Here is a 230,686-nt window from a genome sequence, read left to right as displayed (position 1 = left end):
TACTGAAACTTAACTGCTGCAGATTATCGTTCAGTTAAGAACACTTTTAATTTCAATTAAGAGCACTGTTTTTAAGTTAGAATACTGTTGATTTCAATCAAAAACACTATTAATGTAGCTAAGAACACTTTATAATAACATTACAATGACTTCATAATGACAGTAATAACGTACTTAAAAAGACAGGTTAATACCCTTTAACTGCCAATCCTTTAACTGCCGTTATTTTAAAATTAGCAGCAGGATAAAATGTATTGTGCCATTAATGTATTTAACTGTCAGTGTTTTGATTCCGGATTCATGGGGAAGAAAATGTAGTAATGCATACCTGGACTAATATATACATGGATCAATATATACGGAAGAAGTAAAAAGAAAAATATCGAATATATCGAAAATAAACAGAAGAAACCGCATATGCAGAAAATCCGAGGTAATACGTTTGAGAGAGGACCCGAGCACAGAAACGTTTGAAACCTGGATTATCCGGCTGAGGCGAGAATTTCACCGATACCCGGAACTCAGTTTCGAAGAATATGAAACCCAGAAACGAATCCTGAAAATCCTTGAAGAACTGGGGATAGAAGCCAGGAAGATTGCGGACACAGGCGTGCTTGCAAGCATCAGGGGCACGAGACCCGGGCCCTGCATTGCCCTGAGGACGGATACTGACGGCCTGCAGGTGCAAGAAGGGCTCACAGAGAGAAACGGGGACTATATTTCCAGAAACGACGGGGTAATGCATGCCTGCGGGCATGACGGGCATATGGCAATGCTTTTTGGGGCTGCAAGACTCTTTGTAGAAAATCGGGACTTTCCTGGAGAAGTCCGCCTGATCTTCCAGCCTGCAGAAGAGATCCCTCCGGGTGGTTCGGAGAGAGTTATTGCCGAAGGAGGGCTAAAAGGCGTGGATGCGGTTATGGGCATGCACATTTTTACTAACCACGAATCCGGAAGCGTGGGTTTCCGTCCTGGACCCTTTATGGCAAGCACGAACCGTTTTGAAATCGCCTTTAAGGGAAAAGGAGGCCATATTTCAAAACCCGAAAGCTGCATTGACCCTGTCCGGATGGAAACGGACTTCATAAGCAGCGTGTACCCGGCCCTTGAAAAAAAACTTGAACCTGATAAGTATGTCCTGGGAGTAGGCAGGATTCGGGGGGGAGCCCAGTTCAACAGGACCCCTGACAGGGTAGAGATCCTCGGAAGCTACCGGACATTTGACAGCAGGACAACGGAAATTATCGACCTGACAATAAAAGAGTGTCTTGAGAAGATAAAGGAAAGATACGTAAAACCCGGAGAAGAGTTTGAAGGGCTTCCGGATTACGAACTTGACATCCTGCACGGGTATCCGGTCCTGGTAAATGACCCGGTTTTCACAGATGCGGTTAACTTAAAACTACAGGAAAGTTTCCCTGAGCTCACAACCTATCCGGAGCTTGTAAAAACCTTTGCTGCCGAAGATTTCGCAAGCTATCTGCAAGTAGTGCCAGGCATCTTTATTTCCCTTGGTACCCGGAACCGGGAAAAAAGGATCCTGGAGATAAACCATTCAAGCACATTCGATATTGATGAAAAAATCCTGCGTACGGGCACTGAAATTTTCTATACCGTTTCCCTGGATTTCCTGAAGCACCCCGAAAAATACCTCAGCCCTCAATCGAAGGAGAAAACAAATGATAATCCGGAGCTATGAAGAATCCAGAAAGAAAGAAGTCCGTGACGTCGTTCTGGAAGTCCTGCTGGAACACGGTTTCGCGTATGACAGGCTTAAAGATTCAGACCTTAATGACATCAACGGCTACTATTTTGCAAAAGGAGGAACCTTTTTTGTAGGCCTGGCCGACGGCAGGGTGGTGGGTACGGCAGGAGTGCGCAAACTTGAGGGTAACCGCTGTGAAATCAGGCGCATCTACCTCAAAAAGGGCTTCAGGGGCAAAGGGAACGGAAAAAAGCTTTTTCTGGCAGCCCTGGATTTCGCCGAAAAAAACTGTTCAGGCGTCGTGCTCAAAACCGATTCGACCCTTAAAAAAGCAATAGGTATGTATCTCAAGCACGGCTTCACTTTTTTAAAAGAAGAAAAAGGGTACCTGTACTATGAGAAACAGTTTTAAAAAAACTTTTCTGATAACGCAGGTTTAAAAAAACTGTTTTATTTTCCCGGCAAGCCGCAAACCCCTCCTTCCCTTTTCTCAAGGGCTTGCAGATATTCAAGAACGGCAAGCACGAAAGCTGAATGGGACCAGGCAAGAGGGAGAACGGAAAGGGGCCTGCCTCTATCGTCCACCTGTTCTGACATGAGACCTGTCGGATGAGTATGAGCCGCGCACCATTCCAGAAGTTCAAGGGCTCTTTCCAGGTTTCCGATTGCAGAGTACCACTGGGACAGCCAGAGAGTACAGATTATCCAGCTGTTCATGTAGCCGTAGTAACTGTCATGGAGATATCTGGCGATTCCGCCCGAGGGGCGCAGTAATTCACGCTCAATTGCTTCCATTGTCCGAACAACCCTGGGATCATCTGGGGGAAGGACCCCAAAGTACCAGACTGCAAATAAGGAGGAATCAAGGGTTGCTTCTTCCAGGGAACGCCGGAAACGTTTGAGTTTATTGTCATAAAGCCTCTTAATAATTGACTCTTTTACCCGATCCGCAGCCCTTTTCCAGATGTCTGCATTGCCGTAATCTCCAAGGGATCGAGCGAGTTCACAGGCGCCCCTGAGCCCTGCATAGACCGTGCAGGCACTGTATGTATGCACACCTTTTCGCTCTTCCCAGAGATCAAAACTGGGGATAGGAAGGCCTGTATCCTTTTCAATTGCTTTTGTCAGGTAATTCGCTGCAGGAATTACAAGGCATCTATAATACCTGCCTGTAGTCCATACACTCCTTGCAATCTCCCAGTTGCTGTAGAGGGCATAGAGGGGAAGCCCTGTTTCATCAATCTGAATCATGGGTACAGGATGCCAGGTGCTCCCGAAGTCTCCTGCAGGCGTATATTTGTGAAGGAAGTTACCCCTGGGAGTTATGGTTTTTGAAAAGAATTCAAATGTCTCGGCACTTAGATGGTGATACCGTGCTCGGTCGAGAGCCAGGCAGACCCAGGCAGCATCTCTGGGCCAGCAGTATGTATAGAGGTCTGCTCCAAACTGCTTAATATCCGAATCGCAGGACGCGATCACCGAACCCTTGATATCCATATGTGCTACAGCCGTGAGGAGACTTCTATAGAAGCATTTTACAACCTTTTCCGGAAGCTGTGGCATCCAGGCGTATTCGGGAAGCACGGATACCCGTTCGATAAAAGAGTGCCAGAAGTTGAAATTGTAGTGGAAAAGGTCCCTTTTTCCTGATTCTTTTACCCTCTTATGGACTTTAAGTACACTGCAGTAATTCTTCCCGAAAACGATCCAGTAATGAACCTTTGTTGCTTCCCCCGGTTTTAGTTCGGGCAAGGTCCATCCCAGGGTGGAATCCACAGAGCCGTGCGCCACGGGGTTTCCACTCAGGTTAGCATCAATTTCCATGTCTTTCCAGGTACCTTCAAGCCCTTTCCACTCTGCGGTTCCTACAGCATGCTGGTCAAAAACAGGTTCGCTTGCGTGCAGGAAATAGCGATTGCGTTTGTAATGGATAAGGGCATGCTTGTCAATTACAGCAGTTTCTCCTATCTTATGTTCAAGGATCCTGTAGTTCTGGTTGGAAAAAAGGCGGAGGCGCCTTGAGGAATTGGAGATATTCCTGACTTCAAATGTCCTGCAGAAAATATTCACAGATGGATGGACAGTCTCCCATACAGTGACTCTGAGTCCCAGCTCCGAGTTCTCAAAAACAGTTTCCCCGATATTTGAGACTGATCTTTTGCAGGCTTCAGGTATTCCTTCAATGCTTTTATCCTTTGCATAACCTTCCCCGGCTTTGGCTTCGTCATGATCTCCTGAGCTTTCAAGAATCCTGCTGCAGAACTCCTCCCCAAACTCTGATTTATACCGCTGCCGGATTTTCCAGTTTTCAAGCCAGCTGCAGTAAAGGGTATCAAGGTCACATACACCTACCTTTATCGAGTTCCCGTGGTTCTCAAGACCTACATATGGGAAATAAAGATCCCTTATAGTCCCTTTCTCATCTTCACAAATCAGGATTTTTCCATTCCCGAAAATCAACGGCCTAATCCCGGACACCTCCGACTCTGTATTTATATCTTATTTTGTATTTTAGTTTGTAATTTCGAATGATATTCTGCACTTCAAATTATATTCACAATTTCAAGCTAGATTCCATGGGTTCAAGTTACATTATGAACTTTTCTTTGATTAAGTAATATCATAAGTAAGCAATGCAAACGTGATATGGTTATCAACGGAAGTTTGAAAAATACATTTTTTTGTCTAAGTTGACCATTAAGTTAGGATCGATTTTCAAACTTAAGTTCCTATAAGAATTGAATATATTGCTAAATCATTTAAGGGAAAGAAAGGTCAGGAAGAATAATTACTTTAGCTATAAAATTGTTTTCTCCAGGAGTAACAGTATGAAAAAGAAGGAATTGATAATCAGAGAGCAGAAGAAATATACAGTTAATGTTCACGATTGTGTTAAGCATTATTGGATCAACCTGTTGAAATGAATTTAATTTCTTACTAAGGATATATACAAACTTCATACGAAAGTTTATATTTGGTTGAGTTCTTGTTAGTATGGCTTATAAGACTAAGTCTTTAAAGGAAGTATCCTCATACAAAAATTTGCGTGTCTACTATGGTTTACGTAAAAAAAATATGCCCCGTTTGCGGGAAAGAATTCTTTGTCCTTAAGAGTGCTGAAGAAAAGGGAATATACTGCACTCTGGCATGCCTGGCAACAGCTCAGGAAAGATTTGAGCGCAGAGGCAGAGCCTTACCAAACTTTAGCTGAGCATCCTAATTTCAGGCAAAAAAACTCTAAAAACTGAGAAAGGGAAAACACCCCCGCAGAAGGGAACGTTTTTCCGTCCTTTTTTATTTCAAAGATTTTTATTTTCAGCAAGTTTTTTCGCAATCTGAGTTACGTGCCTTCCCTGGTAACGTGCCATTTCAAGTTCGTTTTCTGATGGTTGGCGACTTCCTCCCTGTCCGGCGATCGTTGATGCTCCATATGGGCTGCCACCTGTAATTTCGTCCATTCTTCTCTGCCGCTTTTCCGAGTACGGAAGACCCACGATAATCATTCCGAGGTGAAGCAGGGTGACATGAAACGTGAGGATTGTGGACTCCTGCCCCCCGTGCTGGGTATTGCTTGAGGTAAAAACACTTCCTACCTTTCCTACAAAGGCATCCTCGCTCCACAGCCCTCCAACACCGTCAAGGACCGCACGCATCTGGGCAGTCATATTTCCGTAACGTGTGGGAGTGCCAAAAATAAGCGCATCTGCCCCTGCGAGTATTTCCTCATGCATGCCCCTGGTCATCACGGGGATATGGGCAAAAAGCTTTTTCGTTTCTATTGCTCCCATCTTTTCGAGGACTTCTTCAGGAAGGGTTTCAGGTACCTGATATATCCCTACTTCAGCTCCTTCAACTTCCCTTGCCCCGGCAGCGACGGCTTCTGCCATCCTGTAGACGTGGCCGTACATACTGTGAAATATTATATTCACTTTAACCATGCGATCCCTCTGTCAAAAATCAGTTAAAAGTATAAACAGGCTGCTTGAATTCCAACGCCATACTGTTTGAGTCCCTAATATCAAACCTTTATTTCCCTAAATTTATTTAAATGACCTGTGAGTTACGGAAAACTCAAAAATCCTTCATAAAAAGAGTTTGCTGATATATTATATAGATTACTAACAGAAACTGAAGCTTGTTAATAGTCTGGATACTTTTCTTTACTTTGTGTTTCAACTCTTCCAATCCCCGGCTTCAAACAGAACTGGAGGGAATAGCCGGGAAGAATTAACTCCTGCTGCATGAGAAGTATCAAAATAGTTATTAGTATCTATGCTGTATAAGCAGGACATGCCTTCCCTTTCTGTCGTAATGCCTTCTATGAACGAGGAAGAAACTATCCGTATTTGCATACAGAAAGCTCAGACCATATTCAAAAAATATGGTATAGAAGGGGAAATAATCATTGCTGATAATTCATCGGACAGAACCGCTGAGATTGCAGCGTCCATGGGTGCAAAGGTAATAGGCCCGATAAAAGGTTACGGGAATGCTTACCTCAAAGGGCTTGCCGAAGCAAAAGGGGATTATATCGCTATTGCAGATGCGGACAATACATACGACCTCCTCGAGCTTGATAAATTTCTGGACCCTCTTATGGCAGGAGAAGCAGATTTCATAATGGGTACACGGCTTAAAGGAGAAATAAAAAAAGGAGCTATGCCCTGGCTGCACCAGTATATCGGAAACCCCATACTGACTTCAATGCTCAATTTTCTTTTCAAAACAAAAATATCGGATGCACACTGCGGGATGAGGGCTTTTACTAAAGAAGCCCTTGAAAAAATGAACCTTAAAACTCACGGCATGGAACTTGCATCCGAGATGATAATCGAAGCTGCAAGATGCGGGCTGAGGATAAAAGAAGTTCCCATAACCTATTACTCCCGCAAAGCTCCCTCCAAGCTGCGCTCGTTTCAGGACGGCTGGCGGCATGTAAGGTTTATGATGCTATACAGGCCGGGCCCTTTCCTTTATATTCCCGGCGCTTTTGTGTTTGTCCTGGGTTTTCTCATAACTGCCTCCCTTTTGCTTACGAAAAATGCTGCATATAACCGGCTGCATTCATTTATTTTGGGCAGTATGCTCTTAATCATTGGCGGGCAAATCCTGGCAACCGGCGGATATATGAAAACTTATGGCCTGATCCACGGCATGTATCGGGATGAAAAGGCAGGCAAGAAGCTACTTAGCTACCACTCCCTTGAAAAAGAACTGCTCGGAGGCTCCTTTATTCTGGCTTTAGGGCTCGTTATCGGGCTGAAAGTCGCCTATACATGGGTCATTTCCGGATACGGCTCCCTTGAAGAAGTGGAATCTGCAGTTATTTCAATGGTCCTGGCAGCAGTCGGGCTCCAGCTGATTTTCTCTGCAGTCTTTGTAAGCGTAATGCTTCTCGAGGTTGATACTGATTGGTAAAGTGATGCAATGAAAATTGCCTTCGTATATGATGCTGTCTATCCCTGGGTCAAAGGGGGCGCAGAAATACGCATCCATGAACTGGGGAAGCAACTCTCTTCAGAGGGGCACAATGTGCACCTTTTCGGAATTAAATGGTGGGAAGGCGAAGACGTTATTCGGCACGAAAACATGACCCTTCATGGCGTCTGTCAAGCCCGGGAACTGTATGTAGACGGCAGGCGCTCAATTCCCGAAGCGCTTGTGTTTGCTGCAAAGCTGTTTTCACCCCTTATGAAAGAGAAATTTGACCTTATTGACGTAAGCGTATTTCCCTATTTTTCCTGTTTTACCGTAAAAGCCGTTTCATTCCTGAAAAAGACTCCTGCAGTTTTCACCTGGCATGAGGTATGGGGAGATTACTGGTATGAATACCTTGGAAAAACGAAGGGTCTCCTTGGACTCTTAATCGAAAAAACGGTTGCAAGAATCTCTAAGAATGATATTGCGGTTTCGGAATGGACAAAGGACAGGCTTGAAGCCCTTAAGGGAACGAACAGCAAGATAGCAGTCTTGCCTAACGGAGTTGACCTGAAGTTAATATCGGAGATCAAGCCGGCAGGGAAGGGAGCGTCGGAGGCGCCGGGAGGTAAGATTTACGATGTTATCTTCGCAGGCCGGCTCATAAAAGAAAAAAATGTTGACGTTCTGATAAAAGCTGTTTCCCTGTTAAAAGAGGATTTTCCCGAAATCTGCTGCTGTGTTGTCGGAGACGGCCCCGAAAGGAAAGCTCTGGAGAAACTCACCCGTGAGCTTGGGGTGCGGGAAAATGTGATATTTGAAGGGTTTCAGGAGTACAGGGCATTGATCGGGAAAATCAAGGCTTCAAAGGTGCTTGTGCTGCCCTCTTCAAGGGAGGGTTTCGGGATGGTCTTAATCGAAGCTTTTGCCTGTGGGGTGCCTGTAGTGACGGTGAAACAAAAATATAATGCAGCGCAGGGGCTTGTTGAAGATGGGGTCGACGGGTTTGTTGTGAGGCTGGAAGGGAGGGAAATTGCGGGAGGGGTGGGAAAGATACTTGAAAATGAAAATTATTATGAGAAAATGGCTGCTTCTGCGTATAAAAAAGCTGAAAAGTATGAATGGGAGAAGGTATTTGAACAACTTCTTTTGCAGTACATGGAAATAGAGATATAAAACATTGAAGAAAAATGAGTTTTGATTTTTGTAAACAGCCGGGAAGTTATATGAAAATTTTACACCTTACAAAAAAATATTATCCTATGATAGGAGGAGACGCTTATACTGTTAATAGTCTGAAAAAACAGCAAATAAGAATCGGACATACAGTTTATATCTTAACTTCCAACTGTGATGAAATTGCCCGGGATGAAAAAGTTTTCAAATTCGGTCTGAAAGATAACTCTGCTAATCTGGACAAAATTACACTTCAAAGATTGATATCTCTAACTTTTTTATTTTTTTGGGGCTTCAGAAAACTTAGAAACCTGAAACCCGACATCATCCATTCCCATTCCGCAGACATGGGTTTTTTTATTTCCTTTGCAGCCAGATTTTACGGGATACCGCTCGTCAACACCTGCCACGGGATCAGTTTTGATGATAAGCAATACTTTTTCTTGAAAAGATTGGCTGAAAATTTTTTCCTTAGATATTCTGGTTTTAAGAAGATCATAGTCGTGGATAAAAACGGGCTTGAAATTCTGGAAAAAGCCGGAATTAAAAAAGGAATTTATGTGCCTAATGGGGTGGACATTCATAAATTTGAAAGGAAGCCAGGGGAAAAGTCTGACGGAAAGACAAGCTTCCTGTTTGCAGGCAGGCTTGAAAAGCAAAAAGGTCTGGAATACCTGATACAGGCAGCAAAATTTCTTAAAGGGAAAAATGATTTCGAAATTATCATAGTAGGGGATGGAGAAGAAGCAGAGAATCTCAAAAAAACTGCAACAGAATTTGGAGTTGACTACATAATCAAATTCACCGGAAAACTCAGCGAACATTCCCTAATTGAACAGTACACAGGATGTGATATTTTCGTATTGCCTTCGTTATGGGAAGGATTACCACTGACATTGTTGGAAGCTGCCGCTGCCGGACTACCGATAATAGCTACTGATGTAGGAGGCATATCTTCCGTTTTTACTCACGGAGAGAATGCACTGCTGGTAAAGGCCCGAAATAGCAGGGAATTGGCAGGGAAAATGCAGGAACTTATGAGTGATAAAGAGCTCCAGAAAACCCTGAGTACCAGTGCCAGAAAGCTTGCAGAAAAATATTCATGGGAAAATTCGGCAAAACAATTAGAAAATATATATAAAGATGTATGAACTGTGATTAATACCGTCCTGAAGCGGTAAATTTGCGTTTCAGGGAAAGAGGAAGCCGATCAAAATGCAAGCCTAACCAGAAACCTATCGCTTCTACGAAATGCCTTACAAAAGCTTCCGGCACCCACTTAACGATCTCGATTGGCTTGTAGGCATGACCCAGCATAAACCTCAGATCTAAAAAAATAACAGCCACCACAAAGAACGGGATTAAAGGCAAGTATACATTATTTCTGTTTTTGAATATTTTCATGTGTGCCGTACCGGCATCAAAGTATTTTTTAAATAAGACTTCCAGAGAATTGTTGTGTGAGTGGATGACAATCGAATCGGGATCGTAAACAATCTTGTACCCGGCTTCAAGAACTTCCTTTGACCAGGCCTGATCTTCAGTCTGGACCAGCGAATCATCAAAAGGAAATTTATCCCAGACGTCCTTTCGGAGGCAAGAGCTTGTATTGGAGAAAAATACAAGTTTTTTGTAGTTTTTATAGTCCCGAATACTCTTTACTTCCCTTGTTGGCCCCCAGCCTGTTGAGATATAGCGAGCTTCAAACGGATCGCAATCAGGGCGAGGAATATTTCGACTGTATACCCCTGCAACATCCTTATCTTTAAAATTTCGGATTAAGTTTTCAAGCCATTTGTCATTAAGAGGAATGGCATCCTGGGTTAAATAAATTAGATACTTTCCTTTTGCAAGTCTTGCCCCAAAATTTCTGGTTTTGCCGTGCCCGAAGGCTTTTACATTAATATTAAAAAGTTTTACAGGAAAAGCACTAACGATTTCCAGCGTCCGGTCTGTCGAAACCGAATCGATAACTATCACTTCAAAATTCGTGTAGTTTTGTGCATACACATGTTCCAGGCATTCCCTGAGAGTGCTTTCTCCGTTTCGAGTTAAAATGATTATTGAAGCTTCTGGATCGGACATTTTAAAAGTACCTATCTATATTTTTAAAAATACATATCTAACATTTTAAGAATACCTGTCTGAGATACTAAGAGTACCTGATACTAAGAGTACCTGATACTAAGAGTACCTGATACTAAGAGTACCTGATACTGTTCACAATATATAAGTTTAGATCTTGTAAGTGTAGATATATTGAACAATAGAGGTGCAGATCTCAGAAATGTAAATATATCGAACAATATAACCTATCAAAGATAATTTATAAAACTATTAGGATCTTGCTTTTACCATAGAAGATAAATAAATTAGAATGTATAGAGATTAAATCATTATATATATCCTGAAAAAGATGAAGCAGTATTGAAATATAACCTGAAAAAAGATCTGGCGGTATTGAAATTTTTGAAGCCTTCCCGGTTAATTGTTACAGGATCTCCATTATGGAACCTGATTTATGCTTCATCAAATAAGTGATAAAATGAAAACCATCGAAGGGGTAAAGCTGAAAAATCTAAGGGTTATCCCGGATGGAAGAGGGTGACTGATGGAAGTATTGCGTTGCGATGACGAAATATTCGACAAATTTGGGCAGGTTTACCCGACCACTGCTTTTCCGGGAGTGGTCAAAGGCTGGCATTACCATAAGATTCAGACCGACAATTTTACATGTATCCGTAGCATGATGAAAGTTGTGCTCTATGACTCCAGAGAAAATTCTACTGCATATGGAAACATCATGAAGCTTTTTGTAGGAGAAAAAAAATCCTTTAATTATGAGTGTACCTCCACTTGTGTACCACGGATTTAAAGGAATCGGAACCGGGACCGAATATTTCCTGAGTGTTCCAACCGAACCTTATAATTACTCCGAGCCTGATAAATACAGGCTTTCTCCTGATACTGACCAGATTCCTTATGATACTGACCAGATTCCTTATGATACTGACCAGATTCCTTATGATACTGACCAGATTCCTTATGATTGGGTACTTACCCCGGGCTTGAAACACGGATAATGAAAAAGGACGTGATATCTTGAAACTCCTGGTTACCGGTGGCTGTGGTTTTATCGGAAGCAATTTTATCCTTCATATAATGAAAAAATATCCGGATTACAAAATAGTCAACCTGGATAAACTCACTTATGCAGGAAATCCGGACAACCTCAAAGAAGTTGAGAACAAACAAAACTATTCTTTTGTTAGAGGAGACATTTGTGACTCCCATTTAGTACATGAAATTATGAAAGATGTTGACCATGTAGTTCATTTTGCAGCGGAAAGCCACGTAGACCGTTCAATTGAAGACGGATCGGTTTTTGTAAAAACCAATGTTCTGGGCACCCATACACTTCTTCAAAGTGCACTTGAATGCAAAGTCAAAAGGTTTATTCATATCTCAACCGACGAAGTATATGGAAGCATAAAATCGGGCTCATTCAAAGAGACAGATATCCTGACCCCTTCGAGCCCCTATTCTTCAAGCAAAGCAGGATCCGACCTGCTAGTCCAATCATATTACATAACCTACGGACTCCCTGTTATTATCACAAGATGCACCAACAACTTCGGGCCTTATCAGTACCCTGAAAAACTGATGCCTCTTTTTACCACAAACCTGATTGAGGGCAAAAAAGTCCCGGTTTACGGAACCGGAACGAATATCCGTGACTGGATTTATGTACTTGACCACTGCAAAGCCGTAGATTTCATCCTCCACTCCGGAACTGACGGCGAGATGTATAATGTAGGCGGAGGGAATGAAAAAACCAATATTGAAATTACACATAAAATCCTCGAATTACTTGGAAAAGATGAATCTATGATAGAATACGTAAAAGACCGTCCGGGCCATGATTTCAGGTATTCTCTGGACTGTTCCAAATTAAAGGAATTAGGCTGGGAGCCGGAATATTCATTCGAGGAAGCTCTTGAAGAAACCGTAAAATGGTATATTGAAAACAAATGGTGGTGGGAGAAATTAAAACACTGATCCTCGGGGCAGGGGGGATGCTGGGAAAAGAACTTAGCAAGGTCTTTCCCGACGCTATAAAATTTACACGTTCAGAGCTTGACATCACCGATGAAGCACAGGTTCTCAGAACGATCGAAAAAATTAAACCGGATGTTGTGATTAACGCTGCGGCGTATACCAACGTTGACGGGTGCGAAGACGAAAAAGAACTTGCATTTAAGGTCAACGGCAGCGCTCTTGAATACCTTGCGAGAGGCTGTTCGAATGCAGGAGCAATCCTTGTGCATTACAGCACCGATTATGTTTTCAATGGTTCGAGAAAAGAATACTTCGAATCCGACGAAACGGATCCCATTAATATCTATGGCCAGTCGAAGCTGCTGGGAGAAAAAAATATAATTGAGAACATGAAAGATTACCGGATCATAAGGACTTCCTGGCTCTTTGGCCTGCAAGGCAAGAACTTTGTTGAAACAATGCTCAGGTTGTCCGAAGATATGAGTACTGTAAGAGTAGTAAATGACCAGTTCGGAAAGCCAACCTATGCTGCAGACCTTGCCCTTAAAACCGGTGAAATCATCAAACTCTCCCCGGGAATTTACCACATCACGAACGAAGGTACATGTTCCTGGTATGAATTTGCAAAGGCAATCATAGGAAATGTTGCACCCTGTACAACAGATGAATTCCCGAGAAAAGCAAAACGCCCTAAATATTCGGTTCTTGTTAATACCAAAACGAAACCCATGAGGCACTGGAAAGAAGCCCTTAAAGCATATCTGGAGGAAAGATCAACATGAAAGGAGTTATTCTCGCAGGCGGGACAGGAAGCCGACTCTACCCCCTGACCAAAGTGACGAACAAGCATCTTTTACCCGTCTATGACAAGCCAATGATTTATTACCCACTGCAGACCCTCATCAGTGCAGGAATCAAAGAAATAATGATAGTTTCAGGCCGGGGGCATGCCGGGCATTTCCTTGAACTCCTGGGCTCCGGCTCGGAATTTGGGGTTCACTTTACTTACGAAATCCAGGAAGAAGCGGGAGGAATAGCTCAGGCTCTTTCCTTTGCAGAAGATTTTGCAGACGGGGATGACATAACCGTTATTCTGGGGGATAATATTTTCCAGGATAGTATCAAAGGAGAGGTCTCGGCTTTTAAGGGTGGCGCAAAGATCTTCCTCAAAAAAGTAACCGACGCCCACAGGTTCGGGGTTGCTGAACTGGAAGGGAACAGGGTAATTGGTATCGAAGAAAAACCTGCAAACCCAAAGAGCAATTTTGCAGTTACGGGCCTCTATATATACGACTATGAAGTTTTTGATGCCATAAAGACCCTCAGACCTTCGGGAAGAGGCGAACTTGAGATCACGGATGTAAACAACTATTATATAAATAAGGATACAATGGGATACAGAGTTCTTGAAGGGTTCTGGAGCGATGCAGGGACATTTGAGTCCTTATTCAGGGCAAGTGAGCTGGTAAGAAACCTGCATAAGGAATAACGGAAAAATAAGTATGTACCTATTCGAATATAGCGAATTAATCAAGAATCTTGTAATAAGCGACCTTAAGGTTAAGTACCAGAGCTCTGTTCTCGGTTTCGCATGGTCTATGCTAAATCCACTGCTCATGATGCTGGTTCTATACGTAGTGTTTAGCAACATCTTCAGGTTTGAACAGGAACACTTCGATCTGTATCTTTTGATCGGAATAATAGCCTGGCGTTTTCTGGCAAACGGAACCATGACCGCAATGACCTCGATAGTAGGAAAGCCCAGCCTTGTAACTAAAATATATATCCCGAGAGAAATCCTTACTTTCAGCCTGACAATGTCGGCATTCATAAGTTCGATTCTGGAATTCGCGGTATTGATTCCTTTATTATTAATCCTGGGAGCTTCACTCTCACTAACGATTCTGTTGTTCCCTGTAATTCATATTTTATATTTCTTAATAGTATACGGAATCAGCCTTGCGCTTGCATCTCTGTACGTGTATTTCCGGGATTTGAACCAGATATGGGACATCGTCCTTCAGGTCGGTTTTTACACTGCCCCTATTATATACCCTCTGTCTCTTGTGCCTGAAAAATATCTGGATTATTACATGCTAAGTCCGATTACTCGATTAATGATGATGTACAGAGATGTATTGTTATACGGCACTATTCCACACATATATGATTTCATGTTTGTTGCCGGATTTGGGCTGGCATTTTTAGCATTTGGATCTCTGATGTTCAGGAAATTGTCTCCCAGATTTGCAGAGGAGGTGTAAAACTGTTCAAAACTAACAATAATACATCTAAGCCTGAGAAGCCATATGCAATAGAAGTTTATGGTGTGTCCAAGTGCTTCAAGATACCACATGAAAAAAGAGTAACAGTATATGATAACATAATCGGGAAGATTACAGGCAAATCATACACTTATGAAGTTTTTGAAGCTCTGAAAGATGTCACATTCAATGTCAAGAAGGGAGAAACTTTAGGGATCATCGGAGAAAACGGATCCGGGAAAAGTACAATCCTCAAGATAATTTCGGGAGTCCTTGTGGCGGATACGGGTTCCGTAAAGGTAAAAGGAAAAATGGCACCTTTTCTGGAATTGGGAGTTGGGTTTCAACCAGAACTCACAGCTATTGAAAATGTGTACCTTTACGGTGCAATAATGGGCATGAACCACGCAGAAATGGACGAGAAACTTAATTCAATTTTTGAATTTGCAGAACTGGATAAGTTCAGGGATACGAAATTAAAAAATTACTCCTCGGGAATGTATGCGAGATTAGCTTTTGCAACAGCGATATCTATTGACCCGGATGTCCTTTTGATTGATGAGGTTCTGTCAGTTGGCGACCAATCTTTTCAAACGAAATGCCACGACAAAATAAATGAGTACAAACGGAATGGAAAAACAATTATCTTTGTATCTCATTCGATGGAAGAGGTCAAGAAAATATGTAATAATTGTTTAATGCTTAGCAATGGAAATATTGTATCAATAGGACCTACTGAAAATGTCATAAGCGACTACCTGAATGCTGTAAACAAAAAAGAAGTCGAGAGACTATTGAACAAGTATAATGATGTGCAGAGTGCTATTGAAAAAAATAATGCGGACCCCTCAATTAACTGGGGTTCAAAAGAGGCAAAAATAGTAGATATAAAGTTTTTAAATAATCATAGTGAGTCTTATATTTTCCAAACCGGAGAAAAATTTCTTGCAAAAATAAAATACAAAACCAATCAACGAATTGAAAAACCGGTTTTTGGAGTCGCGATCTATAGAGATGACGTTCATATTGCAGGACCAAATACTAAATTTTGCGAAATGGCCATAGATTATATAGACGATGAAGGTGAAATTGATTTTATAATTGACGAGCTACCTCTATTGGACGGATCTTATCAATTTTCTGCAGCAATATATGATAACTCATGCCAGCATCCTTATGACCATCTTCACTGTGCACATGGATTTAGTATAAAAAACCTATCAGTTAAAAACTATGGGATATTCGACATACGGGGGCGGTGGGTACTCAAATGAATTCGGACTTTGACTTGACGGATCTTCCATTTGATCTATACACAAGAAACTACATAATAAAAAAAATAATAGACTCAGTCCGAAATGATTGCAACAACTCTTTTAAGATATTGGATGCTGGTGGTAGAAATGGTAATTTATCTTCTTTTTTAAATGATGATGAAATACATATAATTGACATAAGACCGGGTGACGAAAACAACTACGTAATCGGAGATGTCACAAAAGCTCCTTATAAAGACAGATCTTTTGATATTGTGGTTTCTTCTGACGTATATGAACATGTTTCAGCAAGCGAAAGATTAAACTTCATCTCGGAATTGCTTAGAGTCAGCAAAGATTTTGTTATCCTGGGAGCTCCTTTTGATTCTAAAGATGTTAAAGACGCTGAAGTGAAAGCATGCAATTATTTTAAAGAAATAACTGGAGAACCACATCCGTGGCTACTAGAGCATATTGAAAATGGATTACCTTCCAAAGATGAATTGGAAAATTTCTTGAAAGACAATGATTTTGGATATTTAACTATCAAAACAAACAATATTTCAAACTGGTTTTTGATGCAACTTTTGATTTTTTATACTTCAAAATATAAAGATTTCATGGAAAATGTAAGCAAAGTGCATAGATATTATAATGAGAATTTTTTAGATCTTGGGGACCTATTGGAGCCTTCATATAGAACCATATATCTGATCAGTAAAAATTTAGGGATTCCGGAACTAAATTTAAAATTTGAATATTATAATGACCTTTCAAAACATCGTACACTAGAGAGGTTAATTTTTGAAATTGTTGAGAAACCGATATCTGACTCCACGAATTTAATTACAGAACTAAGTGAAGAGATCCAGAACAAGGATTCGTATATACAGGGACTGGATAATTTTATTAATGAATTCAAAGAAGAAATCCAGAACAAGGACTCGTATATACAGGGACTGAATAATTATATTAACGAATTCAAAGAAGAAATCCAGAACAAGGACTCGTATATACAGCAAATAAATACCTCTGTGGAAGAACTTAAAAAAGAAATTCGTAATAAAGATGATTTAATTAGTCAAAATAGAAAAGAAATGGATGATATATATGAAAGTACTTTTTGGAAAATTTATCTTATATATCGAAGAATAATAAATGTATTATTACCAGCTAATACAAAAAGAAGACAGGCATTTGATATTGGAGTCCTTGGAATTCAGACGTTTAAAATGCAAGGTTTTAAAGCATTATTCCATAAGATGAAGAATCAGAATCGAATCTACCAAAAACTTAGAAAGTCTTCGGTCCCTGTTATTGAGACAGATATTATTTCGTCTAATATTGCAAATTCACCTAAAGTTGCTTTACCTCTCCTAAAAACATTAAAAGGAAAATTCACGTTCCCTGCAAATAACTTAAATGAGTTAAAATTCTTTACAGCTACATATGGAAGAACAAATTCGGATCTTGAACTTCACATTATAAACGATTCCAGAAAAATTATAAGGAATTCAGTGGCAAAAGGATACGAAATTCTGGATAATGATTATACCCCTTTCAAATTTAAACCAGTAAAAGATTGCAAAGGGAAGGTTTTTTCATTTGAATTAATGTCAAAAGGTGATCCCTCCGCAGCAATATGGTTTAATGATTCTGGGGACTTGCAAGAATTAACGCTGTTTTACGATGATAAAGCATTAAATGGAAGTATTGGTTTTCAGGCATGTTCTAGTCTTGAGATAGAAGAGGAATATGATTTCTGGGTACTAAAAAACAGTTTAACCATATCAAAAAAAAAGAAATATAAAGCAAAAATAAAAGAATTTAGTTATAAACCTAAAATCAGCATAATAATGCCGGTTTATAATGTAGATAAAATTTGGCTTGAAAAAGCTATCGATTCGGTCAGAAACCAATTATATGAAAACTGGGAATTGTGTATAGCAGACGATGCTTCCACAAAGGAGCATATCAGCAAAACTTTAAAAGAATATTTAAATATAGACTGCCGAATTAAGGTAAAATATTTAAATAATAATCTGGGCATTTCGGGGGCCTCAAATGAAGCCCTGTCCTTAGCTACTGGTGAGTTTATAGGATTGCTTGATAACGATGATGAATTAAGCATTGATGCCCTTTACGAAGTTGTAAAAATTCTAAATAAAAAACCTGAAACAGACATGGTATATAGTGATGAAGACAAGATCACTATGGAAGGAAAACGTTGCAATCCTTTTTTTAAACCGGATTGGTCTCCAGATTTATTATTGGCGGTGAATTATATTTGCCACTTTACGGTAATAAGAAAAAAATTAGTAGAAGATATTGGCCAATTTAACGTTGGTTTTGAGGGGAGTCAGGATTACGATCTATTCTTAAGAGTTATAGAAAAGACTAATAATATAGAACATATCCCAAAAATATTGTATCACTGGCGAATGATACCTACTTCAACTGCTTCAAACATCGACGTAAAAGACAACGCACATACGAATGGTGTAAAGGCATTGCAAAATTATCTAACACGTCAAAGAATAGAGGGAAATGTAGTAAATAGCCTGAATAGGACTAATTATCTAATAGATTATGCAATTAAAGAGGACTCCTTAGTCTCGATAATAATTCCCTTTAAAGATAAAGTAGATTATTTAAAGAGATGCATTAACAGTATTATAAAAAATACAAAAGAAATTAGATATGAACTTCTATTAGTATCAAATAATAGTATAGAAAAAGAAACTTTTGAATATTTGGAATCTTTAAAAAAATACCCAAATATAAAAATAATAACATACGATTATCCTTTTAACTTCGCTGCAATTAACAACTTTGCTGCAAAAAAAACTAGTGGCACATATCTTTTGTTCTTAAATAACGACACTGAAGTCATAACCGAGAATTGGCTCCATTATATGTTAATGAATGCTCAAAGAGAAGAAATCGGTTGTGTCGGCGCTAAACTTCTATATCCCAATGGCACAATTCAGCATGCTGGTGTAGTATTAGGATTGACAGGAATGGCAGGTCATGTTTTTGCCGGATTTCCTGAAAACCAATGGACTAATTTTGGTTTGGATTCGTGGCCTAGAAATTATCTTGCAGTTACTGCAGCATGTTTAATGATCAGCAAAGAGAAATTTAATCAAGTTGGGGGTTTTGATGAAAATTTCAAAATTTGCGGAAATGATATTGACTTATGCTTAAGGGTTTATGGAGAAGGATATAGAAATCTTTACATCCCGAATGTAAGACTATATCATTTTGAATCGATCTCAAGAGGAAAAGAAATCCCAGCTGGAGATTTCCAAGAGTCTTGGAAGTCATATAAATATTACTTGGGAAAAGGGGACCCATTTTACAATCCGAACTTAACATTGGAAAACACATCATGCAGCCTTAATAAGTATTCTAAACCAAGTTTTGAAGTCAATTTTAATCAAATTCAAAATGTTTTATTAGAAATGGGTTGTAAAATAGAGAAAAAAAGAGATTAAATCATATATATTATATTCTCAGTCTTTAGAATTTGGGACATTTTAATTCGAAACTGAAATACTGCATTCAAAGTAATTCCAAGGAATAAATCTGGTGATATAAATAGAAAAGATATTGTGTTCTGATAATATGATGAGTAAGGCCAGAAAAGTATATGAGATTTACAAAAATTCAGGATCAATTGAAGTGCTGTACAACATCATTTTGAAAATAAAGGAAGAAGACAAAAAAAGATGTATGGAAGGCAATAAATGTGTTGATGGTAGTTACTATTCAATACCTGAAATAACTTCCCTTACTCCAAAGGAAACTAATTTCAAAGGTAAGAGGTTGAATCTTCTTGTACCTTCATTAGAGAAAGAACATATTTTTGGTGGGATCTCAACAGCTTTGAATTTATTTGAATATATGACCGAAAATTATGAATTCCAAAGAATAATCGTAACAGACAGCAAAGTTGATAACATTGACATCGAACGTTTCAAAGAATATGAAATTGACAACAAATCAAATAAGAATCGGACAAAATCAATCTGTCCGATGGCCAATCGTTTTGGTAGAACAATAGATGTGGGAGAAAACGATTATTTTGTCTCAACTGCATGGTGGACTGCATATATTTTACAACCTATTCTCGAATGGCAACAGAAGACATATGATATAGAACCGGTATTTTATTACATAATCCAAGACTTTGAACCAGGGTTTTATCAATGGTCAAGCAGATATTCCCTCGCTGAAAGTACTTATAAAAGTAAATTTAAAACAAAAGCTATTTTGAATACCAAGATATTATATGATTTTTTTGTAGAAAAGGGATACTCATTTTATCAACAAGCATATTTTAACCCTCCTTTAAACAGATCTTTGGCTAACAGGGCATCTTTAGCTTCAAAACAGGCAAGAAGAGAACCATTTAAGATCTTAGTCTACGGGCGTCCGGGTGTAGGAAGAAATTGTTTTGAGATATGTATCGAAAGTTTACAAAAATTTGCATCCCAATATGAAAATTTGCATAAGTGGGAACTTTATTCTGTGGGAGAAAAACATCAAGATATAATATTGAGCCCCGATTGTAAATTAAAATCTCTAGGAAAGCTTCCTTTGGATCAATACCAGAATATACTTGAAAGTTCTTCCGTAGGACTCTCCTTAATGGTCTCACCACATCCGAGTTATCCACCGATTGAAATGGCCTCTTATGGATTGGAAGTCATAACTAATAGATATGAAAACAAGAACTTATCTAATTTTTTTACTAATATACATTCTTTGGAGAAACTAACACCAAATGATGTTATGGAAACTTTGATTCAGGTTTGTCGCGAAGTAGAGAAAAGAAGTGGAAAGCCTTCGGATGGAAAAAATAGTTATCTAGCAGAAGAGTCATGGGAAAAAGTTTTTATTTCATTAGGAAACATTTTGAGAGAGAAATAGTATTCAAAATTGCAGAAATAGTATGATATATTATAGATTGAGCAAAAATAAAATTTTTAGCCTCCCAGGGAACCTTTCATCCCACTTTCCACAGTAAATTTTCGCATATTCACATTTTTCCTGCTATCGATTTTCAATAAAACGTAGATTTATTGGACTTTTATGCAGGAGGTAAAGTAGCTATATGGTGTATCATAGAGACCAAAAAACGATATCATTCAATTTTCATCAAGTTACATCCAGAGTCAAAATTAATTTAATCTATTTCAAAAACGCTATCATGAAATATATTGATTTTTGAAAAAACACTGCAGAATGTGGGTTTCATGGATCAACGCATGTATTTCTCGCTACATTCAATGATACTCACAAACAACAAACTCTCTTGATATCATTGAACTTTAATTACGTAGATTATTTCTTTGTGGGTCATAAGTTGGAAAAGTAAACGGACATTGATGCTTTAAGAGATTGAAGTTATTTTTTTGTTTTGTCCTAAAATTATTTCGCATATAAAAAACTTTTAACATTTTAATCTTTAATACAATAACAGACGGCTCAAAGATTAAAAAATAGGGGAATTTAGGTTATATTGTGGCTCAAGAAAATAAATTTCAGTTATGAAACCAATTTGAAATTGTAGTGTGGTTTAAGTCATCTGTAGCTGATTATAAATGGAATCTAAAATTTTCAAAAAGCGAAATATTTTCGGGATAAAATAGTGAAAATGGTTCTGAAAATCTTATTGACGTGAAAGTAAAATTGGTTCTGGGATGAGCTCATAAAATAAAGGTGAGATAATTTTGTTTTGCCAAACTGAATGACCATGAAAAATAATGATTAAGTTGGTGGTTATTTGAGAATTAATCTCATAAACTCATTGAATCATTTTGGAAATAAAATCGTACAAATCATTCCACAGGTTTACAGAGATGATTACAACACAATTAATACATTGTATAAGTGGACTTTGATTGGTATAATAATAAGGCTTATTTTTATGCCATTTGCCGCACATGGCGATCTGATATCTACATATCATAGATCATACCTGATATTAAATGGTCCTACCTCAGTTACTCTCTACACATTAACTCAAATAATACAGTCTCTTTTCTTATCGGTATATCAATATTTTATACCGCTAAACGAACTCCTAATGTATCAGGGGAGCACAAGTTGTAGTACATCACATTGGCTAGATACTTTTGTTCAAAATCGGACGGTATTTAGAACATTATTTTTGTTTAAAATTCCCTACCTCTTATTTGATTTTGCGTCTGGAATCACTCTTTTACACATATTAAATGAAAAAAGTAAAGGTATTCTAGCTTACAAATTTTGGATGGTAAATCCGATCATTATTTTTTCGGTGTACATATTCGGAAGGTATGAAACGATTCCAATTTTTTTCGTATTGTTGAGTTTGTATTTTGCTGAGAGGGAGAAACCTTATTTATCAGTATTTATGCTTAGCATAGCCATAACGGAAAGAGCATACCCCCTCTTCTTTTTGCCATTTTATGTTCTCGGTATGGGCAAAAATTTTTATGAAAAAATAAAACTAAGTTTCACAGGAATTTTTTTATTCTTACTTCAGAGCGTCATATTCAAAATTTATTCAATATTAACTAATATTCCTTCAGAAAATATAGTTGAATCACACTTCTCTGACTATCTTTTATCGATGAACTTTGAAATAGGTTATGGCCAAACTATCTACATATTCATAGCAATGTATGCGTTTCTGGGCATATATTTCCTGGGGATCCAACACAAAAATTTTGAAAAAATATGGGAGTTTTCTTTAGCTACATTGTTAGTGCTTTATGCCACTAGTTTCTTTCACCCACATTATTTTTCATGGTTCACACCATTTATTGCAATTGCCATTACAAAATATCAAAGATTTTTAGGAATACATTTTATTCAGGTATTTTGTTTTATATTTTATACATTTTATTGGAGAGAAGCAATGGCCGGATGGCTATTTGCTTCAATATCACCCCAATACATTGTGCATCTGATCAGTCCATTTGACCTTATCAATAAATTATACCCAGCTGTAAAAGTAGTCAACATCTTTAGAAGTATTTTAACCGGGTCTCTGATTTATATGTTTTTTGAAATACTGGCGCACAAAAGTGAGGGAGACAATGAATAATAAAAGATATTTACCTATTATTTTATTGATATTAATTTCAGCATTATTTTATGCAATTCCCCTCAATATTATCGATGTAAATCAGAACGTTAACGACAAACCTATTGGAGAGATAAAGAACGGCAGTAACGTTGGCCAAAGTTTCACGTCCAATGAAGATAAACTCTGTGAAATTGATGTTTCATTAGCTACTTATGCCAGGACAAACACTGAAGAAATAATATTTCACTTAAAGAATCAATCAGGTTCAGGCACAGACCTGGTTACCATCAAGATAAACGCCAAAAACGTTAAAGATAATTCATACTATCCATTTAAATTTAAACCTATTGAAAATTCCAAAGGAAAACACTACTATTTTTATTTGGAGTCTCCAGATTCTGTGCCCGGAAATGCCATCACGGCATGGTACTCTCAAAATGATAAGTATGAAGAAGGAACAGCTTATTTAAACCATGAAAAAATCGATGGCGACCTCAAATTCAGAACATTGTACGAAATTCATGGATCTGAAATACTAAAAAATTTCCATGAAAGAATCTTACAGGATATTCCCTTCTTTGTGTTTTATCTACCATCCATCTTTATATTATTATTTTTACTGTATAGGACACAAAGACATGAGAATTAGTCTGAAAAAATGAAGTGGCTATAGCAAACATACAAACGTTGGCAATTTGCTTAATTAAACGATTTTTCACTATTATTGGCCACACTTCTAAAACCGACTTTCCGCAGATGTCTTTTCAATTTTCATAAGTTTTCTTGCTATCGTTTTTCTGAAAAACTCCATACTTAACCAAACGTATGTTTTTGATATTTTTCCAAAATTTTTGTCTTTTTGCCTTCGTCGAAAGCCCCAAGAAGCCATTTCCCTGGGATTCAGTTGAGATAATAGCTGTAATTTTTCGAATAATTATCCAAAAACGATTGCAGAAAAAATGTTGTTTTTTTGAAGACATCTGCAGAAAGTCAGCTAAAACGTGAATAGTTACGTTTTTGATTACAAAAAGCCTTTGGAGATGCCTATGATCGTCTATGAATTAGGAAGTCCGTTAAATCTTTAGACCTACTGGGTAGTCCTCACGGTCGCCTTTAATGCAATTAAACCATATGATCCGATAAACAGATAATACATTATAAGTATAATATGATAGCTAAATCCAGAAATTATGGCAGCTTCCAATGACATTCCTAAAGGTACAAATACCAGCGTCCAGACAGTTTCACTTGTGCCAAAACCTCCAACACCCTGAATCGGCAATACTGTAGTTAGCAAACAAAAAGTCGCACCTAATATCACATTTTGTAATGGTATATGAATAGTCATGCCCTGTAACAGGAAAAAAACCATCGAATAATTCAGAAGCCATATCAATATCGAAGAGAGGATTAATAAATAAATACCATTTCCAATATTTGTTTTTTCAAGGCTATCGACTGTTTCTTCACCTATTTTCAATAAATAATTACCAGGCTTTCTTTGATCCAGATTATATTTTCCAAAAAATCTTTTGGTAATCCCAAAAAAAGACCTTCCAGAGTATAGTAAAACTATTAGATAAATAAGCATTATGACCATAAATAATGCAACAGTCCCGATAGTATTCATAAAGATTTCAGGTAAATCTTTAACTATCAACACGGAAATAAGGAAGAGTAGAGACAGGGCAATAATATCAAAAATTCTTGCGACCATCAATGACGCAACTCCTTCCCCGGTTGTCTTTTTATGCACCTTCTTAAGCAAGTAGATATAAGACAACTCTCCCGTCCTTGCTGGCAGGATGTTATTTACCATATTGTGCACACATATTATATTGAATAGATCTTTTAGCTCAATTTCTCGATGTAGTAAAATATAAAATCGAAATGCTCTAAGAAAATATGAGCAGATATATAATGCAAATCCTGCAAGTATATAAGCGGGATTAATGCTTGTAAGTGTGGTAACAATTTCATCAAATTGGACGCGTGAGAGCAATATATACAGGAGCCCGATAGAGAGTGCAACGGCAGATAATTTTGCTATGGTTTTGTTTTTCATAATGTTCCAGCTCTTTTTGTCATGATCTGAAATCACACCTATTCTGAAATCACACCTATTATTCCTGCTTTTGGCTTGTTTAGCCATATTATTGGTTTTATTTTCCTATTATAAGTTCTACATTCAGCAGGTGCTTTGTATTTTCGAACTAATTTGGATTCAAGATGAAAGCAGAGAGCTCCCTATATAGCATATTTAATTCACCTCACTTATCGTATACAAATACTTCCCACTTTTACTTGGTGCGATCACGTCCACAAAATCAAAACGAACTTCGCAGTCATCACCCATAACTTTTTTGATGGATGTATCTATTTTTGCAAGCATTTTTTCATCTTTCTTGTCTTTCAAAACAATTTTTACTAAAATAACTGTAAAACTTTTTTGAATTACCTGAAATTGCTTGATAAATCCGGTATTATAAACCACGCCGACTATATGGATGAAAAATTCAGGAGGAACATATTTACCATCCTTTGTTTTAAATATGCCAGTTTCCCTGCCCACAACATTTTTCAGCTTAACATAATTTGAGTTGCTATTACTGCTGTCAATAAAACCTTCAGAAATATCCCCAATCTTGTACCTGATGAAAGGAAAAGAATAGTTATTTAATGATGTTACTATAATGTCACCAAAATCTGAATTATCCCTATTAATAACTTCCAGATAATGACTATGCTGGAAAACGCTCAAACCTTGACCTTCGACATCCTCGTAAGCCATATCCCCCATTTCCCTTGAGCCATAAACATTCAAAACCTTACAATTAAAAGCTTGTTTTATCTCAGACCTGATATCTTCTGTCAATGTGCCAGCAGCAGAGATAACGGCTCTTGGACTTTTGATTACCAAATTATTTTCATTGATATACCTGGAAAGAATTAGCAAGGAATTAACATATCCCCAAATTAGATCTGGTTGCTCAGAGTTTATATTTTGAATAATTTTATTTGTTTGTTCTGTATCAAGGTTGAAACTATTTTCAAAAAGCCGATTATATAACCAAAAAGTTAGCCTGGACTTGATACTGGAAGTCCCTTCCACAAGATCTTTTTCAGAACCCCAAATTTTCATTTCTTTTTTACCAATATCTTTACCTGCTAATCCACAGAAAAAAATCTTATTGGCAAAATTTTGATCCTCATAGTATTTGTCCTGCAAAAAGATTAAAGGTTGACCTGTAGAACCACCAGTGTGATTTTCATAAAATGTTCTGGTCTTTAAATTTCGACTTTTCAAGTCCTCAAAATTGGACCCTATAATTTCTTTTGTCAAAATGGGAATTTTACCAAAGTTTTTGAGATGGACTTCACCATCGATGATCACACCCGCTTCAGGCAGAATCTTGTGGTAATAAGGAACATTCTGGTAAGAATGGAGTAATAATTTTTCTAATTTTTTATCCTGGTATTTTTTGATTTCATCCTGTGGAAGCTTGGAAACTCTTTTAATTTCCTCCAAATAGAAGGGTATTTTGCTACCTGTTAAATGAAGCCCCGCAAAAATCAAAGGTTTTCTCCAGTTCATCCGAGTTCCTCGTACAATTTCAAATATGCCTCTCCAACCCTCATCCAATCCATCTCTTCAGCAATCTCCCTGCTCCTCAATCCCATATGTCGAAACTTCCCGGGATTATCAACAAAACTACGAATAGCCTGTGCAATCGCATCCGAATTACCCATAGGTACAAGCGCACCATTTCCATCCAGAAGCTCAGAAGTCCCACCGGTATCCGTGACAATAACAGGCAATCCTGCAGCCAAAGCTTCCAGTAAAGCATTACTCATTCCTTCGTTTAAGGATGGCAAAACAAAAATATCGCTGTTTCGATATATTTCAGCAATCTGGCCATGGCCTACGTAACCTTTAAAATCTACCCTGTCCGAGATTTTAAGGTCATCAACCAATTTTCTCAGTTCTTCTTCCTGGTTTCCTTCACCAACAAGGGTTAATTGTATCTGTTTATCTTTTAATTTCCCAACCGCTTCTATTAGATAATTGATTCCTTTTCTCTTGATTAATCTTGAAACACAAACAATCTTTATTTCACTCCCATCTTCTCTACTAAAATCCGGCTCGAACTCTGAAATATCAACCCCATTGTAGATTACTCCAATCTCCTGAGACGGTGATGTTTTCAAAGCAAGTTCCTTTAACCCCTGACTGTTAGCAACCACAACTCCAGCATTATCCCATACTTTTTTGATGAGAGGTTTCAAGAATATATACTGAAAACCAAACCTGTTGTTAAAACCTGGAACATCAGATCCTCTTAAAGAAACAATATATGGTATTTTTTTTCTGAACAGATAAGCTATTGCACCACAAGGTACACCGAAAAAAGCATGGCATAAATCATATTTATTTTCATTCAGCAAATTATTAATAAAGTTCTTTGCTTTCCAGCTGTAGCTTAGAATTTCTCTTTGTGTCCAATAGTGGACGTCCTTTTTATTTACAGGTAGTTTGTAAATGCTTACAGTATCCCCAATCGTTTCAGTTTCAAATATATTAGATGGGGAGGATGTAACCAGATCTACCTCTATTGCTTTATTTGCCATCTCTCTTAAGAGGTATTTACAAGCATTACTTCCACCCCCTCCCAGCGGAGGATACTCATAATTCAGCATCAGTACCTTCATTATACCACATATATGCCTTTTACAATCCTAAAATATTCTACACTTTTCAGGAACATGCCCTTTTAAATCAGGTAGTTCTTCCTCCCATTCTGACCGTAATATATCTTAAGCAGAATATCTGCAAGGACACCGGTTGCAAGAAACTGCACCCCAACAATAATCAAAAGAATTCCCACAAGGAAAAGGGGCCTGTCACTTAATCCCCTACCATAAACAAGTCTCATAATTCCAAGGTACATAGATATAATAAAACCCAAAAATCCAAAAACCAAACCTGCACCACCAAATACATGCATGGGCCTGACTGAATACCTTTCCCAGAAGGCAACCACGAGAAGATCCAGAAAACCCCTGAACAACCGTTTCCAGTTGTACTTTGTTTTACCATACTGTCTTTCCCTGTGGTTGATCTTGATTTCCCCTATCCGGTATCCTTTCCAGCCGAGCATTGCAGGAATATAACGGTGAAGTTCCCCGTAAAGTTCCAAATTATTTACGCATTCTTTTTTATAGGCGCGGAGGGTACAGCCGGAGTCGTGAATCTGTTCATGGGTCAGTTTTTTTCGGAGGTAGTTGGCGAACTTTGAGTAGACTTTTTTTGAAAAAGTATCTTTTCGGGAATAACGCCAACCACAGACCACATCAAAGTCTTCTGATTCCAGCTTTTGTAGAAGGAGCGGAATGTCATGAGGGTCGTTCTGGAGGTCTGCATCCATGGTTATAATGTACCTGCCTTCGGCATGGTCGAAACCGGCTCTCAACGCGGCGCTCTGTCCAAAATTTTTTCTTAATTTTAGGACTCTTAATCGATTGTCGGTTTTGCTTAATTCATTAAGCTTTTCAAAAGTTGAATCCGTAGATCCGTCATCCAAAAAAATGATTTCATAGCTTTTGCCTAGAGGCTTAAGGGCTTCTATTACTTCCCAGTAACAGGGAACGACACTTTCCTCTTCATTATAAGCCGGGATCACAATTGAGAGTTCGACACTCACTCCGCATACCTCCTAAGGCCTTCTTCCACAGTAATTTCAGATTTCCATCCAATTTCTTTCCTAGCTATTTCCAGAACTTGCGAGAGAGTGCTTTGCATCACCTTTCACAGGATTCATGTAGATTATTTTCAATTCATTTTCATTTATTTCAATAATTTTTTGGGCAAGGTCATTGATGCTGAAAGAATTTCCGCGTCGATATTATAGACCCCACTTCCTTTTTCCATGCAGAAAAGGTTTGCCCTTACTATATCATCTACATAGGTAAAGTCCCTTGTATTCTCTCTATCCCCGAAATGATAATGTGTTCATTTTTCAAGTCAGCTTTCGTAAATATATTGATCGCAAAGTCCGGTCTCATCCTCGGGCCGTAGACCGTAAAATAGCATAAGGAAACATTTTTCAATCCGTAGTCTTCTTCAAAGACCCTGCAGTAGTGTTTTGCGAGAAGTCTGGAAACGCCGTAAGGGGAAAGCTGCTCAGGAAGAAACTCGTCAAAGGGGAGATATTCTACTCTACCATAAACAGAAGAAGAAGCATTTCTAAATTTTCTGATGTCCGAATCAAGCACAGATTCGAGAAGATTTAATGTGCCCGTAGCGTTAACTTCATGAGGTTTCATGGGGATTTCAACAGAGGTCCTGACCTCAGCCTGAGCAGCTTCATGAAAAATATATTCGACCCCTTCAAAAGTCCGGTTTAAAGGGACCTTATCACGGATATCGTCTTTAACAAGTTTAAAACGATCATATTTCCTGAAAGGCTCTGTATTTTTTCCCTTTAACCGTGGAGAGTAATAGGCATCAAAGTTGTCAAGGCAAACAACCTCCTGCCCAGGATTCAGTAAGTTCTCGATAATGTGAGAGCCTATAAATCCCGCTCCACCCGTTATCAAGCATTTTGTCATTTTCATATTTTACAACATTTCATAAAGTTCAATATTTATAACTATTTTGAAAAGAATGTGTAAATTATACTGCGCAGAAGTTATACTGCATACATTAAAGTATAGATGATCATATTCTATGAAACTTTCCGATACAGCTTCTAATAAATTCCGGAACTTATTAACATTGAGAATAATTTCCATAGACAAGCATCTATCAACAGGAACGAACCGAATTCAACAAACCCATCAAAGCCATATTTAAATCAAAGGAAAATACTTTATAGATAGGGAATAACAAGACCACAAACAAAAATCACTCTATTTAAAAAATGTTACCGAAAAAACCTGGCAAAAGTAATAAAATACAACCGAGTTGATCATTACGAATAAAATCACGATGCCTCCAAAGTCAAAACAGCTAACTTCCAACTACAAACTCGGAATAATCTCTATCCTTGCGATTATAGCAGTTGCATTTCTCATCCGTATGCTCACCTATGCTTCGCTCACTGCAGATGGGGGCATAACTTTCACGGGATATGATGACTATTATCATATGCGGCGCATTCTATACACGGTCTCCAGTTTTCCTCATTCCCTTAACTTTGATACCTATCTTAACTACCCATATGGTTTTGAGGTTGGATGGCCGCCATTCTTTGACCTCTTAGGCGCCCTGCTTGCAATAATTATAGGAGGAGGACAGCCTGATACGCATACTGTAGAATTTGCAGGGGCGCTTTTGCCAGTACTGCTCGGAGTCCTGACCGTAATTCCTGTTTATGTAGTGGCAGCTTCGGTCTTTGACAAAAAAACAGGGCTTCTTGGAGCTTTCGTCTTTGCTACTCTCCCGGCCCATGTATACATATCCCGCTTTGGGGCAGCCGACCATCACGTAGCTGAAGTACTCCTCTCAACGGCAGCCTATGCACTATTCATACTTGCCATAAAACTGGCAGGGGAAAAAAACCTCACATTAAGTTCACTCAAAAACATATCTTCCGATAAAAACCTCATAAATCCCCTGGGACTTGCAGCAGCCTCAGGAATCTTTTTTTCACTCATTATCTTTACCTGGGTGGGGGGCCCGGTCTTTATCAGTTTTATTGGCCTTTACGCGCTGGTTCAGAGAACAATAGACCTTAAAGCAGGAAAAGAATCGGATTACCTCTTCATCTGCTCGGTTATAACTCTGCTTGCCACGCTTTTGTTCACAATTCCTTTCGCAGCAGGAGAAATCCGGCCCGGGCTTGAAATGAGTGCGATGTATCTTTCCTGGTTCCAGGTCGTATATGTACTGATTATGCTCGCAGGTTTATTCCTTTTATGGGGCTTTTCAATATATGTCTCAAAGAAAGAAATGGACTGGAAGTACTACCCCGGCGTTTTAATACTAATCTTAGTCTCAGGGCTTTTTCTCGTCAGGATATTTTCCGTCGAATACTATGGTTTCATTGTTGAAGGCCTGAGGTTTTTTTCGGGGAAAGGAGAATACATAGGCACAATTTCCGAAGCAGTGCCCCTCTTTTTGACTTCGCAGGGAAAGCTTACCTTCTCATCGGTGCTGGGAAGTTTCGGGCTTACTTTTCTGGCGGCACTGGCAGGACTTTTCCTGTTCGTCCTTGAGTTAAAAGGAGAAAAGGCAAAACCTGAAGGGGTATTTTTCCTTTTATGGACACTTTTTTATGCATATCTTGCTCTTTCACAAAGACGTTTTACCTATCTTTTTGCAGTGAATATCTCAATCCTTACAGCATACATCCTCTGGGTACTGCTGGAATCCCTTGATTTCGAAACAGAAGCTAAAAAGCTGGTAAAACCCGAAAATAAAACGGAGAAGGTACCGGATTCCTCACTTAAAAGAGGAAAAAAAGCAGGATCAAAAACGAAATTTAAAAACAGACAAGCAACAGAATCAAAAAACACGTCAGCCGAACCTGATTACTTCAAACTGGTTTCAGGAGTGGCTTTGATAGGACTTGTCTTTGTACCCTCCATATGGTTTGGGGTCTCTTTTTCTAAGGATCCGGCTTCAATTGATCCTGAATGGAAAGACTCTCTCAACTGGCTTGAAGCCTCAACCCCTGCAACTTCCTATTATCTTGACCCCACAGAAACCCCCGAATACGGGGTCCTTAGCTGGTGGGACTACGGGAACTGGATTGTATATATAGGAAAACGGCCCGCAGTTTCCAATAACTTCCAGACAGGGGTAGAAGATTCTGCAAATTTCTTTATTTCCAATTCCGAAGAAGAAGCTAAAACAATAATGGACAAGCTTAATGTAAAATATGTAATAACCGACACACAAATGGCAAAAGGTAAGTTCGGATCTATTGTTGAACTCGCAGGAAAAGAGATAGGAGACTATTACAACGTCTCAACTGTTCAGGAAAAAACAGGCCTCAGGACCGTTGCAACTGCCAAACAGGCCTATATGGATACAGAGATATACAAACTCTACGAAATTGACGGGATAGGGCTTGGAAACCTCAGGCTGGTCCATGAAAGCTCGCCGAACACCACAGAGGATGAAAACAGTAGCGGAAACACCGTAAAGGTATTCGAATATGTTAAAGGGGCCATACTTTCAGGTACCACAGCTCCTAACGCGACCGTGATTGCAAAACTTGAGGTCAGCTCGAATACGGGGAGGGAATTCTTATACCAGAACGGGGCCATGGCAGACGAAAATGGTTCATTTGAAATAACCGTGCCCTATTCTACCGAAAATACCGGAGAAGGGGTTCATGCAACATCTGCTTATTCCCTGACCGCAGGGGAGAACTCAACCATTGAAGGGATTCAGGTAACTGAAAACGATATTCAGAACGGAACCAGAATAGAGGTAAACATTCCCCAAAATGAAGCCGAAAATGAAGAATAAGGTTTTAAAAGTAGAAAAACAAGGGAATGAAAAATATTGGGAATAAAAAAAATCCAGAGAATAAAAAACACACGAAGAATAGATGGAAAGAGAAAAATCTTTCCTTCTTTTCTCCTTTTGGAAGATAAATGATGGGTTTTCGGCTGAAAACACTACTTTTCCGATTACTAATTTTTCCGGCTTATTCTGCCGTACTTTCAACTCCAACTGCATTCAGGAATCTCTTGACGACTGCTTCGTTAACGAGCCTCAATAGGGTCTGCCGGTCTTTTGTGGCACTGAAAACTCCGAGGGGAATCTGGGCACCTGCTGCATTTGCATGCCCTCCTGCGTCTTCTCCGAAAGCCTGACGCATAATTTCTCCAAGGTTGACTCTGATATCCGTGCTGCGGCCCGAGATATAGATGCGGTCCTCAGTGACTCCGAAGACAATGGTTGTGGAGATCCCTTCAAGGCTAAGGAGATAATCTGCAGCTTGAGGGAGAGTATCCCTATCCCGGATGTTCCCGACATTTGAAAGGAGGTAGCTCCCGATTACCTGCCGGTTCCTTATGGCTTCCCCGAGCACTTCGAGGGTTTCGGTAGCCATTGAAGGCTGCTCGAGCTGGTCAAGAATCCCATGATTTGAAAGAGGATAGAGGTACGAAGCAGCTGAGAGGTCTGCAGGATCGGTTTTTCGTTTGAAGTCCTGAGTGTCCGTCCTGATCCCGTAAAGCAGAGCCGTTGCAAGAGTCTTTGAGATGTTGATATTCAGTTGCTGCAGGTACTTTGTCATTATAGTGGCTGTTGCCCCGAAGTTCGGCCGGATGTCTATGTAATCAGCCTTTATTTCGGTCTCTCCGGGAGGGTGGTGATCTATCACGATTCCCACATAGGAGTTGAGAGGTACCATATTATTAACACCGGGGATAGAACAGTCTATCAGGGCAATTTCATCGAAGTTCTTCAGATCATGCTCTTCCATCTTGCTGAGGTCAATCCCGAGAAGATTTACAAAAGCCTTGTTTTCCTGATGCCCGATCTTGCCGTGGTAAAGAATATTGGCTTCGACTCCCAGGCTTGTTGCAATTTCCTTTAACGCAAGCCCGCTAGAGATCGCATCAGGGTCAGGGTTGTCGTGGATTACGATAGCAAGTTTTTTGTCTCTTATCCCTTTCAGCCACCTGGCAAGCCTGTTACCTCTGTGGACTGACTCAGCCCTCTCAAGGGAACGTGAAAGGGAACTTGCAACAAGCTTCGAGGGCATGAAAACGTAATCTGCCCCCAGGTCTTCCATCTTTTCTTTGTTGATTATATCCGAAGAACGGGAAAAGATCTGGATATCAGGGTTTAATACTTTCTTGAAGTTTTCAATTCCTTTCCTGTTAGCCTCATTGTTAGAACTCAGGAAGAGTATTGCAACTACATTTTTAAGGTCAATATTATTAATCAGCTCGGGGTCAGAGATATCCCCGAGAATGGTTTCAAAACCTTCCTCTCTGAGGGTCTCAACCTTGGCTTCGTCCTTATCTACAATAATTACAAGTTTATTACTTTCCCTGAGCTCTTTTGCAAGCGCAAAACCAATACTTCCGCTCCCCAGAATAAGATACCTGGGTTTAACAGTGCTCTTAAGGCTGCTATCCGCATCTTTTGAAGAATTAGACAAAAGTTATCCTCCTGCTCTCCTGTAAGTCCAGACATGTGAAAAGGAAAGCAAACATTTAACAAATCCCTGCCTGGTTACAATATTTCACATTCTCTTAATTTGAATCACGATTAGAAGTAAAACATTAATTGTTAGACATAAGGCTATTTAAGATTATTTTTCAATACTAATTTGACTATATGAAATAACTTTGATATTTAACTCAATTTTCGTTTTTAGAATTTAAATACTAAATATTAATCCGTTTTTAGAGGGTGAATAAGATATTTCCTTAAATCTGCTAACTTTAGTTCTTAGTTCCTCTTACTATACATTTGTTACCATTAATGAAGTTACTTATTCCGGGTAAGGGTGAAATCAAGACTCAAGAGAAGAATCCTGCTTAAATCTCTGTATGATCCTGCTGAGGTCACTGTATAAACTTCTTTCCTGCAGAGTAGCCCGGTTTTTTGAAGTATTTAACAGGTCCCTACCCGGTATACATGTTATATTTGAATGTAGCGTATATACTTAATGACACTATACTTAATGACACCGGATGAATTTTGTTTACTTAAAAAGATTTCAGTATAAAAGCGATCATGAAATTCAGGTAATATAGAGAAGTTATAGAGAATTCGGATTTTGTGAAATAATAACATATTAAAAGACCTGCAGGCAACCAGCATGAAATATATAAGTTCTTTACGGATGAAGGCGATCGATACCAACTGTTCATATCTGGGACTGTCTCCGCTTCAATTAATGGAAAATGCGGGTGCAGCTATTGCACAGAGTGTAAAGGAAAAACTTGGCAGTGGAAAGGTACTGTTTGTGGCAGGCAGAGGAAATAACGGTGGCGACGCTTTTGTTGCTGCCAGGCACCTTGCAGGCACTCCCGGATATGTGGTAAGGGTGATACTGCTCGGAAAAGACCGGGATATAGGAACTGAAGAAGCGTTTCGCAATTATTCCCTGTTAAAGTTCAGCAGGGTACAGACCCTTGAAACCAGAGATTCGGGCCAGCTTGCAGTTTCCGGGTGGTTTTCGGAAGCCGACCTGCTTGTTGATGCCATCTTTGGCACCGGGGTTAAGGGAAGTATAAAAGAGCCCGAGTCAACTGCAATAGACCTTATGAATAGCGAAGGGAAAGCCGGAAAAACCGTAATTGCCATCGACGTCCCGTCGGGGCTTGACCCTGACAAAGGAAATTTTGGAAAAGCCGTATATGCAGACCTTACAGTAACTTTTCATCGCATGAAAGCCGGGCTCATGAATGAGCAGGCAAAAGAGTATACAGGCACGATAAAGGTTGCAGAGATCGGAGTCTGCGCGGATGCGGAACACTATGTAGGGCCTGGAGACTTGCAGATGCTTCAGAAGAGAAAGCTTGAAGCACACAAAGGAAATGCCGGAAAGGTCCTGATTATAGGGGGAGGCCCTTACTCCGGAGCGCCGGCGCTTGCAGCCCTTGCAGCCCTCAGGACAGGAGCGGATCTGGTAACAGTAGCAGTGCCCGGATCCGTATCCGGAATTGTAGCTTCTTACTCTCCGGACCTTATTGTCAGGAAACTCATTTCAAACGTACTCTGCCCCGAAGACCTGTCCGTCCTCCCGGACCTTATCAACTCCCATGATGTGGTTGTAATGGGAATGGGGCTTGGAAGAGCAACAGAGACCCTTGAAACCGTTCGAAAGCTTCTACCCTTCTGCCGGAAAGTAGTCCTGGATGCCGATGCCCTTGCAGCCCTTTCAGGCCCTCTCTTTGAAACCCTTGCAGGAAATTGTGAAATAATAGTGACCCCGCATGCAGGAGAATTTGAACGCCTGAGAGACATGGAAACTCCGGACTCCCTTGCAGCCCGCGAAAAAGCTATCAGGGAATTTGCGGAGGAAAAAGGTGTGGTGACTCTCCTGAAGGGAAAGATAGACATTATTTCTGACGGAAAAAAGACCCTCCTGAACAGGACAGGAAATCCGGGCATGACCGTAGGAGGAACCGGAGACGTACTGGCAGGCATTACAGGATCGCTATTTTCCAGAAACCCGGCGTTCCTTGCCGCAGCCTGTGCAGCTTACATCAATGGGGCAGCCGGAGACCTGGCCTTCAATAAAACGGGAAATTCACTGCTTGCAACTGACGTGATTGAGAGGATTCCTGAAATAGTCAAAGAAGCAGGAATCGGATAAAACTGAAGTAATGCAAAAGTAATAATTCTGTGTTGAAACATAAATTCTATACCATGAAGGGGGAACAGAGTATGACACACGATTTTGAGAGGAAAATAGATGTGGAAATCGAAAGGACAAGAATAAGGCTTACGATTTTCCACGGGGAAGATGAAGAAGTTGTAAAGCTTAACCTTGAAGAAGCCGAGGAACTGGTGGAGAAACTGGGGCAGGCAATTAAGGACTACTCACAGCGGAAACAAATCAGGATTGATTGAACAGAAAAAAGAGAAGAAATTACAAAAAGATTAAAAGTTCTATAGCCTTCCAGATAGCTGTGTAGAATTCCAGAGAGATAAAAAACGCGGTGATTTTGTGGAAAAGTCATTTACTCATATTGAAGCCGGTAGGGCGCGAATGGTCGATATAAGCGAAAAAGGCAATGTTTCCAGGATGGCAAGGGTTGCAGGAGAAATCGTACTTTCCGCTGAAACCATCGAAAAAATAAGGACAGGGGCCGTGGAGAAAGGAAATGTGTTTGCAACTGCAAGGGTTGCAGCCGTGCTTGCAGTTAAAAAAACTCCCGAGACCATTCCCATGTGCCATCAGATCCCGATAACCGGGATAGATGTGGACTTCGAGATAGGAGAAGACGCGGTTTCTGCAGTTGTGGAGGTAAGGACCGTCGGGAAAACAGGAGTTGAAATGGAAGCTCTGACAGGAGTTTCGGTTGCGCTGCTTACAGTCTGGGACATGGTGAAATCTGCCGAAAAGGATGAAACCGGGAACTACCCGCATACAATGATAAGAAATATCAGGGTACTTGAAAAGCTCAAAGGGTAAAGATTCGAGGGATGAAAACCGGAAAAATAAGGGTCCATTAAAAATAAGATTTTTAAAGGATGGAATATATCAAGACGGCAAACTGAGGTATGAATCTTGAAGATCATAGGTGGACCAGCATCACAGTTACTTGCCAGCCGCACGGCCAGGGCTCTCGGGACAGAGCCTGTACTCTGCGAGTTTAACCGTTTTCCTGACGGAGAACTTTACCTTCGAATCGCAGACGAAATAGAAAACGAAAAAGTGACCCTGATCCAGAGCACGCCCACGGATTCGGATCTTGTTGCCCTGCTCCAGCTTATCGATGCCTGTGAGGCGGCAGCCGAAATCAATGTTGTGATCCCCTATATGGGATATGCCAGGCAGGACAAGAAGTTCAAGCCCGGCGAGCCTATAAGTGCCCGCGCTATTGCCCACTGCATTAACACCGACCGGGTTTTTACGATAAACATTCACGAAAGAAGCGTACTGGAACACTTTCCCTGCCCTGCCGTAAATCTTGATGCGGCAAGACTTGTGGGTGAATACATTTCAGGTTCGGGCCTCGAAAACCCCATGCTGGTAGCCCCCGATGAAGGTGCCCGGGGACTTGTAAAGAATGTAGCTGCAGAGCATGGTTTTGACCATGACCACCTCCAGAAAACAAGGCTCAGCGGGGATACCGTTGTGATCAAGACAAAAAACCTTGATGTAACCGGCAGGCACGTTGTCCTGGTAGACGACATGATTGCAACTGGGGGGACAATGGCAGAGTCAATCCGGATGCTCAAAGCCCAGGGAGCAATTGATGTACACCTTGCCTGTGTGCACCCGGTCCTTACAAGAAATGCAGCTTTAAGGCTGTTCAACGCAGGAGTGAAAGATATAATCGCAACCGATACCCTCGAAAAGGCCGAAAGCCTGCTGAGTGTTTCCCCTCTTATTGCAGAAGCCCTGAGAGGGATGTGAACTCTGAGTTTAGAGCCCATATAGAATAGATTAAAAAACGTCAAATTACTAAACTTTCAGTTCTATTTTTACCCTCCTCACGAAGGGGAAGGATAGACATAGTACAGATGTCTGCGATCCGGACCTGGACATTGTGATAATTATTACTCCCACAAACCGGACACTTTGATTTTATATACATTTTCAATCCCCACTTAAAGAAAAGATAGTAAATGTACAATATATTAAAAAAACTCAAGCTTGGTGAAAGTAATAAAAACATCTATGAAACAAGCCAGCTTCAAGGGAAAAATCCTATAAGGGAGTACACATGGATTTTAAACTGGCAGTGTATTATTGAAGCTGGCAATTAATCAATAGCGTTCAATTATTAAATATCTTTCTAATTATAGTACGTAAGTATAAAACGAGAGACACTACTATCTAAAAATATTTAAACACTAGACAGATATAAAATGAAATAGAACAGAATGCTAAGAGCCTATCCGAAAAGTCCTGCTGCTCTGAAAGTTATCCATGCGCATGCGAAATGTAGCATTGCTAGATAATTCTCAATCTTCTTTTCCCATCTAATCAGCAGCCTTCTGAATCTATTCAGCCAAGAATGTGTCCTTTCCACGACCCACCTTCTTGCCCTGTAACCTGGTTATCTATTCTTATGTTTTGAAGATATGGATTATTTTGAAGATATTGTAGATTCTATCAAACAATTCCAAGATTTCTACTTTGAATTTGAAGATTATTTACAACATAAACGAGATTGACATCATCGTAAAAGAATGTCTACTGTTAAATTTTTATGGTGGCGTTTACTGTTTTATTTTTCTTGTTTTCTTCATAATATGCTTTTCCAAACTCATCCATTAAATAGGAATATAAGATATTTGGCCGATAATCTTTGAAAAATTTGAAAATAATCAACTCTTTTATTTAATTCGTATTTTAGAAACGGAGTGAATTTGAATTAAGGCAACTTTATGAAATCTGTATGGTGAATTTATTTCAGTAGCGTACAAGAAATTCGAGATACCTATATCACCCAACAAAAGTTCGAGAGATGTAATTCGAAACCATGAAATCTTGATGTGCTAAATTTCCAACCCTATATCTGAACGATATACTTACTCGAGTATGTACTCGCGCGGATAATCTTCATCAGATTTTGAATTTTTAGTATCAGAACCTTCTAATTTTGCCTTTGCAAAACACTCTTTTGCTTATTCATAGCGGCCAGCTTCAATATTTAAAAAAGATGTGGGGTATGGGGGGTTAAGAGTTCGTTTTGAAGCTAGCCAACTAAATGATAGTAGTTACTTAGTAATAAAATTATCTACTAAAATATGAATAAGTAAGAACAACTAAAGGAAATTTAAGGATTTAGTAAGACCTCATCGATGATCTCTATAAAAGAGAACCAAAACATCGTATGATAGATATAGTAGCGACGATAGGGAAAGCTGTGGGGGATCTGCTTGGCAATTGATCCCGAGGTCCTGGACAGGAACATCGACAAGCAGGTTAAAACTATCAACGCTGCCCAGGCTGCAGCTCTGACTATCAAGATATCGGGGGATTTGTCGCAGGCCTGCAGGCAGGGGAGAAGAAAACAAGTTTCCTCCGTGGAAGTAGTTCCTCAGATTTTCGGAGCTACTTCCAAAGCTCTTCCGAAGAACTCACGGAGGTCCAGAAGGAAACGATCGAGAAGCTGTCAGCTGAATACTTCGGGTACATTGCCGAGTTCAACGAGACGGCCGGTGCGCAGTTGAAAGACCGGGCCTGGGTATCATCAGACAAGAAGGTCCGGAGCAGGACCCTCAAGGACGAGATCCGGAAGTGTGCAGAGGATATCTGGGGCGGCTCTGAAACTGTCACCATTGGCCGCACAGGCCAAATAAGGACATTAATCGATGTAGGCAAGGATAGGAAACTCAAGAAGGTAGAAAAAGAGATCACTAGAGCCTATAAAACAAACGTGGAAGCCTATGCCGATATGCTTGCCAGGACCTCTACGCACGGAGCATATAAGAGGGCAGAGGAGCTGCATATCAAGAGGAAGGGCAGAACATGTGGAGGTTTGTCGGGCCCGTAGATGAGAGGTACCAAGCCTGACCATTCTGCAATCGTGGGAGAGTATTTCACTTATGGAACTCCTGAGTCTGATATGGCCCTGCAGCTGCTGCATAAACCTAACTTCCGACATCTAGCTGTTGTATTCTTTGATGATCCGGATCTTGATACACCACGAAGAGTATGAGAAGCAGAAGGAGAAAGCCGGGTTGTATTGGGATGAGGAAAAGAGGGAGTGGGCTTTCAAAGAATCTGGAAAGACCATAAAGAAGACTGAAACAAAGAAGAAAACTAACAAGACAGAGACTAAGACTGAAAAGAAGAAGGAAGAGAAACAGGAGAAGAAAACTGAAGTAAAAAGATCGATTTTGAAGAGATATTCCGGGAGCATGAGAAAGATATCAAGGATAATGACTTTGAAACTGCCACAGTCCTCGACAAAAAAGGAGATATTATCTTCTCCAAGAAAGGACAAAAAGTTCAGTATCATTCAATGCGGGAGAACTTGAAAAAACCAGGGGCAACAGTTTCGCTCACAACCATCCACATGGCACGTCTTTCTCCCTGCCCGACATAAAACTTGCATCAACTTATAGAGTGGGTGAAGCCTGAGCCTGTGGAAAAAAATACATTTACTCGATGAGACCTGGGAAATCCGGGTGGAATAAGAAGTACTTTGATGAAAAGATAAAACCTTTATATAAAAAATATGATGAGGAAGTATAATGTAGAGTTGGCTCCTCGAGTTATCTCTGGAGAACTATCAAATGAAGAGTGGAACATGCTTCATAACCATATGGTATGGGAGCGTGTCTCACGGGACCTCGGACTTGACTATAAACGAATGGAGTGGTAAACACGGCTGAAGAATAATTCGTTTTAGATGACTCCTCTGACGCAGAAATCATCTATAGTCCTGTCTGCTCATATTGCAAGCATTTTCATATCCAGAGTGAAATTAAATTTGATGGCCTGAAAGCTATTCATAAACATAAGTGTGATGCCTTCCCAGACAGGATCCCTGACGAGATCTGGAGAGGCGACAACGATAACAAAAAATCATATCCTGGTGATCATGAGACCCAGTTTGATCACGTGTGATTCGACATAAATAGGAATTATTTGTGAGTTTTTTATTTATTGAATGGCACATCCATCTTTCTTAAATTTTTATACACATTTTCTCCCAATAGAGATCCGAAAAAAAATCAAATATGAATTTAAACTTGCCGATTTTTTATAGTAGTTGCCAAAACAAAAGCTTGGAGTTGACAATATATAAGAAAATATATGGAACTGAGATTGTTAAAGACTATGGACAGAAAACTTATAAGGAATTAGATAAAAGATATTTATGGAGTTCAACATGATTAAAAAATTATATTACGCATGATTTATTGAAATTAATAGAATTTTGTCAACTTTAACAGTACTTATCCATTCTATATCAAGTTTTGTAATCCCTTGTTAAATAAAGAATTGTTAACCTTAACTCTGCCTATTTATAGGGACTATATCCTCTAATTTGCTTATTTTTTCTCATTTTTAATATCAGTAGAACGATTTCAAATCGAAACTTATATATGCCTATATTCCCTACATAATAGGGATTATGGAACCCTGGGCAAGATGCTGGCTTGAAGATCAGCGTAAAGCTGGAGAAAAATGTCTTGAAATCAAAGTTCGAGGCGCTTGTCATTATGTTTATCGCTCTACGAGTGAATATGACAAAAAAATTAAGAAGGGTCGTAAAGTTTCAGTTTACATTGGTAGACTCGACAAAGATTACGGCTTTATACCTAAAGGTGAGAAACCTAAAACTAATGTGATACCTGTGCCTCACTCTGTCACTGACTATGGAAATTCAATGATTTTACATAATATGATGGGAGAGCTCAAACCTTTTCTCATGAAAAATTTTCCGGAATATTGGGAAGAACTCTATGCAATGTCAATTGTTCGTGTAAATGGATATGTCCCCCTCAAACGAATTAAAGATACTTGGGAAGATCTCTATAATCTTGAAGGTATAAAACCAAATCTTAATCCATCCAATCTTTCAAAAGTGTTAAGGGAAGTAGGTTGTGATAGGTTTGGGCAGAATGAGCTATTCAATCATCTCAAAAATGCAGACACTCAACTCGTCTATGACTTAAGTTCCTGTTTCTCTCGATCTATGAATATTCTACAGGCTGAAAAAGGCTACAACAAAGACTGTATTCAAGTTCCCCAAATCAACTTTGCCCTTCTTTGTGGTCTTGATAGTGAAATGCCTACTATGATCAAATCAGTTCCAGGCAGTGTGAAGGACATAAAGACATTATACAAAACAATAGAAGAGTTGGATATCAGCGATAAGATACTTCTTCTTGATCGTGGTTTTTTCTCAGAGAACATCCTTAACTGCTTAGAAGAAAACCATATCAAATTTGTGTTACCAACAAAAAGGAACAGCCACTATTATGACACAAGAATACACCTTAATGAAGAATTCATCTATCATGATAGACTCATCAAATGTGGTAAAAGAAAGTTAGGAAATAGGTTCCTATATTTATATGAAGACCTGGATCTAAGACTTGAAGAACAGAAGACGATCTTCAGAAAGAGAGAGGAAGGGAAGATCAGCGATGAAGAGTACTCTTTAAAACAAAATAGAGCAGGGAAGTTCTTGATTATCTCCAATTACGACATAGGAAAAAAGGAGATGTATGAACTCTACAAAAAAAGAGACTCGATTGAAAAGTTGTTTGATGCATACAAAACAACATTAGACGCTGACAAATTGTATCTTCATGATGATGAGAGCGTTTATGGGCATGTGTTTGTGGCATTTCTTTCATTATATGCGTACTGTAAATTGTTGAAGGCAATTAAAAAAGCAGAGATAAATGACAAGGTCTCACCCATTGATATCCTATTGAAGTTTAGAAAAGTGAAAAGTATAAACTTTGGTGAAAAAAGTATCATTACTGAAGTTCCTAAGAAAGTAAGAGAATTAGATAAAACTCTCAAATTCAACATATTCCCTACAAAAAATGGGAGTTAAGGTGTTAAATAAAGAACATAGTGATACCATGGCTATAAGCTCTAATGCAATAATGATTTATGGAATACCTGCAATACATATCGTGATCTTCGCTGTTTTAATGATAGTGCTTATATACTTAATATATAGAACAAAGAAAAAATAATATGACTAAAAAAACGAAGATTATTCTATTATTACAGATTGAATAATTTGTATAAAATTACACGAGATATATAATCACACAAATTGCTTGTAAAAGCTTCCTTTGAGTAGTGATTGAAACGACTTTCCACAGATGTCCTTTCAATTTTCACAATTTTTCTTGCTATTGTTTTTTCTGAACACTCAATGTTTACTCAAACGAGTATTGTTTATATTTTCCAAAGTTTTTGGCCTTTTGCCTTCATTGCAAGTTTCCAGTAGCTATTTCCCTAAGCTTCAGTAGAGATAAGTAGAGATAATAACTGCAAATGTTTCGAATAATTCCCCAAAAACGATCATAGAACCCGAAGGGCGCAAAATTCGACTTTCCTTTAAACACTCCTTTCTCAAACCCTCCTCCGTGGGGCTCTGCAAAAAGAAAGTTCTCAAAAAGCAATATGAGGTTTTTGTTTTCCTCGTGATACTCCGCTTCTCGAATTCTGAGTTCAGCTCGTTTGAGGGAGTTATCTTTATAATTGTGTATCCCCATTTTATACTCACTTCAGTCAATCTATCATCTGACTTTATAATATCGGTTTTCTAAGCCTGGTGAAAGTAACGGTTCTAAACTCAGAACTCGCCACCCTGAAAGGGGCTCGAATCATTTTACTCCAAATTTATTACCGTTAACTATTTTTTATATTCTGCGTATTCATAGTATTATGACCCTCCCAGAAGTTTGCCCACTTGATGAAAACCAGACATGTAAAGGGCGGGAATGCCACCTCTTCTGCCTGGAATGGAGAACAAGAGAACCTACCTGCCTTATAGGCTACAATGCAACAAGTAAAGTAAGGTCCGGCAGAGATGACCGGAATAAAGATACCTACGCTGAAGACACCTTCCGTAAGTTAGGGAGACAGCCTCTGCCCCGAATGAACATCTCCGGGAAAGGAGATTGGACCCCTACAAGACCGGTAGAAAGACCTCCAGAAGGACATCTTGAAAGAAGGGAGGTAAAACTTTCTCAGGAAAAAGATGCCCGGAAATGTTTCTTTGGACGCCATGAAGCAATTGTGGACGAAAAAGCGGAGAAACACCCTGAAGAAGATCCCGAGAAAAAGCTGCAGGACAGGCAGGTTTCCAGTGAGGCTGAGAAAGCTTCCCTCAGGCTGGAATCCAGGTTGAAAAAAGACCCTGTCGAAGAAGACACGATTATATATGCAAAGCTTCAGCCAAAAACTCAGGAAAAACCAAAAGTTCAGGAGAAAATAATCTCCAGGGATAAGCATTCAACAATATTTTCCTCCTATGACGAAGAAGAAAAGAAAAATATTTATCCTTCCGGGGGGGAAGAAAGACCGGGAAAAGCAGCTGAAAAAAGGGACAAACGTAAAAAACTTGATGAATTTATGGATATAGACCTCCCTGATAATTACGAAGAGGAGTTCTGGAGTTAAAAAATTCCTCTCTGAGAAAATAGGTAAACTTGGAACAAGTCAAAATTAACTTATAAGAGCAGAATTAATTTAGGGTAACTTTGCAAACTCAAAATTAACGGAGTGAACAGAAGTTTTCTGAAATGATTAGAGGCAATATAGAATTAACCTCCAGAATTAACCTCCAGAATTAACCTGGAGTAAACTTATCGTTATCCGGAATTGTTCAAATTAATTTAAAAAGGAGTCGCAGGCCGGAGTTATGGAAAAAACGTATAGAGCCCAAAAATGAGAAAAATGCTTTCTTCGTTTCCTGAGTTTCCAGACAGGCCTGCAGAACCGGCCTGACGAATGTCTTTCGGCATTGTGGCTTGACTCCGATTTATTACCTTAGCTCGCTTTTCGTTCATGTTATTCGATTTCATTTTCTATGTTAAAACAAGAAAAGGACTATGATGATTGAGGATGGACCGCCAGACATACCAGAAGATATACGGCTCCCTGCACAACTTTGGAGACGTTTTTCGCCTTTCAGAAGAATATTCCAGACCTGCGGGCATGCTTGCTACCATTCTTAACCAGAAGATCGTGAAAATGACAAGGTTCAAGCACAGGAGGATCTATTTCAGGGAAAAGGAGCTCTTTATGAGGTGGAAGCAGGGCAGGTCCATTCTTGAACTTGCGGAGTATACATTTTTCCCTCCGACACTCATGGCTTCCCTGATTCTCAAGAACTGCGACTTCTCCCGAAAAAGCATTAATTGGCTCTTCAAGCACCTCGACTGCATAGAAAACCGCCGCCTGAGAAAAGAGGTCAGAAAAGCCCTTGATGCCGATTATTTCTTTTCCCCCCGTGCCCATGAGATGCAGTGCAAAAAAGGCGAAATGGGGGAGGAGATCATCCGTAAATGGCTTGACGACAGGGAGATTCCCTACTGCACCGAAGCTGAAATCCGGGCTAAGGGAGACGGAAAAACCCCGGATTTCGTCCTTTCAACCCCTATCTGCATAGAAGACCGTATGGTCAGCTGGATTGAAAGCAAAGCCCTCTTCGGGGACGATTTCGAACACAAACATTACTCAAAGAAACAGTTCCGGGAGTATGCCAACATTTTCGGAGAAGGCATGGTTGTCTACTGGTACGGCTTCCTTGAAGACCTCTCCTCCGAAGACGAAGGCTACCTGATAAAAGACTACAGCTTTTTTGAGGGATACCAGGAGCAGACTGACGAATTGTTCAACTACCTTGTGTACTGGTAATAAAAGCCAAATAATGAAAGCCTTTTTACAGCCTTGTAATTGAGGACATGTTGGTAAGAGGGTCTTTTTCTACCTGGAAGACGTGGTCTGCGGAATCGATGAGGGAGTCGTCGTGGGAGACCACTATGATCTGGCCGACTCCGATGCTGCGCATCATGTCTATGAGTTTCAAGAGCTGCCTGATGTGCCCGCGGTCAAGAAAAACGGTGGGTTCGTCAAGGATCATGGGAGGGAGCCCATCGGCTTTATCTCCGCCAAAGCCCAGGGCAAGGAGCCTGTAGATGGCACAGCGCAGGACAAGGTTGAAGATTGCACGCTCGCCTCCGCTGAGGAGTTTGGGTTCAAGAGGTGTGCCGTCTTTTCTGTAGACGGTCAGGTTGTATTCGGGGTCAAGCTCGATATGGGAGTAAGCGTTGTTTGTGTACATGAAAGCAAACATCTCATTTAAGAGGACGGAAAGGGCGCCTATGTTCCTTGCCCGCATATCTGCCCGGACGCGCAGATAGGTATCTTCAAGCTCTTCGGCATTGCTGTAGACGGCTTCAAGGTAGAGCTGCCTGTTTTCAAGAGACTTGAATTCCTCTTTGAGTTCCCTGAGGCGTTTCAAGCTATTTTCAAGCATGCCGATTTCTTTGAGCAGGGTGTCTTTTTCTTCGGTTTTTTCCCGGATGTTCTCGGTGATTTTTGCCTGCGCCTGTTCAAACTGGGCTCGCTTCTGCTGGAGTTCGGAAAGCCTGTTTCCTTCCAGTTTTTCTCCCAGCTGCCTTGCCCTCTCACTGCGTTCAAGGATTTCACGGTCAAAGAAACCCACTTTTTCTGCAAGGTTCCTTATAGCAGCCTCAAGTTCGGAGATTTTATGTTTGATGTTTTCTATGCGGAGCAGGTTAACCTGGAGCTTTTTGGCCTGTACCAGGAGTTTTTCACTTTCAGCGTGGGCTATTTTGGCCTCATTTTCCATTTTCCGCGCAGCTTCGAGGGCAAGTTCAAGAGCCTTGAGTTTTTCTTTTGAGAGGTTTTCCTTTTCTGCAAGTGCCTTTAACTTATCATTTAGCTCCCCAAGTCTCTCTCCATAATTTTCGATAAGGGCAAGGGAAGTCCGGATTTTTCCGTTCAGGGCTTCGATTTCGGCGGTGTTTTCGGCAAACTTCCTGTCAAGAGCTTTTGCCTCACGGAGGGCATTTTCGCCTTCATTATGAGCTTTTTGAGCTTCGGCTTCCTTGGCCTGCAGGGCTTTAATGTCCGAAAGGAGCTGAGTCCCTGAGCTTTCAAGTTCCTGTTTTCGCTTATCAAGGTTCTCAAGTTTGAGGGAGTCTTCCTCTATCCGGGCCCTGTGTGTCTCAATCAGTTTGCCGGAAGCTTTTGCCTTCTCCTGAAGTTTTTCAATTTCAATATCATAATCCGAAATTCGCTTTTCCAGCTTCTTTGCATCCTTGAGCCGGGTGAGTTTTTTCTCAAGCTCCGCGTGCTGGAGTTTTATGTCCGCAAGTTCGGAGCTAAGTTTTTCCATTTTATCTTCGCATTCCTCGGCTGTACAGGCAATTTCTGACCCTTTGAGTTCCTGCCCGCAGGTGGGGCACTTCCCCGCAGCAAGCAGCTCCCGGTTTTTACGGAGGCTGTTTTCAAGTTCCCTTAGAGTAGCCTCAAGCTCTTTTTCTTTTCCATGAAGCCTGTTTTTGTTTTCCAGCAGGAGCTCGTTGAAATCTTCAAGGTTTTCGAGCTGGTCTGCGGCAAAACCAAGTCCCTGAAGCTCTGCCAAAACCTCGGACTTCTGCTCCTGGATATCCAGTACAGCTTTTGAGTTCTCCCTGAGTTCTTTTTCAAGAGCCTCGATTTCCGTGCTTCCTTTCCGGACTGCAGCCCCGGAGTTTTGAAGCTCCTTTTCGAGCTCGGCAAGGTTCAGGTCACAGGTTTCTTTTTCCTTAAAAGTAAGCCCGAGTTTTGTTGATACCTCGTTTTTCCGGTCCCTGAGAAGGCTTTCCTTTTCTTCAAATTCCTTTATCAACAGGGCAATTTCATCCGCGGCGCCTGAGCCTGCTTTAAAACCTGCTTTTTCTCCGAGCCCTTTGCTCTCCTCTTCAAGCTTCCTTATGTTTTCCCTGTACCCTTCAATTTCCTTATTTGCAGCCCCGATGCTGGTCCTGCACTCAAGCAGGGTGCGCTCAGCTTCAGTTTTTTCTTTTTCAAGCTCGCATAAGGCCTGCGAACCTGTTTCTTCTTCTTTCAGGAGGAGAGCAAGATCCTTTGACAAGGCATTTACCTTTTCCCTGGCAGAAGACTCCTCTTTTTCCTGCCGCAACAAAAGGGCTTCAATTTCAAGGTCTCCAAAACCGCAATCTTCTCTTAAACCGGCGTTTTCTTCCCCAAGTTCAAGCAAAACGCGCCTCTGACCCTGGACTTCTCCGGAAAAAGCTTCTTTTTCCTTAAAACAGCCGGCTTTATCTTCCTGAGTCTTCCGGATAGCCTCTTTCAAAACCTCAATTTCCTGCAGGCGTTCCCTGTACTCGGCAATCCTGAGGTCAAGTTCTCCTTTACGGGCAGCAGCATAATCTTTTTTCTCGTTAAGTTCTTTTAATGAGCCATCAGTTTCTTTCACCTTTTGCTTGAGTCCGTTTAGGGCTTTAACTGGCTCCGTACTCTCAATCCCTTCGATTTCGGCTTTCACACCCGAAAAGCTATTTTTTGTGTCCCTTTCAAGCCTTCGGACAGCTGTCTTTGCATACCCTGCCCTTTCGCGATATTCCTCAAGCTTTCCGAGCTGGAGCAGGTCGTCGATCATGCGCTGCCTGTCCTTTGGCTTTGCATTGATAAGCACGTCAATTTCCCCCTGCCGGATGTAGGCGCAGTTCCGGTATGCCTCTTCATCCATGTTCAGGAGGGCACAGACCTCTTCATAGGTGCGGGTTGCCTGGTCAACAATATTTTCTCCGTCAGCATAGAGCACACATTTTGAACTGGAAGCGTTTTCACTTTTTGAAGAGTACCTGAAAGCCTGCTCAATAAGATACTCCTTCCCGAGATGTTCGAAGCCCAGGTTGATTTTTGCATCCTCAGCTCCTTTGAAGATCATATCTGCAAGCACAAAGTCCTTTGAGAGGATCTTGCTCCCGAAAAGCCCCATAAAGCAGGCTTCGAGCAGGCTTGATTTCCCGCTCCCGTTTACCCCGGAAATGACTGTCACTCCGTCTTCGAAAGCGAAGTCCAGCTTTTTGTAGCTCCGGATGTTTTCTATGGACAGGTTTTTCAGCTTCACAGGTAATCACCAAGGTTATACTGTCTGGGTACGGCAGACTTTCCTTTTCCTTTTCTCTGGCTCTGTTTTACCGGTTTTGCAGCTTTATCCGGATCATGAGCAGGTTTTTCAACTCTATCCATGCCCTCTTTTTCAGAATCTGCCTCTACCCCACTCTTTTCAGGGATTTCTGATGAAACAATCTTCTCACACGACCCAAAGGTTTCAGGGGAGCCGGTATTTTCAAATGCCGGAAGGGGCTCAGGAAGTTCAGGGTTCACATCAGGGGCTTCACGGACCTTATCAGGAGCTTCATAACTCTTCTTGAGTGCTTCGTTAAGAGATTCAGAGTTTTTAATTCTGACAGGAGCCCGCAAGGTTTCGGTTTTGCCGGCAATTCCCGCCGCAAATTCAGTTTCTCCGGCAGGGTCAAGAGTTTCAACCTTTTCAGCCTCAACTGCCGGAATAGATTTTTCATGATTTTCAATTATGACAGAGCTTACATGGTCAGTAGAGCTTTCAGGACTAACAGCGCTGACCGGGTCAGCAGAACTTACGGTGTTTATAGGACTGACAGGATCAATAGAGTCTGTAGGACTTACAGGGCTGGCAGGGATCTCTATCCTGAAATCCGGGTCTTTGAAATCTATCGCTTCAATCAATCTCGAAAGCCGGTTCTCGGTTTCTTCGTCCACCCTTGACCTTGAAACGTCCGGGCTCCGGATGATCTCATCGACTATCAGCCCTCCGTCGTTTAAGCTCATCCTGCGTATCTCTTCGGCAACTGCATGGTCCGGGTCGGAAAATGCGACTTTCACAACCTCTTCGGGAAGGTTCTCTTTTATCCTGGCATCTTTCACCTTTGACACAAGAGCTCCTTTGCTTAACAGGTATTCTTCGATCTCGCTGAAAGAAAGAACTGAGTCTGAATCTCCTGAGATGTCCAGAAACACGACAGATTCGGGAATCTCTTCAAGATGTTCATTTATTGCAGAAAAGATCTGTTCGTAAGGCTTTTCTCCCCCATCGATTTTTGCCGTGATAAAAAGGAAATTACGGGTAGGGATGGTCCTCCTGCTGATCTCCGGCCCTTCCCCGGAAAGAGTGATAATATTGTAAGAACGGGGCTCGTTTTCAGACGCACTGTTGCGTTCGGTGCTTCCCGAGTACGTAGCCCAGGTCTCCCCTTCCCCTACCTTTATTTTCTCATATTTGTGGTAGTCCCCAAGGAGAATTGCATCAACCTTAAAGGGCAGGTTTTCAAGCACCTCGGCGCAGTCCCAGTCAGCATACGGGAAGGGCTGTACGATCTGGTGCATCACAAGGAGCTTCCTGCAGTTTTCCGGCAGGGACTCCGGTACTTCAAATCCTGAATAATCGTAAAGAGGAATTTTTGACTTGGGGACGCTGTCAATCCCGTAGATTGCCGTATCCCCGACAAGCTTCGGTGTTTTCCCGAGCCTTCCCGCAAGCCCCATCTCTTCAAAGAGGTCCAGCCACTGGGTAGTTTGCTTGCTCTCGTGGTTCCCGACAATTCCGAAAAAAGGTATGTTTGCAGCCTTCAACCGGGAGAGAATGTTCATAGTCTCAAGGAGGTCTTCAAGGGTCGGATTCCTCGAATCAAAAAGGTCTCCCGCATGCACAACAGCATCAACCTGCATGTCAACCGCATCCTGAATGACCAACTCAAAAGCCTTAAAAAAGTCCTGCCTCCGTACCTCGCTGTGGTACTGCCGGTATCCCAGGTGCGTGTCTGCAGTGTGGAGTATCCTTATTTCCCGGTCCATAATATCAGTCTCCAGTTTTTACGGTATAGGGATTTGTATATTAGTATTTAACTGATTTCCACAGACTCGTGGTTAAGAGTTCATGTTGATCCAGCGAAGCCTGAACATTGTTCTTATCATTTCGACCAACGCGCTGGAGTGGTTAGAACCGGAGAGCTACAAATAGATAAAAAACATTCACTTACACAGGAAAAATTAGACAATCAAATATTAGCTATGTTATCAATTCACTTCTTGCCAGCAAATTGTTTCTTGTACCTCATCATATAAAGCGCATCTATGTGATTCAAATCTACTCGTTATATAAAACATCATGGATTTTCAAATAAAAAAACACATATTACATAAATAATGTAAAGCGTTATTATAATCTGTCATTTCTATTATTAAATAAAAAAATTAAAAACAAATTTATTGCTTTTGACTGCAAAAATCAGGGCGAATAGCAAAAAATCAGAAACAGTCATGGTGATTAAAAGGTGGAAGAAAGATGATTCCGAACTACAGGTATAAACCCAGAACCTATTATATTATGGTTTATATTATAACCTATGCTCTCTGGTTTCCAGCGGCATATTTAAGTTTTCATGATGATAGTGGACTGTATATGTTATTAGCGTTACTAGGACTGATGGTACCTTTTTTTGTTGCACTATTTATGATATTTACATCCAAAAATTCGTATTTAAAAAAGGATTTTATCAATCGGTTTATTAATCTCAGGTTAATAAACCCAAAAGTGTTACTGGCATTTATGTTACTAATGCCACTCACTGTTCTGGCATCTATTTTTCTTTCTCTTCCATTTGGTGGATCGACTTCTCAATTTCAATTTGCTGAAGGATACTCTTTTTCATCAGGGTTTGTCCCCGCGTTTCTTACTCTTATCCTGGCTTCGATTTTTGAAGAGCTCGGATGGAGAGGATACGGCTTTGAAAGTCTGCAAAGCCGGCACACTTTCTTTACGGCATCGGTTGTTTTCAGTATACTCTGGTCGCTCTGGCACTTCCCGCTGATCTTTGTCAATGACATGTATCAGTACGTGATTTTCCACGAAAACATCTGGTATGCGGTGAATTTTTTTGTCAGCATCGTCCCTATTGGAGTGATTGTCAGCTGGATCTACATCAAAAACGGAAAAAGTGTTCTGGCAGCGATTCTCGTTCACATTTCCATCAATTTCTTGCAGGAAGCTCTGCAAATGACCCAATTTGCAAAGTGCATTGAAACAGTGCTTATTACTGTCGTTGCTGCAATTATTATCATATTAGACAAAGAGATGGCTTTTTCGAAAGAACATCTTACTACTGGGGTTGACGAGTTACCGAAAATGACAGGACCACGGGAGTTAACTGAGTGACAAATAATTCTACAGATCACTATTCCAAATTCCTTTTTATCTGGTTTGGACAATTCATCTCAATAATAGGTAGTGGCCTTACTATTTTTTCCTTAGGAGTATATGTATACCAACAAACCGGTACGGCTTCAAGCTATGTCTTTATACTCATGTGTGCTTTTTTGCCACCTTTTTTGCTAAAGCCCTATGGAGGTATACTGGCAGACCGTTATGATAGACGTTTAATGATGGTCTTCGGGGATTCAGGATCAACGCTCGGGCTTCTCTTCATATTTGTTATGATGCTGAAAGGCAATATTGAACTCTGGCAAATTTATCTTGGGATTGCAATCAGTTCAATTTTTTCAGCTTTTCAGGAACCAGCCTATAAGGCCCTGATTACGGATCTCCTGCCTGAAAATCAATATGCCAAAGCAAGTGGATTGGTGCAGTTAGCAAGTTCGGCTCAATACTTAATTTCTCCTTTTTTAGCCGGGATTATACTCACAATAATGGATATCAAATTTGTTTTTTTAATTGATGTTACCACTTTCTTAATTGCCAGCTCCATTGTTATATGGATAAGAAATACCCTGGGCAGAACACAAATTACGAAATCGGAACAAAACAACTTGGCTGACCTTAGAGAAGGTATTCAGGAATTTTCGAAAAATAGAGGCGTGGTTAATCTGATTATTACTATTATGCTCGTGCTCTTTTTTGTCGGATTGCTTCAATCTCTTATTATTCCGATGCTGCTAAATTTAACAACAGTAAAAGCGGCAGGGATCACTCAATCGATCTGCGCATCAGGCATACTGATCGGAAGCCTGTTTATCGGGGTATTTGGCAGCAAAAACAAACATGTAAAAACTTTATCTATCTCACTATTCATGTCAGGCTTATTTTTTGCCAATCTCGGACTTTCAACAAATATAGCTTTTGTCACTTTAGCAGGATTTATGTTTTTTGCCACATTGCCTTTTATTAATACATCTCTTGAAGTTTTAATTCGAAAAAATATTGATAACAGTAAACAGGGGCGTGTGTGGTCGATTATTTCTATGATTACTTATCTTGGCTACATCATAGCTTATGCAGTAGCAGGTTTTTTAGCAGACAAAATATTCAATCCGCTTTTAGAACCTGAGGGTTTATTGTCTGAAACAGCTGGTTCTATTATTGGAGTAGGAGAAGGCAGAGGAATTGCCTTAATGTTTATAATTTCCGGCTTAATGATTTCGGTGGTTGCTCTGTTGATCTGGCAAAATAAAAGAATAAAACAATTAGAAGATTTTGAAGGTAAGGGTGGTGAGCTATCCCAAAATAGATATTATGTTGAAACGTAAATTTAGAATTATCAGAAATCGGATACTAAATCCGTCAGAGTAAACCTATAAATTGAATTCATAGTATTTTTTTAGCTAATACCGCCTTCAGAATAGAATTCCTCACCCAACGCCAACTGTATAAAATAATTTAGCAGATTAAAAAGACTTTTATTCTCTAAATTCAAATAAAGCGTGAACTCAGACTTACACAGTTAAACAGAAGAGATAGCATGAAATTTCAAAAGGTCTCATAAGAATTTCTGTGACAGACCTGCCCACACTTTATTTTACTTCTAAAATACGTAAGTCCTGAGGATATAAACCATCGAATTTTATAATAAAGGGGTTATTAAAATGAGAAAAATGACAGAACAGCATCTGATCAATGCATTTGGTGGGGAAAGCCAGGCCCATATGAGGTATTTGCATTTTGCAAACCAGGCCGAAAAAGAAAAATTCACAAACGTAGCCCGCTTATTCCGGGCAATCTCCCATGCCGAATACGTACATGCAGGCGACCATTATAAAGCGTTGAAACACCTCAACGGGGGTTTTGTCGCAAACAGCATGGCAGCCTTTGGACCGGGGGATACCCTGAAAAACCTTCAACTTGCAATCGACGGTGAGACATTCGAAATAGAAGAAATGTACCCCGTCTACATAGAAGTAGCAAAGTTCCAGGAAGAAAAACTCGCGCAGAGAAGTTTCGAATGGTCCTATGCCACTGAAAAACTGCACAAACAGCTCTTTGAAAAAGCATTCGATGCGGTTAATGCAGGAAATGACGTCGACCTCGGGCCTGTCCACATCTGCGAAGTATGTGGGTACACTCTCGAAGGGGAAGCTCCAGATAGGTGTCCTGTGTGCGGTGCCGTGAAAGAGAAGTTTACTGCATTTAGATAAGAGCTTCTTACATTAGCTATTGGTTCCAGCTGAACCAAAAATAGAAGAAAGGGATTTTTGCCAGCCCCGGGCTGACCCCTCATTACCTTTTTTCAGGCATAGTCGGGATCTGCGCTCAAGCGGACTAAATAATAGATCTATCTGAGCCTTACAACCATATTCGCTATATTGAGTCGTTCCTGTTCCGCTCGACGAAGGAGAGCGGTCTTTCCCGAAAAGACAAAAAAGAGACCGAAAAATAAAGAGAGAGTGCCACTAAGTAAAGGTTACTAAAGATGTTTGTGAGTAAAAAAGAAGCATAAAAGGCTAAAACTGTATAAATTTCACTATCATTTCCCTTTCAAATCCGTTTTTTCTGTTTTTTGTGAAGGGCCGCCAGACAAGCTGGCGGAGGTGCTTATATGTATCTATAAATTTGAATGAGGTTCTCCGGCAAGATATGAATCCGTTTGTTTCTTTTTTATGTTGCAGTCGAGACAAGTTCATCTGCAAGGATAGAATTAATAAAACAAAAGATCCCAGTTTCGGATATTCGGATAATATCAACCGATAAATAAGGGACCACCTAAAACTCAAAAATCTCTCTTTTGAAGCTGGATTTTAAGCAACCAAGAAACTCAAACCTGAAAACAACCCTGAAAATGTCTATGCTTAAGAAAAAAAATGGATCTGGAGATAAGCCCAAAAATAAGTCTCCAAGCAGGATTTTCACCTGCGGAAAAGGGCAAAAGCCAATACGAGAAAAGAAAGCGCACCGGCAAGTGTAAAGGCTGGAGCGGATGCGGATGTGGAGGCAGGCTCTGTTTCTGAGGCTGGTTGCTCTTCAGAGGTGGGAGGTTCGCCTTCATAGTATTCGTTGGAAATATATGGATAAGCAACGGTGAATCCGCTGTTAACTAAAATTTTCCCCGTTTCAAAATCATTAATTTGATAAACAAAGTTAACTGGTATAGAACCACCAGCCCAATTTTCAGTAGGAATTACCGTCCATTCAAATACTTTAGAGGAGTCTTTTTCCATGACTTTTGAGCCATATTTATTCATTTCTTTCGTGAATCCATTCAAAATTACAAAATCTCCATCACCAATTTCACTTAACATTACCGAAACTTCTGATTTTTGGTAAACAGTGAGATTTATACTCACATTAAATGGCTCCCCTATTTTTAAAGTAGGTTTTGCAACTTCAGAGCCAGGCAATAATCTGTCATTGTAATAAACCTGCATTTCTCCATATGGACTGCTTGCAGAAGATACGTTTGGAAATACCACCAAACATATAAGGAATCCTAAAAATAGAGTTTTTATTTTCATTTTATCCACCAATCTTGTTTATAGCTCAACAAATCCAACTGATTTTTCTGAATAGCCCCCTTCTTTATCACCGACACCTTTAGGGCCAGTTCCAACAATGGTAGACGCATATCCATTTATTTGGAATTGTATCCTTGAATTTTCACCTAACCAAATGCTACTTCCATCTGGATTCTTTTTATAAGGATGGCTTATGTGTTCATACTTTCTAACATATTTCTGCCCTTTATGCCCAAAGTAAGGCTTTGGGATCACTTCATTATCATTATCGACAAGAGTAAACGTCTCGTACTCTCCTTTTACCTCATATGTCCACACATTAACCGTAAAAACCCAATGCGGTGGCAATACCGGAAGCCCACAAGGAACAGCTGCCATTGTCCTGTCCAGCCTTTTTGTAACTCTGTCAGCTACCTCTCCCGAATACATGTCCACGGTTTCGTTTGTCAGGCTTTTCAGTTCACCATCAATATGTTCAAAAAGAATATCAATTGTTTCCCCTTTGCTGGCCGTAACCGCACAGATGCCGTTTGCAACACCGATTCTAACATCCGTATCGACTCTGTTCAGGGTGGCTTCAAGCTCGTCAGGTTCGATCGGAGGATTTGAGTTCCGAATATCGGTTTTTACGATGGAGGCAAGTTCGGTTGCTAACTGGTCCGTGGTAGATTTTTCAATAATCTCTTCATCGGAGAGGCTGTTAAGATAGCCAGCTGTGACTGCACGGACGCGGGTTTCTTCTATCCAGCCGGAAACAACAGGATTTGAACTCACCTCAGCGACTACCTCTTCAGTAATCTGATATCTCATTTCCCGAGCATAGACCAGTTTCAGGTTGTAGACCTCTGTGTTAAGGCGGGCTGTGTCCAGAGAAACTCCCTGTTCGCTGAGGTTCTGCTCCAGCAGGTTAACTTCCGTGTTCAGGGTGGAAATACTCCGGCTGATCTGCTGGGAAGTTTCGGTTTTTACGTATTCACCGCTTGAAGAGATGGCATCTGCAATTTCTTCGGAGACGTTGGCCGTAAAAATGCAGGTGTTCCGGACACCGAGGGGGTAGGTGATTTTCCCGTCCATGGAATCAGCCCATTCGTATTCTCCTCTCAGGTCGAAGTCAGGGTCATGGTAGAGGTAGTTCGGCTTCTGGTCAACGATGAGGGTCAGGTTTTCGGTCCAGTTGTATTTACTTTCGGGCTGGCCGGTGACTTTCATTGTAGAGATTATGCCCATGTCCTGCCCGAGAGCAGAAGCAGCCTTTTCCATTGCAGGGTTATCGAAAAGGGTCATGGGACCTGAGGTCACGCTGTCAAACGCACCCGTGCTGAGGCCTTTTTTCCCAAGGGCATCGAGAATATAGGAGTTGAGGTCAGAGTCCAGTTTTTTGTTTTTCTGCTCGATATCTTTAAGCAGCCTGTTGTAGGCTTCGTTTCTTGCAATATAACGGGCAGAGTCGCTGCAGACGTACATCTTTCCGGTGGGGGTGAGGTGCTGTGCTTTGTTTACGTAGGTTTCCCGGCTTGCTTCAAGGTCATGAAGGAGTTTTTCGGCAGTTTCCACCTGGAGGTCGGTCGGGTCTTCTCCGGGGGATTCGAGGAGCGAGTAGCTGAAGTTCAGTTTGTCTTTTTCGATGGCATCAAGCATTGCCAGCACTTCTTCAGCCATTACCCTGTGCAGCCAGGGTGGGATATCGCAGTTGACGGCACGCTCTGAGAGATACATTCTGTCGGGATAAGTCAGGAAAGTGCTTTCGAGCGTCCTGATATCCACATAGGCGGCCCTGTACTTGTCTGCAGCATCGGAACAGCAGGGGTCAAACTTTTCTTCACCGGCAGTATACAACAGGGTTGTTTTTCTGTATTCTCTTTCTACAGGGTCGGTATAGGTTGACAGCCCGGTATAGCCTCCGGTGGGAGGTCGCTGGTGATAAATTACTGTAAGGTTTTCGGATTCGGTTTCTGTATGGTAGAAAGACTCCGGATCGGTTTTGCTAACGGTTTCGGAGTCCGAGCCTCTCGATGTGCCGTAATTTGCTTCTATGGACGTACTGCCGTCCTCATTATGGCTGACAGTATGCCAGACATACGTGTATTTGTAGTCGTAATCGATTTCCCACTTAGTCCTGATGCTGTAATATATATCATAACGGATGCCCCAATCAAAGATGTGATCCTCACTACTGAGATATCCGTCATCAGTCCTGTGTTCGGCAACAAGCTGGTCATTAGCCCTGTACTCGTAGTGAGGCTCAACTCTCAGGTCGGACATCTCCACAGACTTCAGGTTTACAGAGGCGTCGGTAACCTGCCAGCTTTTCAGCTTTCCTTTTGGAGGGTCGATTGATGGGTTCACTGCCTCAGAATAGGAGTTTGTAACAGAGTCATTCCAGGAGTAAGAGGGAACACGCGACCCTTCATGCGTGCCTGATACAAAATAGTCGGATTCCCAGCTGACAGTGTGCCCGCTGTATGATACCGAATTTCGGTCAAAATCCTTTGTAATTGCTGAAGTCAGAGGGACAGGAGAATTGAAGCCGTCCCTCAGGATCTGGCCCTGGACAGGAGCTGTGTAAACGCTGTCGGCAACATCGTGGATAAGGTCAGGGGTTTCCTCGGCCCACACATGGTCATTGAAGACCCAGCCATCGAGAACTCCTTCCGTATAGTCTGAGGCTGAAACTGTTATTTCCGAATATTCGGAAAGCTCGTCATAGGAGATGTTCACCTCTTCAAGAGACTGTTCTATGCCTTTCTCCACATCCAGGGAAAAAGACCTGTTTGCTGCAAGGGAAGAGTATGCAGTCGTAAGGTTTACTCCTTCATCTGCCTCATAGAAGGACACAGAAGCGCTCGACTCAGCCGTATTTAAACCGGTCGTATTAAAACCGGTTGTATTCAAATTGGTAGAATCCAACAGGCTTGGACTGGTTTTTGAATTGCTGGAAGCACAGACGTCTTCATACAGGACCTTTCCGTTGTAGTAGGTTGTATATGTAAGGGCCAGGGGGTCAACCGAGTCAAAAACCCGTTTTTGAGTGTAGAGCGTGGCCCCGTTAACCGAACTTGCAAGGGCAGGATTGGTCAGGATGTTCAGAGGCCCGTTTGCATAGTGCTGCCAGGGGCCGTAGATAAAAGTCCTCAGGTTTGTCGCCCCGAGCACGATATTTGAAGTAGAGTCCAGGCTTGAGGAGGTTCCGAGGGCGGTTTCATATTCCCTTACAAGTTCTTCAAGCAGAGGTTCCCTTGAGGGGATAAGGGTAGAGAGGTTCATACTCAGATTGTACGTTTCTCCGGATTCGAGATCCACAAGGGTGTAATTCAAAACAGGGACTTCGAAGATGTAGTAGATCGTGTATTTTTTGTTCGTGTATTTTTTATCATCAGAGGAAATTTCCCTCTGCAGGGTCCCGTTAACTTTTCTGACCTTTATCTCTTCGGGGGTTATGTCAGGTTTGACATTAATGGCATATTCCAGGAAAGTGTGGCTGTTGCTCTGGTAATTTGCCAGAAGCAGTTGATTAAAGGCCTCTGCAGTAATGTCCTTTATGGGACTTGCTTCGATCCGGAACCAGTCCGAAGCTTTGAGTTCGTCCCCGTAATAAAGTTCGATGGATGCGTATCCGGCTTTTGCACTTTCCGGGACTTCCAGGTATTCTTCAAAGGAAACTTTCTGAAAAAAACCGGTAGCCTTCCCATAGTTCACACGTTTGATTTCCCGTCCTGCGGAGTCGTTTACGATCAGAACAACGTCCCTGTTTTTCCAGAGGGATTCGATTTCACCCCAGACATCCGAAGGCAGGTTTATGGAAATTTGAAGAGTATCCCCTTTCTCAAGGTTCTGGTTTTGCGGGGTTACCATAAAGTTGTCTTCAGAAAACCTCTCAACCGGAGAGCCCTCGGGCAGGATAACGGGGTGTTCGCCCTGCCATTCCAGAGCCTCCATTCCTGCATAGTTAAGGCAGCGAGCAAGGTCGGATGCCGCAAGGGATATCGCTGTCTGTCGGGGGTCGCTTTTCTCGGTAGTATAGATTGTTTCGGCAACCTCACTGTCCATTTTCAGAAGATACACAGAGGTGAAGGTTGCGGCAAGGACAATGAAAATCCCGATTATGGAATAAGGAATATAGGCGCGGGTATCCTGAAAAAAGTAGGAACATTTGAGAGATCTTTCTCCAGCTATATGCTTCACCCCGGAAAAATAAACGAACAAATAATTGAGATTTTTAAAGTAAAAAAATATTACATAGTTAGATGCATAAATACTTTACTTTAGATTGGAAAGAATTAAAATTAAAAGAAAAGATTTTGATGGTTAAAAACCAGCAGAGAACCAAAAACTAAGTAACATAAAAACATCTGAAACAAAACATTTAAACAGGGAAAAAGCAGAATAAAGAAAAGATTGACCATTTTTATTTGCTAATTTTTTTAGTTGAGATTTTCCATCTTTTATTGAAACCATCTTTTATTGAAACCATCTTTTATTGAAACCATCTTTTATTGAAACCATCTTTTATTGAAACCATCTTTTATTGAAACCATCTTTTATTGAAACCATCCTTTATTGAAACTATCTTTGCTTCTGCTGATATTTTCCTGCCTTCGCCGGCACCCTTATCCTTTACTTAGCTTTGCAACCTTAATCAGTTCAGCCTTAACCAATAAGCTTCCCCATAAAATAACCTGGCTTTGCACCCGTAATTTCTACATTAGCGTACTCCCCGGGCTTGAGGCCGGAGCCGCTGATCACAACAGGCCGGTAGGCGTCCGTGCGTGTGAGGACATCTCCCATTTCCGTGTATTTCGAGACAAAAACCCTGCCTTTCCAGCCGATCATCTCCTGCTTGGACCCGAGCTTTATCTGCTCGCAGACTTTGTGCAGAGCATGGGACCTCTGTACGGAAATCCGGGAATCGAGGTTCCGGAAAGAAAAGGCTTTAGTGTGAGGGCGGGGAGAGTATCTGGAGATATTGATCTTTTCCGGGCGGTATTTTTTTACCCACTCCACCGTTTCTTCAAAATCCTCATCGGTTTCATCACAGAAACCAACAATGATGTCAGTAAAAAGAGAAAGGTCTTCGAAGCGGGTGCGGAATTTCGTAATGATTTCATCCACAGCATCCATTTTATGCAGGCGGTTCATTCTTTTCAGGACGGAGTGGGAGGCAGACTGGATAGGGAGATGCAGGAGTTTGAAAACTTTATCGGAGTCGAAGGCGTCCACAAGCTCGTCCAGGATGGGAAGGACGGAAAAGGGGTTCATCATCCCTACCCTCACCTTAAAGTCTCCGGGGATTTCCGAGATCATGCACAGAAGCTCGGGGAGTTTGACACCCGTATCCATCCCGTACTGGCTGTCGTCCTGGGAAGTGAGCCAGATTTCCCGGCAGCCTTCTGCAACTGCGGAGCGTATATCTTTTACGATGTCTTCTGGAGGAAAAGAGCGGAGCTTTCCCCGGGCATTCTTTACGATACAGTAAGAGCAGGCGAAATTGCATCCCTGGGAGATCTGGCATATATGGATATTGGGGTTGGAGCGCTCGCGAGGCACATTAAGGAAGCCCAGGGGTTCGGAAGTCCGCAGTTCAAGGTAACCTCCTGCCGGCAGCCCTTCCGCCATCCTTCTTTCAATTAAGGAGAGGAGTTCACCCAGGCGGGAAATCGCATTTACTCCAAGGATATGGGCTTCAGGGTTTGCATGGAGGATGTCTTCAAGCTGGACTTCGGGCATGCACCCTGAGACTATCACCTGCACACCTTTTTCGCCCATACTGCGGACCTTATAGAGGATTTTTTGTTCTGTTGTGTACTTGACCGTGCAGGAGTTGCAGATATAAACCTCTGCCTCCGCGGCAGCAGCTGGACCCAATAATTCATGCCCGAGCCTCTCAACGCTTGCTTTCATGATTTCGGCTGACGCAAGGCTTGCAGAACAGCCAAAACTCTCAAGATATACCTTCATATTTTAACTCGAAATTTTTGAGGTTTGTGTTTCAAAAGAGAGGAAGGAAAATGGATGAAAAAAGTGAAAAAAAGATTTACAGGTAAAGTGGAGTCTCCCGCTTATCCTTAATATAGATACTGTCCGTGAACCTGATAGCTCCTGATGCTCCCATGGAGATCGTGTGTACTCTGGCATCCCCGCCTCCGAAAAGATTGACTTCGCGCAGGAAGTGGCCCGGAGTTACGGCTGTTGCGGAAAAAATGACATCCTTACCCGGAACAAGTTTTTCAGTATCAAGAATATCATTAATGTTCTCAAGGGTAATTCCCATCGCTTCGAGCCTGGGCATCTTTTCCTCTATTTCTTCATCGATCTTTTCCTTGGTTTTACCGTTTGCAACGGTTGGCAGGACAAGCCTTGCAAGGATTTTTCCACCCAGGATCTTGATTGCAGCAGCAGTCAGAACCGCTTCTCCCGAACCGCCTGCCCCCATGACCATGTGAATGCCTGAGCCGCGAACTGCAGTTGCAACACCCGGCATGAGATCTCCATCGGTAACCAGCCTTACACGGGCTCCCGCTTCCCGGATTTCGGTTATCTTCTGGGCATGCCTTGGGCGGTCAAGGATCACGACTACAAGTTCCTCAACCTTTCTTCCAAGGGCTTTTGCAACGATTTCGAGGTTATGACTGACAGGAGCATCAAGGTAGATCCTTTCGCCAGGATGCTCTTCTTCATACCTGACGACATCGGGTCCTACAACAATCTTGTCCATATAGATATCAGGGCCGTGGAAGATTCCTCCCCTTTCAGCCATTGCCATGACCGCAACCGAGCCCGGGCAACCGTCTGCCGTAAGGTTTGTGCCTTCCAGGGGGTCGACTGCAATATCAACCTCGAGATCTCCGTACCCTGTCCCGACCTCTTCTCCTATATAAAGCATGGGAGCCTCGTCCCTCTCTCCTTCCCCTATTTTAATTATGCCTTTCATATCAAGCTTGTTCAGCATTCTTCGCATGGAGGCGACTGCTACCTGGTCGGCAAAGTGCTTGTCCCCGCGTCCCATCTGATAGGCTGCGGCAATTGCAGCAGCTTCGGTTACATGAATGAGCCTGGGCAGTAACCTGTATTCAATCGGCCCGGCAGACTCAAACATCTCTTCTACGGTCTTTGGATGAGGCATGATGATCGACTCTTATTTTTTGCTTCCTGATAATATCAAGATAATAAAAACTTTTTCTAACTATTCCCTTTGTCTGTTAATGTGATCTGTTGACACAATACTATATTAATGAATCTATTAGAAAGACCTTAATAAATCTATTAGAAGGACCTGAAAGCAGATATTTATCTTATGAAATGTTTATCGAAGGAAACCCTATAAAAAACAATAATAAAATAGCATCTGGTTGAGTTGAACCTCTATCGAATATGAAAAACTAAACACTAAAACTTATTATTCCGTATGACTGAAGTAAAAACTTAGAGAACCGAATAGGTGAAAAATATATGAGAATCCATTGCCTGCAACACCTTAAAAATGATACCCTTGGAAGCATAGGGGTCTGTGTGTCCCTGAAAGGGCACAGGCTTACAAAAACCCTGCTCTACGAAGACCCTGTCTTTCCTGAACCCGAAGAGTTCGATATGCTCCTGATAATGGGTGGCACCATGAGTGTCTATCAGGAAGAAGAGTTCCTGTGGCTGAAGCCTGAAAAAGAGTTTGTGAAAAAAGTGATCGATGCAGGCAAACCCGTGCTTGGGAGCTGTTTTGGGGCACAGCTGATTGCCGAAGTCCTGGGTGGAAAGGTTACCAGGAACAGGTTCAAGGAAATAGGCTGGCACAGGGTAAAAGCTTCAGCAGGCGAAAACCTGAACAGCGAAGCAGGGTTAAACTCAGAACTTCCTTCATGCCTGTTTCCCGAATTTACCGCATTCATGTGGCATGGAGACACTTTTGAAATCCCGACAGACGCAGTAAGACTTTTCGAAAGCGAAGCCTGCCCGAACCAGGGTTTTATTTACAGGGGAAACATACTCGGGCTGCAGTTTCACCCTGAAGCTGACAGGCAATGGATAAGAAATCTTATTAAGGACTCGGGGCATGAGCTGGTTGAGGGAAAGTTCATTCAGCCCGAAAAAGAAATACTCAGGCACGAACACCTTCTTGAAGATTCTCAGAGTATTGCCTTTTCTTTAATGGACTGGTTTGAGGAAAAGTGTGGTAAATTGAAGTTAAATAAGCAACTGAAATAACCGGGCAAATCCGTATTACTTTAAAGCCTGCTCATTTTAAGAAATCTGCCAGCGCAACCCTCTCAATCACAAGTTCCGGGATATGTTCTTCTCCGGAAGCCTCTATTTCTGCATCTGTAATTCTGAAGAGAGAAAGGATTCCCTGCCTTTTGGAATCGGAATAAGCAAGCAGTTCGGAACAGGGTTTTTCTTCAAGGACCTTCCGAAGTTCGGAGAAAGCAAGAAGCAATTTGTCCATTGTTCCAAGCAGCACGAAAACCACATTATTTTCTCCTTCGTGCAGTCCTATAGAAAAACTCCTTTCAATTTGCCTCTCTCCGGCTGCATAACGCATAATCTCGATTCCCGGATCTTTTGCCACATTTGTGCCTGTCGCGACAGCTTTGAGAGCTTTTCCCACTGCAAAATGAAGATGCCTTTCGCCTGCGATCAGGTCGGTGTTCAGGCCCTGAACTATTACCTCGTTTTCGGAAGCGATTTTGTTTATTGTTTTTAGAAAACCGGGAAGGTCCGGTATTCTCACCGCTCCGCAAATAAGCTGGATTTCCCTTTGCATTTCCATACTCCTGCCATATCCCGGGCTTTACAATAAGGATTTCGGTCGGAAAAAATGCGTGAGGAAAGGAACAGGCACTTTGAACCCTTATATAAATTTTTTTATGCTTCAAAGTAACAAATATAATCAAGAATAAAATTTATTAAGTGTGTATATATATAGTATGGGAGTTAATAAAATGATTTACACTTAAGAGGGGATGGGAACTGAGTTCATCTTTTCCGGGAAGGTGTTAGAAATCCTGAAGAAAAAAGTAAAGTCGGAGTTCTGTTTCTGTTCGACTATTCCAGTCAATGGCCTTACTGCGATCTATAAGGAGACCGAAGAAAGGACGGAACTTATAACAGCCTATATAAAAGCAGGCCTGCAACAAAACGAGCATTGCATCTGGATTGTCCCGGACCCAGAGAGTGCGGAATTAGCAAAAGAGTTACTTTCAAACTCAGAGCTTGATATCGAAAACTATATGGAGAAATCCAGGCTTAAGATTATTCCCCTGCAGAAAACAGAAACCATTTCTGCCAAACAGCCCGAAGGCTCAGGGATCTATTTTGATTGGAACGCAGGGGTTCCTCAGAAAGAGATTCTTAAATTTATTCACACCGGAAACTGGCGACACCTGCGCATCAATCTTGAAGTAAAACCCTTCAGAAAATCAATTTCCGGCTCCCTTAAGGAACTGAGGAGCATCCTTGACGAAGACATACCTGAAAAGAAAATCAGGCCGCTTTTTACGATTAAAGAGGAAGAACTTTTACCCGGAGAGGTTTTTGACATCATAGAAGCCGGGGAGAAATTGCTGGTCAACAGGGACGGTAAATGGAAATATCTCAAAATAAAACATGAAAGTAGAGATAAAAAATTTAATACATTAATTGAGAGTTCAAATGACTCTATTCTCATATATGATATGAAAGGCAGGGTCATGGAAGCAAACCATGTAGCCTGCGAAATTTTGGGGTATACACGCAGCAAAATGCTCGGAAAACACATCAAGGATTTGCGGACCGGCATCCACCTCACTGAGTTTGGAAAGCATATCGAGAAACTAAAGCAAACCGGATATTTTATTTTTGAGATGGATTCCCTTAGGAAAGATGGAACGGTTACCCCTCAAGAAATCAATAACAGGCTAATCGAGTACGAAGGAAAAGCCGCGGTACTGTCCATAGGAAGGGATATCAGTGAACGGAAAAAGAACGAAGAAGCCCTGAGGGCTTCGGAAAGAAAATACAGAACTCTTTTTGAAGAGTTTCCCGGAGGAATAGCCCAGTTCGATGCAGGCGGAGTTATTGCCCTCTGCAACGAGAGTTTTGTAAACCTCACCGGAAACCGTGAAAATGAAAAAATCAGCTTTAGTTTGCTGAGCCTTTTAGATGGGGGGAAACCGGATGGAAAAAGTGGAACATGCCTCCCCGAAGTTTCTGTTCACCATGATCTGAAGCACATCTCCGGAAACGGGAAAGGGGAGATACCTGTTACGATAACATACAAGCCACTAATGTCTGAAAACTCCGGACTTGCCGGCGGAATTGTGCTTGTTGAGGATCTCACAGAAATAAAGAGACTGGAAACTGTACGGCTTCAACAGACAGAATGTCTTCGAAAACTGGTGGATTCTGTACCTGTCCCCGCATTTTGTAAGGACAGAAGTGGAATATATATTGCCTGCAACGCAGCTTTTGAAACTTTTATGAGGATGCAAAAAGAAGAAATCCTCGGGAAGTCCATGCATAATTTTACCCCCTCCGAAATTGCCGAAAAATGCCACGCAATGGATATAGAATTGTTAAAACATAAAAAAACCCGGGTCTATGAAACTTCTATTAAGTTTGCTGACGGTTCTATGCATCAGATAATGTTCAATAAGTTAGTGTTCAGCGGTGTGACCGAAGAAGACTCGATGCTTCTCGGCATTATGATTGACATAACCGAACGCAAGCAGGCCGAAGAGAAAATGCTTCAGGCAAAAATAGCTGCTGAAGCTGCAAACAGGGCGAAAACAACTTTCATTGTCAACATGAGCCATGAACTGAGGACTCCCCTGAACGCGGTCATAGGTTTCTCGGACCTTCTCTTAAGTGAAACTGTCGGACCCCTTAACGAGAAACAGAAGAGGTACACGGAAAATATTTCGAAAAGCGGGAGTCATCTGCTTGACGTGATCAATGATGTGCTGGACATCTCGAGGCTTGAACTCGGAAACATCGAACTTTACTATGAAACAGTGGACATATCAGGAGTAATTGAAGAGGTACAGAGAGTTCTCTCCTCCTTCGCCACGGAAAAAAATATCCTCATAGAATATAAGGTCGAGCAGGGCCTGAAAACCGTATATGCGGACAGAGTAAAGTTCAAACAGATCCTTTATAACCTCCTGAGCAATGCAATTAAATTCTCATCCGAAGGCGGAAAAGTAAACATTAATGCAAGATCTGAAGAAGACATGGTTGAAATCAGTGTAAAGGATGAAGGAATCGGCATCAATGAAGCTGACTATTCCAGAGTTTTCCTGCCGTTTGTGCAGATTGATGAGTCCATATCCAGGAAACAAGGGGGAATTGGGCTTGGCCTTGCGCTTGTAAAAAGATTTGTAGAACTCCACGGAGGACAGGCATGGGTTGAAGCCAGCCCCGGAAAAGGCAGTACCTTCGCCTTCAGAATTCCAAAAAGACCTGAAAAAGAAATCCGGGAAAAAGAAGTCACAAATCCTTTACAGACCCTGTACAGCCTTGAAATTGAAAAAGAAGAAGAAAAGCTTGGGGAAAAAAGATAAAATCAATATTAAGAGAGGAATTAAAAGTGTTTTATCCCGAAAATGAAAGTGAATTTGGAGCTCACAGAATCAATAAGGATGGTTCATGGATATGACTTTAAAGATGCATTGAAGAACTTGGAATCCAGCCAATACTTGCAAGGGTAAGACATCCTCAGAAAAACGGAAAATCGAAAAATGATTCGATACGGCACAATCGCTTCGGCAAGGCTCTGCTTTGGGTTGCCGTGGACTGCGGAGTGCATAAATTCACGAATTATTGCACCGTCTTTTGTAATGTAGGGTTCTACCATTTCATATCCTGTTTTTAGCTGCATTCAGAACTACTGAGGCTGGCAACTATATAACTATTTTTGAATTATAAAGAGGATGATACTTCGTCTTCCTGTAAAAGTTCTGAAAAAAACTCAGGGCAGTCCGGGATCAAGCTGGCATCTATCAGAATCAAAGTCAGGTAAAAAGGCCCTCCACCTTTAATTTCCACAGGAGAGGAATCCAGAAAATCCCGGATGTCAGTGGGGTGCTCAAGAAAAAACTTTTCAAGCTCAGGTTTGTTCAGATTTTCTTTGCCTGGGAGGCCTGCGGCATAGATTTTGGAAGCTAACGGGGTTCCGGCTCTTGCGTCCAGAACGAGGACAAAAAAGGAATACAGGCCGCGCGGAAGATCAAGCATGTATCTGGACTCTGCATCAAGCTTGGCTAATAAAAGGTTCCTGGTCTTTTTCCTGTAAACCCCCAAAAGCAGTACCTTATCTTCGGACAGAAGTTCCTGGATCGTGTCCGGCAGGAAAAAACTCCCGAAGACGAACGTTCCCACTTCATAAGTCGAAGTCACAAAATCGTTTCTGACAAACAGCATGCCGTCCTGGTCCGAGAACGAATACCCCATATTGCCCTGAAGATCGATTATCGGGTATTTGCCCGCAACAGCATCCTTCCAGAACCTTTCACGAGCTTTGTCCTCTATTCGGGACAAAAGGTGTATACATTCTTCAACAGTAATACCTTCCAATAGTAATCTCTCCCACTGATTCAGCGGTTGTTTCCAACCCGATTTCCCCATTCAAAAAAACCTTTGTAAAATAAGAGGTCACAGGAGATAAATCTCAATATAATATAGAAAACTTCATAATATAAATGCATAGACATGAAAACAGACCAAATAATTAAGAATCCGGGTAGAAATCCAGATCGATTCAGATAGAAATTCGATAGAAATCCGGATAGAGAAACATATAGAAATTCAGAAAAAATAAGGAAAAAATAAAGAAAAAAATAAGGAAAAAATAAGGAAAATTATCGAAAAAAAGAAAAAAACCTTGAATTTCACGGCATATAAGAAAACTGGATTTTACTCGATTTTTTCTATTCTCTCTTTCTTGACAAAGGGCTTACTGATTTTCGCTGGCATCCATTCAGGTCTGTTTTTTGGGGCTGCGACAGTTTGCTTCCATGCTTTGAAAACATGAATTTTCTTTGTCCCGCGCTCCCTGAGCCGGATTACATCCGGTTTTGATTTGGTCCCAGCGCTCCTGTTTGCAGCTTTAAGGGCGGCCTGCCGTGGCTGTTTACCAGTGAAAACTCCGTGTTCGTTGCCATCTACATCCCGTAGAACAAAATTTCTTGTGTCAGACATAAGGGTCATCTCCGAAAATATGTTATTAGAGACTAATAAAATCGAAAGTATATATAATTTTTCTTTAAATGTTGTCTTCAGTTCTTGGTTTACGAAAAATTCCCCTAAAATAAAGAATTGTGTATATATTAATTTGAGCTGCCCGGCGATGAAAAAACAAAATCAATAGCAGCATTATGAAAGTTTAATGAGGAATCCCGACGAGATGACTTTCGAAATGTTCCGGCTAATTTCTACAGGTCGATCAGGTAAAAAATTTTGAAACTCATCTTACCTTTTCCGCCTTTTTTTTAAGGGCGTTGTTCATATCCCCGAAACTGCGTACAGTACCTTTCTCTATAGACCATGAAACACTGATAAAAGGAATTGCAATTCCACTAAATTTTTCTTTCTGAATAAAACGTACCCTGTGGCCTGAAATTTCTTCCAGGAGAAAACTATGTTCCCCATCAAGAATCCCCGGGAGAAAAAAATTCCCTTTCCAGGTAAACTCTTTTTTTGGCTCCAGCCGGATGATCTTTGGGTGAAGAGTCACGCCTTTTTCCCATTCCGGCTTCATAAAGACTTTAATTTTGCTCCCAACTTTTGCTTCCCCGCTGATTTCCCTTATGTAAGGGTTCCACTGGGGATAGGCTACGAAATCCATAAGGATCTGCCAGACGCGGTCCGCAGAAGCGAAGATCTCAATTTCCGTGCTTATTTCTTTTTTGAACCCGATGGTTGCAACTCCTGTATCATTTTTCCTGATTTCTCATAGTCTATCAAAGGCAAACTTATTAACTCTGCTTATTTGAACCGGAAGCAAGGAAAATAAATTATGAAAAAGGGGACTCCGGTGATACTTTCAATTCGTGAATTCAGTTAATTTATTTAGTTATCCTGTGTGAAGTTGGCTGTTCAACCAACTCATTCAGAATCTATCTAAATCAGCCATTCTCAAGATAGGGATTTAGGATGTTTCTTTAAAGAGCAGAAGACCTGCTCAAAGACCATTTCACTAAAAAACATTCAGGACATGCCAAAGAGCTTTTTCTTCAACTTTCGCTTTGCACTCCCATACATCTGCTTCAGGATGATGGGCGTGGGGGTACTTTTCCCGGCAGGGGCAACTTTTCCTTCCCTGATCGCCCTGAGCACTACCTCGACTGTGTTTTCGGAAGCATCGATTTCAGTATATGCTTGCCCTACCATTTCCGGGACATGGGAGTCGCTCCCTGCAACGGCCGGGATTCCAAGCCTTTCTGCCTCGGCTAAGGCTTTCCTGTTGGCTCCGTTGAAAAGGCAGCGAGAATTGAAGACCTCAACCGCATCCGTATCAAGCCCTTCAAAACTTCCGATCCCGTGAGAGCTGCTCTTGAAAGGATGAGGGATGATGACCGTGCCTCCGAGTTTTCGAGCCCTGCGGATAGTTTCTTCCGGGCTCAGCCGGGGCTCGATATCCTCCTTAATTCCCAGAACCAGGATATGTCCTTTTGAGGAGCTGACCTCCACGCCGGGGATAACTGTGATTTCGAGGCCAAGCTCCAGGGCTTTTTTTGCACAGGCAAGCCCGCCTTCAACCGTATCATGGTCACAGATAGCAAAACCGTCAAGGCCTCTTTTGAGGGCATTCTGAAGGATATCCTCATGGCGTGACTCGCTATCTTTTGAATGCTCGGAATGTACGTGAAGATCGAATTTCATGATAATATAAAAATGCGAGTTGAAGTTATATAAATTTTGAAACTTTCGAATTACTTCTTAGAAAATATTTCTATGCGTTATACGAATCAACAAAAGTGATTATAGGAATGGAAATACAAAAACAGAATCCTGTAAACCGAATGTTGAAGAGATCACCGGAACAGATGGATCAGGGCAAGCAGACTGAAACAATGAAAAAAGGAGGAATCACGAACGGGCACTTGTATGTCAAAAATCTGGTGTAGGGGTAGTTTAGGATATAAGGAGGGTTTGGTGTCTTCAGTAGACGCCCGTTCGCAAATAAACAAACAACTTCAGGGTATAAATGTCTTTCGTAGGTATACGAACAGTATTCAGACTCTACAAAAGAATTTCCGAAATGAAAAAAATTAGTAAATGTGTCGTTAATATACAAAAGTTATTATATAATTAGAAAAGCTTTTAATTCATCAACATCGGGAAAAAATCAACAAAAACGACATACTGCATCATTCTTTCTGATTAAGCTCTAAAGCTTTGATCCTGTTGATTATCTCTGTCCGGGCTTCATAATCCACTGAAATTCGCTCTCCGTACTCAACTCTGTGCACAATACCTTCATCGTAGAGCCAGGAAAGGACTGACATCCCTTTTTCAGAGTTAGGGAGGGTAAAGGAGTAAGAAGACCAGGCAGGCAGGTGTTTAATGATCTCAGCTTTTAACTCCTTCATACCGATCTTCTCCTTTGAGGAAACGAACACCGGATTGGGAGCCATATAACCAATTTCCTCCATAACAGCTTCAAGTTCGGATGCTTCAAGCAGATCGGTCTTATTGAGCACGGTGATCACCGGAACTCCCTGGATACGGTCCCAGAGAGTGTCGTGAGAGGTGGAAAGTTTCTGCAGTATTGTCTCGGGTTTCTCGCTTACATCGACAACAAGCAGGATAAGGTCGGAAAGAAAGATCTCATCGAGGGTGGATTTGAAGGCATCGACCAGCCAGTGCGGGAGCTCCTCTATGAACCCCACAGTATCGGTCAGAAGAGCCTTTCTCCCACCCAGATCAAGAGCCCGGGTAGTCGGCACGAGGGTTGTAAAGAGCTTGTCCTGGGCTTCAACGCTTTCATTGACAATCGCATTGAAGAGCGTGCTTTTCCCGGCATTCGTATACCCTGCAAGGGAGACAAGAGAAAAGCCCTTCCTGTGCCGGAAAGCCCGCAGGGACTCATCGTCTTTTTCTGCAGACTCAAGTTCATTTTCAATCCTTGATATCCTTTTCTTCAGGTCCTGCTCGTAGGCGTCCTCATAGTCCCCGAGACCCATGAAACCGGCTCGTTCTTCCTTTTTCACAAGGGAAACAATGGCTCTTGCCCTCGGGACCTCATACCTGAGCCTTGCAAGCTCAACCTGCAGCTTGGCCCTGCGGGTAGTAGCTCTTTTTGCAAAGATCTCAAGGATAAGCTGGAACTTGTCCAGTATCTGGCACCCGCAGATTTCCGAGATATTGAAGAGCTGGATTGTAGAAAGCCTGTTATAAAAAATGACCTTGGAAGCCCTTTTTATCCTCGCAAGTTCGGCAAGCTCCTCTATTTTCCCTTTCCCGAGCTGGTACCTGGAATCCGGAAACCTTGTCTGCGTAAGCTCCCCGACAGGGATGTAACCTGCGGCCCTTGCAAGATCCCTGAGTTCTTCAAAGAGGTATTCTCCGCGCTCAGGGTCGGCCCGCGGATTGGTTCTTTTTATGAGTATTACCCTGTTTTCGGAATCTGTTTTTTCTGATGGAATTTTTACGCCTCGATATTAAGTTCTTTAATTAGTAAGTTTCGAGCGCTCAGAGAAATGTGGTGAGCAAGCTCTATAGCCCTTCTCTCAGCCAGGGACTCCTGGTACTTAAACGCCCCCGAAAACATACTTTCCGGTACCCAGAGGGGCTGGTTGTACATATCCCCCTTCTCGGACACAATCGTCCCCTCAAAGGAAAGCTGGTTAGCCGTGTCCTCAATAAGCTGCACGATATCAAGTAAACCGGGATCTCTTTTAAGCCAGAAAGGAAGGATTTTCACCTGCTTAACTTTTTCGATATGGTCCGCAGAAACAGTAAGAGCTACAGCTGCACAGACCATATAATAACCATCTTTGATCCTGTGCCTGCCCGAAATGTCCACTGCAATAATGTCCCACATTTATGTTTCACCTTCCTGTCCGGAAAATACCCTGTTTTTGCGAAACTTCAAGAAACAGCATCCGAATCTATAAAATGGCATACTCTATAATCACACCGTGCCCTATAATCGCATCATACCCTCTGACCCTATTATAAAACCGCATATGTAACCACGGTACAGAATCACATCTTGACCCTGCCGATGTCCAGGTACTCGACTTCTTCCCCTTTCTCAACTGCAAAGAGCATTCTTTTGCGCACGCTGTTTGCAAGCCTGACAGCCCCGGACAAAACCGGAAGCCTGAATTCGTAATCAGAGGGAATTACGTTTACGAGATACTCGGAGTGGGGAATTTTTTCTATGGACTCGACTTTCCTGTAGACCCTGAAATGGGTCCCGAACTTAAAGCCGGTCTTGACCACGTGCCCCGAGTCTCGCAGAGCTTTATATGCACAGTATTTCCGCAGGAAAGAACTTTCGATTTCCGAGGCTTTCTCAACAAATTCATCAAAGGAGAAGACCTTGCCTTTCCTGTCCCTGACGACTATAACCTTTCGCGAAAAGAGGAAGAGGGACTCAACAAGGGAGAGCTGCAACCTTTCAGGATCGAGCATTTTCCCGTAGAAACCCCTGGCATAAAGAGCCCCGGAAGTCTCAGCATCCCAGGCGATTACCCTGTCTTCGAGGAAAGTCGCATCGGTTTTGACTGAGGGGTAGGGTTCAGACATCTCTCCCTGAGGAGCAGCGGTTTTAATCTCGTAGAAGGTCAGGTCGCTTTCTTCATCCACGACGGCCAGGATAAACTGCTTGTGCACGTTTTCTGCCGAGATGACCGAATCCTGCAAGAGCTTTACGGGAAGGGGCTGCCTTTCCGACAGGACATGGACAAAGATTTTTGCCGCACTTTTCCCTGGATGGCTGCCTCTGGGGTAGACCCTGAAGTCCGCAGCCGAAGGCTGGACATAATATCCCCGCTCTTTGAGGTCTTTATATACGATATACTTCAGCTCGAAATTCGGCTGCCTCAGAGAAGCCTGCTCGAAAAAAGCCCTGAAATCAAGCTTTTTTCCTTCAAGCTCTATCTCGATTTTTCCTCTGGACTGGAGGTATGCGGCTTCCACAAGGGAGAGCTCAAGCCCGTCCTCCCTGGGCCGCCCGAAATAACCTGTTTTGTAAAGTTCGGCAACCGCTTCCTTTCCGGCAAGGATCCGGTCTCCTTCAAGTTGTGTTTTCAATAGGTTCACCTGAGAAGAAAATAGAATGAAAATAAGTTTTGCAGGAATCTATTTTGTAAGATTCCGGATTCTAACAGTCTGCTTTGTAACAATCTGGTTTATCTTTCTTACTTTGAATAATCCGACCTGTATAAGCCGGTCTTTAACCGCTGTGTAATAATCCGGCCTAATATAATATTGTTTTTTCGACCCGCCGGGGCAGAGCTGCAAATACGGGTGCAGGCTTTCAAGGCAGCCCCTGAGGTGCAAATTTGAAAGCGCAGGTATGAAAGCGCAGCCTTCAAGAGCAAGGCTTCAAGATAAGCCTGAGAGTTATATTTTTACCGGGATTTTTATCGGGGAGTCCTTGAAGCCCTGAACTTCCTGGCAGCTTCGACAAACGAACCTGCAAGTTCCCGGTATGCAACTCCGTGCAGGTGGGCATAAGAACCAAGGGTGTTTCCGACAATAAGCCCGTCCCTATCGCCTTTTATCCCGGTGCCCCGCAAAAGAGCTATTGCAAACTCCGCATCTTCGGGGATTTCCCGGATTTCGGAGTGGTGGAACTCATGTCCCTTGAAGCTGTTGCCTTTCTTTCCGATAAGGCAGTCCCGGTCAAGGGTCCCGATATTGTAGCTGACTACCCTTGTCTGCCCCATGATCGTATGCCCGGGAAGCGCCCCGACCATTGCATAGGTGGATTCGGGCATCGAAGCATCGTGGTATGTGCCTTTCCCGGGGACTCCGGTACTGATTTTTTCCGTAAGGTACATGAGCCCTCCGCACTCGGCATATATTGGCATCCCTGCAGCCGAAGCTTCTTTGATGCTTCTTCGCATGGACCCATTGGCTTCGATTTCGGCGGCAAAAAGTTCGGGGTAACCACCTCCGATATAAAGACCGTCCACATCAGGGATCTCAGGGTCATTTACCGGGCTGAAGTAAACTATCTCCGCACCTGCAAGTTCAAGCAGGTCGATATTGTCGCGGTAGTAAAAGTTGAAAGCTTCATCAAGGGCAATGCCGATTCTCGGCCTGAGAGAGCCTGCCCCGGCAGCAGGGAAAAAGATACTGTTTTCGGGGCTTGTCAGGGGTTTTGCACTCCCTGCAATTTCCAGGAAGCGGTCCACATCAATCCCTTTATTGATGATCTCTTCAATACCCCGGAGCCTGTCCTCAAACCCTCCGTCCCCAAGCCGCCTCCTGCCTTCAAGCGCAGGCATAAGTCCGAGGTGGCGCATGGAAATCTGCATGGAGGGGTCTCTGGGGATAATCCCTATAACCGGCACGCCAGTATAGTGTTCTATTGCCTCTTTTGCCTTCTGTGCGTGGCGGCGGCCTCCGATGTTATTCAGGATTACGCCTGCAATTTCCACATCAGGGTCGAAATTCTTATAGCCGCCTATAAGGGCTGCCGCGGAGCGGGTAATGCTGCGGGCATTGATTACGAAAACCACGGGGCATTTGAGGATTTTTGCAATCTGGGCAGTACTCCCGAGGTCGCTGAGGCCTTCAAAACCTTCGTAAAGCCCCCGAACGCCTTCGATAATTGCAATATCCGCCCCGCCACCGGTTTCACAGGCATGGGAGTAGACATCAAGAATTCCGTTCTCGTCCATCAGGTAGCCGTCAAGGTTCCGGCAGAACCGGCCCGTGATTTCTGTATGATAACTGGGATCGATATAGTCAAGCGCGACCTTGAAGGGCTGGACTTTGTACCCTCTTGAAACAAGGGCAGCCATAAGCCCCATGGAAATCGTGGTCTTGCCTGAAGAGGAACGGTCTGCGGAAATAAGGACTCTGGGAATTCTCCCCGCATCTTTTCCGCCGGGTTGTTTGCTGTGGGACATACTCTCAATACCCCTTATCTGTTTTCTCCGTTTACTGTAGCACAGGTAGTTATTCCGGTTTACTTTGTCATTTCCCTTAACCGCTCATCGCTCAGGTGGGATGCCATGACCTTCTTTTCGTTTGTAAGGATTGCTTTTCCGAGCTGGCGGTAGACCTCGGCAATGTCGGAGTCCGGAGCTTTTTCCATAACGGAATAACCATCCCTTTCGCAGTCCTGCACCACCTGCCGCTTCGGGATGAAAGCCATCAGCTGGCTTCCGATTTCCTCGGAAAACTTCCCGACAATCTCTTCTTCCCGGCTTGCATTCCTTGAGTTGCAGATAACCCCGCTAAGTGGCATCCCAATCTTGGAAAGCCCTTTGCAGATATTATTTGCCGCATAGAGGGGCATGTACTCTCCGGAGGTCAGGACGTAGGCCTCATTTACGTAACCCTTCCTGACAGGAGCAACAAAGCCACCGCAGACAATGTCTCCCGGCACATCGTAGATTATGAGGTCCTGTTCTTTAAGGAGGTCTCCGGAAATGCTCTTAAGTTTCTGGATTGCAACGATAATTCCGCGTCCTGCACAGCCTATCCCGGGTTCGGGACCTCCGGCTTCCACGCATTTAACCCCTGCATACCCTTCAAAGACCACATCTTTTTCCTGTATATCCACTCCCTCTCGGAGGAGGTCGAGGATTGTCGGGATTCTTCTGCCTCTGAGGAGGGTGATGGACGAATCGCTTTTGGGGTCACAGCCTATGATCATGACCTTCTTCCCCGTTTCCGCACAGGCAGCTGCAACGTTTGATGCCGTACTTGACTTGCCTATGCCGCCTTTTCCGTAAATTGCAACGATCTTTTGTTTTTTCAAAGGATCTTCCTCCCGTGATCTAAATTCTCCTGTATTGTTCCCTGATTTTATCCTGACGATTCTACTTTATCCGAATCCCGGCTTTTGCCCTGACACTTTTCCTTTCAGGTTTCCTTTGCAACTTCCCTTAATGTGGCTCCGAACTCGGATTCCACGATTTTGCTGACTCCGAGGGTTTTTGGGTGGAGGTCGATTTCAACCAGGACATGCTCGTGCCCCATCTCTTTTAAGGGCAGGACCTGTCTTGGCCCGTTAGTAACCGAGACCAGTTCCATGTGCTGCAGGTTCTCCATGGGGATTGCATGAGGAACGCCCGTGATAACCGCAAAATCGTAATCACTGTATTTTTCCTTGATAAGTTTGCTGACCTTTTCCCCGGCTATAGGATACTCATCCATGCCACCGATGATTTCATGGATCTCAACCCCGTGGGCTATGAAGTCCCGCATAATGAATTCGGCATGCTGCCTGACCCGCGGAAGCCCGAGTTCGGGGTCGATGTTTGCCATATTGACCAGGTTTTCCTTTTTCCCGAGCATGGATGCAACCTCATTTACCGCAAGGGTGATGTCTGCAAACATGTAGCCGGTTTCTTTCTTGGCGTTCATTATGACGAGCCCTTTCTTGCCTTCCCTAAGAAGCTCCACCAATCGCTTTGCAACCTTATATTTGAGATCGCCCCTGGAAGGGGCAAGGTACTCCTTGCTTGCAGCTCCATACCTCTTTTCGACCTCTGTGGCTTTCGAAAGTAGGTATTCCTGGCGTTCGAATTCTTTATAATCAATTATCCCGGCATCAAGGGCCGATTCGAGGGCAAAGAGCACGCCTCTTGTGTTGTTGTGGTAGCCTGCATGCACTTCGACTTCGATAACCGGGATGTCCGGATTTGCTTCAAGCACGGCGTCGTGCATTTCCTCTCCGATAATCATGCTGGCGCAGGTGCCGACAACCCCCAGGATTTTAGGGTTGAAGAGTTCGATTGACTTGTTGATAACTTCCACAAGCCGGTCATGCCCACCGAAAACAAAGCTGTTCTCGTCAAGCCCCGTGGTGACCACACGGATCCCGTCCTCTTCAAGCAGCCTTGCATGTTTAAAGGAGCAGCCGGGGGGACCGTGCAGGATTGCAACATCAACGTTTAAATCCCTTAGGGTATAAAGAGCCGCAACGATCGAACTCGGGCGGGGGTGAATGATTGAGATCTCTTTTTGAGCCATTACGAATCCTCTTTTTGATTATACGAATGTGATACGGGTTTTACCCGGGAGATTCCGGAATCTCGCAGGACTGTAAACCCCGCCTGAACTGGAAGAAGGTATCCGGAAGCGGGATAAGTTGAAAGTTAAACAAGCAATGGAAACGAATACAGATTGGAAGACCCTGTATAAAATTGTATCATAAATTTCCGGAGAAAAGTCCTCAGCCAGACCCGAAATTCTTGCCGGTATTTCAGAGCCGGAAAGAGGATTTTCGAAGGAACAAGATCATCGTTGGGGACATTACTTAACGGAAACATTTCACTGATGAGAGAATCATGTCTTCTGCGCCTGCAAGTTCCGAAGCCTTCTGGAGCCCTTCCTGAAGGCTGCCTGCATAAGAGACATTTTCAGCAGCTACTGCTTTCATTCTCTCACCCACCAGTATAATATGCCTGCACTTCGTACCGAACTTTTCTAAAAACCCCTGCACTGAGACAGGAGGCAGACCTTCACAAACCTGAGAGGCTTCTTCTCCCAGGACAAGGATTATACTTCCCTTTTTTTCGTCCTTTTTCTTCAGGAGAGCGTATTCAAGAGCTTTTTCTGCAGAAAGGATGTCCATTCCGGAATTGGAGTTATCAACCAGGGCAACCCCGTTAAGCTCCTTTTCCTGCATCCTGCCCGAAAGTCCCCTGAACTCTTCAAGCACCGAAACAACAGCTTCCCGGCAAACCCCTAGTTCGAGAGCGGCTGCAGATGCTGCAACAAAAGCTGTCCTGTATGCCGAACTGTTATATCCCGGACACAGGGAAACTGAAAAAAGCTCTTCCTCTCTGCGGAGAAAATGAAGGATCGAGTCTTTCTCAGTCCCGAATGCGGTTTCCAAAACAAAATCGGGAGCATCAGACAGCTTTACCTGAGTCTCTGCATAAAGAGGGTCCTTGAAGGTTAGAACTTTTGCCCGACTCCCTTTCGCAGCCTCAAGGGCTTTTTCTGCCCCGGCATTGAGAAGAAGGGTGCTCCCGGGCCTGGCGTTCAGGACAAGCTGAAGTTTTGCATCGCTTGCAAGGGAAGTGTTGTTTGCAATCCCGTAATCAGGGGAAAGGGTTGTCAGGATCCCAAGGTCAGCGGTACCCGTAGCTCCTATAGAAATTTCAAAGATGAAGAATTCAGGCCGGATTCCTGACTCAAAGCTTTTTTCAATGGCTGTCAGGATACTTCCCGGAGTAATGCTCAGGCCCCTGTGAATAAGAAAAGGAATGCCTTCTTTCCAGGCTTCAAGCCCGCGAGAGGTATGGAGCACGACCTTGAAGTTGCGGGAAAGCATGTCGGCGAGTAGAGACGCTGTGCTTGTTTTTGCTTTTACGCCTGTTATCTCAACTATTTTGATATCCGAAAGCCTGGGGTCGGCCTGCAGGATTTGTCCTACTGTTTCGTGGTGTGAGAGAACAGTTTTTCCTTCGGACCTGGCTTCCGTAAGCATGGGATAGGCAGGGTCCAGGTGTACGGGCGCTATCAGAAGATCGAACTCTGACACGGGGAGAGGAGTTTTTGAACAGCGTATGCCGTACTTTTCCTCAAGCTCCCCGAGCAGCGCCTGATCCACGGTTCCGTAAACGTCTACTCCGGAAACCTCATTTCCCAGAGCTGTGAGTTTTTTTGCGATAGGAATCCCGCCGTGGGTCAGGTCAAGCACGGCGAGCTTCTTCCGGAACAGGCCCATGATAATACCGGACCCTGAGCCTTAAATCACAGGGCTTCCTGAACCCTTTTGAAAACGAGGTCTGCAATCAGTTCGTCGGCGCCGAGGGGCTTTGCGTAACAGAGAGGAACGTCCTTTCCATCGATATTAAGAGTTCCACAGCCTTTTTCGTCCAGACTTAGGATTCCGGGGATATCCTTTGTGATGTGGACACCCGAGGCCAGGAAGACCGGTACTGCTGCAATCTTTGTTACACCTGTACCTGCAAAGCCTGAAATTGCTTCTTCCAGGGTCGGTTCACTGTTTTCCATAAACCCTGCTCTGACAACGACATCGCTGTGCTTCTGGGCGATGTAATCTGCGATCTGGCTGACTACTTCCTTGTTGTAAGGAAGCTTGCTCCCGTGGCCGATGGCCAGGATTCCGAGTTTCTCAGTCATTTTTAAAACCTCATTTTTAATCTAAACTTAAAGCGGTTATTCGGACTATGTTTATTCGGATTGTGTTTAACACAATTCTTCGAATTTGTAACATCTATGAGATTAACATAGTTAGGATTTATATGATATAACCTTTTTGAAAAAAAGAAACAACGGGAGAAAGTTTTGAGAGATCGGAACCAAATCCATAGTTGCTATAATTATTCCGATGTTAAGTATCCACAATCAAGCTAACTCTCAGTGTTCTGTTTTAATTTCCGCCTGAGCTTTCAGTTTTTCATTTCCGCCTGATACCCAGAGCTCACTGCAGGATATGTACAAACCAAAGTTGAGTTGACTTAACACAAATAAAGTTGATTTTTCATATTTAGTATTAAATCGCAATTGTTTTATGTTACCCATATTTATAGCTATTAAAATATCAGAATTTAATTTGTTTGGTAGATACAATGACGGAAAACGCTTACAAAAATTCAAAAGAAAAGAATATCCGGAGCCTTATTACCCGTTACCGGGATTTTTTACTTGATCCCGGAACGTTATTCACTATGGCAAGCGGGCTTATTCTGATAATAGCAATAGTTGCTTATCCGCAAAATATGCTTTCAGACAGCAATTCTACGGATGAGGGTAACTGGTTATATCTATTATCCGCATTGATCGGATCATCATTTATATGGTGGTCTGCTTACCAGGGGGTTAAAGAAAGAGACTTTACGGCTGATATCCCCGTTACCATCGCAACAATTGCTGCTATTGCCATCGGGCAGTATTCAGCTGCTGCTGTCGTAGCCGTGCTTTTGCTTCTGGGGGGTATGCTGGAAGAACTTGTTTCCGCGAGAGCAGGAAAGGCGCTTGAATCTCTGGCAAAACTATTGCCTGACAGAGTCACTGTCAGACGTGACGGACATGATATTGTAGTTTCGCTTGAAGATGTCCAGGTCGGAGATACGATTCTGGTAAAGTCCGGGGAACGGATTGCTGTTGACGGAACCATCCTTTCAGGTACTGCTTCGGTAAATCAGGCTGCTATTACCGGAGAAAGCCTGCCTGTTGAGAAACAATCCGGAGATACGGTTTTTGCAGGAACCCTTAACGAAACGGGAGCAATGGAAATACTGGCCACCAAAGTAGGAAAAGAAACGACTCTCGGACAAATCCACCGTTTGATTGAGGAAGCGCAGACTCAGAAGCCAAAAATAGAAAGGCTCCTGAATCGGCATGCTAAGGTCTACACCCCTACTGCAATTATCTTAGGCGGCCTGCTCTGGTGGTGGAGTGGGGACCTGACACGAGCAATAACCATGCTAATCGTCTTTTGCCCGTGCGTAATGGTACTTGCTACCCCTACGGCACTGGTAGCCTCGGTTGGTAACGCAGCGCTAAGGGGCAACCTCATTAAAAAAGGAGCTACCGTAGAATCCATGGCCGGGATAGATACCGTTATTTTTGATAAAACAGGGACACTGACCCACGGGGAACCAAAGCTTTCCGGAATCATACCCCTGAAAAACAACGATGAAAACGATCTGTTGTTATTGGCAGCTACCGCAGAAAAATTTAGCGAGCATCCGCTTGGAAAAGCTGTTGTAAGAGCCGCAGAAGAAAAGGGATTCCCGGTTCCGGACCCCGAATTTTTTGAATCCGTATCCGGCGTCGGTATAAACGTTAAAACCAGCGGAAAAAACATCTTCATAGGCAGCCCTAAACAAATATCCGGATTGGATTTCTCGATTTCCGACAAAGTCGAAGAAAACATTGCAAAGCAATCTCAATCGGGACACAATGCCGTTCTGATGGGAATCGACAATGAAATTGCCGGATTGTTAATATTTGAGGATAAAATCAGACCGGAATCAGAAAAGTCCGTTAAGGATCTTCACAAACTGGGAATCAAGACGATAATGGTCACCGGGGATAGCAAAGCGGTTGCGGAACGGATAGCTAAAATCCTTGGTATAGACGAGGTACATGCCGAAGTAATGCCTCAAGAAAAGGTAGAAATCGTAAAACGTCTACAGCTGGAAGGCCATAAAGTCATATTCGTAGGTGACGGAGTAAATGACGGCCCGGCACTTGTAACGGCTGATGTCGGGGTAGCCATGGGACTTACGGGGACAGATGTGGCAATAGAGACAGCAGAAGTCGGACTGCTATCCGATGACCTCTTAAAAATTTCATACCTCATAAACATCTCGAGGAAAGCTATAAAGACTATCTGGCAAAACGTTGCTTTTTCACTTAGTGTCCTCTCCGTGGCAGTCGTATTAACTATACCGGGGATACTTACCCCGATAACCGGAGCATTATTACACGAACTCTCCTCAATTCCGGTGATAATGAATTCAGCAAGGCTGATTACATACGAACCAAAAGATTGAGGGAGAATGGAAAAAAAGTTAGAAACTATTTTTAGCTTTGTAAGAATTCTCCCTAACAGACAGAGGTAGAGATTTATTGAATCACTGAAATCCAACTCCTTCTCCCCTCAGTCATAAATCATTTATATTTTTTGAATAAACAGAATTTCTACAAAGCTGTATTTTATGAATAAAATTAAGTCAGAAAAAAAGGCTTCAAAAAAAGCTTCAAAAAATGCCCTTATTTCAGATCCGGGCTTTTACCGGCTCGGAATAAGCTCTTGTGAGAACCGTTCCCGGGTATCCGCAGGCATATTACTCTTTCCTTCCCCCGCTTTTTTCTTCACCTTGTTTTCCTTTCCCCAGCATGTATATAACCGGCAATCTTAAAAGCCTTTACTGCCTCTGACCGCTTACTCTCCGCGGGGTTCACTTTCCTGAGAAGCAACCCTGTCAAAGTCCCCGCGCAGAGCTTTCAGGGCATATTTTTCCACGTCAATTTCCTGTTTTGTACGGATCCCGAACCTTCGGAGCAGGGGTACCGGAGGGCACCAGCCCTGTATGGCATATTGAAGCAGGAAAGTTCCGGCTATTAAAGGCAGGATAAACCATTTCTTGCTCTTTTTAAACCCGAGTACTACTCCAATTATGGAAACTACCCCCGCACGAAATTCTATGAAACGTCCTATATCCCATTCATTATCCAGCTCTTCGATCCTTTTTGAAATCTCGTAATATGTCTTGCTTGCATAGAACCGGACCGATGCTGCAATTTCGCAGTCGATTGCCTCATTAATTTCAGGAGACGTATGGGCTCTTACCCTGTCTCCCCTAACAAGTTCTCCAAAATCGGTCATCAATGAAAAATTCCCCCCTCTGATAACTGTTTTAACCTTTATGGGAACTGCCTGCTATTCAAGCCTGTTATTAAACGAGTGGAGGTATGGCCATATAAAATTAATCATAAAAATTTATTCGAGATTCATTTTCCCAGATGAAAAAGTGGGTAAGAACAAGAACCAAAAAGATTAATATCTCAATTGCGATGTCGGTTTCAGGTCATTTTTTATCCGGCTGCCGGCCCGTCCGTACTCTGCGCAGCGCAGGGGAGAGAAAAAATGAATGATTCTCTCCCGGATTCCGGGAGAGATAAAACGGTTAATCAGGTATCTCCGGATGGGGAAAAAGCAGAGAAAAAACTGCATCTTTCTCGCTTCAGAACTCGATCAGGCCGTTCGGGTAATATATAATATATGCCCCACGGAAGTATTCGCCTCCCGGATGTCTGTACCCGTTTGACCCGCTCCAATCGAAGTTGAGCCAGTACTGCGTTTGTCTGTCTTCAAGCTCTCTTTCCGAGTACCAGACATTTTCGGCATAAGGATACCGCTCTGCGATATAATCCAGTATGGCGTAAGCCGTCTCCATGTCGTCTCCTATGTAAAGTTCGGGATAAGCATGCCCGTAAGACTCGTTATATGCCGTAACTACCCTTGTATTGAAGCCCATATTTTCCAGCAGGGCAGACATGACAATGGAGTAGTCGTCGCAGTCTCCCGTATATCCGCTGTCGATTGTCTGGGATGCCCCGAAGAAAAACTCGGCGTTTTTGTCATACCTGTAGTCCCATTGTCTGTTTACGTAATTGTAAACGTCACAGGCATCTTCCATATTGTATCCCGAAGTTTTTCCTGTGATATTGAAAACTTCTTCTCTTATCCGTTCCTCTCCTGTACCTATAGCTCTCTTGAAGTTCAGGGAGAGGATCCTGTATTCTCTGGGATAAACGAAGCCTGAATTCTCTTCGGAATACGTGGGCACTTCTGGGATGGCTGAGGAAGTAACAATATCTGCGGTTTCAATGCTATCGGTAAGGTTTACATCTTCAGCATTCAACTCTTCTCCCGGAACCGTCTCCTCAGGCAGCAGTTTATTCACATCATCACTGACAAGCTCGCCATTAAGGCTGCCAGTATCCAAACAGCCTGCCACCAGAGAGGCTAGAAAAATAATGAGAAATATAAATTTGAAAGCCTTCGTACAGGCCACAAAACCAACTCCAGAAGTAATATATAAATTATAGGGGGAAATAAACCTCTCTAAACATAAAAATTAAGAAAGTAATTAAGTGAGAAGATAAAAAAGTGAAAAGATAAGAAAGCAAATTTATCAGTCCCGGCATTAAACTCTGATTTTAATAAAGTATTTATTTATCCCTTTTTCGTTTTAAAAATATCCCGCATTTGGGATAATCGAGCCCCTCACAGTATTTGCCTTTAGGCAGGAATTGGGAGCATGATGAAGAATATTTGCATTTCAGATGGAAAATAGATAAAATCCCCATATATGGTCCCCCCACATATTAAATATTAAATGTGCCCATATACATCAAGCGTTAGATTACCTCTCGTCAAGCTTGAAGAGGTCCAATTTCATTCCCTGATGCTCTTGCATTTTCTGAAGTGACCTCGGTTATTTTAAAGTACGGCAGCCCCTTAACTGCCAGCTGGGCCATAGAATATTCGAGATCCTGCGTGGGACCCTTGATTTTGGCAGGACTGGCTATGACATTGAGCAGTTCCGCAAGGCTGGGACTGTTCGACTTCCATGTCCCGTCACTCTGGGTTTCAGCTGTAAAAATTTTCCATTCTATTTTCACGGACATTAGTTTTCTCCCCATTGAAATATTCATTTTGTTGAGCCGCATGCTCAAAAAAAAATCATTTTGTACTCTGGATTAAATATTTTTATATGTTTGGACATATAACCTTATACTATTCGTATAATTTCATTATTTTCACTTCCGGGGCCTGGAATTATTGCCCGAAAAAGAAGCCGCAGAACAGTATCAAAGGAAACTGTGAATGCTGACAGGAAATGCTCTCGGAAGGTTTTTGGACGGCGTTTTAACTTCCTCGGAAATTGCAAAAGTTGAGAAAAAATCCAGGCTGCGCCCCAGCCTTTCCGCTGTTTCAACTGATTCCATCCATATCTCCCTCTTTCCAGAGCTCTCAAACTGATAAATCAAACTCCGGGTAACCCCTCATTTTAGAATTATTCATACGATGTTGATCATACGTCTGTATCAGGGCATCCAATAGGGATTTAAAAACCTGCATTATTCGAGGTCGCTTTCGAATCAGAATCGCCGAAAAACGTCATTTTCCTTCGCAGTATGGGTTATATCTGTTTTTTAGCGGACCTTAATATTAAGATTTTGAGGAAGAAGGCAATCTGTTGCTGAATAATAAGTTTTATTCTGTTTCAATCCTTTTTGTTTCCGAATAGTAAGTATACTATCCGTAAGGAGTATATTTAAGTTTCAATCTCATTTAATAGATATTTCTTTCGAATATGGAAAATGGAATGAAGATAGAAGGAACAGTGGTAAAACGGAATACCATTAAAAATTATATTTTAATAGTTCAATCGGGAGGATTATAGTATTCAGTTACACATTCCCCGAATAATTCCTTGGACATTTTGAACCCTTCATATATTCCTTCCAGACGATCCTGAGAATAATTTGGTTTTTTATGAACCTCAATCGTATCTATAATCAGGTTAAATCTGTCCTGCAGGCTCCGTATCTTTGCAGCCGGGTCTTCTTCCGGGGAGGAGGGAGTAAATTTCTCCGCATTTTCCTCAAAAGCATCTTTAGCTATTTCCAGACCCTCATTTATTCCTTCTTTATAATCCGAATAAGCCCGACCATCCTTATTCCTCTCGATCAGGTCACTGAATCTTCTGATTGTCTTGTTAATTTTCTGTTGATCCAAATTTTACCCCCTGCAAAAATATAAAAAAACTGTTTAAGAACAGCAAAAAGCCCAGATCCTTATTTTAGCAGACTTTATGTTTGAGTAATGGATTTATTTTTTATTATTTATATTTACTTTCGCTTCAATTCTTTTTAGAAGAGCAAGAAAGCGAATTTTTGATATACCTTCAGGAAACCAGCATTGAGCAAATTAGAAAAAGATCACTCTCATTACTCCAGTTCCCTTAATTCTGGTCGCATAACAAAATTAGAATTACTGTAAAATTAGAATTACTTGAATATTTTATTATATATTGTGAAAATAACGCTCGACAGATGTCCCTGCTTCATGTGCCCGGCCCCGGCGGATGCGTGAGAATTGACCAGCCGGTTGTAAAAAGCCCTTGATAATTCCATACCTGCCATGTCTACATATTTATAAAAGAGATAGCTCAACGGGACTATTAAAAATACAGACAGGAAGCACGATATTAAAAAAGCCGCCCCGTATGATAACACCGGGTACATGGCAAGGAACAGGGCACAGGTGAAGCTACTTATCACCAGGAAATGCACAAGATACAGGGAATAGGATATTTTTCCGAGGAACAAAGGCAAAGGGGAAGAAAAAACGGCTTGCAGCCCCCGGCTGTTTAATAAGACATACATTATCATGCCTGCACCTATTATATGATAGGCCGCCTCCGGGGTCTTGAAGAAGCCGGTGTTGAGAAACGCGTATAAGGAACCGGTTGTTACGGGGCTGAGAGGATAGGACCCGAGAAACAACCCCGAAACCAGGATGATAGAGAGTAGAATGTTATTATCGGTTTTGAATACCGGCATTTTGCTGCTGGACGTGTCAGCAAACGCCATTCCTATTATGAAAGCCAGGTAATAAGAGTTTAAGAAAAGTACGGTTGAGGCAAGGTAGAACGTCCAGCGGTTCCGCAGCGACCCGAACAGCAAGGCCATTGCAAAAACGAGCATTGACCCGAAAAATTCTATATTCATCGTCCATAAAACCGGGTTGTAGGGAGTCTTGCCGCCTACGAAAAACGAGTCCCATACCGCCTCTTTAACCGCATCGACTATGCCTGGAGTAAAGTCCCAGTAGCCGCGGTAGTTGCTGCCTGCGGAAACCGCCATAGTTTCGAGATAAGAACGGTATAGCCCGGCAGAGGCCAGCAAGTACGAGAACATGACTGCTGCGAATACCGGAACAAATAATCTCAGATATCGGCGCACTGCGCTGCTTATAATTACTCCGTTGTCCTTCGTTTTAAAATACTTTTGGGTTAATACGTAGCCGCTCAGGGTAAAGAAGATGCACACCGAAAAATTGCCGGCACCGATTAGTCCGAAGGGCGTGTTCGAAAAAAGCAGTTCAAGCTGTCCGAAATGTGAAGGCATTTCACTGCCGTAGACCATCGCCGGGGCTAATGCGACAAAGAAATGCATAATCATGACATTAACCGCAGCTACACCGCGCAGCCCATCAAGGTAGGTGATCTTCCCGGCCATATTGAGACTTCCACCTTAGCTTCTTCACAGCCATCTATATTTCAACTATCTTATGTTTCTTTCTTCTTATGATGGATTTGAATCAGGAATAACTTTTGTATTTGTTTCTATTCAACTGTAACCAGTTTTTAATCCGGGCTTATCAGGTACAGAGGTATAAAAACACTATCTTTTGACATCCTTATCTTAAAAGGTAATAATTGTTAGCTCAAAACTGCGTTTTATGTATGTTCTTCTATATTGCAAAAGAGGCTAAAATATTATATATATAACATTATAAATTTATTGAGATATTGCGGGTCCCCGTTTAGAATTACAAAAAGCAATGAGGAAGAGTGATATTGCAGTATGAAACCCAATAATCGAAGCCTGTCTCATTTACTGTTCATTTTGTTTACAGTTTGTATGATACTTACATCCTCAGGCTCTGCCGCTCCGGATCCATGCATCTCCGGTCTACCCCTTGATACGAACGAGACCTCTTCGGATGAGTTTTGCTGGGATTCAACCACTTTTGGAGGCCTTTATTATTCTGCAAACAAACACAAGGATCTTGTCGCCTCTGAGAACTGGTTTGGAGAACGTCTCCAGTACATCGAAACCGATGGACAGTACGAACTCGGGAAAAACAACCCCGGAAACCATGTTATTGGTGAAGATGAGCTTGTGTATTCTACAAGACAGTTCCCCAACAAGTACAAGGTTGTTTCCGAGCTCGGACTTGGTGCAAATACAACACCTTCAGAACTTGGAGGTATGGTTTACTACAAGCTTCCCTGGTTTGGCAAACCTTATGTTGCGGTGGAAAACGATGCTACACAGCTTGCTAACCTCGTAATCGACCAGCCCGGAAGTGGTAAAAAAGTTCTAAAAGCCGGGGATACCTGGGACCTCGGGAAAAACTATTCTCTGACCGTCAACCAGGTTGATGTCGATGGTAACAAGGTCTGGTTCTCCTTGTCTAAAGACGGAGAGGAACTGGAGTCCGGAATTGTTAATGCAGACGGGACTGTTGAAAATCAGTTCTTTACTGCAAAGGCAGACTTTGGGGACGGAAACGACCAGCTCTATTTCATCACCTATGTTGACTCTGTTTTTGTGAGTGCTACCGATTCTTTTGCTGTCTTCAAATATACCTGGCTTATTGACAAAGATAATATCCTTATTATTAAAGAAGGGGATGAATACCAGGGCTTTGAGGTCAAAGAGGCTTTGGAAGACGAGCTTGTTCTCAAAAATACCGATTCGATTACCCTGAATCTCGATAAGGATGTAAAGAATTACTTTACGGATTCCTGGTATTTCCAGACCTCAGATGAGGGAAAGGGCAGTACTTCTTCGAAGGGCTACGTTCTTTATCCTGCAACGGATGTGGTTATCGAAGCCGAAGATGCCTCTGAATCCGCAGAGAATTATACAGAAAGTCTCAACATAACCCCGGATTCAAAAGGGTCTGAAGTTTCCTCTGATTACAGCCCGGATGCTTCCGAAGTAGAGGACTCTGAAAATAAGAATAATCCATCTGAAGAAGAAACAGGGAAAGAGTCATCTGCAAAACTTCCCGGTTTCGAAATACTTGCCGGGGTTTATGGGATCGCTTTTTGTCGGGTTTTCATAAAAAGGAGAAACTAATCCGTTTTCTGAAACGAAAGAATTGCTCCTTTGTTAAAAACAACTATGAATTCTGCAAATCGGTACCCTGATAGGACGGGGGAAATCTCAGACCTGCAAAGAAATTCCCCTGATCCTATCAACACACAACCATTACAGAAAAAATATATTTTAATTTGTAAAAAACATGGAGGCGTTAATATAAGAAGATTAAAAATGCAAAAAAATTCCGGGAAGAGTGTCTTACTATTATTTATTCTGTTAATTGTTAGCACGCTGTCTGCAGGCTGCACGGACAATTCGTCAACTTCCCAGACCATTCAGACGTCGGAAGAAACATCAACCAGAACTCTTACCGATGCCCTCGGCCGAACTGTCGAGATTCCGGAATCTGTGGATTATGTAATTTGTTCCGGCGTAGGCTCCCTGAGATATCTTACATACCTTGAAGCACAGGACAAGATTATAGGAGTCGAAAGAAGCGAAACAACCAATTCGGCATCTAATGCCAAGCCGTATTCCCTTGCAAATCCTCAGTTTAGCACAGACTATCCGGTCTTTGGAGAAACAAGAGGGATGGATGATCCTGAAAAGATACTTTCTCTCGATCCGCTGCCCGAAGTCATAATAAAGACATACTCCGCAACAGGCTTTGACCCTGTTGAACTTCAAGAGAAAACAGGTATCCCGGTAGTTATTGTGAATACAGGGGATTTGGCAGATAACAAAGAAGACCTGTATGAAAGTCTCAGGATAATCGGAGAAGTCGTAGGCAAAGAAGAGCGCGCCGAAGAAGTAATTTCTTTCTTTGACGAAAACATAGCAGACCTTAAAGAGCGCATTGCCGACATACCGGAAGAAGACAAGCCCACATGTTACGTCGGAGGCATAGGACGTGCGGGAGGGCCACAGGGATTCCAGTCAACAGAACCGACATATCCCCCATTTCTTTTCACCAATGCAATAAATGTTGCTTATGGTGACATGGATATCAATGTTGCAGATGTTTCAAAGGAAAAAATCATTGAATGGGACCCCGAGATCATATTCCTTGACCTGAACACTATCGAATGCGGAGAAGACAGAAGCGGACTCAGACTCTTACAGAACGACGAATCATATAGACAGCTCCAGGCAGTCCAGTCAGGAAACGTATATGGGGTATTGCCTTTCAACCAGTACGCAACAAATTTCGGTTCAGTACTTGCAGATTCTTATTTTGCGGGAAAGACCCTTTATCCGGATAAATTTGAGGACGTAGACCTTGAAAACAAGACCATAGAGATATACACATTTCTTGTATGCAAAGGAGATGAAGAACTCGGCAGGGAAATCTACAACACTATGATTAATGTCTACGGAACCCCGGCATTCGCAAAACTGGACATCTGAAATTTTGAGAAAACGGTGAAAGGATGAAACGATTAGAAGGCGAAATTGCATGCCGTTACAAAGAGCATACAGGCAGGAAAAACACATACATCTTTTCAGGAGTTGTTCTTTTATGCATAATGCTTGTGATGTCCATCTCGATCGGAGCTGCCAACATACCTCCACTCGAGGTAGTGAAAACACTGACAGGACACAGTGTTTCGGATCGATGGGACAGCATAGTATGGAATATCCGCCTGCCCCAGGTACTTACAGCTATAGTTGCCGGTGCCGGGCTCTCCGTAGCAGGGGTCATAATGCAATCGATACTTCGAAACCCACTGGGGTCACCTTTTACCCTGGGCATATCCAATGCTGCAGCCTTTGGGGCGGCTTTTTCGGTGATGGTGCTCGGAACAGGAGCTACACACACCCTTGTTGGTGACGCTGTGACAATCAGTAACCCATATGTAACTACTGCCGTTGCATTTGGGTTCTCTCTTTTTGTTACGGCCGTTATCCTGGCATTTTCCAGGTTCAGAGGAGTCACACCTGAAGTAATGATCCTTGTAGGAGTGGCCATGAGCTCTCTCTTTACAGCCGGGACTATGTTTTTGCAGTACTTTGCCGATGATACGCAACTTGCTTCCATAGTATTCTGGACCTTTGGAGACGTTTCAAGGGCAAGCTGGAGTGAACTGGCACTGATTACTGTGGTAGTAGTGGTATCTATAATATATTTCACATTGAACAGATGGAAATACAATGCCATAGATGCCGGGGACGAAACTGCAAAAGGCCTTGGTGTGAATGTTGACCGGGTGAGGGGGAGGGGAATGATATGCTCATCCCTTGTTACAGCTACCATCGTTGCATTTTTAGGAGTTATCGGCTTCATAGGCCTTATATGCCCTCACATGACACGCCGAATCATAGGTGACGATCACCGATTTCTGATAACAGGGAGTATAGTAATGGGCTCCCTGCTACTTCTATGTGCGGATACCGCAGCCAGGGTAATAATACAGCCATATCAGCTCCCGGTAGCCGTACTTACATCTTTTTTGGGAGCCCCGACGTTTATATACTTAATACTTAAGGAAAGAAGAATATGATCCTGGAAGTAGATGGGGTGGAATTTCAGTACCGGAGTAAAGAAGTACTCAGAGACATAAAATTTCACCTGAAGATGAATGAAATACTGGCTATACTGGGCCCTAACGGGGTGGGAAAAACCACCCTGCTAAAATGCATGAATGCCATCCTGAAACCAAAGAGCGGCACAATACTGATAGAAAATGAAGATGTGCTTAAACTTGAGCAGATAGAAATTGCACGCCGCCTGGGATATGTTCCGCAGCACTGTGAATGCTCAAGGCTGACATCTTTTGATGCTATTTTGCTTGGCAGAATTCCACACATAAAGTGGGAAATTACTACTGAAGATCTGTTACTGGTAGAAGCCACCATCAAGAGACTGCATCTTGAAGAACTTGCATTGAGGTACATTGACGAACTTAGCGGAGGGGAATTGCAAAAAATAGGAATAGCAAGGGCCATTGCACAGAACCCGAAACTGCTATTACTGGACGAACCTACAAGCAGCCTTGATCTTAAGAACCAGCTGGAAATACTGGATACCATAAGAGAAGTGGTCAGGAAGGACGATATGTCTGCCATTATGACCATGCATGACCTTAATCTTGCATTCAGGTATGCTGACAAGTTTCTCTTCCTCAAGGACGGCACAATTTTTGCAGCGGGAGGTATAAGGGATATCACCCCGGAAATCATAAAGGAAGTATACGGAGTGCCGGTGGCGATTCAGAACTACATGGACATAGCTGTGGTGATCCCTGCCCCGTGAAAACCGGAAAAATATCTTAGAAAAGAGCATTTACGGAGCGGCAATACAGTTCTTCAGTAGAAGGTGCCAGGAAAATTAATGATATAAGATCGTTAATTTTTCTCACAAATAATTCTATATACAATTAAGCAGATATGAAAAAATATGAAAGGATTTTCAATTAATATCGAAGAAGCGACTCTGGAAAACAACAATTTCCGTAAGGTACTGTACACCTCAAAGCACAGCCAGCTGGTACTTATGAGCCTCAGGCCCATGGAAGATATCGGAATGGAAGTGCATGAGGAAAACGACCAGTTTTTCCGTTTCGAGGCAGGCCAGGGCAAGTGTATAATTGACGGCAACGAATATGCTGTAAGTGACGGGTTTGCAATTGTCGTGCCCGCAGGCTCCCAGCACAACGTCATCAACACTTCGGAAACCGAAGAACTGAAACTCTACACAATCTATTCCCCGGCACACCACAAGGACGGAATCGTACGCGCCACGAAAGAAGAAGCCGAAGCCAATGAAGCGGAATTCGACGGCGTGACCACGGAATAAGATTATTATACATAGAATTCGTTAAGCGCTGAAAGATGCAGATAAAAACGCTTATCTTTCAGGCGTTTTTACTTTTTTAATTGGGAGTAAAGCGTTGAAATTTGCCCTCAAGCGATGCAGGCTCACTTGAATTGAGATATAGAGAAGTATACATAATAAGAATCAAATATACATAATAAGAATCAAATATACATAATAAGAATCAAATATACATAATAAGAATCAAATATACATAATAAGAATCAAATATACATAATAAGAATCAAATATACATAATAAGAATCAAATTTTAATATATATTTCGTTCACGTCCTTAAGTGATAGATTCTTTTTTGTTTCTTCAATTCGAACCTGGACATTGTGATAATTATTACTTCCACAAACCGGACATTTTGATATTATACATTTCAATCTTAACTTAATGAAAAAATAGTAAGTTTGCAATATATTAAAAAAACTCAAACTTGGTGAAAGTAATAAAAACATCTATGAAACAAGCCAGCTTCAGGGATAAAATCCAATAGGGAGTATATATAGATTTTAACTGGCGGTTCATTATTGAAGCTGGCAATTGATTATAGCGTTCAATTATTAAATATCTTTCTAATTATAGTATATGTGTATGAGGGGAAAGGTACAACTAATAAAAATATTGACATTTAGGGGTTTCAAAACGTCAATCGGATAAAGATGGACCATCCATGCATCTGAGACTGTAAATATATGTAGCGAAAAATGTGAATAACCTGATAATGATAGTTATCAAACAGAGGCTGAACCCGGGTGTCGGAAAATAATGCAAGTCTTATATAAATGTCTCCTGCATAGACCCGGACTAACCAGGGTTATGAGGGACAATAAGGCTGCAATCAAAAGGTTTTTTCTCCTGTTCATTCTCTTTTCTTCTGTTTTATGGGTTGTCTTATAATGGTTTTAAGTTTTTCCGGTTTTGTCCTGCGCACATCGCTCAGATATATTTCGTGGTGTCTCTCCCCGGATATGCTTCCGCCAAATTCATACCCTTTCTCTTTTATGAAATTATGCAGCTTTTCAATAGTAGGCTCTTCCTCAGGATAAGAGCCGATATGCATTATCTGGGCTGATAAGCCTTCATGCAGGCTTTCAAATCTTAGCCTGGAAAGGACAGGAGGGTTTTTCTTCTTTTCCACTTCTTTGAGGGCTTTTTCTATAATGTCGTTAATGTCGTTCGTGATAAAGTAGGGCTTCCTTATCATTGCTGTCCATTTCCAGTTGATTTTACCCTGAATATCAAAGCCCTCCGTATTTTCAACCCACCAGGGCCCTTCAAGCGGCATTACGGCATAATCCTGCAAGCTCTCTTTTTTGGAAATGAATTTGGCTTTGAAGGACACAGAAAAACAATGCTTCTATTGCGTTCTGGTATTCCTTTGATGTATCTGTGTCTCCTTTCCCGTCTATCATTAAAAATTCAGTTCGGGAACATCTATGACTGAAACTTCTTTTGCGGATGGGTTGTAAAATTCTCTGCTTTCTTTTTTTAAGTCTAACTTTGATATTTCTTAGTTTCCCCCTACTTCTGCTCTTTCCTTTGCCCCTTAATTTGATGCTGAAAAAGCAAATTTCTTCATCTCTTCTCTATACTCTTTTGCCACCTCCACATACTCGTCAGCATTTTCCTTTATAGCCTCAACTTCTGCCTCGTTTGTCTTTCTTTTTTCCGTTCCCGGGACTCCGATAATAAGGCTGTAAGGTGGAAATTTCTTTCCCTGGGGCACAAGCGCATTTGCTCCGATGATGGAATTTTTCCCGATCTCCGATCCATTCAGCACGGTTGCGTTCATACCGACAAGCACATTATCTTCGATCCTGCACCCATGAAGCACGGCCCCGTGCCCGACTGAAACATTATTTCCAACCTGGACCCCGTTTTCAGGGTCTGCATGAATAACCACCCCGTCCTGGATGTTTGTCCGGCTTCCAATCTGTATTTTGTTCTGGTCTCCTCTTATCACGGCATTGAACCATATGCTTGAAAAGCTCCCTATCTCAACATCTCCGATTATGTCCGCCGAATTCGCAACAAAAGCTGTTTCTGAGATTTTCGGGGTTTTCCCGTTAAAATATATCCTCATTTTTATCCCTCTACTTTTCAGGCGTTATCTTTGTTTTATTTCTTTATCTTGTTCTTTATCGGAATTGTTTATTTCGTTTCTTAATTTTAGCTCCATCTACGTATGGACTTTTCTGTCGGACTAATTCAAGTTTTTAACAATTCTTTTCGCTCCAGAGGGCTAATTTGAGCAATCTAAGTTAATTTATTTCAAAAGGACTTTTCCCGGGATAAAAATTTCCCGGGTTTTCTGTTCTCTCCAGTTCTTCCTGAAGGTCAAGCTTTTCTCCTGTGTTCCAGAGGAGTTCAAATTCTTCTTTGAGGTTTTTTGCAAACCCGGTGTCCCGGATTTTTACGACTGAGAGGACACGATCCCGGTCTGTGGGATGGGGCTGGAAAAGGACAACTGTGGTGTCGTCAACGATTCCGAAACAGGAATGGAAATTCTGGGCCAGCCTTATGTCAAGGCTTTTTTTCAGTTTTTCAAGAACTTCTTCTTCCTGATTGGAGAGTATGGAGGTAAGAGCTTTGAAACGCGGGGAAGCCAGCAACCGAATATGGACTCCCCTGTCAATAGCCTTTGTTATTTCCGGAAGCGCGTGGAAAACAATGGAGATTCCGAAGACCGGAGGAATGATGCAGACCGATTTTTTTACTTCGCTATAAACGGATACGGTAAATTTTTTGATTTCGGATTCGGTGATAGCGGTCGTCCAGAAGATTTCATCCTTTCTTTTTTGATTGGGGATAGTTTTCAGGATCTGTTTCGCTTCTTCAACAGAACCTTTCAAAACCGCTATTTCCCTTTCGACTTCGGCTTTTCTCCGTTCAAAAATAGCGTCCAAAGAGATCTCAGGGTCTACTGCCCGATATTTTTTGGGCCTTGAAGCCTGAACCTCCACAACCCCTTTTCCGGTAAGGGATTCAAGGACGGAGTAGATTTTTCCATAGGGAACCTCCGAATCCCTGTAGATTGTGCTTGCTTCGGAAACGCCCAGTTTCAAAAGGGATAGATAAGCAGCTGCTTCATAGGCGTTTAGACCTATATCCTGCAGGAACCTTTCATTCGGCATGCCGAAATTTGGGCTTTAATATCTTAAAGCAGTTTCGAAAATCTGCAGGGTGAAACCTGAAAAATACAGGGACATAATGCAAAAAAAGTTTCTGGTATTGGAAAGTACCAGAAAAGAGGTTCGTAACCTGAATTTACCTTAATTTCAATTTATTTGAGTAATTTGAGGGCATCTCTGCAGGCTGCTACGGCAGGCGCGCCCGAGGTTATGAATATGACATCCATAACTTCCATTATTTCCTCTTTGGTAGCGCCGTTCTTGAGGGCACTCTGCATCTGTACAACAGTACACCTTTCACACTGCTTGGATGCAACGACAGCAAGCGCTATCAGAATCTTGACTTTTGCAGGCAGGGCTCCGTCTGAAAGCAGTTTGTGGTCACATCTCTTGTATTTGTGCAGGAACTCAGGGTCCAATTCCCCCAGGGTTTCCAGAATCTGCGGGGTAAAACCCAGCTTCTCACTCATTTTTTCAATTAATTCTTCATGTTCTCCCATATAGCTAACCCCAGTTTTTGTATAATTATTGTTTATTAAATTGCATATTATTAATATTAAGGTTTACTAAACCTAAAGTCTATTCTCCTTGACTGGTTTACAGGATTGTATTTTTCCAATAACTTTCTCAAAAAGAACCTACTTCATAAACTTGATTATATATTGAAGCAAATTTTTGCTTATACAGAGCGGTATTTTCTATACTGTAAAGAGGTTAAGAACTCAACGAAAATTGCTTGCCGGGAATTTGGATCTGAATTGCTAATCCATTTCGCCATCTGCTGACTAAAATCCTGGTCTTCCTTACCGGACCAGACCATAACTTCACCGGTATAATTTGATTGATTCAGGTTAAAATGTGGAGTTGAGATTATATCGTCAGCGTTGGCTTTTAAGAAGTCAGCAAGCACAACCCCTGTCCACTCATACATTAAGTTTACTTCCTGAGGAGAAGCAGGATATACTCCTGCAGATCTGCACCTATTAACTCGTATATCCTTACCTTTACCTCCAGTTAGGAAGGGATACCAATAATGAAATTAATTAGAGGAAAGTTATAGGAAGGATTCACCCACTTTTTAAAATCAAGATATGTATCCTTTAACTTTGCTCCTTTAACCTGAATTTCAACGATCCTGGTTTGTGAGTCTTTATCCCCCCTTCTATCCCTAGTTTAAACATAGTATAGGCTAGAGATGATTTTGTTTCACTCCGGGATAAAGCAAAATATACTTCTACTGCTTCTGGATTCTTCATTTTGTATGGATAATTTGAAATCCAACGTCCAAATATTTAGATGATTATATTTTCTTAATCAGAGATTCTTTCCTGAATATGTAATACAAAAATGGCATAAAAAATATGCTTCTCATAGAATTATATAGTTTTTTGGTTATACAGGATATACTAGGAATTAAAAGGGGATTTGCTGGAGCATTATCCGAAATAGTTACATTTGTATTAGTCTGGTAGTGGTCTTAAGGTAAGACTTGTACAATTCGTAGTAAAAATATTAGAAAAGTTTTATTAGTAATATTTACAATATAATTACTATAAATTACAACTGTGGTTTGAGATTATATGCTTGTAGTGCCTCTTCTGGAAAAATATAAAAAATATCTGATATGGTCATATCGTACCCTCGGTTTTTTTCAAACAGCCGGAAAATTTTCTTTTTTGTTTTTATTGATGATCCTGTTCAACCTGTACGAGTTGGCTTATTATGTTCCCGAAGTGGAGAAACTGAGTAAGTTCCAGACATACCTGGACACTTACTGGTTTAACCTGGGGTTAATGGCGGCAGGGGCACTTGTGCTGACTCTTCTTTTCGGTTTAATTCACAGGTTACTTGATAGAAGTAATAAGTTTAACCTGATAACTCTCCTTGAAACCGGCTTTCCGGAACTGAAGACAAGGCTGGCAACGGCATATGATAACAGCCAGAATATCAACATCGTTACAAAGAAACTGCTTGAGGAAGTAAACATCCAGCTTAGCGGGATTAAAATAAGAAAAATAGTCCCGAAAAAACAGATTTTCAGGTCTTTTGTAATATTTCTGCTGGCAGCTGGAGCTGTCACCTTCTGCATACATGAGGGCTTCAGCTTTGATGTATACCCCAGCCAGCTAATCGATGAGCTCCTTGACAACATGTCTGACCTGAATGCCAGAGCAGCTTACGAAGAAAAAGAGGAAGTTGTCCCGGATTCCAGGTACAGGGTAGAGGCTGTCATCATAAAAAATGGGGATAAGGTTGAAATGAAAATCAACCCGAGCCTGGGCCTCGGGTTCACAAGCCAGGTCGATGCGGATACTGAAAAGAATTTCAACGAGAGTAAAAGCGGCCTAGAAGACGAATTCAGGCAGAGCCAGACCTACTCGGAAAACCTGCCGGAAGAATACGAATCTTTGATCAAACAATATTTTGAAGCACTTTCTTCCTGAACCTGTCCCCCGAATTTGCATCAAATGCCAGATTTATGTAAAAAACAACGGAGTTTCATTATGAGAGAGCTACAGGAAATCCAGCTTGAAGATTCTGAACTTAATTTAAAACCTACCTATGAAAAAGCCCCCAGGATTTTTGAGGTTATCTTCAGAGAAATCGGCAATGCTATCGTCGGCCAGAAAGAAATGGTCCGCCAGATCATAATAGCCATGCTGTGTGAAGGGCATGTCCTCGTTGAAAGCAACCCCGGGCTTGGAAAGACCCTTACGATTTCCACCATTTCCCAGATAATGAGCATGAAGTTCAGCAGGATACAGTGTACGCCTGACCTTATGCCTGCGGATATCACCGGGACCGACATTATCGAAGAAGACGAAAGAGGCTCAAAACGTTTCAGGTTCAAGCAGGGCCCCGTTTTTGCAAATATTGTGCTTGCAGATGAAATCAACCGCGCTTCCCCGAAGACCCAGTCCGCCCTGCTCGAAGCCATGCAGGAAAAACAGGTGACCGTTGCAAGTACGACATACCCTCTGGACAGGCCTTTCTTTATCCTTGCGACCCAGAACCCGATCGAAATGGAAGGTACCTATACCCTTCCCGAAGCCCAGCTTGACAGGTTTTTGATGAAGATCCGCCTGGGTTACCCGGACTCCGAAGAAGAGTTTGAGATTGTAAACCGTTACGCTGAGGCTTTCAGACCTTCAGTGCAAAGATGCATAGAAAAAAATACGTTTCTCGAACTGCAGCAGATAACCCGGAGAATCCCTATCTCAAACAAGCTCAAGAAGTATGCAATCGATATCGTGAACCAGACCCGGAATATGCCTGAAATGATCGAAGCAGGGGCGTCCCCGCGGGCTTCAATTGCCCTGATCCTCTGTGCAAAGGCAAATTCGTTTCTCGATGGCAGGGGGTATGTTGAGAAAGAGGACATCGACTCCATGGCCCATCCGGTCCTTCGCCACAGGATAGTTCTATCTTTTGATGCTGCAAGGAACAACATCACGAGCGATAAAATCATAGAAAAAATCCTGGAAGGCAGAAAAACAATTATCTGATCCGGGCTGCGGAAAAAGACTGAATGCAGTGATCATAATGACTGGTGCAAAACACACAATCGATACTTCTTTCCTGACCCAGCTCGACAGGTATGCGATCCCCCTAAGCAGGAGAGTTTCTGCAATTCATACGGGCAGTCACCAGTCAACCAGAAAAGGGACGGGGCTTGACCTTACTGACCACAGAAAATACAATCCTGGCGATTCATTAAAAAAAATTGACTGGAACCTCTATGCCCGCACGGAAAAACTCTATATCCGCAGGTTTGAAGAAGAGAAAAACCTCAACATGGTCATCCTGCTTGACGCCAGCGGCAGCATGCTCTTTCCTGAAAATACGCCGAACAAGTTTGAGTATGCGTCAACAATAGCTGCAGGCGTTTCTTACATCGTAATGAAACATAACGATGTGTATACGGTTGCAACGTTTGCAGACTACGTGGAGTACACAAAAGCCCACAAAGGAAGGGACGATTTCCTGCGGACAATAGACTCCCTGACCCGGATTTCAGTCAGTGGGGACACAAAGCTTGCAGATTGCGCCGACTCCATATACCCTAGAATAAAAACAAGGTCAATGGTGCTTATAATTTCAGACTTTCTGGACAGCATCGAGTCGGTCCGGAATGCCGTTAACAGGCTGTCCAGACATGAACTTGTGCTTGTACACGTTTATGATGAGACCGAAATGAACCTGCCTGAAACCGTAGACGGGGCGGTAAAATTCATTGACAGCGAGACAAACAAAGAAATCAGTTTTACGGTGGGTCCCAACTTCAAAAAAGAATATGCTGCCGAATACGCAAAGCATGTAGCTGAACTGGAAAAAATTGCCTACGATTTTAAAATCCCTTACTTCCGCGTCAGCATAGAAAACCAGCCGTTTGATACTGTTCTAAGAATTATAGGTGAAGGGTGATCCTGCCCATGGACTTTGAATTTTCTCAGGGCCTGGCTGCACTTGCAGGTATAATTCCCCTTACGATAATATACCTGCTCAAGCCCCGACCAAAAAATGTTATTCTGCCTTCCCTGATGTTTGTCCGGAGGATAAGCCAGAACGTGCTTGATTCGCGGCGCACCGTCAGTAAGAAAATAACGGACCCTCTTTTTTTCATACAGCTACTGACCCTTATTCTTCTCTCGACAGCAATTGCAGGCCCCCTCCTTGAAGAGGTAAAAGCAGATTCGGAAAAGGTAATTATTATTATGGACTCGTCTGCGAGCATGACCGCCCGGGACAGGGTTGACGCCGCAAAGGCTATTGCAATAGACAGCCTGGCCGAAGAAAATACGATTATCTCAGCCGAAAGTATTCCGGTGGTGCTTGCAAAAGGGCTGGATGCGGATGATGCAAAAGAAGTTATTGACAGCCTGGAGATGAGAAACACTCCGGCTGACATTCCCAAAGCAATTTTGACCGTTGTAAACGAGAAAGAGAACGAAAACGGAAAAATTGTGGTTATATCCGATTTTGAAAACTGGGCAGGAAGGGCGCCTGAAACCTACATCCGGATTGCAAACACGAGAAACATGGAGCTTGAGTTCAGGCAGGTTGGAGATAAAACTGCCAATTACGCAATTGTGGACGGTTATTTGAAAGACAGGAACGACGGGACGTATGAATATACCTGTACTGTCAAAAATTTCAACAATAAAAGTGCAGACCTTGAGGTTCAACTGGAGGGTGGGACTGACTCCTCCGGCACAGAGGTGAGCAGTTCGGTACAGCTTGCAGGGTTCGGAGCGCAGCAGATAAAGTTTTCAAATATTCCCCAGGGCACATCAACTGTGAGAATCCTCAATGAGGATGCAATACCCTGCGACAACATTGCTTACATTTCAATTCCCGAAGTCAAACCCAAAAAAGTCCTGGTCCTTACAGACCCTGAAGAAACTGCCGGGAAGTCGCCCCTGATAACAGTGATATCCCTCCTGCCCGACATTCAACTTGAGGTCCGGCAGACCCTGCCGGATAATGTTACGGAATATGACACCATTATCGTAAACTCCAAGGAGAAATCTCTCCCGACCCTCGATGTCCTGGAAATCGTGGCTTATGCAAAAAGCGGAAAAGACCTGATAGTCATAGGAAACGAGTGTCTGTACGATTCCTTACCTATGCACGGGCTTTATTCCGTCCTGCCTGTAGACATAATTTCAGTAGAAGACGAAGGTAGCCACACTATCGAGACCGCGGGCAGCGGGAAAAATATTTTTGAAGACGTCACGTTCGGTGAGGTATACCTGCGCAGGTTCCTCGTCACTACCCCGAAAGAAGGGGCTTCGGTCCTTGCAGAGGTAAAGGGAACAGGACCTCTGGTCAGCATGCAGAGCATAAAAAACGGGACAGTGACCTATGTCGGGTTCAGTGATACTACCGGAAAAGAGGCGTGGAATAATTTTGCCACTACCCCGACCTACCCTGTGTTCTGGGTAAAACTGCTCAGATATATGTGGGGAGTCGGAGACATCAGTGAAACAAACGTGAATACGGGCCGGTACCAGGCCTTTGACCAGGATGTCCTGATAAACACTCCGACCGAAACCGTCAGCAGCAGTTTCGTCTATTATGACGAGTGCGGGCTGTACAGCCTGAACCAGAAGACCGTTGCTGCTAACCTCTACGATTCCATGGAATCGAATACCTTTACGGAAGAAAGACTGAACCTGACAGGTGAAAACGGAGAAATAAAGAAGCTGGAACTCCGTACAAAGTCCCCCGACAAACCCCGAAAATACCTCATTTACGCTCTACTGCTGCTCCTCATTATTGAAAACGCAGTTATGTTCAGGAGGAGGATAATATGACCTTCAATTTCCTTTTCAATTTTGATTTTTTCCACGGCAGCGAATTGCTGCTCCTGGTCCCTCTGGCCGTTTTTGTGTTATTAGGACTCTGGAAAAAGGTCGATAAAAAACACCTGTTCGTCCATACCCTTGTGGTTTTCCTCCTGATCCTGGCTCTTGCAGCCCCTTACTCTACAGAAATAGGTACTCCTAAAACCAACCAGACCGGGATAACCATAATCTCCGATGAGACTGCAAGCATGGACCTGCTGCAGAAAGGAGTCGCCGGAGAAATTTCGGAAAAACTCGGAACCAGCGTCCCGGTAACGGTAACAACGGTTTCAGGGATACATACCTCTCTTGGTGACGCCATCATCCAGCAGGCTTCCCCGGAAACCTATGTGCTTGTGGTCTCGGACGGGCAGAGCAATTCGGGGACTCCGGTTGAAGAAGCCCTGTCTTATTGTTACAAAAATAATTTTCCCGTAGCAGCCCTCATCCCCAGGACCGAAAAAGAGGACCTCAGCGTGGAGATTGAAGGGGATAACGAGGCTGTGATTGATAATGAGGCGTTTTATAAAGTTAAGATCCGAAAGGCAACTGAGGAACAAATAAGTTACCAGGTAAGGATTACCGTCGACCACAGGAAGGTGCTTGAGCGGGAAATCACCCAGACCGGGAGAATAGAAAGCATAGAGTTCAACCACACCTTTGAGAAGCTAGGCCCCCACACCGTAAAGGCAACCCTGCACCCGGCAAGTATCAGCGTTAAAAACCTGGATTATTTCGAGAACAATAACCAGTACATGAAAAGTATATACGTAACCCCCAAGCCAAAGGTCCTGCTTATTTCAAATGAACCAGACTCTCCTCTTGCAGACATGATGAGGGAGATCTATGATGTGAGGGTGGCAAAATCATTCGGCTCCCTTGACGGCACGGACACCGTTATAATGGATAACCAGGCTGCATCAACTATATCAGAGGCAGAAACCAGAACCCTCAGGAATTACGTCACTAACGGAGGGGGCCTGGTAGTGGTTGGAGGAGACTCTTCTTTTGATTTCCCTGCAGAAAAAACATACCAGAAAACCGGGTTTGAAGAACTCCTCCCTGTCACATCAGAGCCTTCGAACTGGAGAGGGGGCAGGAACATTGTCCTGATGCTTGATGTTTCGCCAAGCGCTATGAATGAGAACGGAATTGGAGGGAAGGTTTTAGATGATATTTTGTCCAATACGATCGTCCTTCTTGAAAGCGACCTCCTCAAAGATGCAAGAGTCGACGTGATCACCTTCGGGAGCAGGGGAATGGACATCACGGACGGATTCGTGGATATATCAAAAGAATCGAACAGATTGTGGCTTGAAGCCAAAATTCGTGAAATTCAACCTTCCGGACGATCAACTTCTCTTGAGCGGGGACTATTAACCGCACACAACCTGCTGAAAGCACAGAACAGCAGTGCCGAAGCTGAAATTATAATCGTGTCTGACGGCGGGATTGGGAATACGGCTGAAGGGGACCTCAGGTTTGAGCGGGCAGTCCAGTGTGCGGAAAACCTTCATGAAGGTAGCGGTATTGACATCCACTTTGTCCATATATACACTCCGAAAATTGACGAGCTCAAGGTTACCTCTAAAGGGCAGTATTATGCCGAGCTTTTCATGAATAAAATAGGCCTGTCCGAAAACTACGAGAGGCTAAAACCCGGTGAGAGGGTCGAGGTAAGCTTCTCCGAAAACCCTGACGAATCCGAAGCCCGGGATGATGAATATTCGAGCGGGTCAATCGTGGTTTACGACCCTAAACATTTCATTACTCAAAACATTTCCGACATAAACAATGATATTCTGGGGTATAATGAGGTCACCCCGAAGCCTGAAGCGAACCGCCTGGTTATAACAAGGTTAGGCAAACCGATAATTACGACCTGGAGACTTGGGCTCGGGCGTGTTGCTGCAATAACAACCGATAATGGGAAAGGAAACGGAGCTCCCTGGGCAGCATCCCTGTATTCGGGAAATGACAGCCTTATAATTACAAGGACACTGAATTGGGCGGTTGCTGATACCGAAATGTCCGAAGAGATCCAGCTAAAGGTACCGGACCTTAAAATGGGCCAGCCGGGCAGAATACTTATCACCACCGGAAAAGAAGGCACTCCTGAACTTTATTTTGACAAAAAGCCAATGGAAATAAACTCCATAGGGAATAACATGTACGAATCGTACGTCACAGCTGACACCTTCGGGCTCCACAAGATCTCCGAAACCCCTGTCGAGGCAAACCTTACCGAGGAACTGCTGTCCGGAGCTTCTGGAACTGAGAACGCATCCTGGAGGCCTGCTGCCGTAAACCGCCCGGATGAATATACGTATATAGGTGAAAACACTCTTTTCAGGACAGCAATACTTGAAAACGGCGGGAAAATCTACACAAAAGGAGATATCTACTCAAAGATATCGGAAGACGCTTCAACCAGCACGGAGAAAAAAATCCTGACCAAAGTCTTTTATACGAAATATTTCCTTACCCTTGCTTTTCTTATATACCTGCTGTATACCCTGCACCATACATACAATACCCGCATGAAATGACCGTAAAAGTGAACTACCACTCAGCTAAAGACTGAGTAGCTTCTTGGTTCGTCATATAAAATTCAGAGCTTGAAAAAAAGAATTAAATCTGACTTTGTTCGAAGTCCGGAAATATCTTTTTTGAAAAAATCTCTTTTTCAAGTCCTTACCCGCGCGCCAGGTAACTGCACAAAAAGCAGGACTGAATATACACGAGAATCTTATTCTATGTATTTTCAGAGGAACATTCTACACGAATTTAAGTTAGATACATACATATAAAGCTAAAAAAATCAAGATAAAACTCTAGCTTTTTTAACGATTTATCATTAGATTCATAAAAATATATATTTTTTACAGATAGGTATATATAATGGAACGGAAGTTCAGTGTTCTGGATACAAATAAAATTATAAAATTCCAGAGAAAAGAGGGAGTAAAAAATTATACAGATTGTACACCTTTCGGATATTCATTTTTCAGAAGCGTATTTTGTCCCGGAAATTGCAGAATCCATGCTGGAGAACATAAACCGGCTGAACCCTGACATAGTGGTAATTACCGGCGACCTGACAGAAAACGGGTTTTCAGCCGAATATGACGGGGTAAAGAAGTTTATTGACAGAATTGAATGCAAGGACAGGGTCCTTGTTCCAGGAAACCATGACTCCAAAAACGCAGGCTATCTGCACTTCGAAGACCTTTTCGAAAACAGATTCCCCACCCGAAACATGGGAAACGTAACTGTCGTAGGAGCCGATTCTTCACAGCCTGACCTTGATGAAGGGCATCTGGGAAGAGAAAACTATGGCTGGATCAAAGAAGCCTTTTCCGGAGAGAATTTCAAGGTCTTTGCCCTGCACCACCACCTGGTCCCGATCCCGCTTGCCGGGAGAGAAAACACCGTTCTTGTCGATGCAGGAGATGTCCTTGACCTCCTGAACCGCTGCAAGGTAAACCTTGTACTTTGCGGGCACTGCCACATTCCTCATGTCTGGAACCTGAACAACATGCTTGTCGTAAACGCAGGCACCTTCTGTTCTTCCAAGACCAGAGGCAAAACCACACAGTGCTTTAACCTGATCCAGGCTGAAAACGGAGAAAACAAGAACTGGAACGTCAGGGTTTCCAGAGTTTTCCCGCAGGGGAACCTGGAACTTGTCACAGAAACCGTAATGTGAGGACGCATCAGAAATTTTGGCATTTCTCTGCCGTCGTATTTTCCCTACTTTTTAATTTTTTCTTATTTTCACTTACTTTCCCTTAACCCGCCATCCGACCATCTTTTCCGTTTCAACCCTCTCAATCTCGTTCATCTCAGCAAGGCCCTGCAGAATCTCAAGAAGCTCTTTTTCGCCGACCATGATCTCATACCTGACTTTAAATTCGGTTATTATCCGGGTGATTTCAAGAGTTCTGTCCCCGAGAATCTTTTCCGCAAACCCGCCCAGATCCTCATAACGAGCCCAGGGATAAATTATCCAGCGCCACCTGACAATTTTTTGGGCGTAAAAATCCGGGGTGAAGGAAGAACAGGTCTTGTGCTGGAGGACTGCAGTTCTGACCTCAGCAGGGTTCAGGCTCTGCGCGTAAGCAACAGAAAGGGAAAGGGTATCTCCCGTATCGGTTATGTCGTCTACGATAAGCACTTTCTTCCCGCTTATGCCTATAGGGATGGGATATTTGATTCGGGCTTCTGCTTTTATTTCTGCTCCCCGGGTATAGTGTTCGACCTTCATTGTTGTAAGCTCATTGAAAAGCAAAAAGTCCGAAATAAGCCTCCCGGGGACAAAACCTCCTCTCCCTATAGCAATGATCAGGTCGGGCTTATAGCCTGAGGCTTTGATTTTCCGGGCAAGAAGCTTTGAAAGGCGGGAAACTTCCCCAAAACTTATGAGCTCGCACCTGAAAGAACTCTTTTCTGCCGGAGAGCAGTTAAACTGCCTGGCTGCCTTTTCTTTTCCTCTGTCCAGATAAATCCCCTTCTGATGGCATCACTTTTACAGGGTATCGCTTTTGAGGGCACTACTTCTGCTTTCATCACTTTTACAGGTGTCACTTTCTGCCTTTCTTACATCCACAAGTAAAACTTTGAAGTAAAAGGGAGCCTGTATCCTCCCCCTGGTCGGCGTAAGCCCGGATACAAATTTATCCATTTACCGGGCTCCGGGAGGGAAAAGATGTGGAAAAGATACTTGAAACAGATCTCCTGATTTAGACCCTCAAGGTATAATTTTACCGGACAATATATAAGGTTACTTTTGCAAAAGCAGAAAGTATTTTCTCCTGATTAATAATTCAAACCAGGTCCCAGATCGATGATTTCAAAGTTCTGAAAACCTTAAAAGCCAGAATAGACAGCCGGACAAAAATAAAAACATAAATGGACTGAAAAAACAGGAATGAACCCCAAAAACGATACAAAACGGCATTTTTATATACCTGCGCCTCACTACTAATTTTACCCACAAAAAGGATTTTTCTTGATAGTTTTAAAAGGAGGATAACAATTATGGACTTCAAAGCAATTCTTGCAGTACTTGTATTCTGTAGTCTTTACTACATCTATCACTTTTCATCCGGTGCCATAGCCTGAGAACACCGCTAAAAAGGAGTAAAACAATGGATTTCAAGGCAATTCTTGCAGTACTTGTATTCTGTACTCTTTACTATATCTATCACTTTTCCGGTGGAGCTATAGCCTGAAAGGGAAAAAGAAGAGCAAGGGCAAGAACAACATTTATTTTCATCAATTCAAACCTGGGATCTTTATGAAATGGCGGATACGATAGCGGAGTGGGTGGGTGCCGTATCCTGACTTAAGAAATATTTTAATTTGTTATTAAAAGTAACTGTTTCTGCCTGGAATTTAAAACTCCCGGGAAATCTTCGAGTTCTTTTGATCCCGAGTTGCAATTCGAGTGTTGAATCAAGACTCGGGAAACTTAAATCAAGAGGTTCGGCTATGGAATTATGGAAAACCGTTTTTTCTATTACTCAAAAGCGTCGAACAGATAAGAATGGAAGATAGAGAAGAGACGACTGAATTTCTGGATTAATAAAAAACATATTTTACCCGGTTGTTTTACATACGGTTCCAAAGAAAATGCTGTAAAAACGGGATCAACATACTTGAAAATTTATCTTGTTACCTGAAAATATTTGAACCAGGAAACCATAAATATAAAGTAAATTCGGGGAAGAAACAGAGAATAGGGGGATTGATGAAATAACCAATTTATTAAAAAAAATAGACTTTAAAGCTCTTCTTGCAATTCTCGTTTTTCTGACGCTTTACTATATCTACCATTATTCTGGCGGAGCTATTGATTGAAAACAAAACAAATAGAAAGACCAAAGCAAATAACAATTAAAGCAGTAAAGGGTCTCCTAGAAGTAGCACAAAAAGAAAAACATGAGAACAAAATAAGGGCATACCGGATCAAAAAGGAGCTTCAAATCCATGCTTTCAAAAGAGAGTGATCAAGCAGTGAGAAAGGGACTGGATTCTATCGATGAGAATTTTGACGAAGGAGTAAGCCAGGCTCTCGCTTCCCTGACAGAGATCGGTAAAGAGTATCTTAGCGAAAGAAAAGAACTGGAAGCCGAGAAGGTAATATCTTCCATAAAAGAAATAGGAAAGGCTGCTGCCCTTCAGGGAATGGAAAATGCCGCAGTCAACGCTATCCTGTCCCTGGAAAAGATGCTCCAGTGCTCGATGAAGCAGAACATGGAAAGTACAACTGTCAGGGTCCTGCTTTCTTTAGGAACCATCGGAAAAATCGCAGCCGGACAGCAGCTTGAGACGGTAGCCAAACTTGCAGCTTCAATGCTCGGGAAAAGCGGAAATACGGCGGCTCTCCTTAACAGGGGAAGAGAAACCCTTGCCGTTACAATCGGGCTTGGGGAAATTGGAAAAGCGGTTGCCAGAATGAAAATCCCTGATGTTTCGGAAAATGCCGCCATATGTGCCACCTGCCTCGGAGAAACCGGGAAACTGGCTGCTCAGAAAACCCTTGAGGAAGCTGCAATAGGAGCCGAACTTATGCTGGAAGAGATGGCTGCAGCAGCAATGAAAGAAAACCTTCAAAGCGCAACCGGGAACATAGCAGCTTCCATTGGGGAGATAGGAAAAAGCGCTGAGGAAGAGGAGATGGAAAATGCCGTTTTCCAGGCTGCATCCGCCCTTCAGACAATTATGAGCAGTGCAGGGAACAGATACCTGAATGATGCCTCGATTGCAGCAAAGATCGCCCTTGAATCCTTTAACGAACTTGATATTATAAACGATGAATCCAGCATCAAAAAAATAGAAGAAATCAGGGAAATGATGAGATCGCTGTGGGAAAACTCGAAGTAAAAATGAAGGAGAAAATACTTTTGACTCAAATATGAAACCTGATATCGATAAAATAATGATGAAAAAATTTTCTGTATTTGATGATTATTTTACAACAGTATACATATAATTTTTTACATGAGATGTTTGAGAAACAAAACCTTAAAAAGAACAGAATACCTGTAAAACTAAAATTAAAAAAAATAAGAAAAAAAGCCATAGCCAGCCTTTTAAAGGATTAATGGACAAACTTCAGAGAATCCATTCTTCACTATCTGAAGGCTAGAAGGCTATTGACTTTGTTTTTCATCCTGTTTGAGTCGTCAGCCACTCCGTGGAGAACTTAAAAGCAGCATATTCTGACTTCCCGACAGCGCGCTGAATGATTGCTCTTCCCGAGGTTCTCGATTCTGATAATAACAATTCAGTTCGTAAGCGACTGGATGGGAGCCGGAATCCTTCCTCCCCGATTTACGAAAGTCTCGGAACTGAAACTGCTTACCGGCATAATAGGTGCATTTCCGAGAAGCCCGCCGAACTCCACGGAATCCCCTACGGCTTTTCCCGGAGCCGGGATGATACGGACGGCTGTTGTCTTTTTGTTGATTACTCCAACCGCCATTTCATCGGCAATGATTGCAGAAAGGGTAGTAGCTGAAGTATCACCCGGAACTGCTATCATGTCAAGCCCCACGGAACAGACGCAGGTCATGGCTTCGAGTTTTTCCAGAGAAAGGGCTCCGGCTTTTACTGCTTCGATCATGCCTGCATCCTCACTGACCGGAATAAAAGCTCCGCTTAAGCCTCCTACGGAAGAAGAAGCCATTGCTCCACCTTTTTTTACGGCGTCATTCAGGAGGGCAAGGGCTGCCGTTGTCCCGTGGGTCCCGCAGCGCTCAAGCCCCATAGCTTCAAGAATCGCAGCAACACTGTCCCCGATTGCCGGAGTCGGAGCAAGCGAGAGGTCAAGAATTCCGAATTCCACCCCAAGCCTTCGAGAAACCTCCTTTCCAACCATTTCCCCCATGCGGGTGATTTTGAAGGCTGTCTTTTTGATCGTCTCGGAGATTTCCGTAAGGTTCGGGTTTTCAAGTTCGCAAAGAGCGGCATTGACCACTCCAGGTCCGCTTACCCCCACATTGATAACACACTCAGGCTCGCCTATACCATGAAAAGCGCCCGCCATAAAGGGATTATCTTCGGGAGCATTTGCAAAAACCACCAGTTTGGCACAGCCTATCCCGTCCCTGTCAGCGGTCAGCTCCGCAGTCTCTTTGATCACTTTGCCCATCATGCCGACTGCGTCCATATTAATGCCTGCTTTTGTGGTTGCAACGTTTACGGACGAACAGACTTTCTCGGTAGATGCGAGGGCTTCGGGAATGGAGTTTATCAGTTTGAGGTCTCCTTGGGTTTCTCCTTTATGGACAAGAGCGCTGAACCCTCCTATAAAATCCACACCCGCTTCCCTTGCAGCTTCATCCATTGTCTTTGCAACGGAAACGAAGTCCTGAGACCTGCAGCTTTCGGCAGCTATGGATATCGGAGTTACGGAAATTCGCCTGTTGATAATAGGAATCCCGTAAAGACTCTGGATCTCATTCGTTGTCCGGACAAGCTCCTTTGCTCTGGAAGTTATTTTCTCATAGATGTTTTCGTTGAAAACCTCAAGATCCGGATGGCTGCAGTCCCTGAGACTGATCCCCATGGTGACGGTTCTGATATCCAGGTGTTCCATCCTGACCATTTGAATTGTTTCCAGGATTTCGTTCGGGTTTATAATCATGGAAAAAACTCCTCACAACTCAGATCCTGTGCATGAAACGGAAAACATCTTCATGCTGCACCTTGACCTCAACTCCAAGGCTCTTCCCTTCGGCATCCATAGCCTGCTGGAAAGCCGAAAGGTCAAAGTTGTCCTTCGGAGCTTCGGCAAGCATGATCATGGTAAAGATGCCCTGCATGATAGTCTGGCTGATATCGACAATATTTACATTGTAATTTGCCATCACCGTGGTGATTCTGGCAACTATACCTACCCTGTCGCTGCCGATAACCGTGATAATGAAACGGCTCGATGTCATGAAATATCTCCTGTTGATCCTATGTGTTGATCCTGCTTTTTTCTGCAGGGAAAATGCATGAAAGCTGTAAACAAGGAAATTTTGTTCAGATTGAAGACCTGATAGCTAATAAAGTAAACTGCTCAGGTTCTGATGAAAACCCTCTGATCCTGTTGTATCTTAAACTGAAAAATCTGATTACAATTATAAATTCCCATCACAAATTAGAGAAAATGATTATGACATAGAAGCTTGGATCCCACCGTAAATAAAAATCTTGTGAGGATTTATAAAGGAAACGGTAAACAAAAAAGGTTTTGGTAAATAAGACAATACAGGTTAAACCTGTAAGCCCCGAAGTTGATCCTAAACTCAGGGTTCTGAATCAAAGCAGAGTTTAATTATTTTCCCCGCAACCCTCTGAACATTTTCCCTTCCTTTAAGCCTTATTGAAAAGTCAGCATACTTCTTATACAGGACAAGCCTCTCTTCAAAAAGTTCTTTAAGGCTTCTGTCCCTGAGCCCGACTATACCTCGCTTTCTTGCATTGGGGATCCTTCTTACTATGCTTCTGAAAGAAGCATCCAGAAAGACTATCTTTGAGATTTTTTTCAGGTGTTCCATGGCTTTTTCGGAATAAACCACGCTTCCCCCCGGAGAGATGATGCAGTTGTCCACCTGCTCAAGTTCCAGAATGGCTTCTTCTTCAAACCTGATCAAAGCCGAATCCCCCTGTTTGTCAATCAGAGCCTGAAGGGGCATTCCGGTCTTCTTTGTTATCATGCCGTCAACATCAATAAAAGTATAATCCAGGCGTTTTGCAAGTGCCTTGCCTATAGTACTCTTCCCCGCTCCTGCCATTCCAATTAAAGTTATATTCATTGCTACACGCTTCCTGCCTGCAAAAATCAAGAACACAGTGCCGAAAATCCCCGGGATGAGAGGGTCGGCAGTCAATAAATCCCAGGATAAAATATAATCTTCTGCTATAAAAATATACAGCGTGAGTGTTTTTTAAAAAAAGAAGCAAATTACGAGATGTATATTAAATTCCCGGTAAAATAAGAGCTTTTCCAGGCATGTCTTTCAACAATTAAAGGGAAATATGTGAGGGTATTGTAGAGCCCGGATCATATAGATATATGTTGAAAAATTTGGGTTTTACCCGCGATCCTGCTGTATAAACGAGTTTTGAGAGGTTATTTCCTGACGTGCCTCTCTTTTATGTTTGCCGGCTGAGAACTCAGGCTGCTAATACATTTTTCAACCTCTTCGGAGGAGTGCATAAAAGCAGATATATATTCCCGAAGGACAACCCTGCTGCCTGAAACATAGTGCTTGAGCAGGCCCCGGGTGGTGAGCTTATCCACCTGTTCAAGGGAAACAATTGCAAGGTACATAAGCAGCCGGATAAAAAATACAAGATGGAGCACAAACATTTTGACCCAGGGACTGTCCGAACTTATAGCCAGCCCGCAGATCCAGTTGCAGAGTTTCAGGGAATGCGAGAGCAGCCGGATTTTATAAAAGTGTAAAAAAATAGCCAGGACTATCAGAAGAAATATAGATCCAGCTAATAAATCCATTTGCTGCATTGTTAAGTCCATATGTCCATTATCCTTATTTCCCGCTATTATTTTAATTTATTCTTTTTACAGTAGTTCTAAACTCCTTAGTTCCAGAACCCGCTTATTACAAAAAATGTACATGAAACTCTTTGGAATATAAGGCACAAGAAATGAAAGTGTGCAAAATACTTTCATGCCAAACAAACATGATATTCTTCGAATAACAGGCACAAATAATGAAAGTACGCATGGACTTTCATGCTAATAAAATAAACAAACTGGCGATAGAGTAAAAAATAATTTAGAGGTACACTAAACTCTATATCATCTGTTTTTTGCAACATTGAACTTTTTGACATATATAAAAAATGAAATTCGAATGGCTTAAAGAAGATTTTCTTGTGACTCCGAAATAAAATTATAAACTAATGAGAATAGTTGTTCAGAACGGCGTAAATTGAAACTACTGAGTAATGAAAAACTTAATAAGTTAAATAAGAAAATTGAAAGTATGGAAAAAATTCCTTTATTGTTGGTTACAACTAGCCTCAAGAAGTATAAGCACCTAGAATATCTAGCTAAAAAACACCATATTGAAATCTATTGGGCAAATAAAGAGTACAAAGAGATTCAAGAAAACGATATGTATCTCCTTCTAAATTCAGCTATGAAAGAGATTCCGAACAGCTTAAAAAAGACCTTTTTAATTATTGAACAAACTTCAGTCTTTTTAGATAGCTATGAAAAAAGTGGAGTTAAAGGACCTGGATATTATTTTAAAGATTGGTGGGGTGGAAAATCTTTCGAAGAACTAAAAATTATTGTTAGTAGAAATCCACGTGCTTCAATTGAGTCAGGTATTGCACTAAACATTCCAAATTATTCAGAACCTCTGATTTTTAAAAACATGCAGAAAGGGAGAGTAAGCTTTGAAGGGAAAATTCTGGAAGAAAACGAGAAATACGAATGGCTAAAAGACAGAGATTTTAATTTTTATTTTGTTCCTGATGGAGCCAAAAAAGTGTATTGTAATATGGAAATTGACGAATTTATAAAGTATGACTTTAGGAGACCAAGTTTTGAGGAAGCATGTAAGAGGATAGATGAATACAGTGCGATAATAAATTCGGGGCTTAGTATTGAAGAAATCAAGAAAATGGCATCTAAATACTCAATGAAAGAATTTGCAGAGGAAAAGCCAAAAATTACCAAACAATCTACTATAGACTATATAGTAGGCGAAGAGCAAAAAGGTGATTGAAATTATAATAATGATCACAGGGCCTTCATGTGCAGGAAAAACTAGTGTATGTGACTTCTTTGAAAAAAGAAGAGGCATAAAAATTATCCACGATAGTTCAATAGTAAAAAAAAGGTATGAAAAAGAAAAGGTTAATTCTTCAATATTGGACTTCGTCAAAAAAGAATATGAAACGAAAGGAAAAAAGACATTTGCGGAGGATTTTTTATCTTATGCTAAAATATTTAATGAATATGATCATCTAGTTATTGAGGGGATAAGATCTGTAGAAGAATTGAAAGTTTTCAGAGAGAATTATGATGACGTATATTGTTTAGGTATATTTGCGGACACAAAAACACGTTTTGAAAGAAATAAAAGTAGGGGTGGAAGAGAACATATTACAGATTATGATAAATTCATAATGAGAGATCTAATAGAATATTCATTCGGTGTTTCGACTTTAATGGCAGAATACTGCGATAAAATAATAGTTAATGAAAGCTCTGTTGAAATATTTTACGATGAAATAGAAAAAGAGATAGAAAAAAAAGTACTCATTTTTTAAGGAAATCATATATAATGTTTACCTCATCTTCCTGTAAGCCAATTTTATTGAATATTACTTCATCTATTTCTTCCCACTCACTCTTTTCTATAAGATGTTTGATCCTTTTTCGTTCATTTAAATCAAAAGTTTCTGGATTTAAAATGGGTAAATTAATTAGATTTTTTTTCATTTGGCGCCAATATCCTGCACCAATCTTAGGCAAGGAAGATTTCAAAACAAATTCAAAGAATTTTGAATTGAGAACAGCTACAAAAATATCCAGATCGCCGCTATAAAAGAAAGAGTAGCAACTATTATGGCATAAGTAAGTTCCCTCTTCTACAGCAAAACGGCAAGAATAAGCAATATCCGGTCCAACTATTCTTCTTTTGCGATCTCTTTTTAGATTAACACGATCATGTGTTTCATACCATTTTTTACCTTTTTTAACATGATACCTTCTGCTAAGTCTTTCTCTGTTAATTATTAGATATTTTTTGGCCAGAGGATATTCTTCTAAATCAATTGGAACTCCATTTTCCATATAAGGATTCAATAAATACGTTCTTTCCCAATTTATCGAATATCTATCTATATCTTTGCCCCTTATTAATGGAATCAAGAGTTCATCCTCAATATCCAAAAAATCTCCTTTTAGAACAAATATATCATCACAACCTGTAGCAACACCAGCTTTGATTTCTATAGGAAGACTCGATATTGGAGGCAAAGTACTAGAGAGATTTTTTCTTAAAGAACTAATCGAATCAGGTAAAAAATTCCAACCGTTTGAACCTAAACCTGCTTGTGCAACAGAAATCTCCCTAAAGTTTGTCGGTTTGTATTCCGCATTGATATCGTTAAAAACTTCATTTACTTTAATATATGGAAAAATATTCTCTTGAGCAAAACTTACCCTTTCTTTAGATAAAACCGTTATCACAGGATAAACATTAACATTTGAAAAAGGTCTTGCTTCTTCAAGATCAAATAATTTTAAAATTTTAGTTTTTGAAAGAATTAGTGATCGTAAGGGCTTCGCATATAATGTTGAAAAATAACTATTCGGGGTTATATAACCTAATTTCCCTTTATTTTTCAATAATTGTATCCCAAGTTCAAAGAACAAGCTATAAAGATCGAATTTTCCAGATGATGTTTCATACAATCTCTTATAGGCCTTTTTTACATTATTATCAATTTCATTATAACGTACATAAGGAGGATTAGAAACAACATAATCAAATTTAAGATTTAAATTATAAGCTGATAAAAGACTATTCTCTTCATATACGTTTAGCTGTGGCAAGTAATTGGGATCATATTGCCTAATTAACTCAATCTCATCCAAAATAATGGACAGGTATCTTTTTAATGTAATTAATATTGATATACTGTTTATATCAAAAGCATATATGTGGTTTGACATTATTTCTATAATTTTTTTAGCATCTTCATAATCCGAGCTATCGTAACCTAAACTAATCAGATGATTGTGTAAAATCGAAGCAATCTCAAATGTAAAAGAACCTGTTCCACTAGCTAAGTCTATAATACGTTCACTTTCAAATTTCTCAGGTGAATAACCTACCGAATTTAGTATATATCTAACTAGGCTCCGAGGCGTATGAACTGTTCCTAAATTTTTGATGTTATACTTACCATTATCCATAAAGAAATTTTGATTCGCCTTGTTGCTTTCCTTTAACATTCTTGCTTCATCTATCAGCATAGGTGAAATTTCCACTGGCTTAGGCAACTCCATTTTTTTCACTCGTCAATTTTTCTAGAGTAATTATTCCAAATCTCTTCAAAATGTTCCATATGCTGTTCAAACAACTCTCCAGTAGAGTTAACCAAAACAGTAACAGTTCTTCTGCTATCTCTATTAATTAAATATGGTCCGATAAACATTTCATTATCTATCCTAAAAATATTCACTGATGGAAGACAATTATAAACTCTAACTTCAAAATTATCACTGTTCAGTATTTCCTTTAGTTTTTTATAATCACGAATAAAATCCTTTACTTGCGACCTTATAGATCCTATATCCTGATTTTCTTCAATATCCCTAAGATCTGAAATCGATTTTCCTTCATTTAGATGAAACTCAGGATCTATAAGCAAAATTCTAACCTTTCCCTTCCCTGATAATTCAATAAATTTTTTGCCATAATCTCTCCTGAAATGTGAAAGGCCAAAACCGATTACATCCAAATTTTTGCTCATTTTTTCTAGTCTTTTGCTATATTCAACTTCAATACTTACACTCCTACTAGAAAAAACATTTACTAAACCTGCTGACTTTAAATAAGAAGTTTCTTCTTTTGTAGACAGTTGTGAAGAAACATTTGAATTTTCAAAAACTTGCGGCTTTTTATAAAGGACGAAAATAAAAGATATAAACGCAACGAAAGTAAGGAGAATCATAGACAATATTATTCTAGACTTATCACTTTCTGATAAGTTACCTAAAAGTATCATTAACGTCAGTAAACCTTCGGGAATCAAGAATACTAAAGAAAAAATATGGATTGGTTTTTTTATATGCTGTAGAATATCTGCTTTTCTTTCCTTTTCAGCAGACATGGAAACATCTGTATTTATTTTCTCACCTTGATTTTGTATAACTACATTTAATTTAAGTTTTGTTATACCGCACACTCCCACCAAAGTCCAAAAAATTACTAATTTTCAAATACCTCTATTCTGTGCATAATTTTTGTGCCCCCAATGAAAATACCATATTGTCAAAGCATTTTTTATAGATAATCACTACTTATATAATAAGTGGCAATTTCTCAGAAAAAAATCTAAATATGTGAATAAAGAAAAAAATTATGGAGTATTAAATGAGTATATAAGTAAATTCGGAAAAATTAATTCCATGATTTATAAACATCTACGGAAAGTGAGATACATTTACTGAATAAATCATACAATATTGCAGAATTATCTTATCTGATTCATCTATAATTAATAAAAAGTGTATCTGATCTAGAGATATGTATAGACAAATTCATAAAAAAATGCTATAAATCAGTTATTCTGAACTACAGTAAATTGGAAGTACTTTTTAATACCGGTTTTCAATTTAGATCATTAGGCATTTGCTGAAAGAAGTTTCAAGATTATACTTTTCCTGACCTACCTGCTTATTTTCCTTACTCTTTTCTGACAAACTTTTTCTGGAGTGAGTTTTTATGGAATACTTATCAAAAAAGGACAGAAAACCGGCAGGGATGCCCGACAAATAAAGTGTCTGACAAGAAAAGTTTGTCTGCATGCACCCCTTAACCGGACCTTACCTAAATATTCCGGAACCGTTACTGGATCGTACCTGTCAGCCCCTTCTGGCGAGGACGAAAACGGGAAAACCGGATACTGCTATTAGCAGGAGGACTGGTCTGCCTATGACATCCATCCTATGCGGAACTTCTATTTAATACTTATCTTAAAATTTGTAATAATAGACAGGATCGCACCTGATTAAAGATTTTAACTCTCAGGGACCCTCTATTTTCGAAAAAGATACGAAATTCAAAATCTATCGCCAGGCTTATTTTCTGATATTTTCGATTACCTGTTTGCCCCTTTCAGCGGGAACAATTGTCAGTTCTGCCCCTGGAAATTCTTTTTCAAGCGGCTCTACCTCAGCAATCCTGTCCATTGTGATTGCAACTGCCGCAACTTCGGAATGTGGCTGGCTGCCTACAGCTACGTTCCAGTCCGCAAGCTGATAAATTTCGGGAGGGACTTTTTCTGCGCCTACGACGATCATTAACTTTTCACATTTTTTGAGTTCGCCAGTCACATCCGGCAGGTTAACCCCGTACATGGAAAGATGGCAGACTTTTCCGCCTTCTTCTTTCCAGGCTCGGATTTCCTGCTTGAAGTTAACGTTATTTTTAATGTAAAAATCTCCACCCCAGCGACTGACCACATCTTCAAGGCTATGCACTATCCCCTGGTCATCAGAAGCAAGAAGCATGCCTTCAGCTCCAAGCATTCGGGCAGTTAAACCAACATGAGTGGTAATCCTTTTATCCCTTTCAGGGCGGTGCCCAAGGCGGAGTAATACAATCCTCTTCATGTTCGGCTAAAACCCTTACAAGGTATTAAAGGGTTTCATTGAAATTTCACTGAAAAAAGGAAGAAAAAGGAAAATACGGGCCTCACTGGAACCCATAAATTCCCGGGATTCTCTTCAGAAGCATGCCTTCGACTATTATCGGGTTTGTCCTCTGGGCGGTGGTCAATGCGAGATCGAGTTTGAACTCTTTTTCAGCATAAATAGTAAGAATCGAATCTCCTTTTTTGACCTGTTCTCCCATTTTCTTGTGAATTGCAACCCCGGCTCCTTTGTCATTGGGAGCACCTGCAAGCCTGGCAATCTCAATTATCCATTTGTTGTCAAACTCAATAACATACCCGTCCGCAGAAGCAAAAATGTCAGCAGTGTACTGTCCTGCCTGGATATCATCGGATTTAATATTCGGGTCTCCACCCTGGGCTTCAATTATCTGCCTCATCTTTTCAAGAGCTTTTCCGCTCCTGAGCGTCTCCAGTGCAAGTTTTTTCCCATGGTCCCTTGGAGCCGCGCCCCCCATCTCAAGCAGAATGCCTGCAAGGGCAGCACTCTTTTCAATAAGGCTGTTCGGACCTTCCATGCTTTCCAGCACTTTCAGGGCTTCCCTCACTTCCAGCGCAGGTCCCACCTTTCTCCCGATAGGCGAGGAACCGTAGGTAATGGCACACTCAACATTCATTCCAAGCCTGTGCCCGAGGTTGATCAGGTCTCTTGCCAGCTTCTGTCCTTCCTGGACTGTCGGAACCTTCGTACTTGGCCCTACAGGAATGTCCATTACAACATTTTCAGCCCCGATAGCTCCCTTTTTTGCCATAATTGAGGCAAGCATCTGGTAGTAAGGGTCTATTGACAGGGGATACTCAACCCTTATGAGCTTGTCATCCGCAGGTGCAATATTGGTAGCTCCTCCCCAGACAAGCGCACCCCCTACCTTCTCGGAGATCTCCTTGACTTCCTCAGAGCTGAACTCAACGGGACTGAGCACCTCCATAAGATCTGCAGTCCCACCAGCACCTGTGATTGCCCTGGAACTTGTCTTGGGGATAAGAAGCCCGTTTGCAGCAATGATAGGGACAACAAGTAGAGATATCTTGTTTCCGGGTACTCCCCCTATCGAGTGCTTATCCATGATAGGATGGGTGTCAAATTCGATTGTATCTCCGGTCTCGATCATGGCTCTTGTCAGCCATTCAACCTCGTCATCAGTCATCCCGTGGATATAAGAAGCTGTTATAAAAGCCGAAAGTTCGACGTCACTGAGGTTTTCTTCCACAATATCGTTTACAAGCAATTTGATCTCATCCTGAATAACAGGCTTTTTATCCAGCATCTTCTTGAGAACGCCTGAAGATTTTGAGCGTAATGCCGGAAAAACTTCAACCGGCTTATCCCAGTCCTCGAAGTGCTCGTAAACTTCAGAAAAAACACCCAGGGTACCTGGAGAAACCATATCCTCGGTTGTATCCACAATGGCAGAGATGCTCTGGTGCCCACGGATGCGGACTCTATCACCCGGATTTACTCCCAGTTCCTTCGCATCGGCAATATTGAACATAACTTTGTGTTGCCCGATTTTTATATCAAAATGTTCAAGATTCAACCTCATTGACTAAACACCTTCCTTTTCATTCTCAATATGATTGTGACTTTGTCATTGTAATTTATTTCGCCTGAATCATCCCATCTGTTTATTTCGGATAGGATACTCGCAGATGGCCTGAAAGAAAGATTTGGAATAATCAGAATGGTAAGAATATTAGCAAATGTAGAGAATGTAATAGAATTAATATAGCCCAGATATTAAACTGAGGTGACATATTAACCTTTACACTAATTTAAGTGATTCCGTAAAACCCTCTTCCAGGAGGAAATGAGAATCTCGGGAAAAAGATTTCACTTTCTCTCCTGTATCATTACAACTGCAACAATTACGAGCAGAACCCCTACTAACTGCCAGCCCGTTAGCATTTCCCTGAAAAAGAAAAAACCTGCAAGAGTACCCACAACAGGCTCTATCGTTGCTACTATGGACGCCCTGCTTGATTCAACTTCCTCAAGCCCTTTCGTGTACAGCAGATAGGCAAGTACGGTGGGAAAAAAGCCCAGGCCTGCAAGGTAGACCCAGAAAGCTCCTGTAGAAAAAGCCCCTGCAGACTTTTCGAAGTTACCGAGAGGCAGGAGAGCAAGACTTGCAAAAATGAAAGTATAAGCTGCAATTGTCATTGTATGGTACTTTTCAAGAGCAGCTTTTCCGAAAATAGTGTAGAGGGCATATCCGAAACCTGCCCCCAACCCTGTGAGAAGCCCTGACCAGGAAAGGGTTAAAGAATCTCCGGGTCCCGGAAGATAACCGGTCACAAAAGCGCATCCTATAAGGGTTAACCCCAGAGAAAAAAGTTTTTTTACACCCAGGCTTTCCCCGAAGAAAACCCTGGAAAAGACTGCAACAAAAGCAGGAGCCGTATAAAGCAAAGTAACGGCAATTGCAATCGAAGTTTCCCTGATTGTGGTAAAATAGCAAAGGTTAAAGAAAGCAAGACTGAAGATACCTGTTCCCACAAAATAAAGAGAATCTCGAACCCTTATTTTCAGCAGTTCCGGCCTGGTAAAAATAAGATATACAAGCATGAGAACAGCCGCTGATAATACCCTCAGGGTCACAACCTGAAGCGGGGAAAATCCGAAACCGTAAAAGCCCCGAACAAAAATTCCTATCGTACCCCACAGAACCGCCCCTGCAGCAATCAGTAAATAAGCCCGTTTTTGCATTTTGTAGCCCTCTTTTGCCAGATCGTCACTTTAGTATACCTGTTCCCATTTGAAATCTTCGTTTTATGGAAATTTGTGACCGAATAATCCGGCTGAAAAACAGATAATGATTTGAATAATCACTCATTAAATCAAAATAGAAGGAAAAAAGGAAGGAAAGATTAAAACTTTTTCAAACTTTATCTCTTTTGAATTCAGTCACTTTCGAACTTAATTTCTGAAATAATCAAACAGCAACATTTCTCCTGAATGTGCGTCAATCCATACTGAAGCAGGATAGCTGTCGCCCTTTGCAAAACTTGAATCCATAAACCGGATCCACCATGCCAGATGAGTTTTATCTTTATCATCCTCTTTCCAGACAAGGTTCGACGAAATAACTTTTACAGTACTTGCTTTTTCTTCTCCTATACATGGTTCGTTACTCATGTATTCTTTGAGAATGTCAACTGCTTTTTCATCCGTAATGCCCGGTTCCGTATTAATGAGCGCTGTTTCTCCCTCATCCATAGACCATCTTTTTCGATAGCTTGAAACTTCTCCCGTTTCTGCATTGACCCTGAGCTGTATTCCATCAGAAAGAGAAGGTATTCCCCTGATAATTCTTGCATAACTAATTTTGTAAGTTCCTGGCAGGTTGTACGCAGCAGGTTCTATGTAATTTACATCTTCAAGCTCAATCTGACTGATTTTGTCCGCTGAAACCCTGGATTCAATATATTTTTCTGCTATTTCCTGAGCATCGTCTTTGCTTATATCACCGTTTCCGAGTACATTCTTTGACCCGTCATATACAAAATGTCTCTCTCCGTTAGAGGCATCTATTCCTGTTAAGATGCTTTTTCCATTAGTTGTTCTTGAGCTCACTTGCCAGATTACTCCATAATCATCATCATCAATCAGTTCCCCGTGAATGGATTCATCAATTACTTCCGGATTTTCTGACATTAGCTTGTTTTTTGCATCCTCAAAACTAACATTTACATCTGCAGTTGAAGGATCAAGACTTTTTGTTTGCTTTACATCTTCTTTTGTGAAGATTATTCCCCTCTCTTCAGATGCAAAAGCCACAAATATTGCACCTACCAGTACCAAAGCAAGGATACAAATTTGGTTAACTTTCATGATATCTCCCCATTTAATTCATGATATCTCCCCATTAAATAGTACTATATTGACAAATTCAGAAAAAAACACCATGCAAAATATCAACAATGACTTTATGTCCAAAGTCTGTACCAAAACTCTCAGAATAAAATCATATTTTACTTGTTCGTTTCTTTAATTTTTGTTTCCGAAGTTTCCGGGGTTCAAACTTACTCTGAAAATTTATTTTTAATTACTAATCATGTTTTGTAATGTAATACCACAACAATTGAACTTAATTTTACTAAAGTTTTTAGACGATATTATAAGACTAAAGAGAAAATTGTAATACGATTTGATACTAAAATAACATAAAGAATCAATGGTTTGATTAACAATATTTCCTGATGAAGCTGTTTTCAAATGAGTCCTGTTGAGTGATCAGAGATCTTCAGGAAAGAGAACTGCATGCCGAAAAAAGGGAAAAAGAGAAAGGCGAACATTTTAAAAATAAATATAAACCGAAATGCACTCATTTATGCTTATATAGATAAACAAGACCCCTGGCAACAGCTATTGCAATTATGGATATCATCAACGTAGTTACGAGAACCATGAAGAGATTCTCCTCATCAGCAAATTTGAACATGTAATAGAAAAGAATAGCACTTAACGCTACTCCAACAAACAGCAAGATTGCTGTCGGTCCTCCCAAAATATTTTCGGAATCTTTCTTGCTCATACAGACAATCTCTCCTGAGATAGTTCACCAGCAAATTCTCTGTAGCTTTAAGCATGTCGATTCTCAGTATATCATAGAAGAATCGAGTTATTAATTACATGCTTCAGGTATGTACAGCCTTCTAAGTTCCAAATAAATTTATAGTTTTTGATTTTGAAAAAGCATGATGGTCTTAGAGAACCTGTTTTTTCGGCATCCTAGTTTCACTCAAGCAGACAATCTATGGATTAAGAGATGATTTGCGCTCAAAATGAATAATCTGAAGATTATCGGTTACTTGAAGCGGAGAGTGGTGTCACTACAAAAAGGAAAAAACAGGAAGTAAAAACTCGAAGAAGGAGAAAACGAAAAAAAGGCCGAAAATAGCAGATAGTTTTCAAACCCGATACTTTAATGTTAACCCTTTGTCAACGAAAACATTTATCTATAAGTAAACATTCTTTTCCGCTACCATTTTGCATTATTATTAAGGTTGACAATAAAGCCGGAAAGCTAATTGAACAACTGACCGGCGAGAAGAAAAATAAAATCTAAAAATTTCCCCTGTCAAACAGCGAGGGTTCAATTTCATGAGTAGAAAATCAACTTATCCGAAAGTTATGTGCACTCAGCACCCGGACTCTGCTTCAAGGTATATCTCCACACAGGAAGAGCCGGGGGAAGCCATTGAAGCTGCGGTGGTATTCGGCTGTGACGAATATATGCCGGACTATGAGGGAAAGGCAACTCCCTATCATCAGAATGTCCAGATCGTATCCAGATTAATAGAAGAAACAGACCTTGTGCCCGGAAAAGATGTTTTTATCACTCCCCGGGCTCCGAGTGCAGTCCAGGAAAACAGGTTCAGGCAGCTTATGGTTATGATGTCCATTGCCGAAGCCAACCATGGGGCTCTTGAATACTCGGACGTCCAGGCAATCAATGAGTTCGTGCATCCCATGACAGGAACGGTCAGGGAAATCCTTGATGCTCAGCAGCATATGGTAGACGTAAGCGAGCTTGCAAAAAAAGAATTCGGATTTGCAATGGAGGTCCCGCGTATAATCCCTCTTATCGAAGATGCTCCCGCCCTCCTGCACGCAAAAGAACTTGCCGAAAACACGCTTCTTGCCTGGAAAGAGCGCTTCGGGACATCCCCCGAAAAATTCAGGGTTTTCCTGGGCAAATCTGACTCTGCCCTCTCTTTCGGGCATGTGGCAAGCACCCTTTCCTGCAAATACGCCATAAACGGAATTTTCGAACTGAACTCCGAACTCGAAACCGAAACAGGCATCATCTTCGGAGCCGGAACCCTGCCTTTCAGAGGACACCTTGACCTGAAAAATGCGGAAAACTTCTTCAGGGAATATAGGGGTGTAGGGACAATCACCCTGCAGTCTGCTCTCAGGTACAGCCACGAAAAAGGAGATGCCGAATCCCTGGTAAACCTCGCAAAGGAAAAGCTGCCCGAAACCCCCAAGATCTTTTCCGCGGAAGAAAAAGAAGAACTCGTAAATCTTATCGGGATTTTCGGGACAGGGTACAGCCGCATCATCCGGGAACTGTCCTCTACCATAAACCGGCTTTCCGACCTCCTCCCCCAGCAGCGGGACCGCCTGATGCATCGAGGAAGCGGCGGTTATTCACGGAGCGCCCCCGATATTTCAGGTATAGTAAACCTCTGCCGCGGCGACATCGGAAAAGAGCTGCAGGCAAGCATGCCCGCCGAAAACCTTCACCTCCCGCGGGCTATCAAATTTACCGGAGCCCTCTACTCCATAGGCCTGCCTCCCGAATTCATAGGTACCGGGACTGCGCTTAAAGAAGCCCGGGAAAAACTTGGAGATGAAGCCTGTGAAAGGCTGCTTACGAAGTATTTCCCTTCCCTTGTCAGTGACCTGAGTTTCGCTTCCGGATACCTGGACCTCAACGTAGCTTCCCGCTTCCTTTCCGGAGCCTGCTTCAAGGAAGTCAGTAAAGATATTGAGGTCTTGCATGAGACCCTCGGCCTTGAAACCCACCCTGAACCTTCATACCGCATCCTGCTTGAGATGATGCAGCCCGAACTCCTGCAGGCTGGGACCTCAGGGAACTGTATGGACGAGGAGGTTTCACAGCTCGTATGCTCGACCCTTACCAAAATGGGAAAAATAAGAAAGGCTCTGGGTTGAGGGTAAAACTTCCCTTGACTCAGACTCCCTTAAAGTAATGCCCTGTGGTATACTCAACCCCTCTTGCAGGTTTCAGTTTTGCCTCTTTTCCTGCAAGCGCCTCTTTATAAGCTTCTGTGATCTCTTTTACCTCGGCCCCGGTGTTGAGGGAAAGGTCTAGCCTGAGCACATCCACGCCGTACCCTTTCATGTTCCTGACGTATTTCAGGATGTCAAGGACTTTTGAATTATAGATCAGGGTCCTGGTGCCAAGGCGCTGGACCGGGAACTCGGAGCCGCTCTGGTCAACGAGAAGCACTTCACTTTCTTTTCTTACGATTCTCCGGTCAACAAGGGGCTTTAAAAGGTCGTTTTCCGTAATAAGCATCAATTCCCTGCCATAGGCCAGGATTTCGGTCTGTCCCGGGTTTCCGCAGGCCTGAAGGGCTTCACAGACATTCTTTATCTCGCTCAGGTTCAGCTCGCTTGAAAGGGTTGCCCTGTAGGCGCCTGTCTGGAAGAAGGTGCTGGCAGTAAAGGCGTTGAAGATATTGAGGTCTTTCTGGGCGACAAAAGGTATGGAAAGCTCTTTTGCAAGCCGGGAGGCTCCGAGGCTGGAACATGCGATGGTGAAACCGGCATCCCTTATTTTTTCCAGGAGGGGTCTCAGTTCGACCAGTTCGCTGTCATGGGTTATCCTGGGAACCCTGAAAACGAGTTCGATTCTTTCTGCTTTCAGGTCTTCAAGCTTCTCCTCGTTTTTGGGGGACATCAGCTCTTCGAAGAGTGAGAGCGGGATATAAGCGATATCTGCTCCGGCTTCAGCTGCCTGGATGAGAGAGGAAATTTTCTGCACTTCAACGCTCAGGAGGACTTTCTTTGAAGCTGTGCCTCTTGTATCTCTTGATTCCGTCCCTGTCCTTTTCATACCGGATTCAATTTTAAGCTCCGATCCATTTCCTAAAGAACACAGGCTGTCGAAGGCTCCCAGGTCGGGATGTTTTTGCTCTTTTTTCTTTACCTTCTGGGTTTTTTCCAGCAGGAGTTCTGCAGCCTTTCGCCTCGTATTCTTCAGCACGCCGACGGGGATAAAGATATTTTCGTCAGCTTCGATCTCAATTGAGGCGGCTTTGAAAGGAGTGTCTCCAAGGCTTTCCATCACTTTTTTTATCTGTTCTACCGTTGTCGGAGCTTTCTCGGCTTCCTGAACGATATAGTCATCTGCAAATTCCGCATGTGCAGGCTCTTCTGTTCTGCTGGTGTTTCCGTTTTCTGCGCTTATTCCGTTTTCTGAACTTTTTCTGTTTTCGGTCCGGATTTCAACCTTAAACCGTTCTCCTTTTCGGGCTTTTGCTTTCAGGCTTACGGGAAGGGCTTTTAATTTTGTTTTCTGAAGGGTATCAAGGAGCTGTGTGTCGGTTGTAAGGTAGAGTTCGTCTCCCCGCCGGACGGCTCTGCCGGTCTTTGAGCTGATCTCAAGCCCTACTTTTTCGCCTTTTCGGGCACTTTTTACGTGCTCCCCCGAAATCGTGACAATGCCTGCTACTGCGGATCCTAGCATCCTTTCCCGCGTGAAGATGCTTATGCCGTCTTTTACCTGAATATTTCCTTCAAGCCGGACTGTGAGTTTTGTGCTCCCTTTTGAGCGGGAGAGGTCCAGGACTTTTCCGAGGAAGGCACCGTAGTTTGAGCTGTATTTGGGGTGAGATACCCCTTTTTCCCCGAGGATGAAGCCCCGCGTAAATCCCCTGTAAAAGAGTTTTGCAAGCTCGGATTCTCTTGTTTCGAGTTCTTCTTTTGTCGGGTTAGCTCCGGGACCGCAGATGGCTTCGACTGCAGCTTTGTAGGCAGAGGCACTTGCGGTCACATACTCGGGCTTTTTCATCCTGCCTTCGATTTTCAGGCTTACGACTCCGGTTTTTACTATCTCCTTGAGCCCCGTGAGCGTGGAAAGTTCGGCACAGCTTATGGGGTAACTGCCTCCGATATGCCTTTCGTCAATCTCCCTGCCGTTTACCAGAAAGCTGTATCTGCGCCGGCAGGGCTGGGCACAGGCTCCACGGTTTGCACTCCGGTCGTGCAGGAAACTGCTGAAGAGGCATTTTCCTGAATAGGAATAGCAGAGGGCTCCATGGACAAAGACTTCAATCCCCACCTTTGAGTGTTCCACAATATCTTTTACCTCGGCTGTGGTCAGTTCCCTGGAAACGATCACTCTATTTGTTCCAAGCTCTGTTGCAAAGTCAACTCCCTCTTTGTTGTGGATGGTCATCTGCGTGCTTGCGTGAAGAGCGAGGTCGGGATATATTTCCTTTAAAAGCCTGAGGAGCCCGAGGTCCTGCAGGATAATTGCATCAACCCCGATTGCGTATGCCCTGTCAACGATTTCAAGGGCGTGCTGAAGCTCTTTTTGTTTGATCGGGATGTTGAGGGCAAGGTAAACAAGGACTCCGTGGGAATGGGCCAGGTCAACGGCTGATTCCAGGTCCTCAATGGTGAAGTTTTTGGCACCCTGGCGGGCATTGAATTCTCCAACCCCAAGATAAACGGCATCTGCTCCTCCCTTGATTGCGCCGAGAAGGGCTTCGTTGTCGCCTACCGGGGAAAGAACTTCCGGGGGACAGAATTGATAATTGTCAGACATATTGGATCAGGGGTATTTTTTCGGGTAACTGTAGTTTCTGGTGAATGGAAAATGTCGGGAGCTGAAAAGTATGGTAACTGTAAAGAAAAAGGGTTTACGCAAATCATTTCAGAGCCGGTTTAAAACGTAAAGGTGCTTCTTGCATAAAAAATGGATGGTAATATCCTGAATCTTAACAGGGCAGGCCAGTATCTGTTACCCATTTATATTGTTTCTAAATCTGTTCTATTGAAGGAGTTCTTTATTATGGAACTTGTCAGGACTTTACCGGTTTCATTCGGATACGAGCCAGTAGAGGCGATGGATGGATATATGACTATAGAACTTGGTAAAAAACAAGTTGAACATTATTTTATTAGATATACAGTTATCCGGGACAGATTGGGCTGAAGTGCTGAATTTTTTGAAAGAAGATCCTGCCACAAGGGAGATTCCGGTTATTGCTCTTGCAGCTCATGCCATGCGAGGAGACGAAGAAAAGTTTCTTAAGGCAGGATTCAGCGGTTACATCTCCAAACCAATTGACATTCAGAGGTCCAAATCGGTTATAGAGCAGTTTGATTGCCGAATTGCCGGCGAAATTTCAAGTGCATCAAGCAGGCCTGCAGTATCACTTGCAAACAGTTCAAGGGAATAGTTTTCCCCGGAATCCGAAGAGTACCCAACTCCTCTGTTATCGAATATAATTACCCTGTAATCCTGCGCCAGTTCCCATACAAAGGTTTTGTTCCAGGTATCCATTTTTCCGCCAAAACCCATTATCAACAGAAGAGGCTCCCCTGACCCAAATTCCCTGTATCCGAGCTCGACTCCATTAACAGGAACATGCTTTACAGGAGAAGAGTCCAGGGAAGAGTCGGTGAATTCTTTGGAATTTTCTTCCCCGTAAAAATCGGCACATCCAGAGAAAAGAACTGTGAAGATAAGGATTTGGGGCAGGACCATTTTAGGATTCATGAAATGTACTGTAAGGTCACTTTAAGTATAAGTTTTCTATTTATTCGGGTTTTGTCTTTTTAGCTGATTTATCTTCTCGATTGCACTGCCGGTTTTTGAATCACTTGTTATCTGGCTAACGGCTGTTCCGGACCCTTTGCGGTTCAGGATGAGAAGAACAAAAGATTTCTTCCCGGGTTTCGGAATAGACCACGCAGTTAATCAGGGATAATTCAAGCCCGCTCAAAAGTGGAGGATCTCTGGTAACTCCTGCTTGCAGACTTTATCAAAATGTTTAAATATCTCCAGAACAATTATGTATATAGAAGCTTAATATAATTTTTAGTTTTTAAAAAAATACCCATATTGACAAAATATATTAGAGACATTGAAAGTGGAGCAGTACCCTGGATGCTACTGACCTATAAAATCAAGCACAATCGGGATTTTTCGGAAGAACTCCGAAAGGCGCGAAAGGTTGCTGAGTTTTGTATTGAACACAGGACTCGGAATTGCACTCTTGACCCACCTCCGATTCAAGGTTCAGGTTCTTCTGACCCCCAACTTTTTCCTTCTTCTCTTCTTTCCTCTTCTCTTTCTCCTTCTTCTGCTTCTCCCTCCTCTTTTCCCCTTTCTGCTTCCTCTGCCAAATCTCCCAATGATTCCTCAATTCATTCTTCTACTCCTCCTTTTTCCGATTCTCTGCCCGGGACGGATTCATTTCCGGGAAAGGATTCACTTTTCCCTGCGGATGTCAGGCATATAGGCCTGAGGTCAACGATTTCCGGCCAGATCATCAGGAAATATTCCCGAAACCGGGATCTCAAATCTGCAAAAAATGTAAAACTGATTGTCCCTTCAAAGGCGGTCAGCGTTGATAGAGAGGAAAAGACCCTGGAGATTCCCTGTCTCAAACTCCTGCTGAACTATAATTTTTCCAGCAACTTCAAGAGAATCTCCCAGATCGAAATAGATAACGTCTATGCCTATGTAGCAGTTGTCTTCCAGGACGAAAAATCCGAAAGTACCGGACGCTACATAGGAGTTGACCGCAATACCAAGGGGCATATTGCAGTTGTTGCTGACCCCGAGTCAGGAAAGGTCTGGAAGCTCGGAAAAATGCGCTATCATACGCATAAGAAATACGAAAACATAAAAAAGCGGCTCTACACCAAAGGCAAATACAAATGCCTGAAAGCTGTGAAAAAGAGAGAAAAGAACATTGTAAAGGACCTGAACCATAAAATCAGCCGAAAGATTGTGGACCTTGCCCTGTATTCCGGGTGCGGGATCAAACTCGAAAACCTGAAAGGGGTAAAGAAACTCAACAGCAAGGCCGTAAGTGCGGGAAAATGCAGGAATAATAAAAGAGTAGAAAAAAAGAAAAATCAAAACGGAGGCAGAAACCGAAGCAAGGAAATGAATAAAAAGGTCATCAAAACCGAAAAACACATCTGGTCAAATGAATACTCTCTGAACAGCTGGTCATTTCATCAGCTTCAGCAATTTATCGAATATAAAGCCAGGCTGCAGGGAGTAGAGGTAGTCTATATTGATCCCCACGCGACAAGCAAAAGGTGCAGTCGCTGCGGACTTACAGGCAACCGGCGCAGCAAGCACTTTGAATGCCCCCACTGCGGGCATGTTGACCATGCCGATGTCAACGCTGCCTTTAATATCGCATTGACGCCCAAAGGCACCGGTCAATTCTCTGCAGAAAGAGATGCAGGGAAAGGGAGCCCTGATACCCCTCAAAAAATCCTGGCCCGTACCCTCCTGAGTAAACGGAAAGCCAGCGAAAAAACTTCTCAGTATTTTGCCTGGGAAGTATGTCAGTTTTTGGCTTAAGCCCTGAAGCTTCTTTTCCATTAAAAATAGGGTCAGAGGGACCTTTTTTCTCCATTAAGGGAATGGTGTTTTCTTATCCTTTCTGATGTCCGTCCGTTCTTTTTGATGTCCGTCCGTTCTTTTTGATGTCCGTTCGTCCTCTTCTCTGGACACTTTAAGGTGTCCTGAGCTTTTTATCCGGACATCGCTATAGATTTTATCCTGGCTTATTTTTGCCCCTTTCAGGGTTACTTTTCATATTTTATCTGATGAAGCTTCAGAGCTCTATTTTTTTATTACGATGTGTTAATTTTTTTATAGTTTAGAGGCTTATTATATCTTGAAATTTCTTCTTTAGTGAGTCAGATCCCACCAAAGGTTTGTTCTAAATCAGTACGAGGTAAAATGAGGGTTATCGATACCCGAAAATGAACAGAATTATTCCAGAGTGATTCCCGTATGGATATTTGCGTTTTTTTCTGTAGCATCTCTGGGATTATATGAATTATACCGGAGTTATAAAAACTGGAAATTTTTTAAGGAAAAGGATAACCTTGATATTTCTCCTTTCTGGAGAACTTTTTTTATTGATATCTTTCTCTGGCCCCTGTTCAATAAATACTCGGATATGCTGAAAGGGGAAGGTCATAATATTGGGTATCCAGCATCACCACTTGCAATCTTCTGGATTGGGATGAATCTGATTAGCAGATTCGAAAACCCTATCGGGTTAATTTCTTATCTCTCTTTTCTGGCCTTCATTCCAGTTCCAGGTTCTGTGGATGAGTATTGGGAAAATAAATTTCCCGGATTTCCAGAAAAACCCCTCACCCGGTGGCAGCTATTCATATTGATAATAGGAACAATTGTCGTTTTCCTGGATGTTGTTGGCATATTCATTCCTGAGTAAATGAACTCAGAAATATGAGTAATGTGATTCCCAATTAAAACTGACAAAAAATATATTTACTTTAAAAGAGTAGGTTCAACATTAGGAATTTTTAATTCTGAAATATCGTTCTTAATTCCGTATGACTCTTAGATCTTATGCATTAAATCCAGCTTTCAGCTCTAACTTCTCTAACTCTATATTAAAGCCCAAGCCTATGAAAAAACGAACTCTGAGCCTATAATGTAAAAGGATATTTGATCCTGATGAAACAAAACGGCAGTACACAGGAAAAAGCCCTTAAAGTAGTCAGTTATCTCTTACCGGGAATCATCTTTGCCCTGGCTTTATGGACTCTGGACCAGCAGATGCACCATCTGCGCTCGAGTTATATTCTGAAAAGCATTGCCAGCGTTCCTCTGAGCCATATAGGAATTGCTGTCTTTTTCACTATTTTGAGCTATGCGGTTTTAACGGGCTACGATTATCTTGCAACCCGCCGTATCAACCATCCCCTTTCTTACAAACAGGCTGCCAGGTCTTCTTTTATCAGCACATCCATCAGTTACAGCACGGGGTTTAATTTCCTGACAGGAAGTTCCCTCCGCTACAGGCTGTATTCGATGTACGGGCTGCCTTTCTCTGAGATCTGGGAAATTATAGTTTTTTGCGTCTCCACTTTCTGGATCGGGTTTTGTTTCATTGCAGGTCTGCTTTTCACATTTTATCCCGTAAAGCTTCAGGCTTACTCTTCTGAGGTCCCTGTCTCACTGAATATCGTCGGAATTCTTTTGCTACTGCTTCTTGCTGTATATTTCTTTTTTTCATTCCGGAAACGGGACTTTGAGATAAAGGGCTACAGAATCAGGTTCCCTGAACCGAAAATTGCATTTATGCAGCTTGTTTTATCCTCCGTGAACTACCTGCTCTCAGGAAGCATAATCTACTTCCTCCTGCCCTCAAATTCTCAGCTCACCCTGCTTCACGTACTTGTCTTCTTTGCGCTGGCGCAGCTGGCAGGGCTTATAAGCACGGTTCCCGGCGGGCTTGTCGTTTTCGAGACCGTGATGCTCTTTCTGCTGAAACCTTATTTCGGTACGGTTGATACGATAAAGCCTCTTTTGATCTTCAGGGCCGTTTATTATTTCCTTCCTTTCCTGCTCGGCTTCCTGGCTCTTATTTTCTGCGAGTTTGAAGCAAGGAAAGAGTTCCTTAAAAAAGCCGGAAAAGTTACCTATTCCAGTCTATCGGAGGTAACTCCCCAGATCTTTTCGGTCCTGGTCTTTCTGGGAGGAGTCTCCCTCCTCTTTTCCGGGGCTCTTCCTTCAAACCCCGAATACCTGCGGAAACTCCCATACTTTGTCCCTCTCCCTCTAATCGAAGCTTCAAGGTTTTTCGGAAGCATAGTCGGATTCTTGCTCCTGCTTCTGGCAAACGGGCTCTGGAAAAGGATCGACGGGGCTTATATGCTTTCCCTTATAGTCCTTTTACTTGGAGGGATTTTTACCCTCCTGAAGGATTTTAATTACCAGGAGGCTGCAGTACTTTTTGCGATGTTTGTTCTCCTGTTTCCCTCAAGGAAGCATTTCTACAGGAAGTCCTCGCTCCTGCACCAGTCCTTCAGCAGGGAAAATATAATTGCCATAATTCTGGTGCTGGTGAGCTTCATCTGGCTCGGGATGTTTTCCTACCGGAATGTTGAGTATTCAAACGAACTCTGGTGGCAGTTCGGGGTAAATTCCCAGGCTTCGAGTTTTTTAAGGGCCGTAGTGGGAATCTTTTTCATACTTCTGGTCCTCGGAGTTATGAAAATGCTGAGCCCCTTTTCCAAAGACATCCACCTTCCCGGACCTGAAGAGCTTGAGCTTGCAAAAACGATTCTCAGGGAAAGCCCGGAAACCTGGGGAAACCTCGCCCTTAGCGGAGACAAATACCTGCTTTTTGATGCCCGGAAACAGGCTTTTTTGATGTACGGAGTCTCGGGAAAGAGCTGGATTGCTATGGGAGACCCTGTAGGAAAGAGTGAACAGATAAAGGAACTGATCTGGGACTTTTATGAGATGAGTAAACTGCACCAGGGCAGAGCCGTCTTCTACGAGATAAGCGAAAAATACATCCCCATTTACCTCGACCTGGGCCTGACCCTTATCAAAATCGGGGAAGAAGCAAAAGTCCCTCTTGACTCCTTTACGCTGGAAGGAAAGGCCGGCAAGGACTTCCGCTACGCCGTGAAAAATGTGGAAAAAAAAGGGTACTGGTTTGAGATTATCCCCCCCGAAGAAGTAGACACCCTTATCCCTGAACTCAAAAAAGTCTCGGATGCCTGGCTGGAAATGAAAACCGGAAAAGAAAAGGGTTTCTCAATCGGGTTTTTTGACGAGAAATACCTCTGTAACTTCCCTCTTGGCATTGTCAGGAACGAAACCGAAATCGTGGCTTTTGCAAACATCTGGCCAGGAGCAGCAGTGGAAGAGTTCAGTATCGACCTTATGCGCTACAGCTCCAGCGCCCCTGCAATGGACTACCTTTTTGTCAAACTCATCCTCTGGGGAAAAGAAAACGGATACAAACACTTCTCTCTCGGGATGGCTCCCCTTTCGGGCCTTGAAACGAGACAGTTTGCCCCCCTCTGGCATAGAGTAGGAGCTTTGATCTTCGCCAACGGAGACTATATTTATAACTACAAAGGCCTGCGGGCTTATAAAGAAAAATTCCATCCTGTCTGGGGCCCGAAGTATATCGCTCTCCCCACCGGATTTAAGAAAAGTCTTGCCCTGAAAGATATCGCAGCCCTGATCTCGGGGATGAAATCCTTTTAAAGGGATGAAATCCTTTTAAAGGGATGAAATCCTTTTAAAGACCTCTTTTAATGACATATTTTAAGGATCTCTTTTAATGACATCTTTTACAGACATCTTTTAAGAAAGAGTAAGTTTTTCAAACCTGTCCAGCACTGCAAACATGAATTCCTTCGTCCTGACAAGATACTTCTCCTGTCCGACCATCACTTCCTTCCTCTGGGTAAAAGGTCCGTTTCCCGATTCTCCCCCGAACCGCCGGATCATGGATTCAACTCTTTCTTCATGCACCTCCGGGTGAAACTGGAGTGCCACAACTCTGCCGTCATATATGAAACCCTGATTTTTGCACCCCTCGCTCCGGAAAAGATGTACAGCTCTTTCAGGAAGGTCAAAGGTCCGGGAATGCCAGTGAAAAACCGTGATCTCTTCCGGCAGCCCTTTGAGAAATTCTGGTTTATTTTCCTCTGTCCTGACCGCCTTTACGGGGAACCAGCCCATTTCCCGGTGTCCGTTTTCGTAGATACGGGCGCTGAGGATGTCAGCCAGAAGTTGAGCCCCCAGGCAGATCCCGAGCACGGGTTTTCCTGCATCGATAGCCTGTTTTATGAAGTATTTTTCATCTCTTAACCAGGGGTTTTCGGCGTAGTCGTAGATTCCCATTGGACCGCCCATGATTATGAGAAGGTCGAAGGAGTCGAGGGAGGGAGGGTTTTTGGTTTCGTAAAAGCGGGTTGACTCAAGGGGGTAGCCTCTGGTTTTAGCGTATTCTTCGATTGTGCCGAGGGTGTTAAGGGCTGAGTGCTGGAGGACATGGAGCTTCATGAGAGATCGGTTTAATTTTGGCGAGTGAACTTTTAGAGTTTTCCGTTCACCCCCGGATACCGAAATTACTTCCTTAGCCTCTGAAAGCATTTTTCGATTAACAATAAACATAGAACGTCCCGCTAGGTTGTCTGGAGGTCCGTCTAAAACTCCTAGAAAAACAATAGAGAGCTAGATGCTGAAATGTGAAATTCCCAAATACAGCTTTTATGCCAAGTAGTGTCATGACTCAAAAACTTCTCTATTGCATCATCAAAGTCTTTCTTTCACCAATTATGAATGAGAGACATTAAGAAGCTATTGACAAGTGGGTATTTTGAGTTCATAAGATTTGCATACAGTGAATAATGAGTTATTATATGAAGTATACCCTAGTTGGTATATCCTTAAAGAATGGATGTAATTAAATGATATCTGGATTAATTCAAGGCTCATCTTTTAGGTTCTTAAAAAGGTGAGAATATTCTTTTTCTAATGGTATACGAAGCAGGTCATCTAGTTCTGTGCCATAAAGTGTTTTTACTTTTGAAAGCTGGTCAATTGTTAAGTTCTTAGCTCCCTTAAGTTTAGCTTTAGAAAGGTTAGCTCCTTCAAGATTAGCTTCTTTAAGATCAGCTCCTTCAAGATTAGCTTCTCTAAGGTTAGCTTCTCTAAGGTTAGCTTTAGAAAGGTAAGCTTCTTTAAGGTTAGCTTTAGAAAGGTAAGCTTCTTTAAGGTTTGCCTCTAAAAGTTGAGCACCTTCAAGATGAGCATCTGCAAAGAAGGTCATTTCAAGGTTGGCATTTTGAAAGTTAGCACCTTCAAGATGAGCGCCTGTAAGGAAAGAATATTTAAGGTTAGCTTGAAAAAGACTAGCTTCTTCTAAGTGAGCACCCATTAGAAATGCTCCAGTAAATTTAGCCTCCCAAAGGCGAGCTTTTTTAAGGTTTGCTTTTACTAAGCTAGCTCCTTCGAATTTAGTATTAGAAAGATTGGCTTCCGAAAGGTTAGCTCCTCTAAAATTAGCTCCCTGAAAGTGAGCATCAAAAAGGTCAGCCTCCCAGAGGTAAGTGTCATGAAAATCTAGATACGTGGGTGCTTCAATAATATAGTTAGCATTTTCAACAACATAGTTAGTATCATAAATAAGACGATTGTCTTCAGAAAAATAGTTAGCTTCGTCAGTATTTAAGGAAGGTTTGCATCTTCTTATTACAGTAAGAATTGCTTGAATATCCAAAGACAACTTTTTTGGAGCTTCAACCTCTTCATTATTTACATTTTTATCTTCTATAGGTGAGTTTTTCCTAACGTAGGCCGTTAAAATTTCTATAATTGACCAGTAGTCAGTTTTCGATTCATTTGCAATTCTTTTAAGTGCATATATTCCGCCTAGCCTAACTTCCAATTTGTCATTACCTAACTGCTCAATAGCTCGAGTAAAACGTTCAGTAATTTGCCCTTCTTGAGCAATTTTTAGATTTTCTTGGGTAATTTTCAGGTCTTCCTCAGCAATGGCAATTCTCCTCCATGTGTAGTAAAGACCAATTCCAATAGCAACACCACCTAATATTTGAGCTAGAGTTGCACGGAACTGATTTTCTTGAATGACTTTTTCTGTAATGTCATTTATTCCAGATACTTGCCAGTGTGGAAGTGCAATTAGTAGAAATACAGTGATTATGAAAAGTAAGCTAATTAATGGATATACTTTTACTTTCCCATAGAGTTGTTTCACATCTTTTTTGGCATTATCACCGAGCTGTTTTAACTCCTCTATTAATGTCATAGTCTTTTTCCTTTAATATGAGATGTTTATTTGTCCCTAATCCACAGTGAACTAAAATAAACATTGTCATTTATACTCAAAGGATAAGCGAACTGAAAAGATAAATGGGCAAATCATTCATATTTAAGTGCTTAATTACTCGAATTTTTCGATTAAATATTGTATAAGGAGTTAAATACATCAAAAACATTTTCTGTTTAAATGATTCCAGTATCAAAAGTAGTTAAGAAATACCCTAATATTGCTTATTTTTTTCCCGACGATTTGCTTAAGTCGGAGCTTAAAAAGTGTAGTGAAGATATTCATCCCCTAGCAAAGCAGTTAACTTTCAAAGATAATGATGATTCTTCGTTAGTTTATCTTGAATACGTTGAAAGATGTCTAAATGAATTAAAAAATGAAATAAAAGGGCATGAAACCCATTTCAAAGGGCTTGTGCATAAAGAAAGGTATCATGGAATACTCGCTGAATTGGAAATTGGATTAATGTGCAAAAATATGGGTTTTGAGTTTGAGTTTGAACCCCCTGTACAAAATGGATTTTCAGATATTAAGATTACAAATGCTGAAACGGAAATCTTTATTGAGGTACCTATTAGAAAAGGACTTTCTTTTAACGAAAAAGAAAAAATAGGTGATAATTGTACAATAATGGAGTTTGAAACTAGGCCTCCACAAAAATTTAAAGGGAAAATTATTAAGGAAAGTTCTCAACTGTCAAAGATTCGTCCAAGTATTTTTGTACTTGTTATCGAACCTTCATCTATTTCGGAAATAGAGAGTATTAAACGTGGTTTTGGTTTTAGTTGTCTATGGGGAAAATATATACAGCTTGGTATAGATCCGAGCAAAATAGTAAAAGAGAGAGTTTCCGGACTTTTAATTTATTGTAATTACATCACTAAAAATGAGGAAAATAATTGCCGTTATATAAAAGAAGATACCTTTCTTTGCGTAAATCCCATGGCAAATTTTCCATTACCAACCTCTGTAATCCAAAAATTTGAAATTTATGGAGCAGAGATAATACAACCTTCTATATACCAACTGTAAAAAAGAGGCAGTGCATTTATCACCACCAAATTTGTTGGTGGTTGCCACCACTATAAACTGCATTTCATATGCAGCGTCGAGAATTTTAATCCGGATATCTTATCAAGATCTCTATTTTTATCCTACCGCCCATTGTTAAATGGCATATTTATTGTTTCCATGTCTGTAACAGGGGTGATTATATGAAAAAGTACTACACTGAGAGAGAATTTAACTCAATTCCTAAAATTGAACTTCCAATTTTAAGTAGTTATTTTCTTCGGATTTATAAGCAATTATCTGAGGATATGTTTTTTGAGAGGGGTGAAAAAATTTGGGGACATGAACCTGAATTTTTCATTTTTCGAAAATTAGGTCTTTGGGGCATTTGGCCAATTGAAGAAAATATTGCAAAATATGAGGAATCGACCCTATTTTCTGTTATAGAACTCCTTCATGATTATGTAAGTAGGAAATATTTTGCAGGTGTATCTGAATTTGCAATTGAAGGGGTTGTGTATGAATATGACAAAAAGTATGGTCAAAGAGTATATCGTACTATGGTAAATGATATCCTCAGGTACTACAATGGAGGATATGAACTTTCAGAAGATGGAGAAATCCTAAAGCTCTCACCTTTAGGCTTTGAAACACTCGTTGAAAAAGATATTGAAACAAATGATCCTGAAAATATTGACTTAAGGGTAAAATATTCAATTTCAAAGTTCTCTCGCTACAATTCTTCAATTGAAGATAAAAAAGACGCCGTAAGGACACTTGGTGATGTGTTAGAATATCTTGGAAAATTTGGCATAAAATTAGATAACAAAGACGACAGTGATCTTTTCAAAATAATAAACGGATTTGATATCCGTCACCACAATAGGGAACAGCAAAGAGGTTATGACAAAGATGCTTGGTACGACTGGATGTTTTACACCTTCCTTGCATCTATTCATGTTCTGTTGAAATTGTATAATGAAAAATTAGATCTAAAAATTCAACATACAAAGTAAAGCTCAATATCAAATTTGAGTCGAATAAAACCAATATTCCCAATTTATTTTGCAAACACTTTTTTTCAGATATTTCGAGAAGGGCCGCTTGCTGCCGCAAGCGGTGAGGGCCCTTGTTGTCGATATAAAGAAGAAAATTCCCGAAACTGAAGTCGATATTAACCTCCTTTATTAAAAACTAGGGCCATTTCAATGAATATTTCAGGATTTTTACAGAGGTTGAAATAAACTTATTTATATCTCAGAATGCAGTTGTAAAAGATGATAGAAAATGAATCCTGATATTATCATCCGCAGTTTTATAGCAGCAGTTATATTCTCGCTTATAGCAGTAATTCTGGAAGCAGCTTACTACGGGCTGCGTACCGCGAATTATTCAATTGCCAGTCCTTTTGCCAGTACGTTTATAAACAACCCTTTAAATTATGCAATAATCGCTCTGATATTTATTTCCAGCTTTGTGATAACTTTTAACACGATATCTAAAAGCGAAAGAACGTAAAAAGACACTTTATATCTGACTGAAGGGTACATTAGCCTTGAGAGGTTATTGAAAGGTTTGATTGAGGTTGCTTTTGCTTTTCAGCTAAAGTTTTTATGAAAGCTACAGCGGCTTACAACCTTCCATACTTCTTATACACCTGTTTATTGTTATTTGCATGGTGGCGGTCTCAGCCATTTTGGAGTAAAAAATAGTTTAACAGGTTATGGGTCTGTGATTTGCATTTTTTACTCCGGGCCTAGCAACCTCATCTACACCTGGCGCGGCATAAGAAGAGGCGGGAGAGACACTTCAGGTAGTCCTGAATTGAATCTCTCATTTAGTTAACCAAACCTGCCAGTTATCACTTATATGATACTTTCTGATTTTATACCCCGTTCTATAACGAAAAAGGGCTTTTTCCTTAAGTTTCAAGCTGAAAGGTTATACAAATAGATGTTTTTTTCTTCCCGGTATTCCGGATCACTGCGTGAATCTATGTATACAATTTTATCGTCATAAATTGCAGGCTCTCTTGCATAAGTGCTGTTAGTAATACGAGTTGTCTCATTAGTTGAGATATTGTACATATAAATATCACCTGACCGGTTGTTTCCTGCCCTGTATGCACTTTCCCACACTATTCTTTCACCATATACATCTGGACTGGTCGAATTGCCATCAAAAGTGACCTGACGTGTTTCATGCTTGGTAATATCTCGAATATAGATATTCATTGATCCGTTTTGGGATTCTACCCACACGACAATGTCTCCGTAAATTTTGCCGCCTTTTGCTGTACCACTTCTGCTGATGTCACTTACTCTCTTTGTGGGTATGTCATATATGGAAATGTTTGTACTCCGTTCGCTTGAATTTACCCGATTTGCCTGTGTCCATACGATCTTATTTTCGTAGATAGAAGAACCAAAGTGAGCATGCGTATATGGAGTTAGTTGAACTTCTTTATGGGTGCTGAGATTGTATAAATATAAACTATTATACTGGGCATTTTGATTAGAAGCAGGCTGACAGTCCTCATGTTTTGACCTTACATACACAAGATTATCCCCGTAGATCGCTGGTGTATTGGTGCCTTCTATGTTAATTTCTTTCCCGGTGGAAATGTTATACACAATTACCTTTTCTTCGTCCCACCATGTAATTTTATCACCCTGAATATATGGACTAGTTCCCACATGTCCTAGCCCGGTTATATTTCCAGTAGTCAGGTTATACATACTCGCTGAGTTAGTAGCAGTCTCACCCCATGTAACAATGTTGCCATAGATTGATGTACCCAGTGTTAGCCTCGAACCTATGATCATAGTCTCTTTGCCAGCGTTTACTATTGATGTAAAGCTTATTAGAAAAATCAAAGCCAGTGCTAGATGTATTACTTTGTTTCCCACATTAATCCCCATAAAGGATGTAATACTGGAAAACTACATTAACATTGCTGCTCATTAGCAATATGGGGTAAAAAAGAAAAACGAACACAGGAAACTACTTCAGTACTTCGCTAGAAATCTTTTCTCCATATCTTCTCTCCATTTGTTTACTTCAGACACTCCACTACTAATCTAACCTTCAACTTTCGTCTCAGCCATTCCTCAATTTGTGTAGAGGGCAGAATCAATAAGTCCCTTATTTTTGATTTTGGATAAAATAATCCTCAGCAGTTAGATACCCACGCCAAAAGTTGAGGATTATCACCAATATATTAGTTTCATACGAAACTAATATATACCCATAATACAATTAAGCATCACATTAGTTTCACATGAAACTATTCGTTAAATAACCTGATTTCAAAAAAACTTTCAGTTCAATAAATGAAGAAAGGAAAAATTATGGCGGACCCAAGAGAAATATTCGGCCCGATTGTCCACATCTACCGGATCCATCAAGAGTACATGGCAAAAGAACTCGAAATTTACAGGATTGGAAGCGGGCAATATGATTTTTTAATGGTTTTATACCACAGAGACGGCATCTCTCAGGAATACCTTGCAAGAATGTTGAAAGTAAGCAAAGCGACAAGCACAAGGGCAATCCGGAACCTGGAAAAAGAAGGGTATGTGTACAGGGAAAAGGACGAAAATGACCTCCGGGCTTACAAGGTTTACCTGACAGAAAAAGGGAAGGAAATGAGATGTGTAATTTTTGAAAAACTGGTTTCTTTTATTGATGCCCTTTTTTCGGATTTTACACCGGAAGAAAAAGAAATTTTCAGACTACTGGCCCGTAAAGCTGCATTAAAATTCTTCGAACCAGGGTTTGAACCCCCATCTGAAAATCCTTATTGAACGGAGTAAATAGCGACTGAGAATGAAGACAGAGACGAAAAACATGGAAGTAAAAAGTGAGTTTCTGGGAAAAGAGAGCATAGGAAAACTCCTGTTCAAACTCTCAATTCCTGTAGTAATAGGAATGCTGGTACAGGCCATCTACAATGTTGTCGACACCTTTTTTGTAGGATTGGCCTATGGAACGGAAAGTGTCCAGGCCATTGGTGGGCTTTCGATAGCTTTTCCGGTCCAGATGATAATAATGGCTTTTGGAATTGTCCTCGGAACAGGTGGCTCCTCCATAATCTCCCGTGCCCTTGGAGCAAGGGAAAACAAAAAAGCTGAGAGAACTCTTGGAAACGTTTTTTCCCTGAGTTTAATTTTAAGCGTGCTTATAGCCGTCCCCTGCCTTCTCTATCTTGAACCGATTCTAAGAGTGTTCGGAGCAACTTCCGGAGTCCTTCCATATGCGAGAGATTATCTTAACATTATAATTTTGGGAGGTATTTTCTTTGTATTCGGAGTGGCTGTTCAGAATATTGTCAGGTCCGAAGGAAATGCCCGCTTTGCAATGAATGCAATGCTTATAGGCGGCGGCCTCAACATCTTACTTGATCCGGTCTTCATGTTTGGTTTCGGGATGGGGGTTGAAGGTGCTGCAGTTGCAACCGTACTGTCTCAGGCCGTAGCTTCAGTCTTTCTCCTGCTGTACTACCTTAAGGGAAATGGGTCTGTTTATTTCAGGTCAGAAACCTTGAAACCGGACCTGAAAATCATAAAGGAAATCGGGGCTATTGGCACCGGGTCCTTTGTAATGGAAAGCGCGAACAGTTTAATGATGATTTTCGTGTATAACGCGCTTGCAGATTACGGAGGGGATGTAGCAATTGCCGTTTTCGGCATAACAATGAAAATTAATTCCTTCATCTTCCTGCCCCTTCTGGGTATGGCCTTTGGCCTGCAACCGATTGTCGGGTTTAACTACGGAGCAAAGAAATATGAGAGAATAGTCGAGGCCGTAAAACTGGCTTTGGTAGCGGCAACGACTTTTGGACTTTTTGGCTTGCTCATCGTTTATCTCTTCGCAGAAAAACTTCTCGTTATTTTCAGTGCAGATCCGGAATATCTGGAGCTTGGGAAAATTGCTGCAAGAATTATGTTCCTGGGAACACCTTTGATAGGTTTGAATGTAGTTACAACCACCCTTTTCCAGGCACTTGGAAAAGCCAGACCGGCATTCATTCTTTCTGTTAGTCGGCAGCTTCTCTTCCTGATTCCTGCAGTTATCCTTCTTCCCCGTTTCTACGCTTTAAACGGGGTCTGGGCAGCTTTTCCGGTTTCAGACCTACTTGCGTTCCTGCTTTCCGGATTTATGCTTTTCAGGATATACAGGATTTTCAAAAAGAGTATAACTTCTTCAAAAGTTACCCGGGAGTTGGAAGTGACAGATAAACCGTTACACATCTGACAACTCAGAAATGGATCATCAAACCGTACCATGAAACCGTTTATTGAAAAGATGAATATAATGAACCAGAAAAGCCCAAATCTCCAAAAAATGAAACTAAGCCGCCCTAGAAAGGTAAGACACGGCCTGAAAAATTAAACCCGGATACAATTAGCTTTTTAGAGGTAATCCATGACACTTACTAACATCATAGATAACTTCAAAACGAAGTTAAATCCCTCAAAAATTATGGATTCGCTCGAAAAAACTGCAAGTTTCTACGACGAATCCGAGAATGGCTCAGAGGAAAATGATTCAGAGGAAAGTGGTTCATGGGAGGAACTGCAAAACCCGGAAAGAAGTTCAACCACCGAGTTTTTCAAAAACTCTGAAAGGAGAAGACTCACCAGGGACGAAAGTGAACCACTTATCAAACTAACTGATGTCTGGAAAATTTACCAGATGGGGGAGGTTGAGTTTGCAGCCTTAAAAGGGATAGATCTGGAGATCTACGAAGGGGAATTTCTTGTAGTACTCGGCCCCAGCGGAAGTGGAAAAAGTACACTTATGAACCTTCTGGGCTGTCTCGACATACCTTCAGAGGGCACTGTTTACCTAAATTCAAATGACATCTCAACACTTGAGGAATCCGAGCTTGCCCGCATCAGGGGGCAGATGATCGGCTTTATTTTCCAGAGTTTTAACCTCCTTCCCACGCTGAGTACGGAAGAGAATGTGCTTTTGCCGCTGGAGTTTCAGGAAGAAGATGCACATTTATCCCGAAAAAAGGCCGAATACCTGCTTGAAATTGTCGGGCTTTCGAACAAGAAAAAAAACCTGCCTTCCCAGCTTTCAGGCGGGCAGAGGCAGAGAGTCGCTATAGCCCGTTCCCTGGCCGTGAATCCACCTATAATCCTGGCAGACGAACCAACAGGGAACCTGGACAGCAAGACCGGGGACTACATCCTGGAATTTCTTGACGGGCTGCACGAAAAGGAAAGAAAAACTATCATTATCGTCACCCACGACCTTGAACTTGTAAAATACGCAACAAGAGTTGTGTACATCAGAGACGGCGAGATCGAAAGAATTGAAACACGCACGAAAAACGAATCAGGTACAATAAATGAATCGGATAGGAATTGAGGGATAAAAATGAAAAAATTTTCTTTATTAACAATTTTACTGCTGATTTCAGCATTTGCATGTCTGGGGACTGGCACAGCATTAGGATCAAACGGGGCCATAACTTCCTCATCCCTGGAGGTAAGCCTTACTAATCAGAACCCGGACTATGCTCGCCCAGGAGAACCAGTCGAACTTACTGTTAGCGTTCAGAATGTGGGAACAAAGGATGCAAAAGATATTACGGTCACCGTTAACCCGGAATATCCTTTCAGCAAAATTTCAGGAGAAAACCTTGTAAAGACGGTTTCGTACCTGAATGCCCGGCAGGACGATGACGAGGGAGCTGTCCTCAAATTCAAACTCATGACAGATACCAACGCATCTGCTGATACATACGATATAGACATTGTAACAACCTATAAAACCGGATCAGGATCCTCGGCAACTACATACACCACTACAAAAACTGTCAATATCGAGGTCAGAGGAAAAGAATATGCTCAGATTGTGACCATAGACAAGGCTAATATCGATATTGCAAAAGAAGAGACTCTCGAGTTCATCGTAACGAACACCGGGACTTCCCCCCTGAAGAATATGGTTGTTTCCTGGAAAGACCCTGACGGAGTGATCCTGCCGGTTTACTCGGACAACACCAAGTACATCAAGTACCTGGATGCAGGGGAGTCCGTAACCGTTACTTATTCGGTAATGGCAGATGTAAACGCAGATCCCGGACTTTATACTCTGGACATAACCCTTACCCTTGAAGACTATGACTCAAATGAACAAACTATCAATACTACAGCAGGGGTTTTCGTAGGCGGTGAAACCGACTTTGACGTTTCCTTCTCAGAGAGCGATGAAGGAGAAATTTCACTTTCGGTTGCAAATGTGGGCAACAACATCGCATATTCAGTGAAAGTCTCGGTTCCGGACCAGGAAAATTACAAGGTATCGGGGAGTTCCTCAACGATTGTAGGGAACCTTGAGAAAGGAGACTATACAATCACTACCTTTGACGTTGCGAGCACACAGGGTGCCTTAGGAGCTGAAGGTAGTACAGATGGACCGGGTACTGCAAAAGCAAGTACTGAAGGAGGAAATTTAACCGCTGCCTCCGTGGAAAACAATCCCCTGTTAGTCCAGATTGAATATACGGATGCAAAAGGAGAGAGAATAACCGTCGATAAGGAAGTAGAACTCGAGATTACCGGTGGAACCAGGACTGCTCAGATGGGAAGACCTGGCAATAGCGGTGGCATCACTTCGTACCTACCCTATATCGCGGTTATAATACTTGCGGGCGGAGCATTCGTGTACCGGAAGAAAATACAGGAAAAGATACGGGAAAGAAAAGAGAAAAAACCCGGGAACAAGAAGCCTGAAGTCAACAGAATAACTGCGGATAGCAAAAAGCCCGAAGAGCAGAAATACGTCCATGAGATGTCAAAAGACTGAAAGATCAACATCCACAGAAAACGGAAGGATGCAAGATGAGAAATTCAACCTACCTGAAAATGGGTCTTAACATGCTCCTGCACAGTAAACTCAGGAGCTGGCTGACCATTATCGGGATAGTTATCGGGATCGGGTCTGTTGTTGGAATCCTTTCTCTGGGAGAGGCGATGGAAGAACAGGTGCAGAGCAGACTTGCCGAAATGGACCTGACCCTAATTACCATTTCCCCAGGATATACCAGAGCATCTTCAAACATGCCAGGCCCCCCAGGAATGGGAGGCACATCAACTGATGTCGAATTAACCGATGATGATATCACGGCGCTTCAAGGTCTGGACGGAATCGAATATATAGCCGGGCAGATTTCCGGCAGCGAACCGGTGGTTTATGCAGGGGAAAATGCTACTATGACAATCACAGGAGTGGATCCCCAGGTCTGGCAGTATATGACCACGCTGGAAACACAATCAGGAAGGTTGCTTGAACCGTCTGACAAATATGTAGCAGTCATAGGAAGCGGTGTTGCCAGTGATACTTATGATCAGGAAGTTGGAGTCAATCAGGTAATAGCAATCAACGGGAAATCGGTGCGAGTTGTCGGTATCCTTACGGAAGAGGGGTGGGGTGACAGAAGCATTTACATGCCAATCGATGCGGCAGTAAACATAATTGACGATGCGGAAGACGATGTCTTCGATACTATCACGGTAAAAGCCAAGAGTGAAGACCTGGTAGACGGGCTGATGGAAGATATTGAGGACAAGCTCATGATCTCAAGGCATATTATTCAGGAAGATGACCGGGACTTTTCCGTAAGCGCTTCAAAGTCTATGGCTGAGTCCGTTACCGAGATGACGAGTTCGATGACCCTCTTCCTGGGAGCTATTGCAGCCGTTTCCCTCCTTGTAGGAGCCGTGGGGATTGCAAACACCATGTTTACTTCAGTCCTGGAAAAGACAAAGGAGATAGGGACTATGAAAGCCATTGGAGCGAAAAACAGGGATATCCTCATGATTTTCCTTTTCAATTCCGCAATGGTAGGCTTTGTTGGAGGTATCCTGGGAGTTACACTGGGCGCCTTTGTTTCATCCGGGCTTCAGGCAATGATGGGGCAAATGACTTCTGGAAGCGGAGTCAGTCTTCATCTAATAGTTGAAGGCCTGGTCCTTGCAGTCACAATAGGTATTGTCTCAGGGGTGGTGCCTGCGTACAGGGCCTCGAAGTTAAAGCCAGTAGATGCATTGAGGTATGAATAAACAGATAAACGGAAAAAAGAAAGGAACCCACACACTTCCTTAAAGCCCGATGATTTTCGGGATTTTGAAACAAGCCTAATTTTCGAAGGTTGAGTTCTCAAGGTTGAACTCTCAAAAGCAGAATTACATGAAAGGAAGACAAAAGGCCCTCAAGCGGGTTTAAAGTATGGCACAGGGTTACTGGCGCAGGGTATTTAGTTTCAGAAATTGGAGATTTGCCTCTATCGCCTTTCCCGGTACATTATTTTTTCAATTCAAAAATACATTCTGTTCCGGAACAAAATCCTTCACTTTCAAGTTCTAGCGTTGAATGTTCTATTTGATGTTTCTCTAATTTACTTTTGATAGACTGTCTCATTTTATCCGGTCTTGTCAGGTATTTGTCTTCCACAACGATATGAGCTGTTAAAATATCCGTTTCTCCTTCCAGAGACCATATATGGATATCATGAGCTGATTTCACCCCTTCGACCGATAATATGGATCCTTTAACCTCATCGATGTCGATATACTCCGGGACCCCTTCCAGAAGAAGGTTAAATGTTTCCTTTGCATTTTTAAAAACCCCCCATAATACAAAAATAGTGAACCCTATCGTCATTATAGGATCAATGATAGGTTGGTTCCAGAAGCCTATGATTACCGACCCGATGAGCAGGACTATCCATCCCAGAATATCTTCCAGAAGATGCCATGATAATATTTTCTCGTTCTGGCTAATCCCTTTCTTCAATCTGAAATATCCCAGCCCGTTTATAGTGACCCCGATGATCGCAATTAAAAACATTCCTTCGGCATTTACGGGTTCCGGATTGAACAGACGCGGAATTGCCTGGGACAGTATAAATAAAGATCCGACTATAAGTACAATGGTAGCAAACGCTGCAGATAAGAGGGATAACCTCCTATACCCGAAAGTCATTTTACTAGTTGCAGGTTTTTTTGCCTTTTTTTCTGCAAACCACGCAACAATTAATGCCGAACTGTCAGCAAAATCATGCATCGCATCAGCCAGCAGTGCCAGGCTATTAGTTAAGAGTCCTCCAATCACTTCTATAATTGTGAAGAGTATGTTCAGGGATGCGGCAAATCCCACATTTTTTTCCCTATCCCCCATAAACAGTTTATTCTTTTATGTTGCTGTTAAACCTTCTGTTCGCATGGAACTGAAAACAAAACGCCAGAACATGAGGTTTTTCTGAGAATCTTAAATTTATAACGGGAAAACAATTATTACACACAATACACACAAAGCGGAACAAACGAAACAAATAAAAAAACGAAATTTCTGCCTTCTTTATCCGTTTAGTTCTCGTTCCCGCTCACAATCATCCTCAACAATTTTTAATTTATCCTTTGAATCTTCCATTTCTTCTATTCCGCGGGAAAGACCGCTCTCCTGCGTCGAGCGGGATAAACTCGGGTAGCGAAGTGAAATTCGAGAAGGACAAAAGAATTATAAAAATAGTCAACCCAGAAAGAAAAACTTGATGCGAGGGATGGGATTCGAACCCACGAATTCCTACGAAACTAGGCCCTCAACCTAGCGCCTTTGACCTGGCTGGGCAACCCTCGCATTTCGATTAAGCAATTGAATGAGCTTTATTACTTTTTATAAAATTTTTCTGGAAAAACATACCGGATTTAAATTTGACACAATTAAGAAATCTGGTGCGAGGGATGGGATTCGAACCCACGAATTCCTACGAAACTAGGCCCTCAACCTAGCGCCTTTGACCTGGCTGGGCAACCCTCGCATCTCGTTTTCCTGTGAAATTCCGGCGCGCCTTGCGCCTTGCACTTCCTCACAATATCAGGGATAATATATAAACGTTTCGAGTCGGGAAGGACGCTGTTAATAATTATTCAAAGATTCCGCAGTAAACTGAATAACTCCTCAGGTATCCGGGAGCAGGAAATCTCCTGTGAGAAGGGGTTCAGGCCGGAATATGGTCGGAAAATAGGGTTGAACCCGGATGAACCGGGATTCAGAGCTGGTCCAGAATTGCCAGCAGCTCTCCGGCTTTGTCCTTTACCACATTTGCGGCGTTGAGGGCAAGGTCTTTAGCAGTATATGAACCATCAGACTCCATGGTAAAAACAAAAGAGTTTTCGTAGAAGTCCACTTTGATCGCGTTAATGTCACATACCTGCTCACAGAGCCTGCAGATGGAACACTTCATGACGTCTTCCTCGGCAATCTTAGCTCCGGCCTCTCCAACACTGATAATCCCCTGCGGACATTCTGCTGCACAGTGTCCGCAGGCATCGCAGTTTTCAATGGTAATTACAGGCATGTTTTTGTAGCCGCATGCAACACCGGCCTGCCACTTAACACTGTCTTTACCGTAGCCCATGTGGGCGACAGCCTCGAGTACAAGCTTCTGCCCTTTTTTTAGCTCAACAATCGGAACATTCGGATCTGCCGGCTGGATCTTGGGGTCAGAAGAGATAAGGTCCCGAGAATAAACGGTTACGGGACCTTCTGCACTGAGGGTCAGGGAGACCTCGCAGGCAGGGCAGCCTTCGCCTCCGCAGACATCGCACTCAGCCTGAGGCACATACGTCTCTATATCCGTTACAAGCGGGATTAAGGAAAGACGGAGAGCCAGCTGTTCATCATAGAGTACGGAGGTGTTGTCGTAAAGGTTTACATATTCGATTGCAAGAGTGGGTACATCGGCGACCATAGCACGCCGGATGCCGTTGGCAAAAGCCGTGCTTACCTTTGACAGCACAAACTTTGCAGATCTGTCCGATAACTCCAGAATGTCTACTTCCATCGTCATATGCCTTAATTCCCCTTAATTTTGAATACCTTAAAAAAAGAGAATTTTGAAGAATTCTCTGAATAATTCGTTTTATACACGCCTTCCGCCTTTCGGACGAGTGCCGTCATGCGGGACAGGAGTGACATCCTCGATCCTGCCAATGCGAATTCCTGCTCTTGCAAAAGCCCTGATTGCAGCCTGTGCACCGGGTCCGGGGCTTCTCTGCTTGTTTCCTCCGGGAGCTCTTACACGAATGTGGATACCATTAATACCCTTGTCCCTGAGCTGGTCAGCAAGCTGGCCCGCCATCTGCATGGCAGTGTACGGAGAGCTTTCATCCCTTGCAGCCTTTACAACCATACCACCGGAGGACTTTGCAATGGTTTCAGCCCCGGTTATATCGGTTACCGTGATTATTGTGTTATTAAATGAGGACTTGATGTGAGCTACAGCCCATTTCATATCTGCCATGTTTATCTCCTCCCTCCTCTCTTCTTCCTTCCGCCGCCTCTCTCAGGAGGTTTTTCTCTTGCCTGCTTTGCCTCGGCAGCAGCCTTAAGGGTTGTTCCGCTGTCTGCAAGGAAGGATGCAACCTGAACAGGTCTTTCAGGGTGGGATTCATTTTTAAGAGGGGAGTTCCCATAGTACCCGATGTGCATCTCGTCCTCTTTTGAGACCAGCATTCCCGGAATTGTAGCCTTTCTTCCGTTGATTGCAATGTGGCCGTGAGTAATAAACTGGCGTGACTGGATAACTGTCCTGGCAAGCCCGAGGCGGAGAACCTGGGTCTGAAGCCTCCTTTCAAGAATATTTTCAGTCTTTAAAGAGAGAATATCATCAATGTCGGCATCGGATTTTATAATGCCGTAGCGAATTAGCTTGGAAAGAATTTCTTCTGACTGGGTCCTGTAGTGGCCTTCAAGTTCCCCTTCCTGCACATTAGCGACGTGCGCAAGAAGTTTCCTGGCTTCGGATCTGTACATCCTGAGCATACTGGCTGCTTTCCAAACTTCCTTTTTGTTCCTGAGGCCGTATGCCTTTACGAGCTGAACTTCAGCAGCCATCCTGGCTTCCTGCCAGGGATGTTTGGGAGTCTCATAAGTTTTACTTTTCTTACCTGGATATGCCATTTCAAATCACCTTAACCGAGAAATTACTTCTTCCTGCTCACACCGACAGTTGATCCGCGGCGGCCTGTGGATTTTGTCCTCTGTCCTCTGACCTTGAGGCCTCTTTCGTGCCTGAGTCCTCTGTAGGCACGGACCTTCTTCAGGTTGTTAATGTCTTCCCTGAAAGTCAGTAAGATATCCGTTCCGAGCAGGTGCTTGTCCTGGCCGGTGATAAGGTCTTTCTGCCTGTTAAGCATCCAGGTAGGGACAATATCTTCAAATTTTCCGATTGCAGTGTCGAGTTTGGCGACCTCCTCTTCCGGAAGGTATCCAAGTATAGCAGATGGGTCAACCCCTGCGCCCTTTGCAATAAGCTTTGCTGTGCGTCTCCCAACTCCGGGAAGACCTGTAAGAGCATACTGTACGGGCTTTGCCCCCTGCAGGTCGGTATTCATAATCCGAACAAGATGCCTTAGTTCTTCGTTGTTGTTTTCTTCTACCATATACTTCCTCCATTGGAGTGCATACAGCATCCTGTAGCCCCTGTCGAATACCCTCAAAGAATATGCGGAAAACTCAGGAGCAGCTCTCAAAAGGAGCTTCTTTACAGCACATACTGATGAGTTCCTTTACATGCAGCTGCCAGTATATAAGGATATCTGCGTCCATTTTTCCTCTGAAAGCGAATGTCCGGAAGAACTGAAAGTTGACGGTGAGCGAGTTACTGAATAATGAAAAGACGTGAAGAAAAGATGCAGAATTAAAATTAAGCTAAAATTGTCACGACCCTTCTGCGTATGCATGCCCGCGAAGTATATGATTTAGTTTCTTGAATATGGTTTTTCTGGAGATTAAAGTAACCTGTGTCCGGGTCAGGCATAAACTTATTTAACCTGGCCATTGCAGTACGCATCTTTTTAAACCCGCATTTCATGTAAAATCCTTCCCTCCCGGGAACAGAATACAATATTAGGAACAGAATACAATATTATATTCTATCCAGGCAATTTATCGCACAACCTGTCAAGCATCCTTTCTCGATATCTTTTCCCTGAAAAAGAATAAGAAGGCGGTTCAACATCTGCTCTTTTTAATTCAACATAAGGCCGCGATTACCGCAGCTTAAATGTCTTAGGTGCAAGCCTGTATGCAAGAAGCAAGGCGACGGCGATATATACGATGCAAAATACGGAAATCAACGTGCCGAAAATTAGAGTCGGAACTTCTTTGCCGATGGCAAAATAACAAACGAAATAAGTAAATGAATTGACAATGGCAAAGGTGCCACTTTTCATTTCAAGGTTGATATTGTAAGGCTGCAAAAGATAATAGAGCACCATGTTGTGAACCGAAAAAAATACTGACATTGCTATAATGGAAACAAACAGCAGTACATAATTGAGTGCATTATCCGTTCCACCTGTAAACCATAACAGAAACGGTAACCCGAGTGCAATTGCCGAAGCTGGCATCAAGTTAATCAATAGAATGGATTTCAGCCGTTCCGTAAAGAGGAGCAGAATTGCACGCGGTTGTCTGTAAAACCTGTAGGCAAGCATACTGTGGTCACAGTTCATGAACATGGCCTGGGTGATAACCTTTCCGCGATTAACAAAATACATGACGAACAGAAAATAAGGCAAAAAGGTCAGCATCATCCCGTTTATTATCAGCTTTGCCTCCTGAAGAAGAAGACAGGCCATGATGGAAAACGCAAGCGCTGCAAGGGAAATCAAGGTGATTTGTTTGGCCGATTTGGTCAGCAGACTGCTGTGCCGCTTAACAAAAAGGTCGTTGAAATACCGATAGCCGCTTTTGCTGCTTGTTGCCTTAAGGTCTATTTTCTTTTGTAAAGATTTTTGAGCAGCACGTGTAGCCATGTCTTTTCTGTTCATAGCAAAACTATCCGCTGTGAGAAGTTCCTTGCAAATCCTTCGGTATTCGGGGAATTTGAGCACATAAAAAAAGGAAAACACAGCCATAACAGCGGAAATGACAAACAAAGCGAGAAAAACAGCTCCGTTCATGGCATAGCCGAGAAACGGAGGGAGATATGCCGCAGCAGACGATACAGCAATGCCAACCAGAGAAACCGGATTGAGCTGATTTTCATTTTTTGCATGGCCGGTCCTGACATAACTATGAAGAGAAAGGGCAGTAAAAATCAGTTTTACGGAAACAACAAAAAGCGGCATCATAAGGCAGATAGCAAGATCTACCCCGGAAAGCAGTCCTAAAAGCAGCGTGGCAGGCAAAAATCCGACAACAGTTTTCAAAAGGAAATAGAAGTAATTCGAAAGCGTATACTCCCGCGCGCTCATTCGCATGAGAAAAATGGCATAATACTTATCTCTGGTGGGGCGAAATATCTGCGTGTTAAGGAAACCACCCGCTATAGTCAGAAAGAAAAACATGTGCATGAAGCTGTTTGCAGAACTGGTTTTCATTGAGTCTTTTAGAAGGAAGACCAGAATAAACATATAAAACAGCTTGCCCAAAAACATTGAGACAAGCTCCCACAGGATGCTGACAAAATTGGCAAATCTTTTCAGCCCCGGGCTTCCATAGAGCGAGACCGGTAACAGCCCGTTGATGACAGGGATGGATTTGAGCGAATAGATGATGCCATTGGCTCTATATGTGTTTTTCAGCCTGAAGGACGTAAGGAAAGTTTCAATCACTTTCATCCCTTCTGAGGGCCTGAATAATCCTATCCTTAAAGGCCTCGTTACTGAGGCCATCCCTTTCCATTTTTTCCAGAACTCCCCCGCTCAGGATCACGATCTCGTCGCATAAATCCAGCGCAAGCTCCATGATGTGAGTGGAAAAAATAATAATGTGGTCTTTTTTGATTTGGCGCAGCAGCGTCTTCATTTCGTCGGCGACCACAACGTCAAATGAGGTCAGCGGTTCGTCTAGAAGCAGAATTCCGGGATTTGCGATGAAGCTTACAAGCATTTGCATCTTGTTCTTCATGCCATGGGAATAATCTTTCAAAAGCCTGTCGCGATCCTCGCGTCCGATCTTTACAAAATCGAAATATTCATCAATGGGCTTAATGTCCTGAATATTTTTCACGTTGATGTCAAGAAAGAACTTTAAAAATTCCCTACCTGTTAAAAACTCCGGAACGACCGGCGTCGACAGAACATATCCGATATCGTCAGGACAAACTTCTCTCTTCACTCCGTTTTCTTCAAGGAGAATTGAGCCGCCGTCAATCCTCAAATCTTCATTGATACAGTTAAACAGCGTAGTTTTGCCTGAGCCGTTTCTTCCGAGGAGGCCGTAAATTTCCCCCCTTTCAAAGGCAAAGTTCGCACCCCGCAAAACCTCTTTTTTGTCAAAGCTTTTTACGATATCGTTCAGGATCAGTTTCATTTTCAATATTCCCTCTCTGTTTGTTTCCGTTTATTTCTTTCGTTCCCGCCTGAAATCAATCGATCATTTTTCAATGGGGTTCTCACCTTGATATTGTCAGATTAACTTTTTTTTCAATCATAATTCTGTATTACCCCATCTCTTCCATGCTTTTAAAAGATTTTTATTCACAGTCTTATTTTACAAATTATAATGTTTTAAATTGAGAGCCTTTTATTACAAACTTACACCCAGTTCCAGCAAAATATAGACTTACCAATCTCACGAACAAGAATTTATTCAACTTAAATCAAAACCTTAGTATTTATGATCCTTTTAACCTGCTTTTTACAGGAAAAGTATTCAAAACTTCAGGTACAGTGGAACTCTTCATTTTGGTCCTTTTTCAGAGAGCTTCCAATATTGGTTTTTCAAGATAAAACTGAGTATTAGAAGCTATATTCGCAACAAAACCGAAGATATCTGCAGATTCAAACTTAATTTAGAAAAGACTTGAAAACATGACGCCGAGGGGGAGATTTGAACTCCCGAGGGGCTAAGCCCCACAAGCTTTCCAGGCTTGCGCCCTACCGCTAGACTACCTCGGCACAGAGCTTATGGCACGACTTATACCATAACGGAATAGTCATATATAAATCTTATTCTGGGAGTGAATAAAGAAGAAAGAAATTAAGGGAGCAGGAAAAGGAATTATAAAAGTTAGAGCCGGACACTCTCCTCTTTTTTAGTCCAGCCCCTCGGGTAAGTTCCAGCCTCCATTAGTACGCGAACAGGAGAAGCTGCAAGCCCTGAAGACGCTTTGAGGATCTCTTCCGTAGTCATTTTAGCCTTTGCAAGCGCAACAAGTTCTCCTTTTAAGGTGAAGAGCGCTGCAAGCTCTCCTTTATCCAGACCGGAGTCCAGGCTCGCAACGCCAGGAACTGCCAGGGAAGCGCCTGAACAGACCGCATCCACTGCACTGTCCCGAAGGATAATTTTTGGGAGGTGGGATACGGCAGATTCCATTGGCCGGATAACCCTTCTCAGTTCGGATTCATCCCCATCTTCCTCCCAGAAAACATAGGCATCTTTCAGTTCATGGAGGGTGACAAGGGTTTTTTCCGTAAAAGGTCCTGCTTTGGTCCTGCGTAGGGCCTGCATGTGCCCACCACAGCCCAGAGCAAGCCCGATATCGTGGCAGAGTTTCCTTATATAGGTCCCTGCCTCACATCCAACTCGGAAGAGTACGGACGTACCCTCGATTTCAAGCACCTCGATATAATAGATTGTCCTTACCCTTATGACCCTTTTAACAGCAGACTTGATCGGAGGCATCTGGTAAATAGGCCCTGTAAATTCCTCGCAGACCTTGCGGACCAGCTTCGGAGGCATGGCCCTGTGAAGCTTCAGGTGACAGACATACTCTTTTCCGGATAGGCGCAGGGCAGGTACGGCTTTTGTGGCTTTCCCGAGCAGGGTAGGCAAAAGCCCCGTAACCTTCGGGTCAAGAGAGCCTGCATGCCCTGCAGTATTAACGCCAAGGATGGCTTTTACCCAGGCTGCAACCTCGTGGCTTGTTGGCCCGCTGGGCTTGTCAATATTCACCACCCCTTTTTCGATATATTCAAGGATGGGGCGCTTTTCCGGAGTACAGCCGTAGGCCGGATTTGTCCAGGCGCCGGACTTCCGGACGAGGGTTCTTTCAATTTCTGCTGGCAGTTTGCCGGCGGATGACATGGTGTTTCAAAACTCCTGGGTTATGGTTATGGGTTCGGTAACATATATCGAGCAGACTTACAGCAGACAAACAGATATTCAGTTCAGATACTCAGCAGGATATCCAGTTAGATATTCAGCATGAATATCCGGTTGATCTATTCCGCAGGATATTCGGTTGAATTTTCAGTATAGATACCCATAATATCGGGGTTCGCAGATAAAACTCTGCGCCTGCTTAAAAACGTCCGAGAAAATTTCCCGAGAAAATTTCCCGAAAAATATCCCGGAAATAATCAGGTCGGGAAAAATCACTCCGGCCCGACAAGAGCGTCAATAGCAACCCTGAGGATATCAAGAGTCTGGTACTGGTTCCATTTTTCAGAATCGATAACTATATCGTAGATTGACAGGTCTGTGATGTCAATCCCGTAATAGTTCTTATAGCGAAGGGCTTCGGACTTTTCCCTCTCAACCGTTTTTGCCAGTTCTTCATCAAAGGAAATGGTTTTCTCACGCCTCTGAATACGTTTAACCCTTGTCAGCAGAGGGGCTTTTATCCAGATTTTGAGCACATTTGGCACTCCCTCAGCCATATGACCTGCAAGCCGGCTTTCGAGAATGAGATTGTCCTGGGTGTGGATGATGGATTTCTGGTTTTTATCTATATCGAGGTCTATGGAAGGGTCTTTTTCAGCCATAGCTCCGAAATCTCCCAGGTTCATCCCTCTCTCCTTTGCCATCCTCCTGAAGATCTCTCCGGAAGAAACCAGCTCTAGCTCATAGTACTCGGACAGGAGCCTTGAGAGGGTTGTTGTCCCGCTTCCGGGAAGCCCGCTCACGGTGATCTGCATCAGACCCCACCGATATTAAGGCCCTTCCTGATAAGCTGGCTGACCCCGAGAGAGGAGATGAAGTACCAGTAGATCCAGTGCTGGAAGGGACCAAAAACCGGAGTCGTAAGCAGCTGTTCGCCCCAGAAAGGAAATACCATGGTGGCATTCCCGTGCCCGCTTATGAAATAGTAAGCCCACATGAAGAGAGGCAGGGAGATAATACTGATGTAAGCCATTGGCTTGAACTGCTGCTTTGACATCTTCATCTGGTCTTCCATCATCTCCTTGCGCTGGTCTTCAAGCTTTTTCAGCATATAGGTGTTCTGGGAAAGCTGTGCCTCCCTAAACTCCTTCTGAAAGACCTTCATGCGTTCCTGGGTATTTCGCATGAGTTCCCAGTCGATAGTGTATTTCTGTATAAGGGATGCATAGAGGGCAGTGATAATCGCCATTACTAAAAGGATTAGATGGAAATTTTCCTGTCCGACCAGAGAAAGTACGGGATCCATTATCACCCCTACTGCTTCTCCCATCGACTGCCTGAATTCCTGTCCAAGGATCATTATCCCGAACATGAGAGAAAAACCAAAGGCCAGCAGGAACCGGTCAATTTGCTTTTTTAATGTCTCCGAAACCAAGTTGTTCTCACCATAAAGGTTCAATGAATGTTAATTCTGAAATTTTAATTATGATTTTACGATTCCTTCAAATTAAGAACGAATCCAAGAAAATGAAACCTGATAAAACATAGCGCACAAATAAACAAGCTCTAAGGAGAGCCCTATTTAAATTGTTTACGCAGGGTTTTCAGGTTAATAAGTTTCGATGTATATATAAGTTATACTATTTACTCAAAATTTGGTAGTGGGGTTTTCAATCTGGAAACACAAAGAAATGTTAAGGAGAAAAGCCATTTTCAATGCTCGATAACTTCAAGTCCCGGACCTTCAAAAATGCGGATCCTGCGCAATTATCTGCCTCTCCTGACATAAAAGTTATTGCTGCAACGGATTCATTATAAATTTTTCACCTTTTAGCTTCTCTAAGCAGATAAAGTGGAAGATGTTTAAATTTCCCTCAGGACTCGAAAACCAAGATCGTTGCGGTGGAGATCGGAGTAGCCTTTGCAAGCATACCCACAGTTTTGAATTCTATAAACATTAAGGCCACCTCCATCTTGAAAGCAGCCTCCTCGAATCCTACGGAAAACACTACTTTCATCCCCCCCGTCTTTATCCCGTTCCAGAATATTCTCATTAATCCATTCCATAACACTCCCATGCGTGTCACTTTCATTAACCCATTCCATGACATTTCCATGCATGTCATAAAGACCCCAGGGATTTGGCTCCTTTTGCCCTACAGGATGAGTTTTACAATCGGAATTTGGCACATACCACGCATAATCCCCAAATTTTGCTTCATCGTCTCCAAAAGAGTATCTGGTTGTTGTCCCGGCCTTGCAGGCATACTCCCATTCAGCTTCAGATGGCAGACGATATTTATCGGTACCTTCTATTTCATTGAGTTTTTCGATAAACTCCTGAACCTCATCCCAGGATACCCGTTCGACTGGAAGATCATCCCCTTCAAAATATGAAGGATTGCTGCCCATCACTTCACGCCACTGTCCCTGGGTAACTTCAAATTTACCCAGATAGAACGGTTTTTTAATCTCAACTTTCTTTGCCAAATCTTCATCGATATATTCTTCAGTTATAATTTCACCTGAAGGCGTCCTGACGTATCCCGTATTATAGATAGGCCCCATCATGAATTCCCCTGAGGAAATCTTCACGAACTCCATACCTATCGAATTTGTGTAGTTAGGTTCCGGCCCGATTGAACTTGCGTTGTCAGAGTCATCTGCTGATTTTCCCAATTCGGTACAACCCGGCACCCCAGAAAAGAGAAGCATAACTATCACAGTAATGAATACTGTTTTATTCGCTCTTTCAACCATCATAACACCATTAAAATCCGAATTTCAGTCCAGGTTAGCGGGCTCAGTACTCAGTCCTGGCGGCTTCGGAAGCCTCGGTCGGGGAGGTAGCTTTGCCGGATTACGAATCGGTTTCACACTCATATTCAATTTGAGAGTCCGACTTTCATATATCTCAGCTTACAATCTGATTCAGTTTTAGACTAGGGATAAAAGTTAGTTTCACCTGCATATATAATGAAATTTTCGTTTTAAATTCGGAATTGATTTTTATACAGACTCAACACAGTATCAGGATGTTTTTTGTGAAACATCCCTGCGATACCACCTTAATAAACTAAACATGGATGAACTGATCAAATCGAATGAAAAGATTCTCCTTCAAGAACTAATAAAAGTTGCGCTGGCGCACCCCGCAGCAAGCCAGAGGGGTATTCGACTGAAGTAAAAAGTTATAACTTATTCTATTGGTGAAGTTGCTAAGACGTTGAATCTCACAATATATACCTTGCGATACTACGACAAAGAGGGACTGATGCCGTTTGTAGAGCGTACCCCAGCATTCAGATTTGATCAATGACTCGCCCCCAGTACCGGAAATTCAAACCTGTTATGAATGCAAGTAGAATGCTAAAACGGATGAACCGAAAATTTTACGTTTCTTCTTTGGTAAACTCGTGACAGATCCGGATTGGCAAACCAAACTGGCAGCAAAGTTTAGAAAGGATTTTGGCGACAGCCTGTGAATGGGTATGAGGTAATATAAAGTATAAAAGATGTAAATGTATTGACAAATATTAACAATAATATATAATAGAGTTAACAGGATAACCCCCATTTTTTCATATTTTGTTTGTGACTTGTTTCAAGGGGGATTTTCAGCAAATATATTGTCATTTTATTCAAGTTATGAGGAATTAAAGGATGGATGAATATTTAGTTTCGCGCAAAGATTTAGAAAAGCGCCTGCGTTTAACCCGGCATGAAATGGAAGTTGCTCAAAAGCTGGAGAGTAAACTTGCGGTTGCGAGACGGCAACTTAAAACAGCTCAAACGGATAGCAAAAAACTGACAAAAGAACTGACGAAAGAAAAAAATGATGTAGAAAATCTGGAGAAGCTCAGTATTACTCGGATTATAGCTGAAATTAAAGGAACTAAAGACAAGAAAATAAAAAAAGAGCGCCAGGAGTATTGGGCAGCACAATTAAAATGTGAAGCTTCTGAAAAAGTTATTAAAGAACTGGAAAAGGAAATAAATTCGCTATTGGGGCAAAGAAAGAAATCGTTCTATGATATAGAAAGTGAATACGGACAGTTGCTGCAAGAGAAAGAAGAAGTGTTAAAAGGACAGCCGGGGAAAACCTCACAGAAACTGCTATATATTGCTGAAGAAAAGGGCAGGCTGGCAGCCGAAGAAAAAGAATTAATGGAGGCTGAACATGCTGCGCAAAATGCTATCACCTCTTTGAATCAACTGATGGAAACCCTTAAGAGCGCCGATAATTGGGGGAAAGTGGACATACTTGGCGGCGGTTTAATAACAACTGCTATCAAACACTCCAGGATAGGGGATGCAAGGGAGCAGATTGCTGCTGTACAGAAAAATCTAAACAGCCTGCAGAGAGAACTTGGGGATATAAAAAAAATTGATCCTGATGAAGTTGAGATAAATATTGGAGGATTAGCTACATTTGCCGACTATGCCTTTGATGGATTAGTAGTAGACTTGATTGTTCAATCAAGGATAAATGAGGCCCAAAATAGATCCCAAAACCTTCATGGCCAAGTAGAAAGTATTTATTGTACCGTATATGAATGGCGTAAGAATGTAAAAAGAGAAATGGAAGAATTAGATAAGGATAAACAGTCATTAATTGAGAGGAGTACTATTGATGAATATCAACCGGAAAGGTAAAGAAGGGAATTTGTAAAAGGGCCGTGAGAACCCTGGTTTTGTTGTCTTTGGAGTAAAGTGGTCTCAAAGAAAGGTTAGTACGGTTTATAGAAGAAGATTTGCTATTGAATCATCATACGGGATGAGGAACGGATGAGACGAAAGTTATGCATTAGGACAGTAGTTGAGTGTCTGAGATAACTGAAAAGGGAGTAGGTAGTGGGAGGAATTTTAGCAAACTACTGAAATTAGAACATCGATTTTCAGAGCTAATTTGAGACCCTTTATAACACATATATTTAAGAAGTTTCTAATTTTTCTAGCATAAAGTGAAAAGTTAGGGATATACATAATGTAATGTAAATTGAGGTCAGAAAACTGATCAAACCCATATTAAAGACCAATTTTTCAACTGCTATAATTAGAGATATCATCTTATTAATTGGGAGAACATCGGAACCAAAAAGATAGGAATTTGTTACAAAGTTCCAATACACCATAGAAGTCAGGATAAATATTGCAAATGTTGAATAAAATAAAGATAGTTTTAAACTCATGATGAGTTTTTTTCTGACAAGGTTGTTTTCTCTCTTGTTCTCATTTAAGGAATATATTTTTCTTTTTATAGATTTAAGAAACCTGGTTTGACTACATAGGGAACTCAATTTTGAATTATATTGTTTGAATATCCAATAAACAAACACTATCAGCATGGTTAAATAAAGTCCCAAAACCAATCCTTTCAGGGGAGATCGAAACCATGCCAAAAAGGTAAGTGGTATACTAAGTAGAGTAACAATCCATACCAATAGACAGATCCATATAGTCCTTAGACTACTTCTTTTCGGAAACCAGTAAAAATAGAACATCGAAGTGACGTAACAAAACAAAAAAAAGATTCTATTAAAAACCATAGTTATGAGGATAGGCGATTGTGGAAAAAACGAATTGAATACCCATATTACAAAAAAGTACAAAAGTAAAACTTCAAAAACTGTTAGAATCCATGCCCAGATATGAGGATACAATCTGGAAATTTTAGAAAATTTAGAAGAATGTAAACTCTTAAAAACTTTCAGAAATCCTTTTATCTGCTCAAGTAGCTTAGCAGGCCTGAGATTTCCAAAATAATTAATATTATTAAAAATTTTCATATGGGTGCCCCGAGTTATGCAAAGGGAAAAAAACGAATCCAGTGAGGATTATAAGAATTGTCAGATGGAATATTAACATATGAGGTAAAAAATTCCGTTTAACAAAATCTTCTTCTTGATAATCTGTTACTAACTAATGTATTACTTCACAGATAATAGGCACATATTTAGATAGTAAATATTAAATTTAATTAATTTTAATATGATATTATATGTTATTTTTTTATAATATTACGTTATTTATAAGAAATAATTAACTATTAGTGTTACTTAATATATATTAATATTTGTGTATTTTTTCAAAGAATTTATGAAATGCATATTCCTATTCGATGACAACAATGACAAGGATAAACGATTATACCAATTGTCCTGATTTAAATTTAGAGCCGGAATGTGCACGAGTTAACTATTGGTTAGGCACTGTTGCCGGTTGGTCTCAGGATTTCTATGAAACTGAGACTGATGTAGAGGAAACGGACTTTGGATCAAGTAATAGTGGATATACTGGTTTGGATAGCGCTGATTTTCATTACCATACGGGACACGGGACTGACGAAATAGGGTATACATCTGAAATCTGCCTATACAACTGGGTTTCATACAGTAGTACGGGAGATGTACAAGCTTCAGAAGTTGAAAAAAAATGGGATCAAGATAATGAATGGGTTCTAATAGCCAGTTGTAAAGTTTTAAAAGACCATAGTGAGTGGGCAAAAGCTCTGAAGTACTCGCACGGGATATTAGGTTTCAGTACCGAAGTACCGGTTTCTACAGCTCTAGTCGACAGTTTTTTTGATGAAACTATAAACGAAAATGATGAAATCTGTGATGCATGGTTGTTTGCTACAGTGGAAACATTTGATACAAGTGTGACAGCTGTAATAGTAGCAGACACTGACGACCAGTTTGCTTATGACCACTTAAATGGTCAGGGCACCGTGGAACCGGATGAAAGTCCAGATGATTCTTTGTATGCATATAATTCCTGGGAGTGTTAATTTGAATAAAATAGTTCCATTAACGTTTCTGATGCTTGTTTTAGGAGTCTGTGTTATATCTTTTGTAACAGAACCTGATGAAAGTAACGAATACTTACTTGATACAGGAAAAATTAAGAGTTCTGGATTGAATAATGAAATTACAATCAATGCTTCAGTTCCTGATGTAGGAAAGACTCTTCCGTATTATAAAGTAATCAAGGAAGAGAAGATCCGCGAAAACGTGGATAAGGTCATTGCACCCAGAAAATTACTTCCTTCCGAAGAGGAAGCTGTCGAAATCGCAAATAAGTTTCTTGAAGAACGCAACAGCCTGCCAGAAGGTGTTTACATGAGTAATGTGGAGACGTTTACTATCAAAACATCGAATGAAGATAGCGGTTCTGTTGAAAAAGAAACCCCGGCATTCTTGAGGGTCTCATATAATAGGATACTTGATGGGTATCCAGTTGTCGGACCCGGGGACTCAATGGAAGTGTGCATAGGGGAAAAAGAGGAGATTGTTTATTTCTTTAAAACTTGGAGAGAAGTTCAAAACGTTGGAGAAGTATCAATTCTTGATGTAAACTCTGCAATCGAAAAACTTAATCAAGGAGATTCGGTTCAACCCGTAAAAAGCGGCCATAAGCCTGTGGAAATCAACGAAATAGAGATTGGCTACTATTCGGATACACCGGGAGAGAAGCAGGATTTCTATAAGCCGGTCTGGATTTTCAGAGGAACGGATGAGGAAGGAGATGACATAACAAGGTATGTGAATGCAAGCTCCTAATAAGAATCGTTGGCCTTTATCTTGTTAAACCCGGAAAAGCTCAGATGAGAACTTGTTTCCAGAAATAACAAATATTGAGGAGGTATATTGCCAAATAAAGGTTTATTGCACTCATTTTAAGGATTGCAGAGAGCATGATGGCTTAACAAAAGAAAACGAAAATGGTCTTTTGGGTAAGATGCTCCCTCACAAGAATGTGGAATAACTCAGAAAAAATGGACTTTAACAGAGTTGTTGAATTATAAGCCTTTTAAAATATCAACTGCTTAATGGGGGAGCACCAAAAAATCAGCACTTCACAAAATAGGCATTTCATGGTAAAATCAAAACTTCACAAAATATAAACTTCATAACAGAAGAAGATAAATTGGTAGGGTCAGCATTCTCCACCGATCTAAAATTAAAGTTGGACCACGGAAAACACGGGTAAAGGCAATGAGAACCAGACCTTCCGTGCTTTCAGTGTTTACTCGGGCTCACAGTTCTTCGAGTTCTATTTCTTCCTGAAGGCTTGCATTTGAGAGCAGGCTCTCGAGTTCGGCCATATCAGTGTCAATTTCCTGGATTTCAGCCGGCGTAAGTCCCGGATCATCTGCGTTCTCTGCCTCGGCAACATTTTGAGTAACTCCTCCATCTTCCACATCAGAGGAATCATTTCCGACGCAACCGGACCCTGCAATCCATATAATTAAAACTGAAAGTACGAGCAGGTGAGCGAATTTAACCATTTTCTGCCTCCTTAATTCCCAATCAATCCTCAGAGAAGTTCTAGGTCCCGTTCCCTGAGTTACTGTTTGTCACTCCTTTTTGTCTTGTTTACAGGAGTTCCATTCATACGGATTAATTATTATCAGTATTGTTTATACTTATAGTATTATTAAGTTCGGTTTCATTGCTATTTTCGACTCCAGTTCCATTAACTTCTTCAAGATTATACCCCTTAAGGTCGTCGAAAATTACTCTGAGTATCTGATTTGCCTTGTTGACATTATTAAGAGATTCGCGCATATAGTTGTTTGCCACTCCAAGTTTTTCCAGGGTAGCGTTTTCATCTTCATAAATAACATCTGCAGCTTCTTTTTTCTCCCGGGCAGCTTTCAGATATAATTTATAACTGGTAAGCCTTGTCTCAAGTTCACCTGTATTAACCTCGGTTGTATTCAGGCTTTCAATAGTAGTCTCAAGTTTTCTAGAAAGATCATCGGATTTGTCAAGGAATCCCCCTATCCTCTCACTAACGGTCTGTCCTGCACCGGTCAGGCTGGCTTTCCGCGAATTATTCCATACTCCACGAACGGACTGGACCGTAACTACAAATTCTTGCTGGTTGGAAGCATTTGCAACTCCTGCCTGTTCAGCCTTAAGCAACCTGATGTTCTCATCTATGGCAACGATTCTTTCTTCTGTTCCATTGCCATTTGAGTACTGAATATTTGTTTTAACGTTTTCCAGGTAGAGAATCATATAATTAATACTCGCGTGAAGGTAGAGTCTCGTGGCATTTAACGCCTCTTCGGAATCGGAATCAAGCTTTCCTTTTTGGATTTGATTTCTCACCTCAAGAAAATCCTCTTTTGCCCCCCGATATTCCTCCTTCTGTAGCTGAAGCTCTTCCTGTATCCGGTCTCTTTCAAGCTTATATGCAGAAATCGTGTCTTGAGTCTCTGTTTTGACTTTGTCCTTGTCCTGGACCTTTTCAGAATAGGAGCTGTCAGTACCGTTGGCAGCCTCTATGCTGTCTTTTTCACTATTTTCTGAACCCGTAATACTCTCACTGTCATACTGGACTCCATTTCCATGCTCTGATGAGTTTTTGGCAGCAAGTGATCCTCCAGGCAGTATACAGAACAATATTAATATAAATGTAACATAAGCCAGATATCGAACAATTCTTGATTTTTTCATCTGACTGCCTCCTTTCGCAAGTTAAGATACTGTGTTAATAGGATAAGCACATATAAGTATACTTTTTGGAATAAGACTGATTAATGGCAAGATATAAACTTCCAAGCTTGATAGGGGCTTTATATTCTTGATAAAACTTTAATTTGCCTTCGGCATTTCTGAACGCATGGCAAGGAAAAGTAAAAGATTTATGCTAAAAAACCATTTAAAGCTTCGTGAATTTTAGAAAGCTCTGCAAGATTGCCTGTGTATTATTATTCCTAATGTGTGTTCAGGGAAACGCACTTGCGGCGACGATTCACGGGACCGTATATGAGTGGTACAGCTTCAAACCTCTCGAAAATACAGTACTTGAAATCAATTCTACCCCGGAGCAGAACTTTGTTGCAACGAATGCCGAATACTCTTTTAACCTTACTCCGGGAACCTACCTGATAACTGCCAATTATTTTGAAGAGAATATTGTCGTTTATACGGCTGAAAAAGAAGTTATAGTTTCCGATGATGATGGGGAATACGTTCATGACCTTTTACTCTTCCCCACCTACCCGGAAGATCTACTTGACCAGGAGAACCTGGAAAATGTTGACCTGGATTTTGGGGAAGCAGAGCCCCAACCCCAGGCAAACTCACAGAATGCGGTTTTAGCTCTTGTATTACTCGCACTCTGTATCCTGCTGATCGCGGGTTATTTCTTAATCAGGAGAAAAAGTACCCCTCCAGAAAAGACCGCAGGTTTCCCGGAGAAAGCAGGAATATTACATGTTTCATCAGAATCGGAAACATCAGAACGAGATACATCAGGATCTGAAAAGTTCACAGTACCCGCTGAAACAGTAGGAGATTCAAACCCCGATAAAGTCGGTATTGAGGCCTCTGGGATAAACTCTGAGCCTTCTGAAGCTCATAACTTGGAAACACAGTCAGGGGACATATCTGAGACAGAACTTCCTGTGCAGCAAAATGTAAAGCTGCCGGAAGTCTCAAAAGTACCTGGTATTTCCCAGTCCGTCCACTCATTTGAAGAGGGCCTTGATTCACCGGGCTCCGAAAACTCTGAAAGCCCTGAGATAAACCTCCCGGACGACCTTAAAGGGATTATGGACCTGATCCGGGATAATGGAAATAGAATCACTCAGAGAGAACTCCGCAAAAAGTCTCCGTATTCGGAGTCAAAAGTTAGCCTTATGCTTTCGGATCTTGAAGAACGCGGATTGATTGAAAAGTTCAAAAGAGGTAGAGGGAATATTATCCGGATTCCGGATGGAGAGATTGTCAAGCAGGCGGGAATCCAGAGCAGGAAGGAATCAGGGGAAAACGGAACTTCACAATAACTTATAACAAAATAAGACGTTACTTTACATCTTTTGAAAAAACGTAAATCGCAAATACCGTAAATAGCAAACTATTTAACTGAATTCATCTACTAAGCAGCAGGAAAGATTAATAAAAATTAGAAATATTCGGTACATGAGATCTCTCGATCCCATTTTATAATAGCCGGTTTCATACGCTGATATAGAGTCATATGCCGGCATTATTATAAATATGCTGATTAACCTTCGCAGAAGCTGACCGAATAAAACTGCTGGATATTAATTTGGCATTTATTCAACCGATAAATTATTTGATATTTATTAAATTAATTGATATTTATTCAATTAATTGATATTTATTAAATTAATTGATATTTATAAAATCATATGGTAGTTATTAAATTGATACATCTCACTTGGACTTCAGATCTTACATATACTTCAAATCGGATTCAAATTGCATGAGGGACAGTATGCGAGTTTCCATGGACATTGAATTAAAAGATGTGCCCGGGCAGATGCTTTTAGCCCTCCAGCCTCTTTCGGAATTCAAAGCTAACCTGATAACTGTTTTACACCACCACCAGAAGCGGACCCCCAGAAAAACAGTACCTGTACAGCTTGTACTTGAGATAAATCCTGAGAGCATAGAAGCAATCAAAGCAAAGCTTGAGGAAAACGGGATAAGAGTTGTAAAGGTTGGAGAACACCGTTTCAGAGAGAGTATAAATGTAGTCCTTATAGGGCACGTAGTCCATACAGGAATCCAGGATACGATCGATGAGATTGACAAGACCGGGTTTGCGGAGGTTGTTGACCTCTCGCTGTCCATGCCGGGTATTGACCTGCTTTCCTCAGCCCTGATCAGAATCGACGCTGTGGGAAAAGAGGACCTGCAAAAGGCGCTTGACATCCTTAAAAAGGTCTCGACAAGAAAAGACCTGCTTATGGTACTTCCAATAGACATCCAGGCCTGAAAAAAATAAGGGGATTTGAAAACATGAAAACAGTGCACTGCTCTATTCTCGGATTTGGGGCAATTGGACAGGGTGTGGCCGAGGTACTCCTTATGAAAAAGGGGTATCTGAAAAGTATCGGGCTGGAAGTTCTCGTTATTGCAGTCGTGGATTCGAAAGGAGCTACTGTTAATCCTGCAGGAGTGGATCTGGCCGACTGCCTTGCCCGCAAGAGAACAAAGGGCACGGTTGCTATAGAAAAGCTCACAGGAGTCGAGATCATAAGGACAGTACCCCATGAGCTGGTAATAGAAACCACTCCTACAAATATTGTTACAGGAGGCGCAGGGCTTCAGAACATGCTTGCAGCCTTCGAGACAGGCAAGGATATTATTACCTCAAATAAAGGGCCGCTTACCCTGAAGTACAGGGAACTTATGGAAGTTGCAAAAGCAGCCGGGTCAAATTTCAGGTTCGAAGCTGCGGTCGGAGGCTCCATGCCCGTTATTAACCTGGCAAACGAAGTCCTTGCCGGAAACAGGCTCCGAAGTATCAAGGGAATTCTTAATGGGACATGTAACTATATCCTCACCAGAATGCTTGAAGAAAGGGCAAGTTATAAGGATATTCTTGCCGAGTCCATGGAACTCGGAATTGCCGAAACCGATCCTACATACGATGTCGAAGGTATTGATACCGCCTGCAAACTGGTAATTCTTGCCAATGCAATTTTCGGGCTTGATGTGACATATAAGGACGTTGAGGTTACCGGGATCACAAAAATCGCACCCGAAGCCCTGGAAATGGCTTACGAAAGCGGGCACGTGATCAAACTCATAGGAGAGGTCAGCCGGGAACGGATACATGTTGCTCCAAGGCTTGTGCCTATTAACCACCCTCTTGCTGTGGGAGGCACCCTGAATGTAGCTTCCATAGACACCGAGCTTGCCGGTGAGATAACGGTTACGGGAAGAGGTGCAGGCCCGATCGAAACCGCAAGTGCGATTCTCAGCGACCTTGTTGCAATTTACGGAAATCGGTAATCACTGGAAAATATCGGCGTTCAGAGACCAGAATCCGAAAAAATAAAACGAAAAAACTGCGTGGATCATGACAAGCTTCAGGGAATTTGCAGAAATCTGCCAGGCGATTGAAAAGATATCGAGCACTATAGAAACTACAAATAAGGTTGCCGACCTTCTCAAAAATGTCGACGTGGAAGAACTGCCTCTTGCAACTCATTTTATAATGAGTGAGGTTTTTCCTGCCTGGAGTGGAAAGCAACTCGGGATCGGCACAAGCCTGCTGTATAGTTCTCTCTCCAAAGCCTCCGGAATGTCTATAAGAAGTATAGAATCTCTTATCCGGACCACAGGAGACATAGGGGAAACCGCACTTCTTATTTTAAAGGAGAAAAGGAAAAATCAGGTGACATTTTCTTCTTTCCTCGAGGAGCAGCCGGAACTTTCGATAACTGAGGTTTACCAGCGGTTCAAAACAGCTTCGGAAGCCTCTGGGAAAGGTTCTCAGGAACTCAAAATAAAAAACCTTCAGTTCCTCTTTAATTCCTCAACTCCAAGGGAAGCAAAGTACATTTCCAGGCTTGCCCTTGAGGAACTTCGAATTGGGGTAGGAGAAGGCGTTGTCCGGGATGCGATTGCCAGAGCCTTTTCCGTCCCTGCGGATAAGGTAGAACATGCCTTCATGGTCACAAATGATCTGGGGATAGTTGCTGCAGCTGCCAAGAAAGACGGGATAGAAGCCCTTGAGAGTCTGGGGATCGAGATAAATCGCCCCATAAAAATGATGCTCTCTCAGATCAGCCCTGATATAGATGCCGATATAAGGGAAATGAAGGAAGCTGCAATTGAGTGGAAATTCGATGGGGCAAGGGTTCAGATCCATAAGAGCGGAAATTCGGTTACTCTTTTTTCCCGGAAGCTTGAAAACGTCACAAATTCCCTCCCTGACCTTGTCGGAATAGTCCGGAAACATGTAAAAGCCGAGTCCGCAATTCTTGACGGGGAAGCCGTAGCTGTGGATGAAAACGGAAAACCCAGGGCTTTTCAGGAGATCCTCAAGCGTTTTCGGCGCAAGTACGATGTAGAGGAAAAAGCGCTCGGAATTCCTATCCAGCTCAACCTCTTTGACATTATGTACCTGAACGGAAAAACCCTGATCGATCTCCCCCTTGTTGAACGGCGAAAAGCTCTTGAATCCTGTGTGGAGAGCTCGGTTGAAGACTCAAAGTCCATCTCCGTGGACGAGCAGGTGATAACCGGAGACCTTGAGCTTGTGGAAAAGATCTACAGGGAAGCCTTGAATGCCGGACATGAAGGTGTCATGGTCAAAAACCCGAACTCGACATATTCCCCAGGCAAACGTGGCAAAAACTGGCTGAAGAAAAAACCTCTTATGGAAACCCTTGACCTTGTGGTTGTGGGAGCAGAATGGGGCTACGGGCGCAGGGCAAACCTGATAGGTTCATATTCGGTTGCCTGCTATGACCCTGAGACCATGCGCTTCATGCAGGTTGGCAAGGTTGGCACAGGGCTTACCGATGAGCAGTTGAAGGAACTCACGGAAATGCTCTCCGGCCTGATGGAAGGCGGAGAAGCCGGAGGAGTCTTTGCAATAAGGCCGAAGGTTGTTCTGGAAATCGCTTTTGAGGAAATCCAGAAAAGCCCCAACTACGATTCGGGCTTTGCCCTGCGTTTTCCCCGTTTTATCCGTATCCGGGACGATAAAGCCCCCGAAGAAGCCGATACCATCCAGCGGATTGGGCGCGTCTACGGCCAGCAGCTGAAAAGACTTTAACTCTTACTTTTTTTAATTCTGGTTAGATCACGAGACAGAAAATCAAATATACTTGAACAGGTCGTCCCTTTTCATTTCATGCAGCCTGTCCCGGAGGAGGCCCTTTAAGGCTTTCAACTCTCCTTTTTTGGCGCTTATCGGAGCAATGATATGCTTCCAGTTCTGCCAGGGTGGCTCAAGTCCGAGGCGCACCGCGACTTCATCAAGGAGTTCGTCATGCTCGTCTGCTTTTACTTTATCCATCTTGTTTGCAGCAACAATTGTGTCAATCCCTATTTCCCTCAGAAAATCAAACATTTCAACGTCGATAGGGATCTGATCCCTTGAGTCCCAGCGGTCTACAATTTCAGGGAAGGAAGGTCCGTCTATTACAAGAACCCCTATTTTGATCCTTTCGGCGTTGTCCTCAATATAATGTACGGTTTTATCTTTCACTATATCCTGTTTCCGGTCCTTTACCCCGCTCATGAAACCGAAACCCGGCATATCCGTAATGAGAAAGTCGGAGACCAGGACGTGAGTTGGGCGTAATGTGACACCAGGGCGTTTTCCTACCTTCACTTTTGCCCCGAAGAGCTCCTTTAGAAGGGAGGATTTGCCCACATTTGAACGCCCGACAAAGATCATTTCGAGATTTATACCGCTTTCAGATACAGTTTTACTTGTTTCCATTGTATTTTACCTCATTTGCTTCCCCAAGCTTTTTATCAAAAGCTCTGAGGAAAGCCTCAAGGGAATTTTCAGGAATACGCGCTCCTGCTGCAACAGGATGTCCTCCGCCGCTCCCTCCAAACTTAGGAGCAATTGAGCGAAGGAGACGGTTTATGTCAGCCTTACCCCGGGAACGAATGCTCAGGTCGTAAACACCCTTTTTCTCCCGGTATTCGGCTGCAATTCCCACTTCCCTTTTGCCATAGGAGGCTGCATAGATCGCTGCCTTTGAGATGGAGTTATTCGTATTTACAATATACGCACTGTTTTTCAGGACTTCCACATTTTCTTTAACAAAAAGCCTGATTTTCTCTTCGTTAATTGCAGCTTCCCTGGCAAGCTCGAGCAGATCGGGAATATTTGAAGGAATTACATCTTTTGAGAGGGGTTCAAGCAGGATTCTCTTGAAATCATAGTCTTTCCCCTTATGAAGTATTGCCTGTATCAGAGTCCCGGCCTGAAAAAATAGGCTCCTTTTATCCCAATCTCTTACCCAGCTTCTTACACAGGGTGTATTGTCACAGAAGTCGCCTATAGCTCCGTAGATTGCCACTCTCCTCATTTCCTGGCTCAGGATCTCTTCAAATACCCTGTAAGTGAGTTCAGAGGCGCATACCCCCGTATCGTGAAAAAACCAGTTCTCTTTTCCGCACCCTTCCGGCAGCGGATGGTGATCAATGTAATACAGGTTGCATTCTTCCGCTAATTTATTGAGTGCAGAGTAGAGTTCAGAACAGCGCTTTTCCTCTATAGCAATATCGCAGATTATAAGATTCTCAACGTCTTCAATGAGATCTAACTTGTCCAGAAGACTGACAGGACTTGTGAAATAGACATATGCTTCCGGATAGGCACTTTTTGCAATTGCTCCCGAACATATCCCGTCAGAGTCACCATGAGTCAGGATCAAGGTTTTCGCTTTAAGCTGGTTCTGGGGTTCTTTCATGTTTCGATTCCTTTTACTTCTGTTAGATGGTATATTTCGCGCTCCTTTATAAGGCACCTGATTTTCTATTTTATTCAACGGTTTTATGGAAGTTCTACGTTCTGATTGTTAATTTTATCTTTTTTATCCTAATGAGCAGGCAGTACAATCATTGCTGATCTATTCCGGAATCCCAAAGGAAATATTCCAGTTCTCTTTCCCTGCGCCGAACTTATTCCGGGCCAGCCGTCAACCAATGAAAAATAACCTGTAAACCAACACGCGATTAAGAGAAATAATAAGCTGAATAAATGTCCCCTCGTTCAAGGGAACACTTCCCGGAACCCTGAAAACCGTCTTTCAATACGGGAAAAAATTAAGGAAAGAAGATACTGGAATTTAGCAGTACGGAAGTGAAGTAACCGGGCGAAAAAGGATAGTTAAGAAGATAAAGGACTCTAAAGGACTCCCGGAAAAACCGGGAAAATTCGGACTCTTATTTAACTTTTTAAGCCTTTCAGACCCGTCTCCTTCTCAGAAGCCCCGTACCCGCCAGAATTCCCGTTACAGCAAGCAGGGAACTGAATCCTGGAGTGTCTCCATAATCTTCTTCAGTCTCACCTGTACTCACCTGGCTCGAATCCTCTTTTTCCTGGTTGGATGCGGTTGAACTTTCCGTTTGTGAACTGCTTCCTTCAAGGGTAATTGTTGTTCCCACATTAACTACGGAAGTCCCTGAGTAGACCTCTCCTGAATATTTGTCGAGATCGAAGAAACTTGCTTTGCAGGCAGGAATCTCAATCTCCCCTTCTTTGTTCATCTGAAGGACGTAAGTGATGGTCTTTGAGCCACCGCCACTTCCGAGAACCTGGCTGAAGCTTGTTTCTCCGCTTATAAGTTTAGCTTCGGAAGGTACGGTATCGGTTACTTTTACACTTGCGTCAACATTTCCATTGTTCTTTGCAGTAACCTTTACAGTCAGTTTGTCTCCAGGATTTAACTGCTTTTTATCAACGGTTTTCGTGATTTCAATATGGGGCCCGTAAATTTTTGTCTTTTCCGAATTCTCGGATTCCACTTTTTTGCTTTCCCCGTTTGCAAGGGTGAAGGTAGCTACGGTTTTCGGGAAGGTAAATTCTCCGGGTTTTTCCGGAATGAGGGTGTATTCAAAAACATCTTCAGCTTTTTCTCCGGCTTTTAGAGAAAACGTCTTTTCAAGTGTTGTATCCTTCTGGAGATGCATGTTGGAAACGATCGAATCTTTAAGGACGATATCATTTATATCGCAGAGCCCTCCGTTCCGAACATTGACTGAAACATATACCGTTTCTCCCATATGGCGTTCTTTTGTAGTACTCTTTGTAATAATAAGGTCCCATTTTTTTTCGATTTTTATTGTTTTGGAACCCGAATGTTCATATTTGTTATCCTTAATGTCCTCACATGTAGTTTTTGCGATTATTTTGAAATCTGTATCTTCCCAGGGAGTAGGCGTTTTCAGTGTGAGAGTAATAGGCTCAACAGTCTCATCTTTAAGAATTTTTGTGTATGTATACTTCGTTTTTCCACTGAGCACTTCCAGTCCGGCTGTATCAACAGTCAACGCAACGTTTTCAGCCTTAGCATCTCCGTCATTTTTAACCGTTATCGACACATCGATTCTGCCATCCCCCGTAGATTTAGAGTCGTATGTATCTTTTTCGGTGTCAACATCTATGTCAAAATTCGGTTTCCCTCTAATAAGAATATCCAGTTCGGCATAAGGATTCCAGTTTCCGGTCTTGAACTCTTTTCCGTTCTTTTTGATGACTTCATAGTTTGGATCCACTTTCTGGACATAAACCTTTATCTCGTCGTCATATTCAAATTCCATCCCTGCCGTTAAAGGAGCAGCCTTTAATTTTTCCCCGTCCTTTGAAATCGAAACGAAGACCATCTTATCTTCGTTGAAATCCTCTGCTTTTATTTCGTAACCGTCTACGGTTATCGTATCTCCCCAATAAAGTTTTGCATCATTCTTTTTCTCCACCCACTCCACTTCATCCGTCGCAAGAGCAACCATCGAGAACGTAGAGAAAACAAAAACGGCAAGCAATACAATCAAAGCAATCCTTTTAGTCATGGTTACCTTCCTTAACTTTGATGCTGATTACATCGGATCCGGACAACGGAAACGTACATTTTTAGCCTGTGTAGATTTGCGGTTTAACCAATATTTTTTAATTATCGATTTTTGTATATATTTAAAAAGTAATTGTCAAACGGTCTTACTATATTTATATGTATCATGGATTTTGCCCCCAGCAAATTCCACTTAAAATAATTGCTATATGGCTTATATTTTTCCGATGATAACTAAATGGATGTGAATTTTAGATTTTTATCTTTTTGAAATATCTTGCATATATCTCTATAAAATATCTTCATATATTGTATTTTAATTTTTGGCAATGATCTGGAATATTTTGTTGAAAGGGACCAGCTTCTTAAGAATGGAACCTTTGTTCTGTTGAAAAGTTTTAATTCATGGATGAAATTCGAACTCAGGGCTGGGATTAAATGCCATAAACACTTAATTTGAATCCTGATAACCTGATATTTGATTCTGACTGCCTAAATTTTGACTGGTAAAACTATCGATTTCAAATTTTTCCGGTTTCCGGAGGTTTTTCAATGGAACTTAAAAAAATTATACAGATCCTTGAAGAGATAGCTCCACCCGAGCTTGCTGATGATTTTGATAAAGGTCGAATTGGTTTGATCCTTGGGCTTGAGGGTGACGTGAAAAAGATAGCAGTTGCTCTGGATGCCAACTCTTACGTACTTAAAAAAGCCGCGGAAATGAAAGCAGACATGCTGATCACTCATCATACCCTCATTTTTCATCCTGTAAACATTATTTCGAAATATCTGGCAGATTCCCTCAGAATTGCTCTTGAAAATGGCATATCCCTCTACAGCATGCACACCAATTACGATAGAGCTGAAGGGGGAATTAACGACGTCCTTGCAGCCCGCCTGAGGCTCAAAAATATAAGGAGTACGGAAATTGGCAGGATGGGAGAAATCGAACCCTGTTCTTCAGCTGAACTGGCAACCCATGTTTCGGACTGCCTTCAGACCCCTGTTATGTATGCCGGGGAAAAGGAAGAAATCCGTAAGGTAATGGTTATAGGGGGTAGCGGCTTTCGAAACGAATATCTCGAACTCGCAAGGAAAAACTTGGTTGATGCAGTTATATCATCCGAACTTAAGCATGACATTCTCCGGGCATACGAAGATCTCTGCCTGATAGACGCAAGCCATTATGCAACGGAAAATCCGGGTATGGAAGCCCTATGTCCCAGGCTTCGGAACCTTACTGGAATTGAGGTTGAGTTCATCGACCAGCCTTCCGGCTTAAGGGCGGTTAACTACGGGCCAAAAAACGAAGAAAAAGAACCCTGCAACCAGGAAGAAACCGAAAAAGATTCCTTTGAGTTAATGCTAGAAGAACAGTCGAGAAACCAGATACGTTCGGATTATCGGCGTAGTCTTGGTAATGAATATGGTAGAAGATACATTGAATAATCTTCTCCAACAAGTACTACTTAACCGATATTTCCAGAAAAATGGTCTAATTCACATTTTTAAATTTATGGACATTTTGGTGAGTCCTGATTACTCAGTTGATCTACCCCGGTGGCCGGGGATAGGAGCTTTCAGTTTTCTTTCCCTCTGCCGCATCGGATCTGAGCCGGCCCGCCAGCCAGTAAAAAGTGCCCGATAAAACGACACCCAAATTAAGAAAAACTTCTGGCTTCTGACTCTATTGTATCCAGATATTTTTCAAGATGCTTTTTTAAAACTTCCGTTTCTTTTGATTCAGGTAAGGAGGATATGATTGACTCCAGATAACCGTACTCTTTAAGGAGAGTAAAAGTTACAGGAAAATTGAGGTCAAAAATCCAGCTCAGGCGAAGAAGTTTAATGTCGTTTCTGTTTTTCATGTCCTCAATTCTCGCCATCCGGTTATTCAGGATCTCTGATACCATGGGTTCCGAATACCCTTTTGTATCAGGCAGATATAGTTCAAGTGCCGGGTTACGACATTTTTCCTCTTCTGCATACCCTTCACTGGCAAGCCTCAGGATATCAATCTTATCCGCGTCCCTTATCAGCCGGCAGAAAAAATGAAGTTTGTCGGAGAGGGCCACATCTCCCGGAATTTCCATCAGGTTGTGATATTCTACAGCTTTCAGGATTAGCCTTATTTCATTTCCGGGAAGACGAGTCAGAATTCCTTCTTTATTCAGAATTTTCACACCCAGAACCGCATGATTTTCCGATTCGGAATCGTTAAAAGTGTTATATTTAGTGAACTGCTCAAAACGACCAAGGTCATGGAACAGAGCTATTGTTTCGGCAAGAATGCATTCCTTTTCGCTTATTTTCTCAGATTTTGCAATTAAAAGGATATTTTCACAAACTCTGCGAGTGTGTTCGATCTTTAGCTCAATATTTTCCCGGATGAAAGAGTCGGAGGAAAAGAATCTGTTAACATACTCGAAAAACCATTCCCGAAAATAATCCAGATCTTCCTTCTGCATGCTTCTGCAATAAGAAATGTTGAGGTATATACTTTATGCATATCTTGCAAATTTTGTACTGAAAAGGTTTTTGCGTTTTAAATAATAATATTTATTACTCCAAACAATAGTAAGAGAATTTAATCCCCTTTAAGATATAAACCTTGCAATTTACCGGAACCTAACACTATCTGTAAACACCATGAATATCCGCTATAAATTCAACATTTTCCTGTGAATTTAACAGTTAACCGGAAATTAAACATCCAAAAAAACACGGAAATTAGATGGGTTTATCAGCCCTAAAAAATAGTGACAACTAATAATTCTCACATTTAACCTGACACTTCCTTTTTAAACTGCATAAATTATATAAGGAAGGGATTCCTAGAATTAAGTAAGTATCTACTGAGAAATTATAGGGATGAGGATCGATTTGAACTGGACAAACTATCTATTGGATAATCAAAAAAAATTATATAGTCACATTCATCCCTGAATGTTCTTATTTACGTCATTCAGGAAACTATAAGAGTAACCTTAAAGGATACTGATAGACTGCTTATGAAAATTTACCACAGGAACTCATTAGAATAAATCGGGGTATTTAATGAGCTCAATTAAAAAAATTTACCTGATTGCTTGTTTCTTCATTCTCCTGGCTTGTAGTTTATCTGCCAGCGAAGGTTTTTTACATGTAGCAGGAGCAATGGAGGATCAGCAGAATACTGTAGGGGATGGCGAGCCTGTTTCTCCTCCCTCACTTGAAGAGGTACTTGCGCAGCGTCCTGTTTCTGTAGAAGGCCTGTTAAATAAAGGCAATAATCTCTATTCTCTTAAAGAATACGAGCTTTCTATTGAATGTTTTGACGACGCACTTGAAATGGATTCGAATTCTTCAATGGCATGGTATGGAAAGGGTTGTGCTCTGACATCGCTCGAAAGATACGAAGAAGCTATTGACTGCTATGATAGAGCTCTTGAAAACTTCCCGGCTTCTTCCTGGGGTTGGTATCAAAGAGGCAATGAATATCTTCAGACACAAAATTATGTAGAGGCTCTCAATTGTTATGAGAAAAGTTTTGCTACGGACAGCTATCTTTCCAGAGTCTGGTTCCAGAAAGCCCTTGCCTCTGAGAAACTCGGTCTGGAACAGGAGGCATTAGCTTCTTATGATAGTTCAATTGACCTGGGCTCCAACGCGTCCAAAAATCAGAAAATGCAAGGAAAAGCTTACGCCGGGCTTGAAAACTACGAAGAAGCAATGAAGTGTTTTGACGAAGCACTTAACATTACTCCTGACGATTTTGAACTCTGGACTCAGAAAGGAATAATGTATGATATGTCCGGAGATTATGAAGCTGCAATACAATGTTACGACAAAGCAATTTCCCTCAATCCTGACCTTACGGAGGCCTGGTATAATAAAGGCGTAGACCTTGAGGGGATGGAGATGTATCAGGATGCCCTGACCTGTTACGAATTTGTCCTCCTTTCAGAGCCTGAAAACCTCAGTGCCTTGCAGAAGAAAGGTTTCTGTCTCGAGCAGCTTGGTAGAAACGAAGAGGCCCTGCAGTGCTATGAAGAGATTCTCATTTACAGTCCTGATAACGCTGATGCATGGTACAGTAAAGGTTCCGTGCTTAATGCGATGGGAGATTACGACGCTGCAATAACATGCTATGACAGAGCCCTTAATCCGGATGCAGGAATTGAGGTGGAGGAGGTTGGAGATGCTCTTCTCGAAGAGTTTAATGCTTATGATTCTTCACTTCCCGGGTATTCTGAAGTTCCCGAGTTTAAATCTTCTGCAGTTAAAATCTGGTACGACAAAGGACTGGCTTTTGATAAACTCGAAAACTACGAATCTGCTCTTGAATGTTATGATAGTGTACTGGAGACAGAATCAGGACACGCAATGGTCTGGTACAGGAAAGGCCAGGACCTTGACAGACTTAACAGGTATGAAGAAGCTGCTGACTGCTATGATAAAGCCCTGAAACTGGACTCCGGATATGCGAAAGTCTGGTATAGGAAAGGATACGATTTTTCAAAACTTGGGCAATACAAAGATGCCGCAAAAAATTTTGATAAAGCTGTAAACCTTGATGAAAACTATACACTTGCATGGTACGGCAAAGCTTTTGCCCTGGCAAAAACAGGAGACTATGAAGAGGCTCTTGTATGCTATGAAAAAGTTCTTGCCGCAGCCCCTGATAGTGCTGAAATCTGGTACAACAAGGGTCTTCTTCTTGACCAGCTGGAAAGGTATCAGGAAGCTTCAGACTGCTACAGTCAGGCTCTCCGGATAAATCCCGGGTATTCTATTGCCCGTTTCAGATTGAACAAGGATACGGAAGAGTTGTATGGGGATTCAACTCCCAATTCATCTGAGGGGAAAGACCCAGAAGTCAGCCCTAAAAATGCAATTTCAGGAGGCTTCTGGTCTTATCTTCTGGGCTACAAATATTCAAGTTCTGAAGAGAGCTCGGACTTTTCAGAGTACTTTGATGACCTGAGTCCGGAATTCAGTTACGATGCAGCCTGGTACGGCAAAGCTTCAACATACAGCAAACTTGAGATGTACGAGGATGCCCTGTATGCTTACGATACGGCTCTTTCGATTAACCCCTTACGCACCGAAGCCTGGTATGAGAAAGGCTCTGCCCTTGACAAACTCGGAAGAAGCGAGGAAGCTCTGGAGTGTTACAAAAAAGCTCTCGATCTTGACCCTCAGTCGAGCAATGCCTGGTATGGGATGGCTTCTATCTCGAATACTCTTGGAAGATCGGAAGAAGCGGTTGCTTACTACGACCAGTTACTTGCTGTCAACTCCAGTGATCCTGAAGCCCTACAGGGAAAATCTCAAGCCCTTGTAAATCTTGGCAGGTACGAGGAAGCAGTTGCCTGTTTCAACCCTCTTCTCAAACTTGAGCCGGAAAACATAGAGGCCTTGGATGGCCGAGCTTTTGCTCTGAGAAGATCCGGAAAGCAGGAAGAGGCCCTTGAAGACTACAACAGAATCCTGCAACTTGACCCTTCCAATTCAAAGGTAATGGCTGAGAAAGCCTCTTTGTTTGAAGAACTCGGGAGGTATGAAGAAGCTGCTTCAACTTATGGGGAGATTCTCCTGATGACGCCTGAGAACAGAGAGATAATGTACCGACAGGGCAAGGCTCTGGAAGCGATGGGAGATTTCGAAGCCGCAATCGCCTGTTATGATCAGATTCTTGCGCTTGACCCGAAAAATATCGATGCGATAAATAACAAGGGTTTTGCTTACGCTAAAATGGAGAGATATCAGGAAGCAATTGCCAGCTACGACAAAGCCATTGAGTATGCTCCAGACAATGCTGCAGCCTGGTACTTCAAAGGATGCGCTAATTTCGCTATAAGTAGCAACATTGCTGCCGTTGAATGCTTTGATAAAGTGGTGCAATTAAAACCAGACTGCATAACGGCATGGTACAATAAAGGGTATCTATACAATGTAATGGGAGAGGTTAATGAGTCGATCAATTCTTATGATAGTGCTCTTGCAATCAACCCCAATGAACCGTCTGTCCTTTATAACAAGCGTTTTGCGCACTACCGCATAAAAGAATACGAGGACGCTTCGGCATGTAAGACAAAGCTTGATGCTATCGACCCTGGCTTTGTTCCATCTCTTCAGAACAGGGGAACTCGCATCTTTATCCCCGAAACATACAGAAGTGACCTTAACTATTCTCTGCCTGTAAGATGGTACGAAGGAGAAGGAAACTATTCTGAAAATGCCAGCATAAACAACATAACCGAAGCTCCTCAGCAGTTAACCAATACCTCCTCCGGAGAGGGACGTGGGAACACTGCCGAAACTAATGAAACAGGATACTGGTACGTTCCAGAACCTGAAGACAACCAGAAAAATACAACAGACGTTGAAAACTGGTATGTTCCGGAGCCTGATGAGGTTTAAAAGAGTTAAATTAGCTGAAAAGAAGAATTACTGGTATGCCATTAAGGTTTCAGGCATACCGGCAGACTTTTTTGAAGGAAAACGATAGAAACCCTTCCTTAAAACCGATTATTTTACCGTTCTTTTTTCTTTTTTGTACCTCTTAATTATCTTTTGATCACTAACTAAGACCCTCTATATCTTCTAGAATACTGGCTAAATAAAGCTTGGATAATTATTTAAAACAGATAACGATGTCGATTAAAATCGCAATTTTTTTAACAATTGACTGAGTACACCAAAGTAGTACAAAAAAAGTAGTACAAAAAAAGTAGTACAAAAAAAGTAGTACAAAAAAAGTAGTATAAATAATACTAAAAAAGGATAGAGGCGCTTTTGAATTGTACCGTCAATCTGAGTTTATTAACCTCGAAAATTATCTGTTAGAAAAGAAATACCTTAAAAATAATAGCTGTGAACAATCTCTCAATGCTCATACATTTATCGGCACAGTCGGGTTAAAGAAACACAGGTTTAAGAGTGTTTCCCTTTTTTTAATAAATGCTTTTGATGAAAAAACCCTTAAAAGAATGAGCAAAGTTTTCATCCTTCTCTCTATAACTATGGCTCTGGGCACTGCAATAAACTTCCTGAAAACTGAAACACCTGACTTGTTGTATGTTCTGGGCATAACGACATCTATGGTTCCACTCATTTTCTCTTTATTCATACAGCATGTACTGGAATACCACCGGGATACTTTTTGCAGAAAGTGTGGCAAGAAGCTTGCCTGCGAAGAAGTAGGCGAGCCGGTTTTGAAGGAAACGAGCGATCGTGGAGACTACACCCTGACGGTCACAAGACACTGGAAGTGCAGGTACTGCGGGAACATTGATACAAGGGAAGGGCCTGGGGATATATTTATAAATAAAGGGGAAATGAAGCCTATAATTCATCTGAAAAGTATTGAGTGTAAAAAATGCGGTGGAATAGGAACGGTTAAAGAATTCAAGATACCCGATATAAAAGAAATTGGAAATAAGCGAGTAATCAGAAGATATTATAAGTGTACTATATGCGGACATGAGAACATAAGTGAAAGTGAAGAAGCAATTAATCGTAGTGTTCCAGCCTTCAGATAATGAAGAATATATCTATTTTAACTTTCATGCAGTAATCAGGCCGTAGTGAAAGAGACTCTATAATAATATTTCTCCACTTTTATCTCATAAGCCCCTTTTTCTTTAAGGAAATCAGTCGTCCGTCTCCATTCTTCAGGATCTGCACTAAAGTACACTCCGGGAGACTCGATAGCTTTCTTCAGCACTGGATATTCATCAAGTTCTTCTTCTGTCACGATAACAAATTCATCAGGTATAAATTCCAGTTTTTCGGCTTCTATAGATTTGGAATACTCGTGGTTGAGAGCTCCGAGGGCAAAGAATGCTGCGGAGATCAGCAAAAGAGGTACAAGAGACACGGCAAATGCCTTAAGGATAAAAACTGAAGACCGTTCCCTTGAAATTAACAGCCCGCCTGCAAAGAGGACTCCATAGATCACGAACATAAGGTATATCGATGTGGGAGGGTGAATCCCGGTCAGAGCGTACCCACTCAGGAAAAAAGTAAATATTCCGATGAAAAAGAAAATCAGATATTTATAATTCATATTTTCTGAATTATTCATAAACATTCCTATTAAGTAGGAATAAACAAAACTATTTAATGATTCTTATATCCTGAAAAGATTGAATAAGAAAAAAGAATAGAATTGGAAAAATTCGGGTTACAAATGGAAAACTGAAAAAATCACAGATATCTGTTCTTATTTCGAATCTACCAAAGTGTTTCTTCTCCAGATTCACAAATAATTTTTTTTCTTCAAGTTTCATTTCCCATTCGTGTCCGAATCTCTTGCATTGTCTAAAATAAGCCCGGAAATCAGAAAAATAAAACCCATAATAAACTGGTAAATTTGCCTCATAAAAAGACCATAAATAAAAAGCAAAAATCCGGACATCATAAATAATATACCCAGAAGATAAATCGGTAGCTCTTCAATTCCGGGATTTAAAAATTTAGTGAAGATATGATTGATAGAGTCCTTTGTAACAGAGTTATTTATAACAGAGTTATTTATAACAGAGTCCTTTGTAACAGAGTTATTTATAACAGAGTCCTTTGTAACAGAGTTATTTGTAACAGAGTCCTTTGTAACAGAGTTATTTGTAACAGATCCCTTTGTAACAGAGTTATTTGTATGTGCATTATTAACATTTGAAATAGCAGTTTCAATATTGTTACTGTGCAAATAAGTGGACTCATTCTCCAGTAAAATACCCCCTATCCAAACTATCTTTTTGGCTTAATTCCTGATGTTAACCTTAATAAATAATATACTCTTTTGTAATTAAAATTTAATGTTGAAATGTTAGTTCACAAAATTCAAAACTGCCAATATGCTCAAAAAAGAATTTTTATATTAATCTTTAAACTCGAAAAAGTGTTTTATAAAAAGGATTTTTACGAATTTTTTGCGAATTTTAGGCATATTAAGGTCCAGACTTAACTTTAAAGTACATATTTCCAGCCTTCTTTTTTCAAGCTCTTCCTGTGTACCTCATAACCAGGCATGAGTCCCCCAACTAGTTTCCAGAACCTGGCTGAATGGTTCTTCTCCTTTACGTGGCAGAGCTCATGCACAACTACATATTCAAGCTGCTCTGGAGGGGCCATCATAAGCTGGAAATTAATCCTGAGCACATTATCAGCAGAACAGCTTCCCCAGCGCCTCTTCTGATGTTTTACCTTAAAAATCGGAGGGGTTATCTTCAGTTTTTCAGAATAAACTTTCAAGAGCCTGTCAACATTTGATTCGGCACAGTCCCGATAAAAATCCCAGACAGCTTTTTTTACAAGTACAGGCCTCAGCAGCTCCTCAGGAACAGCTTCAGGAATAAGGACAATAAGCTCAGCTCCGTTGAGGGAAGCAAGGGGTTTTTTAATTCCTTCCCTAGCCAGGATTTTCAGGGGATACTCTCTCCCCATATAGAGATAAATTTCACCTTCAGTATACCACTTTTCCTGGCATGGAACTCGGTTTGCTTCGAACCAGTCAAGCTTTTCCTGAACCCATCCGGCCTTCCTCTGCAGCATATCCCTTATAACCTCAAAGCTTAGCCCATGAGGAGCGCGGAACTCCACCTTGAGGTCAGGGCAGACTACTATTGAGACTTTTTTCCTTCTTTTACTGTATACGATCTCATAGTCTATTGTTCTGCCGCAAGCTTTGATACTATCGTTTTTTCTCATAGCTGGTTCCTCACTGAGTCCTGAAATTCGTTCAATTTCACATCTAACTTTATCTTTCTAACTTTATCTTTAAACCTGCTTTTACCTTAAGAATTTTACAGCATCAGGTGAAATAGATCGTTTACCTTTAAGTGATTGACCTTTTATGTCAAAAAACGACTTATGGGCTACAAATACTGAGAATTTCGGTTAAAGGGGCCAGCTTATGACAAGTGAAACTACTTTGAGATTTGCCCTTAGGGCTGAATTGCAGAAATTTCTAATTTGTCCCGTTCGGCGAAGGGGAGAAACCTTCTCAAAAATACAAAATCCTCTTCAGAATCTGTTTTTCCTTCTTTTTGCAGGGCCGCCATACAGGCTGGAGGAGGCACTTATATGTACCATAATTAAAAAATTCTTTTCGGGTCTACAGCAACATCTTTCCGATAAGGTAAATGCATTAAACCATCGAATTCGGTCATTCTTTATAACCGGAGATAAAATGGACGAATCATTTCAGACTCAGCATCAGTTCAGGCGTAAGCCGTATCCATATCATATGCTCGTGTATAGTGTTCAAAGGTAAGAAGGGTAAGGGTATTGTTCGCCTTATTAAAGGCGTAAATCAACACGAATATCCCTATGTGAATTCTCCATTTTCCCTCAAACTCAGCCCCAAGGGGAGAACCCATTTCGGGACTGTAAACCAGAAGGCTGAGGCGTGCCTTCACATAATCATATGTCGGCCTGTCGAGTTTGTACAGTTTTTTCAGATTTTTGCTGACTGAGGGGTGAACTGCTACTCTGTATGTCATTGTTCTACCTTTTCAAAAAATTCTTCGATTTCAAACTCAGGCAGATTATACTGTGAACAGTCTCGTTCTGCTTTTCGGATTTTAGAGGAAAATGATGGCTGAAAAGTAGCTTCAAGAGGGTATTTGATTTCATTGAACCTTTTTTCGAGTTCCTTTAAATGATTAAAAATTTCTGTAAATGTCATGCCAATCAACTCAATCCGTTTATAGGAGCTCCCAGGAACTTATTCGGGCTCAAAAGTACCTTTTAAGGTTTTTCTGAACAGACGCTTAAAGAAGATATAAAATAATCCTAATTATATAAATTTTTGGCATTAAATAAAGATAAAGTCATATCTTATAGATAAATTTGGAAACTGCTTACGCTAAACACAGGAAATCCGTATATAACAGTGAGTGTGTCGTTATTTTTCAACTAACTATTATATAATTTTGGGCATTATTCATATTCGGCAAATTAAATCTCATGAGAAATTTCATGAGCTAAATTAATGAACAATTTCATGAACCCCATTCACGAAAAAAGAAACAGGAGATCTTCAAATGCAGTACAGCATGGGAATTGACGCAGGAGGGACGTACACAGATTCGATCATCATCCGGGATTCCGATGGCAAGGTGATGGACTCGAACAAGGCACTTACGACCTATCCGGACCTTCTTGCAGGAATTAAAAATTCAATTGACGGGCTGGATGAAAAATACTTAAAAGAAGTAAAAATGGTGTCTGTATCTACAACTCTTGCTACAAACACGATCCTTGAAAAAAATGGCTATCCTGTAGGTTTGATTCTTGTCGGGGACTACGAAATCCCGGAAAAAATGAATGCTGAATTTTATGCAGTGGTAAAAGGAGGGCACGACCACCACGGAGCTGAACTGGAACCTCTTGATATGACAGCAGTTGAGGCTTTTGTCGAAAAGGTAAAAGACCGGGTCTCGGCGTTTGCAGTTTCTTCATACTTTAGCATCCGAAACCCTGCGCATGAAATGGTAATCAAAACCCGTATTCAGGAACTTACGGGCATTCCGGTTGTCTGCGGTCACGAGCTTTCCCTCGACCTAGGAGCGTATGAACGAGGGGTTACGGCTTACTTGAACGCCCAGCTCATCCCTATTGCAAGCCAGTTTATCCTTTCGATCCGGGAAGAGATCAAAAGGAGAGGGATGGACGCAAGGCTGCTCATGCTCAAATGCGACGGGTCGGTGGTGGGCATCGACGAAGCCCTTGAAAAACCCATAGAATCGATCTTTTCAGGCCCTGCTGCAAGCCTTGTAGGGGCATCTCACCTTTCAGGGCTTGAGACCTGTGCAGTCATAGATGTGGGCGGGACGAGTACGGATGTTTCCATGCTTGAAAACGGGCTTCCCGAACTCTGCCCGGAAGGGGCTGTAGTAGGGGGCTGGCAGACCAAGGTCAAGGCTATCCGTATGGAAACCTCGGCAATGGGGGGAGACAGCCACGTCTGGGCAAATAATATGAAAATCAACATCGGACCCCGTCGGGTAATCCCTCTCTGTGTTGCGGCTGTCAAATACCCCGGTTTTCTTGAAGTCCTGAGAAAAGGAAGAATCCCCGGGACCATGCACCTTGAAGAGAACGTACAGCCCACAAAGTTCTTCATAAGGACAGGGGCCGATGCATCAAAGCTTGGGAGTTATGAGCAGGAGCTCTTTGACAGGATAGGAGATACCCCAACTTCCCTCAACGATATCTTCTGGGAAACACAGAAAAACCTGTCCCCCGGCTTGCTAGATTCCCTGATCAGAAAACGCCTTATCCAGGCAATTGGCTTTACCCCGACTGATGCCCTGCATGTGCTCGGAGAATATAGGGGCTGGGATGCGGAAGCCTCGGTTGCCGGGGCAAAACTTCTCGAACGGTATATGCAGACAGACTACATCGAACTCTGCAAGCGTATAAAAAGGGATGTTGCAAAGAATATGGCAGTAAACCTGATGTCCTTTGTCTTAAAAGACATTCCCTCCCCGGAAATTGAAAAAATTATCCTGTCCGACAGGTTTGCGCAGTTCAGGATGAAAATCCCTGTCGTGCTTATCGGGGGCCCGGTCGTCGCCTATACAGAAGAATTGAAACAGATTCTTGATGCGGAAATCATGGTCCCCAGGTACTCGGAAGTAGGAAATGCTGTAGGGGCTGTTGTAGGAAAAGGCATAAAAAGGATCGAAATCCTTATCAAGAGCACCTATTCAAAAGAAAGAAAAAGGCTTGTACTTCTTTTCTCGCCCCGCGGTAGGGAAACCTTCGGGAGCTACTCAGAAGCCCTGGCACACGCCGAAGATCTTGGAAGGCAGCTTGTGATGGAATATATGACCGGGGCCGGGCTTGACAGGGGCGAGGTCCAGATAGAGATGAACAGAAAAGATATTTCCCTGAGTGAGGCAGGTGCAATACCCATAGAATCAAAACTCGTTTTTGTAGGAATCGGAATGCCGAAAGTCTGAGTTCCGGGACATCCGGAACATTTATATTTTCCCTCAATAATGCAGATATTACAACTCGGATTATAGAGGTTCAAAAGTAAAGACTGAAAGTAAGCCAGATAGAAGCTTTGAACTGAAATTGTTCTTAAGCCCGGGGTTTGCTTTTAAGCTCTAAATTTGTTCTTTAACAATCCGCTTGCTCCATAATTCCGGATTTCAGAATTTAAAAATAGATTTAATGGAAATTGACTTCAAGGAAAACCGGAAAAAATTGAAAGAAAAATGGCTTACGAACGATTTTAGTGTTTAAAGCATAAACGAGATCACTAAATGGCACCTTACGGGTGATCCGAAATAAAAAATGTATAAGGAGTAAAAAAAATGGCATACAGTCTGGGAATCGATGCCGGCGGGACATATACAGATTCCATATTAATCAGGAACTCGGATGGAAAAGTTATATGTTCAAATAAGGCACTAACAACATATCCCGACCTTCTTGAAGGAATAACGAATTCTATTGACGGGCTTGACCCGGAAAAGCTGAAACTTGTGACTATGGTTTCGGTTTCCACAACCCTTGCAACCAATACTATCCTGGAAAAGACAGGATATCCGGTTGGACTTATTCTTGTAGGAGACTATGAAATCCCTGCGGACTCGGAGGTCGCAAACTGCATAATGGTGCAGGGAGGACACGACAGCCGCGGAGAGGAGGTTGAAGCCCTCGACCTTTCCGCAGTCGAAAACTTTGTACTGAGGCTGAAGGACAGGGTCTCGGCTTTTGCAGTCTCCTCATATTTCAGTGTCCGCAACCCCGAGCATGAACTGCGAGTAAAAGCTCTTATCCAGGAACTCACCGGACTTCCGGTTGTCTGCGGGCATGAACTTGCCCAGTCTCTGGGAGCCTATGAAAGGGGAGTTACGGCTTACTTAAACGCCCAGCTCCTGCCGGTAGCAGAAGGATTCTTGAAGACCGTTGTAAACGAAATCGAAAGGAGAGGGCTTGAATCCAGAATTGCAATGCTCCGCTGCGACGGGTCAGTCGTAAGCATGCAGGAAGCCATGAAAAAGCCCATAGAATCAGTCTTTTCGGGCCCTGCTGCAAGCCTTTTAGGGGCGTCTTACCTCTCAGGCCAGGAGACGTGTACTGTTATCGATGTTGGGGGGACAAGCACGGATGTCTCGCTTATCCACAAAGGGCTGCCCTACCTCAGTGAAAACGGAGCTATTGTAGGGGGCTGGCAGACAAAGGTAAGGGCGCTCAGGATGGAGACCTCGGCAATAGGCGGGGACAGCCATATCTGGGTCCAGGGCAGCAGGACAAACATAGGACCCCGCCGGGTTATTCCGCTCTGCAGAGCTGCTGTCCTCTATCCGTCATTTATGAATACCCTGAAAAAACGCTGGATTCCGGACCGGCTAAAGCTGAACGAACATATACAGGCCACAAAATTCTTTGTGAGGACAAAACAGAAGGCTTCAAACCTGAGCAAAGAAGAAGAGGAGCTTCTCGCCCATATACGAAACGAACCGCTCTCCCTTAAAGACGTCTACTGGGACAGAAATATCCTCCCGTCAAAAAAAGTAATGGACTCCCTGATCCAGAGGAGGCTTGTCCAGGTTATCGGCTTTACCCCGACCGATGCCCTGCACGTCCTGGGAGAATACGATGAGTGGGATTCCGAAGCCTCGGAAATAGGGGCTACGTTGCTTGCAAACTTCCTCGGGACCGACAGACAGGAATTCTGTTTGGACGTGAAGCGGCTTTTTGCCCGGAACATGGCAAAAGACCTCCTTGCCTTCCTTATGGAAGGGGTTGACAGGAACGAAATCGAAAAAATGCTCGAAGGCAGCTTTTTCTCCCGCTTTAAGGTAGATATTCCGGTAATCCTTCTGGGAGGCCCGGTCAGAGCATATGTGGATGACCTGAAAAGACTGATCGATGCCGAAATACTTGTCCCGGAGTATTCCAGTGTAGGAAATGCAGTGGGAGCCCTTGTGGGAAAAGGGACAAAACGCGTTGAAATCACAGTTCGTACAATTTACAGTGAATCAAAGTATGACCTGAAGACAAAAGGGGTTTTTGTCTATACTCCCACAGGAAGGCGACACTTTATAATCAGGAGTGAAGCGCTCGAGTTTGCAGAGAGCTTCGGAAGAGAGCTCATCCTTGATTACATGGCAGAGTCAGGGCTTTCTCCGGACCAGGTCACGATCAATGTGGAAAGAAAGGATATAAAAGTTCATACGGGAGATATCCCCCTTGAGACCAGGCTTATCTTCGAAGGGATCTCAAACTCGGACGTGTACGAGAAAGCAGTTTCCGGGCATAAAGAATTATTCAACAGTTGTGAGGGAAATAGGGGACAGACAGAACCCCTGGACTGTAACTCTCCAGAAGAGACTTCCCTGACTGAAAATTGGGAGTGAAAAGGGGTAAAGTTCATAACTTCCCTGTACATTTGGATCATGAAATATCGCTAACTAAGTCCAGGGTTTGTTCGAGAACTTCACTCGATACTGTAGAAAACTCACATTTCGACCCCCCTTTCAAAAATAAGGTGATTTTTGCAACAACTGGATAAACTTATTGAATCTGCCGTAAAACATGCTCAACAAAATCAATGATTTTGGCTTGAATCCCACAATGTTCAAAAAAATCCAGTTCAAATTTAGAAAATAAAATAAAAAAATAGATACCTCTGAATAAATATAGTGAATATTGGGTAATTAATAGAAATGTAAAGGCAAAATTAGCAATGGACTGTGCGAATAAAAAAAATAAGTTGTGTTTTTTGGGAGGGGGTCGAAATGTGAGAGAAAAGTTTTAAATTATTGAAAATTATTCATTTGTGTATTTGTTGCCCAGATAATGGAAAATCGCTTAGTAGATGTATGTTAAAGGAGTTCACATGATCCCAAGGAAAGCATTTTTGACGAAAGGTACCGGGGTCCATAAGGACAGATTAGCATCCTTTGAACTTGCACTGAGGGATGCAAAAATTGAGAAATACAACCTTGTGAGCGTATCAAGTATTCTGCCTCCAAACTGCAAACTCGTAACCAGAGAAGAAGGTCTCTCCGAACTGAAACCGGGAGCAATTGTTCACTGTGTTCTCGCAAGAAACGACACCAACGAGCCTCACCGCCTGATGGCATCAGCTATAGGAACTGCTGTACCTGTGAACGAGGATAACTACGGCTATATTTCCGAACACCACTCATTCGGAGAAGAAGAAATAATTGCCGGAGAATACGCTGAAGACCTGGCTGCAACTATGCTCGCAACAACTCTCGGGATTGAGTTCAATGCGGAAATGGCCTGGCATGAGCGCGAACAGGTGTATAAGGCAAGCGGACACATTTTTGACACGTTTAATATCTGCCAGACTGCAGAAGGTGACAAGAACGGAAAGTGGACCACAGTTGTTGCTGCCATGGTTTTTGTTACGAGTAAATGTTGAGGGGCTAACCCCCCTTATCCTCATACTCCTGCATTTCAACAGCGTTTTTTCATTTTCTTATTTTTTGGCGGTCCCTGTTAAAATTCACGGAAGTTTGGGAATTAAAAGAAGATCGGTGACGAATCCGAGGACATGGCTTTAATGTATTGTTCCTTTGCTTCATCAAAGCGCTCAAGCTTGAAAAGGAACAGGCTGTAATTGTAGTGGGTGTTAACGTCTTCGGGGTCCAGTTCCAGGGCTTCACGGTACATGGCTTCAGCCTGCCTGAACATCCCCAGCCGTTTCAACAGATTGCCGTACTTGCAGAGCGTAGGAACATGGCACGGGTCTATTTCAAGAGTCTTTTTGTACTGGATTTCAGCTTCTTGATAGCGCCCAAGTTCAAAAAGGAGCTGCCCGTAGTTAGCCCTGGCATCCGCATCTCCGGGTTTCAGTCTGAGGATAAGCCTGTAATGCATTGCCGCCTCCTCAGCCCGGCCGGATTCCGAAAGCAGGTTCCCGTAGTTGCAGAGAGTACTTATATGTCCAGGGCTTACCTTCAAGACCTCTTTGTAATGAACTTCAGCTTCCTCAACCTTTCCTTCTTCCTTAAGGAAATTGGCATAATTATAGTTGGCTGACACGTGCTCCGGCACCTGTTCGAGCACCAGTCTGAAATGCTCTTCAGCCTCCTCTTTCCGTCCAAGTTCGACAAGGAGGTTGGAGTAGTTGCAGCGGTTGTTTGCATTTCCGGGATCCAGCTCGAGCACTGTCCTGAACTCGCGTTCCGCTTCCTGCATTTTCCCAAGCCCAAAAAAGAGGTTGCCGTAGTTGCAGTGGGTGCTGACATGCCCCGGGTCAAGTTCAAGAGCCCTCCTGTACCGGCTTTCTGCTTCAACTTTCTTCCCAAGCTCGGCAAGGACGATTCCCTGGTTGCAGAGGGAGTTGACGTGTCCGGGATCAAGCTTCAGGGCTTCATCGAATTCCTGAAGAGCAGCTTCCTTCCTCCCCATAAAATAGGCAAGAACTCCCGAAAGGAAATAAGCCTCAATTTGCTGTTCTCCTTCCCCCAGGAGAGCGCAAGCTTTCACAAACACGTATTCTTCCCTGAACATCCCCTTTGAGTCGCATATCCTTGCGATGTTCAGGAGAAAGTCCGGAGAAATTCCGTTTTTCCTTGAAAACTGGACTGTAAACTCAAGCGCTGCGCAGTGTCCGTCACTGTTTTTCCTCACCGATTCCACAACATCAAAAACAAGTTTATTGATCAGGTCCAGGTCCATAAAAATCAAATCCCTCAAAAATAATTTCCTGAGAACAAGCTTCAATTTCCTACTTATTTATCCTCTGATTTCAGCTGATAAATATTTTATTATATAACTAGGGCACATGGGAAGAGTTTGACAAAAGTTGTCCCGCTCGAATTGCGCCTCGGGATCACATGAAATCGGAGATTTCATGGGAGTTGCGATGTAATCGCAACAGTACGCGGTCCGTTTCGCTGCGCTCAAGCAGACTATTTATGGGTTAAGAAGTGAGCTGAGCTCAAGCAGACTATTTTATAAATTAGAGACAGGCGCTTCACTCAGCCGAACTAAATAAGATTTCTTCCCCATACAATGTTACTCTCTATATCGAGTCGTTCTTGTCCCGCTCGACGCAGGAGAGCGGTCTGTCCCAAAAAGACAAAACGAAGAAAAAGAGCACGTAAATAAGAATAAAAACAACATGCCAGCAATTAAAAGCTTCTGAGACGTTTGTGTGTGAAAAAGAGAACAGTAGGTCAAAAGGCATAAATTTTGGTCTTATTTCTCTTTAATTTCTGCTTCTTTTTCTGCTTTTTGTGAAAGATCGCCAGACAGGCTGGCGGAGGCGCTTATATTTATTTGTGAATTTTAATAAGGTCCCCCAGGTCAAAATCTGAGTTCTTCTGTTCTTTTTGCGTTGCAGACGAGACAGGTTCGGCCTGAAAGGCTGAAACAAAGTATTCAACTTTTGTTTGCTAACAGTAATTCCTGCAATTCTTTTAGAGAAAGGACTGAATCTTTTCTTCTGTGAATCATACGATGGCAATTAGCACACACACATATTAAATCTGTTTCAGCATTTATTGGAACAGAACCTTCTCCTTCGCAGAGTGGTTTTACATGATGAACTTCGATATAATCTCTCCCTATTTCACCATATGTCTTTTCAAAATCAAAACCGCATCCCTGGCATACAGTTCCATGTATTTTAATAGCATTACGTCTATTTTGTGCGTTTCGTTCATATCGAGTAGTATAACATAAAATCTTTTTACCGTCCGGTGTGCTTTCTACAATGGAACTTGTAAGCTCATCTTCTTCAGATGGAAATGGTTGATCATCTACCATACCAAGCTCTTCTAATGCCTGGACTAACTCATCTCTTAATTTCCAAACAAAATGCTTAGACGGATTGTAGTCTTGATGCCATCCTTCAAACGGTACAATGAATTTTGATTTATTACCGTCAGTACCGATTACTTCAAATCGATTTAGATATTTTAGAATTCGATTAGTTAGACCAATAACTATTCCGTTATATGGAGTGCCTTTCAACTCAGGAGAATACTTTGCCATTATTGCTTTTGATGTTGCTTGATGGTCAATTTCTTTATACCATTTCAAAACCATATCCAAAGCTTCTTTATAAAAAATGTTCTCATTTTGAAGCATTGATTTCCATTCTTCTACAGTGATATCAATGTCTGCTTCATATCGACCATCAGAATACCTCAAGTATCGCTGTTCCATCAGTAACTCACCTTTAAATTTGGAAATAAACCAAATGAAGATACAATCACTTTAGAAACGTTAAATTTTTTGATTTAAGAGCTTTTGACGTGATCACTTTCTCAAGTAACTTATACAATAATATCAACAAACTGCAACTTTTTACCATAAAACTTTGTATGAAAAAGTAAAGTATGTTCCTTTTTGATACCTGATTGGCTTATAGTTACAAATTATATATTCTGATATTGCACACTGGCTGAGTAAACAAACAAATTACATGAATTGGACATTTTGAAATGTTTAAATATAAACTGTCCTGATATTATTAACAGTGATAATATGGTAGATGAAATTGTTTTTTGCCCTATTTGTGGTCAAGGAACTTTAGATTCAGAAGAAATAGAAGAAAGTTCAAGTAATGAATATGTCGAAACTTTTTATTACTCCTGTGGTTACAAGCTAGTAAAAATTAAAATTTCAGCGACAACTAAAGTAAAAGCGGAACCAAAAAAAATGGTATCAAGAAGTGGAAACAAGACGAATGGTAAACATCAAGAATATGAGATAGAAGAGAGATTTCGAAAAAACGATCTAGATCAACCGGGAAAACCAACACTAGAAAGGATCTTTATAAATCATAAGGAGAATCCAACGTCGATTTTCCATGCCGTTAAATACTGTGAATCAAATGAATTTAAGCACATGGATTGCAAGACATGTGGAAACTCATGGAGATACGATTCTGGATTTCCTATGCAGAATTATTTTTCATTTGAGTTTAATCCAGAAGATAGTTACCCACATGGTTTCAAAATTCAGTGCCTAAAATGTAATGCAAAATATGAAATGAGAAAATAACATTTATTTTGGCATCGGTTAACGAATTTTATGCACAACTTCAAATACCATAAATAGCTATTTTCCGGTACAATTCATAGATATCTACATAAAAAAATAATAATTTTTTGGCATTTCGGATCTTAAACGAATCCAAATGGATATTCAGCATATTTTTCCTTTCTCCAAGTAAATCAAAAGAAGAAGAGAAAGAAGAACATGGAAGTAAAAAGGGGAGTAGAAAGAAATCCATAACAGACTCAATAAATTAATCCATTTCCCTCTTTACTCCCGAAATTTACTCTACAAAATAAATCATTTCATTGGGAGTGCGGGTAAGTTCGTTGCTTTCTATCTCCGATAGAATAAGTTTCTCTATCCTGTCCCAGGTATTTTTGCGGGTTGTTTTAATGCCCAGGACCCTTGAGGTCTGGATAATCAGGTCTTCAAGAGGGGTCGAATACTGGGTGTTAAGGACGAAACGGACAGCTTCTTTTATCTCCTCATCACAGATCCATTCGATCTTTGCATATGTTTCAGTATCCCGCTTGCGCAGGAGTTCTGCAGGTTCCGAAAGCGGCCAGTAGAACTCGCCTCTTGCCACGATTTTCCCCGAGCTTTCAGCCTCTGCCAGGGAGTCCAGGATTCTATGCTTGATTTTGCTGAACATGCGGGGGATTCCCGTATGGGCCTTTATCCTCTGGATTATTTCCTCTGCGTGGACAGGCCCTTCGTATTCCACGATTCTTATAACGGCTTCTTCGAGCTGCTCATCGGAAATTTCAGAAAGGTCTGTTGACTCCGGGAGTCCTGAGGAGGTACAAATTTGGTAGGAAGGGACAAGAGCTCCAAGGGAATTCCCTTTCTCGGAAGATTTTTCAGTTTCGGTTTTCAGAGTTTCGGGAGCAGAAACCTCGATACTTTCGATATCTTCATTCTCAAGCCTCGAACCCTCAAGCCCTGAACCTGGATCGGATTCGGTTTTTTCTTCGGAGTTGGCAACGGAAACTGTTTCAGATGTTTCAGATGTAACTTCAGGTTCAAAATCCCTTGCCGAGTCAGGATAATCAGCTTCCTCGGAATCTCCAGGTTCAAAGAAGCCTCCTGAGCCGTAGATGTAAGCAAATTCATTAATTTTTCTGCTTTTTCTCTTTTTTACCGGACCTGCACTGAAATCGATATCGGGATAAGCCTGGAAGAAGTTTACCTTCTCAGGTTCGGGTTCGGGGATGAGATCAGCTTCTTCGTCCGTATTCGTCTCGAAATCCTCACGTGGATCAACACTGAATTTAAGGAGATTCGATTTCCTGGATCTTCGGACAGGTTTCTTTCTGGAGTTTTCGTTAGCGAGTGTAGCCAGATACCGGGCTTTCGAAGTCATCTCAGGAATAAAGTCCGAGCCTGAACGGGAGAAAAGTCCGTCTCCCAGTGAGGAGAAAGCATCAGTATGGGAATCTTCAGCTTCGGTATCGGTTTCAGTTTCATACTTTACTTCAGCGTCCGGTTCATCACTTTGTTCATCATTTTGTTCATCACTTTGTTCATCATTTTGTTCGTCACTTTGTTCATATTCGGTTTCAAGTTCACTTCTATCTTTTTCTTCAGCTACTCTTTTGATTTCCCCTTCATATTCCGCTTCAGAGAAAATCGGTGAGGAAGATTTCATTTCAGGGACATTCTTTTCAGGAGGAACCTTTCCGGGATTATCTTCTACAATGAAACCCTTTTCAGGGGAATTTTCCGAAAGGAATTCTACCTTACTGGGAACTTTTGCAGGGGACGCCGTTTCAAAGGAATTCAAGTCAGACGTATTAAATTTGCTTTCCTGAGGGGAGAGCAGGCTTGCAGCAGGAACGGCATTTACCTCAGCAGTTCGGGCTATTTCATAAGTTCCGGCGGATTTTGCCCAGACAGAAGGTTCGTTTATTATCACAAGTTCGGGTTTGGGTTCGGATTTTGCCTGCCGTTTTGCCTGTTTAACAGCTGTTTTTACAGTCTCGAGCAGTTTTTCCCTGCACTCTTTTGGGTGAAGGTACCAGTCTGTGGACCAGACCCTGTAGATTTTCCAGCCCAGCCCTTCGAGAATCTGCTGGCGCAAGCGGTCTCGGTCCCTTGCAACGGGAGAGGAATGGTAGCTTGCTCCATCACACTCAATCCCGAGCACATACCTGCCCGGATGGCGGGGGTCGGGGACTGCAAGGTCAAGTCTGTACCCGGCACATCCGATCTGACTGTGTACCTCACATCCGTTTTCAGTAAGGAACTCTGAAATTGCTTCTTCGAAAGGAGAATCAAGCTCCTGTCCCCCGCATGACTGAACCGGAAGTGTACCGCTCTCGGCAAACTCAAGGAAGACTTTGAGGGCTTGAAGCCCGAAAGAGGTATTTTCATCAATGGGCAGATCTCTTGAAGTAAAGTTGGAAAAGACGACACATTTTTCCCTTGCCCTTGTGATAAGTACATTCAGGCGCCTTTCTCCACCTTCCCGGTTGAGAGGCCCGAAGTTAAGGGAAAGCCGTCTGTTATTATCAAACCCGAAGCCCACACTCAGCAGGATGACGTCCCTTTCGTCTCCCTGGATGGTTTCGAGGTTCTTTACGAAGAAGTGTTCGCCTCTGTCATTCCCGAAGTTGAGGTCAACGCCCGGGTTTGCTTTCTGGAGGGCTTCGATCTCGTCCAGGATAGCTTCCTGCTGTTTAATGTTGAAAGTGCCGACCCCAAGGCTTTTTTCGGGATACTTCTGGAAATGCTCGAAAACAGCCCTGGATACGGCTCTCGCCTCGATCCTGTTGACTCCGCTCTTGCCCCTGTCATAAGCCGCATCAGGGAGGTGGACGAACTTCAACCCCAGGCTCTCATCCTTCTGCATGGGGGAAGGGTAAACATAGAGGCGGTTGTCGTAAAACTCCTGGTTTGAAATCGCAATCAAAGACTCATGCCTGCTCCTATAGTGCCAGCGCAGGGTCTTTACCGGGAAGCTGCGCTTGCAGACGTTCAGGATGCTTTCCATATCCCCGGCAGAGGTATAGTCGTCAGGCTCGCTTTCGGGGGAGTCAACAACCGTATCGAAGAAGTCGGTTGGAGGGAGCTGTTTTGAGTCTCCCATTACCACTACCTGTTTTCCGCGCAGGAGGGCTCCTACAGCATCTTCGGGCCTGACCTGACTTGCCTCGTCGAAGATGATTACATCAAACCTTGTGCTCCGCGGGTCAAGGTACTGGGCAATGGAAAGCGGGCTCATCAGGAAGCAGGGCTTTATTTTTTGCACAAGGCTGCCTGCTTTTTTCATCAGGGTACGGATGGGCATGTGCCCGCGTTTGCGGTTGAATTCATTGAGCAAAATTCCGGCTTCGGAAGCTCTCGAGGCACCCGAGGTCAGTTTTGGGGTTTCCTCATAAGCAGAACAGACAATTCTCTTCCTGTTCTCCAGCAGGACTTTCTTGTCAAGCTCGGTGAACTTGCTGATCTTACCTTCATGGAGTTCACGGATAAAAGCAGAGAGCTCCGGCCTTTCCCTGAAAGCCCGATGCAGCATGCTTTCGGCGTAGTTGCCTTCAAAAGCCGGGATCATATCTTCGGGCTCTATTTTTCCGGCTTCGAGATCATCCATCATTGGAGAGGCAAGGGTTTCAAGGCTGGCCTTCCGGTATCCCAGGTACTGGCTCCAGAAGACGAGGGACGAAGTTTCGTCTTTCCATCTGGTTACACGGGACTTCAACTGACTGAGCTTTACGGCCTCCGGGTCGCTTCCGAACATTTTCCCGAAATCTGCCCCTATAAGAGGCCCGAATTTTTCGAGGGAAGAAAGAAAAGCCTGTTTTGCTTCCAGGGCTTCATTTATGGCAGCTTCAACGGAGACTGCGTCAACCCCGTTTCCTATCAGTGTGACTGATTTGTCAGTTATAGCTCCTTCCCTGACTAGCCTGCGGAAGGGAACCAGCCACCTGCAATGTTCTTCCAGCAGGACAGGGTCGCTTTCAAAGCCCTTCCAGTAGTCTCCGAAGAACTTTTTGCCCGACAGTTCGGAGCCTTCAAGCTCCTGCCTGTGAGCCTTTAACTCGGAAACGCAGGCAAGGTCGAGCAGGATTCTGTTGTCCTTTGAAGGTGCTCCTGAAAGATAGCAGGCTGAAATCTCCTTTTTCAGTTTCCTGTACTTTGAATTTAAAACACTGAACAGCTTACCTGAAACGTCTTTAAACTCCGATGTATTAAGGTCAAAAACCGCAGGATGGAATGTTTTGTCTACAAAGGTTTTCAGTTCCCCGTACTGCCTGACTTTTGAAACCAGGGCTTCGGCTTCGGAGCTTGAAGTATCGGAGTCCCAGGCAGGGTTCTTGAGCTGTTTTTCGGGCAGGGGTTTTGATTTCCCTATAATTTTTGCAGCTTCGGTTATACCTTCAATATCTTTAAGTGTCTGGGGTTTTGAGGTTGCAGAGAGGTCATTAAGGGTTTTTGTTGCCTTCTCAAGGTTTTCAAAAGCAAAAGCACACTCGTCTGCAGCCGATCCTATATCCCCAAGATCCGAAGGCAGCACAAGCCCGGGCTCGCAGCCGTACCAGGGATTTTTCCTGACCGGGCCGAGAGCCGGGAGCACCTGCCCCATTTTCTCAATAACGGACTCAGCTTCCAGCCAGTCCTTTGGTTCCCAGGTATCGGGGTCCTGGAACTTAAAAAGGGGCATTTTCAGGCCCTTTGACTCAAAGTAAATCCGGGTCTTTTCTTTTATCCCGTAGAGGGCATAGAGGCTTGGGTAGATCTTTCCTGCAGGTTCCCGAAGAGTTTCCGCATACCCGTTGAGTTCCTGTTTAAGTTTTTCAAGTTCGTTAAGGTCCCGCTCAGCGCTGATGGCAGGAGGGACAGGTCGGTTGAGGGCTTTTTCCAGTTCTTCAAGCACGGCTTTTTTCCGGGTCTGGTGGCTGTGCACCTCCAGACAGAGCTCTCCTAACCCGGCATTATCGAGCCTGCTCTTTACAACCTGCAGGGCAGCCATCTTTTCACTAACAAAGAGTACGCTTTTTCCCTGGGCAAGCAGTTCTGCAATCGTATTTGCAATGGTCTGGGATTTTCCCGTGCCCGGAGGCCCTTCCACAACAAGGTCTTTTCCGGCCTTTACATCCTCAATGACTGCAATCTGCGAGGAATCCGCATCCATTATGTGATAGGTATCTTTTGCCGAAAGTTTCAGGTCGACTTCATCTTCCCGGAAGCCCTGAACCTCACACTCGGGCTCTTCGGGGTTGAAGACCTTCTGGATCAGGGGATGCTCGGCAGGGGACATGTCCTCAGGCCAGGTTGCAGGGTCCAGGTCCTTGTACATGACAAATTTCCTGAAATTGAAGAGGTCAAGGCAGACTTCAGGAATGATCTTCCAGTCCGGCTTTTCGCGGATTGCCTCAAGCACGGCCCTGAAGTATTCCTGAATCCCGGAAGCGTCCTCAGGCATTTCAAACTCGGGAACCTCTATCCCGAACTCTTTCATCTTCGCCTGCAGGGTAATGGAGGTGAAGATTTCGTCCCCGGTCCACTGGATGCTGAAGTTCCTGCCTTTTCCTATCCTCTTGAGTTCGACAGGGACAAGGACAAGGGGAGCTTTCGGGTTCTTTACTGAAGATTTAATCTCACTCCACTGCAGAAAACCCATTGCAAGATAGAGGACAGGATAACCCTGTTCTTCAAAAATAGAATTCGCCTGGTTGTAGACGTAAAAAAGCTTCCTGTCGAGGGTCTCACTGTCATCAGAAGTTTCAAGAAAAGGTTCGAAACGGGAATTATGGGGTTTATTCTTCTCTTCCGAAGCAAGGATTCTTCCTATCGTTTTCAGAAGCCTGCTTTCACTTTCCGCAGCGTCGTCTTCCCCTTCATCCCCGTTTGCACTTTTTTTTCCTCTTTTGGGCCTGGTCTTTACTGCCCGGAACTTCATTGATTTTTCCTGAAGAACAAAAAGGTCATAGACCTCCTCCGGGGTTCTGCCCGTAATTGAGATAGTCCGTCTCGTGGAAGGGCGGTAATTGAGAAGGTTATTACGAAGGGATAGATCAAGCAAGTTTTGTCTTAATGATTCCAGTTCCTTTACTATGTCTACCATAAAATACCAGGCCCTTTTCAAATAATCAAGAAAATATATTTAAGATACGAATAAGAATACAGGATGATTGTTAATAAATTTTGTTGATGTCCTGTCGGAGAGCAAAACTTCAAATTGCGAATGAATTCTGCTGAAAGGAGATCGAACTCCTCTGTAAGTCTTACCCAGTTCAGAAAGAATCTACTCCCACTAATCCACAACTGTAGAATATTGATACAAGAGTATAAAATCTTTTACCAGATAATTGACTGTTGATTTACTGAGGATTTACTGAGGATTTACTGTTATTGATTTATTTTCGGATTTACTGTTGACTCGCTGAATGCTGTACCGAAAAAAACCTATTTTGTTCCTGATTTAACAAAGTTTATTCTGCTTTACTTCCAAGGCTTTACCTTTTTTAAGAAAGGATTGTGTAAGTGGTTGTATATTACCTCTTTGAAAAATACATGTACACATACAGGAATAAATCTGAACTTATTTACCTGTTATTAGAATTTATTGGTAGCCCTCAAACAATCATAGGTCTCTGGCAAAGAGAAAAGTAACGTTATTTGTCCGGGAATAAGTCCTTTTGAACGTGCCGCCCTTTCAGAAGATCTTCACCTCATGTTTTGCTTTCACTTTCCAGGCCCATAAGGAGAGAGCTTGCGAGAATAAGGATGCATCCGAACAGGGTGGCCCGGGAAACCGGGTCGTTTAAAATTAGGTAGGCAAAAAAGATGGCACTTACGGGCTCAAGCAGGGAGATTACGCTCGCATTCTGAGCTTTCACATGCTCAAGCCCTGTGAAATAGAGAATGGAGCCAAGGGAGGTTATCATTACCCCGAGGAAGAGCAGGACTGGCAGGTTCTCAAGCAGGACTGCGGAGGATATCTGCAGCATAAAGGGGAGGAGGATCACAAGGGTCACGCCTGTTGAGAGGAAAAGCTGTTCCAGGCCTGAATATTCGTCTCTGAGGTAGCGGGAGGTCATGATTATGCAGGCATAGAAAAAGCCTGAAAAAAGTCCCATCAGTACGCCGTAGAGATAGCCTGAACCTGTCGTGCCGGAAACAAGATTTACCGGACCCACGACCACCACAACCCCTATAAGAGAGAGGGTAAGGGCAACAAGGTTTTTTGTGCTGATTTTTTCTTTAAGGAGGATAGGAGCGATCAGCAGGACATAAAGAGGAGCCGTATAAAGCAAAAGCACGGACATTGAGACATTTGTAAAGTTTACAGCCGTGTAATAAGAAAGCATCACTCCGGCCTGCCATGCCCCTAGCAGCAACATGGCTTTTCTTTTTCCTCGAAGCTGGATCCTTGAGCTTCCTGAGAATTTTCCTGCAGTTGCCAGGTAAGCGGCTAGAACAAGAAACCCAAAAAGAAGCTGGCAAAATACAACAGGTCCCTCAGCCATGTTTTTTATGTACAGGAAGAAAATTCCAGCAAATCCGTAGATTACGGATGCGGCAATAACCTGAGCATTTGCTTTTATGTATCCGGGCTCCATGACTTCTTCAAATAAGGAATTGGTTTAAATAAGGCTTTCCGGTCTTGTCCTCAGACAAAAATGAAAAAAACTATTACCATAACATAGATTCGATAACGTTAAATACTGTCGAAACAAAAGTAATAGTGGATAGGCGAGTGTGGAAAAGAATTTGTAGAGGCGTGCCTGGGTTACTTTCTCAGATATCATCACATCACCCCCAGGCGTGCCTATTCCCTTCAATCCGCACGCCTCTGTCCGGCATAACAATTCTCTGATGTCTGCATTTATTTCTACTTCTCTTCCGATCCACTTTATTTTCAGTCTACTTCTTTCCGTCTTTACATTTCTTTTGCCTTTCCTTCACAAGGCTTAACTTCTTTCTGAAACTCGGGATACCGATGAATGGTCAGGCTGAGAGACTTTATGTTTCACGCCAAGCACCTTCACAACAACCATGCTGATCTCAAAAAAGATGATCATTGGTACAGCTACCATGACCTGGCTGAGCACGTCAGGGGGAGTAATTGCAGCTCCTGCAACCAGGAAGACAATATAAATGTGCTTGCGGTAGGTCACAAGGGTACTGTACTGGATAAAGCCGTTCCGGGTAAGGAAAGTGAGGACGATCGGAAGCTCGAAGATTAGTCCGAAAAGGGCTGTGCCTGCAGCTGCGAACGAGATGAACTTGAAGATCGAGTAGGTTGCGGTTACCCCCGAACCTGCTGCGTTAAGGTAGAGGTATTCCAGAAAAAGGGGCAGCATGAAGAAGTAAGCATAAGAAGCCCCGAGAACAAACATTACAAGAACAGCTACACTCAGGAGTAAAAACTGGCTTTTCCCGATCTTTATAGGATTTCGGAAAGAAAAACGCCTCGATACAGCCCTGTAGGCATAGTATGCGATAAAGGGCAGGACTAAGAGCAGACCTATTATAAATGAGAGCTTGAGCTTCAGCATCATTACTTCGAGAGGAGATACATAAACCAGCTTTGCACCCTCAGGTAAGAGGTCCTCTTTCATCCTCTCAATCAGCGGACCCGTAAACTGGAAAGAAAGAGCAACGCCTGCGAAAAGAACTGCAGCAACCACGGTCAGTTTCTTTCTCAGGGTCAGCAGGATTACACTTAAGTTTTCAATTGCTTCTGACATATGGAGTACCTATCCGGCAAATAAAGGAACTGGTTATCCTTCAGGAATTAATTGTCTTTGGGAATCAATTTCCTTCCGGAACTGATTCCTTCAGGGATTGATTTTTTCAGAGATTGATTATCCTGTTATATGTTTTGTTATGCTCGGGTGTAGCAAATGCAAGCTTCCAGATCAAAGCATCTTATTTCAAGCTTTGTGTTTAAGGGATAACACGAAACTTAAGTATGGAAACTAAAACAAGGAAGCGGATACTGTTGATACGAATAATCACTGTAAATATTAAGTACGGTAAATACATATCCTGGCTCTATAGTTTTGGAGCAGTCAGGCTTCGGAATATCCAGAGTATCCGGCATATCAGATATATCAGTCACGTCCGGATTATGCGGGATATTATCGGACCCTTAGATGTAAATGTAATAGGAAGTTCCGATATTAATATATTTATTAAAATGCAGTGTAGACAGAAAAAACTTGGGTAAATCAGCAGAAAAACAGATAGTAAGCTAAGGAAAAATAGCTATAAAACCAGCAAAAAGAGATAGAAACCGACAGGACACCGGATAGCAGACCAGTAGAAAACAACCAAAATTCAGATAAAACCATGAACTCTAATAATACCGGAAACCAGCTGCATGATACAGGAAACAAAATTAATGGAAGCAATAACGTTTATTCTTCCGGGGTCCCTGGGGATTTTGAAGAACCCCTTATGGCTCACCTGTATGAGCTCAGGAAGCGGCTTGCCGTAGTTTTGGTCTGGCTCTGTCTGGCTATGCTGGTTGCATATCCCTTCTCGGAAAAAGGGATGCTGCTTGTCTGGAAAGAGTTCATAAGCCCGGAACTAAATATGGCAGTCTATTCCCCGCTTGAATGGATCTTTGCCCGCCTCAAGCTCTGCCTGGTCTTCGCACTGGCGGTTTCAATCCCACAGTTTTTTTATCAGCTCTACAGGTTTGCAGGCAAAGGGCTTTATCCGCATGAGAAGCGCTTTTTCCTGAAAGTTGTTCCTGCTTCGTTCCTCCTGTTTATTCTGGGCGCTGCTCTTGGCTACTTCATTGTTTTGCCTGTGATGTTCAGGTATATTTTTTTCTATTCCGGAGACGTGGCTTCGGCCCAGCTCTCCGTCCAGAATACCCTCTCAGCAGTGACCACAATCCTTGCAGGCTTCGGAGTCGTGTTTCAGGCACCTCTCCTTGTGGTATTTGCCGTGAAACTGGGGCTTGTAAATTACCAGACCCTCAAAAAACAGCGGTTACTGATCTACAGTGCAATTGTAACGCTTTCGTTGTTCCTTTCACCCGACCCGACATTTATTGCCCAGATCCTGGTCGCGCTTCTGCTTGCAGTCCTCTTTGAGTTCAGCCTGCTGTTGGTAAGGCTGTTTTGACATCGGAAAACGAGCTCAGATAAAAATCCGCTTTCCCTGCCTTTTGCAAGAACTTTTATATTTGATTGCTGATAATAACCGATAATGATAGGTCCCACTGAACTGCTTGCAATCCTTCTCGCTGCGCTCTTTCTCTTCGGGCCAGCCAAGCTTCCCGAACTTGCAAGGTCGCTTGGAGGTGCGGTAGGAGAGTTCAAGAAAGCCCAGCGAGCTGCTGAACTGGAGCTTACTACTTTCGATCCATATACCCGGAAAAACGTGTATGGAGCTACTGCCGGGGCAAAAGAGGGAGCAACGGAAAGAGAAACTGAAGACCTGAATACAAAGACCGGAGCGGACCGGAGCCTTAAAAACTCACTGGAAGCCAGATCTTCCATTCCAGAAAAAGAAAATTCCAAAACTTCCGGAGCAAATTGAAAAATCCCGTAAAATAAAGTTAAGGCATATGCATTCAAGGTTTTCGGAGTTCAAAGTTTCCCGAGTTTAAAGTTTTCGAAGTTCGAAGCTTCAGTTACTGATTAAAAATGAAAGACAGTAAATCTTTATGAATCAAAACAGGTGGTTCTGGCTTTAGAATTCCTTGAAAATTAAAAGCTAGTATAAGGACAAATAGATAAAAATTAGACAAATAATAAATAGAAAATAAAAGGTTTATATAGTAGAAGTAAATCCTCATTCTCTACTATACAGCAGTTATTCAGAATGATTCAGAATCATTTTTGTTTTACCAAAATTATTATAATTTGCTGACAAACACAATTTGCTGATAAACCTGAAAAAAACAGAAAAAGTAAAAATTCGAGGTATAGATATGGTTGGCATGCCAGGTCCCATGGAACTGATGTTCATATTCGCAATAGCTATACTCCTTTTTGGGGCAAGCAAACTCCCGGAACTTGCAAGGTCCATGGGAAGTTCGGTGGGAGAATTCAAAAAAGCCCAGAAAGAATCCGAACAGAGCCTGAGGGATTTTGAAAAGTCCTTAAAGGAACCCATAACTCCAAAGACTAAAGTACAGGAGACTGCTACAAAGCTCGGAATTGACATAAAGGGCAAGACCGATGACCAGCTACTTGAAGAGATCCAGAAAGTCGCAGAGAAACCAAAAGAAGTATCTGAGCCTTGAGAGCGTCTGAAAAGCTAAATTTTCATTTTTCATATTATTTCACCTAATTTTATTTTTTAAATTTCATTTTTTGTCGTCCCGAAATGTATATCTGTGTTAAAATACTCGTGTTAAAATACCCGTGTTAAAATACCCCTATTAAATATTCAGAGCTGACACGGAGGTTTCCTGTGACCGAGTTGATCAGTGAAGTTGACAAAGATGATAATTTTCTTGGACTGCGCCCGAGAGAGGAATTTTATTCGGGGAATCATATTCACAGGGCTTCCCAGCTCATTCTCCTTGACTCTGAAAATAGAATGCTTCTCCAGAAACGGGCTCCAGGAAAATTCTGGTACCCCAACCTCTACACCTATTCCGTAAGCGGCACTGTAGCAGACGAGTCCTACGAAACCTGCATTGCGCGGGAGATGTTCGAAGAAATAGGAATCTCAGTCCCTTTCCGGAAATTATTCAAAATTCCCTGCATCTTAGAAAACAAAGGAGCTTACCATACGGTATTTTCAGGTAGGTGCACGGAAGAAAACACCAGCCTTATACGGTATGACCCCGAAGAAGCCGTTTCCGTTGAGTGGGTGGGACTCGAAGAACTATACAGGGCTGTTAAAATCGAGCCTGGCAGCTATACGCCTTCCCTGAGGGCAGGGATAATCAAAATCTTTGAAGAAGGGTGCGAAAAATATATTTTGTGATATTTACGCGGACCAAAAAAGGATAAAAATTACAAAAATTTCTGACCCGTACAACCTTATTCGTCATATGGGCCGTTCAAGGAATAGATCCACCAGTTAACCGGGGACCACTTTCAGTCTTCCGCTTCGCTAAATTCCCGTTTTACGTACTCTCCGACGATAGGTATATTCTCCCCGCAGACCGGGCAGGTCTTTTCAGGCGTAATTTCGTACTTTTCTATATCGAAAAATCCTCGAATGATCAGTATTTTGCCGCAATTAGGACAGAAGGTATTATTGCGGTCACTTCCCGGGACATTGCCCATGTAGACATACTTCATCCCTTCTTCCGTTGCGATTTTACAGGCTTCCTCCATGGTTTTTACCGGAGTTGGCTGGAGATCCTGCATCTGGTACTGGGGGTGGAAGCGCGTGAAGTGAAGGGGGGTGTCAGGCCCGAGGTTTTTGTAGATCCACTTCGAAAGTTCCCGGAGTTCATCAGGAGAGTCGTTGTGTTTCGGGATGATAAGGTTTGTTATCTCCACATGGATCCCAAGCTCTTTTGCAAGGATAGAAGACTCAAGTACGGGGGCCAGCTTTGCACTGGCAACATCATGATAGAACTTCTCGGTGAAAGCCTTAATATCGATATTGGCAGCATCCAGATAGGGTGCGATGTGCCGGAGGGCTTCTGGAGTCATGTAGCCATTGGTCACATAAACTGTTGCAAGCCCTGCCTCTTTTGCCATCTTTGCACTTTCGTAAGTATATTCGTGCCAGATTGTAGGCTCGTTATACGTCCAGGCAACGGACCTGGAACCTGAGAAAAGCGCCCTTGCCACCAGTTCGTCCGGAAGGATATCTGTTGTATAAGAGTCTTCCAGGCAGACTTGAGAAATCGACCAGTTCTGGCAGTGTTTGCACCTGAAATTGCACCCGATAGTCCCCACCGAATAAACATAAGACCCGGGATAGAAATGGTAAAGTGGCTTTTTTTCGATAGGGTCCACAGCTTCGCTGGAAACGGTCCCGTAAATGAGAGAATAAAGATTACCTCCCCTGTTTTCCCTGACTCCGCAAAATCCTCTCTTTTCGGGAGCAATTTTGCACCTGTGGGCACAGAGCCCGCACTGTACCTTGTCAGCTTCGAGTTTCTCGTAGAACATGGCTTCGCGAATCACAACAATCCCCATAGAGTGATTGTTTTTTTGGGTAATAACGTTACTGTCGGAGAAAAGTAATCCAAAACCCTCAGGAAATGACCTGTTTGCCCGGGAAGTTTTACGTAGAAAGCTACGGATTTACTTCTTTTAAATTTACAGTGAGTATTTCATCTCTTTCTTATTCATATGTTCGTTGGTGCTCCTGTACAGAAAAAGAGAAAGGATATGGAGACTCTTGATTTTGCGTTTTATCTCCGCAAGCTGACCGGAGACCTCCTCAGTTCATATATCGTAGGAAATGGAAAAATTGACCTGAAACTGGACCTTGAGCAGATTTATCTGGGAATGGATACCGCAGTTCCTCTCGGCATCATCGTAAACGAACTGGTTTCGAATTCCTTAAAGCATGCTTTTCCCCGGGAAAGAAAGGAGAAATCCGCATAAGGCTTTTAAGATCAGAAGACTGCGAAAAAGGGCATGAAAAAGACAATTCCGAAGCAGAAATACACATAGAAACAGTCTCACAGAGCATAGAAACGGATGAAATGGGCATCGAGAAAAGTGAAGAGGGAATAGTAAGGTGTTCCGAGAGCAAAAGGAGCATTGAAAAGAGTGAAAAAGAGCCAATGTTTGTGCTGATCGTAGCTGATGACGGAAATGAATTTCCTCATAATATCGATTTCAGGAATACGGATTCTCTGGGGCTCCGGCTTGTAAACATTCTAAAGAAAGCCCCAGGAAGAACAACAGGTAAAGCAAAAACGACTAAGCATTGATTTCAATTAACAGTTATCTGTTTGGTCTGCCTGCGGCAAAAATGTATAGACTCCTTTTTTCCTTGACCTTCAGAGATTCATCTTTCAGGGAGTGGCTTTGCAAATATCGGGCTGAAAGAAAACAGATTCACCGGTTGTACAGGATTGTCAGATTGTTCCAAAGAATATTTTACCAATAGATAAAATTCATTTATCCACAAAAATTTCGTATATACGAAAATTTTAAATATTTAGTATTACATTTCAAGACTAGGAAAAATATTAGGTTATCCGAAAATTAAAGGGTGATTAAAAATGATAGAAACGATAGATAAAACCCTGAATATGCTGGAAACAGGTCAGAAAGCCCGTGTTATCCAGGTAAGAGGAGGGGGGAGTTCCCGTAAGCGACTCCTTGATATGGGGATGGTTCCCGGGACAGTTCTGAGTGTCACCAAAAAAGCCCCATTGGGTGACCCTGTGGATTTCAAGTTGAAAGGATACAACCTCTCCCTCAGGAAGACTGAGGCTGAGGCAGTTGTTGTTGAAGTACTGGAGGATTAATTTGACCGCACGGATGCCTCTTACCATGCTTTCGGAAGGGAAAGGCTGCAGGATCAAAGAAGTTCGGGCAGGTCTGGGCCTCAAAAGAAGACTGACAGAAATGGGTTTTACGCCTTCGTCCTCTGTCCGGCTTATAGGATGCGAGAGAGGGAATCTGCTTGTCAACGTGAATGGAGCACGTTATGCCCTTGGAAAGGGTATGGCTATGAAAATTATGGTGGAACCGGATCCATGTGAAGGTGTGGAACTTGGTTGAGACTAAAATCAGGGTTGCACTTACAGGAAATCCCAATGTGGGCAAGACAACCGTTTTCAATGCTATTACCGGAGCCAGGCAAAAAGTGGGAAACTGGCCAGGGGTAACGGTTGAGAAAAAAGTAGGTACAAAAGAATATGCCGGACATGTTCTCGAAATTGTAGACCTTCCCGGAACCTACAGCCTCACAGCCTATTCGGCAGACGAAGTTGTTTCCAGAGATTATATCCTCGAGGAAAAACCGGATGTTGTGGTACAGATTCTTGACTCGACAAATCTGGAACGCAACCTGTACCTGAGCACCCAGCTACTGGAAATGGGAACGAAACTTGTCTTTGCTCTGAATATGTCCGACCTTTCGGAAAGCCGGGGAGATGAGGTGGATATCCTCAGGCTTGAAAGATTACTTGGAACCGCTTTGATAAAGACAACGGCAAACGAAGGCAAGGGCATTAACGACCTCCTTGACGCAATAATCACAAAAGCCGATTCCGAAGCGCACCTGCCTCATGAGATAGGGTACGGGAAAGATGTTGAAGAGAAGATACGTCATCTTGAAAATATTCTCGTTAAAGACATGACCCTTATGAACAGATACCCTTCCAGATGGTTTAGCATAAAACTACTCGAAGGAGACGAAAATGCTCGCTCAAAACTTTCTAGGTCAAGTGTAAAGCCTGAAGTTGAAAAGTTCCTTTCCGGTCTGGATTCGGAGGGATACGAAGCTGAAATGGCCGATAAGCGGTACGAGTTCATAAGCAGCATACTGTCTCAGGCATGTACGACCTGTGCTGAAAAGATGTCACCATCCGACATGGTCGATAAAGTACTTACAAACAGATATCTTGGAATACCCATATTCCTTGCCCTGATGTGGGGTATGTTTGAACTTACTTTTACCTTCGCCTCTCCCTTCATGGAACTCATAGACATGTTTTTCGGTTCGCTTGCCGAATCTGTTGCTGCAAACATTGATTCTTCCTGGCTTGCATCCCTGCTAGGGGACGGGATAATTGCAGGAGTGGGATCAGTTATACTTTTTGTACCCAATATTTTCATCCTGTTCTTCCTCCTGGCTTTGCTGGAAGACAGCGGATATCTTGCAAGAGCCGCCTTTATTATGGACAGGTTGATGTATTCCATGGGGCTTCAGGGAAAATCCTTTATTCCAATGCTTATGGGATTCGGGTGTTCGGTCCCGGCTATTATGGCAACCCGCACCCTTGAAGATGAAAAAGACCGCCTCATTACGATGATGGTTACGCCTTTCATGTCCTGCGGGGCCAGGATGCCTGTTTACGTGCTGCTTGCAGGGACGTTTTTCGGAAAACAGGCCGGATCGGTTATCTTTGGGCTTTACGTGCTCGGCATAATTGTGGCAATCCTGTCTGCCAAGCTTTTCCGGAGTGTCATTTTCAAGGGCAAACCTTCTTCCTTTATAATGGAACTTCCTCCTTACCATGTGCCTTCGGTCGGTAATTCCCTGAAACATATGTGGAACCAGGGTTCCCTTTACCTGAAAAGGGTAGGTACCGTGATCGCAGGGGGAGTGGTGATAATATGGCTACTTGCATACTTCCCACAGGGAGTCGAATACGGAAGTGCGGAAAGTTACATAGGCAGTCTGGGAAAACTGCTCGAGCCTCTCGTAGCACCGATAGGTTTTGACTGGAAAATTGCAATTTCCCTGATCTTCGGGTTCCTTGCCAAAGAGGTTGTCCTCGGTTCTCTCGGTACCCTATATGGCACAGGGGAAGATGAAGGAATATTGTCTTCGACTCTTGCAGCAGACCCTACATTCACACCCGCTATTGCACTCGGGCTCATGGTGTTTACCCTGCTTTACGTACCCTGCATAGGAGCAGTTGCAGTAATCAAAAAAGAGTCCGGCTCCTGGAAATGGATGCTTTTTGCAGCAGCTTATTCGACAGCAATAGCGTGGATAATGGCCTTTGCGACGGTAAAAATAGGGAATATCATATTCGCATGAAGAGGAGATATAAATGGAAAATAAGAACAAAGCTCTGACCTATTTTACCCTCCTCTGGGGGATAACCTACCTGGCAATCGGGAGCTTACAGGTCCTGAAAGGAGCCGGGTTTTTGCCTGAAAACTTTATAGCTTCCAACCTGCTTCCCCCGGAAATTGCCGGAGGGCTGGTACTTGTAGTCGTAGGTGCGGTTTATTTATACGGAACTAGTGAACTTTCAAAAGATTTCCAGGAAGGAAGAGCCTACGCATATGTAGGGATCGTACTTTCCATGCTCTTCGGAGCTCTATATTCCCTGAACTTTATTGCCGACCTTATTAATGCGTGGGTTTTGTTTGCGGAGGGATTTGAGGAATGGACACCACTTGTAGATTTCAAGCCTGCACTTTACCTTGGCCTGCTTTCTCTTGTAATATACGCGGGCTGGGAAAATAAATTCAAACTTCAGGAAAGGAGGGAAACAAGGTAATGGTACTCGGATACATGTATGTACTGAAACAGGTGGCAGAAGCGGAAAAGAAAGGCAGTATCTCTTTCAATGAGATTTCGAGACATTTGAAAATGAGTACGCAGCAGCTTAAAGGCTTACTCGAGATTATGGAAGGAATGGGACATGTTGAAAAAGTTATGGAAAAAAATCCTGACTGGTCTTCTTCCTGCTCCGGTTCCTGTAAAGATTGCGGACTTTGTGGCTGTTCCGGGAAAATCACCGTATCAAGCGGTACCGTTTACAAGTTGACAGAAAAGGGACGAAGGGTTTGCCATAACCGGACGGGCTGAACCTGAAAAACCCTGATCAAAAAATCTTGATGAACAGAAACCGAAGATTTCAAAAGCCTGAAAGCAGCCTTCCTGAGCTTAAAGCTGCATAGACAGATCAAAAAGCGAACAACCGTACAGGATCAGTAAAGGCCGGAAATAAAAAACGAAAGTCGAAAACAGACTTTAAAGCTTTAAGACTACAGGTTACAAAGCAGCTAGCTAGGGCTTTGAAATTTTTCGGCTCAACGGAAAGGAAGACAGGACAGAGATGCCTACCAACCTGGAAAATTCCCGGAAAAATTAGATCCTGTCTTCCTATCCACAAAATATCCCGGTACCTATAAACTGAAAGAATAAATTTCAATTATTCCGTTAAAGAAAGCAATAACCCTGAACAATTTAGTTTAAGCAGAAGTTAACAACCAGAAAATGGAATTGATAAAACATATTATCATTAACTGTTGCCGGGTAAGTTGTTCATCCCCGCAGCAAGCTAACGGGGTATTCAACTGAAATAAAAAACGAGAACTGAAAACATTCTTTAAAACTTTAAGTCAACCGATTGCAAAATGACCAGACTTTACTCTCCCGAATCAATGGGAATATTGAATATAACCAATTAGGGTCCAGGTATTCAGGAAGTCAAGCTATAGCCAGGAAGCAAAATAATGCAACATTAGGTGAGCTACAAAGTGTTTTCTTTGTTGCTGCAATTACGAGCGTGACTATAAATGCCAAAAGAGAAAAAAAAATTTATTTTAAAAAGGTTCATGCCCTACATGGGCAAGAAGAAAGTACTTTTGCCATTATCATTGGTATTGTCAGGAATTTCCGCAGTTCTTAACATCTTGCCTTTTGTGCTTATATGGTACATAACACGTGATATATTATCAGCTCCCCAATCGATTGACATTTCAAATGTCAGTTTTTATGCGTGGCTAGCCTTTGCAAGTGCAATCGGAGGAATAATAGTATATTTTTGCGCACTTATGAGCTCGCATCTTGCGGCTTTTCACGTAGAGGTAGGGATACAAAAAGTTGGCATGAACAAAATAATGTCTATGCCGCTTGGTTTTTTTGATAAGCATTCAAGCGGGAAAATACGGAAGATTGTAAATGACGGAGCGGGAACAACTCATACATTTTTAGCACATCAGCTCCCGGATATGGCAGGCAGCATCGTCTCCCCCATTATTCTTATAGCTCTGACTTTTATTGTAGACTGGAGAATGGGACTTGCTTCTTTTGTTCCAATTATTTTGGGTTTCATAACAATGAAGTTCATGATGAGCTCCGAAGGTAAAAAATTTCAAAAAATGTATTTTGATTCTTTAGAGGAAATGAGCTCCGAATCCGTGGAATATGTCCGTGGTATTCCGATTGTAAAAACATTCGGTCAAACCGTATTTTCTTTTAAGCGGTTCTATAACAGTATAATAAAATACAAAGAGATGGTCCATGCGTATACCCTCCTTTGGCGAAAACCAATGTCATTTTACACCATAATTATGCAATCAGCCGCATTCTTTTTAATTCCGGTGGCTATCTTTTTGATAGGAAGAGGAGAAAACCTTCCCCTTGTGCTTGCGGACTTTGTTTTTTACATTCTGATATCACCAATTTTTACTATGCTTTTGATGAAATCGATGTATTTTCAGCAAAATACTTTGATTGCGGAGCAAGCCATTGACAGGCTGGATAACCTATTAGCTTATCCAGGCATGAGCCATAGCGAAAACACAAAAAACATCCAAAATCACAGCCTGGAGTTTAGGAACGTAGCGTTTTCATATGAAGGGAGCGACAAACGCGCCGTCGATAAAATCAGCTTTAAATTAAACGAAGGTGAAACGGTAGCACTTGTAGGTCCCTCAGGAGGCGGAAAAACAACCATTTCCAGGCTGGCCGCCCGCTTTTGGGATGCAGATGAAGGCGCAGTATTAGTCGGAGGAATAAATGTCAAGGATATTCCCAAAAAAGAACTAATGGACAATATTTCCTTTGTTTTTCAAAACACCAGGCTGTTTAAAGGTTCACTAAAAGAAAACATAGTTTTTGGAAAAGATAACGTCGGAGAAGAAGAACTAAATAAAGCAATTGATTTTTCGCAGTCAAGAGAAATTATCGAAAATCTCCCTGACGGACTTGATACGATAATAGGCTCAAAAGGAACCTATCTTTCAGGGGGAGAACAACAGAGAATTGCGCTTGCCAGAGCCACGGTCAAGAATGCTCCGATCGTGCTTTTAGATGAAGCCACTGCCTTTGTAGACCCTGAAAATGAACATTTAATCCAAAAAGCTCTTAAGGAGCTTAGCCGTGGCAAAACAACTCTTATGATTGCACATCGTCTTACCAGCGTACGGGAGGTCAACAGAATCCTGGTTATCGAAAGCGGAAGGATTGCAGAGGAAGGAACGCACGCAGATCTGCTGAATAAAGGTGGCATCTACAAAACCATGTGGGATGAATACCAAAAATCTGTTGCCTGGAAAATTGCCGCAAAAGCCAGGTAAACTAAGGAGGTCAATATGATAAAATATTTTCAAAACAAATATGCTATGTCTGAAAAAGGCGCAAAAGACCTTCTTCACTCGATAATCTGGACCGTAGTGATGGACATCAGCTTTCTGGCTCCGGTAATCCTCAGCTTTTATTTCCTCGATGAACACATAAGCTCCCTGATAAATTCTTCAACCAGCCAGAAAAGCAGCTTTTTTTACTACGTTATTCTGTCTGCCGTGTCCTTCATGATAATGTTTGTTATCGCCACCTTTCAGTACGATTCGGCCTACACGAAAATTTATGAAGAAAGTGCTCAAAGACGGATCAGTCTGGCTGAAACGCTAAGAAAGCTTCCATTAGCTTTTTTTGGCAAAAAAAATATTGCCGATTTAAGCTCTACCATCATGGAAGATGTAACACAGATAGAGCTGCTCTTTTCCCATACGGTTCCCCAGCTTTATGCAGCGGGGTTGACTCTTCTGATCATGGGAGTGATGATGTTTTTCTATAACTGGGAACTGTCCCTTGCCGTATTCTGGGTAGTTCCGGTTGCCGCCCTGGTTTTTTATCTTTCGAGAAAGTTTCAAAATAGTACACAGGTGAGAATATATGATATAAAAAGAGATATCTCGGATAATATTCAAGAGGGACTTGATTCTGTCCACGAAGTAAAGTCCTATAACAGAGAAGAGGCTTTTTCAAAGGCGTTAAACGCAAAGTTGGATAACTACGAAAAGTTTTTGATTAAAACAGAGCTTTTGATTGGCGCATTCATCAACCTTTCTTACGCTGTTTTAAAGCTTGGTCTTCCCAGTGTCATATTGGCCGGAGCATATCTTTTGTCAACCGGGGATATAAGTATTTTTACTTACATTGTTTTTCTTGTCGTCACTGCGCGCATTTATAATCCGATTATGGACGCTTTGAACAACTTTGCAGCGCTTATATATCTCAACGTACGGATAAAACGCATGAAAGAGATGGATGGAATGCCAGGACAGGAGGGAAGAACTGAATTTCATCCGAAAAACTACGATATCGAATTCAAGAACGTGGACTTCTCCTATCAAGACGGTGTGCAAACATTGCAGAATGTAAACTTCACCGCAAAGCAAGGCGAAGTAACGGCGCTTGTAGGACCTTCCGGCGGCGGGAAAAGCACGGTTGCAAAACTGTCTGCTCGTTTCTGGGATATCGACAGAGGAGTCATAACCCTGGGCGGAGAAGATATCTCTCGGATTGATCCCGAAACCCTTCTGAATAATTTTTCAATTGTTTTTCAGGATGTTACGCTTTTTAATTCAAGAGTTATGGATAATATCCGTCTTGGGAAGGAAGAAGCACCGGATGAAGAAGTAATGAAGGCAGCACAACTGGCCCAATGCGATGAGTTCGTAAAGAAGCTTCCGCAAGGATATGACACCTTAATAGGAGAAAACGGGGAAAAATTATCGGGAGGCGAAAGACAGCGTATATCAATAGCCAGAGCAATACTGAAAGACGCTCCAATTATCCTGCTTGACGAGGCTACAGCATCTCTTGATGCGGAAAATGAGAGCAAAATCCAAAGGGCACTCAGTGAGCTTATAAAAAACAAAACCGTTTTGATTATTGCGCACCGTATGAGAACAGTTTCAGGGGCTGATAAGATTGTTGTTATTAAAGACGGGGTTATCGCAGAAACAGGCACACCTTTTGAATTAAAAGAAAAACAAGGAATTTTTTCCTCAATGTTAAAGGCGCAATATCAAAGTAATTAATACTTTTGGGGATGTGAATTAGGACTGCATCCGGCTGTCCGGCAGGAATGTAAGAGGGTTCACACTGGAGAGTCTGCTCTCCAACATCAACAAGGTATTCCAGATATAGTGAACGGTTTTAAGGTAAGAATTTGCCATCCAAACAGCGGAGCATATCGAATTAGTCCTATGAAAAAGTTAAAAATGTTTAGATCTTGAAGTGTTTCTTTGAAGATTTGAAAAAAATTGGCACATATCTGACTGGACAGTATTTCAGGATACTTCTCAGGAGTTTATTGAGATCCCGAGCAGAGCGAAAGAGTTTTTCGTATATGCAAATAATATATTATTTTACAAATTAATTTCTTTTAACAAATAGTATTTCATATACTAGCATATTTTTCGGATATACGAAAATTATAAATAGTTACTACAACATTTCAAGTTTGAGGAAAATATTCGCATCCCAAACATAAATTTGGAAAAATGTGAGGAAATTCCGAAAAATTGGAAAATCTTTTCAGATGCGAAAAACGGAATAAGACTCATATTAATGCCAATTGAAGGAGGCCTTGAAGAAGACGGCAAAAAGGAGGTTTGCTGGGAAACAGAGAGGTTAATTCGAGAGGAGAAGCTTCCGAACTTATCCGACTATGCTGACTCTCAATTGAAAGATGGGGGATTCTATAAGTATGGATAATAAGCCGGATTTACAGGATATAACACCGAATTTACAGGGTATACCCGAGACCTTGCTTATCCCGCTGTGGGCGCGGGCCGTTGAAGCAGAACAAACCTGTCCGATAATTAAAGATACAAAAGCAGCGGAGATAATGAATGGACTTGACTATGATTTCACGAAATTTGCCAATGCATGGAAATCCCAGATCGGGGTTGTGGTGAGGACAAAACTTCTGGATCAAGCGGTGCGGAGTTTCATTCAAAAGTACCCCGATGCTGTAGTGGTTAACATAGGCTGTGGACTGGATACACGCTTTGTGCAGGTAGATAATGGCAGGATGCACTGGTACGATTTGGATTTACCGGAAGTAATCCGCATCAGGCAGAATTTTTTTGTCGAAACTGACCACTACAGGATGATTGCCAAATCGGTCTTTGATGATTCCTGGATGGACGAAATTTGTGTAACTGACGAACCGGTTTTGATCATTGCCGAAGGGCTGCTGATGTATTTTACCGTGCAGGAAGTCAAAACCCTGCTGAATAAACTGATTTCCGAATTCCCGGGAGGAGAAATGCTTCTGGAAGTTATGAGCCCGGACATCGTGAAGATGAGCAAGCGACATGATGCCATCGGCAGGATGGATGCTAAGTTTCGATGGGGGATAAAAGATAGCCAGGAATTGGAAACCTACAATCAGCTAATTAAAGTGGTCAATGAGTGGAATTACTTCGATTATCACAAAGACAGGTGGGGCTGGCTGGGCTGGCTGGCTGTTATTCCTGCTTTTAAAAATCATTTCAATAACAGGATAGTCCATTTGCAATTCACTTAAGACCGGGATTTCCTGCGTATACTGCCAGATCATCGTTGCTGCAATGCATAACTCTAGTATGGTGGCGCATCGCGCCAGAAACATCATTGATATTATAGAAAAGAGGTGATAATAAGGGACGAATTTTCAGAAATCCAGAGGAATAAAGTACAGAATACGATTATGATGCCGTTCAATTGATCGGATTTCATCAAAGAAACGCGGATTTGAAAAGATTAGCGTATGCTATCGACCAGAATATCAACTATTTGCACATTTAGACAAAAGATTTCCAAAAATGATATGAAGAGGGGTTTATTATGGGAAAACCACACATTATCTTAAGTAATAAGTGGCAACTGAGAAAAATTTTCGCTATGCTATTAACAGTGGCAGTGGTTATTTCGTTACTTTCAGCCACTGCATATGCCTGCAATCCTGCGGCGGAAAACTGCACCATCACTGCGACCATCAATCATACGTCGGAAAACTCATCCCATGCGGATAAAGAAGAAACAGCAGTTTCGTTGTTCGCAGGGGGCTGCGGAACGGAGTCAGACCCATACCAGATTACAACAGCAGAGCAGCTTAATCGGGTACGATGCTTTCCGGATAAGCACTTTATCCTGACCGCAGATATTGATCTCTCCGGCTACGAGAACTGGGAACCTATCGGTACTTTTAAGCCTTTGTCCGACGACCCGAAGGATGAAGAGACCCCGGATCCGGAAGCAGCCTTTACCGGTACTTTTAACGGCAACGGGTATACCATTTCTAACCTGACCATCAATCAGCCTGCAGGCACGGCGGTTGGTTTATTCGGGTGCGCCGTCGGCGATGAGAAAAATCCAAGCTCCATATCCAACCTGACAGTGGAAAATGCAGATGTGACCGGATACGCTTTTGTGGGGGGCATGCTCGGCGTTCAGTATTTGAACGGAAACCTGGAAGGCCTAAGTCTGACCGGCGATCAAAATACGGTTAGGGGCAACACCAACGTAGGCGGAATTACAGGCGGCAGCCTGAGTGATATGAAAGACTGCAACGCTGCGGCGGACATCGTGCTCCGGGGCGATGGCGCGAACCACGCGGGTGTTTTGAGCGGCGGCCTGGAGGACGGTTCGTTGCTCAACTGCACGGCGACGGGAGGTACGGTGACAGTGAAAGGAGACAATCGTTATGGAGTGGGCGGACTGGCCGGCTGCGTAATTGAGGGAGCGGCGGTCACCAACTGCCATGCTGATGATGTTTCCATTACAGCTTGTGGTAAAAACAATTCCATGATAGGGGGGTTATTGGGGCATACGGGAGCCTCTGACGCGGAGCACCCCACCCGGGTGACGGGCTGCTCGGCTGATGTCACCATTATCGTGTCAGACAGTACGAGCAGGGTAGGCGGACTGGTGGGAAGCGGGTTTTACCTGGAGCAATACAAGGAGTATTACCCCACACCGACTATGTATGGGCTCGTGAACTGCAGCACTTCGGGTAGCATTACCGGCGGCTCTGAATCCATAGGCAGCATCGCGGGCTATGCCTACGATTCCACCGTGGAAAATTGTACCAGCACTATGACCATAAACTGCGTGTCAGAGAATGCACCTCAGGTAGGGAAGGAAGAAACAGGAGTGGTGCCCCCAACAACCGGGATATTGGTAGTAGCGCATGGCTCACCGGAAGATGAGTGGAACCAGCCGGTGCGGGATGCCGTAGAAGCTATTGATTGTCCGTATCCGGTAGAATTGGGTTTCCTGGAGTTTGTTGAAGGTGAAGATATCGGGACTGCAGTTGCCAGTCTGGAAGAACAGGGTGTTGAACACATTATCACCGTGCCGATATTTGTGGCCTCGGCTTCGGGTCATATTGAAGAAATCAAATACATACTGGGAATTCCCAGTTCCATTACGGAAGAAGAAGCAATTGAGGAAGGGCTGGAAGTAGTTTCGCACAATGCCGAGATTGAAATGACATCGGCCCTGGATGACCATCCATTGGTAGCGGAAATTTTAGATGACCGTATTGCAACGGTTAGCCAGCAGGCAGATCAGGAAATCGTGGTACTGGTCGCTCATGGGACCTCGGACGCGGAAGACCTGGCAGTCTGGAAAAATAACCTGGAATCTTTAGGGCAACAGCTTAAAGAGAACTATCAATTTTTGGATGTAGATTACGGCTTTGTGGCTATGGGTGAACCGAATGCCAGGGCAGTGGTAGAAGCGCAGCAAGCGGAAAATCCCGGAGCTTCCGTTATTGTTATGCCGGTGATGCTTTCCGAAGGCACATTCACAGGCACTACGATTCCTGAAGTTCTAACCGGATTAACTTATGTATATCCGGAGGAAGGACAGCGTTCTTTACTGCCCCATGATAAAATTTCTCAGTTGATTGTTGCCCGTGCCTATGATTCCATCGGAGTTTTTGCGGGTGGAAACGGAACAACTGAATCCCCCTATCAGATCGCAACAGCGGAACAGCTTGACCAGGTGCGCAACTATCTGGTTAAAGACTTCGTTTTAACGGCGGACATCGACCTCTCCGGCTATGAAAACTGGGAGCCCATCGGTACTTTCCAGCCTTTGTCCGACGACCCGGAAGATGAAGAGACGCCGGATCCGGAACTGGCCTTTACCGGCACCTTTAACGGCAACGGATATACCATTTCCAACCTGACCATCGATCAGCCGGAGGGCATGTCGGTTGGTTTATTCGGGTGTGTTGCCGGGAAGCAGGAAGGCCCCATTCACATATACGATCTAACTCTGGAAAATGTGGATGTGACCGGAAACTTTTGTGTCGGCGGAGTAGTTGGTTTTCAGTATGCGGACAGTATCCTGGAGAATATAACTCTTACTGGCGATAACAGAGTTCAGGGTAACATTTATGTGGGTGGCATTTTAGGAGGCAGCGATATAGGCGGAGGTTCTGCGGAGCTGAAAAACTGCAACGCTGCAGCGAATATCGTACTCTTGGGCGATGCCGCCAATTCCGCAGGTGTTTTAGGCGGTGCCCTGAACGCTTGTTCAGTTATCGACTGCACTGCGACAGGCACTGTGACAGCGGAAGGAGAAGATTATTTTGCGCTGGGAGGGCTGATCGGTGGTGCATTTGAAGGAATCGAAGTCATAAACTGCCATGCCGATGATGTTTCCATTACAGCTTGCGGTAAAAACAATACCATGGTCGGCGGGCTTCTTGGCTATGCTGGGACCTATGGTAAGCAACTCCCAACCCAGGTAACAGAGTGCTCGGCAAATGTCACTATCGCAGTGTTGAACAGCACTGAGCGTGTAGGTGGTCTTGTCGGCGGCAGCTTCTATCATGAGTTGGCTGCAGAAGCTAGGCCGGTGCCTGCGCGCTATGCGATCAACAGCTGTAACACCTCGGGTAGCATCACTGGCGGTGGAAACGAAGTAGGAAGCATCGCGGGCTATGCCTACGATTCCACTGTGGAAAATTGTACCAGCACCATGACATGGAATGATGGCGTTCTTGAACAGATTGGCTACGCTGTAAATGAAGAGCAGACTGACGATATAGGAATATTAGTAGTAGCCCATGGGTCAGATGAAAATTGGAACCAGCGCGTACGCGAATCAGTAGCCGAGGTTGAAGTACCTTATCCAGTAGAATTAGGCTTTTTGGATGCGGAAACAGAAAACATAGCCATGGCCGTGCAGGCACTGGAGGAAAAGGGAGTGAAACGAATTGTGGCTGTTCCTATATTCGTTTGTTCTGCTTCTAGCCACATGGAAGAAATAAAATACATGCTCGGTTTACCCAGCTCTCTGGACGATGCAGCAGCACAAGAAGAAGGTTTGGAAAGAATCGAAAAAACCGCCACTGTGGAATTGACTTCCGCTTTAGATGATCATTTATTGATTGCCGAAATTCTCGATGAAAGATTGAAAAACCTTAGCCAGGATGCTGAGAATGAAATAGTGGTTCTGGTTGCTCACGGTACATCTAATCCGGAAAATTTAGCTGTCTGGAAAGAAAAGATGGCATCCCTGGGGGATAAACTGCAGCAAATACAGGGCTTCAAGCAAGTACATTACGGATTTGTGGGAGCTGGAACACCCAACATAAGAACCGTGGTCGAAGAGGTAAAAAAGAATAATCCTGACTGCACAGTTATAGTAATGCCGGTTATGTTGAGTGAAGGAGTTTATACTGACAGTAAAATACCCACCAGCCTGGAGGGTATAACCTATCTGTACCCCGAAGCCGGACAAAGGGCACTATTGCCTCATGCCAACGTGGCCCAATATATTGCATTTCGTGCCAATGATGCGATTATCGGAGACATAAAAATGCAGGAATCAGGACAGACACATGTAATCCAGTATTCTGATGTTGCTCTGGAGGAAGGAGGAAAGGTTTGTGTTTGTGGTTCCTTTGCTTATCGGGCTATGCAGGAAGCGCTTGGGGTTTTGAGCCCTGGAGCTGTTGCTGAGCGCAGTCGTTTTACAGCAGTCGGACCAAGCTCAGAAGGCACTGAAGCGGCACTGCAAACCATACTGGGTACCGCTGGATATCGTCTGGAAGAACGGCTTCATAATGGAGATTATTATAGTTATCAGATTACTGATCATGAAAGTGGCAGGACATTAACAGTAAAGGCGCGTCCCGAGGTATTTCCGGAGAACTTCTATGCCTTAAAAAACAAGGTTAAAAATAATACCGCAAGCTCTGAGGAAAAAAAGACCTTTCAAGCTCTCCGGGCTCAAGTAGTGGAAAAATTGCGCTGGGAAGATTCCGATAACTTGTTAATCATAGGGGAAAGCACCGTCTTTGAGGGCGGCAGCGGCATGGAGTCCGATCCGTACCGGATCTCAACAGCGGGACAGCTTGACCGGGTGCGCAACTATCTGGATAAAGACTTCGTTTTAACGGCGAACATCGACCTCTCCGGCTACGAGAACTGGGAGCCCATCGGTATTTTCCAGCCTTTGTCTGACGACCCGGAGGATGAAGAGACGCCGGATCCGGAACTAGCCTTTACCGGCACCTTTAACGGCAACGGATACACCATTTCCAACCTGACTATCGATCAGCCGGAAGGGATGTCGGTTGGTTTATTCGGGTGCGCTGTCGGAGACGGGGAAAATCCAAGCTCCATATACGACCTGAAAGTGGAAAATGTGAACGTGACCGGAAACTTTTTGGTAGGTGGCGTAATCGGATTCCAGGCTCTGGATTGCGTCCTGGAGAATGTAACTTTGACTGGCATTAATACAGTCCAGGGCTATCAGGCAACAGGTGGCATAACTGGCGGTACCTTTGGAGATCTTATTGGCTGTGACGCTGTGGCGGATATTGTGGTCCTGGGCGACGGCTGTTGCGCAGGTGTTATACTCGGCGGACAGGAAGGGAACTCTGCTGTCCGGGATTGCACGGCGACAGGCACGATAACGGCAGAAGGAGACAATTGCTTTGGCCTGGGCGGACTGGCTGGCAACGCTGGCTACGCCCGGGAAGGAGCCGAGGTCACAAACTGCCATGCCGACGTTTCCATCATGGTTTTAGGTGAAAACAATACCCTGGTAGGGGGACTTCTGGGCTTTACGGGTACCTTTGGTGATGATGCCCCCGCAGAGATAAAGGGGTGCTCGGCGAATGTCAACATCACAGTGGTGAACAGCACTGAGCTCATAGGAGGTCTTGTCGGTGGGAGCTTTTATCATGAGTTTTATGCAGATGAGAGGCCGGTACCTTCATCCTATGCAATTGCGGATTCTACCTCTTCGGGCAGCATTACCGGTGGGAGTTCTACAGTGGGTAGCATCGCGGGATACGCCTACGATTCCACCATTGAAAACTGCACCAGTACCCTGGCCATCAACGGCGCATCCGATGCGCCCCAGATAGGGAAGGAAGAAACAGGAGGTGAGTCAGGAGGCGAGTCCGGAGGTGAGTCCGGAGGTGAGTCCTCAACAATCGGGATACTGATAGTAGCACCAGGCTCCCCGGAAGATGAGTGGAACCAACCTATACGGGATGCCGTAGAAGCTATTGATTGTCCGTATCCTGTAGAATTGGGCTTCTTAGAATTTGTTGAAGGTGAAGATATCTGGACGGCAGTTGCCAGTATGGAAGAGCAGGGTGTTGAACGCATTATCACCGTGCCGATATTTGTGACCTATGTTTCGGGCCATATTGAAGAAATCAAGTAACTATTCGGGGTATAAGTTAGCGGCGCTCCCCAGAGCGCCGCTATAATACCCTCTAAAACAGGCACCCCGTTCTTTCTGAATGTAGAAATGTACACTCTAATTCTGCAGAAGGCTTGTGACCCATGTGTTTTCTGAAAATTCCCGATATTTTTTGCTGTAGTTTCACCATCCTGACATCTCTTTCTGCTTGATTTTTCTCAAACGGAACTTTTAAATCTGTGAGGAATTTAAGAGCCTTTTCTATCTCAGAGTCTTTTCTTTGGGTTCTATAAACCTGTCCAGCAGATTTCTTGCCTTGGTTTTTGGTTTCTTTCCACGTTTTCCTTACTTTTCAGGATTTCATCCCAGTGAGCAATTCATTCATTTCTTTAGCCTACTACTGCTTATAGTTCTCTTCAATAATGCTTTCAAAAAACTCTAAATTCTCAAAGCATTCTTTGTCGGCTCTAATGTCCTGCAGGTTGCGTGTTCGATGGCCTGGATATCAAAGACTGCCACGCTGAAGTCAAGATAAGGACGCCAGAAGAAGACCATTCATGTGCGTTTTTTAGGGGGGTGCGAGCATATCTTATTGCTTGAAATGAAATGCCAAAATAACTTTTATTTGTATATACAAAATGATTTGTTATTACTAATATTATTTTCTATTCAGATTATATTTCATATATTAGAATAATTTTCGTATATACGAAAATTATAAATAGTTCCCGGTACATTACAGGTATGTGGAAAAGATTAGTAAGCCAAAATAAATTTTTGCAACATAGAAAATGGCTGAATAATACGGGAAACCGAATACGATGGGAATATGGGAGTCCGCCGGTGCTTAACCAAAAAACACCATTTAAAGCTTGGCGGGATTTAAACCAAATAGATATAATATTTTCAGGAAAAAGGAGGTGAAACTAGACTGAGGAAATAAGAATTGGTGAACTATTAAACAGAAACTTAACTCCTAAATTGCATCTCACAAAAAGCTAAAAACTGATACTTCAAAATCAAAAATATGAGAATACGAATTCCAAAAGAAGGTTAACTGAAAAAGTCACAAAAGACACACTTTTGGCAATGTCCGGTTTAGATGTAAAGTTCCAAGTCCCAAAGTTCCAAGTGCCGGAAATTGTTTGGTCAAAAAGTTCCACACATTAAGAAATAAAAGAACAGAATTAAAATATAATATACGGGATCTACAGCAAACTCACGACACTGCCATAGCTTATATTAAAAGAAGTTAACCAGGAGGTTTGAACTCTCGGGGCGTATGATAAAACTCGACAAACACGAAGCGGAGTTCAAAAGCAAGGAACATCTCTAAACTGAGTGCTGGCAAATCTACCGCAATGGATAACATACGAGATCACAACTAAGAAGAAATGCAGGTATATAACACTTTAAGACAACAGGTTACAAATTCCAGGCTTTTGAACTCCTCCGACCAACGGGAAGGAAGAGCAGGATAGAGACGCCTCCGCTAACTTTGAAAAACTCCCGAAAATATCTGTCCTGTATTCCTTTTCCGTGAAAAATGCGTGCTTATATGTGAAAAGCAAATTGTGTTCAGGAATGGCCATTTAATGTGCAGATCCCAGGAATTCTCTGCCACTGAATCCTATGCTATTGTTACCCATTCAACCATATTAATTCCTGACTGTAAAATCTTTAGGAAGAACTGTAATCCTAATAATCCAAAATGGTGGTGTAAAATGGAATACGAACTTGAAGAAGTCGAGCGAGATTACATAGAATTCAGAAAAGAAATGGGAGAGGAATAATGCAAAAAGAATGAAAAAACGGTTCGAACATATCCACTTTTCTAAACCCCTTTTCTTATTCCTGGAATGAGAATAACTCCCCATTCCAACGAAATCATGAGGTCTATAGATATCATCTGCAAAATTATCTATTAATAGTAATATGATAGCGCTTTTCTTGAAAATATGTAGCTTTTATTATTTCCTCATCAGAAATATCTCCTAATTCTTCAGGTATAACCACCAATTTGTCGTCATCTTCTTCTGATCTGCATATGATAGCCACGCACTTGCCATCGAATTCTTCAAGCGGCTCATTAACTCCCATAACATATGCATCAATTTCTTCCCCGTCTCCGCTTACCGTATTCGGCACAAAACCATAATTGATTTCATATCTAAATCCATATCTGGGATGAAAACTGCCCAGGGGCCGATCCATTTCAATATGAACGATTTTGTTCAGATATTCTTTCGTATTTTTAATCATTTATTAGACCTGCATATGTTGGTACATGGATAACCATCGTGTACCAAATTGTTTGAAGGCTCAAATTTTATTTTTATGTTTTTGAATCTTTCCAGATCTAAATTTGCTTTTACCGGACAACAATCATCTATCTCTTCAATGCTTCCATTATGCAAATATGCACGAGGCACCCAGCCTTGCATATCTTCCGGAACTCACAATTGTTAAAATCAGCCTTAGAGGGATTGAAACGTGATTGCAGGCATAACCCCTTTAAGAAAAATATGGCCAAATATAAACCTAAACTCGGTTTCAGATTTGTACTCAATTTCTCTTTTAAAGTTGGAATGCTTTTTTACTCCCGTTTTTATTGTAATGAACTTATTTATAATTATTAGAGTTAGTTGTCTAGAATTATTACACACAGTATTACACACAAAGGCAATAGGAAAAAACATATTTAGCCAAAAAAGAATGTAAAAATTCAAATAGGCTGCCCAAAGGAAAAGTTTGTAAATGATATTTTCATATAAAATATTTTAAAAATTAATACCTCTAAATATTTCTGCTCAAAAAGTAAATTAATTTAGTTACTTTTTGTACATTTTTCTACATTTTTCCCCATACAGAAGAATCTTTTCCAAACTGTTGGCGAAGCTCATAAGGATGGTATCTATAGAATATAAATACTAGGACAGTAATTAATAACCTCTGGAGTTGATGTAACACAGAACTAAAAAAGTTGCTTGATTGAAATTTATCGCTGAGACTTTGCCTGCATCTTACCAGGACTTCAGGCAAAGTTTCCAACGACAAATTCAGACTAAAGTATTTTACCATTACTACGGTAAAATGACTACACATGTATTACTATGGTAGTATGGTGAATTCTGCTACTTAAACATTGCCATAATAATCTCATAATATGTCATAATAATCTTATTATATGCTATAATCATCTTATAATTACGGGATTAGATGCATGTTTGAGTAAATGATGAAGTACTTTATCTGTTTTTGAACGATGCTTACCTTAAATAGTAAAGAATCTACACGAACATGAGTCTAAACTTAATAATTTCAATAATAGTAGACTTGAAATTAGCATCGCTTAGTGATATTGATTTGATGTCATCTATCTTAGAATATCTCATCATAATCGCTACCCCTATAATTTTTTCATTTCTACGATGTAAAAAATCTTAATTCAGAGACTTTTCTAGGTCTCTATTTTTTGTCAGTTAATTTGTAAAAACCAAAGAATTCTATCTAGTTCCATAAATCAAATCTTTTTACATTTTTCTACTCAAAAAAACCAGGATTGATCGAAATGAATTCAGGAAATAACAAACCGAACACTGAAAAAACTCCACATAGAATGGAAGTTGTGATAGGTTCACGTATATCTGAATATAAAATAAGTTATAATCCTACCAGTAAAGATGCAGATTTACAATTCTTGAAGAGCATGGCACACTCGTTTCAGGAATCCGCTTACAGATGCCAGATAGAAAACGCATTACCTGATGGGAAATCCAATATGTTAGGAATCCCAATGGTTGTAAATTTAGCTTTTTCTGCAGAACTTTACCTTAAGTATATAATAACTGTAAAAGGTGAGCCTTCTTGGGGGCATGACTTAAAAGAACTATATGATAACCTAAAACCAGAGATTCAAACTAAAATTATTATTGCGGCTGGATACAAGGACTCGGAATTCAGAGAGTTGCTTGAAAAAAACAAGGATGTATTTAAGAAATGGCGTTATTTATTCGAAAAAGGCGAACCTGCTAGTTCAGATGTTGGATTCATGGATTGTTTTGTGTGCGCTCTCGAAGCCTTTGCAAACCGATTAAAGACTTAATAATTAATCAGAAAGGCGGATTTTGTGTCTGGCAATAACAAGAATTAAACCATGTAATTGCAAAAACACAAGCCTGCCCTCATTGAGGCTGCATTTACAGAGTTTTGTATAACCAGTACTTTGTATAACTCTATTCGATTATACAGGTTATACAAAACCGAAAAATCACATCAAAACTCTTACATGATACCGAAAAACCAGTGTTCTGTTTATTTTTTACTCTGAGACCCATATTTTAATTTTGGAATCCTCTAAAAGTTCTTTTATCTCCATTCTTTTTCCCCCTGTTTAGTATATGTATAGCCAAAAAAGTTAAGACAGCTACACTTATATGTCTTTCCTGCATAACTAAATATAGTCATCGAAATATATTCGGTACGTAAAAAAGGGTTCGAGTTTTATGACAACGGAAAGAGATGAAGACTATCTGAAAATTATTGCATCAATTGTAGAAGAAAAAGGGTACGCTAAAGTTAAAGATGTAGCAAAAGAGCTGGAACTCGGCCCTTCAACTGTGACAGGTATGTTCAAAAAACTGGATAAGGAAGGTTACATAAATTATGAAAAGTACGGTGGAGTAACCCTTACCGAGAAAGGAACGGAAATTGCCAGAAAGACGAGGGAAAAATACAGCATGCTAAAGGATTTTCTTATGCATTTGGGGCTCGATGAAAAAACAGCAGAAGAAGACGCATGCAAGATTGAACATATCCTGAACCCAAAAACGGCGCGGGCATTAAAAAAATTCATAGAATTTACGGATAAAGAAGATGAATCAAGAATCTGGATAGAACATTTCAGATATTTTGTTCAGACAGGGGAATATATAAGCTGCTCCCCTGAAAATAGGGATAAATGCCCTGTTCATGGTAAAGGAAACTAAGTGATTTCTGTCCGGAACTCAACTCTTCACAAAATATAATCAAACAGTTCCTGTTAGAAGGAACTGCGACATCCCTTTCAATTCAGGATTCCTATTCCCGTACCCTTTTCACTGTAAAAATTAACTTATACTTTCCAGGCAAATACGATCCGTGACCCGTCTTTCATGTCAAGTGCCCGGAAGACTTCAAGCCCGTAATTGCCCAGCATTTCTATATATTCGGAAAAGGGGACACTGTTTTCGAAACTGTATCCTGACCCTCCTTTCTTTACATCCTCAAAGGTCCAGAGGTTCCAATCAAGGCTGAGCAGAGGGCTGGACTTCATTTTTTCATCAGGGACCTGCCGGGTTACAAAAACGCCTCCGGGGTTGAGAGCTTCGGAAATCTTCGGGATAAGGGAAGGCACTTTCCCCCCGGGATTAAAGGAAGAAAAGATAAGGTCATACCCGCTTCCGATTTCATCAGTAAAGAAGTCTCCGGGAATTATGTCCACATTTGAGGCTCCATACTTTTCTATGAAATATTTTGTCTTGTGCGTAACCGGAGGGAGGTCAAAAACAAAAGCCTGAAGTCCTTCATTCAACTTAGAAAAAACGATCGCATAAAGCCCGTGTCCTCCCCCGAGGTCCAGCAGCTTTTTGACATTTGTAAAATCTACATGTTCCAGCACAACCCTGATCGTGTCCTGCAGCAGTCCACAGTGCGCATTTTCAGCCATGCAGTGGACTACCTCTCCGAAGAAATGACCTTTCTCGACAATCTCAGGCCCCTTCATCATAATCTCCGGAAGCCGGGTCCAGAGTTCAGCATTCCTGAGCCTTTCGGCAAGGTAATGCTGCTGGGAAAAAGGAGAGTTTTCCAGAAGATACGTTGCACTCAGTTCCGAGACCAGGTACACTGCCCCCACATTCATTCCTCCTGAATCGGGGTTCGGGTTTTCAGTACCGACTTCGGATTCGTCTTTTTCCCGCATCTGCGCATTTACGTCCTCATGTATCCCTTCCTCAAACCTGTCAAGGAGCCCGAGGCTGTGCAGAGACTCGCAGAAGTGAGGCATGAGCACCGGATCACAGCCAAGTTTTTCGGCCAGGACCCCTGCTGGTAAAGGAACTTTAAGAGCTTCGAATACCCCAAGTTCAATAGCTGCAGCAATGAGCCTGAACTCCCTCAGACCCCTAACAGAAGAATCAACAAGCTTGAAAAATCTTTCCGGGTCTATATCGGGCTTTTCCAGCAAGTCAAAAAATGATTCCGTTTGATTTTCGTTATTTTCCATACCATTTCTCCTATTCCCATATATTTCTTTGATTCATTACTTCTTTACCTATCTCTCTGATTCGACAGTAAATTTACAGTTTATAAAATGTAAAGTAAACAGGGTAATATGAATTCGTTGAGCGGTAAACAGTTTCATGGAAGCAGTTTCACAGTAAAGATCAATTCAAACCTTTTTCGACCCTCCTATTTTTAAAGGAATAAATGAAAGAGATCAAAACCGGAAATCAAACCGGAGAAATTCAAGCCATTAAAGGGATTCCAGAGATCTCGATTAACTGTGTTG

188 protein-coding genes, 3 tRNA genes and 4 pseudogenes (1 of these 195 running past the window's edge) are annotated in these 230,686 nt (G+C 42.3%); 102 read left to right on the top strand and 93 right to left on the bottom strand.

Features of this window, described 5'->3' with window-relative positions:
* Positions 1-442 precede the first annotated feature (442 nt).
* Positions 443-1,699 (top strand): M20 metallopeptidase family protein, encoded by a 1,257-nt coding sequence (locus MSSIT_RS15365; protein WP_048173456.1) that lies wholly within the window; start codon positions 443-445, stop codon positions 1,697-1,699.
* Positions 1,680-2,117 (top strand): GNAT family N-acetyltransferase, encoded by a 438-nt coding sequence (locus MSSIT_RS15360; protein ID WP_048173455.1) that lies wholly within the window; start codon positions 1,680-1,682, stop codon positions 2,115-2,117. The genes MSSIT_RS15365 and MSSIT_RS15360 overlap by 20 nt, the downstream gene beginning before the upstream one ends.
* A gap of 38 nt (positions 2,118-2,155) precedes the next feature.
* Here MSSIT_RS15360 and MSSIT_RS15355 read toward each other — a convergent pair whose 3' ends face one another.
* Positions 2,156-4,183: a glycoside hydrolase family 15 protein gene (locus MSSIT_RS15355; protein WP_082089035.1), complete on the bottom strand. Its 2,028-nt coding sequence runs from the start codon at positions 4,181-4,183 to the stop codon at positions 2,156-2,158.
* Positions 4,184-5,004: 821 nt separating this feature from the next.
* Complete coding sequence (wrbA, locus tag MSSIT_RS15350; RefSeq protein WP_048173454.1) at positions 5,005-5,643, bottom strand: NAD(P)H:quinone oxidoreductase type IV; 639 nt, start codon at positions 5,641-5,643, stop codon at positions 5,005-5,007.
* A gap of 352 nt (positions 5,644-5,995) precedes the next feature.
* Here wrbA and MSSIT_RS15345 point away from each other — a divergent pair, with 352 nt between their 5' ends.
* The 3 genes from MSSIT_RS15345 to MSSIT_RS15335 are packed head-to-tail and all read left to right on the top strand — an operon-like array spanning position 5,996 to position 9,450.
* Entirely contained in the window at positions 5,996-7,123 is a 1,128-nt protein-coding gene (locus MSSIT_RS15345; protein WP_261788869.1) for a glycosyltransferase family 2 protein, read from the top strand.
* Between the two features lie 9 nt (positions 7,124-7,132).
* Complete coding sequence (locus MSSIT_RS15340) at positions 7,133-8,299, top strand: glycosyltransferase family 4 protein (protein ID WP_048173452.1); 1,167 nt, start codon at positions 7,133-7,135, stop codon at positions 8,297-8,299.
* Between the two features lie 14 nt (positions 8,300-8,313).
* Positions 8,314-9,450 (top strand): glycosyltransferase family 4 protein, encoded by a 1,137-nt coding sequence (locus MSSIT_RS15335; RefSeq protein ID WP_315968682.1) that lies wholly within the window; start codon positions 8,314-8,316, stop codon positions 9,448-9,450.
* A 7-nt stretch (positions 9,451-9,457) separates the two neighbouring features.
* On the opposite strand, the gene MSSIT_RS15330 is transcribed toward MSSIT_RS15335, so the two are convergent.
* Positions 9,458-10,384 carry a glycosyltransferase family 2 protein gene (locus tag MSSIT_RS15330; protein ID WP_048173450.1) on the bottom strand — a complete coding sequence of 309 codons (927 nt, stop codon included), beginning with the start codon at positions 10,382-10,384 and terminating at the stop codon, positions 9,458-9,460.
* Positions 10,385-10,910: 526 nt separating this feature from the next.
* Between MSSIT_RS15330 and MSSIT_RS24275 the strand changes: the two genes are divergently transcribed.
* The 11 genes from MSSIT_RS24275 to MSSIT_RS15280 all read left to right on the top strand — a co-directional run bounded on the left by MSSIT_RS24275 (position 10,911) and on the right by MSSIT_RS15280 (position 23,608).
* A complete protein-coding gene (locus MSSIT_RS24275; RefSeq protein ID WP_197080288.1) occupies positions 10,911-11,174 on the top strand; it encodes a hypothetical protein in 264 nt (87 codons plus the stop codon).
* The gene (locus MSSIT_RS24270; protein WP_197080287.1) at positions 11,158-11,382 is read left to right on the top strand and encodes a hypothetical protein; all 225 of its coding nucleotides are present in this window, start codon (positions 11,158-11,160) and stop codon (positions 11,380-11,382) included. Before MSSIT_RS24275 ends, MSSIT_RS24270 begins: the two co-directional genes overlap by 17 nt.
* A 19-nt stretch (positions 11,383-11,401) precedes the next feature.
* Positions 11,402-12,358 carry a dTDP-glucose 4,6-dehydratase gene (gene rfbB / locus MSSIT_RS15320; RefSeq protein WP_048173449.1) on the top strand — a complete coding sequence of 319 codons (957 nt, stop codon included), beginning with the start codon at positions 11,402-11,404 and terminating at the stop codon, positions 12,356-12,358.
* Positions 12,331-13,140: a dTDP-4-dehydrorhamnose reductase gene (gene rfbD, locus MSSIT_RS15315; RefSeq protein ID WP_048173448.1), complete on the top strand. Its 810-nt coding sequence runs from the start codon at positions 12,331-12,333 to the stop codon at positions 13,138-13,140. Before rfbB ends, rfbD begins: the two co-directional genes overlap by 28 nt.
* Entirely contained in the window at positions 13,137-13,847 is a 711-nt protein-coding gene (locus MSSIT_RS15310) for a sugar phosphate nucleotidyltransferase (protein ID WP_048173447.1), read from the top strand. Before rfbD ends, MSSIT_RS15310 begins: the two co-directional genes overlap by 4 nt.
* A gap of 13 nt (positions 13,848-13,860) precedes the next feature.
* On the top strand, positions 13,861-14,622 hold the full coding sequence (locus MSSIT_RS15305) for an ABC transporter permease (protein ID WP_048173446.1): 762 nt from the start codon (positions 13,861-13,863) through the stop codon (positions 14,620-14,622).
* A 65-nt stretch (positions 14,623-14,687) separates the two neighbouring features.
* Positions 14,688-15,896 carry an ABC transporter ATP-binding protein gene (locus MSSIT_RS25005; protein ID WP_052721682.1) on the top strand — a complete coding sequence of 403 codons (1,209 nt, stop codon included), beginning with the start codon at positions 14,688-14,690 and terminating at the stop codon, positions 15,894-15,896.
* Positions 15,893-19,375: a glycosyltransferase gene (locus tag MSSIT_RS21400; protein WP_052721681.1), complete on the top strand. Its 3,483-nt coding sequence runs from the start codon at positions 15,893-15,895 to the stop codon at positions 19,373-19,375. The genes MSSIT_RS25005 and MSSIT_RS21400 overlap by 4 nt, the downstream gene beginning before the upstream one ends.
* 130 nt (positions 19,376-19,505) lie before the next feature.
* The gene (locus tag MSSIT_RS15290) at positions 19,506-20,813 is read left to right on the top strand and encodes a rhamnosyltransferase WsaF family glycosyltransferase (RefSeq protein WP_052721680.1); all 1,308 of its coding nucleotides are present in this window, start codon (positions 19,506-19,508) and stop codon (positions 20,811-20,813) included.
* 1,345 nt (positions 20,814-22,158) lie between these two features.
* Positions 22,159-22,977: a hypothetical protein gene (locus MSSIT_RS23555; RefSeq protein WP_148705768.1), complete on the top strand. Its 819-nt coding sequence runs from the start codon at positions 22,159-22,161 to the stop codon at positions 22,975-22,977.
* Positions 22,970-23,608, top strand: a complete 639-nt coding sequence (locus tag MSSIT_RS15280) for a hypothetical protein (RefSeq protein WP_052721679.1) — start codon at positions 22,970-22,972, stop codon at positions 23,606-23,608. Before MSSIT_RS23555 ends, MSSIT_RS15280 begins: the two co-directional genes overlap by 8 nt.
* A gap of 438 nt (positions 23,609-24,046) precedes the next feature.
* Here the strand turns inward: MSSIT_RS15280 and MSSIT_RS15275 are convergent, their stop codons facing one another.
* The 6 genes from MSSIT_RS15275 to MSSIT_RS15255 form a co-directional block, all read right to left on the bottom strand.
* Positions 24,047-25,111 (bottom strand): lysylphosphatidylglycerol synthase transmembrane domain-containing protein, encoded by a 1,065-nt coding sequence (locus MSSIT_RS15275; RefSeq protein WP_048173443.1) that lies wholly within the window; start codon positions 25,109-25,111, stop codon positions 24,047-24,049.
* 108 nt (positions 25,112-25,219) lie between these two features.
* Entirely contained in the window at positions 25,220-26,554 is a 1,335-nt protein-coding gene (locus MSSIT_RS15270) for a phenylacetate--CoA ligase family protein (protein WP_048173442.1), read from the bottom strand.
* A complete protein-coding gene (locus MSSIT_RS15265; protein ID WP_048173441.1) occupies positions 26,551-27,669 on the bottom strand; it encodes a glycosyltransferase family 4 protein in 1,119 nt (372 codons plus the stop codon). Before MSSIT_RS15265 ends, MSSIT_RS15270 begins: the two co-directional genes overlap by 4 nt.
* Before the next feature lie 62 nt (positions 27,670-27,731).
* Complete coding sequence (locus MSSIT_RS15260; RefSeq protein WP_048173440.1) at positions 27,732-28,661, bottom strand: glycosyltransferase family 2 protein; 930 nt, start codon at positions 28,659-28,661, stop codon at positions 27,732-27,734.
* A gap of 143 nt (positions 28,662-28,804) precedes the next feature.
* Positions 28,805-28,912 (bottom strand): hypothetical protein, encoded by a 108-nt coding sequence (locus MSSIT_RS25395; protein WP_269430834.1) that lies wholly within the window; start codon positions 28,910-28,912, stop codon positions 28,805-28,807.
* 5 nt (positions 28,913-28,917) lie between these two features.
* Positions 28,918-29,568, bottom strand: coding sequence for a GDP-mannose 4,6-dehydratase (locus MSSIT_RS15255; protein ID WP_269430791.1), 651 nt, complete (start codon positions 29,566-29,568; stop codon positions 28,918-28,920).
* 379 nt (positions 29,569-29,947) lie between these two features.
* Between MSSIT_RS15255 and MSSIT_RS15250 the strand changes: the two genes are divergently transcribed.
* Positions 29,948-32,437 (top strand): oligosaccharyl transferase, archaeosortase A system-associated, encoded by a 2,490-nt coding sequence (locus tag MSSIT_RS15250; protein ID WP_048173439.1) that lies wholly within the window; start codon positions 29,948-29,950, stop codon positions 32,435-32,437.
* A 181-nt stretch (positions 32,438-32,618) separates the two neighbouring features.
* On the opposite strand, the gene MSSIT_RS15245 is transcribed toward MSSIT_RS15250, so the two are convergent.
* Positions 32,619-34,085 (bottom strand): DHH family phosphoesterase, encoded by a 1,467-nt coding sequence (locus MSSIT_RS15245; protein ID WP_048173438.1) that lies wholly within the window; start codon positions 34,083-34,085, stop codon positions 32,619-32,621.
* A gap of 666 nt (positions 34,086-34,751) precedes the next feature.
* Between MSSIT_RS15245 and MSSIT_RS15240 the strand changes: the two genes are divergently transcribed.
* The 4 genes from MSSIT_RS15240 to MSSIT_RS15225 all read left to right on the top strand — a co-directional run bounded on the left by MSSIT_RS15240 (position 34,752) and on the right by MSSIT_RS15225 (position 38,024).
* On the top strand, positions 34,752-36,254 hold the full coding sequence (locus MSSIT_RS15240) for a bifunctional ADP-dependent NAD(P)H-hydrate dehydratase/NAD(P)H-hydrate epimerase (RefSeq protein ID WP_048173437.1): 1,503 nt from the start codon (positions 34,752-34,754) through the stop codon (positions 36,252-36,254).
* A 71-nt stretch (positions 36,255-36,325) separates the two neighbouring features.
* The gene (locus MSSIT_RS15235; RefSeq protein WP_048173436.1) at positions 36,326-36,511 is read left to right on the top strand and encodes a hypothetical protein; all 186 of its coding nucleotides are present in this window, start codon (positions 36,326-36,328) and stop codon (positions 36,509-36,511) included.
* 97 nt (positions 36,512-36,608) lie between these two features.
* Positions 36,609-37,076 (top strand): cyclic pyranopterin monophosphate synthase MoaC, encoded by a 468-nt coding sequence (gene moaC / locus MSSIT_RS15230; RefSeq protein ID WP_048173435.1) that lies wholly within the window; start codon positions 36,609-36,611, stop codon positions 37,074-37,076.
* Between the two features lie 96 nt (positions 37,077-37,172).
* Positions 37,173-38,024 carry a ribose-phosphate diphosphokinase gene (locus MSSIT_RS15225; protein WP_048173434.1) on the top strand — a complete coding sequence of 284 codons (852 nt, stop codon included), beginning with the start codon at positions 37,173-37,175 and terminating at the stop codon, positions 38,022-38,024.
* Positions 38,025-38,505: 481 nt separating this feature from the next.
* Here the strand turns inward: MSSIT_RS15225 and MSSIT_RS22490 are convergent.
* Positions 38,506-38,670: pseudogene (locus tag MSSIT_RS22490) on the bottom strand (transposase); the annotation flags it as partial.
* A gap of 826 nt (positions 38,671-39,496) precedes the next feature.
* Here MSSIT_RS22490 and MSSIT_RS15220 point away from each other — a divergent pair.
* From MSSIT_RS15220 to MSSIT_RS15205, 5 genes are all read left to right on the top strand, one after another.
* Entirely contained in the window at positions 39,497-39,790 is a 294-nt protein-coding gene (locus tag MSSIT_RS15220) for a hypothetical protein (protein ID WP_048173433.1), read from the top strand.
* Positions 39,787-40,113 carry a hypothetical protein gene (locus MSSIT_RS15215; RefSeq protein ID WP_048173432.1) on the top strand — a complete coding sequence of 109 codons (327 nt, stop codon included), beginning with the start codon at positions 39,787-39,789 and terminating at the stop codon, positions 40,111-40,113. The genes MSSIT_RS15220 and MSSIT_RS15215 overlap by 4 nt, the downstream gene beginning before the upstream one ends.
* Positions 40,114-40,278: a hypothetical protein gene (locus tag MSSIT_RS23550; RefSeq protein ID WP_156158873.1), complete on the top strand. Its 165-nt coding sequence runs from the start codon at positions 40,114-40,116 to the stop codon at positions 40,276-40,278.
* Positions 40,256-40,600 carry a hypothetical protein gene (locus MSSIT_RS15210; protein ID WP_048173431.1) on the top strand — a complete coding sequence of 115 codons (345 nt, stop codon included), beginning with the start codon at positions 40,256-40,258 and terminating at the stop codon, positions 40,598-40,600. The genes MSSIT_RS23550 and MSSIT_RS15210 overlap by 23 nt, the downstream gene beginning before the upstream one ends.
* Positions 40,601-41,703: 1,103 nt before the next feature.
* The gene (locus MSSIT_RS15205) at positions 41,704-43,140 is read left to right on the top strand and encodes a transposase (protein WP_048173430.1); all 1,437 of its coding nucleotides are present in this window, start codon (positions 41,704-41,706) and stop codon (positions 43,138-43,140) included.
* A 385-nt stretch (positions 43,141-43,525) separates the two neighbouring features.
* On the opposite strand, the gene MSSIT_RS15200 is transcribed toward MSSIT_RS15205, so the two are convergent.
* Complete coding sequence (locus tag MSSIT_RS15200) at positions 43,526-43,813, bottom strand: hypothetical protein (RefSeq protein WP_048173429.1); 288 nt, start codon at positions 43,811-43,813, stop codon at positions 43,526-43,528.
* A gap of 172 nt (positions 43,814-43,985) precedes the next feature.
* On the opposite strand from MSSIT_RS15200, the gene MSSIT_RS15195 reads away from it, so the two are divergent.
* Both MSSIT_RS15195 and MSSIT_RS15190 read left to right on the top strand, forming a co-directional pair.
* A complete protein-coding gene (locus MSSIT_RS15195) occupies positions 43,986-44,723 on the top strand; it encodes a hypothetical protein (protein WP_048173428.1) in 738 nt (245 codons plus the stop codon).
* A gap of 444 nt (positions 44,724-45,167) precedes the next feature.
* Positions 45,168-45,962, top strand: a complete 795-nt coding sequence (locus MSSIT_RS15190) for a C15orf41 family protein (protein ID WP_048173427.1) — start codon at positions 45,168-45,170, stop codon at positions 45,960-45,962.
* 25 nt (positions 45,963-45,987) lie between these two features.
* On the opposite strand, the gene MSSIT_RS15185 is transcribed toward MSSIT_RS15190, so the two are convergent.
* Both MSSIT_RS15185 and MSSIT_RS15180 read right to left on the bottom strand, forming a co-directional pair.
* Positions 45,988-49,212: a DNA double-strand break repair ATPase Rad50 gene (locus MSSIT_RS15185; RefSeq protein ID WP_048173426.1), complete on the bottom strand. Its 3,225-nt coding sequence runs from the start codon at positions 49,210-49,212 to the stop codon at positions 45,988-45,990.
* Positions 49,209-50,978, bottom strand: a complete 1,770-nt coding sequence (locus MSSIT_RS15180; protein ID WP_048173425.1) for a metallophosphoesterase family protein — start codon at positions 50,976-50,978, stop codon at positions 49,209-49,211. The genes MSSIT_RS15185 and MSSIT_RS15180 overlap by 4 nt, the downstream gene beginning before the upstream one ends.
* A 490-nt stretch (positions 50,979-51,468) precedes the next feature.
* Here MSSIT_RS15180 and mmrce1 point away from each other — a divergent pair, with 490 nt between their 5' ends.
* The 3 genes from mmrce1 (at position 51,469) to MSSIT_RS15165 (ending at position 54,551) form a co-directional block, all read left to right on the top strand.
* Positions 51,469-52,338: an MmRce1 family CPBP family CAAX prenyl protease gene (mmrce1, locus tag MSSIT_RS15175; protein ID WP_048173424.1), complete on the top strand. Its 870-nt coding sequence runs from the start codon at positions 51,469-51,471 to the stop codon at positions 52,336-52,338.
* A complete protein-coding gene (locus MSSIT_RS15170; RefSeq protein WP_048173423.1) occupies positions 52,335-53,666 on the top strand; it encodes an MFS transporter in 1,332 nt (443 codons plus the stop codon). Before mmrce1 ends, MSSIT_RS15170 begins: the two co-directional genes overlap by 4 nt.
* A 336-nt stretch (positions 53,667-54,002) precedes the next feature.
* Complete coding sequence (locus tag MSSIT_RS15165) at positions 54,003-54,551, top strand: rubrerythrin family protein (RefSeq protein WP_048173422.1); 549 nt, start codon at positions 54,003-54,005, stop codon at positions 54,549-54,551.
* A 708-nt stretch (positions 54,552-55,259) separates the two neighbouring features.
* Here the strand turns inward: MSSIT_RS15165 and MSSIT_RS15160 are convergent.
* The 4 genes from MSSIT_RS15160 to glpX form a co-directional block, all read right to left on the bottom strand.
* Entirely contained in the window at positions 55,260-55,865 is a 606-nt protein-coding gene (locus MSSIT_RS15160; protein ID WP_048173421.1) for a sarcinarray family MAST domain-containing protein, read from the bottom strand.
* Between the two features lie 18 nt (positions 55,866-55,883).
* Positions 55,884-60,047: a DUF7286 family protein gene (locus MSSIT_RS15155; protein ID WP_048174919.1), complete on the bottom strand. Its 4,164-nt coding sequence runs from the start codon at positions 60,045-60,047 to the stop codon at positions 55,884-55,886.
* Positions 60,048-60,512: 465 nt separating this feature from the next.
* A complete protein-coding gene (locus tag MSSIT_RS15150) occupies positions 60,513-61,820 on the bottom strand; it encodes a tRNA (N(6)-L-threonylcarbamoyladenosine(37)-C(2))-methylthiotransferase (protein ID WP_048173420.1) in 1,308 nt (435 codons plus the stop codon).
* Positions 61,821-61,896: 76 nt separating this feature from the next.
* Positions 61,897-62,985 (bottom strand): class II fructose-bisphosphatase, encoded by a 1,089-nt coding sequence (glpX, locus tag MSSIT_RS15145; protein WP_048173419.1) that lies wholly within the window; start codon positions 62,983-62,985, stop codon positions 61,897-61,899.
* Between the two features lie 326 nt (positions 62,986-63,311).
* Here glpX and MSSIT_RS15140 point away from each other — a divergent pair, with 326 nt between their 5' ends.
* Complete coding sequence (locus MSSIT_RS15140; protein ID WP_048173418.1) at positions 63,312-64,058, top strand: type 1 glutamine amidotransferase; 747 nt, start codon at positions 63,312-63,314, stop codon at positions 64,056-64,058.
* A gap of 31 nt (positions 64,059-64,089) precedes the next feature.
* Here MSSIT_RS15140 and cgi121 read toward each other — a convergent pair whose 3' ends face one another.
* Positions 64,090-64,620 (bottom strand): KEOPS complex subunit Cgi121, encoded by a 531-nt coding sequence (cgi121, locus tag MSSIT_RS15135; RefSeq protein ID WP_394296896.1) that lies wholly within the window; start codon positions 64,618-64,620, stop codon positions 64,090-64,092.
* A gap of 193 nt (positions 64,621-64,813) precedes the next feature.
* On the opposite strand from cgi121, the gene MSSIT_RS15130 reads away from it, so the two are divergent.
* A complete protein-coding gene (locus MSSIT_RS15130; protein ID WP_231589887.1) occupies positions 64,814-67,390 on the top strand; it encodes a PAS domain S-box protein in 2,577 nt (858 codons plus the stop codon).
* Positions 67,391-67,410: 20 nt separating this feature from the next.
* Positions 67,411-67,593: pseudogene (locus tag MSSIT_RS23545) on the top strand (IS481 family transposase); the annotation flags it as partial.
* A 155-nt stretch (positions 67,594-67,748) separates the two neighbouring features.
* On the opposite strand, the gene MSSIT_RS15125 reads toward MSSIT_RS23545, so the two are convergent.
* The 12 genes from MSSIT_RS15125 to cfbA form a co-directional block, all read right to left on the bottom strand.
* Positions 67,749-68,402 (bottom strand): hypothetical protein, encoded by a 654-nt coding sequence (locus MSSIT_RS15125; protein WP_048173417.1) that lies wholly within the window; start codon positions 68,400-68,402, stop codon positions 67,749-67,751.
* Positions 68,403-68,741: 339 nt separating this feature from the next.
* Entirely contained in the window at positions 68,742-69,026 is a 285-nt protein-coding gene (locus MSSIT_RS15120) for a non-histone chromosomal MC1 family protein (protein ID WP_048173416.1), read from the bottom strand.
* Positions 69,027-69,291: 265 nt separating this feature from the next.
* Positions 69,292-69,726, bottom strand: coding sequence for an SRPBCC domain-containing protein (locus tag MSSIT_RS15115; protein ID WP_261789148.1), 435 nt, complete (start codon positions 69,724-69,726; stop codon positions 69,292-69,294).
* Positions 69,727-70,034: 308 nt separating this feature from the next.
* On the bottom strand, positions 70,035-70,709 hold the full coding sequence (locus tag MSSIT_RS15110; RefSeq protein WP_048173414.1) for a PHP domain-containing protein: 675 nt from the start codon (positions 70,707-70,709) through the stop codon (positions 70,035-70,037).
* Positions 70,710-71,197: 488 nt separating this feature from the next.
* Positions 71,198-72,475: a GTPase HflX gene (hflX, locus tag MSSIT_RS15105; protein ID WP_048173413.1), complete on the bottom strand. Its 1,278-nt coding sequence runs from the start codon at positions 72,473-72,475 to the stop codon at positions 71,198-71,200.
* Positions 72,476-72,477: 2 nt separating this feature from the next.
* Positions 72,478-72,873, bottom strand: coding sequence for a DUF2209 domain-containing protein (locus tag MSSIT_RS15100; RefSeq protein WP_048173412.1), 396 nt, complete (start codon positions 72,871-72,873; stop codon positions 72,478-72,480).
* A 164-nt stretch (positions 72,874-73,037) separates the two neighbouring features.
* On the bottom strand, positions 73,038-74,090 hold the full coding sequence (endA, locus tag MSSIT_RS15095; protein ID WP_048173411.1) for a tRNA-intron lyase: 1,053 nt from the start codon (positions 74,088-74,090) through the stop codon (positions 73,038-73,040).
* Positions 74,091-74,422: 332 nt separating this feature from the next.
* Positions 74,423-75,919 carry a Ni-sirohydrochlorin a,c-diamide synthase gene (gene cfbB, locus MSSIT_RS15085; RefSeq protein WP_048173409.1) on the bottom strand — a complete coding sequence of 499 codons (1,497 nt, stop codon included), beginning with the start codon at positions 75,917-75,919 and terminating at the stop codon, positions 74,423-74,425.
* Between the two features lie 59 nt (positions 75,920-75,978).
* Positions 75,979-76,776 carry a Ni-sirohydrochlorin a,c-diamide reductive cyclase ATP-dependent reductase subunit gene (cfbC, locus tag MSSIT_RS15080; RefSeq protein ID WP_048173408.1) on the bottom strand — a complete coding sequence of 266 codons (798 nt, stop codon included), beginning with the start codon at positions 76,774-76,776 and terminating at the stop codon, positions 75,979-75,981.
* A 104-nt stretch (positions 76,777-76,880) separates the two neighbouring features.
* A complete protein-coding gene (cfbD, locus tag MSSIT_RS15075; RefSeq protein WP_048173407.1) occupies positions 76,881-77,993 on the bottom strand; it encodes a Ni-sirohydrochlorin a,c-diamide reductive cyclase catalytic subunit in 1,113 nt (370 codons plus the stop codon).
* 286 nt (positions 77,994-78,279) lie between these two features.
* Positions 78,280-79,698: a coenzyme F430 synthase gene (gene cfbE / locus MSSIT_RS15070; protein WP_048173406.1), complete on the bottom strand. Its 1,419-nt coding sequence runs from the start codon at positions 79,696-79,698 to the stop codon at positions 78,280-78,282.
* A 26-nt stretch (positions 79,699-79,724) separates the two neighbouring features.
* On the bottom strand, positions 79,725-80,138 hold the full coding sequence (gene cfbA, locus MSSIT_RS15065) for a sirohydrochlorin nickelochelatase (RefSeq protein WP_315968713.1): 414 nt from the start codon (positions 80,136-80,138) through the stop codon (positions 79,725-79,727).
* A 416-nt stretch (positions 80,139-80,554) separates the two neighbouring features.
* On the opposite strand from cfbA, the gene MSSIT_RS15060 reads away from it, so the two are divergent.
* Positions 80,555-82,498 carry a heavy metal translocating P-type ATPase gene (locus MSSIT_RS15060; RefSeq protein WP_231589886.1) on the top strand — a complete coding sequence of 648 codons (1,944 nt, stop codon included), beginning with the start codon at positions 80,555-80,557 and terminating at the stop codon, positions 82,496-82,498.
* Positions 82,499-82,890: 392 nt separating this feature from the next.
* On the opposite strand, the gene MSSIT_RS15050 is transcribed toward MSSIT_RS15060, so the two are convergent.
* From MSSIT_RS15050 to MSSIT_RS15040, 3 genes are all read right to left on the bottom strand, one after another.
* Entirely contained in the window at positions 82,891-83,334 is a 444-nt protein-coding gene (locus MSSIT_RS15050; protein WP_048173402.1) for a DUF2892 domain-containing protein, read from the bottom strand.
* A 358-nt stretch (positions 83,335-83,692) separates the two neighbouring features.
* Positions 83,693-84,457, bottom strand: coding sequence for a transglutaminase-like domain-containing protein (locus MSSIT_RS15045; protein ID WP_231589884.1), 765 nt, complete (start codon positions 84,455-84,457; stop codon positions 83,693-83,695).
* Between the two features lie 430 nt (positions 84,458-84,887).
* Positions 84,888-85,142 carry a hypothetical protein gene (locus MSSIT_RS15040; RefSeq protein WP_048173400.1) on the bottom strand — a complete coding sequence of 85 codons (255 nt, stop codon included), beginning with the start codon at positions 85,140-85,142 and terminating at the stop codon, positions 84,888-84,890.
* A gap of 199 nt (positions 85,143-85,341) precedes the next feature.
* On the opposite strand from MSSIT_RS15040, the gene MSSIT_RS23540 reads away from it, so the two are divergent.
* Positions 85,342-85,497 carry a hypothetical protein gene (locus MSSIT_RS23540; protein ID WP_156158872.1) on the top strand — a complete coding sequence of 52 codons (156 nt, stop codon included), beginning with the start codon at positions 85,342-85,344 and terminating at the stop codon, positions 85,495-85,497.
* 405 nt (positions 85,498-85,902) lie between these two features.
* Here MSSIT_RS23540 and MSSIT_RS15035 read toward each other — a convergent pair whose 3' ends face one another.
* Together MSSIT_RS15035 and MSSIT_RS15030 are read right to left on the bottom strand one after the other, a co-directional pair.
* Entirely contained in the window at positions 85,903-86,256 is a 354-nt protein-coding gene (locus MSSIT_RS15035; RefSeq protein WP_048173399.1) for a hypothetical protein, read from the bottom strand.
* A 272-nt stretch (positions 86,257-86,528) separates the two neighbouring features.
* The gene (locus MSSIT_RS15030; protein WP_048173398.1) at positions 86,529-87,761 is read right to left on the bottom strand and encodes an acyltransferase family protein; all 1,233 of its coding nucleotides are present in this window, start codon (positions 87,759-87,761) and stop codon (positions 86,529-86,531) included.
* 405 nt (positions 87,762-88,166) lie between these two features.
* On the opposite strand from MSSIT_RS15030, the gene MSSIT_RS15025 reads away from it, so the two are divergent.
* From MSSIT_RS15025 to MSSIT_RS15005, 5 genes are all read left to right on the top strand, one after another.
* Positions 88,167-89,393 (top strand): S-layer protein domain-containing protein, encoded by a 1,227-nt coding sequence (locus MSSIT_RS15025; protein WP_231589883.1) that lies wholly within the window; start codon positions 88,167-88,169, stop codon positions 89,391-89,393.
* A 195-nt stretch (positions 89,394-89,588) separates the two neighbouring features.
* Positions 89,589-90,764 carry an iron ABC transporter substrate-binding protein gene (locus tag MSSIT_RS15020; RefSeq protein WP_048173396.1) on the top strand — a complete coding sequence of 392 codons (1,176 nt, stop codon included), beginning with the start codon at positions 89,589-89,591 and terminating at the stop codon, positions 90,762-90,764.
* A gap of 23 nt (positions 90,765-90,787) precedes the next feature.
* Positions 90,788-91,858, top strand: coding sequence for a FecCD family ABC transporter permease (locus tag MSSIT_RS15015; RefSeq protein WP_048173395.1), 1,071 nt, complete (start codon positions 90,788-90,790; stop codon positions 91,856-91,858).
* Positions 91,855-92,610: an ABC transporter ATP-binding protein gene (locus MSSIT_RS15010; RefSeq protein ID WP_048173394.1), complete on the top strand. Its 756-nt coding sequence runs from the start codon at positions 91,855-91,857 to the stop codon at positions 92,608-92,610. Before MSSIT_RS15015 ends, MSSIT_RS15010 begins: the two co-directional genes overlap by 4 nt.
* 144 nt (positions 92,611-92,754) lie before the next feature.
* On the top strand, positions 92,755-93,153 hold the full coding sequence (locus tag MSSIT_RS15005) for a cupin domain-containing protein (protein WP_048173393.1): 399 nt from the start codon (positions 92,755-92,757) through the stop codon (positions 93,151-93,153).
* Between the two features lie 890 nt (positions 93,154-94,043).
* On the opposite strand, the gene MSSIT_RS15000 is transcribed toward MSSIT_RS15005, so the two are convergent.
* From MSSIT_RS15000 to MSSIT_RS14980, 5 genes are all read right to left on the bottom strand, one after another.
* Positions 94,044-94,526, bottom strand: a complete 483-nt coding sequence (locus MSSIT_RS15000; protein WP_197080286.1) for a GyrI-like domain-containing protein — start codon at positions 94,524-94,526, stop codon at positions 94,044-94,046.
* A 204-nt stretch (positions 94,527-94,730) separates the two neighbouring features.
* The gene (locus MSSIT_RS14995; protein WP_048173392.1) at positions 94,731-95,267 is read right to left on the bottom strand and encodes a gamma carbonic anhydrase family protein; all 537 of its coding nucleotides are present in this window, start codon (positions 95,265-95,267) and stop codon (positions 94,731-94,733) included.
* Between the two features lie 178 nt (positions 95,268-95,445).
* A complete protein-coding gene (locus tag MSSIT_RS14990) occupies positions 95,446-96,318 on the bottom strand; it encodes a TrmB family transcriptional regulator (RefSeq protein ID WP_048173391.1) in 873 nt (290 codons plus the stop codon).
* A 149-nt stretch (positions 96,319-96,467) separates the two neighbouring features.
* Positions 96,468-96,815 (bottom strand): carboxymuconolactone decarboxylase family protein, encoded by a 348-nt coding sequence (locus MSSIT_RS14985; protein ID WP_048173390.1) that lies wholly within the window; start codon positions 96,813-96,815, stop codon positions 96,468-96,470.
* Positions 96,816-96,994: 179 nt separating this feature from the next.
* Complete coding sequence (locus tag MSSIT_RS14980; protein ID WP_048173389.1) at positions 96,995-97,246, bottom strand: hypothetical protein; 252 nt, start codon at positions 97,244-97,246, stop codon at positions 96,995-96,997.
* Positions 97,247-98,003: 757 nt separating this feature from the next.
* Between MSSIT_RS14980 and MSSIT_RS14975 the strand changes: the two genes are divergently transcribed.
* The 6 genes from MSSIT_RS14975 (at position 98,004) to MSSIT_RS14950 (ending at position 106,371) form a co-directional block, all read left to right on the top strand.
* On the top strand, positions 98,004-98,759 hold the full coding sequence (locus MSSIT_RS14975; protein WP_231589880.1) for a hypothetical protein: 756 nt from the start codon (positions 98,004-98,006) through the stop codon (positions 98,757-98,759).
* 60 nt (positions 98,760-98,819) lie between these two features.
* Entirely contained in the window at positions 98,820-99,821 is a 1,002-nt protein-coding gene (locus MSSIT_RS14970; RefSeq protein WP_048173387.1) for an AAA family ATPase, read from the top strand.
* A 37-nt stretch (positions 99,822-99,858) separates the two neighbouring features.
* Positions 99,859-100,740: a DUF58 domain-containing protein gene (locus MSSIT_RS14965; protein ID WP_048173386.1), complete on the top strand. Its 882-nt coding sequence runs from the start codon at positions 99,859-99,861 to the stop codon at positions 100,738-100,740.
* Between the two features lie 8 nt (positions 100,741-100,748).
* The gene (locus tag MSSIT_RS14960) at positions 100,749-102,632 is read left to right on the top strand and encodes a vWA domain-containing protein (RefSeq protein WP_048174914.1); all 1,884 of its coding nucleotides are present in this window, start codon (positions 100,749-100,751) and stop codon (positions 102,630-102,632) included.
* Complete coding sequence (locus MSSIT_RS14955; protein ID WP_048173385.1) at positions 102,629-105,211, top strand: vWA domain-containing protein; 2,583 nt, start codon at positions 102,629-102,631, stop codon at positions 105,209-105,211. Before MSSIT_RS14960 ends, MSSIT_RS14955 begins: the two co-directional genes overlap by 4 nt.
* A 425-nt stretch (positions 105,212-105,636) precedes the next feature.
* On the top strand, positions 105,637-106,371 hold the full coding sequence (locus MSSIT_RS14950) for a metallophosphoesterase family protein (RefSeq protein ID WP_082089028.1): 735 nt from the start codon (positions 105,637-105,639) through the stop codon (positions 106,369-106,371).
* A gap of 72 nt (positions 106,372-106,443) precedes the next feature.
* Here MSSIT_RS14950 and MSSIT_RS14945 read toward each other — a convergent pair whose 3' ends face one another.
* Both MSSIT_RS14945 and MSSIT_RS23535 read right to left on the bottom strand, forming a co-directional pair.
* A complete protein-coding gene (locus MSSIT_RS14945) occupies positions 106,444-107,085 on the bottom strand; it encodes a phosphoribosyltransferase (protein WP_082089027.1) in 642 nt (213 codons plus the stop codon).
* A gap of 105 nt (positions 107,086-107,190) precedes the next feature.
* Complete coding sequence (locus MSSIT_RS23535) at positions 107,191-107,346, bottom strand: hypothetical protein (RefSeq protein WP_156158871.1); 156 nt, start codon at positions 107,344-107,346, stop codon at positions 107,191-107,193.
* Between the two features lie 1,174 nt (positions 107,347-108,520).
* Between MSSIT_RS23535 and MSSIT_RS23530 the strand changes: the two genes are divergently transcribed.
* The gene (locus tag MSSIT_RS23530; RefSeq protein ID WP_156157308.1) at positions 108,521-108,673 is read left to right on the top strand and encodes a hypothetical protein; all 153 of its coding nucleotides are present in this window, start codon (positions 108,521-108,523) and stop codon (positions 108,671-108,673) included.
* Positions 108,674-108,680: 7 nt separating this feature from the next.
* Positions 108,681-109,550 (top strand): hypothetical protein, encoded by an 870-nt coding sequence (locus MSSIT_RS14940; protein ID WP_231589877.1) that lies wholly within the window; start codon positions 108,681-108,683, stop codon positions 109,548-109,550.
* 403 nt (positions 109,551-109,953) lie between these two features.
* Here MSSIT_RS14940 and MSSIT_RS14935 read toward each other — a convergent pair whose 3' ends face one another.
* The 4 genes from MSSIT_RS14935 to MSSIT_RS14915 form a co-directional block, all read right to left on the bottom strand.
* A complete protein-coding gene (locus MSSIT_RS14935) occupies positions 109,954-111,315 on the bottom strand; it encodes a PFL family protein (RefSeq protein ID WP_048173382.1) in 1,362 nt (453 codons plus the stop codon).
* A 19-nt stretch (positions 111,316-111,334) separates the two neighbouring features.
* Positions 111,335-111,613 carry an ACT domain-containing protein gene (locus MSSIT_RS14930; protein WP_048173381.1) on the bottom strand — a complete coding sequence of 93 codons (279 nt, stop codon included), beginning with the start codon at positions 111,611-111,613 and terminating at the stop codon, positions 111,335-111,337.
* A gap of 351 nt (positions 111,614-111,964) precedes the next feature.
* A complete protein-coding gene (locus MSSIT_RS14920) occupies positions 111,965-112,549 on the bottom strand; it encodes a shikimate kinase (RefSeq protein WP_261788860.1) in 585 nt (194 codons plus the stop codon).
* A 242-nt stretch (positions 112,550-112,791) separates the two neighbouring features.
* Entirely contained in the window at positions 112,792-113,178 is a 387-nt protein-coding gene (locus tag MSSIT_RS14915; RefSeq protein ID WP_231589876.1) for a hypothetical protein, read from the bottom strand.
* Positions 113,179-113,671: 493 nt separating this feature from the next.
* Here MSSIT_RS14915 and MSSIT_RS14910 point away from each other — a divergent pair, with 493 nt between their 5' ends.
* Both MSSIT_RS14910 and MSSIT_RS14905 read left to right on the top strand, forming a co-directional pair.
* Positions 113,672-114,421 carry a non-canonical purine NTP pyrophosphatase gene (locus tag MSSIT_RS14910; protein WP_156158870.1) on the top strand — a complete coding sequence of 250 codons (750 nt, stop codon included), beginning with the start codon at positions 113,672-113,674 and terminating at the stop codon, positions 114,419-114,421.
* The gene (locus MSSIT_RS14905; RefSeq protein ID WP_048173378.1) at positions 114,414-114,968 is read left to right on the top strand and encodes an AAA family ATPase; all 555 of its coding nucleotides are present in this window, start codon (positions 114,414-114,416) and stop codon (positions 114,966-114,968) included. The genes MSSIT_RS14910 and MSSIT_RS14905 overlap by 8 nt, the downstream gene beginning before the upstream one ends.
* Here the strand turns inward: MSSIT_RS14905 and MSSIT_RS14900 are convergent.
* The 7 genes from MSSIT_RS14900 to MSSIT_RS14865 all read right to left on the bottom strand — a co-directional run bounded on the left by MSSIT_RS14900 (position 114,958) and on the right by MSSIT_RS14865 (position 123,640).
* Entirely contained in the window at positions 114,958-116,715 is a 1,758-nt protein-coding gene (locus tag MSSIT_RS14900) for an Eco57I restriction-modification methylase domain-containing protein (RefSeq protein WP_231590557.1), read from the bottom strand. The genes MSSIT_RS14905 and MSSIT_RS14900 overlap by 11 nt on opposite strands.
* 5 nt (positions 116,716-116,720) lie before the next feature.
* Entirely contained in the window at positions 116,721-117,617 is an 897-nt protein-coding gene (locus MSSIT_RS14895) for a hypothetical protein (RefSeq protein WP_156158869.1), read from the bottom strand.
* Between the two features lie 895 nt (positions 117,618-118,512).
* Positions 118,513-119,046 (bottom strand): tRNA (cytidine(56)-2'-O)-methyltransferase, encoded by a 534-nt coding sequence (locus tag MSSIT_RS14885; RefSeq protein WP_048173374.1) that lies wholly within the window; start codon positions 119,044-119,046, stop codon positions 118,513-118,515.
* Positions 119,047-119,128: 82 nt separating this feature from the next.
* Complete coding sequence (locus tag MSSIT_RS14880; protein WP_048173372.1) at positions 119,129-120,649, bottom strand: AMP phosphorylase; 1,521 nt, start codon at positions 120,647-120,649, stop codon at positions 119,129-119,131.
* Between the two features lie 287 nt (positions 120,650-120,936).
* Complete coding sequence (locus MSSIT_RS14875) at positions 120,937-121,812, bottom strand: EamA family transporter (RefSeq protein WP_048173371.1); 876 nt, start codon at positions 121,810-121,812, stop codon at positions 120,937-120,939.
* A gap of 210 nt (positions 121,813-122,022) precedes the next feature.
* Complete coding sequence (locus tag MSSIT_RS14870) at positions 122,023-122,937, bottom strand: YcdB/YcdC domain-containing protein (RefSeq protein ID WP_231589875.1); 915 nt, start codon at positions 122,935-122,937, stop codon at positions 122,023-122,025.
* 493 nt (positions 122,938-123,430) lie between these two features.
* Positions 123,431-123,640, bottom strand: coding sequence for a hypothetical protein (locus MSSIT_RS14865; protein WP_048173370.1), 210 nt, complete (start codon positions 123,638-123,640; stop codon positions 123,431-123,433).
* A gap of 569 nt (positions 123,641-124,209) precedes the next feature.
* On the opposite strand from MSSIT_RS14865, the gene ppcA reads away from it, so the two are divergent.
* The gene (gene ppcA / locus MSSIT_RS14860) at positions 124,210-125,790 is read left to right on the top strand and encodes a phosphoenolpyruvate carboxylase (protein ID WP_048173368.1); all 1,581 of its coding nucleotides are present in this window, start codon (positions 124,210-124,212) and stop codon (positions 125,788-125,790) included.
* A gap of 19 nt (positions 125,791-125,809) precedes the next feature.
* Here the strand turns inward: ppcA and MSSIT_RS14855 are convergent, their stop codons facing one another.
* Positions 125,810-128,413, bottom strand: a complete 2,604-nt coding sequence (locus tag MSSIT_RS14855; RefSeq protein WP_048173367.1) for a U32 family peptidase — start codon at positions 128,411-128,413, stop codon at positions 125,810-125,812.
* Between the two features lie 246 nt (positions 128,414-128,659).
* On the opposite strand from MSSIT_RS14855, the gene MSSIT_RS25000 reads away from it, so the two are divergent.
* Positions 128,660-128,803 carry a response regulator gene (locus tag MSSIT_RS25000; RefSeq protein WP_231589870.1) on the top strand — a complete coding sequence of 48 codons (144 nt, stop codon included), beginning with the start codon at positions 128,660-128,662 and terminating at the stop codon, positions 128,801-128,803.
* 1 nt (position 128,804) lies between these two features.
* On the top strand, positions 128,805-129,050 hold the full coding sequence (locus tag MSSIT_RS24995) for a response regulator (protein ID WP_231589868.1): 246 nt from the start codon (positions 128,805-128,807) through the stop codon (positions 129,048-129,050).
* On the opposite strand, the gene MSSIT_RS14845 is transcribed toward MSSIT_RS24995, so the two are convergent.
* Positions 128,942-129,370 (bottom strand): alpha/beta fold hydrolase, encoded by a 429-nt coding sequence (locus tag MSSIT_RS14845; protein ID WP_052721674.1) that lies wholly within the window; start codon positions 129,368-129,370, stop codon positions 128,942-128,944. The genes MSSIT_RS24995 and MSSIT_RS14845 overlap by 109 nt on opposite strands.
* Positions 129,371-129,715: 345 nt before the next feature.
* Here MSSIT_RS14845 and MSSIT_RS14840 point away from each other — a divergent pair, with 345 nt between their 5' ends.
* The 3 genes from MSSIT_RS14840 to mprF all read left to right on the top strand — a co-directional run bounded on the left by MSSIT_RS14840 (position 129,716) and on the right by mprF (position 134,884).
* Complete coding sequence (locus MSSIT_RS14840; RefSeq protein ID WP_231589866.1) at positions 129,716-131,197, top strand: RNA-guided endonuclease InsQ/TnpB family protein; 1,482 nt, start codon at positions 129,716-129,718, stop codon at positions 131,195-131,197.
* A 427-nt stretch (positions 131,198-131,624) separates the two neighbouring features.
* Entirely contained in the window at positions 131,625-132,086 is a 462-nt protein-coding gene (locus MSSIT_RS21395) for a hypothetical protein (protein WP_052721672.1), read from the top strand.
* A 245-nt stretch (positions 132,087-132,331) separates the two neighbouring features.
* The gene (gene mprF / locus MSSIT_RS14830; protein ID WP_048173363.1) at positions 132,332-134,884 is read left to right on the top strand and encodes a bifunctional lysylphosphatidylglycerol flippase/synthetase MprF; all 2,553 of its coding nucleotides are present in this window, start codon (positions 132,332-132,334) and stop codon (positions 134,882-134,884) included.
* A 99-nt stretch (positions 134,885-134,983) separates the two neighbouring features.
* Here the strand turns inward: mprF and MSSIT_RS14825 are convergent, their stop codons facing one another.
* Positions 134,984-135,799, bottom strand: coding sequence for a type 1 glutamine amidotransferase (locus MSSIT_RS14825; protein ID WP_231589865.1), 816 nt, complete (start codon positions 135,797-135,799; stop codon positions 134,984-134,986).
* Positions 135,800-136,112: 313 nt separating this feature from the next.
* Positions 136,113-137,456, bottom strand: coding sequence for a pentapeptide repeat-containing protein (locus tag MSSIT_RS14820; RefSeq protein WP_052721671.1), 1,344 nt, complete (start codon positions 137,454-137,456; stop codon positions 136,113-136,115).
* Positions 137,457-137,657: 201 nt separating this feature from the next.
* Here MSSIT_RS14820 and MSSIT_RS14815 point away from each other — a divergent pair, with 201 nt between their 5' ends.
* From MSSIT_RS14815 to MSSIT_RS14805, 3 genes are all read left to right on the top strand, one after another.
* Positions 137,658-138,509 carry a hypothetical protein gene (locus tag MSSIT_RS14815; protein ID WP_048173362.1) on the top strand — a complete coding sequence of 284 codons (852 nt, stop codon included), beginning with the start codon at positions 137,658-137,660 and terminating at the stop codon, positions 138,507-138,509.
* A gap of 182 nt (positions 138,510-138,691) precedes the next feature.
* A complete protein-coding gene (locus MSSIT_RS14810) occupies positions 138,692-139,504 on the top strand; it encodes a hypothetical protein (RefSeq protein ID WP_052721670.1) in 813 nt (270 codons plus the stop codon).
* 271 nt (positions 139,505-139,775) lie between these two features.
* Complete coding sequence (locus tag MSSIT_RS14805; RefSeq protein WP_048173360.1) at positions 139,776-140,006, top strand: hypothetical protein; 231 nt, start codon at positions 139,776-139,778, stop codon at positions 140,004-140,006.
* Between the two features lie 410 nt (positions 140,007-140,416).
* Here the strand turns inward: MSSIT_RS14805 and MSSIT_RS14800 are convergent, their stop codons facing one another.
* Positions 140,417-141,184 (bottom strand): TolB family protein, encoded by a 768-nt coding sequence (locus MSSIT_RS14800; RefSeq protein WP_231589863.1) that lies wholly within the window; start codon positions 141,182-141,184, stop codon positions 140,417-140,419.
* Between the two features lie 636 nt (positions 141,185-141,820).
* Here MSSIT_RS14800 and MSSIT_RS14795 point away from each other — a divergent pair.
* From MSSIT_RS14795 to MSSIT_RS14775, 5 genes are all read left to right on the top strand, one after another.
* Complete coding sequence (locus MSSIT_RS14795) at positions 141,821-142,294, top strand: MarR family winged helix-turn-helix transcriptional regulator (RefSeq protein ID WP_231589861.1); 474 nt, start codon at positions 141,821-141,823, stop codon at positions 142,292-142,294.
* A 22-nt stretch (positions 142,295-142,316) separates the two neighbouring features.
* Positions 142,317-143,744, top strand: a complete 1,428-nt coding sequence (locus MSSIT_RS14790; RefSeq protein WP_231589856.1) for an MATE family efflux transporter — start codon at positions 142,317-142,319, stop codon at positions 143,742-143,744.
* 171 nt (positions 143,745-143,915) lie between these two features.
* Positions 143,916-144,869, top strand: a complete 954-nt coding sequence (locus MSSIT_RS14785) for an ABC transporter ATP-binding protein (protein ID WP_148705726.1) — start codon at positions 143,916-143,918, stop codon at positions 144,867-144,869.
* 9 nt (positions 144,870-144,878) lie between these two features.
* Entirely contained in the window at positions 144,879-146,312 is a 1,434-nt protein-coding gene (locus MSSIT_RS14780) for a COG1361 S-layer family protein (protein ID WP_048173355.1), read from the top strand.
* A gap of 35 nt (positions 146,313-146,347) precedes the next feature.
* Positions 146,348-147,568 (top strand): ABC transporter permease, encoded by a 1,221-nt coding sequence (locus MSSIT_RS14775; RefSeq protein WP_048173353.1) that lies wholly within the window; start codon positions 146,348-146,350, stop codon positions 147,566-147,568.
* Positions 147,569-147,809: 241 nt separating this feature from the next.
* On the opposite strand, the gene MSSIT_RS14770 is transcribed toward MSSIT_RS14775, so the two are convergent.
* From MSSIT_RS14770 to MSSIT_RS14705, 14 genes are all read right to left on the bottom strand, one after another.
* Positions 147,810-148,685, bottom strand: a complete 876-nt coding sequence (locus MSSIT_RS14770; RefSeq protein ID WP_048173351.1) for a cation diffusion facilitator family transporter — start codon at positions 148,683-148,685, stop codon at positions 147,810-147,812.
* 374 nt (positions 148,686-149,059) lie between these two features.
* A tRNA-Leu gene (locus MSSIT_RS14765) sits at positions 149,060-149,144 on the bottom strand.
* A gap of 93 nt (positions 149,145-149,237) precedes the next feature.
* Positions 149,238-149,325: transfer RNA gene (locus MSSIT_RS14760), tRNA-Leu, on the bottom strand.
* 231 nt (positions 149,326-149,556) lie between these two features.
* The gene (locus tag MSSIT_RS14755; RefSeq protein WP_048173349.1) at positions 149,557-150,357 is read right to left on the bottom strand and encodes a DNA-directed RNA polymerase subunit D; all 801 of its coding nucleotides are present in this window, start codon (positions 150,355-150,357) and stop codon (positions 149,557-149,559) included.
* Between the two features lie 72 nt (positions 150,358-150,429).
* On the bottom strand, positions 150,430-150,810 hold the full coding sequence (locus MSSIT_RS14750) for a 30S ribosomal protein S11 (protein ID WP_011034088.1): 381 nt from the start codon (positions 150,808-150,810) through the stop codon (positions 150,430-150,432).
* A 2-nt stretch (positions 150,811-150,812) separates the two neighbouring features.
* Positions 150,813-151,469 carry a 30S ribosomal protein S4 gene (locus MSSIT_RS14745; RefSeq protein WP_048173347.1) on the bottom strand — a complete coding sequence of 219 codons (657 nt, stop codon included), beginning with the start codon at positions 151,467-151,469 and terminating at the stop codon, positions 150,813-150,815.
* A gap of 23 nt (positions 151,470-151,492) precedes the next feature.
* Positions 151,493-151,981 carry a 30S ribosomal protein S13 gene (locus MSSIT_RS14740; protein ID WP_082089026.1) on the bottom strand — a complete coding sequence of 163 codons (489 nt, stop codon included), beginning with the start codon at positions 151,979-151,981 and terminating at the stop codon, positions 151,493-151,495.
* 579 nt (positions 151,982-152,560) lie between these two features.
* The gene (locus tag MSSIT_RS14735; protein ID WP_231589854.1) at positions 152,561-154,135 is read right to left on the bottom strand and encodes a hypothetical protein; all 1,575 of its coding nucleotides are present in this window, start codon (positions 154,133-154,135) and stop codon (positions 152,561-152,563) included.
* Positions 154,122-154,829 carry an ATP-binding cassette domain-containing protein gene (locus tag MSSIT_RS14730; protein ID WP_048173346.1) on the bottom strand — a complete coding sequence of 236 codons (708 nt, stop codon included), beginning with the start codon at positions 154,827-154,829 and terminating at the stop codon, positions 154,122-154,124. The genes MSSIT_RS14735 and MSSIT_RS14730 overlap by 14 nt, the downstream gene beginning before the upstream one ends.
* 504 nt (positions 154,830-155,333) lie before the next feature.
* Positions 155,334-155,416: transfer RNA gene (locus MSSIT_RS14725), tRNA-Ser, on the bottom strand.
* 112 nt (positions 155,417-155,528) lie between these two features.
* Positions 155,529-156,545 (bottom strand): RNA-guided pseudouridylation complex pseudouridine synthase subunit Cbf5, encoded by a 1,017-nt coding sequence (locus tag MSSIT_RS14720; RefSeq protein ID WP_048173344.1) that lies wholly within the window; start codon positions 156,543-156,545, stop codon positions 155,529-155,531.
* Positions 156,546-156,835: 290 nt separating this feature from the next.
* Positions 156,836-157,378 carry a (d)CMP kinase gene (gene cmk / locus MSSIT_RS14715; RefSeq protein WP_048173342.1) on the bottom strand — a complete coding sequence of 181 codons (543 nt, stop codon included), beginning with the start codon at positions 157,376-157,378 and terminating at the stop codon, positions 156,836-156,838.
* The gene (locus MSSIT_RS14710; RefSeq protein ID WP_011021131.1) at positions 157,378-157,998 is read right to left on the bottom strand and encodes a DUF106 domain-containing protein; all 621 of its coding nucleotides are present in this window, start codon (positions 157,996-157,998) and stop codon (positions 157,378-157,380) included. Before MSSIT_RS14710 ends, cmk begins: the two co-directional genes overlap by 1 nt.
* Before the next feature lie 428 nt (positions 157,999-158,426).
* A complete protein-coding gene (locus MSSIT_RS14705) occupies positions 158,427-159,326 on the bottom strand; it encodes a formylglycine-generating enzyme family protein (RefSeq protein WP_148705722.1) in 900 nt (299 codons plus the stop codon).
* 256 nt (positions 159,327-159,582) lie between these two features.
* Here MSSIT_RS14705 and MSSIT_RS25860 point away from each other — a divergent pair.
* From MSSIT_RS25860 to MSSIT_RS14685, 5 genes and pseudogenes are all read left to right on the top strand, one after another.
* Positions 159,583-159,699 (top strand): annotated as a pseudogene (locus MSSIT_RS25860) (ISH3 family transposase); the annotation flags it as partial.
* Between the two features lie 57 nt (positions 159,700-159,756).
* Positions 159,757-159,882, top strand: coding sequence for a MerR family DNA-binding transcriptional regulator (locus MSSIT_RS25765; protein ID WP_394296917.1), 126 nt, complete (start codon positions 159,757-159,759; stop codon positions 159,880-159,882).
* A 344-nt stretch (positions 159,883-160,226) separates the two neighbouring features.
* Positions 160,227-161,219, top strand: coding sequence for a hypothetical protein (locus MSSIT_RS14700; RefSeq protein ID WP_048173340.1), 993 nt, complete (start codon positions 160,227-160,229; stop codon positions 161,217-161,219).
* Positions 161,220-162,684: 1,465 nt separating this feature from the next.
* Entirely contained in the window at positions 162,685-163,353 is a 669-nt protein-coding gene (locus MSSIT_RS14690; protein WP_156158868.1) for a DUF6345 domain-containing protein, read from the top strand.
* Positions 163,304-164,125: a two-component system regulatory protein YycI gene (locus tag MSSIT_RS14685; protein ID WP_197080283.1), complete on the top strand. Its 822-nt coding sequence runs from the start codon at positions 163,304-163,306 to the stop codon at positions 164,123-164,125. Before MSSIT_RS14690 ends, MSSIT_RS14685 begins: the two co-directional genes overlap by 50 nt.
* Positions 164,126-164,601: 476 nt before the next feature.
* Here the strand turns inward: MSSIT_RS14685 and MSSIT_RS14680 are convergent, their stop codons facing one another.
* The gene (locus tag MSSIT_RS14680) at positions 164,602-164,853 is read right to left on the bottom strand and encodes a hypothetical protein (RefSeq protein ID WP_048173333.1); all 252 of its coding nucleotides are present in this window, start codon (positions 164,851-164,853) and stop codon (positions 164,602-164,604) included.
* A gap of 112 nt (positions 164,854-164,965) precedes the next feature.
* Complete coding sequence (locus MSSIT_RS14675; protein WP_052721667.1) at positions 164,966-166,030, bottom strand: hypothetical protein; 1,065 nt, start codon at positions 166,028-166,030, stop codon at positions 164,966-164,968.
* Between the two features lie 263 nt (positions 166,031-166,293).
* Between MSSIT_RS14675 and MSSIT_RS14670 the strand changes: the two genes are divergently transcribed.
* From MSSIT_RS14670 to MSSIT_RS14655, 4 genes are all read left to right on the top strand, one after another.
* Complete coding sequence (locus tag MSSIT_RS14670) at positions 166,294-167,364, top strand: helix-turn-helix transcriptional regulator (protein ID WP_231589852.1); 1,071 nt, start codon at positions 166,294-166,296, stop codon at positions 167,362-167,364.
* 455 nt (positions 167,365-167,819) lie between these two features.
* Positions 167,820-168,323, top strand: a complete 504-nt coding sequence (locus MSSIT_RS14665; protein ID WP_048174887.1) for an amino acid-binding protein — start codon at positions 167,820-167,822, stop codon at positions 168,321-168,323.
* Between the two features lie 23 nt (positions 168,324-168,346).
* The gene (locus MSSIT_RS14660) at positions 168,347-169,345 is read left to right on the top strand and encodes a homoserine dehydrogenase (protein ID WP_048173330.1); all 999 of its coding nucleotides are present in this window, start codon (positions 168,347-168,349) and stop codon (positions 169,343-169,345) included.
* A gap of 67 nt (positions 169,346-169,412) precedes the next feature.
* Positions 169,413-171,119 carry an ATP-dependent DNA ligase gene (locus MSSIT_RS14655; RefSeq protein WP_048173328.1) on the top strand — a complete coding sequence of 569 codons (1,707 nt, stop codon included), beginning with the start codon at positions 169,413-169,415 and terminating at the stop codon, positions 171,117-171,119.
* A gap of 42 nt (positions 171,120-171,161) precedes the next feature.
* Here the strand turns inward: MSSIT_RS14655 and engB are convergent, their stop codons facing one another.
* The 3 genes from engB to MSSIT_RS14640 all read right to left on the bottom strand — a co-directional run bounded on the left by engB (position 171,162) and on the right by MSSIT_RS14640 (position 174,877).
* Positions 171,162-171,791 carry a GTP-binding protein EngB gene (gene engB / locus MSSIT_RS14650; RefSeq protein ID WP_048173326.1) on the bottom strand — a complete coding sequence of 210 codons (630 nt, stop codon included), beginning with the start codon at positions 171,789-171,791 and terminating at the stop codon, positions 171,162-171,164.
* The gene (locus tag MSSIT_RS14645) at positions 171,778-172,776 is read right to left on the bottom strand and encodes a single-stranded-DNA-specific exonuclease RecJ (RefSeq protein ID WP_048173324.1); all 999 of its coding nucleotides are present in this window, start codon (positions 172,774-172,776) and stop codon (positions 171,778-171,780) included. Before MSSIT_RS14645 ends, engB begins: the two co-directional genes overlap by 14 nt.
* 496 nt (positions 172,777-173,272) lie before the next feature.
* A complete protein-coding gene (locus MSSIT_RS14640) occupies positions 173,273-174,877 on the bottom strand; it encodes a BatD family protein (RefSeq protein WP_048173322.1) in 1,605 nt (534 codons plus the stop codon).
* Between the two features lie 551 nt (positions 174,878-175,428).
* On the opposite strand from MSSIT_RS14640, the gene MSSIT_RS14635 reads away from it, so the two are divergent.
* Positions 175,429-176,325, top strand: coding sequence for a Nif3-like dinuclear metal center hexameric protein (locus MSSIT_RS14635; RefSeq protein WP_048173321.1), 897 nt, complete (start codon positions 175,429-175,431; stop codon positions 176,323-176,325).
* A 212-nt stretch (positions 176,326-176,537) separates the two neighbouring features.
* On the opposite strand, the gene MSSIT_RS14630 is transcribed toward MSSIT_RS14635, so the two are convergent.
* Positions 176,538-177,344, bottom strand: a complete 807-nt coding sequence (locus tag MSSIT_RS14630) for an HD domain-containing protein (RefSeq protein ID WP_048173319.1) — start codon at positions 177,342-177,344, stop codon at positions 176,538-176,540.
* A gap of 589 nt (positions 177,345-177,933) precedes the next feature.
* Here MSSIT_RS14630 and MSSIT_RS14625 point away from each other — a divergent pair.
* Complete coding sequence (locus MSSIT_RS14625; protein ID WP_048173317.1) at positions 177,934-181,281, top strand: tetratricopeptide repeat protein; 3,348 nt, start codon at positions 177,934-177,936, stop codon at positions 181,279-181,281.
* Between the two features lie 569 nt (positions 181,282-181,850).
* Complete coding sequence (locus tag MSSIT_RS14620; RefSeq protein ID WP_231589851.1) at positions 181,851-182,402, top strand: hypothetical protein; 552 nt, start codon at positions 181,851-181,853, stop codon at positions 182,400-182,402.
* 35 nt (positions 182,403-182,437) lie between these two features.
* Here the strand turns inward: MSSIT_RS14620 and MSSIT_RS14615 are convergent, their stop codons facing one another.
* The 5 genes from MSSIT_RS14615 to MSSIT_RS14595 all read right to left on the bottom strand — a co-directional run bounded on the left by MSSIT_RS14615 (position 182,438) and on the right by MSSIT_RS14595 (position 185,551).
* A complete protein-coding gene (locus MSSIT_RS14615) occupies positions 182,438-182,929 on the bottom strand; it encodes a hypothetical protein (protein WP_231589850.1) in 492 nt (163 codons plus the stop codon).
* 219 nt (positions 182,930-183,148) lie between these two features.
* A complete protein-coding gene (locus MSSIT_RS14610; RefSeq protein WP_048173313.1) occupies positions 183,149-183,571 on the bottom strand; it encodes a hypothetical protein in 423 nt (140 codons plus the stop codon).
* Positions 183,572-183,831: 260 nt separating this feature from the next.
* A complete protein-coding gene (locus MSSIT_RS14605) occupies positions 183,832-184,572 on the bottom strand; it encodes a M48 family metallopeptidase (RefSeq protein ID WP_048173311.1) in 741 nt (246 codons plus the stop codon).
* Between the two features lie 512 nt (positions 184,573-185,084).
* Positions 185,085-185,366, bottom strand: a complete 282-nt coding sequence (locus MSSIT_RS14600) for a type II toxin-antitoxin system RelE family toxin (RefSeq protein WP_048173310.1) — start codon at positions 185,364-185,366, stop codon at positions 185,085-185,087.
* On the bottom strand, positions 185,363-185,551 hold the full coding sequence (locus MSSIT_RS14595) for a hypothetical protein (protein WP_048173308.1): 189 nt from the start codon (positions 185,549-185,551) through the stop codon (positions 185,363-185,365). The genes MSSIT_RS14600 and MSSIT_RS14595 overlap by 4 nt, the downstream gene beginning before the upstream one ends.
* 358 nt (positions 185,552-185,909) lie before the next feature.
* Here MSSIT_RS14595 and MSSIT_RS14590 point away from each other — a divergent pair, with 358 nt between their 5' ends.
* The 3 genes from MSSIT_RS14590 (at position 185,910) to MSSIT_RS14580 (ending at position 191,278) form a co-directional block, all read left to right on the top strand.
* Positions 185,910-187,832 carry a hydantoinase/oxoprolinase N-terminal domain-containing protein gene (locus MSSIT_RS14590; protein WP_048173306.1) on the top strand — a complete coding sequence of 641 codons (1,923 nt, stop codon included), beginning with the start codon at positions 185,910-185,912 and terminating at the stop codon, positions 187,830-187,832.
* A gap of 360 nt (positions 187,833-188,192) precedes the next feature.
* Positions 188,193-190,244, top strand: a complete 2,052-nt coding sequence (locus MSSIT_RS14585) for a hydantoinase/oxoprolinase N-terminal domain-containing protein (RefSeq protein ID WP_048173304.1) — start codon at positions 188,193-188,195, stop codon at positions 190,242-190,244.
* Positions 190,245-190,726: 482 nt separating this feature from the next.
* Positions 190,727-191,278, top strand: a complete 552-nt coding sequence (locus tag MSSIT_RS14580; protein ID WP_048173302.1) for a pyruvoyl-dependent arginine decarboxylase — start codon at positions 190,727-190,729, stop codon at positions 191,276-191,278.
* Positions 191,279-191,379: 101 nt separating this feature from the next.
* On the opposite strand, the gene MSSIT_RS14575 is transcribed toward MSSIT_RS14580, so the two are convergent.
* Both MSSIT_RS14575 and MSSIT_RS14570 read right to left on the bottom strand, forming a co-directional pair.
* On the bottom strand, positions 191,380-192,540 hold the full coding sequence (locus MSSIT_RS14575; protein WP_048174885.1) for a tetratricopeptide repeat protein: 1,161 nt from the start codon (positions 192,538-192,540) through the stop codon (positions 191,380-191,382).
* 705 nt (positions 192,541-193,245) lie between these two features.
* Complete coding sequence (locus tag MSSIT_RS14570; protein WP_048173300.1) at positions 193,246-194,034, bottom strand: HNH endonuclease; 789 nt, start codon at positions 194,032-194,034, stop codon at positions 193,246-193,248.
* Between the two features lie 321 nt (positions 194,035-194,355).
* Here MSSIT_RS14570 and MSSIT_RS14565 point away from each other — a divergent pair, with 321 nt between their 5' ends.
* Together MSSIT_RS14565 and MSSIT_RS24260 are read left to right on the top strand one after the other, a co-directional pair.
* Positions 194,356-194,874, top strand: coding sequence for a hypothetical protein (locus tag MSSIT_RS14565; protein ID WP_048173298.1), 519 nt, complete (start codon positions 194,356-194,358; stop codon positions 194,872-194,874).
* A 107-nt stretch (positions 194,875-194,981) separates the two neighbouring features.
* Complete coding sequence (locus MSSIT_RS24260; protein WP_156157452.1) at positions 194,982-195,125, top strand: hypothetical protein; 144 nt, start codon at positions 194,982-194,984, stop codon at positions 195,123-195,125.
* Positions 195,126-195,151: 26 nt separating this feature from the next.
* Here the strand turns inward: MSSIT_RS24260 and MSSIT_RS14560 are convergent, their stop codons facing one another.
* The 3 genes from MSSIT_RS14560 to tatC (MSSIT_RS14550) all read right to left on the bottom strand — a co-directional run bounded on the left by MSSIT_RS14560 (position 195,152) and on the right by tatC (MSSIT_RS14550) (position 203,567).
* Positions 195,152-200,938 (bottom strand): DUF3320 domain-containing protein, encoded by a 5,787-nt coding sequence (locus MSSIT_RS14560; protein ID WP_048173297.1) that lies wholly within the window; start codon positions 200,936-200,938, stop codon positions 195,152-195,154.
* A 607-nt stretch (positions 200,939-201,545) separates the two neighbouring features.
* On the bottom strand, positions 201,546-202,436 hold the full coding sequence (locus tag MSSIT_RS22465; RefSeq protein WP_082089024.1) for a DMT family transporter: 891 nt from the start codon (positions 202,434-202,436) through the stop codon (positions 201,546-201,548).
* Positions 202,437-202,787: 351 nt separating this feature from the next.
* Positions 202,788-203,567 carry a Sec-independent protein translocase TatC gene (gene tatC / locus MSSIT_RS14550; protein WP_048173295.1) on the bottom strand — a complete coding sequence of 260 codons (780 nt, stop codon included), beginning with the start codon at positions 203,565-203,567 and terminating at the stop codon, positions 202,788-202,790.
* A gap of 604 nt (positions 203,568-204,171) precedes the next feature.
* On the opposite strand from tatC (MSSIT_RS14550), the gene tatC (MSSIT_RS14540) reads away from it, so the two are divergent.
* From tatC (MSSIT_RS14540) to MSSIT_RS14525, 4 genes are all read left to right on the top strand, one after another.
* Positions 204,172-204,957: a twin-arginine translocase subunit TatC gene (tatC, locus tag MSSIT_RS14540; RefSeq protein WP_048173292.1), complete on the top strand. Its 786-nt coding sequence runs from the start codon at positions 204,172-204,174 to the stop codon at positions 204,955-204,957.
* A gap of 84 nt (positions 204,958-205,041) precedes the next feature.
* Positions 205,042-205,374, top strand: a complete 333-nt coding sequence (locus tag MSSIT_RS14535) for a twin-arginine translocase TatA/TatE family subunit (protein ID WP_048173290.1) — start codon at positions 205,042-205,044, stop codon at positions 205,372-205,374.
* Positions 205,375-205,768: 394 nt separating this feature from the next.
* Entirely contained in the window at positions 205,769-206,083 is a 315-nt protein-coding gene (locus MSSIT_RS14530; protein ID WP_231589849.1) for a twin-arginine translocase TatA/TatE family subunit, read from the top strand.
* 170 nt (positions 206,084-206,253) lie between these two features.
* Positions 206,254-206,775: a Nudix hydrolase gene (locus MSSIT_RS14525; RefSeq protein ID WP_231589848.1), complete on the top strand. Its 522-nt coding sequence runs from the start codon at positions 206,254-206,256 to the stop codon at positions 206,773-206,775.
* 113 nt (positions 206,776-206,888) lie between these two features.
* Here MSSIT_RS14525 and amrS read toward each other — a convergent pair whose 3' ends face one another.
* Positions 206,889-207,947: an AmmeMemoRadiSam system radical SAM enzyme gene (amrS, locus tag MSSIT_RS14520; RefSeq protein WP_048173289.1), complete on the bottom strand. Its 1,059-nt coding sequence runs from the start codon at positions 207,945-207,947 to the stop codon at positions 206,889-206,891.
* A gap of 195 nt (positions 207,948-208,142) precedes the next feature.
* On the opposite strand from amrS, the gene MSSIT_RS24985 reads away from it, so the two are divergent.
* From MSSIT_RS24985 to MSSIT_RS21390, 12 genes are all read left to right on the top strand, one after another.
* Positions 208,143-208,361: a sensor histidine kinase gene (locus MSSIT_RS24985; protein ID WP_231589847.1), complete on the top strand. Its 219-nt coding sequence runs from the start codon at positions 208,143-208,145 to the stop codon at positions 208,359-208,361.
* A 101-nt stretch (positions 208,362-208,462) separates the two neighbouring features.
* Positions 208,463-208,693, top strand: a complete 231-nt coding sequence (locus tag MSSIT_RS24980; RefSeq protein ID WP_048173284.1) for a hypothetical protein — start codon at positions 208,463-208,465, stop codon at positions 208,691-208,693.
* Positions 208,694-208,987: 294 nt separating this feature from the next.
* Positions 208,988-209,236 (top strand): FeoA family protein, encoded by a 249-nt coding sequence (locus MSSIT_RS14505; protein ID WP_048173283.1) that lies wholly within the window; start codon positions 208,988-208,990, stop codon positions 209,234-209,236.
* 13 nt (positions 209,237-209,249) lie between these two features.
* Complete coding sequence (locus MSSIT_RS14500) at positions 209,250-209,492, top strand: FeoA family protein (RefSeq protein WP_048174879.1); 243 nt, start codon at positions 209,250-209,252, stop codon at positions 209,490-209,492.
* Entirely contained in the window at positions 209,485-211,482 is a 1,998-nt protein-coding gene (gene feoB, locus MSSIT_RS14495; protein ID WP_048173281.1) for a ferrous iron transport protein B, read from the top strand. The genes MSSIT_RS14500 and feoB overlap by 8 nt, the downstream gene beginning before the upstream one ends.
* Before the next feature lie 13 nt (positions 211,483-211,495).
* Entirely contained in the window at positions 211,496-211,951 is a 456-nt protein-coding gene (locus MSSIT_RS14490; protein ID WP_048173280.1) for a hypothetical protein, read from the top strand.
* Positions 211,951-212,262 carry a FeoC-like transcriptional regulator gene (locus MSSIT_RS14485; RefSeq protein ID WP_048173278.1) on the top strand — a complete coding sequence of 104 codons (312 nt, stop codon included), beginning with the start codon at positions 211,951-211,953 and terminating at the stop codon, positions 212,260-212,262. Before MSSIT_RS14490 ends, MSSIT_RS14485 begins: the two co-directional genes overlap by 1 nt.
* Positions 212,263-212,975: 713 nt before the next feature.
* Entirely contained in the window at positions 212,976-214,760 is a 1,785-nt protein-coding gene (locus tag MSSIT_RS14480) for an ABC transporter ATP-binding protein (RefSeq protein ID WP_048173276.1), read from the top strand.
* A 15-nt stretch (positions 214,761-214,775) separates the two neighbouring features.
* Entirely contained in the window at positions 214,776-216,509 is a 1,734-nt protein-coding gene (locus MSSIT_RS14475) for an ABC transporter ATP-binding protein (protein WP_048173274.1), read from the top strand.
* A 457-nt stretch (positions 216,510-216,966) separates the two neighbouring features.
* A complete protein-coding gene (locus MSSIT_RS14470; protein ID WP_048173272.1) occupies positions 216,967-217,188 on the top strand; it encodes a hypothetical protein in 222 nt (73 codons plus the stop codon).
* Complete coding sequence (locus MSSIT_RS14465; RefSeq protein ID WP_048173270.1) at positions 217,181-218,005, top strand: class I SAM-dependent methyltransferase; 825 nt, start codon at positions 217,181-217,183, stop codon at positions 218,003-218,005. Before MSSIT_RS14470 ends, MSSIT_RS14465 begins: the two co-directional genes overlap by 8 nt.
* A 368-nt stretch (positions 218,006-218,373) precedes the next feature.
* A complete protein-coding gene (locus MSSIT_RS21390; RefSeq protein WP_052721666.1) occupies positions 218,374-224,157 on the top strand; it encodes a sirohydrochlorin chelatase in 5,784 nt (1,927 codons plus the stop codon).
* Positions 224,158-224,209: 52 nt separating this feature from the next.
* Here MSSIT_RS21390 and MSSIT_RS23520 read toward each other — a convergent pair.
* Positions 224,210-224,404, bottom strand: a pseudogene (locus tag MSSIT_RS23520) (IS66 family transposase); the annotation flags it as partial.
* A 1,282-nt stretch (positions 224,405-225,686) separates the two neighbouring features.
* Here MSSIT_RS23520 and MSSIT_RS14455 point away from each other — a divergent pair.
* On the top strand, positions 225,687-225,929 hold the full coding sequence (locus MSSIT_RS14455; protein WP_156158867.1) for a hypothetical protein: 243 nt from the start codon (positions 225,687-225,689) through the stop codon (positions 225,927-225,929).
* Between the two features lie 124 nt (positions 225,930-226,053).
* On the opposite strand, the gene MSSIT_RS14450 is transcribed toward MSSIT_RS14455, so the two are convergent.
* Positions 226,054-226,398, bottom strand: coding sequence for an inorganic diphosphatase (locus tag MSSIT_RS14450; protein WP_048173267.1), 345 nt, complete (start codon positions 226,396-226,398; stop codon positions 226,054-226,056).
* A 1,300-nt stretch (positions 226,399-227,698) separates the two neighbouring features.
* Between MSSIT_RS14450 and MSSIT_RS14445 the strand changes: the two genes are divergently transcribed.
* Positions 227,699-228,241: a HEPN domain-containing protein gene (locus MSSIT_RS14445; RefSeq protein WP_156158866.1), complete on the top strand. Its 543-nt coding sequence runs from the start codon at positions 227,699-227,701 to the stop codon at positions 228,239-228,241.
* Between the two features lie 400 nt (positions 228,242-228,641).
* Positions 228,642-229,124: a metal-dependent transcriptional regulator gene (locus tag MSSIT_RS14440; protein ID WP_048173264.1), complete on the top strand. Its 483-nt coding sequence runs from the start codon at positions 228,642-228,644 to the stop codon at positions 229,122-229,124.
* A gap of 125 nt (positions 229,125-229,249) precedes the next feature.
* Here the strand turns inward: MSSIT_RS14440 and MSSIT_RS14435 are convergent, their stop codons facing one another.
* Positions 229,250-230,401: a methyltransferase gene (locus MSSIT_RS14435; protein WP_048173263.1), complete on the bottom strand. Its 1,152-nt coding sequence runs from the start codon at positions 230,399-230,401 to the stop codon at positions 229,250-229,252.
* Between the two features lie 203 nt (positions 230,402-230,604).
* Between MSSIT_RS14435 and MSSIT_RS23515 the strand changes: the two genes are divergently transcribed.
* On the top strand, positions 230,605-230,686 hold the 5' portion of the coding sequence (locus tag MSSIT_RS23515; RefSeq protein WP_156157451.1) for a hypothetical protein. It continues 92 nt past the right edge of the window; only the first 82 of its 174 coding nucleotides appear in the window; the start codon lies at positions 230,605-230,607; its stop codon lies off the right edge, out of view.

Source organism: Methanosarcina siciliae T4/M, from assembly GCF_000970085.1.
Taxonomy (GTDB): domain Archaea; phylum Halobacteriota; class Methanosarcinia; order Methanosarcinales; family Methanosarcinaceae; genus Methanosarcina; species Methanosarcina siciliae.
This window is presented reverse-complemented; position numbering and strand designations above follow the sequence as displayed.

Coding starts and splice junctions, on each gene's coding strand:
- MSSIT_RS15360 (WP_048173455.1), top strand. CDS start 1,680: ATGATAATCCGGAGCTATGAAGAATCCAGAAAGAAAGAAGTCCGTGAC.
- wrbA (WP_048173454.1), bottom strand. CDS start 5,643: ATGGTTAAAGTGAATATAATATTTCACAGTATGTACGGCCACGTCTAC.
- MSSIT_RS15345 (WP_261788869.1), top strand. CDS start 5,996: ATGCCTTCCCTTTCTGTCGTAATGCCTTCTATGAACGAGGAAGAAACT.
- MSSIT_RS15340 (WP_048173452.1), top strand. CDS start 7,133: ATGAAAATTGCCTTCGTATATGATGCTGTCTATCCCTGGGTCAAAGGG.
- MSSIT_RS15335 (WP_315968682.1), top strand. CDS start 8,314: ATGAGTTTTGATTTTTGTAAACAGCCGGGAAGTTATATGAAAATTTTA.
- MSSIT_RS15330 (WP_048173450.1), bottom strand. CDS start 10,384: ATGTCCGATCCAGAAGCTTCAATAATCATTTTAACTCGAAACGGAGAA.
- MSSIT_RS24275 (WP_197080288.1), top strand. CDS start 10,911: ATGGAAGTATTGCGTTGCGATGACGAAATATTCGACAAATTTGGGCAG.
- rfbD (WP_048173448.1), top strand. CDS start 12,331: ATGGTGGTGGGAGAAATTAAAACACTGATCCTCGGGGCAGGGGGGATG.
- MSSIT_RS15310 (WP_048173447.1), top strand. CDS start 13,137: ATGAAAGGAGTTATTCTCGCAGGCGGGACAGGAAGCCGACTCTACCCC.
- MSSIT_RS15305 (WP_048173446.1), top strand. CDS start 13,861: ATGTACCTATTCGAATATAGCGAATTAATCAAGAATCTTGTAATAAGC.
- MSSIT_RS21400 (WP_052721681.1), top strand. CDS start 15,893: ATGAATTCGGACTTTGACTTGACGGATCTTCCATTTGATCTATACACA.
- MSSIT_RS15290 (WP_052721680.1), top strand. CDS start 19,506: ATGATGAGTAAGGCCAGAAAAGTATATGAGATTTACAAAAATTCAGGA.
- MSSIT_RS23555 (WP_148705768.1), top strand. CDS start 22,159: ATGGTAAATCCGATCATTATTTTTTCGGTGTACATATTCGGAAGGTAT.
- MSSIT_RS15280 (WP_052721679.1), top strand. CDS start 22,970: ATGAATAATAAAAGATATTTACCTATTATTTTATTGATATTAATTTCA.
- MSSIT_RS15275 (WP_048173443.1), bottom strand. CDS start 25,111: ATGGCTAAACAAGCCAAAAGCAGGAATAATAGGTGTGATTTCAGAATA.
- MSSIT_RS15270 (WP_048173442.1), bottom strand. CDS start 26,554: ATGAACTGGAGAAAACCTTTGATTTTTGCGGGGCTTCATTTAACAGGT.
- MSSIT_RS15265 (WP_048173441.1), bottom strand. CDS start 27,669: ATGAAGGTACTGATGCTGAATTATGAGTATCCTCCGCTGGGAGGGGGT.
- MSSIT_RS15255 (WP_269430791.1), bottom strand. CDS start 29,568: ATGACAAAATGCTTGATAACGGGTGGAGCGGGATTTATAGGCTCTCAC.
- MSSIT_RS15250 (WP_048173439.1), top strand. CDS start 29,948: ATGCCTCCAAAGTCAAAACAGCTAACTTCCAACTACAAACTCGGAATA.
- MSSIT_RS15240 (WP_048173437.1), top strand. CDS start 34,752: ATGAAATATATAAGTTCTTTACGGATGAAGGCGATCGATACCAACTGT.
- MSSIT_RS15235 (WP_048173436.1), top strand. CDS start 36,326: ATGACACACGATTTTGAGAGGAAAATAGATGTGGAAATCGAAAGGACA.
- MSSIT_RS23550 (WP_156158873.1), top strand. CDS start 40,114: ATGAGAGGTACCAAGCCTGACCATTCTGCAATCGTGGGAGAGTATTTC.
- MSSIT_RS15205 (WP_048173430.1), top strand. CDS start 41,704: ATGGAACCCTGGGCAAGATGCTGGCTTGAAGATCAGCGTAAAGCTGGA.
- MSSIT_RS15200 (WP_048173429.1), bottom strand. CDS start 43,813: ATGGGGATACACAATTATAAAGATAACTCCCTCAAACGAGCTGAACTC.
- MSSIT_RS15195 (WP_048173428.1), top strand. CDS start 43,986: ATGACCCTCCCAGAAGTTTGCCCACTTGATGAAAACCAGACATGTAAA.
- MSSIT_RS15190 (WP_048173427.1), top strand. CDS start 45,168: ATGGACCGCCAGACATACCAGAAGATATACGGCTCCCTGCACAACTTT.
- MSSIT_RS15180 (WP_048173425.1), bottom strand. CDS start 50,978: ATGGACCGGGAAATAAGGATACTCCACACTGCAGACACGCACCTGGGA.
- mmrce1 (WP_048173424.1), top strand. CDS start 51,469: ATGATTCCGAACTACAGGTATAAACCCAGAACCTATTATATTATGGTT.
- MSSIT_RS15165 (WP_048173422.1), top strand. CDS start 54,003: ATGAGAAAAATGACAGAACAGCATCTGATCAATGCATTTGGTGGGGAA.
- MSSIT_RS15160 (WP_048173421.1), bottom strand. CDS start 55,865: ATGAAAATAAAAACTCTATTTTTAGGATTCCTTATATGTTTGGTGGTA.
- MSSIT_RS15150 (WP_048173420.1), bottom strand. CDS start 61,820: ATGAAGGTATATCTTGAGAGTTTTGGCTGTTCTGCAAGCCTTGCGTCA.
- glpX (WP_048173419.1), bottom strand. CDS start 62,985: ATGCCTCATCCAAAGACCGTAGAAGAGATGTTTGAGTCTGCCGGGCCG.
- MSSIT_RS15140 (WP_048173418.1), top strand. CDS start 63,312: ATGAGAATCCATTGCCTGCAACACCTTAAAAATGATACCCTTGGAAGC.
- cgi121 (WP_394296896.1), bottom strand. CDS start 64,620: ATGGAAATGCAAAGGGAAATCCAGCTTATTTGCGGAGCGGTGAGAATA.
- MSSIT_RS15130 (WP_231589887.1), top strand. CDS start 64,814: ATGGGAACTGAGTTCATCTTTTCCGGGAAGGTGTTAGAAATCCTGAAG.
- MSSIT_RS15120 (WP_048173416.1), bottom strand. CDS start 69,026: ATGTCTGACACAAGAAATTTTGTTCTACGGGATGTAGATGGCAACGAA.
- MSSIT_RS15110 (WP_048173414.1), bottom strand. CDS start 70,709: ATGAAATTCGATCTTCACGTACATTCCGAGCATTCAAAAGATAGCGAG.
- MSSIT_RS15100 (WP_048173412.1), bottom strand. CDS start 72,873: ATGTGGGACATTATTGCAGTGGACATTTCGGGCAGGCACAGGATCAAA.
- cfbB (WP_048173409.1), bottom strand. CDS start 75,919: ATGTCCCACAGCAAACAACCCGGCGGAAAAGATGCGGGGAGAATTCCC.
- cfbD (WP_048173407.1), bottom strand. CDS start 77,993: ATGGCTCAAAAAGAGATCTCAATCATTCACCCCCGCCCGAGTTCGATC.
- cfbE (WP_048173406.1), bottom strand. CDS start 79,698: ATGGGCCTGTTCCGGAAGAAGCTCGCCGTGCTTGACCTGACCCACGGC.
- MSSIT_RS15050 (WP_048173402.1), bottom strand. CDS start 83,334: ATGACCGATTTTGGAGAACTTGTTAGGGGAGACAGGGTAAGAGCCCAT.
- MSSIT_RS15040 (WP_048173400.1), bottom strand. CDS start 85,142: ATGTCCGTGAAAATAGAATGGAAAATTTTTACAGCTGAAACCCAGAGT.
- MSSIT_RS23540 (WP_156158872.1), top strand. CDS start 85,342: ATGCTGACAGGAAATGCTCTCGGAAGGTTTTTGGACGGCGTTTTAACT.
- MSSIT_RS15030 (WP_048173398.1), bottom strand. CDS start 87,761: ATGGCCGGGAAGATCACCTACCTTGATGGGCTGCGCGGTGTAGCTGCG.
- MSSIT_RS15025 (WP_231589883.1), top strand. CDS start 88,167: ATGATACTTACATCCTCAGGCTCTGCCGCTCCGGATCCATGCATCTCC.
- MSSIT_RS15020 (WP_048173396.1), top strand. CDS start 89,589: ATGCAAAAAAATTCCGGGAAGAGTGTCTTACTATTATTTATTCTGTTA.
- MSSIT_RS15015 (WP_048173395.1), top strand. CDS start 90,788: ATGAAACGATTAGAAGGCGAAATTGCATGCCGTTACAAAGAGCATACA.
- MSSIT_RS15010 (WP_048173394.1), top strand. CDS start 91,855: ATGATCCTGGAAGTAGATGGGGTGGAATTTCAGTACCGGAGTAAAGAA.
- MSSIT_RS15005 (WP_048173393.1), top strand. CDS start 92,755: ATGAAAGGATTTTCAATTAATATCGAAGAAGCGACTCTGGAAAACAAC.
- MSSIT_RS14995 (WP_048173392.1), bottom strand. CDS start 95,267: ATGAGGATATATTTTAACGGGAAAACCCCGAAAATCTCAGAAACAGCT.
- MSSIT_RS14990 (WP_048173391.1), bottom strand. CDS start 96,318: ATGCCGAATGAAAGGTTCCTGCAGGATATAGGTCTAAACGCCTATGAA.
- MSSIT_RS14985 (WP_048173390.1), bottom strand. CDS start 96,815: ATGGGAGAACATGAAGAATTAATTGAAAAAATGAGTGAGAAGCTGGGT.
- MSSIT_RS14980 (WP_048173389.1), bottom strand. CDS start 97,246: ATGTATGAGTGGACAGGGGTTGTGCTTGCTGACTTCTTAAAAGCCAAC.
- MSSIT_RS14975 (WP_231589880.1), top strand. CDS start 98,004: ATGATCCTGTTCAACCTGTACGAGTTGGCTTATTATGTTCCCGAAGTG.
- MSSIT_RS14970 (WP_048173387.1), top strand. CDS start 98,820: ATGAGAGAGCTACAGGAAATCCAGCTTGAAGATTCTGAACTTAATTTA.
- MSSIT_RS14965 (WP_048173386.1), top strand. CDS start 99,859: ATGACTGGTGCAAAACACACAATCGATACTTCTTTCCTGACCCAGCTC.
- MSSIT_RS14960 (WP_048174914.1), top strand. CDS start 100,749: ATGGACTTTGAATTTTCTCAGGGCCTGGCTGCACTTGCAGGTATAATT.
- MSSIT_RS14955 (WP_048173385.1), top strand. CDS start 102,629: ATGACCTTCAATTTCCTTTTCAATTTTGATTTTTTCCACGGCAGCGAA.
- MSSIT_RS23535 (WP_156158871.1), bottom strand. CDS start 107,346: ATGGATAAATTTGTATCCGGGCTTACGCCGACCAGGGGGAGGATACAG.
- MSSIT_RS14935 (WP_048173382.1), bottom strand. CDS start 111,315: ATGATTATAAACCCGAACGAAATCCTGGAAACAATTCAAATGGTCAGG.
- MSSIT_RS14930 (WP_048173381.1), bottom strand. CDS start 111,613: ATGACATCGAGCCGTTTCATTATCACGGTTATCGGCAGCGACAGGGTA.
- MSSIT_RS14915 (WP_231589876.1), bottom strand. CDS start 113,178: ATGGATTTATTAGCTGGATCTATATTTCTTCTGATAGTCCTGGCTATT.
- MSSIT_RS14910 (WP_156158870.1), top strand. CDS start 113,672: ATGGAAAAAATTCCTTTATTGTTGGTTACAACTAGCCTCAAGAAGTAT.
- MSSIT_RS14900 (WP_231590557.1), bottom strand. CDS start 116,715: ATGGAGTTGCCTAAGCCAGTGGAAATTTCACCTATGCTGATAGATGAA.
- MSSIT_RS14885 (WP_048173374.1), bottom strand. CDS start 119,046: ATGAAGAGGATTGTATTACTCCGCCTTGGGCACCGCCCTGAAAGGGAT.
- MSSIT_RS14880 (WP_048173372.1), bottom strand. CDS start 120,649: ATGAGGTTGAATCTTGAACATTTTGATATAAAAATCGGGCAACACAAA.
- MSSIT_RS14875 (WP_048173371.1), bottom strand. CDS start 121,812: ATGCAAAAACGGGCTTATTTACTGATTGCTGCAGGGGCGGTTCTGTGG.
- MSSIT_RS14870 (WP_231589875.1), bottom strand. CDS start 122,937: ATGAAAGTTAACCAAATTTGTATCCTTGCTTTGGTACTGGTAGGTGCA.
- MSSIT_RS14865 (WP_048173370.1), bottom strand. CDS start 123,640: ATGAGCAAGAAAGATTCCGAAAATATTTTGGGAGGACCGACAGCAATC.
- ppcA (WP_048173368.1), top strand. CDS start 124,210: ATGAGTAGAAAATCAACTTATCCGAAAGTTATGTGCACTCAGCACCCG.
- MSSIT_RS14855 (WP_048173367.1), bottom strand. CDS start 128,413: ATGTCTGACAATTATCAATTCTGTCCCCCGGAAGTTCTTTCCCCGGTA.
- MSSIT_RS25000 (WP_231589870.1), top strand. CDS start 128,660: ATGGAACTTGTCAGGACTTTACCGGTTTCATTCGGATACGAGCCAGTA.
- MSSIT_RS14845 (WP_052721674.1), bottom strand. CDS start 129,370: ATGAATCCTAAAATGGTCCTGCCCCAAATCCTTATCTTCACAGTTCTT.
- mprF (WP_048173363.1), top strand. CDS start 132,332: ATGAAACAAAACGGCAGTACACAGGAAAAAGCCCTTAAAGTAGTCAGT.
- MSSIT_RS14825 (WP_231589865.1), bottom strand. CDS start 135,799: ATGTTTATTGTTAATCGAAAAATGCTTTCAGAGGCTAAGGAAGTAATT.
- MSSIT_RS14820 (WP_052721671.1), bottom strand. CDS start 137,456: ATGACATTAATAGAGGAGTTAAAACAGCTCGGTGATAATGCCAAAAAA.
- MSSIT_RS14815 (WP_048173362.1), top strand. CDS start 137,658: ATGATTCCAGTATCAAAAGTAGTTAAGAAATACCCTAATATTGCTTAT.
- MSSIT_RS14810 (WP_052721670.1), top strand. CDS start 138,692: ATGAAAAAGTACTACACTGAGAGAGAATTTAACTCAATTCCTAAAATT.
- MSSIT_RS14805 (WP_048173360.1), top strand. CDS start 139,776: ATGAATCCTGATATTATCATCCGCAGTTTTATAGCAGCAGTTATATTC.
- MSSIT_RS14795 (WP_231589861.1), top strand. CDS start 141,821: ATGAAGAAAGGAAAAATTATGGCGGACCCAAGAGAAATATTCGGCCCG.
- MSSIT_RS14790 (WP_231589856.1), top strand. CDS start 142,317: ATGAAGACAGAGACGAAAAACATGGAAGTAAAAAGTGAGTTTCTGGGA.
- MSSIT_RS14785 (WP_148705726.1), top strand. CDS start 143,916: ATGACACTTACTAACATCATAGATAACTTCAAAACGAAGTTAAATCCC.
- MSSIT_RS14780 (WP_048173355.1), top strand. CDS start 144,879: ATGAAAAAATTTTCTTTATTAACAATTTTACTGCTGATTTCAGCATTT.
- MSSIT_RS14775 (WP_048173353.1), top strand. CDS start 146,348: ATGAGAAATTCAACCTACCTGAAAATGGGTCTTAACATGCTCCTGCAC.
- MSSIT_RS14770 (WP_048173351.1), bottom strand. CDS start 148,685: ATGGGGGATAGGGAAAAAAATGTGGGATTTGCCGCATCCCTGAACATA.
- MSSIT_RS14755 (WP_048173349.1), bottom strand. CDS start 150,357: ATGACGATGGAAGTAGACATTCTGGAGTTATCGGACAGATCTGCAAAG.
- MSSIT_RS14750 (WP_011034088.1), bottom strand. CDS start 150,810: ATGGCAGATATGAAATGGGCTGTAGCTCACATCAAGTCCTCATTTAAT.
- MSSIT_RS14745 (WP_048173347.1), bottom strand. CDS start 151,469: ATGGCATATCCAGGTAAGAAAAGTAAAACTTATGAGACTCCCAAACAT.
- MSSIT_RS14740 (WP_082089026.1), bottom strand. CDS start 151,981: ATGCTGTATGCACTCCAATGGAGGAAGTATATGGTAGAAGAAAACAAC.
- MSSIT_RS14735 (WP_231589854.1), bottom strand. CDS start 154,135: ATGAAAGTGATTGAAACTTTCCTTACGTCCTTCAGGCTGAAAAACACA.
- MSSIT_RS14730 (WP_048173346.1), bottom strand. CDS start 154,829: ATGAAACTGATCCTGAACGATATCGTAAAAAGCTTTGACAAAAAAGAG.
- MSSIT_RS14720 (WP_048173344.1), bottom strand. CDS start 156,545: ATGTCATCCGCCGGCAAACTGCCAGCAGAAATTGAAAGAACCCTCGTC.
- cmk (WP_048173342.1), bottom strand. CDS start 157,378: ATGCAGATCACCGTGAGCGGGCTTCCCGGAAGCGGGACAACAACCCTC.
- MSSIT_RS14705 (WP_148705722.1), bottom strand. CDS start 159,326: ATGATGGTTGAAAGAGCGAATAAAACAGTATTCATTACTGTGATAGTT.
- MSSIT_RS14700 (WP_048173340.1), top strand. CDS start 160,227: ATGGATGAATATTTAGTTTCGCGCAAAGATTTAGAAAAGCGCCTGCGT.
- MSSIT_RS14690 (WP_156158868.1), top strand. CDS start 162,685: ATGACAACAATGACAAGGATAAACGATTATACCAATTGTCCTGATTTA.
- MSSIT_RS14685 (WP_197080283.1), top strand. CDS start 163,304: ATGAAAGTCCAGATGATTCTTTGTATGCATATAATTCCTGGGAGTGTT.
- MSSIT_RS14680 (WP_048173333.1), bottom strand. CDS start 164,853: ATGGTTAAATTCGCTCACCTGCTCGTACTTTCAGTTTTAATTATATGG.
- MSSIT_RS14675 (WP_052721667.1), bottom strand. CDS start 166,030: ATGAAAAAATCAAGAATTGTTCGATATCTGGCTTATGTTACATTTATA.
- MSSIT_RS14670 (WP_231589852.1), top strand. CDS start 166,294: ATGTGTGTTCAGGGAAACGCACTTGCGGCGACGATTCACGGGACCGTA.
- MSSIT_RS14665 (WP_048174887.1), top strand. CDS start 167,820: ATGCGAGTTTCCATGGACATTGAATTAAAAGATGTGCCCGGGCAGATG.
- MSSIT_RS14660 (WP_048173330.1), top strand. CDS start 168,347: ATGAAAACAGTGCACTGCTCTATTCTCGGATTTGGGGCAATTGGACAG.
- MSSIT_RS14655 (WP_048173328.1), top strand. CDS start 169,413: ATGACAAGCTTCAGGGAATTTGCAGAAATCTGCCAGGCGATTGAAAAG.
- engB (WP_048173326.1), bottom strand. CDS start 171,791: ATGGAAACAAGTAAAACTGTATCTGAAAGCGGTATAAATCTCGAAATG.
- MSSIT_RS14645 (WP_048173324.1), bottom strand. CDS start 172,776: ATGAAAGAACCCCAGAACCAGCTTAAAGCGAAAACCTTGATCCTGACT.
- MSSIT_RS14640 (WP_048173322.1), bottom strand. CDS start 174,877: ATGACTAAAAGGATTGCTTTGATTGTATTGCTTGCCGTTTTTGTTTTC.
- MSSIT_RS14635 (WP_048173321.1), top strand. CDS start 175,429: ATGGAACTTAAAAAAATTATACAGATCCTTGAAGAGATAGCTCCACCC.
- MSSIT_RS14630 (WP_048173319.1), bottom strand. CDS start 177,344: ATGCAGAAGGAAGATCTGGATTATTTTCGGGAATGGTTTTTCGAGTAT.
- MSSIT_RS14625 (WP_048173317.1), top strand. CDS start 177,934: ATGAGCTCAATTAAAAAAATTTACCTGATTGCTTGTTTCTTCATTCTC.
- MSSIT_RS14620 (WP_231589851.1), top strand. CDS start 181,851: ATGAGCAAAGTTTTCATCCTTCTCTCTATAACTATGGCTCTGGGCACT.
- MSSIT_RS14615 (WP_231589850.1), bottom strand. CDS start 182,929: ATGAATTATAAATATCTGATTTTCTTTTTCATCGGAATATTTACTTTT.
- MSSIT_RS14605 (WP_048173311.1), bottom strand. CDS start 184,572: ATGAGAAAAAACGATAGTATCAAAGCTTGCGGCAGAACAATAGACTAT.
- MSSIT_RS14600 (WP_048173310.1), bottom strand. CDS start 185,366: ATGACATACAGAGTAGCAGTTCACCCCTCAGTCAGCAAAAATCTGAAA.
- MSSIT_RS14595 (WP_048173308.1), bottom strand. CDS start 185,551: ATGACATTTACAGAAATTTTTAATCATTTAAAGGAACTCGAAAAAAGG.
- MSSIT_RS14590 (WP_048173306.1), top strand. CDS start 185,910: ATGCAGTACAGCATGGGAATTGACGCAGGAGGGACGTACACAGATTCG.
- MSSIT_RS14585 (WP_048173304.1), top strand. CDS start 188,193: ATGGCATACAGTCTGGGAATCGATGCCGGCGGGACATATACAGATTCC.
- MSSIT_RS14580 (WP_048173302.1), top strand. CDS start 190,727: ATGATCCCAAGGAAAGCATTTTTGACGAAAGGTACCGGGGTCCATAAG.
- MSSIT_RS14575 (WP_048174885.1), bottom strand. CDS start 192,540: ATGGACCTGGACCTGATCAATAAACTTGTTTTTGATGTTGTGGAATCG.
- MSSIT_RS14570 (WP_048173300.1), bottom strand. CDS start 194,034: ATGGAACAGCGATACTTGAGGTATTCTGATGGTCGATATGAAGCAGAC.
- MSSIT_RS14565 (WP_048173298.1), top strand. CDS start 194,356: ATGGTAGATGAAATTGTTTTTTGCCCTATTTGTGGTCAAGGAACTTTA.
- MSSIT_RS14560 (WP_048173297.1), bottom strand. CDS start 200,938: ATGGTAGACATAGTAAAGGAACTGGAATCATTAAGACAAAACTTGCTT.
- MSSIT_RS22465 (WP_082089024.1), bottom strand. CDS start 202,436: ATGGAGCCCGGATACATAAAAGCAAATGCTCAGGTTATTGCCGCATCC.
- tatC (WP_048173295.1), bottom strand. CDS start 203,567: ATGTCAGAAGCAATTGAAAACTTAAGTGTAATCCTGCTGACCCTGAGA.
- tatC (WP_048173292.1), top strand. CDS start 204,172: ATGAACTCTAATAATACCGGAAACCAGCTGCATGATACAGGAAACAAA.
- MSSIT_RS14535 (WP_048173290.1), top strand. CDS start 205,042: ATGATAGGTCCCACTGAACTGCTTGCAATCCTTCTCGCTGCGCTCTTT.
- MSSIT_RS14530 (WP_231589849.1), top strand. CDS start 205,769: ATGGTTGGCATGCCAGGTCCCATGGAACTGATGTTCATATTCGCAATA.
- amrS (WP_048173289.1), bottom strand. CDS start 207,947: ATGGGGATTGTTGTGATTCGCGAAGCCATGTTCTACGAGAAACTCGAA.
- MSSIT_RS24985 (WP_231589847.1), top strand. CDS start 208,143: ATGGAGACTCTTGATTTTGCGTTTTATCTCCGCAAGCTGACCGGAGAC.
- MSSIT_RS24980 (WP_048173284.1), top strand. CDS start 208,463: ATGGGCATCGAGAAAAGTGAAGAGGGAATAGTAAGGTGTTCCGAGAGC.
- MSSIT_RS14505 (WP_048173283.1), top strand. CDS start 208,988: ATGATAGAAACGATAGATAAAACCCTGAATATGCTGGAAACAGGTCAG.
- MSSIT_RS14500 (WP_048174879.1), top strand. CDS start 209,250: ATGCCTCTTACCATGCTTTCGGAAGGGAAAGGCTGCAGGATCAAAGAA.
- MSSIT_RS14490 (WP_048173280.1), top strand. CDS start 211,496: ATGGAAAATAAGAACAAAGCTCTGACCTATTTTACCCTCCTCTGGGGG.
- MSSIT_RS14485 (WP_048173278.1), top strand. CDS start 211,951: ATGGTACTCGGATACATGTATGTACTGAAACAGGTGGCAGAAGCGGAA.
- MSSIT_RS14480 (WP_048173276.1), top strand. CDS start 212,976: ATGCCAAAAGAGAAAAAAAAATTTATTTTAAAAAGGTTCATGCCCTAC.
- MSSIT_RS14475 (WP_048173274.1), top strand. CDS start 214,776: ATGATAAAATATTTTCAAAACAAATATGCTATGTCTGAAAAAGGCGCA.
- MSSIT_RS14465 (WP_048173270.1), top strand. CDS start 217,181: ATGGATAATAAGCCGGATTTACAGGATATAACACCGAATTTACAGGGT.
- MSSIT_RS14450 (WP_048173267.1), bottom strand. CDS start 226,398: ATGATTAAAAATACGAAAGAATATCTGAACAAAATCGTTCATATTGAA.
- MSSIT_RS14440 (WP_048173264.1), top strand. CDS start 228,642: ATGACAACGGAAAGAGATGAAGACTATCTGAAAATTATTGCATCAATT.
- MSSIT_RS14435 (WP_048173263.1), bottom strand. CDS start 230,401: ATGGAAAATAACGAAAATCAAACGGAATCATTTTTTGACTTGCTGGAA.